Annotated in this window: 200 protein-coding genes and 2 pseudogenes (2 of these 202 only partly in view); 97 read left to right on the top strand and 105 right to left on the bottom strand. The window is 62.3% G+C overall.

Annotated features, from left to right (window positions below):
- A protein-coding gene (locus tag KIO76_RS27315; RefSeq protein ID WP_213326709.1) for a nickel-dependent lactate racemase family protein crosses the window boundary here: on the bottom strand, positions 1-1,060 show its 5' portion. Its footprint begins 236 nt before the window's first position; only the first 1,060 of its 1,296 coding nucleotides appear in the window; its start codon is at positions 1,058-1,060; the stop codon falls past the left edge of the window.
- 346 nt (positions 1,061-1,406) lie between these two features.
- On the opposite strand from KIO76_RS27315, the gene KIO76_RS27320 reads away from it, so the two are divergent.
- Positions 1,407-3,185, top strand: a complete 1,779-nt coding sequence (locus tag KIO76_RS27320; RefSeq protein ID WP_213326710.1) for a chloride channel protein — start codon at positions 1,407-1,409, stop codon at positions 3,183-3,185.
- Between the two features lie 21 nt (positions 3,186-3,206).
- Here the strand turns inward: KIO76_RS27320 and KIO76_RS27325 are convergent, their stop codons facing one another.
- From KIO76_RS27325 to KIO76_RS27335, 3 genes are read right to left on the bottom strand one after another with little or no spacing between them, the layout of a single operon-like run.
- On the bottom strand, positions 3,207-3,911 hold the full coding sequence (locus KIO76_RS27325; RefSeq protein WP_213326711.1) for a DUF1028 domain-containing protein: 705 nt from the start codon (positions 3,909-3,911) through the stop codon (positions 3,207-3,209).
- Positions 3,912-3,944: 33 nt separating this feature from the next.
- The gene (locus tag KIO76_RS27330) at positions 3,945-4,640 is read right to left on the bottom strand and encodes a DUF1028 domain-containing protein (RefSeq protein ID WP_213326712.1); all 696 of its coding nucleotides are present in this window, start codon (positions 4,638-4,640) and stop codon (positions 3,945-3,947) included.
- Positions 4,637-5,155, bottom strand: a complete 519-nt coding sequence (locus KIO76_RS27335; protein WP_213326713.1) for a hypothetical protein — start codon at positions 5,153-5,155, stop codon at positions 4,637-4,639. The genes KIO76_RS27330 and KIO76_RS27335 overlap by 4 nt, the downstream gene beginning before the upstream one ends.
- 359 nt (positions 5,156-5,514) lie before the next feature.
- Between KIO76_RS27335 and KIO76_RS27340 the strand changes: the two genes are divergently transcribed.
- The 5 genes from KIO76_RS27340 (at position 5,515) to KIO76_RS27360 (ending at position 14,377) form a co-directional block, all read left to right on the top strand.
- On the top strand, positions 5,515-6,636 hold the full coding sequence (locus KIO76_RS27340) for an ABC transporter substrate-binding protein (RefSeq protein WP_213326714.1): 1,122 nt from the start codon (positions 5,515-5,517) through the stop codon (positions 6,634-6,636).
- Positions 6,637-6,752: 116 nt separating this feature from the next.
- The gene (locus KIO76_RS27345; RefSeq protein ID WP_213326715.1) at positions 6,753-8,630 is read left to right on the top strand and encodes an ABC transporter permease; all 1,878 of its coding nucleotides are present in this window, start codon (positions 6,753-6,755) and stop codon (positions 8,628-8,630) included.
- On the top strand, positions 8,630-10,324 hold the full coding sequence (locus tag KIO76_RS27350) for an ATP-binding cassette domain-containing protein (RefSeq protein WP_213326716.1): 1,695 nt from the start codon (positions 8,630-8,632) through the stop codon (positions 10,322-10,324). The genes KIO76_RS27345 and KIO76_RS27350 overlap by 1 nt, the downstream gene beginning before the upstream one ends.
- Positions 10,325-10,514: 190 nt before the next feature.
- Positions 10,515-12,596 carry a hydantoinase/oxoprolinase family protein gene (locus KIO76_RS27355; RefSeq protein ID WP_213326717.1) on the top strand — a complete coding sequence of 694 codons (2,082 nt, stop codon included), beginning with the start codon at positions 10,515-10,517 and terminating at the stop codon, positions 12,594-12,596.
- A gap of 11 nt (positions 12,597-12,607) precedes the next feature.
- The gene (locus KIO76_RS27360; RefSeq protein WP_213326718.1) at positions 12,608-14,377 is read left to right on the top strand and encodes a hydantoinase B/oxoprolinase family protein; all 1,770 of its coding nucleotides are present in this window, start codon (positions 12,608-12,610) and stop codon (positions 14,375-14,377) included.
- 429 nt (positions 14,378-14,806) lie between these two features.
- Here KIO76_RS27360 and KIO76_RS27365 read toward each other — a convergent pair whose 3' ends face one another.
- From KIO76_RS27365 to KIO76_RS27405, 9 genes are all read right to left on the bottom strand, one after another.
- A complete protein-coding gene (locus KIO76_RS27365) occupies positions 14,807-15,787 on the bottom strand; it encodes a DUF4432 family protein (protein ID WP_213326719.1) in 981 nt (326 codons plus the stop codon).
- Positions 15,784-17,331 (bottom strand): sulfatase, encoded by a 1,548-nt coding sequence (locus tag KIO76_RS27370; protein ID WP_213326720.1) that lies wholly within the window; start codon positions 17,329-17,331, stop codon positions 15,784-15,786. The genes KIO76_RS27365 and KIO76_RS27370 overlap by 4 nt, the downstream gene beginning before the upstream one ends.
- A gap of 65 nt (positions 17,332-17,396) precedes the next feature.
- Positions 17,397-18,230: a carbohydrate ABC transporter permease gene (locus tag KIO76_RS27375; RefSeq protein ID WP_213326721.1), complete on the bottom strand. Its 834-nt coding sequence runs from the start codon at positions 18,228-18,230 to the stop codon at positions 17,397-17,399.
- Positions 18,227-19,171, bottom strand: coding sequence for a carbohydrate ABC transporter permease (locus KIO76_RS27380; protein ID WP_213326722.1), 945 nt, complete (start codon positions 19,169-19,171; stop codon positions 18,227-18,229). The genes KIO76_RS27375 and KIO76_RS27380 overlap by 4 nt, the downstream gene beginning before the upstream one ends.
- A 13-nt stretch (positions 19,172-19,184) precedes the next feature.
- Positions 19,185-20,540 carry an extracellular solute-binding protein gene (locus KIO76_RS27385; protein WP_213326723.1) on the bottom strand — a complete coding sequence of 452 codons (1,356 nt, stop codon included), beginning with the start codon at positions 20,538-20,540 and terminating at the stop codon, positions 19,185-19,187.
- Between the two features lie 129 nt (positions 20,541-20,669).
- Complete coding sequence (locus KIO76_RS27390) at positions 20,670-21,575, bottom strand: LysR family transcriptional regulator (protein WP_213326724.1); 906 nt, start codon at positions 21,573-21,575, stop codon at positions 20,670-20,672.
- A 435-nt stretch (positions 21,576-22,010) separates the two neighbouring features.
- Positions 22,011-22,664, bottom strand: a complete 654-nt coding sequence (locus KIO76_RS27395; RefSeq protein ID WP_213326725.1) for a cupin domain-containing protein — start codon at positions 22,662-22,664, stop codon at positions 22,011-22,013.
- Entirely contained in the window at positions 22,664-23,551 is an 888-nt protein-coding gene (locus KIO76_RS27400; protein ID WP_213326726.1) for an alpha/beta hydrolase, read from the bottom strand. The genes KIO76_RS27395 and KIO76_RS27400 overlap by 1 nt, the downstream gene beginning before the upstream one ends.
- Complete coding sequence (locus KIO76_RS27405; RefSeq protein WP_213326727.1) at positions 23,551-25,314, bottom strand: thiamine pyrophosphate-binding protein; 1,764 nt, start codon at positions 25,312-25,314, stop codon at positions 23,551-23,553. The genes KIO76_RS27400 and KIO76_RS27405 overlap by 1 nt, the downstream gene beginning before the upstream one ends.
- A 214-nt stretch (positions 25,315-25,528) precedes the next feature.
- Here KIO76_RS27405 and KIO76_RS27410 point away from each other — a divergent pair, with 214 nt between their 5' ends.
- On the top strand, positions 25,529-26,257 hold the full coding sequence (locus KIO76_RS27410; RefSeq protein WP_249730062.1) for a FadR/GntR family transcriptional regulator: 729 nt from the start codon (positions 25,529-25,531) through the stop codon (positions 26,255-26,257).
- Positions 26,258-26,259: 2 nt separating this feature from the next.
- On the opposite strand, the gene KIO76_RS27415 is transcribed toward KIO76_RS27410, so the two are convergent.
- From KIO76_RS27415 to KIO76_RS27440, 6 genes are all read right to left on the bottom strand, one after another.
- Positions 26,260-27,138: an ABC transporter permease gene (locus KIO76_RS27415; RefSeq protein WP_213326728.1), complete on the bottom strand. Its 879-nt coding sequence runs from the start codon at positions 27,136-27,138 to the stop codon at positions 26,260-26,262.
- 10 nt (positions 27,139-27,148) lie between these two features.
- On the bottom strand, positions 27,149-28,093 hold the full coding sequence (locus KIO76_RS27420; protein ID WP_213326729.1) for an ABC transporter permease: 945 nt from the start codon (positions 28,091-28,093) through the stop codon (positions 27,149-27,151).
- Between the two features lie 64 nt (positions 28,094-28,157).
- Complete coding sequence (locus tag KIO76_RS27425) at positions 28,158-29,693, bottom strand: ABC transporter substrate-binding protein (RefSeq protein WP_213326730.1); 1,536 nt, start codon at positions 29,691-29,693, stop codon at positions 28,158-28,160.
- Between the two features lie 125 nt (positions 29,694-29,818).
- Positions 29,819-30,277 carry a RidA family protein gene (locus KIO76_RS27430; protein ID WP_213326731.1) on the bottom strand — a complete coding sequence of 153 codons (459 nt, stop codon included), beginning with the start codon at positions 30,275-30,277 and terminating at the stop codon, positions 29,819-29,821.
- The gene (locus KIO76_RS27435; RefSeq protein ID WP_213326732.1) at positions 30,274-31,278 is read right to left on the bottom strand and encodes an NAD-dependent epimerase/dehydratase family protein; all 1,005 of its coding nucleotides are present in this window, start codon (positions 31,276-31,278) and stop codon (positions 30,274-30,276) included. The genes KIO76_RS27430 and KIO76_RS27435 overlap by 4 nt, the downstream gene beginning before the upstream one ends.
- An 86-nt stretch (positions 31,279-31,364) precedes the next feature.
- Positions 31,365-32,492: a mandelate racemase/muconate lactonizing enzyme family protein gene (locus tag KIO76_RS27440; protein ID WP_249730063.1), complete on the bottom strand. Its 1,128-nt coding sequence runs from the start codon at positions 32,490-32,492 to the stop codon at positions 31,365-31,367.
- A gap of 326 nt (positions 32,493-32,818) precedes the next feature.
- Between KIO76_RS27440 and ltnD the strand changes: the two genes are divergently transcribed.
- A complete protein-coding gene (gene ltnD / locus KIO76_RS27445) occupies positions 32,819-33,748 on the top strand; it encodes an L-threonate dehydrogenase (protein ID WP_213326733.1) in 930 nt (309 codons plus the stop codon).
- Positions 33,749-34,096: 348 nt separating this feature from the next.
- On the opposite strand, the gene chrA is transcribed toward ltnD, so the two are convergent.
- Positions 34,097-35,332, bottom strand: a complete 1,236-nt coding sequence (gene chrA / locus KIO76_RS27450) for a chromate efflux transporter (RefSeq protein ID WP_291975947.1) — start codon at positions 35,330-35,332, stop codon at positions 34,097-34,099.
- Between the two features lie 213 nt (positions 35,333-35,545).
- On the opposite strand from chrA, the gene KIO76_RS27455 reads away from it, so the two are divergent.
- Complete coding sequence (locus KIO76_RS27455) at positions 35,546-35,833, top strand: hypothetical protein (RefSeq protein WP_213326734.1); 288 nt, start codon at positions 35,546-35,548, stop codon at positions 35,831-35,833.
- A 324-nt stretch (positions 35,834-36,157) separates the two neighbouring features.
- Here KIO76_RS27455 and KIO76_RS27460 read toward each other — a convergent pair whose 3' ends face one another.
- Entirely contained in the window at positions 36,158-37,207 is a 1,050-nt protein-coding gene (locus KIO76_RS27460) for a LacI family DNA-binding transcriptional regulator (protein WP_213326735.1), read from the bottom strand.
- A gap of 152 nt (positions 37,208-37,359) precedes the next feature.
- On the opposite strand from KIO76_RS27460, the gene KIO76_RS27465 reads away from it, so the two are divergent.
- The 21 genes from KIO76_RS27465 to KIO76_RS27565 all read left to right on the top strand — a co-directional run bounded on the left by KIO76_RS27465 (position 37,360) and on the right by KIO76_RS27565 (position 59,336).
- The gene (locus KIO76_RS27465; RefSeq protein ID WP_213326736.1) at positions 37,360-38,421 is read left to right on the top strand and encodes a Gfo/Idh/MocA family protein; all 1,062 of its coding nucleotides are present in this window, start codon (positions 37,360-37,362) and stop codon (positions 38,419-38,421) included.
- A gap of 2 nt (positions 38,422-38,423) precedes the next feature.
- Positions 38,424-38,786 carry an L-rhamnose mutarotase gene (locus tag KIO76_RS27470; protein WP_213326737.1) on the top strand — a complete coding sequence of 121 codons (363 nt, stop codon included), beginning with the start codon at positions 38,424-38,426 and terminating at the stop codon, positions 38,784-38,786.
- A 122-nt stretch (positions 38,787-38,908) separates the two neighbouring features.
- Complete coding sequence (locus tag KIO76_RS27475) at positions 38,909-40,678, top strand: ABC transporter substrate-binding protein (protein WP_213326738.1); 1,770 nt, start codon at positions 38,909-38,911, stop codon at positions 40,676-40,678.
- A gap of 100 nt (positions 40,679-40,778) precedes the next feature.
- Positions 40,779-41,969: an enolase C-terminal domain-like protein gene (locus tag KIO76_RS27480; protein WP_213326739.1), complete on the top strand. Its 1,191-nt coding sequence runs from the start codon at positions 40,779-40,781 to the stop codon at positions 41,967-41,969.
- Positions 41,970-41,984: 15 nt separating this feature from the next.
- The gene (locus tag KIO76_RS27485) at positions 41,985-42,986 is read left to right on the top strand and encodes an ABC transporter permease (RefSeq protein WP_213326740.1); all 1,002 of its coding nucleotides are present in this window, start codon (positions 41,985-41,987) and stop codon (positions 42,984-42,986) included.
- Between the two features lies 1 nt (position 42,987).
- A complete protein-coding gene (locus tag KIO76_RS27490) occupies positions 42,988-43,842 on the top strand; it encodes an ABC transporter permease (RefSeq protein WP_213326741.1) in 855 nt (284 codons plus the stop codon).
- A complete protein-coding gene (locus KIO76_RS27495) occupies positions 43,839-44,672 on the top strand; it encodes an ABC transporter ATP-binding protein (protein WP_213326742.1) in 834 nt (277 codons plus the stop codon). Before KIO76_RS27490 ends, KIO76_RS27495 begins: the two co-directional genes overlap by 4 nt.
- The gene (locus tag KIO76_RS27500; RefSeq protein WP_213326743.1) at positions 44,672-45,661 is read left to right on the top strand and encodes an ABC transporter ATP-binding protein; all 990 of its coding nucleotides are present in this window, start codon (positions 44,672-44,674) and stop codon (positions 45,659-45,661) included. The genes KIO76_RS27495 and KIO76_RS27500 overlap by 1 nt, the downstream gene beginning before the upstream one ends.
- Positions 45,658-46,506 carry an amidohydrolase family protein gene (locus tag KIO76_RS27505; protein WP_213326744.1) on the top strand — a complete coding sequence of 283 codons (849 nt, stop codon included), beginning with the start codon at positions 45,658-45,660 and terminating at the stop codon, positions 46,504-46,506. Before KIO76_RS27500 ends, KIO76_RS27505 begins: the two co-directional genes overlap by 4 nt.
- A 320-nt stretch (positions 46,507-46,826) precedes the next feature.
- Positions 46,827-47,552, top strand: a complete 726-nt coding sequence (locus KIO76_RS27510) for a CoA transferase subunit A (RefSeq protein WP_213326745.1) — start codon at positions 46,827-46,829, stop codon at positions 47,550-47,552.
- Positions 47,552-48,193, top strand: coding sequence for a CoA transferase subunit B (locus tag KIO76_RS27515; protein ID WP_213326746.1), 642 nt, complete (start codon positions 47,552-47,554; stop codon positions 48,191-48,193). Before KIO76_RS27510 ends, KIO76_RS27515 begins: the two co-directional genes overlap by 1 nt.
- 501 nt (positions 48,194-48,694) lie before the next feature.
- Positions 48,695-49,156 (top strand): tripartite tricarboxylate transporter TctB family protein, encoded by a 462-nt coding sequence (locus KIO76_RS27520; protein ID WP_213326747.1) that lies wholly within the window; start codon positions 48,695-48,697, stop codon positions 49,154-49,156.
- A 9-nt stretch (positions 49,157-49,165) separates the two neighbouring features.
- Positions 49,166-50,671: a tripartite tricarboxylate transporter permease gene (locus tag KIO76_RS27525; protein ID WP_213326748.1), complete on the top strand. Its 1,506-nt coding sequence runs from the start codon at positions 49,166-49,168 to the stop codon at positions 50,669-50,671.
- A 63-nt stretch (positions 50,672-50,734) separates the two neighbouring features.
- Positions 50,735-51,694 (top strand): Bug family tripartite tricarboxylate transporter substrate binding protein, encoded by a 960-nt coding sequence (locus KIO76_RS27530; protein ID WP_213326749.1) that lies wholly within the window; start codon positions 50,735-50,737, stop codon positions 51,692-51,694.
- 74 nt (positions 51,695-51,768) lie between these two features.
- Positions 51,769-53,193, top strand: a complete 1,425-nt coding sequence (locus KIO76_RS27535; protein WP_213326750.1) for an MmgE/PrpD family protein — start codon at positions 51,769-51,771, stop codon at positions 53,191-53,193.
- 271 nt (positions 53,194-53,464) lie between these two features.
- Positions 53,465-54,262: an ABC transporter ATP-binding protein gene (locus tag KIO76_RS27540; protein WP_249730064.1), complete on the top strand. Its 798-nt coding sequence runs from the start codon at positions 53,465-53,467 to the stop codon at positions 54,260-54,262.
- A 13-nt stretch (positions 54,263-54,275) separates the two neighbouring features.
- Positions 54,276-55,100, top strand: a complete 825-nt coding sequence (locus KIO76_RS27545) for an ABC transporter permease (protein ID WP_213326751.1) — start codon at positions 54,276-54,278, stop codon at positions 55,098-55,100.
- Positions 55,101-55,194: 94 nt separating this feature from the next.
- Positions 55,195-56,499 carry an acetyl-CoA hydrolase/transferase family protein gene (locus tag KIO76_RS27550; protein WP_349629433.1) on the top strand — a complete coding sequence of 435 codons (1,305 nt, stop codon included), beginning with the start codon at positions 55,195-55,197 and terminating at the stop codon, positions 56,497-56,499.
- Positions 56,492-57,325 carry an enoyl-CoA hydratase/isomerase family protein gene (locus tag KIO76_RS27555; RefSeq protein WP_213326753.1) on the top strand — a complete coding sequence of 278 codons (834 nt, stop codon included), beginning with the start codon at positions 56,492-56,494 and terminating at the stop codon, positions 57,323-57,325. Before KIO76_RS27550 ends, KIO76_RS27555 begins: the two co-directional genes overlap by 8 nt.
- Before the next feature lie 30 nt (positions 57,326-57,355).
- Positions 57,356-58,093, top strand: coding sequence for a FadR/GntR family transcriptional regulator (locus KIO76_RS27560; RefSeq protein ID WP_213326754.1), 738 nt, complete (start codon positions 57,356-57,358; stop codon positions 58,091-58,093).
- A gap of 79 nt (positions 58,094-58,172) precedes the next feature.
- Positions 58,173-59,336, top strand: coding sequence for an acyl-CoA dehydrogenase family protein (locus KIO76_RS27565; RefSeq protein ID WP_213326755.1), 1,164 nt, complete (start codon positions 58,173-58,175; stop codon positions 59,334-59,336).
- Positions 59,337-59,420: 84 nt separating this feature from the next.
- On the opposite strand, the gene KIO76_RS27570 is transcribed toward KIO76_RS27565, so the two are convergent.
- Together KIO76_RS27570 and KIO76_RS27575 are read right to left on the bottom strand one after the other, a co-directional pair.
- On the bottom strand, positions 59,421-60,407 hold the full coding sequence (locus tag KIO76_RS27570; RefSeq protein WP_213326756.1) for an ABC transporter substrate-binding protein: 987 nt from the start codon (positions 60,405-60,407) through the stop codon (positions 59,421-59,423).
- Between the two features lie 73 nt (positions 60,408-60,480).
- On the bottom strand, positions 60,481-61,923 hold the full coding sequence (locus tag KIO76_RS27575) for an aldehyde dehydrogenase family protein (RefSeq protein ID WP_213326757.1): 1,443 nt from the start codon (positions 61,921-61,923) through the stop codon (positions 60,481-60,483).
- Positions 61,924-62,067: 144 nt separating this feature from the next.
- Here KIO76_RS27575 and KIO76_RS27580 point away from each other — a divergent pair, with 144 nt between their 5' ends.
- Entirely contained in the window at positions 62,068-63,198 is a 1,131-nt protein-coding gene (locus tag KIO76_RS27580) for a zinc-binding dehydrogenase (RefSeq protein ID WP_213326758.1), read from the top strand.
- Positions 63,199-63,239: 41 nt separating this feature from the next.
- Here the strand turns inward: KIO76_RS27580 and KIO76_RS27585 are convergent, their stop codons facing one another.
- The gene (locus KIO76_RS27585; protein ID WP_213326759.1) at positions 63,240-64,478 is read right to left on the bottom strand and encodes a CaiB/BaiF CoA transferase family protein; all 1,239 of its coding nucleotides are present in this window, start codon (positions 64,476-64,478) and stop codon (positions 63,240-63,242) included.
- Between the two features lie 208 nt (positions 64,479-64,686).
- On the opposite strand from KIO76_RS27585, the gene KIO76_RS27590 reads away from it, so the two are divergent.
- Positions 64,687-65,883 carry an iron-containing alcohol dehydrogenase family protein gene (locus tag KIO76_RS27590; RefSeq protein ID WP_213326760.1) on the top strand — a complete coding sequence of 399 codons (1,197 nt, stop codon included), beginning with the start codon at positions 64,687-64,689 and terminating at the stop codon, positions 65,881-65,883.
- Between the two features lie 48 nt (positions 65,884-65,931).
- Here the strand turns inward: KIO76_RS27590 and KIO76_RS27595 are convergent, their stop codons facing one another.
- The 6 genes from KIO76_RS27595 to KIO76_RS27620 all read right to left on the bottom strand — a co-directional run bounded on the left by KIO76_RS27595 (position 65,932) and on the right by KIO76_RS27620 (position 71,347).
- Complete coding sequence (locus tag KIO76_RS27595) at positions 65,932-66,795, bottom strand: N-acyl homoserine lactonase family protein (protein ID WP_213327172.1); 864 nt, start codon at positions 66,793-66,795, stop codon at positions 65,932-65,934.
- Positions 66,761-67,507 (bottom strand): ABC transporter ATP-binding protein, encoded by a 747-nt coding sequence (locus KIO76_RS27600; protein WP_213326761.1) that lies wholly within the window; start codon positions 67,505-67,507, stop codon positions 66,761-66,763. Before KIO76_RS27600 ends, KIO76_RS27595 begins: the two co-directional genes overlap by 35 nt.
- On the bottom strand, positions 67,494-68,255 hold the full coding sequence (locus KIO76_RS27605) for an ABC transporter ATP-binding protein (RefSeq protein ID WP_213326762.1): 762 nt from the start codon (positions 68,253-68,255) through the stop codon (positions 67,494-67,496). Before KIO76_RS27605 ends, KIO76_RS27600 begins: the two co-directional genes overlap by 14 nt.
- Positions 68,252-69,175: a branched-chain amino acid ABC transporter permease gene (locus KIO76_RS27610; protein WP_213326763.1), complete on the bottom strand. Its 924-nt coding sequence runs from the start codon at positions 69,173-69,175 to the stop codon at positions 68,252-68,254. Before KIO76_RS27610 ends, KIO76_RS27605 begins: the two co-directional genes overlap by 4 nt.
- A complete protein-coding gene (locus KIO76_RS27615; RefSeq protein ID WP_213326764.1) occupies positions 69,172-70,026 on the bottom strand; it encodes a branched-chain amino acid ABC transporter permease in 855 nt (284 codons plus the stop codon). The genes KIO76_RS27610 and KIO76_RS27615 overlap by 4 nt, the downstream gene beginning before the upstream one ends.
- A 160-nt stretch (positions 70,027-70,186) precedes the next feature.
- Complete coding sequence (locus tag KIO76_RS27620) at positions 70,187-71,347, bottom strand: ABC transporter substrate-binding protein (RefSeq protein WP_213326765.1); 1,161 nt, start codon at positions 71,345-71,347, stop codon at positions 70,187-70,189.
- Positions 71,348-71,548: 201 nt separating this feature from the next.
- Between KIO76_RS27620 and KIO76_RS27625 the strand changes: the two genes are divergently transcribed.
- Together KIO76_RS27625 and KIO76_RS27630 are read left to right on the top strand one after the other, a co-directional pair.
- Positions 71,549-72,442 (top strand): aldose 1-epimerase, encoded by an 894-nt coding sequence (locus KIO76_RS27625; RefSeq protein WP_213326766.1) that lies wholly within the window; start codon positions 71,549-71,551, stop codon positions 72,440-72,442.
- Between the two features lie 75 nt (positions 72,443-72,517).
- Positions 72,518-73,081 carry a methylated-DNA--[protein]-cysteine S-methyltransferase gene (locus KIO76_RS27630; protein WP_213326767.1) on the top strand — a complete coding sequence of 188 codons (564 nt, stop codon included), beginning with the start codon at positions 72,518-72,520 and terminating at the stop codon, positions 73,079-73,081.
- 421 nt (positions 73,082-73,502) lie between these two features.
- Here the strand turns inward: KIO76_RS27630 and KIO76_RS27635 are convergent, their stop codons facing one another.
- Positions 73,503-75,041 carry a malonate--CoA ligase gene (locus tag KIO76_RS27635; RefSeq protein ID WP_213326768.1) on the bottom strand — a complete coding sequence of 513 codons (1,539 nt, stop codon included), beginning with the start codon at positions 75,039-75,041 and terminating at the stop codon, positions 73,503-73,505.
- Between the two features lie 37 nt (positions 75,042-75,078).
- Positions 75,079-76,437 (bottom strand): malonyl-CoA decarboxylase, encoded by a 1,359-nt coding sequence (locus tag KIO76_RS27640; RefSeq protein WP_213326769.1) that lies wholly within the window; start codon positions 76,435-76,437, stop codon positions 75,079-75,081.
- Positions 76,438-76,754: 317 nt separating this feature from the next.
- Between KIO76_RS27640 and KIO76_RS27645 the strand changes: the two genes are divergently transcribed.
- The 8 genes from KIO76_RS27645 to KIO76_RS27680 all read left to right on the top strand — a co-directional run bounded on the left by KIO76_RS27645 (position 76,755) and on the right by KIO76_RS27680 (position 85,484).
- Positions 76,755-77,270: a formate dehydrogenase subunit gamma gene (locus tag KIO76_RS27645; RefSeq protein ID WP_213326770.1), complete on the top strand. Its 516-nt coding sequence runs from the start codon at positions 76,755-76,757 to the stop codon at positions 77,268-77,270.
- Positions 77,267-78,976, top strand: coding sequence for a formate dehydrogenase beta subunit (locus tag KIO76_RS27650; RefSeq protein WP_249730065.1), 1,710 nt, complete (start codon positions 77,267-77,269; stop codon positions 78,974-78,976). Before KIO76_RS27645 ends, KIO76_RS27650 begins: the two co-directional genes overlap by 4 nt.
- 130 nt (positions 78,977-79,106) lie before the next feature.
- On the top strand, positions 79,107-81,986 hold the full coding sequence (gene fdhF / locus KIO76_RS27655; RefSeq protein ID WP_213326771.1) for a formate dehydrogenase subunit alpha: 2,880 nt from the start codon (positions 79,107-79,109) through the stop codon (positions 81,984-81,986).
- Positions 81,987-82,008: 22 nt separating this feature from the next.
- Positions 82,009-82,833: a formate dehydrogenase accessory sulfurtransferase FdhD gene (gene fdhD, locus KIO76_RS27660; RefSeq protein ID WP_213327147.1), complete on the top strand. Its 825-nt coding sequence runs from the start codon at positions 82,009-82,011 to the stop codon at positions 82,831-82,833.
- Positions 82,823-83,059, top strand: coding sequence for a formate dehydrogenase subunit delta (locus KIO76_RS27665; protein ID WP_213326772.1), 237 nt, complete (start codon positions 82,823-82,825; stop codon positions 83,057-83,059). Before fdhD ends, KIO76_RS27665 begins: the two co-directional genes overlap by 11 nt.
- Before the next feature lie 304 nt (positions 83,060-83,363).
- Positions 83,364-84,344, top strand: a complete 981-nt coding sequence (locus KIO76_RS27670; protein ID WP_249730204.1) for an NAD(P)H-quinone oxidoreductase — start codon at positions 83,364-83,366, stop codon at positions 84,342-84,344.
- Between the two features lie 248 nt (positions 84,345-84,592).
- Complete coding sequence (locus tag KIO76_RS27675; protein WP_213326774.1) at positions 84,593-84,964, top strand: antitoxin Xre/MbcA/ParS toxin-binding domain-containing protein; 372 nt, start codon at positions 84,593-84,595, stop codon at positions 84,962-84,964.
- The gene (locus KIO76_RS27680; RefSeq protein WP_213326775.1) at positions 84,957-85,484 is read left to right on the top strand and encodes an RES family NAD+ phosphorylase; all 528 of its coding nucleotides are present in this window, start codon (positions 84,957-84,959) and stop codon (positions 85,482-85,484) included. The genes KIO76_RS27675 and KIO76_RS27680 overlap by 8 nt, the downstream gene beginning before the upstream one ends.
- 26 nt (positions 85,485-85,510) lie before the next feature.
- Here KIO76_RS27680 and KIO76_RS27685 read toward each other — a convergent pair whose 3' ends face one another.
- Positions 85,511-87,781, bottom strand: coding sequence for a glycoside hydrolase family 3 N-terminal domain-containing protein (locus KIO76_RS27685; protein WP_213326776.1), 2,271 nt, complete (start codon positions 87,779-87,781; stop codon positions 85,511-85,513).
- 46 nt (positions 87,782-87,827) lie between these two features.
- On the bottom strand, positions 87,828-88,910 hold the full coding sequence (locus KIO76_RS27690; protein ID WP_213326777.1) for a hypothetical protein: 1,083 nt from the start codon (positions 88,908-88,910) through the stop codon (positions 87,828-87,830).
- A 285-nt stretch (positions 88,911-89,195) separates the two neighbouring features.
- On the opposite strand from KIO76_RS27690, the gene KIO76_RS27695 reads away from it, so the two are divergent.
- The 3 genes from KIO76_RS27695 to KIO76_RS27705 all read left to right on the top strand — a co-directional run bounded on the left by KIO76_RS27695 (position 89,196) and on the right by KIO76_RS27705 (position 92,686).
- A complete protein-coding gene (locus KIO76_RS27695; RefSeq protein WP_213326778.1) occupies positions 89,196-90,365 on the top strand; it encodes a Gfo/Idh/MocA family protein in 1,170 nt (389 codons plus the stop codon).
- 5 nt (positions 90,366-90,370) lie between these two features.
- Positions 90,371-91,570 (top strand): dihydrodipicolinate synthase family protein, encoded by a 1,200-nt coding sequence (locus tag KIO76_RS27700; protein ID WP_213326779.1) that lies wholly within the window; start codon positions 90,371-90,373, stop codon positions 91,568-91,570.
- A 291-nt stretch (positions 91,571-91,861) separates the two neighbouring features.
- The gene (locus KIO76_RS27705) at positions 91,862-92,686 is read left to right on the top strand and encodes a sugar phosphate isomerase/epimerase family protein (protein WP_213326780.1); all 825 of its coding nucleotides are present in this window, start codon (positions 91,862-91,864) and stop codon (positions 92,684-92,686) included.
- A 190-nt stretch (positions 92,687-92,876) separates the two neighbouring features.
- Here KIO76_RS27705 and KIO76_RS27710 read toward each other — a convergent pair whose 3' ends face one another.
- The 6 genes from KIO76_RS27710 to KIO76_RS27735 form a co-directional block, all read right to left on the bottom strand.
- Entirely contained in the window at positions 92,877-94,856 is a 1,980-nt protein-coding gene (locus KIO76_RS27710) for a hydantoinase B/oxoprolinase family protein (protein ID WP_213326781.1), read from the bottom strand.
- Positions 94,857-94,861: 5 nt separating this feature from the next.
- Positions 94,862-96,895, bottom strand: coding sequence for a hydantoinase/oxoprolinase family protein (locus KIO76_RS27715; protein ID WP_213326782.1), 2,034 nt, complete (start codon positions 96,893-96,895; stop codon positions 94,862-94,864).
- A 48-nt stretch (positions 96,896-96,943) separates the two neighbouring features.
- A complete protein-coding gene (locus KIO76_RS27720) occupies positions 96,944-97,798 on the bottom strand; it encodes an ABC transporter permease (protein ID WP_213326783.1) in 855 nt (284 codons plus the stop codon).
- Positions 97,795-98,715: an ABC transporter permease gene (locus KIO76_RS27725; RefSeq protein WP_213326784.1), complete on the bottom strand. Its 921-nt coding sequence runs from the start codon at positions 98,713-98,715 to the stop codon at positions 97,795-97,797. The genes KIO76_RS27720 and KIO76_RS27725 overlap by 4 nt, the downstream gene beginning before the upstream one ends.
- 10 nt (positions 98,716-98,725) lie before the next feature.
- Complete coding sequence (locus KIO76_RS27730; RefSeq protein WP_213326785.1) at positions 98,726-100,261, bottom strand: ABC transporter substrate-binding protein; 1,536 nt, start codon at positions 100,259-100,261, stop codon at positions 98,726-98,728.
- Positions 100,262-100,527: 266 nt separating this feature from the next.
- Positions 100,528-101,472 carry a TrmB family transcriptional regulator gene (locus KIO76_RS27735; RefSeq protein WP_213326786.1) on the bottom strand — a complete coding sequence of 315 codons (945 nt, stop codon included), beginning with the start codon at positions 101,470-101,472 and terminating at the stop codon, positions 100,528-100,530.
- Between the two features lie 166 nt (positions 101,473-101,638).
- Here KIO76_RS27735 and KIO76_RS27740 point away from each other — a divergent pair, with 166 nt between their 5' ends.
- Positions 101,639-102,604: a cucumopine synthase-related protein gene (locus tag KIO76_RS27740; RefSeq protein WP_213326787.1), complete on the top strand. Its 966-nt coding sequence runs from the start codon at positions 101,639-101,641 to the stop codon at positions 102,602-102,604.
- 6 nt (positions 102,605-102,610) lie between these two features.
- On the opposite strand, the gene KIO76_RS27745 is transcribed toward KIO76_RS27740, so the two are convergent.
- From KIO76_RS27745 to KIO76_RS27765, 5 genes and pseudogenes are all read right to left on the bottom strand, one after another.
- Complete coding sequence (locus KIO76_RS27745) at positions 102,611-103,195, bottom strand: DJ-1/PfpI family protein (protein WP_213326788.1); 585 nt, start codon at positions 103,193-103,195, stop codon at positions 102,611-102,613.
- Between the two features lie 103 nt (positions 103,196-103,298).
- Positions 103,299-104,012 (bottom strand): annotated as a pseudogene (locus KIO76_RS27750) (ABC transporter ATP-binding protein); the annotation flags it as partial.
- 91 nt (positions 104,013-104,103) lie between these two features.
- Entirely contained in the window at positions 104,104-105,084 is a 981-nt protein-coding gene (locus tag KIO76_RS27755) for an ABC transporter substrate-binding protein (RefSeq protein ID WP_213326790.1), read from the bottom strand.
- A 63-nt stretch (positions 105,085-105,147) separates the two neighbouring features.
- Complete coding sequence (locus KIO76_RS27760; protein ID WP_213326791.1) at positions 105,148-105,915, bottom strand: ABC transporter permease; 768 nt, start codon at positions 105,913-105,915, stop codon at positions 105,148-105,150.
- Positions 105,915-106,733, bottom strand: coding sequence for an IclR family transcriptional regulator (locus tag KIO76_RS27765; RefSeq protein WP_213326792.1), 819 nt, complete (start codon positions 106,731-106,733; stop codon positions 105,915-105,917). Before KIO76_RS27765 ends, KIO76_RS27760 begins: the two co-directional genes overlap by 1 nt.
- Positions 106,734-106,912: 179 nt before the next feature.
- Here KIO76_RS27765 and KIO76_RS27770 point away from each other — a divergent pair, with 179 nt between their 5' ends.
- The 9 genes from KIO76_RS27770 to KIO76_RS27810 all read left to right on the top strand — a co-directional run bounded on the left by KIO76_RS27770 (position 106,913) and on the right by KIO76_RS27810 (position 115,177).
- Entirely contained in the window at positions 106,913-107,653 is a 741-nt protein-coding gene (locus tag KIO76_RS27770; RefSeq protein ID WP_213326793.1) for a GntR family transcriptional regulator, read from the top strand.
- Complete coding sequence (locus KIO76_RS27775; protein WP_213326794.1) at positions 107,650-109,200, top strand: xylulokinase; 1,551 nt, start codon at positions 107,650-107,652, stop codon at positions 109,198-109,200. The genes KIO76_RS27770 and KIO76_RS27775 overlap by 4 nt, the downstream gene beginning before the upstream one ends.
- Positions 109,197-110,009, top strand: a complete 813-nt coding sequence (locus KIO76_RS27780) for a BtpA/SgcQ family protein (protein ID WP_213326795.1) — start codon at positions 109,197-109,199, stop codon at positions 110,007-110,009. The genes KIO76_RS27775 and KIO76_RS27780 overlap by 4 nt, the downstream gene beginning before the upstream one ends.
- A 2-nt stretch (positions 110,010-110,011) precedes the next feature.
- The gene (locus tag KIO76_RS27785; RefSeq protein ID WP_213326796.1) at positions 110,012-110,791 is read left to right on the top strand and encodes an SDR family NAD(P)-dependent oxidoreductase; all 780 of its coding nucleotides are present in this window, start codon (positions 110,012-110,014) and stop codon (positions 110,789-110,791) included.
- Between the two features lie 5 nt (positions 110,792-110,796).
- On the top strand, positions 110,797-111,783 hold the full coding sequence (locus tag KIO76_RS27790) for an ABC transporter permease (protein ID WP_213326797.1): 987 nt from the start codon (positions 110,797-110,799) through the stop codon (positions 111,781-111,783).
- 57 nt (positions 111,784-111,840) lie between these two features.
- Positions 111,841-112,782, top strand: a complete 942-nt coding sequence (locus KIO76_RS27795) for a sugar ABC transporter substrate-binding protein (RefSeq protein ID WP_213326798.1) — start codon at positions 111,841-111,843, stop codon at positions 112,780-112,782.
- Positions 112,783-112,884: 102 nt separating this feature from the next.
- Complete coding sequence (locus KIO76_RS27800; RefSeq protein ID WP_213326799.1) at positions 112,885-113,661, top strand: ATP-binding cassette domain-containing protein; 777 nt, start codon at positions 112,885-112,887, stop codon at positions 113,659-113,661.
- Positions 113,662-113,694: 33 nt separating this feature from the next.
- Positions 113,695-114,621 carry a nucleoside hydrolase gene (locus KIO76_RS27805; RefSeq protein WP_213326800.1) on the top strand — a complete coding sequence of 309 codons (927 nt, stop codon included), beginning with the start codon at positions 113,695-113,697 and terminating at the stop codon, positions 114,619-114,621.
- Positions 114,622-114,655: 34 nt separating this feature from the next.
- Positions 114,656-115,177, top strand: a complete 522-nt coding sequence (locus KIO76_RS27810) for a hypothetical protein (RefSeq protein WP_213326801.1) — start codon at positions 114,656-114,658, stop codon at positions 115,175-115,177.
- A gap of 51 nt (positions 115,178-115,228) precedes the next feature.
- Here KIO76_RS27810 and KIO76_RS27815 read toward each other — a convergent pair whose 3' ends face one another.
- The 7 genes from KIO76_RS27815 to KIO76_RS27845 form a co-directional block, all read right to left on the bottom strand.
- Entirely contained in the window at positions 115,229-116,212 is a 984-nt protein-coding gene (locus tag KIO76_RS27815; protein WP_213326802.1) for a succinylglutamate desuccinylase/aspartoacylase family protein, read from the bottom strand.
- A gap of 8 nt (positions 116,213-116,220) precedes the next feature.
- Complete coding sequence (locus KIO76_RS27820) at positions 116,221-117,201, bottom strand: succinylglutamate desuccinylase/aspartoacylase family protein (RefSeq protein WP_213326803.1); 981 nt, start codon at positions 117,199-117,201, stop codon at positions 116,221-116,223.
- A gap of 36 nt (positions 117,202-117,237) precedes the next feature.
- Positions 117,238-118,116: an ABC transporter permease gene (locus KIO76_RS27825; RefSeq protein ID WP_213326804.1), complete on the bottom strand. Its 879-nt coding sequence runs from the start codon at positions 118,114-118,116 to the stop codon at positions 117,238-117,240.
- Positions 118,106-118,963 (bottom strand): ABC transporter permease, encoded by an 858-nt coding sequence (locus KIO76_RS27830; protein ID WP_213326805.1) that lies wholly within the window; start codon positions 118,961-118,963, stop codon positions 118,106-118,108. The genes KIO76_RS27825 and KIO76_RS27830 overlap by 11 nt, the downstream gene beginning before the upstream one ends.
- 47 nt (positions 118,964-119,010) lie before the next feature.
- Positions 119,011-120,081: an ABC transporter ATP-binding protein gene (locus KIO76_RS27835; RefSeq protein ID WP_213326806.1), complete on the bottom strand. Its 1,071-nt coding sequence runs from the start codon at positions 120,079-120,081 to the stop codon at positions 119,011-119,013.
- A 113-nt stretch (positions 120,082-120,194) separates the two neighbouring features.
- On the bottom strand, positions 120,195-121,271 hold the full coding sequence (locus KIO76_RS27840) for an ABC transporter substrate-binding protein (protein ID WP_213326807.1): 1,077 nt from the start codon (positions 121,269-121,271) through the stop codon (positions 120,195-120,197).
- A gap of 15 nt (positions 121,272-121,286) precedes the next feature.
- Positions 121,287-122,114: an IclR family transcriptional regulator gene (locus KIO76_RS27845; RefSeq protein ID WP_213326808.1), complete on the bottom strand. Its 828-nt coding sequence runs from the start codon at positions 122,112-122,114 to the stop codon at positions 121,287-121,289.
- Positions 122,115-122,258: 144 nt separating this feature from the next.
- Here KIO76_RS27845 and KIO76_RS27850 point away from each other — a divergent pair, with 144 nt between their 5' ends.
- Together KIO76_RS27850 and KIO76_RS27855 are read left to right on the top strand one after the other, a co-directional pair.
- A complete protein-coding gene (locus KIO76_RS27850) occupies positions 122,259-124,304 on the top strand; it encodes a hydantoinase/oxoprolinase family protein (RefSeq protein ID WP_213326809.1) in 2,046 nt (681 codons plus the stop codon).
- 4 nt (positions 124,305-124,308) lie between these two features.
- The gene (locus KIO76_RS27855; protein ID WP_213326810.1) at positions 124,309-126,267 is read left to right on the top strand and encodes a hydantoinase B/oxoprolinase family protein; all 1,959 of its coding nucleotides are present in this window, start codon (positions 124,309-124,311) and stop codon (positions 126,265-126,267) included.
- Between the two features lie 149 nt (positions 126,268-126,416).
- On the opposite strand, the pseudogene KIO76_RS31220 reads toward KIO76_RS27855, so the two are convergent.
- The 5 genes and pseudogenes from KIO76_RS31220 to KIO76_RS27875 all read right to left on the bottom strand — a co-directional run.
- Positions 126,417-127,253, bottom strand: a pseudogene (locus KIO76_RS31220) (carbon-nitrogen hydrolase family protein); the annotation flags it as partial.
- A 175-nt stretch (positions 127,254-127,428) separates the two neighbouring features.
- Positions 127,429-128,013 (bottom strand): malonic semialdehyde reductase, encoded by a 585-nt coding sequence (locus tag KIO76_RS27860; RefSeq protein WP_213326811.1) that lies wholly within the window; start codon positions 128,011-128,013, stop codon positions 127,429-127,431.
- Between the two features lie 72 nt (positions 128,014-128,085).
- Positions 128,086-128,874 (bottom strand): anti-sigma factor family protein, encoded by a 789-nt coding sequence (locus tag KIO76_RS27865; RefSeq protein ID WP_213326812.1) that lies wholly within the window; start codon positions 128,872-128,874, stop codon positions 128,086-128,088.
- Positions 128,871-129,374 carry an RNA polymerase sigma factor gene (locus KIO76_RS27870; protein WP_213326813.1) on the bottom strand — a complete coding sequence of 168 codons (504 nt, stop codon included), beginning with the start codon at positions 129,372-129,374 and terminating at the stop codon, positions 128,871-128,873. Before KIO76_RS27870 ends, KIO76_RS27865 begins: the two co-directional genes overlap by 4 nt.
- Positions 129,375-129,505: 131 nt before the next feature.
- Positions 129,506-129,898, bottom strand: a complete 393-nt coding sequence (locus tag KIO76_RS27875) for a COG4315 family predicted lipoprotein (RefSeq protein WP_213326814.1) — start codon at positions 129,896-129,898, stop codon at positions 129,506-129,508.
- A 194-nt stretch (positions 129,899-130,092) separates the two neighbouring features.
- Between KIO76_RS27875 and KIO76_RS27880 the strand changes: the two genes are divergently transcribed.
- Positions 130,093-130,812: an MgtC/SapB family protein gene (locus KIO76_RS27880; protein WP_213326815.1), complete on the top strand. Its 720-nt coding sequence runs from the start codon at positions 130,093-130,095 to the stop codon at positions 130,810-130,812.
- 129 nt (positions 130,813-130,941) lie between these two features.
- Here KIO76_RS27880 and KIO76_RS27885 read toward each other — a convergent pair whose 3' ends face one another.
- Entirely contained in the window at positions 130,942-132,006 is a 1,065-nt protein-coding gene (locus tag KIO76_RS27885) for a LacI family DNA-binding transcriptional regulator (protein WP_213327148.1), read from the bottom strand.
- 218 nt (positions 132,007-132,224) lie between these two features.
- Here KIO76_RS27885 and KIO76_RS27890 point away from each other — a divergent pair, with 218 nt between their 5' ends.
- The 9 genes from KIO76_RS27890 to KIO76_RS27930 all read left to right on the top strand — a co-directional run bounded on the left by KIO76_RS27890 (position 132,225) and on the right by KIO76_RS27930 (position 143,295).
- Positions 132,225-134,168, top strand: coding sequence for an ABC transporter substrate-binding protein (locus KIO76_RS27890; RefSeq protein ID WP_213326816.1), 1,944 nt, complete (start codon positions 132,225-132,227; stop codon positions 134,166-134,168).
- Positions 134,169-134,291: 123 nt separating this feature from the next.
- Complete coding sequence (locus tag KIO76_RS27895) at positions 134,292-135,278, top strand: ABC transporter permease (protein ID WP_213326817.1); 987 nt, start codon at positions 134,292-134,294, stop codon at positions 135,276-135,278.
- Positions 135,279-135,288: 10 nt separating this feature from the next.
- A complete protein-coding gene (locus tag KIO76_RS27900) occupies positions 135,289-136,419 on the top strand; it encodes an ABC transporter permease (protein ID WP_213326818.1) in 1,131 nt (376 codons plus the stop codon).
- Positions 136,397-137,524, top strand: coding sequence for an ABC transporter ATP-binding protein (locus tag KIO76_RS27905; RefSeq protein ID WP_213326819.1), 1,128 nt, complete (start codon positions 136,397-136,399; stop codon positions 137,522-137,524). The genes KIO76_RS27900 and KIO76_RS27905 overlap by 23 nt, the downstream gene beginning before the upstream one ends.
- The gene (locus KIO76_RS27910; RefSeq protein ID WP_213326820.1) at positions 137,517-138,617 is read left to right on the top strand and encodes an ABC transporter ATP-binding protein; all 1,101 of its coding nucleotides are present in this window, start codon (positions 137,517-137,519) and stop codon (positions 138,615-138,617) included. Before KIO76_RS27905 ends, KIO76_RS27910 begins: the two co-directional genes overlap by 8 nt.
- A complete protein-coding gene (locus tag KIO76_RS27915) occupies positions 138,610-139,443 on the top strand; it encodes a 5-deoxy-glucuronate isomerase (protein WP_213326821.1) in 834 nt (277 codons plus the stop codon). Before KIO76_RS27910 ends, KIO76_RS27915 begins: the two co-directional genes overlap by 8 nt.
- A 90-nt stretch (positions 139,444-139,533) precedes the next feature.
- Positions 139,534-141,390, top strand: coding sequence for a GH39 family glycosyl hydrolase (locus KIO76_RS27920; RefSeq protein WP_213326822.1), 1,857 nt, complete (start codon positions 139,534-139,536; stop codon positions 141,388-141,390).
- Between the two features lie 10 nt (positions 141,391-141,400).
- Positions 141,401-142,258 carry a sugar phosphate isomerase/epimerase family protein gene (locus KIO76_RS27925; protein WP_213326823.1) on the top strand — a complete coding sequence of 286 codons (858 nt, stop codon included), beginning with the start codon at positions 141,401-141,403 and terminating at the stop codon, positions 142,256-142,258.
- Positions 142,255-143,295 carry a hydroxyacid dehydrogenase gene (locus KIO76_RS27930; RefSeq protein ID WP_213326824.1) on the top strand — a complete coding sequence of 347 codons (1,041 nt, stop codon included), beginning with the start codon at positions 142,255-142,257 and terminating at the stop codon, positions 143,293-143,295. Before KIO76_RS27925 ends, KIO76_RS27930 begins: the two co-directional genes overlap by 4 nt.
- 65 nt (positions 143,296-143,360) lie before the next feature.
- Here the strand turns inward: KIO76_RS27930 and KIO76_RS27935 are convergent, their stop codons facing one another.
- The 3 genes from KIO76_RS27935 to KIO76_RS27945 form a co-directional block, all read right to left on the bottom strand.
- The gene (locus KIO76_RS27935) at positions 143,361-144,386 is read right to left on the bottom strand and encodes a hydroxyacid dehydrogenase (RefSeq protein ID WP_213326825.1); all 1,026 of its coding nucleotides are present in this window, start codon (positions 144,384-144,386) and stop codon (positions 143,361-143,363) included.
- A 129-nt stretch (positions 144,387-144,515) separates the two neighbouring features.
- Positions 144,516-145,370, bottom strand: a complete 855-nt coding sequence (locus tag KIO76_RS27940; RefSeq protein WP_283771527.1) for a sugar phosphate isomerase/epimerase family protein — start codon at positions 145,368-145,370, stop codon at positions 144,516-144,518.
- Between the two features lie 9 nt (positions 145,371-145,379).
- Positions 145,380-146,387, bottom strand: a complete 1,008-nt coding sequence (locus tag KIO76_RS27945) for a hypothetical protein (RefSeq protein ID WP_213326827.1) — start codon at positions 146,385-146,387, stop codon at positions 145,380-145,382.
- Between the two features lie 328 nt (positions 146,388-146,715).
- Here KIO76_RS27945 and KIO76_RS27950 point away from each other — a divergent pair, with 328 nt between their 5' ends.
- From KIO76_RS27950 to KIO76_RS27960, 3 genes are all read left to right on the top strand, one after another.
- A complete protein-coding gene (locus tag KIO76_RS27950; RefSeq protein WP_213326828.1) occupies positions 146,716-148,005 on the top strand; it encodes an ABC transporter substrate-binding protein in 1,290 nt (429 codons plus the stop codon).
- Between the two features lie 134 nt (positions 148,006-148,139).
- Positions 148,140-149,069, top strand: a complete 930-nt coding sequence (locus KIO76_RS27955; RefSeq protein WP_213326829.1) for a carbohydrate ABC transporter permease — start codon at positions 148,140-148,142, stop codon at positions 149,067-149,069.
- The gene (locus KIO76_RS27960; protein ID WP_213326830.1) at positions 149,066-149,923 is read left to right on the top strand and encodes a carbohydrate ABC transporter permease; all 858 of its coding nucleotides are present in this window, start codon (positions 149,066-149,068) and stop codon (positions 149,921-149,923) included. Before KIO76_RS27955 ends, KIO76_RS27960 begins: the two co-directional genes overlap by 4 nt.
- 157 nt (positions 149,924-150,080) lie before the next feature.
- Here KIO76_RS27960 and KIO76_RS27965 read toward each other — a convergent pair whose 3' ends face one another.
- The 3 genes from KIO76_RS27965 to KIO76_RS27975 all read right to left on the bottom strand — a co-directional run bounded on the left by KIO76_RS27965 (position 150,081) and on the right by KIO76_RS27975 (position 152,175).
- The gene (locus KIO76_RS27965; protein WP_213326831.1) at positions 150,081-151,118 is read right to left on the bottom strand and encodes a LacI family DNA-binding transcriptional regulator; all 1,038 of its coding nucleotides are present in this window, start codon (positions 151,116-151,118) and stop codon (positions 150,081-150,083) included.
- Positions 151,119-151,269: 151 nt separating this feature from the next.
- Positions 151,270-151,704 carry a DUF1810 domain-containing protein gene (locus KIO76_RS27970; protein ID WP_213326832.1) on the bottom strand — a complete coding sequence of 145 codons (435 nt, stop codon included), beginning with the start codon at positions 151,702-151,704 and terminating at the stop codon, positions 151,270-151,272.
- 99 nt (positions 151,705-151,803) lie between these two features.
- Positions 151,804-152,175, bottom strand: coding sequence for a winged helix-turn-helix transcriptional regulator (locus KIO76_RS27975; RefSeq protein WP_213326833.1), 372 nt, complete (start codon positions 152,173-152,175; stop codon positions 151,804-151,806).
- Between the two features lie 91 nt (positions 152,176-152,266).
- On the opposite strand from KIO76_RS27975, the gene KIO76_RS27980 reads away from it, so the two are divergent.
- Complete coding sequence (locus KIO76_RS27980; RefSeq protein ID WP_213326834.1) at positions 152,267-152,812, top strand: NADPH-dependent FMN reductase; 546 nt, start codon at positions 152,267-152,269, stop codon at positions 152,810-152,812.
- A 167-nt stretch (positions 152,813-152,979) separates the two neighbouring features.
- Here KIO76_RS27980 and KIO76_RS27985 read toward each other — a convergent pair whose 3' ends face one another.
- From KIO76_RS27985 to KIO76_RS28010, 6 genes are all read right to left on the bottom strand, one after another.
- Complete coding sequence (locus KIO76_RS27985) at positions 152,980-153,606, bottom strand: alpha/beta hydrolase (RefSeq protein ID WP_213326835.1); 627 nt, start codon at positions 153,604-153,606, stop codon at positions 152,980-152,982.
- Positions 153,603-153,908 carry a DUF2218 domain-containing protein gene (locus KIO76_RS27990; RefSeq protein ID WP_213326836.1) on the bottom strand — a complete coding sequence of 102 codons (306 nt, stop codon included), beginning with the start codon at positions 153,906-153,908 and terminating at the stop codon, positions 153,603-153,605. The genes KIO76_RS27985 and KIO76_RS27990 overlap by 4 nt, the downstream gene beginning before the upstream one ends.
- Before the next feature lie 68 nt (positions 153,909-153,976).
- Complete coding sequence (locus KIO76_RS27995; protein ID WP_213326837.1) at positions 153,977-154,807, bottom strand: VOC family protein; 831 nt, start codon at positions 154,805-154,807, stop codon at positions 153,977-153,979.
- A gap of 189 nt (positions 154,808-154,996) precedes the next feature.
- Entirely contained in the window at positions 154,997-155,410 is a 414-nt protein-coding gene (locus tag KIO76_RS28000) for a DoxX family protein (RefSeq protein WP_213326838.1), read from the bottom strand.
- Positions 155,411-155,533: 123 nt separating this feature from the next.
- Positions 155,534-156,466, bottom strand: a complete 933-nt coding sequence (locus tag KIO76_RS28005; RefSeq protein WP_249730067.1) for a LysR family transcriptional regulator — start codon at positions 156,464-156,466, stop codon at positions 155,534-155,536.
- A gap of 56 nt (positions 156,467-156,522) precedes the next feature.
- The gene (locus tag KIO76_RS28010) at positions 156,523-157,644 is read right to left on the bottom strand and encodes a LacI family DNA-binding transcriptional regulator (protein ID WP_213326839.1); all 1,122 of its coding nucleotides are present in this window, start codon (positions 157,642-157,644) and stop codon (positions 156,523-156,525) included.
- Between the two features lie 145 nt (positions 157,645-157,789).
- On the opposite strand from KIO76_RS28010, the gene KIO76_RS28015 reads away from it, so the two are divergent.
- Both KIO76_RS28015 and KIO76_RS28020 read left to right on the top strand, forming a co-directional pair.
- Positions 157,790-159,517 (top strand): IlvD/Edd family dehydratase, encoded by a 1,728-nt coding sequence (locus KIO76_RS28015; protein ID WP_213326840.1) that lies wholly within the window; start codon positions 157,790-157,792, stop codon positions 159,515-159,517.
- Between the two features lie 15 nt (positions 159,518-159,532).
- Positions 159,533-160,936 carry a neutral/alkaline non-lysosomal ceramidase N-terminal domain-containing protein gene (locus KIO76_RS28020; protein WP_213326841.1) on the top strand — a complete coding sequence of 468 codons (1,404 nt, stop codon included), beginning with the start codon at positions 159,533-159,535 and terminating at the stop codon, positions 160,934-160,936.
- 112 nt (positions 160,937-161,048) lie between these two features.
- Here the strand turns inward: KIO76_RS28020 and KIO76_RS28025 are convergent, their stop codons facing one another.
- From KIO76_RS28025 to KIO76_RS28040, 4 genes are all read right to left on the bottom strand, one after another.
- Complete coding sequence (locus tag KIO76_RS28025) at positions 161,049-161,942, bottom strand: ABC transporter permease (protein ID WP_213326842.1); 894 nt, start codon at positions 161,940-161,942, stop codon at positions 161,049-161,051.
- Positions 161,939-162,883: an ABC transporter permease gene (locus KIO76_RS28030; RefSeq protein WP_213326843.1), complete on the bottom strand. Its 945-nt coding sequence runs from the start codon at positions 162,881-162,883 to the stop codon at positions 161,939-161,941. Before KIO76_RS28030 ends, KIO76_RS28025 begins: the two co-directional genes overlap by 4 nt.
- Before the next feature lie 49 nt (positions 162,884-162,932).
- Positions 162,933-164,510, bottom strand: a complete 1,578-nt coding sequence (locus KIO76_RS28035; protein ID WP_213326844.1) for an ABC transporter substrate-binding protein — start codon at positions 164,508-164,510, stop codon at positions 162,933-162,935.
- An 87-nt stretch (positions 164,511-164,597) separates the two neighbouring features.
- Positions 164,598-165,278, bottom strand: coding sequence for an RraA family protein (locus tag KIO76_RS28040; RefSeq protein ID WP_213326845.1), 681 nt, complete (start codon positions 165,276-165,278; stop codon positions 164,598-164,600).
- 260 nt (positions 165,279-165,538) lie between these two features.
- Here KIO76_RS28040 and KIO76_RS28045 point away from each other — a divergent pair, with 260 nt between their 5' ends.
- Positions 165,539-167,614 carry an ATP-dependent helicase gene (locus KIO76_RS28045; protein ID WP_213326846.1) on the top strand — a complete coding sequence of 692 codons (2,076 nt, stop codon included), beginning with the start codon at positions 165,539-165,541 and terminating at the stop codon, positions 167,612-167,614.
- 119 nt (positions 167,615-167,733) lie between these two features.
- Here the strand turns inward: KIO76_RS28045 and KIO76_RS28050 are convergent, their stop codons facing one another.
- Positions 167,734-169,290 carry an indolepyruvate oxidoreductase subunit beta family protein gene (locus tag KIO76_RS28050; RefSeq protein ID WP_213326847.1) on the bottom strand — a complete coding sequence of 519 codons (1,557 nt, stop codon included), beginning with the start codon at positions 169,288-169,290 and terminating at the stop codon, positions 167,734-167,736.
- Positions 169,291-169,301: 11 nt separating this feature from the next.
- A complete protein-coding gene (locus KIO76_RS28055; protein WP_213326848.1) occupies positions 169,302-171,455 on the bottom strand; it encodes a ferredoxin family protein in 2,154 nt (717 codons plus the stop codon).
- A gap of 619 nt (positions 171,456-172,074) precedes the next feature.
- Here KIO76_RS28055 and KIO76_RS28060 point away from each other — a divergent pair.
- Both KIO76_RS28060 and argE read left to right on the top strand, forming a co-directional pair.
- Positions 172,075-173,211: a pyridoxal phosphate-dependent aminotransferase gene (locus tag KIO76_RS28060; RefSeq protein ID WP_213326849.1), complete on the top strand. Its 1,137-nt coding sequence runs from the start codon at positions 172,075-172,077 to the stop codon at positions 173,209-173,211.
- A gap of 23 nt (positions 173,212-173,234) precedes the next feature.
- Complete coding sequence (gene argE / locus KIO76_RS28065; protein ID WP_213326850.1) at positions 173,235-174,389, top strand: acetylornithine deacetylase; 1,155 nt, start codon at positions 173,235-173,237, stop codon at positions 174,387-174,389.
- 6 nt (positions 174,390-174,395) lie between these two features.
- Here argE and KIO76_RS28070 read toward each other — a convergent pair whose 3' ends face one another.
- From KIO76_RS28070 to KIO76_RS28085, 4 genes are all read right to left on the bottom strand, one after another.
- Entirely contained in the window at positions 174,396-175,664 is a 1,269-nt protein-coding gene (locus tag KIO76_RS28070; RefSeq protein ID WP_213326851.1) for an NAD(P)/FAD-dependent oxidoreductase, read from the bottom strand.
- On the bottom strand, positions 175,654-176,589 hold the full coding sequence (locus KIO76_RS28075; protein ID WP_213326852.1) for an ABC transporter permease: 936 nt from the start codon (positions 176,587-176,589) through the stop codon (positions 175,654-175,656). Before KIO76_RS28075 ends, KIO76_RS28070 begins: the two co-directional genes overlap by 11 nt.
- A 3-nt stretch (positions 176,590-176,592) precedes the next feature.
- Entirely contained in the window at positions 176,593-177,570 is a 978-nt protein-coding gene (locus KIO76_RS28080) for an ABC transporter permease (protein WP_213326853.1), read from the bottom strand.
- A gap of 153 nt (positions 177,571-177,723) precedes the next feature.
- Positions 177,724-179,301: an ABC transporter substrate-binding protein gene (locus KIO76_RS28085; protein WP_213326854.1), complete on the bottom strand. Its 1,578-nt coding sequence runs from the start codon at positions 179,299-179,301 to the stop codon at positions 177,724-177,726.
- A 349-nt stretch (positions 179,302-179,650) separates the two neighbouring features.
- On the opposite strand from KIO76_RS28085, the gene KIO76_RS28090 reads away from it, so the two are divergent.
- Positions 179,651-181,141: an amidase gene (locus tag KIO76_RS28090; RefSeq protein WP_213326855.1), complete on the top strand. Its 1,491-nt coding sequence runs from the start codon at positions 179,651-179,653 to the stop codon at positions 181,139-181,141.
- Between the two features lie 178 nt (positions 181,142-181,319).
- Here KIO76_RS28090 and KIO76_RS28095 read toward each other — a convergent pair whose 3' ends face one another.
- Together KIO76_RS28095 and KIO76_RS28100 are read right to left on the bottom strand one after the other, a co-directional pair.
- Positions 181,320-182,096 (bottom strand): HpcH/HpaI aldolase family protein, encoded by a 777-nt coding sequence (locus KIO76_RS28095; RefSeq protein WP_213326856.1) that lies wholly within the window; start codon positions 182,094-182,096, stop codon positions 181,320-181,322.
- Between the two features lie 138 nt (positions 182,097-182,234).
- Entirely contained in the window at positions 182,235-183,638 is a 1,404-nt protein-coding gene (locus tag KIO76_RS28100) for an FAD-binding oxidoreductase (protein WP_213326857.1), read from the bottom strand.
- Between the two features lie 403 nt (positions 183,639-184,041).
- On the opposite strand from KIO76_RS28100, the gene KIO76_RS28105 reads away from it, so the two are divergent.
- Both KIO76_RS28105 and KIO76_RS28110 read left to right on the top strand, forming a co-directional pair.
- Positions 184,042-185,136, top strand: coding sequence for an LLM class flavin-dependent oxidoreductase (locus tag KIO76_RS28105; protein ID WP_213326858.1), 1,095 nt, complete (start codon positions 184,042-184,044; stop codon positions 185,134-185,136).
- Between the two features lie 248 nt (positions 185,137-185,384).
- Positions 185,385-185,843 carry an acyl-CoA thioesterase gene (locus KIO76_RS28110; protein ID WP_213326859.1) on the top strand — a complete coding sequence of 153 codons (459 nt, stop codon included), beginning with the start codon at positions 185,385-185,387 and terminating at the stop codon, positions 185,841-185,843.
- Positions 185,844-185,859: 16 nt separating this feature from the next.
- Here KIO76_RS28110 and KIO76_RS28115 read toward each other — a convergent pair whose 3' ends face one another.
- From KIO76_RS28115 to KIO76_RS28145, 7 genes are all read right to left on the bottom strand, one after another.
- On the bottom strand, positions 185,860-187,122 hold the full coding sequence (locus KIO76_RS28115) for an amylo-alpha-1,6-glucosidase (protein ID WP_213326860.1): 1,263 nt from the start codon (positions 187,120-187,122) through the stop codon (positions 185,860-185,862).
- A complete protein-coding gene (locus KIO76_RS28120; RefSeq protein ID WP_213326861.1) occupies positions 187,119-188,177 on the bottom strand; it encodes an ABC transporter ATP-binding protein in 1,059 nt (352 codons plus the stop codon). Before KIO76_RS28120 ends, KIO76_RS28115 begins: the two co-directional genes overlap by 4 nt.
- A gap of 24 nt (positions 188,178-188,201) precedes the next feature.
- Positions 188,202-189,008: a carbohydrate ABC transporter permease gene (locus KIO76_RS28125; protein ID WP_213326862.1), complete on the bottom strand. Its 807-nt coding sequence runs from the start codon at positions 189,006-189,008 to the stop codon at positions 188,202-188,204.
- The gene (locus KIO76_RS28130) at positions 189,005-189,856 is read right to left on the bottom strand and encodes a carbohydrate ABC transporter permease (protein ID WP_213327150.1); all 852 of its coding nucleotides are present in this window, start codon (positions 189,854-189,856) and stop codon (positions 189,005-189,007) included. The genes KIO76_RS28125 and KIO76_RS28130 overlap by 4 nt, the downstream gene beginning before the upstream one ends.
- A gap of 86 nt (positions 189,857-189,942) precedes the next feature.
- The gene (locus KIO76_RS28135; RefSeq protein WP_213326863.1) at positions 189,943-191,271 is read right to left on the bottom strand and encodes an ABC transporter substrate-binding protein; all 1,329 of its coding nucleotides are present in this window, start codon (positions 191,269-191,271) and stop codon (positions 189,943-189,945) included.
- A gap of 63 nt (positions 191,272-191,334) precedes the next feature.
- Positions 191,335-192,345, bottom strand: coding sequence for a substrate-binding domain-containing protein (locus KIO76_RS28140; protein WP_213326864.1), 1,011 nt, complete (start codon positions 192,343-192,345; stop codon positions 191,335-191,337).
- A 332-nt stretch (positions 192,346-192,677) separates the two neighbouring features.
- Positions 192,678-193,994: an MFS transporter gene (locus KIO76_RS28145; protein ID WP_213327151.1), complete on the bottom strand. Its 1,317-nt coding sequence runs from the start codon at positions 193,992-193,994 to the stop codon at positions 192,678-192,680.
- 197 nt (positions 193,995-194,191) lie between these two features.
- On the opposite strand from KIO76_RS28145, the gene cyoA reads away from it, so the two are divergent.
- From cyoA to KIO76_RS28170, 5 genes are read left to right on the top strand one after another with little or no spacing between them, the layout of a single operon-like run.
- Positions 194,192-195,361 (top strand): ubiquinol oxidase subunit II, encoded by a 1,170-nt coding sequence (cyoA, locus tag KIO76_RS28150; protein WP_213327152.1) that lies wholly within the window; start codon positions 194,192-194,194, stop codon positions 195,359-195,361.
- 14 nt (positions 195,362-195,375) lie between these two features.
- Entirely contained in the window at positions 195,376-197,379 is a 2,004-nt protein-coding gene (cyoB, locus tag KIO76_RS28155) for a cytochrome o ubiquinol oxidase subunit I (RefSeq protein ID WP_213326865.1), read from the top strand.
- Positions 197,380-197,382: 3 nt separating this feature from the next.
- Entirely contained in the window at positions 197,383-198,018 is a 636-nt protein-coding gene (cyoC, locus tag KIO76_RS28160) for a cytochrome o ubiquinol oxidase subunit III (RefSeq protein WP_213326866.1), read from the top strand.
- Positions 198,015-198,410, top strand: coding sequence for a cytochrome o ubiquinol oxidase subunit IV (gene cyoD, locus KIO76_RS28165; RefSeq protein WP_213326867.1), 396 nt, complete (start codon positions 198,015-198,017; stop codon positions 198,408-198,410). The genes cyoC and cyoD overlap by 4 nt, the downstream gene beginning before the upstream one ends.
- On the top strand, positions 198,407-199,240 hold the full coding sequence (locus tag KIO76_RS28170; protein ID WP_291976206.1) for an SURF1 family protein: 834 nt from the start codon (positions 198,407-198,409) through the stop codon (positions 199,238-199,240). Before cyoD ends, KIO76_RS28170 begins: the two co-directional genes overlap by 4 nt.
- Here the strand turns inward: KIO76_RS28170 and KIO76_RS28175 are convergent, their stop codons facing one another.
- The 3 genes from KIO76_RS28175 to KIO76_RS28185 form a co-directional block, all read right to left on the bottom strand.
- Positions 199,241-199,774: a response regulator transcription factor gene (locus KIO76_RS28175; protein ID WP_213326868.1), complete on the bottom strand. Its 534-nt coding sequence runs from the start codon at positions 199,772-199,774 to the stop codon at positions 199,241-199,243.
- Complete coding sequence (locus tag KIO76_RS28180) at positions 199,764-200,984, bottom strand: ATP-binding protein (protein ID WP_349629435.1); 1,221 nt, start codon at positions 200,982-200,984, stop codon at positions 199,764-199,766. The genes KIO76_RS28175 and KIO76_RS28180 overlap by 11 nt, the downstream gene beginning before the upstream one ends.
- Before the next feature lie 189 nt (positions 200,985-201,173).
- Complete coding sequence (locus KIO76_RS28185) at positions 201,174-201,911, bottom strand: IclR family transcriptional regulator (RefSeq protein ID WP_213326869.1); 738 nt, start codon at positions 201,909-201,911, stop codon at positions 201,174-201,176.
- Positions 201,912-202,197: 286 nt separating this feature from the next.
- Here KIO76_RS28185 and KIO76_RS28190 point away from each other — a divergent pair, with 286 nt between their 5' ends.
- The 8 genes from KIO76_RS28190 to KIO76_RS28225 all read left to right on the top strand — a co-directional run bounded on the left by KIO76_RS28190 (position 202,198) and on the right by KIO76_RS28225 (position 212,214).
- Positions 202,198-203,847 carry a M24 family metallopeptidase gene (locus KIO76_RS28190; protein ID WP_213326870.1) on the top strand — a complete coding sequence of 550 codons (1,650 nt, stop codon included), beginning with the start codon at positions 202,198-202,200 and terminating at the stop codon, positions 203,845-203,847.
- A 30-nt stretch (positions 203,848-203,877) separates the two neighbouring features.
- Positions 203,878-205,428, top strand: a complete 1,551-nt coding sequence (locus KIO76_RS28195) for an ABC transporter substrate-binding protein (protein WP_213326871.1) — start codon at positions 203,878-203,880, stop codon at positions 205,426-205,428.
- A gap of 151 nt (positions 205,429-205,579) precedes the next feature.
- A complete protein-coding gene (locus tag KIO76_RS28200; protein ID WP_213326872.1) occupies positions 205,580-206,506 on the top strand; it encodes an ABC transporter permease in 927 nt (308 codons plus the stop codon).
- A 15-nt stretch (positions 206,507-206,521) separates the two neighbouring features.
- A complete protein-coding gene (locus tag KIO76_RS28205; protein WP_213326873.1) occupies positions 206,522-207,391 on the top strand; it encodes an ABC transporter permease in 870 nt (289 codons plus the stop codon).
- 9 nt (positions 207,392-207,400) lie between these two features.
- Entirely contained in the window at positions 207,401-208,564 is a 1,164-nt protein-coding gene (locus KIO76_RS31695) for a M24 family metallopeptidase (protein ID WP_213326874.1), read from the top strand.
- Between the two features lie 2 nt (positions 208,565-208,566).
- Complete coding sequence (locus tag KIO76_RS28215) at positions 208,567-209,721, top strand: M20 family metallopeptidase (protein WP_213326875.1); 1,155 nt, start codon at positions 208,567-208,569, stop codon at positions 209,719-209,721.
- Positions 209,718-211,481, top strand: a complete 1,764-nt coding sequence (locus tag KIO76_RS28220; protein WP_213326876.1) for a M28 family peptidase — start codon at positions 209,718-209,720, stop codon at positions 211,479-211,481. The genes KIO76_RS28215 and KIO76_RS28220 overlap by 4 nt, the downstream gene beginning before the upstream one ends.
- Before the next feature lie 55 nt (positions 211,482-211,536).
- Positions 211,537-212,214 (top strand): aspartate/glutamate racemase family protein, encoded by a 678-nt coding sequence (locus KIO76_RS28225; RefSeq protein ID WP_213326877.1) that lies wholly within the window; start codon positions 211,537-211,539, stop codon positions 212,212-212,214.
- Positions 212,215-212,305: 91 nt separating this feature from the next.
- On the opposite strand, the gene KIO76_RS28230 is transcribed toward KIO76_RS28225, so the two are convergent.
- Positions 212,306-213,769 (bottom strand): catalase, encoded by a 1,464-nt coding sequence (locus KIO76_RS28230; protein ID WP_213326878.1) that lies wholly within the window; start codon positions 213,767-213,769, stop codon positions 212,306-212,308.
- Between the two features lie 157 nt (positions 213,770-213,926).
- On the opposite strand from KIO76_RS28230, the gene KIO76_RS28235 reads away from it, so the two are divergent.
- From KIO76_RS28235 to KIO76_RS28255, 5 genes are all read left to right on the top strand, one after another.
- Positions 213,927-214,865, top strand: coding sequence for a hydrogen peroxide-inducible genes activator (locus KIO76_RS28235; protein WP_213326879.1), 939 nt, complete (start codon positions 213,927-213,929; stop codon positions 214,863-214,865).
- A gap of 259 nt (positions 214,866-215,124) precedes the next feature.
- The gene (locus tag KIO76_RS28240; RefSeq protein WP_213326880.1) at positions 215,125-216,111 is read left to right on the top strand and encodes a hypothetical protein; all 987 of its coding nucleotides are present in this window, start codon (positions 215,125-215,127) and stop codon (positions 216,109-216,111) included.
- Between the two features lie 134 nt (positions 216,112-216,245).
- Entirely contained in the window at positions 216,246-217,229 is a 984-nt protein-coding gene (locus KIO76_RS28245) for a hypothetical protein (protein ID WP_213326881.1), read from the top strand.
- A 212-nt stretch (positions 217,230-217,441) separates the two neighbouring features.
- A complete protein-coding gene (locus tag KIO76_RS28250; RefSeq protein ID WP_249730214.1) occupies positions 217,442-218,410 on the top strand; it encodes a hypothetical protein in 969 nt (322 codons plus the stop codon).
- Positions 218,411-218,772: 362 nt separating this feature from the next.
- On the top strand, positions 218,773-219,732 hold the full coding sequence (locus KIO76_RS28255) for a hypothetical protein (RefSeq protein ID WP_213326883.1): 960 nt from the start codon (positions 218,773-218,775) through the stop codon (positions 219,730-219,732).
- A 69-nt stretch (positions 219,733-219,801) separates the two neighbouring features.
- On the opposite strand, the gene KIO76_RS28260 is transcribed toward KIO76_RS28255, so the two are convergent.
- The 12 genes from KIO76_RS28260 to KIO76_RS28315 all read right to left on the bottom strand — a co-directional run.
- Positions 219,802-220,797: a Gfo/Idh/MocA family protein gene (locus tag KIO76_RS28260; protein WP_213326884.1), complete on the bottom strand. Its 996-nt coding sequence runs from the start codon at positions 220,795-220,797 to the stop codon at positions 219,802-219,804.
- Positions 220,798-220,830: 33 nt separating this feature from the next.
- Complete coding sequence (locus tag KIO76_RS28265; protein WP_213326885.1) at positions 220,831-221,724, bottom strand: sugar phosphate isomerase/epimerase family protein; 894 nt, start codon at positions 221,722-221,724, stop codon at positions 220,831-220,833.
- The gene (locus KIO76_RS28270) at positions 221,721-222,557 is read right to left on the bottom strand and encodes a carbohydrate ABC transporter permease (RefSeq protein ID WP_213326886.1); all 837 of its coding nucleotides are present in this window, start codon (positions 222,555-222,557) and stop codon (positions 221,721-221,723) included. The genes KIO76_RS28265 and KIO76_RS28270 overlap by 4 nt, the downstream gene beginning before the upstream one ends.
- Positions 222,554-223,471: a carbohydrate ABC transporter permease gene (locus KIO76_RS28275; protein WP_213326887.1), complete on the bottom strand. Its 918-nt coding sequence runs from the start codon at positions 223,469-223,471 to the stop codon at positions 222,554-222,556. The genes KIO76_RS28270 and KIO76_RS28275 overlap by 4 nt, the downstream gene beginning before the upstream one ends.
- Before the next feature lie 8 nt (positions 223,472-223,479).
- Positions 223,480-224,706, bottom strand: a complete 1,227-nt coding sequence (locus KIO76_RS28280) for an ABC transporter substrate-binding protein (protein WP_213326888.1) — start codon at positions 224,704-224,706, stop codon at positions 223,480-223,482.
- Positions 224,707-224,818: 112 nt separating this feature from the next.
- Complete coding sequence (locus KIO76_RS28285; protein WP_213326889.1) at positions 224,819-225,481, bottom strand: GntR family transcriptional regulator; 663 nt, start codon at positions 225,479-225,481, stop codon at positions 224,819-224,821.
- 211 nt (positions 225,482-225,692) lie between these two features.
- A complete protein-coding gene (locus KIO76_RS28290) occupies positions 225,693-226,358 on the bottom strand; it encodes a GntR family transcriptional regulator (RefSeq protein ID WP_213326890.1) in 666 nt (221 codons plus the stop codon).
- Positions 226,359-226,463: 105 nt separating this feature from the next.
- Positions 226,464-227,282, bottom strand: a complete 819-nt coding sequence (locus KIO76_RS28295; RefSeq protein WP_213326891.1) for an ABC transporter permease — start codon at positions 227,280-227,282, stop codon at positions 226,464-226,466.
- Positions 227,279-228,160, bottom strand: a complete 882-nt coding sequence (locus tag KIO76_RS28300) for an ABC transporter permease (RefSeq protein WP_213326892.1) — start codon at positions 228,158-228,160, stop codon at positions 227,279-227,281. Before KIO76_RS28300 ends, KIO76_RS28295 begins: the two co-directional genes overlap by 4 nt.
- A 224-nt stretch (positions 228,161-228,384) precedes the next feature.
- Positions 228,385-229,458 carry an ABC transporter substrate-binding protein gene (locus KIO76_RS28305; RefSeq protein WP_213326893.1) on the bottom strand — a complete coding sequence of 358 codons (1,074 nt, stop codon included), beginning with the start codon at positions 229,456-229,458 and terminating at the stop codon, positions 228,385-228,387.
- Positions 229,459-229,526: 68 nt separating this feature from the next.
- Positions 229,527-230,603 (bottom strand): ABC transporter ATP-binding protein, encoded by a 1,077-nt coding sequence (locus KIO76_RS28310; RefSeq protein WP_213326894.1) that lies wholly within the window; start codon positions 230,601-230,603, stop codon positions 229,527-229,529.
- A 54-nt stretch (positions 230,604-230,657) separates the two neighbouring features.
- Positions 230,658-230,686: the final stretch of an acyl-CoA dehydrogenase family protein gene (locus tag KIO76_RS28315; RefSeq protein ID WP_213326895.1), read on the bottom strand. It continues 1,231 nt past the right edge of the window; the window shows 29 of its 1,260 coding nt (coding positions 1,232-1,260); its start codon lies off the right edge, out of view; its stop codon occupies positions 230,658-230,660.

Below are 230,686 nucleotides of genomic sequence, written 5' to 3' on the forward strand. Positions count from 1 at the left end.
CCTTGAGCGTCGCGAGAAAGCGCTCGGGACCCAGCGCGACGAGCCGCTCCTGCGCTTCGCGGAACTCCTGCGAGCCGAAGCCTTCCGAACATTCGGAGGCGATGATCAGGGTGCCGCCCGGGGCGAGGATGTCGAGCGGCGTCACCATGCCCTTGATGGTCTGGTAATAGGTCTTGTCGAGCGGATAACCGGCGGAGGACGTGATGACCGTGCCGAACTGCCGGCCGACGGGGATGCGCGTCGCCGCATTGATGAAGCTGACGGCCGCGAGATGGCTCTCGATGATCTCGCCAAAGGTGACGTGAACGAGGTCGCGGTCCTCGTCGAGCACGGTGTTCAGCGCGTAGATCTCGCCGATCTTGCGGACGATCTCGAGCTGCTCCTCATGCAGGGGGTTGCCGACAAGGTTGCATTGCACAGCCAGCGGATCGGCCATGAAACGGGCGGAGTGAAACGTGCGGATCGTCTCATGACCGGCGACACCCGGGGCCACCACTTTCCGGCCGCCGGACCAGCCGGCCATGAAATGCGGCTCGACGAGCCCCGTAGCGATACGCAGGTCCGCCTCCACGAAACGCCGGTCGATTTTGACCGGTGTCCCACGCGTCGGCGTGGGGCCGAGATCGACATGGGCCTCGTCATCGCGGGCGAAGTGGTTCTCAACGCGGATCTGGGACAGGACCCATGGGTCGCCGATCAGTTCCGCGAGCTCCTCTCCCTCGTTCGGGCGGTGCAGCCCGGTCGCGACGAGAACCGTGACGCGGTCTGCCGGCACGCCAGCCGCGATGATGGTCTCGATCATGGGCCGCAGGAAAAGCTTGTTCGGCACCGGCCGCGTGATATCGCAAATAAGGATGCAGGCGCTCTCCTTGCCTTTCGCCAGCTCGGCGAGAGGGCGCGCGCCGATAGGCTTCGCGAAGGCGTCGAGAATGGCCTGCCCCTGGTCGGGCAACTTCGGCAGCACGGCCTTTCGAATGACCGTGACGTCCACATCGCCTGGCACATCGATCGGTAGATGGCCGCGGCCGAAAGCAAGCGATAGCGACGGCGAGTTGTCCATGATCGAGCTGGCCTTCTAAAAACATCCACAATTGTCAGTGAGCGCACTGCGCGGGATCCGTCAAGGCGGGCGCGTCGCAGTGCCGCGCGCCCCTCGTGCCGGTCTCACGTCACACGGATCGCTTTAGGCCACGTTCGACAACCGGCGAGCGCGCGAGGTCTTCCGTCAGACCGGTTGCGCTCGCGCCGCTGACCGCCGGACATCAATGCGCCGACCGAGGTTGGGCGGGAAGAGGCTATAATCGTCGCTCTCCTCATGGCGGGACGTGCGATTGTGCGATAAGGGAGCGCATCGGCGTGCCGGCGCAGCCGATCCGTCCTTATCGCCTCCACGTCAAGCGGTTTCCATGACCATCCCCCTTCTCCAAACGCCGGGCGAGTGGCGGCAGCGCATCCGTTCACTGGTGCGGCGCAGCGAATTCCTGCTTGTCGTGGTTGCGGCAGGGATCGGCTGCGCTGCAGCCGCAGCAGTCGTGGCGATGAGCCGCTTCGCACATCTCGCGCACTACGTCCTGTTCGGCGTCGCGCTCGATGAAGGTCTCAGTGCCGCGACCTATCTGCCGCCGTATAGCTTCTTCGTCCCGGCTGCGGGCGGGCTTCTCCTCGGCGCCATCGCCTATTGGATGCGGTTGCGCAAGGTGCGCGTGGCGGTTGATCCCATCGAGGCGAACGCGCTTCATGGGGGCGTGATGTCGACCCGCGATAGCCTGGTCGTTGCGGGACAGACGGTCCTCTCCAACGGTGTGGGCGCCTCGGTCGGCCTCGAGGCCGGCTATACGCAGATTGGCGGCGCCCTCGCCTCAAGGGCCGGCCGCGCTCTGCGCTTGAGGCGGCAGGACATGCGCGTGCTGGTCGGTTGTGGTACGGCGGCGGCAATTTCGGCGGCGTTCAACGCGCCGATTGCAGGTGGTTTCTATGCCTTTGAGCTGATCATCGGCGCCTATTCGATCGCCACGGCCGCGCCGGTGATGGTGGCTGCATTCACGGCGATGCTGGTTACCGACATGCTGGGCGGTGTAACCGTGCCCCTGCAGTTCGATCCGCTGCCGGCCGTGACGACGATCGACTTCCCCCTTTATATCCTGCTCGGAGCCATTGCGGGCTTCGTCGGCATCGGAATCATGCGGGGCGTATCGCTGGTTGAGCGGTGGGTCGGTTATACGCGCATACCAATGCTGCTGCGTCCCGCTATCGGCGGCGGGGTGTTGGGCTTGATGGCGCTGCTGACGCCACAGGTGCTGTCCGCTGGGCATGGCGCGCTTTTAGTCGAGCTCAACAGCCATACGCCGCTCGCCCTTCTCGCGGGCGTGTTTTTGCTTAAGGCTCTTGCTTCGGCGATCTGTCTGGGCTGTGGTTTTCGCGGAGGCCTCTTCTTCGCGTCGCTATTCCTTGGAGCCCTGCTCGGCAAGCTTTTTGGCGGGCTGCTGCTCCTGGCATGGCCCGCCTTCGACGTGCACATCAATACGTCGGCCTTCGTGGGCATGAGCGCGCTTGCGGTCGCTGTCGTCGGAGGGCCGATGACGATGACCTTCCTCACACTGGAGACGACGGGCAGCATCGGTGCGGGCAGTCTCGCACTCTGCGCGGCCATTGCCTCGAGCATGATCGTGCGCGAATTCTTCGGCTATTCATTCTCCACATGGCGGCTGCATCTGCGCGGTGAGACGATCCGCAGCCCCTATGACGTCGGGTGGATACGCAATCTCACCGTCGGACGCATGATGCGGCCGACGAGCCGCACGGCGCGTGTCGACATGCCCATCGAGGCCTTTCGCAAGGCTTTCCCGCTCGGTTCGGCCACGCGGGCAATCGTCCTCGACGCAAAGGACCGCTATGTCGGGATCGCTTCGGTTGCCCAGGCCCACGCGGCTGGCAGCGAAGGCGGCGCAGAGGCGCATACGCTTGCCGACATTGTGGCCTTCCGTGACCAGGTGCTCCTGCCATCCATGAATGTCAAAGAGGCAATGGCCGCGTTCGATTCCGCGGAGACTGACGCCTTGGCGGTCATTGACAACCTCGCCGAGCGGAAGGTTCTGGGCGAGCTCACGGAAGCCTACGCCCTGCGCCGCTATTCTGAAGAACTCGACCAGGCGCGACGCGGGATTGCCGGCGACGTCGGCGCCTAACCCTCTGCGAGGTCGGGCTTATCAGGCCGCCTTCTCCTGCCATTCGGTGTAGCTGACCTCGGGATGATCGAGCCAATAGTCGGCATAGTACGGAATGAGCGGCTTATAAGCATCGAAGGCGCGGCGCAGGTCTCTGACTGCGTCCCCTCCGTCCTTGGGCAATGGATTGGCCATGTCGATCCGCAGGTCGACCAGCGGCCGCTCGCAGCCCGGTGCCGAAACGACGAGGCCGGCGGAGGCTTGTCCTTTTGGTTCGCCGCCGGCCGCGTAACCGGCCTCGATGGCGCGGACGAGCCGCTCGGCAAAATCGATACCAGTGTCGCTGGCGAAAGTGTCATGGATTGCATCGACGACCTGGGGGCCAGCGAGGCCGTTGCCCATCGCGACGAAGCCTGTGCCAACGCGATGGCCAGTCCAGGCCGCGCCTTTGGGCGGGCTATGGGCCGCAGCGGCGCCGTCGACCGTCACGATACCCACTTGGCGGTAGGCGTGAAAATGGGGATCATAGCTCGCGAGCAGGCGCAGGATTTCGTCAGGCGACAGACCGCGGGCGGCGAGATCGAGGCCAATATGGCCTAGCCGCCAATTGCTGTGGCACTGGGAGGAAATGGCGGCGACCCCGCCACGAACGTGGGGACAGCGGGATGCGACACCAAGAGGGCTCGTGGCAAGGCAAATGCCGAGCTGGCGGGTGTCTGGATCACGGGCGACGATGGTGAAGGTCATATCAATCCTCCTTTGCCCTGGCGCCCCGGCCGATCAGGTCGGATGCGGCGACATGGAACGTTTCTGGTAAATCTCGGTGAGTGGCAGGTAGCGTTCAAACAAGCGGCGCAGATCAGCCAGCGCGCATCCGCCGGCCTCGGGCGGATCGCGCGCGAGATCCACCCGCAGATCAATATGAACCGTTTCGTCCGGTGCACGTACGAGAAGGGAGCTGGAGACGAGCGGGCTTTCGGGTCCGAGATGTCCGCGCGCGGCCTCGAGGGAAGCGAGGAGGCGCTCTGCCATCGGCTGCCCCTGCCCATCGGCAAAACGCCGCTGCATGGCGGCGAGCACCGAGGGGTCGGGCAGACCGTTTCCAAGGCATACAAAGCCGCTCCCGCTGACATGGCCCGCCCAGTTCACGTTCATGGACCCGGTGTGCACCTCAATATCGCCGGAGGCTGCCACGATGGCGATCTGGCGGTAGTCCATCCACCGGTCGTGCTGGCGCAGGGCCTGCATCGTCTCCTGTACGGTCAGGCCGCATTGGATAAGGTCCAGCGCGAGTGGTCCCACCTTGAGGTTGCTGAAGCCCTGGCTCGCGACGACAGCCTTGCCGACAACAAGATGTGGGCAGCGGGCTGCCACGGCAATCGCCGACGAGGCGAGGGCGATGCCAAGCGTCTGGTCGCGCGGATCGCAGGCGAGCACGCTGAGCATGACGCCGCCGAGATCGAGCGGATTGTTCACGGCAAATCCTCTTGCTCTCCATGAGGGCCGGTGTCCGCTTCGTTGGCGATCATGGTTGCGGCTACGTCACGGGCAAAGCGTTCGATCAGAGCTTCGAGGCGACGCTGGGCGGCCGGATTGGTGAGCTGGGGGATGGTCAAAGTCATCGTGGCGCTGCCGGGTCCTGATTGGCCGCGCCCGAGGATCTCCGAGGCACGCTCGGGATGAGCGGCGATATAGGCGTCGAGGAACATCCGCTCCTCATTTGGCTGGAGGCCCGCGATCTTGACGATCGTGCGGACATGCTGCGCCGGGATCGCGAGATCATAGGCCGGGCTCGTGATCTGGGTGATAAAGCTGCGCGTATTGCCCAGTGCTTCGGCGATGGCTTGGCGGCTGCCGGAGCCGCGGCGCTTGAGAAAAGCCTGAAGCAGCATCTTGTAGCGACGAACGGGCATGAGCTCATCATAGAGCTCGAAGTCCCGGGCGGAGCCGGACGGCGTTGCGACGGCATTGGGCGAGGCAATACGTGACATGCAGACATAAGGCCTTAGCTCCTCGCTGCTCGCAAGCGAAATGTTTAGCTGGACATGTCGAGCGTTAAGTGCGGACGCTCACCTGTGCATGTTTTCGCGGCATTTGCGCTGATGAGGCGGCGCTTTTCTCTAGTGTGGGAGGCATACCCTACAGCGTGTTCCACGGCGCGCCGCAGCGGGATTCTGCAATAACATACTCAGAAATATGCATATTCGTCGCCCGCGGTGGATCAGTCATAAAAGTATTTCGCGCTGGATAAAATTTAAGCTTGTTGCCCAACAAGTTTAATAGCTAAACTTTTGTCACTCGCTTGGCGAGCCAAAGTCTCCTGCAATGAGAGACCAGAGGGGTAAATCACATGCGTGGATTTGGAATCGTGCTGGCGGGAACGCTCGCCGCTCTGATCGCGGGGGCCCCGGCCCGCGCTGCGGATCCCTTGGTCATCGGCATGTTCGGTCCGATGACCGGTGAACGCTCGGCGTTGGGATTGCGTTTCCGCGAAGCCGCCGACATGTTCGTGGGGGAAATCAACGCGAAGGGTGGCATCGGCGGCCGTCTTGTCGAGGTCCGCATCGAGGACAGCCGCGGGGTGCCCCGCGAGGCGGCGAATATTGCCCAGAAGTTTGCGCAGGATGCGGCCGTGCTGGCGGTCATCGGCGGCCAGACGAGCACCGAATCAATGGCTGCCGGGCCGATCCTGGCGGAAGCGCATATTGCGCAGGTTGCCCCGACCGCCGGCCATCCGGACTATGTCAAGATCAGTCCTTACCAGTTTCGGACGACGCCGACTCACGCATCGATGGTGCAGCCTCATGTCGATCTCCTGACCAAAGTGATGGGCATGAAGAAGGTCGCCTTGGTCTATTTCAAGGATGACTGGGGCATGGTGACGAATACGATGGTTTCGAAGGCGCTGAAGGACGTGGGCGTCGAGGTTGTCTTGTCGGAGGCGATGATTCCGGAAACGCGGGATTTTCGTCCGCTCATCACCAAGATACTTTCTGCGAAGCCCGACGGCATCTTCCTTGTCAGCCACTACGCAGAATCTGCTCTCTTCATGCAGCAGCTGCGTCAGGCCGACCCCGGCATGAAGGTCGCCGGCACGGATACGCTCAATGATCCCAAGTTCATCGAGCTTGCGGGCGGTGCCGCCGAAGGGGTCATCATGCCGACCCCCTTCCTGGCCGAGGCCCCGGAGTCGGCCGCCTTCAGCAAGGCCTATGAGGCGAAATACGGCAAGGCGCCGAATTACTACTCGGCCTTTACCTACGACGCCATGCTCATCGTGACGAAGGCCATGGAGGCGCTGGCCGCCAAGGGGGCGCCGATCACACGGCAGGCTATCCGCGACCAGATTGCCGCGTCGGGTCCGCTGCAGGGCGTGAGCGGCACGCTGAAGTATGAAGGGTCTGGTGATCTTGGCCCGCGTCAGATCAACTATATCGTGGTCAAGGGCAATACCTACGCTCCGTATAAATAAATAAAGCGCGGGCTGATCATTTAACCAGCCCGCGATACCGATCCTGCACTTTCCGCGCCTTGTCCGCGTTCGTCGCGGCGGGTCTTCCGATCCTCCCATCCGGAGCGACGCGGCACATGATCGAATTCCTTAGCCAGATCCTCAACGGCCTTGTCATCGGCAACGTCTATGCGCTCGTTGCGATTGGCTTCTCGCTGATCTTCGGCGTTACCAATCTCATCAATTTCGCGCAGGGCTCGCTGCTGATGTTCGGCGCGTTCCTCGCCTATACCGGGATCAACCTGGGACTTCCGCTCGGGGTCGCTGTTATCGCATCGATCCTCGGCACGACGCTCCTCGGCATGGCGATAGAGCGCATCGCTTTGCGCCCTCTGGAGAATGCGCCCTGGATCGCGCCGCTCCTGTCCACACTGGCGCTCACCTTCATGCTCGACCAGGCGGCGGAGATCATCTGGACGCCCGAGGCGCATCGCTTTCCCAGCCCGTTCTCCAACTACAGCTGGGTTGTGGGCGCGGCCTACATCACCGGTGTCGATATCGCCATCCTGGTCCTGTCGCTCGTCATCATGGTCGGTCTCTGGCTGTTCCTGACTTACACCTGGTCAGGCCGAGCCCTCAGGGCAATGTCCCAGGATCTCGATGCAGCGCGCCAGATGGGAGTTCCGACCGATCGGCTCCGGCAGCTCGCCTTCGGCCTTGGGGCCGCGCTCGCCGCCATCGCCGGCGTGATGGTGGCGATGTACTATCAGAACCTCTATCCGCAGATGGGCGTGCCGTTCGGGCTCAAGGGGTTCACCGCCGCCCTGCTCGGCGGGCTTGCCAGCATACCCGGCGCCGTGGTGGGCGGCCTTCTGCTTGGCGTGCTGGAGGCTTTGGCTGTGGGTTATGTCGGCGAGGGCTTCCGCGATATGGTAGCCTTTGGCCTGCTTCTCCTCATTCTCACCGTCCGCCCGCAGGGCTTGCTCGGCGACAAGCGGCTCGATGCCCTAGGCGGTTCGCGTGGCGCATCGGGCGTCATGCCGTCGACCAGCATCATGATCGGGCAGGGCGGTCAGCCGCTAATGACCGGCCGGCCGCTGAGCATCCCCTATGTCTGGCTCGCGGCTGCCGTCGCCGTCCTCGCGCTCCTGCCTCTCGTTGGCCTGTCGGACTACGTGGTGCAGGTCGGTCTCGTCATCGTCATCTTCGCGCTGCTCAGCGTGGGCCTGACGATGCTATCGGGAGCGGCGGGTATCATGTTCCTCGGCTTCGCTGGCTTTTTCGGCGTCGGTGCCTATGTGGCGGCGCTCGCCGCCAAGCTGTGGGGCGTGCCCGCGGAGTTTGCCTTCCTGCTCGCGGCAGTCACCACTGCCATCCTGGCGGCCATGATCGGCCTGTTGTGCGCCTCGCTCACGGGCCATGTGGTCGGCCTCGCGACCTTGGCGATGGGCGTCCTCATCTGGCTCGTCCTTCTCAACTGGACGGATGTGACCGGCGGCCCGAACGGTATTTTCGGCATTCCGCGTCCACGCCTTCTTGTGGCGCCAGGGGTGTCGATGAGCAGCCTCGCGGCACAATATTGGCAGGCGTTGGCGCTGCTTGTGCTCGCGATCTTCGCGGCTGGGCGCTTTCTGGCTTCCCCGGTCGGCCGCAGTTGGCGGGCGATCCGCGAGGACCGAGTCGCTGCCCATGCTGCGGGCTTGCCGGTGCGGCGTTATCTGGTCACGTCCTTTGCTTTGGCGGGCGCCTGCGCCGGGCTAGCCGGAGGAGCCTTCGCCTTCCTGCATCGCTTCATCAGCCCGGATAGCTTCCGTCTCGACAGCTCCTTTCTCATGGTGGCCATCATTGTCCTCGGTGGGCTCGGCAATCTCACCGGTGCCTTGATCGGCGCCGTGCTTCTTCTGGTGCTGCCGGAAGTGCTTCGCGATTTCGCCGACTACAGGAGGATCCTGTTCGGCGCGATCCTCTATCTCACGCTGCGGTTCCGTCCGCAGGGCATTGCGGGAGTTCGTTGATGACGGTCGCCGTGCTTCATCGCCCCGTGGCAGCGCCCGCCAAGGCTGCCGACGGGCTAGCCATCGAGAATGTCAGCGTGAGCTTCGGTGGCCTGAAAGCCATCGATGATGTCACCATCCATGTGAGCCCGGGCGAGTTCATCGGCATCGTCGGCCCCAACGGAGCCGGCAAGTCGACACTCGTCCAGACCATCACCGGCTTCGTGCGGCCTACGGCCGGGCGGATCACCTTCAAGGGCAGCCGCCTCGACGGGCGTTCGCCGGAAGCGATTTCCGCGCTCGGCGTGGCACGTACGTTCCAGACAAGCCGGGTGTTTCCCGCCCTCACGATCGCGGACAGCGTAATGGTCGGCACTCAGCGTGCGTTGATCGGCGGTGGCGCGAAGCCCAAGCGCTTCGGTGCCTTCGCAGAACCCATCGCAGCGTTGCTCGGATTGCCGGCCTATCGGCATGCGGAAGAAGAGGCACGGCAGCGAGCCGAGGCGGTGATGGCATTGTTCGGTGACCGCCTGGTCTCGCGCAAGGACAAACCCTCACACAGTCTCTCCTATGCCAATCGTCGCCGTCTCGATATTGCGCGCGCGCTGGCGGCCGGGCCAGATGTTCTTCTCCTCGACGAGCCGACAGCGGGCATGAACCCGACCGAGAGCCATGAGCTGGCGGACCTGCTGCTGGACTTGCGCAAGAGTTTTCCCGCCATGGCGATCATCATGATCGAGCACAAGCTAGATATCGTTCGCCGCCTGGCGGAGCGCACGATCGTCATGGCGCATGGCCGGGCGATTATCGACGATAAACCGGACGCAGCCTTCGCGCATCCGGAGGTGACCGCTGCCTATCTCGGCAAAGCGATCAGCGGCGCTCTGCCAGCCACGCCCGCCGCGACCGGTGGAGGCCATCTCCAGCATGGCCCCGAGCAGGACCTGCTCGGGGATCCCAGAACGCCGGCGGTCGCGCTCAAGAACATCGATGTGTTCTATGGACCGGTTCAAGCCTTGTTCGACGTGTCGCTCCATATCAATCGAGGCGAGGCCGTCGCCGTTCTCGGCGGCAATGCGTCGGGCAAATCGACCACCATCAAGACCGTGCTGCGGCTGGTGCAGCCGCGCAAGGGCGAGGTCGATTTCTTCGGCAAGCCGCTGGAAGCCCGCACGACCGCCGAGGTGATCGACCAGGGTGTCGCGTCCATTCCCGAGGGGCGTCGCATGTTCGCGGAATTGACCGTGCGCGACAACCTGCTCATGGGCGCTTTCTCTCGTCGCAAGGGAGATGCGAAGAAGCTGGAACAGGACCTGGAGCACGTGATCGCGGAATTTCCGTGGCTTGGCAGCCGGCTGAGCCAGCTGGCGGGTACCTTGTCCGGAGGCGAGCAGCAGATGGTGGCGATGGCGCGCGCTTGGCTGCGACGGCCGCGGATCCTGTGTATCGACGAGCCGTCCATGGGCCTCTCGCCGCTCATGGTCGACCGGGTCTACGAGATCCTCGCGCGCTGGAAGGCGCAAGGATTGACGATCATCATGGTCGAGCAGAGCGCCAATCACGCACTGGAGCTGGTCGACCGTGCGTACGTCCTGCGCAACGGTGTCGTCGTGCTGGAAGGCGAGGCGGCCAAGCTTCGCAACGATCCGGCGATCCAGGAGGCCTATCTCGGCCTCGGCCGGGAGAAGACGACCAAGGCCCAGGCCGCCGTTTAGTCGCGGCTCTCTTGGATGGGGGGATTACCGCCGTCGCACTCGCGCGGAGCTGGTGCGCTGTCGCAACTATTCTTCATAACCATAAGTTGAATCTCATAAAAATAGTACGCCGCGCCCTGGCGAGTGGGTTGATCTGACCTTCAAAGCGTTATTAAGTAGCTAAACAAATCATCCCAGAGAGGGGTTTGAGATGGGTCTGCGTATCGGCATCGATATCGGCGGCACTTTCACGGATTTCGCCGTGCTGGATCCGGAGACGGGCAGCTTCAATATCGGCAAGGTGTTGTCCACGCCGGCTGATCCCGCGGAGGCGGTGTTTGAAGGGTTGCGGGGCCTGATGGCATCTGGCTCGCGTGATATGTCCGGCGTCTCGGAGGTCGTGCATGCCACGACGATAGCAACCAACACGGTGATCCAGCGGAAGGGGCCGCCAACGGCCCTGATCACTACACGCGGCTTTCGCGACGTGATCCTGATCGGCCGTCAGAAGCGCTGGGAACTCTACGACAACGCGGCGGGCCGTCCGGCTCCACTTGTGCCACGTCACCATGTCTTCGAGGTGCCGGAGCGCATGCTTTGGGACGGTTCGGTCGAAACGGAGCTCGACGAGGCGGCCGTGCGTGACGTGGCGAAACAGCTTCGCGCCAACGGCATCGTCGCGGTCGCCGTGTGCTTCCTCCACAGCTATGCCAATCCCGATCACGAGCGGCGGGTCGAGGCGATCCTCCGGGAAGAGGTGCCGGAGATCATGGTCTCGATCTCCTCCGACGTTTCGCCGCTCTATCGCGAGTTCGAGCGCACGAGCACGACGGTCATGAACGCCTATGTCATGCCGGGCGTCGCCAACTACGTGGAGCGGCTCGACGAGGAGCTGAAGCGCATGGGCGTGGATGGACCCATGCTGATCATGCAATCGAACGGAGGCGTTGCCACCGCCGATGTGGTCAAGCGTTTCCCGATCCGCATCATCGAGAGCGGGCCGGCGGCGGGTGTGCTAACAGCGGCCCGCTTCGCGCCGGCGGCCGGCACCGACAACCTCATTTCGTTCGACATGGGCGGCACCACCGCGAAGCTCTGTCTCGTCGAGGGCGGCAAGCCGCTGCTGACGAGCCAGTTCGAGGTGGACATGACGCATCTCAAGAAGGGCAGTGGGCTCCCCGTCAGCATCCCGGCCGTCGATCTGATCGAGATCGGCTCGGGTGGCGGCTCGATCGCCAAGGTCGAGCTCGGCGGTATCTCGATCGGGCCGGAAAGCGCGGGGTCGGTGCCTGGGCCGGTGTGTTACGGCCGAGGTGGCAAGCGGCCAACGGTGACAGACGCAGACCTGACGCTCGGTTACCTTAATCCTGACTATTTCCTCGGCGGCGAGATGAGCCTGGATGGAGCTGGCGCAAGGGAGGCAATCGACCGCGAGATCGCCCAGCCGCTTGGTCTCGATACCATGCAGGCCGTATGGGGCATCCACGAGATCGTTACCCAACAGATGGCTCAGGCCGCGCGGGCCGTCACCATCAGCTGCGGCAAGGACCCGCGCAGCTTCGCGCTCGTGCCCTTCGGCGGCGCGGGCCCGGTGCATGGCGCGCGGCTTGCCCGCATGCTCGGCTGCCCGAAGGTCGTGTTTCCGCGCGCGGCCGGCGTCGAATCCGCGGTCGGCCTCCTCATGGCGGAGACCTCGCTCGATCTTGCGCGCACGCAGGTCATGACCCTCGACGAGGCCGTCATCCCGACCCTCAACGCGCTATTCGCGGATCTGGAGGCGCGCGCTCGCGAACAGATGGAGCGATCCGGCGTCATTCCGGAGCGCCAGCGCTTCACGGCGAGCTGCGACATGCGCTTCGCCGGCCAGGGCTACGAGATCGCGGTCGATCTGCCGCCCTATCCCTACACGGCGGTGGACCTTCCCGCGCTGCGCCAGGCCTTCTTCGAAGCCTATGCGCGCTCCTATGGCGCGCGCACCTTCGAGACCGGCTGGGATGTCGTCGGTGTGCACTGGCGCCTGCGGGCAACCGCCATCGGCTCGGTCCTCACCATGGAGGATCTCGAGCCGCTCGAGGGTGACGTGACGCGTGCCGTCAAGGGCGCGCGCCAGGTCTGGTTTCCCGAGACGGACGGTTTCACGAACTGCACGGTCTATGACCGCTACCGTCTCAGCGTGGGCGATGTGGTCACAGGTCCGGCCATCGTCGAGGAGCGCGAATCCACCATCGTCCTGCCGCCCGACAGCACAACGCGTGTCGATCCGCACGGCAATCTTGTCACCGAACTCAGCTGAGAGCGCCCGCCATGAGCTCGATCGAACCCTTGGACACGACCATCGACCCCGTGACCTTCTCGGTGGTCTGGGGCGGCCTTCTGTCAACGGCCGCGGAGATGGGAAGCACGCTCCTGCGCACCGCCTATTCCATGACCGTGCGCGAAGGATCCGACTTCTCCACCGGCGTCTTCGACGCGGAGGGCAACATGGTGGCGCAGGGCGACTACAGCCCCGGCCATCTCGGCTCGATGGCGTTCACCGTGCGCCAGATGCTGGACTACTATCCCGTCGGCAGCCTCGGGCCGGGTGACGCCGTGATCTGCAACGATCCGACCATCGGCTCCGGTCACCTCCCCGACTTCTTCATGGTCACGCCCGTCTATCTCGGCGAGAGGTTGGTCGGCTACGCTGTCAACATCGCCCACCATATCGATGTCGGCGGCAGCGCGCCGGGCAGCGAGGAGGTTGTGGGCGTCCGCGAGACATGCCAGGAAGGGATCCGCTTCCTTCCCACGCTTCTCTTCAAGAACGGGGAGCCGAACCGCGAGATCCTGCGGATCATAGAGGCCAACGTGCGCGTCAAGGACGTCATCGGCGACCTCCACGCGCAGTTCGCGGCAAATATGGTGGGCGCCAACCGCATACGCGCGCTGGCCGAGCAGTATGGCCCTGAGCAGTTCGCAGCTTGCATGCGCCAGATCCTGGTGCAGAGCCAGGAAGCGATGCTGGCGGCTATCGATGAGCTGCCCAAGGGCACGTACCACTTTTCCGACAAGCTCGACGACGTCGGGCCGGGCACGGAGCCTGTCCACATGCAGATGGCGCTGACCATCGCCGAGGATCGCATCATCTGCGATTTCGAGGGGACTGGTCCGCAGCGGGACGCGGGCATGAACGCCTACATGCAGTACACGCGGTCCTATTGCATCGCCGCTGTCAAATCCGTGACCCTGCCGCGAGCGCCGCAGAACTTCGGCATCATCCGCTGCATCGAGATCCGGGCGCCCCAGGGCAGCTTCGTCAATCCCCGGCCGGGTGCCGCCAGCGGCGCACGGGCCGTCACCGCCAACCGCATCTATGAGGTCGTGATGGGAGCGCTCGCCCAGGTCGTCCCCGATCGCGTCATCACGGCAAGCTCCGGCTTCTGCAATCCCAAGGTGAGCGGTTCTGTGAGCCCCTTTACAGGCAAGCCGTTTCTGGCATGGATGTCGGCGGTCGGCGGCGTCGGGGCGCACCGGCACCGCGACGGCCAGGAAGCGACCACCTCGCCAACCAATGGCACGAACACGCCGGTCGAGGTGCAGGAAATGAACGCGCCGGTCTTTATCGAGCGCATGGAGCTCATTCCCGACTCAGCCGGGGCGGGGCGTTTTCGCGGCGGCATGGCGTTGCGCAAGGACCTGCGCCTTGTCGCCGATGTGGGGCTTGTCACCAATTTGGGCGATCGCTACGAGAACCATCCCTACGGGCTGGAAGGAGGCCTCCCCGGCACCTGCGCCGCCACCGTGCTCAACCCCGATACCCCGGAGGAACGTTACCTCCATTCCAAGGGAACCTACGCGCTGAAGAAGGGTGATGTGCTCAGCATGCGCACGGCGGGTGCCGGTGGATTTGGTGCTCCGAAGTTGCGCGATCCCGAGCGTGTCCTCTGCGACGTGCGCGCTGGTCTCGTATCGATCCGGGCCGCGAGTGACATCTACGCCGTGGCCATTCGTCCGGACCCGCTCGCCATTGACGAGACGGCGACGGCGAAACTCCGGATCGCAACCTCTCCAAGCGTCCTCGAACAGGCAAGCTGACCATTGCCCTCTTCGAGCGATGAGGGAAGACGGGGGCAGTCTCGATTATGCCGCGGTCATCCTGGGAACGGCACAGGCGGTATCCCCGAGAACGAACAACTGCGCTCCACAAGGCTGCCCGTCTTCGACAACGATTACCAGACTATCACAGGTCGCCTCGGCGATGATCCCGGGCTCAAGCGCGCGGCTTGCCCCGGAATGACCGGCGTGGGTACCATGTCAGCCCTGAATGCCGGATGGCTTAAGGAGCGCTCTGCGCGCGACCCTTTGCCAGCGCCTTCGGTCCCGGCCCGCGCATATAGTGGCGCTCCGGCTTGTAGCCGTCCCGCTTATGTCGGATTGTCTGCAACAGTTTCGCCAAAGTGGCTAAACGCCCGCCTAGCCTGGCCTCCTGTGAGGCCTTTGCCCAGATCCTCATGGTCGTGGTCTCTACAACTCGGTTACATCAACGGCGTCAGATAGTTCGCGCATAGTGACTCGTAATTGGTAAATACGTCTTTCACCGGGCACGAGCTTATTTTCTGTACCGCTCAGCCCGCCATCCCGTCGCGCGCTCGTGCAAGGTTCTATGCCGAGCACGCAGGCGTTGGGGCGCAGATCGTGCCAGAGCTGCAGATAAGGCAGAGATGCGCGTCCCCAGGCGAAGTCGATTCCCAGCCCTGTGGGGCCAAGTGACGGCGTTGCAACCCGGCAGCGCGCAAGGTCGTCGTTCTCGATCGCCGTCGTGAAGCTGTCGCGAGATGCGGTCGCGTCCGGCACCACGAGCGGACCGAGCAGTCTCTGCCCGTCGCGCTCGACGCGTGTTCCATCGGCAAGCGCGGGAAAGCCAAGATTGAAATGATAAAGGCTCGCTTGCGGACTGGGCGACGTGCCGATGTTCTCGACCTCATCCGTGATGGAGAGGAAGCACCCGCCAATAGCTGCTTCGATGCGCCGTTTAAGACGGAAGGCGTGTCCACCGAGGCGCGCCTGGACGACTTCGCCTTCGCAGAACAGGACCGGCTCGTCGCGTTCCCAATCCTCTCCATAAGCCGTCACCCGCGCCGGCGTGAAGGGGAGCCGGCCATGCAGTGGATGGCCATCCGCAGGCTGCCGGATGTGGTCGAGGCCGCAGGTGACCAGAAAGCCGGAAAAACTCCTGTTGAAGCCGAAACCTTGATCGCCCTCCGCATCGTGCAGGGCGGGGCTCATGAAGCCCGTGGGGGCTTGCCAGGCAAGCGGCAGACCGCGCCACCAGAGCGGTCCGATATCGAGCGAGCGATCGGACAGCACCCAGAAATCGAGCCCGCCCCCCGTCGAAAAGGCGAGCGCCCGCACGCCGCGTTCCGGGCCATCATCCAGTGTGATCCGGCGAACGGCCGCGAACTGTCGCAAGTCGCCGGATCGCGTCCTGATGGAGGCCGCCCTCATGACCCTGTCGCAACCTCTTCGGTTTCCCGCGATGCCGGCGCGGGCAGCCCGAGACGGGCGAAGGCCTCCGGGGGGGCTTCATTGTCAGCCATCAAGCGGCTCATCAAGGACACGAGCCGTTGCTCCGCATCGGGGTCGGCCAGCGGCCGTTCCTGCCCGGGATCGGTGACGAGATCATAAAGACGGGTCCCGTTCTCGATGAGCGCGCCGGGGCCATAGACATTGTACATCGGCGAGCGATCGGTGACGGGCACTTTCAGCACCTTCGCGCCCTTGGTGAAGGGAAAGCCGTTGGAGAGGCTCGCCTGCGACAGTTCTTCCGTCGAGAAAGGCGAGAAGATATGGGTGGGCATCAGCGTATACTGATAGATCTCCTGGTTGTTCAGATCCGCTGGAAAACGGTGGTAGGTATAGCGCCCATCGGCAACATTCACAGCGCCACCGAAATAGCCGAACAAGGCTGCCTCGCGGAGTTGCATGCCTCGCGCGGCGGCAAGAAGGGAGCGCCCTTCCATCTCGGGCGCCGACGCGACGCCGAAGAGATCGAGAAAGGTCGGCGCGAGATCGACCGCTTGGGTCAGCGCGGCGCAGCGCTCGCCATTCCTCGGCTGGCGGGGATCGTGCAGGAAGAGGGGGATATGGGCGATCTCCTCATAGAGATTCATGCGGTTCTTCGCCCAGAAATCGTGCTCGCCGAGCAGAAAGCCATGGTCGGTGGTCACAACGAGCGCCGTGTCCTTCCACAGGTCATGCTTGTCGAAGTAATCGAGCAACTCGCCCATGAGAAAATCGCACATCGAGACGATGGCATAATAATTCGCGCGCAGCTCCTCGCATTCTTCCGGCAATTCGTCGACCCGGCCATAGCGGGGCCAATCACGGATGGGGCCGGTCCAACCGGTATCGAACGCCTGTTTGAAGCGCGCGGGCGCCGTGAAGGGCTCATGCGGATCGAAGGTCTCGATCTGCAACAGCCAGTTGTCCGCATCGCGGTTACGGTCGAGAAATTCGAATCCATGCGCGAAGCATTGAACCGAGGGGAAGTCCTTTTCTTCCCGGATGAATTCCCGATTGATGATGTTCTGCGAAAAATACTCGCGGCGTTCGGTGGTGAACTGGCGAGCGTGATACATCTCCCGCAGCCGCTCCCAGTGCGGCTGGACCATGGCTTTCCAAGGATCACCTTCCTGCCCGCGCACGAACTCATAGGTATCGTAGCGATTGTGGTAGGTGGCCCCGCCATCCTCCCAATAATGGAAGTGGTCGGTGATCAGGTGGCTGTATACGCCCGCGTTGTGGAGGAGTTCCGGAAAGGCGTTGTCGAAAGGCTCCAGCGGGCCCCAGCTGCGATGAAGAAAGGTCAGCCGGCCGGTGAGCATGTCGCGGCGCGCCGGCATGCAGGGGAGGCTGCCGACGTAATGGGTGTCGAAGGTAAGACTCCTCGCGGCGAGCCGATCAAAATTCGGGGTCGGCACACGCGTGCCGCCATAGGCTCCCAGCATGTGCCGGTTGAGCGAATCGAACAGGACGAAGACTGCTTTCATGGTCACTTCCGTTGAACCGGCCCGCGACGGCGGGCAGCCCTTACTCGTGGCGGTCAATCACGGCGTTACTTCACCGCGCCTTGGGTCAGTCCTTTGACAATGTAGCGTTGGCCGATCAGCAGAAGGATGAGTGCCGGGAGGATCGACAGCGCCGCGCTTGCTGCCATCTGCGTGTAGAGAATCTCGAAGTCCTGCGCGAATTTGGCGATTGCGACCGGCACCGTCGCCGTCTGCTTCATGGTGAGATTGAGGGCCACCGCGAATTCGTTCCAGCTGAAGACGAAGGTCAGGACGCCGGTCGCTGCAAGGCCGGGCGCGATGATCGGCAGTACGATCTTGCGCAGCAGCAGCGGCGTGGAGGCTCCATCGATTGCCGCTGCTTCTTCGAGTTCCCGCGGAACCTCTCGCACGAATACGCCCATCAGCCAGAGCGCCATCGGCAGGTTGAGCACGGTATGGGCAAGGATCAGCGCCGTGAAGGTGTTGTCCAGCCCGACCGCCCGCGCCATCGTGAACCAGGCGCCCGCCAGCGCGATCGGCGGGATCATGTGGAACAGGAGTGCCCAGGCGAGGAAAATATGGACGACCCAGCGCGGCCACCGCATGCGATGAAGCGACCAGGCTGCCAGCGTCGCGATCACGAGGCACAACGCCGTGCTGATGATGCCGACGATGAGCGAGTTCCGGTAGTTGACGAGGAAATCGGAGGTTTTGGAGAACAGGACCTCTGTGAAGCTCGTGAGGACCGGGGTGAAGAAGAACTCGCCCGTCAGCAGCGAGATCTGTGTGCGGAAGCCGGCCGCGACGACCCAGACGACGGGCGCGACGACCGCTATCGCCGCTGCAATCAGAAAGACGTGGCTGCCGACGTGGCGGGGCGCAGCAGAACCCGTTCTCATGCGGAAGCCTCCGAACGCCGCCGGGTCGTCAGCGCCAGCACGAGCAAGAGCGAGACAATGAAGATCACGGCGATCGACATCGCAGCGCCATAGCCGACCCGGTCCTCCGTGAAGAAGCGCTGGTAGAGTGTGAAGCTGACGACTTCCGTCGCAGTGCCTGGTCCGCCGCTCGTGAGCAGATAGACCTCGTCGAAGACCTTGAAGGCCAGCACCAGTCGGAAGGCGAAGGTGACGATTATGGCGGGCCACATCATAGGCAGCGTGATGTAGACGAGCTCCTGCCAACCCGACGCGCCGTCGACGCGCGCGGCTTCGTACACGTCCTGCGGAAGGGATTCGAGTCCCGCGAGGAAGAGCAGGAAGCAGAACGGTGTCCAGTGCCAGATATCGACCACAATGACCGAGGCAAGCGCCGTCTCACTCGCGCCGAGCCAGTCGCGAGGATCCATGCCAATCAGGCCGATAGCCTGATTGATGAGGCCGAAGTCGTAGTTCAGCATCAGCTTCCAGATGGCGCCGACGACGATGCCAGGGATGAGGATCGGCAGGATAAAGACGGTGCGATAGAGGATCCGCCCATGGGCGACACGGCTGCAGAGCAGCGCGAGCGCGAAGCCGATCACCATCTGACCGCCGACCGCGCCCACTGCGAAGATGAGCGTGTTGAGAAGGCCCGCGCGAAACAGGGCATCGGCCGGCAGCGCCCTGTAATGCTCGAGGCCCACGGGAGCCCAGGTGGCGGTCCCCTCCGCCCACGTCACATTATAGAAGCTCGTGACGAACAGATTGGCGAGCGGCAAGACGCTCAGCATCAGCATCAGCAACAGCGCCGGACCAAAGGTTGCCCATCGCCAAGTCCGGTCGTCGCCGAGTTTCGCGGGGGTGGAGGATCGCCGCACCGCGACGTCAGGTGCGGCGATTGCGATGCTGCGTGAAGCCATGGGCACACCGGCCTCAGCGCAACGGCGGCAGCTTGCCGGTATTGTAGTTATACTTCGCCATAACAGTCTGGATCTGGTCCGACATGGAGTTGAGCGCCTCGACTGATGTGATCTCGCCCGCGACAGCGCGGTTGAGACCAAGTTCGAGAATGGCAATGACTTCGCTGGCCTCGGGGAACTGGTAGATGTTCACCGCATGCGGCAGGGATTCCGCCAGCGGCTTCATCCAGCGGAATTGCCGTTCTTGAGAAATCGGATCCCGATAAGCTGCGGCGTTGATCGGAATCCCGCCGAGCTTGGCTGTCGCGACCTGCGCTTCCCTGGTCTGGAACCAGCGGAGAAATTCGACGGCCGCGCGCTTGCGATCATCCGGCACGTTGCGCGCGATGCCGCCGAGCCAATGACCCAAGCCTGGTGCGGTCGGCAGGCCGGGAGCATGGGGCGTGGGCGCGAATTCGACCTTGTCTACGACAGCCGATTTGGCTGGATCGTCCATCTGGGACCATGCTGCGATGACCATCATGATATGGGCGGTCTTGCCAGTCACCATGTTCTGGATGACTTCGGCCTGGTCGAGCGAGGCGGTCTTCGGATGACCCGCCTCCTTCGCGAGGCGGACATAATAGTCGAGAGCCGTGCGTCCCTTCTCGTCGTTCAGGACAACGGAATAGTCACCCGCCGCCTGGTCCTTGAAGATCCCGCCGCCGAAGCCATAGAGATAGGGATAGAAGTCGTAGGCGACCGTATGCGGGCCACGCGCGCCGCGTTGGACAATGCCGTACATGCGCGGGGGCTTCTGGAAGTGGCGCGCGTTAGTCTCCAGTTCCGCGAAGGTTTCGGGCGCCTTGAGGCCTGCCTCCTTGTAGAGGTCGCCGCGATAGTAAAGGAGAGGGATCAATGGCGAGATCGGCATGGACATCAACTTGCCGGTCTTCGTCATCGTCTTCTTGACCGGATCAAAATAGATCGTCTCACCTAGCGAGTACACATCCGGATCGAGCTTAAAGCCCGGGTCGATATCGGAGATCGCATCGACGAAGCCGCCGAAGTACATCTCCGCGAACCAGCCGGAGTTCATGATCAGAAGATCATATTGGCCACGCGCCGCGCGCACGGAATTACGCTGCTTCTCTAGAGAGCCCGCGAAGGGATTGACGTCGAGCTCGACCTTGTTGCCCGATTCCTTCTCGTAAAGCTCGACCGTCTTGCGAAAGCTCTCAAACCAGGGCGACTGGTTGATGACGATGGTGAATGGCGAGACAGACGCTGCTCGCGCCCTCCTGGCCGTGGCCAGCGTCGACAGCGCGAATCCGGCACCCGCGCCAGCCAGCATCTCACGACGGTTCAAGAAGCGCTTCTTGTGATTCATGAACATCCTCCCCAACGCGGGCCGGGCGTCTCGCGGCCACTTATTTTGAAGAAGGAGCGTTGCACATCCACGCTATGCGCACAAACAACTTTTAATGCCGCAGCCATAGACGGAGTGAATGGCTAATCGTCAGTTCTCCGGCTCCGCCGCACAGATTGCCTTTAATGCGTCCGCGACGTGCTGCGCGGCGGGAGATAGCCAGCCCCCGCGCCGGATTACGATACCGGCCTCGCGCCTGACAGTAAGGTCGGGTGCGTCTAGCATGGCGAGGTCCTTGCCTTCCCGCGTGACCAGGGTTTTGGACACGGTGAAGGTCAACGCGTCCGAGTGAAGAAGGACGTTGATCAGGAACGCGAGTGAGCCGGTCTCGAGACAACTCGTCGGCGGGGGGAGATCGTGCGTGACGAAGAGGGCGTCGAACCGACGATGGGCGCGCGTGGTGCGCGGCGGCATGACCCAGGGATAGGTGAGAAGATCACGCATGGGTATGCGCCGGCGCCGCGCGAGCGGATGTCCGGCCCGGCAGACCACGCCGAGATTATCCGATGTCAGCGGGATGACCTCGACGTCGCGCCTGTCGTCTGGTGAGGGAAGCTCCGCGACCACGAAATCGAGCTCGCCGTCACGGAGGGAGCGAAACAGGGCTTCGTCGAAACCGCCCTCGACGCGCAGCTGAATGCCGGGATGTTCCCTCATCACTTCCGCCACCGCCAGCGGAAGATTGCGCCGCAGCCAGGCAGGCCCCGCGCCGATCGTAACTGTTCCGAAAGTGCCGCTGCGCAGCGAGGCAATCTCCTGGCTTGCGTCACGGACTTGGACATGTACGGCTTCGGCGTGGCGCAACAAGCGCAAACCGACGTCGGTCAACGCAACGCCACGCGGCAACCGCTCGAACAACTTGACGCCGAGTTCATCCTCCAGAAGCCGAATGCTCTTGGTCAGCGTGGGCTGGGTAATATTGAGCTCTGCGGCAGCGAGCGAGATGTTGCACCGTTGCGCAACACGCAGGAAATATTCAAGCTGCCGCAGGTCCATCGCCCTCTCCGATTGCCTCGGGGGATTTGTAGAGCAATTGCTGGAATGCAGAAATATGGGAGAGCAAGTCCGCCTCTCGCGGACTTAAAAATGGACACGGACGCGTGGGGCCTTGACGGAGGAATATGGGCCAACCAAGCCGGCTTGCTTTCGGCCGGGTTTCCGCCCTGAGGCATCGGATTTCCGCCGTCATTCCGGGGCGGGCCGTAGGCCTGAGACCGGATTCAGGGACCGATATCCTATCCGCAAAAAGCGCTGTTGGACGATCGTCGAATTCAAAATGGTATCTTTTATCGATTCCGGGCTCGCCGCCATGCGGCGCCCCGGAATGATTACGCCACTCTAAGAGGCACGGGGCGCCAACTGGTAAGGCCACCTGCCCCGAGGTGAAAGGGAGCGCGGCTTCAGCCTCGCTCACGGCTTCAGGCATTTGGATCAGGGGCGTGAAATCAGGCGCTCGCCGAACAGACGGCTGGTCACGGCGCGCGGCTTCACGGCATCCTCGGGCGTCGTCGGGACGAACGAACTTTTGCCGCCTTCGAGCTCCGCCGGCAGCACCATGACACGCACGAAGGCGTTATTGCCATCGTTGATATTGGTGCCGATGACCGGATCGTCGCCGGTTTCGAACCATGCCTGGCCCGCCGCGATCCGCTCGACATGGTCGCCGACCTCGGCGATGAGACGCCCGTAGACGAGCCGGCGGATACCCGGGCCGCGGTGGCCGTGCCGCGGCGTGGCTGCGCCTGGTGGCGATTCGATCCGGTCCGCGCGCATGAGCCAGGGACCATCGAACGCGACAGTGAGGGGATGGGAGAGGATGATGCTCTTGTCCCATCTGAAAGCGGCGCCCGTCGGGTCCACTTCATAGATCCAGACACGGCCTTCGCCGCGCAGCCGCGCTTGCCCGTCCAGGAAAAGGCCGTCGTCGGCGGTGCAGGTCCGCGCTCCGCTTGCATCCTCGATGGTGAGCGTCCCTGTCTCGACATAGGCGAAGCGATGGGCGCCAGTGGCCAGTTCCATGGCGGAGCCAGCGAGGTCGTGCTCATAGAGCGTGATCCGCGGAAGCGCGTCGGAGCCTGCGGTCATCATCCTTCTCCGGCGGGGGCGAGCGTCTGGCGCACTACCGCGCGCATGATGGGGCTCTCGGGATCGAGATACTGGTTGATGATGTCGAAGTGGTTGTAGCCTGGAACCACATGGGTCTCCGGGTCTCGCCCATGCCTGTGGAGATGGTGGGCGTAGCGGAACGACTGGTCGATCCAATGCCAGGGTTCGATGCCTCCCGCGAGGATGGTCACCGGGCAGTCGATCACCGGCGTGCGTCGTTCGACATCGTGCCGCGCCGCGATCGCTGCATCGAGATTGAGCTCCGCGTTCACGGTCGTGCGGATGGCCGGAGCGGGATCGTAGATGCCGCTGATCAGTACTGCACCTCTCAGAAAAGTCGGTGCTACGCCGCGCGCGCGCCAGTCAGTTGCGATCACCTCGGCGCCGAGATGCGCACCGGCGGAATGGCCAGAGACCGTGATCGCGTTGGCAGCGCCACCATAGTCCGCTATCGAGCGGTGGGTCCATTCCATTGCCGCGAGAGCGGAAGCGACCACACCGTCAAGGGTCGAAGCCGGGCAAAGTTCGTAGTTGGCGATGACCGTCGTGATGCCGAGCGGCACCAGCGCGCCGGCTATGAAAGCGAAGTTCTCCTTGTCCTGGGCGCGCCAGTAGCCACCGTGGAAGAACACATGCACAGGTGCCGGACCGGCCGATCCCGAAGCTGGATAGACGTCGACCTTATGCAGGGGATGGTCGCCATAGGCGATGTCCCGATGGGAAACCAACTCCTCGCGCGCCTTGCGGTTCGGCACGGCGCGCCCCGCCTGATAGTCCTTGAAATTGGGAAAGGCGTTCTGCGGGTTGTACTGAAACTCGTGCTCGTCGGCGGACAAGGACGACCACAGGCGCGGCGCGTCGGTCATCAGCGGTTCCCCTGGTTGCTTCCTGGAACGGTTGCGGTGGTGGTTTGTGCAGCTTGCCTTTTGAGAGCGGCCGAACGCAATTGCGAGAGGCTCGACCGCACCGAGAGCGCCTCCTGCGGCACGATGAGTTCAATCAAGCCGCCGCTCGGGCTTGCAAGGACCGCCTCGAGAGCCTGCGCGAAGTCCTCGGTCCGCTCTACTCGATGCCCTGCAAGGCCATAGGATCGCGCGAGCATCGCGAAGTCGGGGTTGTGCAGCTCAGTGCCGGAGACACGGGTTGGATATTCCCGCTCCTGATGCATGCGGATCGTTCCATACATGCCGTTGTTGACGACGAGATAGATGATGGGCGCGCCATACTGGACGGCTGTCGCCATCTCCTGGCCGTTCATCAGGAAACAGCCGTCGCCGTTGACCGAGAGAACGGTGCGGCCGGGATAGGTAAGCTTGGCCGCGACCGCTGCTGGCACGCCGTAGCCCATAGCGCCGGAGGTCGGTGCAAGCTGTGAGCGGAAGGCGGAAAAGCGCCAGTACTTATGCACCCAGCCCGTATAGTTGCCTGCGCCGTTCGACACGATGGTGTCACTGGGCAGGACCTCCTGCAGATGTTGAAACACCGCCGTCAGGTCCAGATCGCCCGCATTGGAAAGAGGCGCATAGGTCGCGTCGTGCTCGGCTTTCAGGCTCCGCACCCAGTCCTGCCGGTCCGCGGCGCCCGCAGTTGCGTCAAGGACAGCGACCGCGGCCGCGAAGGGCGCAAGACCCGCATTGATCGGCAGATCGGCCTGATAGACCCGGCCGAGTTCCTCAGGGTCGGCATGAATATGCACGAGCTTCTGGCGTGTCCGCGGCACGGTCAGCAGGCGATAACCGGCCGTGGTCATCTCGCCCAATCGTGTGCCAAAGGCGACGACAAGATCGGCCTCTCCCAGCCGCTTGACCAGCTGCGGCTCGGCGCCGATACCGAAGTGGCCGACATAGAGCGGGTGGGTGTTGGGCACGTAGTCCTGGCAGCGCAGGGAGGCGGCGATCGGCAGCTGAGCCCGTTCGGCGAACGCGAGAAGGTGGTCGCGTGCATCGGTCGTCCACCCCCCGCCGCCCAGAATCATCATCGGGCGCTTGGCTTCAGTGAGGAGCGCGGCAAAAGCTGCGATCTGGTCTGGCCGCGGCGCGGCTGCAAGGGGATCCGCGCGCAAGCCCGCGTCGGGGGGGACTGCGACCTCCTCGCTCAGCATGTCCTCCGGCAGGACGAGGACGACGGGTCCCGGGCGGCCGGCCATTGCCGTCTGGAAGGCGCGGTGAATATATTCCGGGATGCGCCGCGGGTCGTCGATCTCCGCCGCCCATTTAGCGAGCGGGCGGAACATGGCGACGAGGTCCACTTCCTGGAAGCCTTCGCGATCCTTGAAGCCGCGCGCCACCTGGCCAATAAACAGGACCATCGGGGTCGAGTCTTGGAATGCGGTATGCACGCCAATCGAGGCATTGGTTGCGCCCGGCCCCCGCGTGACGAAGCAGACGCCCGGCCGGCCGGTGAGCTTGCCGTACGCGTCGGCCATATTGGCCGCGCCGCCTTCCTGGCGGCAAACGACCAATTGCACCTCATCGGCAACACCATGAAGTGCGTCGAGCACCGCAAGATAGCTCTCGCCCGGCACGCAGAAGACCCGGTCAACCGCCTGACGGCGCAGGCAATCCACCAAGATCTCGGCGCCGGAACGGCTTGCTGCCCCACCTTCTGTCGCAGCGACTTCAGCCGTCATGAGCGTCTCCTTGCATGGGCTCGATTTGGGAGGATGTCGGATGAACCAATCCGATACCAATTATTGTCCAATTCCGATCCAATTTACAACCCCTTCGACACCAAGTCGACGACCAACACTTGCGCGCTGCGGGCATTTAGCGGCATGGTACCAAGGCGCCCAATTACTTCTCGGCCCAGTCCCCGTCCTGGCGCGTCAGACAGAGGAAAGAGACTTGCTCGATACCGCCGTTTCCAGCCAGGACCAGATGTCGCCCCCGACAGTTGGCGTCCGTGCCCGATCCGAGGTGGAGTCGCGCGCGCTCTATACGCGCATCAAGTCGTCGATCACCGAGGGGCGCTTCCCGCCGGGGGCGCAGCTGCCTACGGAGCGCGCGCTCTCCATGGAATATCGCGTCGCCCGCAACACCGTGCGCAAGACGATGGCGCAGTTGATGCAGGAAGGCCTGATCGTGAGGGAGGTGGGCCGGGGCACCTTCGTGACCGATGCGAAGCCCGCAGGCGCGTCGCCCGCCGAGCCGGAATTCTCCCTGCCGGAGCTGTTCGAGGCGCGTCTCCTGTTTGAGCCAGCCCTCGTCGATCTCGTCGTCGAGCGGGCCACCGAGGCGGATTTCGCGGCCTTCGACGCGGCGCTCGCCGACATGAAGGCCGCAGATACCTGGATCGCCTACAAGGAAGCGAAATACGCCCTGCACCTGGCGATCGCGCGCGCCTCGCTCAACCGGTTCGTAGCGCGTGTGCTCGAGATGATCATCGCCTCGCGCAGGGCGGCCGGCTGGGGCCGCCCGGGCGGACATCCCGGCCCGCTTGCCCTTGTTCGCGAAACGGCCTGCCGCGACAATGCGGCGATCATCGCGGCCCTGCGCGCCAGAGATGCGGCGCGGGCCCGGGAACTCATGCGCGACTATCTCGTGCGCACGCTCTATTCCGTCTCCGGCGCCTGACATCAGCGGCGATCGGAGCTGCGCTGCAGCGCACGTCCCGTCAGCATCAGCGCGAAGGCGGTGATCAGCACGGCAATGCCCGGGAAGAGCGAGATCCAAGGGGCAAGCAGGATCGTATCCTTGCCCTGCTGGAGGATTGCGCCCCAGTCGGGCGTCGGCGGCTGCACGCCAAGGCCAAGGAAGCCAAGCGCTGCCTGGATCTGCAGGACGAGCGGGAACAGCACCATGTACTGCATCAGCACAAGCGGCAGGACATTGCGCAGAACGTGCCGATAGAGCACCGTGATCTCGTTGAGACCCACGCAACGCGCCGCTTCCACATAGGTCTTGCCCGCTTCTCCCAGCGCGCCCGACCGGGCGATGCGGAAGAACATCGGCACGTGGATGATGCTGAGCGCCAGGATCAGGTTCGAGGTGGCCGGGCCGAGCACGCCGGTGATAATCACGCCAAGAATGATGGGCGGGAAGCTCAGCACGACATCAACGACGCGGCCAAGGATCTGGTCTATCCAGCCCCCAAAGAATCCAGACAGCGCACCGACGAGCCCGCCAACCAGCGCCGCGATCAGAAGGGAGCCGGCGCAGATCAGCAGCGTGACCCGTGCCCCATAGATGACACGAGCGAAGACATCGCGGCCCGTATCGTCCGTGCCGAAGAGATGCGCGGCGGACGGCGGCTGCAGGGCGTCATCGATATTGATGGTGTAGGGCGATTGCGCGGTGAAGAGGCCGGGCGCGACCACGATGACGAGGAGCAGCGCCATCACGGCAAGGCCGCAGAGAAGGCCGGGCTCGCGCTTGAGGCGGCGGAGGAACTTGACGATACCGCTCGTTTCGCGGGGAGCTGTCGCGGCGGCGAGGGGCGATGAGATATGGGACATGTCGCTGACCTCAGGACAACCGCACGCGGGGATCGATGACGCTGTAAAGCAGGTCGATGATCAGGTTGACGGCCATCGCCGTTACGACGACCACCAGCAGCGCGCCCTGCAGCATGGGATAATCGCGTGTTTCGATCGCGCTGATGAGTAGGCGACCGAGCCCCGGAATCGAGAAAAGCGTCTCCACGATCACCACGCCGCCGAGGATCTGAACGAGGACCAGGCCCATGAAGGTGATGAGCGGTATGAGAATGTTCTTGAGAATATGCTTGAAGAACAGGATGCGGATCGTCACGCCCTTGGCGCGGGCGGTGCGCACATAATCCTGGTTCAGCGACGTCACGACATTTTGTCGCACGAACTGGCTGTAGGCGGCCGCCTGCAGCAATCCGAGCGACAGGATAGGTAGCATCAGAATCGACAGGTTCTCCCATAGCGATTCTGTGGGCGACGTATAGATCAGCGGCGGGGACCAGCCGGCGAAGGATGACACCGCGACGAGCAGCATCAGCCCCGTCCAGAATACCGGCGCGGCGAGGCCGAGAAGGTTGAAGATCTGGATGAGGTTGTCCGGCCAACGTCCCTCATAAATACCGGAAATGATGCCGAGCGGAACGCCGACGATGGTGGCGAGCGCGAGCGTCAGCAGGCCGATTTCCAACGTCACGAGGAAGGCGTCGAACACAGCCGGGCCAACTGCTCTGCCCCCGGTCCAACTGATGCCGAGATCGCCCGAAAGGGCGGCGCTGATCCAGCGCCCATATTGGATCCACACCGGCTGGTCGAGGCCAAGGAAGCCTCGGAGAGAGGCGGCGGCCTGCGGGTCGCTGACCTGGCCTAGCATCTGCGCGACCACATCCCCCGGGACCGCCCGGACGATGAGGAAAACAGCAATCGAGGCGACGAAGGCCGTGACGGCCGACGCCGCCAGTCGCCGGGCGAGATAACCACCCATCGAAAATTTCTCCGCGGCGGGGACGCGGCACCAAGGCTTGAATGCCAGGTACCGCGTCGCGCCGTTACTTCTTGATGTAGGCGCGCGCGAGACCGAAGAACCAGCCGGTCGGGTGCTGCTGGTAGTTCATGACATTCTCATTGCGCACGCTGACGTGATCGGCACTGAAGAGCATGACGGTCGGCACGGAGTCGGCAAGGATCTTCTGGAAGTCCACGTAAATCGTCTTGCGCTTGGCCTGGTCCGTCTCACCCAGCCCCTGGTCGAGGAGCGCGCTTGCCTCTGCGTTGTTCCAGTTGCGGAAATCCGCGCCTTCCGGGGCTTTGTGGAAGTGACGATAGAACAGGAGATGCGGATCAGGCTGGGTGGCCCAGTCGTTGAAGGTGAAGCCCATCTGCTTCGACTGGAAGTTCTTGATCCAGACGCCGAGATCGACGCGCTGGATGTTGAGATTGATCCCGGCGCGGGCGAGCTGCTGCTTCATCGTGACAGCGGCCGGATCCATCCAGTCATAGCCGTTGATGGTCGTCAGCGTCAGGTTGAGGTTGCTGTGGCCGGCCTCCGCGAGGAGCTTCTTGGCCTTCTCGATATCAACCTTCTGGTTCGCGAGCTGGTCGAGCGGTGCACCCCAGGCGTCCTGCATAGCCGGAACCATGGTGCCGATGACCTTGCCGTAGCCGCCGACCGAGGCCCTCATGATCTCGTCCTTGTCAATCGATAGGGCGATTGCCTGACGCACGCGCGGGTCTCCGAGCGGCGACAGCTCGGAGCCGAGATCGAGCGCCTTCTGGTTGAGAGATGGCCAGCGCTCCATGACGAGCCCCGGCGCTTTCACGACCTGCTGGATATCCTGCGGGCGCGTCAGCAGAGCGAGGTCCACACGCTTGTTGCGCAGGGCGACGATCAAGCTCGCACTATTCGGAATGAACAGGATGTTGATGCGGTCGAGATAAGGCGCGCCTTCTTCCCAATAGGCGTCGTTCTTCACCAGAGCCAGATGGCTGTTGGGCTTGAACTCGGCGAGCTTGTAAGGCCCGGTACCCACGCTCTTGGTGTTGAAGGCCTGCTTGGCGTCGGCAGCATCGAAGTATCCTGCCGGAACGACGCCGCCGTATTTGTTGCCGAGCGTCATCGGCAGAGCGCCGTTAGGCTTCGACAGGGTGATGCGCACGGTGCCGTCATCGACCGCGTCGATCGACGAAATCAGAGTGAGGTCGCCCGCGCCCGGCGAGCCGTTCTTCGGATCTCGAAGGTAGTTGTAGCTATAGGCCACATCCTTCGCGGTCATGGGCTGGCCGGTGTGAAACTTGACGCCTTCCCGCAGTTTGATGGTGTAGACGAGCCCGTCCGGCGAGACCTCATATCCGCTGGCGAGCAACGGCATTGCCTCGCCGGTCTCGGATTCGTAGAACAGACCCTGGTACATCAGCACCGTGAAACGGATACGTCCGTCAGCGGCTTGATGGTATGGATCAAGGCCGGGAGGCTCGACGAGCGAGCCAAAGGTCAGGGTGCCGCCCTTGACCGCATCGGCGGCTTTCGGCCCATAGAGGTCGGCCGTTGCGGCTCGCGCCGGCAGCGATGCTAATGTCAACGCCATCGCGGCAGCGAGAGCGTGAACCGCCCCTCGCCACGGGCGCCGTCTGTTTCCAGACGGAAGAATTCCCGCAATCATTGCTTCTTTCTCCTCTGATTATGCTTTGACGATCGTTCGTTGGGCAGAACTCAATCCGTGTAGCTCGCGATGAATTCAATCTCGACCGCAGCATTACGCGGCAGCTCGGCGACGCCGACCGCCGCACGGGCGTGGCGGCCCGCGTCGCCGAAAATGGCGACGAGCAGGTCCGACGCCGCGTCGAGAACCTTGGGCTGCGCATTGAAGCCGGGCGCGGAGGCGACGTAGCCGTTGACCTTCAAGATGCGGTCGACGCGGTTGAGATCGCCCAGCGCCTCCGCCAGGCAGGCGAGCCCCTGCAGGATGCAGATGCGCGCCTCTTCACGGGCGGTCTCCAGGCTCACTTCGGCACCGACCTTGCCGAACACCCGCACCTCGCCATCGACCTTCGGCATCTGGCCGCTGACATAGGCGATGCCGTTATGGAGCGTGACGGCCGCATAATTAAAGGACGGCTTCGCGGGTTCGGGCAGGGTAAGCCCGAGGCTTGCCAGTTTCTGCGCGATCATGAGGGCTCCGTGGATGATGATGTCGCGACGGCTCTCCCGCCTTTCGCCATGTCGGTGACGAGGCCGGGAAGGTCGAAGGCCGGCGTGAAACCCGTATCGCGGCGGAAGCGGGCATCGCTGATGAGCGGGAAGAGCATCGCCGGTTCGGTCACGTCCAGCGCGACCTCGAGGCCCGGCGCCTCTTTTTCGACGGCAGCGGCTATGTCCCGCACCGAGGCGGTGAAGCCATTGATATTATAGATTGTTTCCAGCGGTTTCGGCGCCGTCAGGACCGCGAGGCAAGCCGCGGCGACGTCGCTGACGTGCATCAGGTCGATCGGGCGGTCATGGAAGGCGACGTGATGCGTGCCGCCACGATTGCCGGCCCGGAGAAGTTCGGCAAGAGCCGCCGCCGCGCCATTGTACCAGAGGCCCGGCCCGAGAATGAGCGGCAGCCTAAGACCCGTGATCGACAGACCATGTCGCAGCGCCGCGAAATCGGCGACCTCCTCGGCGATGTGCTTGGTGAGGCCATAGACCGTGCGGGGGCGTTTGGGCGCATCCTCATCGACAGGTTCGGAGGCATAGTCGCCGGCTGGTCCATAGACGACCGTCGAGCTGGTCCAGACGAGACGCTGGATGCCGGCCTCCGCGACCGCCGCGATGAGATGCCTGAAGCCGTCGACATTGATGGCAAAGGCCTTATCGCTGTCGCTCTCGCCGGATCGCATGAGGCCCTGATCGCCCGCGCCAAAGGCCGCGCAGGAGACGAGCGCGGCGGGCTTCACAGTGGCGAGCATGTCGCGCAGCAGAGCCCGATCCTCTAGGCTGCCGACGGTTTCACCAAATTGGCCGACCTTGTCAGCAAGAAGGTCTGCCGCCATTGCCGGACCAAAGACATGCGGCTTGTAGCCCTTGGCGATGAGCGCCCGGACCACATGCGAGCCGACGAAGCCGCGGCCGCCGACCACGACGACGCTGGCTCCGGGTGCGATGGGTGGAATGTTCGGCTGTGAGGTCATCGCAACTCTTATGGTCTTCGAAGAAGAGAGCAGTCGGCCTGTCTGCCGGACGCGAGAAGGCCCGAACGGGCAGAACTTCGGTGCCGCTACTGCGTGAACCGGTTGACGGCGTCCCAATTGAGGCTGACGCCAAGGCCAGGAGCGGTCGGCACCGCGAGCCCGCCATCGACCGCGACCAGCGGCTCCGTCAGGATGCTCTCGCGCAAGGGGTTCTCCCCGACGTCATACTCGACCAATGTAGGCCAGGGGGCGTTTTGCCCATGCGGATAGGGCGAACGCGACGCGACGTAATGGACCCCGGCCGCGAGCCCAATTCCCGAGCCCCAGACATGGGGGGACAATCTGAGATGGTTTGCTTCGCCGAGGTCTGCGATGCGCCGGCCTTGCCAGAAGCCGCCACACAAAGAGAGATCCGGCTGCAGCACGTCGACAGCGTGCCGATCGCTCAACCTCTTGAAGTCGAAGATCGTATAAAGGGCCTCTCCAGTAGCGATAGGAACCGGGCTCGCGCGCTGCAGGATCTCATACCCATCGATATCCTGCGGCGTGAGAGGCTCCTCGACCCAGGCGATCCGGTAGGGTGCGAGGCGAGCGATCGACGCTTTGGCGAGATCCAGGGTGTAATTGGAGTTGATGTCGACCATGATGTCGACCTTCTCACCGAGTATGTGACGCGCGGTGCGGACGCGCGCTTCATCGGAATCCGGGCCGAGACCGATCTTGATTTTCACCGCCTTGTGACCGGCGGCCGCCATGGCCTCGATCTGGGGCGCGAAATCCTCGTCCGAATTGTCCGTGATGTAGCCGCCGGAGGCATAAACAGGCACGGTTTCACTGCCCCGGCCACCGATGAGTTGGCAGACGGGCAAACCCACGACCTGACCCAGAGCGTCCTTGGCGGCCATGTCGATACCGCTGATTGAGCCCATCAACTGGTTCTGGACGCCGAAGTGATAGTGGCGCGCAATGATCCGCGTGAAGACCAGCTCCACATCCGCGACGTGGGCTCCGACCAGATAATCCTTCAGGAGTGGCAGATAGGCGAGATTGATCGCTGGCATGCCCCAGGCCTCACCAATGCCGCTGACACCCGCATCCGTTTCCACAACCACCAGGGTTGTCTGCCGCGCACTCGCCAGCGATTTCGCCATGCCATAGGGCTTCGGGAGCGGGCAGGAGAGCGGGATGAAGCGGATATCTCGAATGCGCGCCAATGCGATCTCCTCTCGCAACTCCCGAACTGCGTCGCAGCGCAGGGGATCCGCAAACCAATTACAACCAATAGCGGACTTTCCGTGAGCCAATGTCACCAGTTTCACAGGCTTCGTCAAGCGGTCGCGATAAAATCCTCACCGTTGGGTGACGGCTTGTTTCATCATGCCGACTGGAACGCGGACATCCCTTCGGGGTCGCTCGCCACGCATGAGTGAGGCCAATTTCCGCGCCGGCGGAGGCCAGCCGTCTTGGAAGCGGAGCGCCATCATCTGGACAGTTCGCCGGGCGCCCCTATCATGCCGGACATCGGGAGGAGCGGCCAGTCATGACCGGGCGAAATGTAGAGCAATCAGGACGGCGAGTTGCCGTGATCGGGCTGGGGTCGATGGGCTACGGCATGGCATCGACACTGCTGCGCGAAGGGTTCGATGTCGTCGGCTTCGACGTCAGTTCAGAGGTCCTGTCACGCTTCGCGCAGGAGGGCGGCCGCAGCGCGGCAAGCCCCGCCGAAGCGGTCGCGGGTGCGGCGATTGTCGTCTGCGTGGTGGTCAATGCCGGCCAAACCCACGACGTCCTTTTTGGTCCCGGGGGCTGTCTCGAGGTGATGGAGCAAGACGCTGTCTTTCTGTCCTGCGCCACGCTTGCACCGGAAGAGGCGCGGGCCTTCGCCGGAGAGGTGACGGCGGCCGGCCGCGCTTATCTCGATGCGCCGATCAGTGGGGGCGCGCAGCGTGCGGCTACCGGAGATCTCACAATCCTGGTTTCGGGTTCCGGCACGGCGTTGAACGCTGCCCGTCCGGTTCTGGATGCCATGGCAGAGCGGGTCTATGAACTCGGCGAAGCGGTCGGCGATGCGTCGGCGTTCAAAATCGTGAACCAATTGCTTGCGGGCGTGCATATTGCAGCGGCCTGCGAGGCCATGGCCTTTGCCGCCGCCCAGAATCTGGATTTGCGTCGGGTCTATGAAGTCATCACCCATTCTGCGGGCAATTCGTGGATGTTCGAGAACCGCATGCCCCACGTGCTCGATAGTGACTACAGGCCGCGCAGCATGGTGGATATCTTCGTGAAAGATCTCGGCATCGTCGCGGATATCGCCCGCAAGGGCCGCATTCCAGTGCCTGTCGCCAGCGCCGCTCTGCAGCTCTTCCTGATGACCTCGGCTGCCGGCATGGGACGGGATGATGATGCCTCGGTCGCGCGTCTGTTTGAACGCATCAACGGCGTGCCGGTGACGGGCAACTCGAAAGAATAGATCGCGTCTCATCAGTCCGCCTGTCACTAAGGTTCATGGTGTCGGCCCTTCTTGATGTGTAGTGTGCGGCTAAGGACCAAAATGAGAAACTGATCTAGATGGGTGGACGAAACGCGACACGGGAGGCTTTCGATACGGCGCTTTGTCATCTCGGTGACATCGAGCTCACGATCGAGCGCCACCGCCATCTGGTCCAGCGGTTACGCGCGGCCGGTTGCTCCACGCAATTTGCCGAGGCTTTGCTATACCGCTTCGAGCGCATTCGGGCAGAACAGGCACATATGCTCGTCCGGCTGAGCACCCCTGACATGTGCTTATCATTGGAATAGGTTCGGCCCCACCGGCTCCTTATACGTGCAGGTGAGCCATCGTCGCGCTCACTGCCGCCCCCATGAGTACGATGATCCATGGCGGCAATCTGTACCGGATGAGCAGCACGCCATAAGCGAGTGCGAGGGCAGCGGACGCCCAGCCAGTTATGGCAGCGGTGGCAATGGGGCTGACGAGCGCCGCGGCGAGAATCCCAACGACAGCAGCATTTACCCCGTGGAGAGCGGCCTGAACATGCGGGCGCGTTCGGAAGAGGTTCCAAAAGGGCGCAATTCCGCCGACCAGTAGAAAGCCTGGAAGAAAAATCGCGACCAGGGCAAGTATTGCTCCTGCCAAACCGGTTGGCGGAACATCCAGCGACATGCCGAGATAGGCGGCGAAGGTAAAGAGCGGCCCCGGCACCGCCTGGGCAGCTGCGTAGCCCGCGATGAATTCCGACGGGTTGATCCAGCCCGGCTCGACGACGCGCGCTTCCAGAAGCGGCAGCACGACGTGCCCTCCACCAAAGACCAGCGCTCCCGAGCGGTAGAAGGCATCGAACATGGCAAGCGCATGAGATGCGGTCAGATGAGCAATGAGCGGCGTGGCGAGGAGGAGAAGCAGGAAGAGAAAGATGGCCGTGCCACCGGCCTGGCGCGACACCGGCAGGGCGACGACTCCCGCGGAGGTCGCACCCAGGCGCCGGCAAAGGGCAAGACCCGCTATGGCGCCGGCAGCCAGCGCAACGATCTGGCCGAGGGATCCCGCCGCAAGAGCTGCGACAACGCCTGCCGCGAACGCAATCGCGGCGCGGCGAATGTCGGGGCACAAGGTGAGCGCCATGCCCCATACGGCTTGCGCCACGACAGCGACCGCGACGAGCTTCAGTCCTGCGAGAACGCCGGTGGCCACCGGGCCCCCCAGCCGGTCGGCACCGGCCGCGAAGGCCATCATGGCAAGCGCTGACGGCAGGGTGAACCCGAGCCACGCCAGCAAGGCTCCCGGCCCACCGCCCCGTAGGAGCCCAAGCGCGAACCCGACCTGGCTCGATGTCGGACCTGGCAGAAACTGGCAGAGGCCGACGATGTCCGCGTAGTCCTTCTCGGATAGCCAGGCGCGCCGCTGCACGAACTCGTTGCGGAAGTAGCCGAGATGGGCGATGGGACCGCCGAATGACGTGCAGCCGAGCTTCAGGAAGGCGGTAAAGACTTCCAGGACTCGCTCCCGAGGCGTCCGGTCGTCCGCTTGTCCTATGTCCACGTTGCTCTTGTCCACCGTGCTGTCCAGACTATCAGGGGGCTAGCAGCTGTGTACGACAAACGCATGGCGTGCAAGGGCAATGCCGGCTGATCCCGAAGCTCAATAAAAACGCTCTGGGGGCGCACCTATGATGGTATTGATCACTCCCACGTGATGAAATATTCGATGATATTCACCTTTGGCAATATATATGGTAATTAATTATAATATATAAGAAGGATAATAGTTATGTTTGGCATTGATCCCTTTGTTGCAGCCGGGGTGGTTCTCGCCACTGGCGCCACCGATGCTGCCTATGTTTTCTTTAACGCTGCAGTTGGCGCGCGGCATCGCGTTCGCGCTGCTAATTGGAGTGCCATCTGGTACATGCTGTCGGCCTTCGCCGTGATCAGCTATACCGAACATGCAATCTATGTATTGTTCGCGGCAATCGGTTCCTGGATCGGTGCCTTTGTTTCGGTGACCTGGCTCATCCGCGCACCTATCGCACGCCCCGTCGCAGTGCCCGAAGCTTAGAACAATTGCCATTCCAAGACGCGGGTCGTTGTCGTCCTACCGGTTCCAGCGACGCGCGGCGGCGGGGAATTGCTCCATGGGCTATAACGCTTACGCATCGGATTTCCGTCGCGGGCTCACACACAGCCCGTTGCGGATGCTATCTCCGGTCCCGCAAGAGCTACGCTGCCAAGAGCGCAACCTCTCCAAGGAAACACGTTCCAGGCTGTTCATGGATGCTCGGGGCCCTTGCGGAGACCAAATCGTGCCGCTGTCAGGGCTGGAGTGTCGATTGGCCCGGGGGAGGGCGCCCTTCTTGCCGGCAATGGGCTCGGATACATCCAATCACGCACTTTCACGGCTCAAGATCTCGAAGCTCAGCCTGACTGCGCGTTGCGCCGGTGCCTGACCCTGCAGGCGGCCGAGCAACAGCTTGCCGGCTTCGATGCCTGTTTCACGCACCGGGAATTGCACGGTTGTGAGGGACGGGGAGATCCACCGCGCGATGGGCGACTCGCCGAAGCCGGCGATCGCCAGCCGTCCGGGCACGTCAATGCCAAGGTCGAGCGCGTGGCGAATGGCGCCCACAGCCACCTGGTGGCCCGCGAAGACGACGGCATCGACCTCAGGCGCATCGCGCAGGATCGTGCTGACGACCTCGCCGCCGTTGCCGGAGCCGGGATCGCTGGTTATCTCATAGTGTTTCGGGGAGGGCGCATCGTGAGCCTCGCAAACCGATTGCAGCCCTTCCAGGCGAGCCATCATGCGGCTATCGTCAAGCCCTGTGTGTCCGACATAGGCGAGATGCTTGCGGCCACGCGCCAACAGGTATTGCCCGAGCGAGGCGCCTGCATCGAAATTCGATGAGCCCACGCTCATGTCGAGCGGCGTCGGATTGTAGTCGAACATTTCCACCATCGGGGTGCCGGAGCGACGCAGCAGTTCCAGGCATTCCTCGGCATGATCCTTTCCTGTAAGCAGGATGCCGTCGACGCGATGGCCGAGGAAGGTGCGCACCAGTTCGAGCTCATTGCCGCGATGGAAATGCGAATTGCCGAGCAGCAGCTTGTAGCCGGCGGGCTCCAGAATGTCAGCCGCGCCTTGCAGCACCATTCCGTGGATAGGATTGGCCAGGGTGGGCACCACCACCCCGACCACGTTCGAGCGCGCGGATACAAGGCTGGAGGCCACCAGGTTCGGGACATAGCCCATGGCACTCGCCACCTTCAGCACATGTTTGCGCGTACGCTCGGAAACGCGTCCGGGATTGCTGATACAGCGCGAAGCCGTGATCGTGGAGACGCCAGCCGCGGCCGCCACATCTTCCAGCCGAACGGGAGCCGCACTCGTGCGGTTCTCCATTCCCGATTGCCGACTTGACTCGAATTCGCTCACAGCCTACTCATTCTGCTGATGGACAACGATGTCCATTAGGGTTTCTTGTATCTCGAAAAGCTGTGCTGTCATAGAAAAAATCGCTCAGCGCGAGTTTTCGTGTTTCAGCATGGACAACGCTATCCATTGTTGGGCTTCACGAGGAGTGGGATTTGCCGGAGTCTCAATTGCGTGCCGCCGTTGTCGGCGCCGGTTGGTATGCCGCCCAGAATCATATCCCGGCGCTCGCCGCGCGGCCCGAGGTCGTGCTCGATGGTGTCTGTCGTCTCGGGCGGGACGAGCTGGAACGCGTCCGCGACCACTTCGGCTTTGCCTTCGCCTCAGAGCGCTTCGAGGATGTGCTGGCGCGAAAACCCGACATCGTCGTCGTCGCTTCACCGCATCAGCTGCACTACCGGCATGCAGCGGCGGCCCTCGAAGCCGGCGCCCATGTGTTGTGCGAGAAGCCTCTGACGCTTGACCCGGCGGAAGCCTGGGATCTCGTCGCGAAGGCCGAAGCACGGGGACGCCATCTCGTGACGGCCAATGGCTACCAGTATCTGCCGAGGGTGGACGATCTCCGCCGACGCATCGCGGAAGGGGCTGTCGGTGCCATCGAGCATGTCATGGTGAGCTTCATTTCGGCCACGCGGGATGTCTTCACGGGCGAGCGGGGATTGGATACCTGGCGCACGACCTTCTTCCGCCCCGACCGCTCGACGTGGCAGGATCCCGCGAATGGCGGCGGCTTCGCCTATGGCCAGCTTTCCCATGCGCTGGCGATGATGTATTTCCTGACAGGCCTTGAGCCCGAAGCGATCACCGCCTTTGCCGTGTCCTCGGATCGCGTGGATATCGCGGAAGCTGGCGCTCTGCGCTTCACGACCGGCGCGGTGGCCAGCATCTCCGGTGCGGCGGCCATGCCCCAGGGCAATCGCGGCCTCCTGCGCCTGTTCATCACCGGTGACGCGGGCCTGCTCACCGTCGAGTTCGATCGCGATGCCTGCGAGATCCGGCGCTTCTCAGGAGAGGTGGAACACCTGCCGCTGGAGGAGGGCGACTGGGTGTACCGCTGTGATGGGCCGGTGAACACGCTTGTCGATCTCGCTCTGGGCCAGGGAGCAAATCTGTCGCCGGGCGTGATCGGCGCGAGAACGGCGGCGACGATCGCGGCACTTCTCCAATCGGCCGCGGCCCGGGGCGCAGTGCAGCCAGTTCTGGGAAGGCGGAGTTGATCATGGGCGATCCAGATCTTCATGTATCGGGATTTCTTTTGCGCGTGCGCCCAGGAAAAACTGACGAATACAAACGACGCCATGCCGAAATATGGCCGGAGATGCTGCGGGCACTCCGCTCTTCCGGGGTGGTGAGTTACGACATCTTCCTGAACGAGCCGAACGGTATGGTTTTCGGCCATCTCTTCCGCCGCCATGCGCCAGAGCCGAACGCCCCGGAGGATCCGGCGATCATTCGTTGGCGCGCGTATATGGCCGATGTGCTGGAAATGGACGGAGACCAGCCCCTCAAGGAGCCGCTTGAGCACGTCTTTCACATGGAATTCGACACCGGTGCCCATCCGGGCGTCGTTCCCGACGCGTGAGGGCTGCCTTGGCGATCTCCGCGGGCAAGCCGCGCCCTGCGGGTCGGAGGGCGAGAAATGTGGGGCTGAGAGAAGATTGGGCGGTGTACGTCCACTGACAAGATATGGGAGGAGGCAGAACAATGAACAGACAACATGGACTTTGCCGCTGGCTGATAGCCGGCGCCGCATCAGCAGCCATTATGGGGGGACTGGCGGGAGCGGTTGCGCAGGACCTGCCCAAGGTGCCGCGCAACCGCACCTTGATCAGCCAGGGATGGGACTTCTACAATCAGGTTCCATCAATCGATAACTTCAACCCATACGCGGGGGTTCTGCTACATCAGCGGAACAACTTGCACTATACAGTCTACGAATCGCTCTTCTATACAAACCATTTCACCAATGAGTTGATCCCCTGGATCGCGGAGAGCTATGCCTACAACAAGGATTTCACAGAACTTACAGTTAAATTGCGGGACGGTGTAAAGTGGAGCGACGGCAAACCACTCACGGCCGAAGACGTCGTCTTCACGTTTGACATGCTCAAAGGTGCGGCGCCGGAACTGCTGTTTTCCTCCGCGATTGCCGAGTGGGTCGATTCCGCAAAGGTCGTCGATCCGCTGACCGTTTCCATCAAACTGAAGAAGCCGGGACCGCGCTGGGCGGCCGATTTCCTCGCGACTGGACAATCGACTCGCTTTGTCGTCGTACCCAAGCATATCTGGCAGGGCAAGGACCCGAAGACTTTCGCCAATTTCGACCTCACCAAGGGTCTTCCGGTCGGCACGGGTCCCTATAAGCTCGTGAAGTCGGACGCGAGTTCCCTGTTCTTCGATCGCCGGGATGGCTGGTGGGCGAAGGACGCGGGCCTCGTCAAGGATATGCCGAAGGTCGAGCGCGTCATCTATGTGCCGGCGACGGCGGAAGCCATGCCGCAGCTTTATGCGACGAACCAGATCGATATCGGCCGCAATATCCAGTCAGGCGTATTCGAGGCCATCAAGGTCCAGAACCCCAATCTCACGGCCTGGAATGCCCAAGGGCCCGTGTGGGGCGCCCCGAATGGATGCGTGATCGGAATCCGCTTCAATGTCCAGAAGCCGCCCTTCAACGACGTGGCCTTGCGCCAGGCGGTCAATGCGGCGATCGATCGGGACCAGATCGTCAATCTCGCTTATGAGGGCTCCGTTAAAAAGGCCGTCCTGCCGTTCTCTTCCTATCGCGGCATGCTCGACTATGTCGATGGCATGGGTGACATCATCCAGGCCGCCGCCCTCGACAAGCGCAGTGTCGAGCGGGTCGCCGAGATCCTGACGAAAGCCGGTTACAAAAAGAATTCCGCCGGCCGCTGGCAGTTGCCTGACGGTTCTCCATTGGAGATCCGTGTGTCAGTGGGCCAAGGTGACCCCGTGGGGCCAGTGCTCGGTGAACAGCTCCGCTCGGCCGGCTTTGATACCGTGGTCAATGTTCAGCAGATCACGGCACAGACCGAGGCGCTCACGGCGGGTAATTTCGGCCTCAGCGTCTATCCCCACTGCGGGAGCCTCTATGATCCCTGGCAGACGCTGGAGCATTTCCACTCGAAATACGCGCCAAAGGAGGGTGAGGCCGCGAAGAACCTGCGCGCGCCGACCCGCTACGCCAATCCGGAGCTCGACGCGATCCTCGACAAGCTAGAGGCGCGGCAACCCTCTCCGAAGGACCCGGATTATGTGGCCCTTGCCAAGCAGGCCACCGCGATCATCGCGCGCGACCTGCCTGAGATTGCCTTGTTCGAGGAAATCCAGACGCAGCCGTTCAATACGACTTACTGGACCGGCTTTCCCTCATCGGCTGAGCCCTATGTAGCCCAGCCCCTGCCTTGGGAAGGCTTTGCGCTCGTCATCCATCGTCTGCAACCGAAGCAGTGATCGGCAAAAGTGGAGGCTCGGGGCCCGAGGAATTCGTGGTAACCCCCGAAGCCTCCACTCGCCGGATGCGCTTGGCAGAACCTTTTCGCGTGAGATCGCCGTGGTGAAGATCAAGGAAGTCCGTGCCTTTCCCATCCGCAATGAGATGGTAGGCGCGCTCTACAAGGAAGGCAAACTGGCGAACGGCCCCACCGCGACGCGGCCGCCCTGGACGCGTGATGCGGAAGTCGCCGGACCCTTGTCAGGCTATCCCCGCTTCAAGGCCAAGCGTTCAAGTTGGCGTTTCGATGGATCGGTGGGGTGTCTCGTCACGGCTGAGGACGGGACGACGGGCTTCGGCGTCACACGCCATGGTCAGCCGGTGATAGCGCTCATCAACGATCATTTCGCCGGCCTGCTGGCGGGCGAGAATGCGCTCGCGACCGAGCGCGCCTGGGACATCATGATGCGCGCGTCGTCGCCTTACGGCTCTGGCGGGCTCAGTGCCTATGCGATCAGCGCGGTCGATCTCGCCCTGTGGGATCTCAAGGGCAAGATCCTCGGCGCGCCGGTCTACGCGCTGGCGGGCGGTCCGGCGCATGACCGCGTGTTCTGCTATGCCACGGGCAACGACACCGATTGGCATATGGAGCTTGGTTTCCGCGCCACGAAACTGGCGCTGCCTTACGGCGCGTTCTCCGGCCTCGATGGGCTCGCCCGTAATGAGGAACTCGTGGCGCGCACCCGGGCGCTTGTCGGCGCGGATGTCGAGATCCTTCTCGATTGCTGGCTGGCGCTTGATGTCGATTTCGCCGTCCGCCTCGCCGAGCGCTTGAAGCCCTACAACCTCGGCTGGATCGAGGACGCGCTCCTGCCCGAGCCGATGGAGGCCCACGCCGCCCTGCGGAACCGCCTGCCCTGGATGACCTTGGCAGGAGGCGAGCATTGGTACCTGCCTGCTCAGTTCCTTGAAGCGGCCAACCGCCAGCTGCTCGACGTGTTCCAGCCGGACATCTGCTGGGCGGCGGGCCTCACGGGCTGCCTGCGCATCAACCACATCGCAGAAGCCGCCGGCATCAAGGTCATGCTCCATGCGGGCATGAACACGCCCTATGGCCAGCATCTCACCTTCGCTTCCGCTAACATGCGCTGGGGCGAGTTCTTTGTCGGCTCGGCGCCGGGGCAGCCGCTCGCGGACGCACTTGTCTTTCCGGGGATGGCCGTGCCGGAGAACGGTTGGCTCGTGCCGAGCGATGAACCGGGCTTCGGCCTCGGCCTGACGGAAAAAGCGCTCGAAGCGCTCGTCCTCTGAGCCGGAGGGCTGACAATGTATGCACAGTACGTCGCGCGCCGCTTCGGCATGATGCTTCTCGTCATCGTGCTCGCGGTGTCGATCAACTTTCTCCTGCCCCGGCTGATGCCAGGCGATCCGGTGGAGGCCCAGCTCAACCAGCTGCTGGCGACCGGCGGCGGCGGTGGCGATATCAGCGCGATGGTCGAAGCCTACCGCGCCCGGTTCGGGCTCGATCAGCCGCTCATCGCCCAATATCTGTCCTACTGGAAGGCCGTCTTCAGCCTTGATCTCGGTGTGTCGCTCGCAGCCTATCCCGAACGCGTCTCGCACGCCATTCTCGCGGGTCTTCCCTGGACGTTAGGCCTTCTCGGCTTCGCGACGGCGGTCAGCTTCGTCATTGGAACATGGCTCGGCGGATTGCTCGGCTGGCCGCGGACGCCACGCGTAACCCGCGCTTTTGGTACCAGTCTGATCCTGTTCTCGTCGGTTCCCTATTTCCTGATCGGAATGGTGCTTCTCTACCTCTTCGCCATTGTTTTCCGGTGGTTTCCAGCGGGTGGTGGCATGCCTTTCGGCCAGTCGGTAGGGTTCAACTGGCAGACGCTGACGGCGATCGCTTGGCATGGGACTCTGCCGGCCGCCTCCATCATCCTCGCCGAGATTGGCGCCTGGGCGCTCGGCATGCGCGGCATGATGGTCAGCGTGCTCGGTGAGGACTACATCACGCTCGCAGAGGCCAAGGGCCTCAAACCGCGCCGGATCTTTCGCTGGTACGGCCTGCGCAACGCACTGCTGCCGCAACTTACGAAACTGGCCATGGCGCTTGGCCATATTGTATCAGGCGCTATCCTGGTGGAGGTCATCTTCTCCTACCCAGGCATCGGCTTCCGCCTCTATCAGGCGATCCAGGCCAACGACTACTTCGTGATCCAGGGCATCGTGCTGCTGCTCTCGGTGTCGATCGCCATTGCCATGTTCATTCTCGATCTTGCCTACCCGCTCATCGATCCGCGCATCACGACGGGGAGGGACTGAGATGGCGATTTTCTCCAACGGCCCCGCCGGCCTCAAGCGTAATCCCCCTCTCACGTTCGGCCTGTTCCTCCTGCTCGCGTTGTGCCTGCTTGCGGCAATTGGCCCCTTCGTGGCGGATGAGGCGCTGGCGCGGGTCGGCGCCACCTTGCCGCGACAGCCGCCATCCGCTGCGCATTGGCTTGGCACGGATTCGCAGGGACGCGACATGGTGACGGTGCTGATGCTCGCCATGCCGCAGACGCTCAAGATCGGCCTTGTGGCCGGGCTTATCAGCCTTTCCGTAGGCGTGGCGCTCGGCCTTATCTCTGGCTTCGCGGGCGGCGTGGTCGACACCGTGATCCGCCTGGCCTCCGACGTGATGATGACGATCCCCGGCATCGCCATTCTGGTGCTTGTGGCGGCTAATGTGCGCGAGATGACCGTCGCCGTCATGGCGGTCATCGTGGCCTCGCTTTCCTGGATGGTAACCACCCGGACCATCCGCGCCCAGACGCTCTCGCTGCGCGAACGGGGTTATGTGCAGATCGCGCGCCTCAACGGCTCGTCGACGACACGGCTCGTCTTCGTGGAGATCCTGCCCAATCTCCTGCCGTTTATCGCGGCGAGCTTCGTGATTGCCGTATCGAACGCGATGCTCGCGACCATCGGCCTGGAGGCGCTTGGGCTCGGGCCGCAGAAGGAACTGACGCTCGGCACGACGATCTATTGGGCTCAGTTCTATGGCGCCATCCTGCGTGGCATGTGGTGGTGGTGGGCGCCGCCCATCCTCCTGATATCGCTGATCTTCATCGGCCTCATGCTGACCTCCGTCGGTCTCGATTCCTTCGTGAACAAGCGCGTGGCGAACGGCTCATGACTGTGCTCGATATCCGCAACCTCACCGTCGAATACCGCACCCCGCGCGGACCCTTTCACGCCGTGCGCGATGTGAGCTTCTCGCTGGAGGCCGGCGAGCGGTTTGGGCTCGTCGGCGAATCCGGTTCGGGAAAGTCCACGACCATTCTGGCACTGATGCGCATGCTGCGCGGCGGCATGATCACCGGTGGTCAACTGCTGCTGAACGGCAGGGACCTCGCCAAGGTGCCCGATGCGCATTACCGCGACATCCGCTTTGCTGAGATGTCGCTGGTGCCGCAGGGTGCGATGAGCTCCCTCAATCCGGTGCTGCGCATTGGCCGACAGATCGGCGACATCTTCTCCGATCACGGCATGCGCCACGGGCTTGAGGAAAGGCGCGGTATCATCGGCGACCTTCTGAGGCGGGTGGGGCTCGCGCCCGAAGTACAGGATCGCTTCCCGCATGAATTGTCGGGCGGCATGAAGCAGCGGGTCTGCATCGCCATGTCGATCGCGCTCAAGCCCAGCCTCATTCTTGCCGACGAGCCGACAAGCGCGCTTGATGTGATGGTGCAAAAGCAGGTGCTCGCCACCCTGGGCCGTGTACAGACGGAGCTGGGCGCCGCGATCGTCCTCATCGGCCACGACATGGCGCTGATGGCTCATTTCGTGAGCCGTCTTGGCGTAATGTATCGCGGAGAACTGGTGGAGACCGGGCCGGTGCGGGAGATCTTCACAAATCCTCAGCATCCCTACACGCGGATGCTGATCGACTCGCTGCCCTCATTCGATCGTCTCGCGAGCTTCCGCACCGCGAAGCGGCCAGCGTTGCAACGCGGAGAAGCGTGATGGCGAAAGTCCTCGAGGTCCGTGACGCGGATGTGGCCTTTGACGTCGGTCGCGGCATCAAGAAACAGGCACTCTCCAATATATCCCTGGCTGTCGGCGGCGAGCGCCCCACCATAACCGCCGTGGTGGGCGAGAGCGGCAGCGGCAAGACCACGCTCATCCGGCTGCTGCTCGGTTTCCAACAGCCAACGCGGGGAGCGGTCCTGTATGATGGAAAGCCCGTCGCGAAAGGGGATCAAGCCCTGCTTGCAGTCTTCCGGCGTGAAGTCCAGGCGATTTTCCAGGACCCCTTTGATGTCTTCAATCCCTTCTATCGGATTGACCACCCGCTCCTGACCCCGCTCAAGCTCTTTGGTCTCGCGAAATCGAGAGACGAGGCCTACGCGAAGATCGAGAAGACGCTCACGAGCGTGGGCCTGAAGCCTTCGGAGACGCTCGGCAAATATCCGCACCAGCTGTCGGGCGGCCAGCGCCAGCGTGTGATGATCGCGCGGGCGCTGTTGCTCGATCCAGCCATCATCCTGGCGGATGAGCCGGTGTCCATGGTCGACGCGTCCCTGCGCTCCACGATCCTGGCAATCCTCTACGAGATGAATCGGGATCTTGGGATCTCGCTGATCTATGTGACCCATGATCTGACGACGGCGTATCAAGTTGCGGACTCGATCGTCGTGCTGCATGGCGGCCACGTGATGGAGGTCGGGCGCGCCGAGGATGTCATCCACCGCCCTCAGCATCCCTATACGCGTGCGCTGATCGAGGCCGTGCCCTCACCCGATCCGGACAAGCCCTGGAACCTCGACGATCAGACAGCTTCACCTGAGCGTTATCTTCCGGCGGATGGCGTGGTTGGCCTTTACCAGATCGAGCCGCTCAGGGCGATCGCCGCACCGCTGCGTGCGGGGGAGGCCACGACCACCGCGGCTGCCATCCAGCTCGCCATCAGCGCCGATCTCGATCGTGCCCCACCGCTCGAGGTGCCGGCGTGATCATCGACAGCCACTGCCATGTCTGGGAGAACTGGCCCTATGAGCCAGCGAGCCCCTATGCGGCGGCGCGCGGTCGGGCCGGTGAGCTCGTCTATGAGATGGATGCCCATGGTGTCGCGCGCGCTGTGATTATATGCGCCCGCATCGGCGACAATCCCGGCAATGTCGACTATGCCTATCACGTCGCAAGGGCTCACCCCGGGCGCTTTGAGGTCTTTCCCGACATCGACTGCCGGTGGTCGGCCGATTATCATCGGCCAGGCGCCGCACAACGGCTTGAGGCGGCCCTTTCACGGTGGAGTTTCAATGGCTTCACCCACTACCTCGATGAACGGGATGACGGAGTTTGGCTGACGAGCGCGGACGGGCTTGCCTTCTTCGGCATTGCCGACGCGCGACATCTCATCGTCAGTCTATCGGTGCTTCCGCACCAAATCCCGGCTGTTGTTCGGCTCGCGGAGCGATATCCGGATCTCGCAATTCTCGTCCATCATTTTGCCTTTCTCGGTCCGCGCACGGCTGCGACGCTCAATGGGCGTGGCCTCGTGCGCGCGGCGGCGGCTTGCCCGAACATCCACATCAAATATTCCGGTCTCGGCAACGTCGCAGCGCCGGAACAGGATTTTCCCTATGCCCCGCTGCAATGGATTCTGTCGGATGTTGCCGCAGCTTTTGGACCGGAGCGAGTGCTTTGGGGTTCCGACTTCCCCGTCTCACGCAAGCATATGACCTATGCGCAATGTCTTGCCCTGTTGACGCGCCATGGCCCTTTTGCGGTGTCTGACCTGCCGGCGGTGCTCGGCGGCAATATGGCGCGCCTGCTGGCGGTCCCAGCGCCTGGATGACCCGGTCGGCGCGCCATAGCAAACAGGCGAAAAACGCTGCTGCTTGCGCCATCCGCGCTCCAGGTTGCGCTCGATAAGTCAAAGAGAAAAAGATCGGTGGCTCAACAAATTTGCCTGTTGCACTGCTGCCCTTCTTCCACTTGCGCTTTGCCTTGTTTCACTTCGCCGCTATCTTCGGGCAGATTGCTGCATGGGCGAAGGAGGCCGAGGTCGATTGTGCCGATGCAACATAAGCGGTATCGGATAGCCTCGCGAAAGGCGTGATCGCCAGAAGCGGGCAGCGAGAATCGAGATCGAAAGATCGCGGTGAGGGAGGGTACATGCGGGATAAGCGTTACGAGGACGGATCGTCAGCCTTGGACGACGTTCTATTCGACGGGATGGTGATCATGGCCGGTGGCTTCGGCCTGTGCGGGATCCCCGAGCATCTGATCACGGCGATCGCGCGGAAGGGAACGAAGGACCTGACCTTCATCTCCAACAACTGCGGTGTGGATGATTTCGGGCTCGGCATCCTGCTCGGCAAGGGCCAGATCAAGAAGATGGTCTCGTCCTATGTGGGCGAAAACAAACTGTTCGAGAAGCTTTATCTCTCGGGTGAGCTTGAGCTCGAGTTCAACCCGCAGGGAACCTTAGCCGAGCGCATCCGGGCAGGCGGCGCCGGCATTCCGGCGTTTTTCACCCGCACCGGGGTGGGCACGATCGTTGCCGAGGGCAAGGAAGTCCGCCAGTTCAACGGTGAGGACTATGTCATGGAGACAGGGCTCACCGCCGATCTTGCCATTGTCAAGGCCTGGAAAGGCGATGCCGAAGGCAACCTGATCTACCGGAAAACGGCGCGCAACTTCAACCCGATGATGGCAACGGCCGCCAAGGTGACGGTGGCCGAAGTGGAGCACATTGTGCCGATCGGCAGCCTCGATCCGGACAATATCCACACACCCGGGATTTACGTCGACCGGATCGTCGAGGGGCACAACTACGAGAAGCGGATCGAGCGCGAGACGACGCGTCCGCGGCCGGTGGCAGAAGCGGGAGCGAACTGATGGCGTGGTCACGCGAGGACATGGCCGCGCGGGCGGCGGCGGAGCTGCGCGACGGCTTTTATGTGAACCTTGGCATCGGGATCCCGACGCTGGTGGCGAACTGCATCGCGCCCGGCCTGACGGTGACGCTGCAGAGCGAGAACGGGCTCTTGGGCATCGGGCCGTTTCCCTACGAGGGTGAGGCGGATCCTGACCTCATCAACGCGGGCAAGCAGACGGTCACAGAGATCCCGGAGTCGTCCTATTTCTCGAGCGCCGACAGCTTCGCGATGGTGCGCGGTGGGCATATCGACCTGTCGATCCTCGGCGCGATGGAGGTGTCGGAGCGCGGCGACCTCGCGAACTGGATGGTGCCGGGCAAGGTGGTGAAGGGCATGGGCGGCGCAATGGATCTCGTCGCCGGCGCCAAGCGCATCATCGTGCTGATGGAGCATGTGGACAAGGCCGGCACGTCGAAGCTTGTGAAGGAGTGCAGCCTGCCGCTGACGGGACGCCAGGTGGTCGACGTGGTCATCACCGACTTGGCCCTGTTCAGCTTCCCGGCGCGTGGGGAAACGCTGCAGCTCACGGAACTCGCGCCAGGCGTCAGCCTCGACGAGGTCAAGGCCAAGACGGCGGCACATTTCGAGGTGAAGCTGTAGGACAGCGTCACCCCTCCGGGCTCACCTGACCAGACCTTCAGGATGTCCGGGGCAAACACGGGTCTTTGGAGCCGAGGCGATCAATCGTCTCGGCTTTTTTTATGCGATCGTCAGCGGGTGCACGCCACACGGGGCCAACGCCGCCAGAATGGTCGATGAGATGCATGACGTCACCGCCAAACGCGCCGCACGAAGAGGTCGTCGGTGCCGATTTCCCGAGGGCACGATTGTCCTTTCCCGTTATCTCGCAGTCGCGTGCAGCCTTCTTGAGGCGAAGGGGTTTGACCATATTCAGTTAGATGATTATATTGAATCGAAAGCAGGCGGACGAAGATTCCGCAGTTCGGGAGGCATCATGAGGGGCATTGGGCCGCGCTGTCCTGGCGCTGCCGTCTTTGATCCTTTCATGTCTGTCATGTGCAAGGCGTCACGATCGGCGGCACCGCGATAGCAGCGGCGCGTCGTCCCTGATCGCCGAAATGGTCGGAGCCGTGCGACGCCATGAATGTCAGTGACAAGAAGAACATCCTGACAGGGATCTTTTTCATCGGCTTTGGCGCTGCGGTCGCCTACGGCGCGACGAACTACGCGATCGGCAGCGCGGCCCGCATGGGTCCGGGGTATTTTCCGCTGGGCCTCGGTCTGGCGCTGGCGTTGACGGGCGTCGGTGTCCTTGTCTCAGCGCTTTTGCGGGCGACAGCCCGTTCCCAGCTCGAGCAGTGGCCGGTCAAGAGTGTCGTCCTGGTCCTGGCCTCGGTCGTGTTGTTTGGCTTGCTGATCGAGCGGGCTGGACTGGTCATTGCGCTGCCGGTTTTGGTTGTCGTCTCCAGCTTCGCCCATAGTGCCTTTTCCTGGCGCAGCGCTTTGCTGTCGAGCGCCGTCTTGCTGGCCCTGTCCTGGATCATCTTCATCCTGATCCTGGGACTTCAGGTGCCTCTGTTGCCGCCGGATTTGAGCCCCTAGGAGCGCTTCATGGACCTTTTCGGCAATCTGCTGATCGGCTTCGGGACCGCACTGTCGCTGCAGAATTTGGTGTATGCATTCGCCGGCTGTCTGCTCGGAACCCTGATCGGTGTGCTGCCCGGGCTCGGGCCACTCGCTACAATCTCCATGTTGCTGCCTTTCACCTTCGGGCTGGATCCGACGGCGGCGCTCATCATGCTCGCGGGCATTTACTACGGCGCGGCTTATGGCGGTTCGACCACGGCGATCCTGGTCAACCTGCCCGGGGAGACCTCGTCCGTCGTCACCGTGCTCGACGGATATCAGATGGCCCGGCAGGGCAGGGCGGGAGTGGCTATCGCAACGGCGGCTATCGGTTCGTTTTTTGCGGGTTGCGTTGGCACCCTTGTGCTCGCGGCCTTTGCCGCTCCATTGGCGAATGTCGCCTTTCGCTTCGGTGGTGCGGAATACTTCTCGCTGATGGTGGTCGGGCTGATCGGCGCGGTCTCGCTCGCCTCCGGATCGGTGCTCAAGGCGATTGGGATGATCCTGATCGGCGTCATCCTTGGCACTGTGGGCACCGATCTCAATTCCGGCGTGCAGCGCTTCACGTTTGGGACGCCCAATCTCTGGGAGGGCATCGACTTTATTGTGATCGCGGTCGGTCTTTTCGCCTTCGGGGAAGTCATCGCGAGCCTTGAGAACGATGCGAGCCGAGAGACCTTCACCGATAACATGGGCCGTCTCATGCCCAATGGGGCGGATTTCAGGCGAATGACGCCAGCGATCTTGCGGGGAACATCCATCGGTACCCTGCTCGGCATCCTGCCGGGCGCTGGCTTGTCTCTGTCTTCCTTCTTTTCCTATAGCCTGGAGAAGAAGGTCTCGCGTTTTCGCCACGAGCTCGGCAAAGGAGCGATCGAGGGGGTAGCGGGCCCTGAATCCGCAAATAACGCGGCGGCGCAGACCGCATTTATTCCGACGCTCACGCTTGGCATTCCCGGCAGCCCCACGATGGCGCTGATGCTCGGCGCGATGGTCATGCACAACATTCAGCCGGGTCCGCAGGTCATGACAAGCAATCCAGACCTCTTCTGGGGGCTCATCGTTTCCATGTGGATCGGCAATCTGATCCTGATCATCCTCAATCTGCCGCTCGTTGGCCTCTGGGTGCGGTTGCTGCGCATACCTTATGGCGTTCTTTATCCCGCAATCCTCCTGTTCTGCTGCCTCGGTGTCTATTCCGTGCAGTTCTCGACATTCGACCTCTTTCTGGCCGCGGGCTTCGGCCTTGCCGGCTATGCTTTCCGCAAGCTTGAATGTGAACCGGCGCCGCTCGTCCTGGGCTTTGTTCTCGGGCCGCTGCTAGAAGAAAACTTCAGGCGAGCGATGGTCCTGTCGCAGGGTGATTTCACGATTTTTGTTCGGGAGCCGATATCTTTGTGCTTCCTGCTGCTGGCTGTTGCGCTTCTGGTTGCCGCGACACTTCCCAAGATGCGGCGGGAGCGTGATGCCATCCTTCGCGAAGAAATGTAAGGCTTCATCCCCAGCCGAAAGAGCGGCGAAGCTGACAAGCATAAGTGATAACGGGAGGACTAGATGAAACGCATCCTCGGAGTTGCTCTATTTGCCTGTGCTACCCTTTTTTCAGGTTTGGCCAGCGCTCAGGACTTTCCCTCCAAGCGGGTAACGATCGTTATTCCCTTCACACCTGCTGGCTCGAACGACACGATTGGTCGGTATCTCGCCGATGGCTTGTCGAAGCTCTGGGGCACGCCCGTGGTGGTGGAAAATCGGCCTGGCGCAGGTTCGGCGATCGGCTCCGCGCACGTCGCCCAGTCAAAGCCTGATGGCTACACGCTGCTCTTCGTGTCAGGCACCTTTACAACGAATGCGGCAACCCAGGCCAATCTGCCGTTCGATCCGGTGAAGGATCTGAAGCCGGTTGGCATGGGCGCCCTCGGGCAGATGGTGATCGTCACCGGGTCGCGCGTGCCGACTTCAAACCTCGCGGACCTCGTGAAGGCGGCCAAGACGCAGAAGGTCTTCTACGGCACCACCGGCGTCGGTAGTTCCACCCAATTCGCAGGCGAACTCCTGAATGACGTGGCTGGCATCAAGATGGAGCCCGTTCATTACAAGGGTGGCACCGATGCGCTCGTCGACATGGCCGGCGGACGCCTCGACGTCTATGTGGGCACCGTGACGCAGGTGCTGTCGAGCGTGACGAGCAACAAGGCCAAGCCGGTCGCCATCGCCAGCAAGACGCGCTCCAAGGCTCTGCCTGACGTGCCGACGGTGGCCGAAGCCGGCTTCGCGGGCGCCGAGGCGGACATCTGGTGGGGAGTCTTCGCGCCTTCCGGGACGCCTGATGCCGTGGTGACGAAGATCAACCAAGGTATCAACAAGGTCATGGCGTCTCAGGAGGCAACAGAATTTCTCGCCAAGCATGGTGCCATGCCCGCTGAAATGAGCGTTGCCGAATTTAGCGACCATGTGACCAAAGAATTGGCGAAGTGGCGGGAGCTGGCCGTCAAGCACAACATCAAGGCAGAATAGTTGCAGGGGCTGCTGCAGAGTGGCGATGCTTTTGGGCTTTGCCAGTGTCGGGGCAAGTGCGGTGAGGACGGGGCATGGCAAGTATCGCCAGTATTCATGATATCAAGGCTGACGGAGATTTCGCTGCCGATTACGCGGCGTTCGCCTCGGCGCTGACGCTCGATCGCATGCCGCAGGTTGTCGTCGAGGCCGCCAAGGCCAATCTCTTCGATACGCTCGCCTGTGCGACGGCCGGGGCCTCGGCGGCGGGGGTCGGCGAGCTCAAGACACTTGTCGCGGAATGGGGCGGCAAGCCCGAGGCGAGCATCTGGTGCTCGTCGATCCGGGTCCCGGCCCACCACGCGGCCTGGGTGAATGGCATGATGGCGCATGCCCGCGACTACGATGACACCCATGACGGGGCGGTGCTGCATGCCGGTGTGTCCGTCATCCCGGCGGCCCTGGCCGCGTCCGAACTCAATCCGAATGCGACCGGCGCTGATCTCATCGCCGGCATAGTTGCGGGTCTCGAGCTCATTTGTCGGCTCGGCGTCGCGACATCGATCGGCATTATCGAAAGCGGGTTCATGTATACCTCGCTCTTCGGGCATTTCGCAGCGACGGTTGCGGCTGCGCGGGTGGCCGGGCTTGATAGGGACCAGACGATCAATGCATTCGGCGTTGCCTACAGCCAGGCGGCCGGGACCCATCAGGTGACGCGTGATGCAGCATTGACCAAGCGAATCCAGCCCGGCTTCGCTGCGAAGACCGGGCTCGTCTCGGTCGCGTTGACAAAGGTCGGGATCCGTGGCGCCCAGAACACCTTCGAGGGGGTAGACGGGCTGTTCCGGAGCTATCTGCGGGGGCGCTATGATAGGGACGCGTTGAGAGGGGGGCTGGGTGAGCGGTTTGAGTTTCTCAATCTGAGCTACAAGCCCTATCCTTGCTGCCGCTTCAACCACACGGCCATTGACGCTGCCCTCATCCTCCGACGCGAGTTGGAGGCACGCGGCGCGACCCTTCAAAGGCTCACCGCACGGGTGAACAAGCAAGCTTTCGAGGCCGTTTGTACGCCTGTCGAGATACGCAAGCGCCCGGCGACAATCGTGCAGGCACAATTCAGCCTGCCCTATACCGTGGCCTGCGCCCTGCATAATGGAGCCGTGGGCCTGCGGGCTTTCACCGAGGAGGGCCTGTGCAACGAAGATGTTCTGGCGCTGTCTGCGCGGGTGCATGCCGTTCTGGACGCCGACATAGAGCGGAACTGGTCCCGGAATATCTCCCCGACGCATTTGCTTGCCGAAACAGATCAAGGTTCGATTGAGGCTAGGGTGGACATCCCGCGCGGACACCCGAAATCGCCCATGTCCGCCGCCGACTTCGATGCGAAGCTTTCGGATTGCCTGGGCATCAGCGCCCTGGACTGGCCAATCACTGCGGGGAGCACTCTGCGGCAGACGATCGATGCGCTTCAGGCTGCGCCGCGCGGGGCCACGATTCTGGATGCGATAACCCGCTAAGCCAATCGCCGACAGACGGACTGCTCGAGGAAGCAAAAAGCCTGTCGGTCACTCATTCGTCTAGCGAGTGGACGGTATGGCTCCCCAAGGCCGCTTGCAAAGGACGTGTTGCCGCTTATCGGCCCTTGTTCGTGACAACCCAGTCGGGCGCGCGCGCTTCCGGGACAGCACTACCAGTTTCCGGCCAAATGCCCATTTGCTCTATTTCATATAAATGATTTGACTCAAATGAGCCCGGGAACTACCTTCTTTGCAATGGTTGGGAGGAGTGATGTCGGTTTACAGGCTGCAATCATCGCCGATGAAAGCCGCGCCGGTACGGCCGGTGGCTTTCGACTTTGATGGCGTGGTCGCCCGGTTTGGGGCGCTTCATGCCATGGGGCCGACCACTCTGTCCGTGCGGCAAGGCGAGTTTCTGGCGGTGGTCGGGCCGAGCGGTTGCGGCAAGTCCACTCTGTTGAACATGGTGGCGGGCACGCTTAGTCCGGCCGAAGGCGTCGTGCGCTACAAGGGTGAAGAGGTAACCGCGATCAATCACGATGTCGGTTACATCACCCAGAAGAATTTCTGCCTGCCGTGGCGCACGGTGGAGGCAAATGTCCGGCTGCCGCTCGAATTCCGCAGGATTCCAAAGGACGAGACCGAGCGGCGCGTGCGCGTTGCCATCGACAAGGTAGGGCTCGGCGGCTTCGAGAAAGCCTACCCGAGGCAATTGTCAGGCGGCATGTTGCAGCGTGTGATGATCGCGCGAACGCTTGCCTATGAGCCAGATATCTACCTTATGGACGAGCCGTTCGGCAGCCTTGATGCGCAGCTACGGACGCGCATGCATGGCGAGCTCCTCAAGCTGTGGCAGGACACCGGCGCCACCTTCGTCTTCGTGACGCATGACCTGCAGGAAGCGATCACCCTGGCGGATCGCGTCGTGGTCATGTCCGGTCGGCCCGGACGTCCAAAGCTTGTCGTGGATATCGATCTGCCGCGTCCCCGCGACGTCATCGACATCCAGTCCAATCCTGCCTTTGGAGCTTATGTCAAAGAGCTCTGGGCAGCCTTGGACGTGCATTGAGGGAGCGGGTGGCATGAGCGCGGGCACCAGCTTTTCAGGTAGCACACATCGCAAACGGGTACTCTCTGGCGATGTCTTTCTCCAGTTCGGTCTGGCCATCGTTGCCGTCGCCGCTTGGGAATTCATCGCGCGGAGCTTTGGCACCGAATTCTGGACGAGCAGCCCAAGTGCGGTCGCGGCTGAGCTTGGGCGGTGGGCGGCATCCGGTCAACTTGCGATCGATCTGCAGCTTACGTTGACTGAAGCTGGCGTAGGCTTCGTCATCGGCAGCCTTGCCGGTGGATTGATCGGCTTTATTCTGGGGTGGATGAGACGTCTGGGCGATCTATTTGAGCCGTTTATCCTTTCGCTATACACGTTGCCAAAGATCGCACTTGCTCCTCTTTTTGTTCTCTGGTTCGGGATCGGCGCAACGAACAAGATCATGTTCGCGGCGATGCTCGTATTCTTCATGGTCTTCTTCACGACATACCAGGGCACTCGCCAGGTCGACCGCGATCTCGTCGAGAACGCACGCCTCCTTGGCGCCGGCAAGTTGGATATCTGGACGAAGATCGCCATTCCCTATTCAGCGGTTTGGATCTTTACCGGTATCCGCATCGGGCTTCCCTATGCGCTGATCGGCGCGATCGTCGGCGAATTCGTCGCGGCGGAAGCCGGCGTGGGATTCCGGATCAAAGAGGCGACGTCGTTCTTCAACACGGCCGCCGTCTTTGCCGGGCTGATCGTGTTGATGGTCATCAGCCTCGTTCTGCTCGGCCTGTTGAAGGTCGTGGAAAGCCGTGCGCTCGCCTGGCAGAGCGCAGGCAACCGTGTGAGCGCGGGAGACCCCGCATGACCAGCCATCTTGAAACAGAGCACCCGCTTCGCCTTCGCGCGTCACACGGTGCCGAATAGCAGAGCCACAGTTCACAAAGGTTTTATGTCGTCTTATGAAGCCGAGCTCGACATTTGATTTCAACGATATCCTGCGAGCAGGCGACACGATTGCTTGGCCACAGGGGTCAGGTGAGCCGCGGGGATTAACCCGGCGTCTTGTGGAAACGCGGCATAGCCTGCCGCCCGTGCGCCTGTTCATTGGCATGGTCACCAGCGACACCCTGTCTCCTGAATGCGCCGATTGCTTCGAATTGACGGGTCTCAACGGTGCGGGAAACAACCGCCGGCTGACCGCAGCCGGGGTGCTCCAGGTCATTCCCGTCCATGTCTCGTCCATCGCCCGACTGATTGACGAGGGGACGCTGCCTGTTGACGTGGCCCTCGTCCGCGTCCGTCCGTCGCGCGCCCCAGGGCATTACACGGTCGGCGTCGTTGCGGATTACACTCAGGCGCTCGTCAGGAATGCGCGTTGCGTCGTCGCTGAACTCGACGAGCGCATGCCAGAAACAGCCCATGATGCGCTCGTCGCGGCGGACGACATCGATGTCTGGCTCGAAGCTGACAAGGACCAGATCCTGTTGCACGACGCGGAGCCTTCGATCGAGGAACGGGCCGTCGCCCGCCATGTTGCATCGGTCATTCCCAACAGGGCGACTGTGCAATTCGGCATAGGGGGGCTGTCCGTCGCGGTCGCGCAAGCCTTGAGGGATCATCGCGACTTAGGCGTCCATTCGGGTGTCGTATCCGACGCGCTCGTCGATCTCATCGAAAACGGGACTGTCACCAACGCCTACAAGGGAGTCGACGAGGGGGTATCCGTCACGGGCTGTCTCTTCGGCAGCGATCGCCTGAACGCGCATGCCAGCGGCAATCCGGCGGTCGCGTTGCGTGCGGCGACGCACACGCACAATGGCGAAGTCATGGCCCGACTCAAGAGCCTCTACAGCGTGAATTCCGCGATCGAGGTGGACCTGACCGGGCAGGTCAATGCGGAGCAGGCGGGCGGTCGCTATCTCGGGGCTGTTGGCGGACAGATCGATTTCGTGCGCGGAGCCCAACTCTCTCCAGGCGGCCGTTCCATTATCGCGTTACCGTCGACCACGCCTGACGGACGAACCTCGCGCATTGTCGCCTCGCTCGCGGGACGACCGGTGACGACGGCGAGGTCAGAGGTCGATCTGGTCGTTACCGAATATGGGGTCGCCGACCTCAGGGGCTGTTCCTTCGCGAGGCGGATGGAGCACTTGGCGGCCATCGCGCATCCCGCGTTCCGTGATGCTTTGCTTCGGGAGGCGCGCGACGGCGCGCGGCCAAGGCCAGCATCCCAGTCAGTAGTCTCCGAGGCGCGTCATGTCTGATCCCGAGCTGTCATCACAAGCGCAGGTCCAAGGACAAAGCAAGGAACAGGTCGACGAACCGACCATCCTCGTCAAGCGCCTTGCGACGGGAGCGGTCGAGATCTGGCTCAACCGGCCCGGACGTCTCAATGCGCTCGGCGTGGCGATGGTCAACGATCTCCAGGCCGCTGTCGGGGAGGTGATCGCGGAGAAAGCGACTGCCATCGTCCTGCGGGCGAAGGGGAGAGCGTTCTGCGCCGGCGCCGATCTCAAGGAGCGGCAGACCATGGAAGAGGCGGCGCGCCATGCGCATAACCGCGCGATCAACGCCGCGGTCAATGCCATCGCCGCCGCTCCTGTTCCGACGGTCGCGGTAGTCAACGGCCTTGCCCTCGGCGGGGGCTGCGAACTCGCGCTTGGCTGCGACATCCGCATTGCTGCATCAAGCGCGATGATCGGCCTGACGGAAGCCCGTATCGGCGCCATTCCGGGGGCGGGGGGGACACAACGCCTGCCACGGCTCATCGGCGTCTCGCGCGCGCTGGACATGATGTATTCCGGGGAGCCAATCACCGCGGCGCGCGCGCATGAAATCGGCCTCGTCAATCTCTGTGTGGAAGACGATGGGCTAGACGCAGCGGTTATGCGATATACGGAGGTGCTTGGTTCGCGCTCGCCGGCTGCTGCGAGCACCTTGAAGAAGGTCGTGTACGAAGGGGTGGAGATGTCATTGGCCGGGGGACTGGAACGGGAGCGCGAGGCGCTGGGTGTCATCTTTGGATCGGCCGATTACGCGGAAGGGTTGGCAGCCTTTGCGGAAAAGCGGCCACCGCAATTTTCACGATAGGTTCTTGATCCCATGGATGCCTCACCCACGATGCCGAAAAGCAAGGCTGAGCATGTCGCGCAGCGCCTGCTTGACAAGATCATCACGGCGGGCCTTGCGCCCGGCAGCTCCTTCGGCACGGAGGCTGAGCTTCTTGCACAGTTCGACGTCAGCCGCCCGACGCTTCGCGAAAGCCTACGCATTCTGGAATCCCAGGGTGTGCTGGAGCTCAGGCCGGGCCCGCGCGGCGGTATCATGGTGCGCAAACCGAGCACCGATATCCTTGCGCACGGACTGTCGGTCTATCTGCGGCTGCATGATGTGCCGTTCATCGCGGTGCTGAAGGCACGCGAGGTGATCGAGCCTGCCTTGGCCTCGGAAGCTGCTATCAACGGTACGGAAGAGGACTTCGACGAGCTGGAAGCCTCCATCCGCCGCATGAAGGCGATCGACAAGGACCAGACGGCCTTCATCGAGGAAAACCGCATCTTCCATAGCATCATCGCCCGCGCCAGCGGCAACAAGGTGCTCGAAACCTTCTGGCATACGATCAGTATTCTGGCGACCGGGGAGCATCATGGTGTCCGCTACTCCTTTGGCAACCAGCAGCATGTGATCGAGGCTCACCAGGGCATCCTTGATGCCTGCCGCGCGCGCGACAACAAGGTGGCTGCCGCCAAGATGGAAGCGCATGTCACCGAGCTCGAACATCTTGTCCGCAAGCGTTACCAGAACCTGCTGACGCAGCCGACGAGCGTCGTTGGCCGCCAGGGCCGTCGCATAGCCTGACGATCCCGCGCCGGTTGCCCCCTTTAAGGGGCAACTGCGCCCTAAAAATTAAATGATTTAACTGAATTGGGGACAGGACATGGACTTTCAGCTCACCGCCGACCAGCGCGAGATGGTCAACACCGTGCGGGCCGTGACCCAGGAGAAGATCAAGCCGCGTTCGCTGCAGTACATGGACGGCACCTTTCCGTGGGAAAGCATGAAGGATCTCGCCTCGATCGGCGTTCTCGGCATGGCCGTGCCGGAGGAATACGGCGGATCGGGCCTCAGCGTGCTGGACACGGCCCTTGTTCTGGAGGAAGTCGCCAAGGGCTGTTACGTCACTGCGATGGCGCTGATGGGGGAGGTCGGCGTGCAGGTGCGCATCATCTCCACCTATGCACCCGAGGCGATCAAACAGCGGATTCTGCCCGGCGTTTGCACAGGCGAGCACATGCTCGCGGTCTGCATGACCGAGCCCCACGCGGGCACTGACGTGGCGAATTACCGGACCAATACGGATATCGTCGGCGACAAGCTCGTGCTTAATGGCACCAAGACACTGATCAGCCGGGTAGACGAAGCACAAATGTTCGTGGTCTTCACGCGCATCAACAAGCAGCCAGGCCGCGAGGGTATCGGTTGCGTCCTCATCGAGCGCGATACACCCGGCTTCCAGTGCACGGCGCGCTATCACACCATGGGTGGCGAAAACCTCGCCGAGATCACTTTCGAGAATTGCGAGTTGCCTCTCGAAAATCTTGTCATTCGCGAGGATGGCTTCCGCCGGCTTCTCAGCGCCTTCAATACCCAGCGATGCCTCAATCCGAGCGTATCGCTCGGGCTCGCCGAAGGGGCCTTCGAGGAATCCGTGAAGTATTGCCGCGATCGCACGGCCTTCAAGCGTCCGATCGGCGAATTCCAGGGCATGCGCTGGAAGCTCGCCGAGATGTATCGCGACATCGAGATCGGCCGCAGCATCCTTTACCGCGCCTGTGCCACGGCGAACCCATTCCCTGATCCCTATCAGGCAGCGCTCGCCAAAATGTACTGCAATGAAATGGCCATCCGCGTGACGAGCGAGGCTATCCAGGTGCACGGCGGTTATGGCTTCACGGACGAGTATCCGGTCTCGCGCTTCTATCGTGGCGCCCGCTACGGTACGCTCGGTGGCGGCACCACGGAAACGCTCAAGGAGCTCGTGGGCAAGAAGATCATGACCGACTTTCCCCATGACGGCTTCCTCGGCATGGGCAGTTTCTGACGGCCGATGATTGGGGTCTGTTGACGTATATGCCCGCCCGGATCTGGTGTCCGGGCGGGCATACTACTAACGGCGGGATCGGCTTTACTTGACCAGCATCGATGCTGGATCGACGGCATCGATCTGGGGCAGGGAGGTTCCGGTCGATTTCACGAACGCTACTTCATGCGCCATATCGGCGGCGGTCAGCGGCCTTGCCTTCCATGCGGCCGCTTCGCCGGCATAGAGCAGATCGAGGGTCTTGGCGTCGACATCCGGATAGAGCTTCGCGACAGCGGCCTTGACTTCGGCTGGCCGCTCTTCGATGGCTTTGCCGAGGTCCGCGACGACTGAAGCCAGCGCCTTCATCAGGTCTGGGTTGGCGGCGGCGAAGTCCTGCATGGTCTGCAGGCTCACTGAGCTCGCCGGCAGGTTCTGGGGCGGAAGCTCGGCTTTCGGGCCGCTCAGCCACAGGACGGCCTTGTCCCTCACCACGGGTACGCCCCAGAACGGAGCTCCGGCGATGAAGCCCTGGATCGCACCTTTTTCCAAGGCGGCGACCATGGCGGGCTGGGCCATATAGGTGAAGCGGATATTGGCGCCGGCCGCCTCCGCTGCCCCCTTGAACGATACCGTGTAGGACGAAGTCGCGCTGGTCGAGCCGATAATGAGCCCGTCCAGCGCCTTCAAGCGTTCAGTAGGGGATGCGGTCGGGGATACGCCAGTCTTCTCGGCAACATCCTTGGCCAGGACGAGCGATGCGCTCAGACCATTATACGTGTTGGCGATCGCGACCACCTTTTGGCCGCGGCCCTGGGCCGCGACGAGCTCGCCGGGGCCGGAGAGGACAACTTCGACAGACTTGGAGATGAGGGCCGTCGTCGCGCTGTTGGCGTTGTCCATAACGATGATCTTGGCATTAAGCCCATGCTTCTCGAAAAGCCCAAGCTCTTTTGCGATCCGAATGGCGGCGGTGCCGAAGCTGAGCGAGCTGATTGGTATGCTGATATCCCGCAGCTGCGCCATCGCTGGCACGGAAACAAGGCAGGCTGCGCAGACCAGGCCGCGTAGCCAATACTTCATAGGCCGCATGGTAACCCTCCCAGTTTATTTGTCTTGTATGTTTCAGAATGGCGATCGAAGAAAATCGTCGGAACTAAACCCGCTAGTTCAGAACGAAGAAGCGTTCTTCCGTCATATCCTTGATCGAATATTTCGGGCCCTCGCGCCCGACGCCGCTGTCCTTGACCCCGCCGTAAGGCATCTGGTCCGAGCGCCAGCGGGACGTGCCGTTGACGATCACTCCACCCGTGCGCACGCCCTTGATGGCGGACAGCGCAAGCGCGAGCGAATTGGTGAAGATCCCGCATTGCAGGCCGAAAGGGCTGTCGCTGATGGACTTAAACAGCGGTTCTATATCCTCATAGGGCTGCAGGCTCATGGCGGGGCCGAAGATCTCGTCGCACATCACGCTCATATCGGAGCGGACATTGGTGAGGATGGCCGGGTCGAGCTGCGCACCGTGCCGTGACCCGCCACGCAGCAAGGTCGCGCCGGCCTCGACAGCCTGGCCGATCATCCCCTCGACGCGGATCGCCGCCTGCTCGTCGATCAGGGTGCCGACCTCGGTCTGCATGTCCATTGGATCGCCCAGCGCAAGGAGCCCCACTTCATCGTGCACGGCTGCGACGAAAGTCTCGTAGACGGGCTTGTGAACGAAAACATTCTGCACGGAGATGCAGCTCTGGCCGGCGAGCAGCATCGCGTTGCGAGCGCAGGCCTTCGCGGCTGCGGCCAGATCGGCATCGCTGTGCACGAAGGTGGGGCCGACGCCGCCTAGCTCAAGGGCAACGCGCTTCATGCCGACCGTGCCCCGGATGATCTTGCCGACGCGGGTGGAACCCGTGAAGCTCACGAAATCAACCCGGGGGTCGGAGACGAGCTGTGGCGCGATCGCATCGCCATAGACGGTGTTCACGGCCCCAGCTGGCAGTCCGGCGGCGACAAAGGCTTCCACGAAGAGATGGACGCAGAGCGGCGCCTTCGGCGATGACTTGAGCACGATGCTGTTCCCCGCCGCGATCGCAGGGCCAAGCTTGTGCGCGGCGAGATTGACAGGCGCGTTGAACGGCGTGATCGCTGCGATGACGCCCGCTGGGAAACGCATCACCATGGCGATTTTTCCAGCGCCTATGGCGCTCGCATCCATGGGGATATGCTCGCCCTGGATGCGTACCGCTTCCTCTGCGCAAAGGCGCAGTGTGTCGGCCGAGCGCTGCGTCTCGAAGATCGAATCGCGCAACGCCTTGCCGGTTTCGCGCGACATGGCCCGCGCGATCTCGTCCGTGCGGGCGGCGACATTATCCGCGGCGCGGCGCAACACGGCGGCGCGCTCGTAGCCGGGCATGGCTGCCATGGTCTCCTTAGCCCGAAAGGCGGCGTCCAGGGCATCGTCAAGATCCCCCGCCGTCGATACCGGCGCGAACGCCACAACTTCCCCACGGTAGGGATCGCGAATTTCCGTGACCTCTTCAGGCTCTCGCCAATGGCCACCGATGAAAGCCTTGATGGATACGGCTTGCGGTGCGCGGCCCTGCGCGTCGAGCATGGACGTCCTCCCGATCTTTGGCTGGAATATAACTATATCATCTAAAGGATTTGACACGAAACACAAGCTTCAATAGCGTCCCTCGTCGATGGTTCGGACGCGGGGAGCTCAGGAGAAAGCGCCCCCTTGTGGGAGGATGCCGCCATGCGCATGGTCGCCGCTGTCATGTATGAACAGGGCCTGCCAACCCCCTATGCGGAGAGCACGCCTTTCCGGATTGAGGAGGTCTCGTTGGAGGGGCCCGGAGAGGGCGAGGTGCTGGTCGAGATCGCGGCCGCAGGCTTGTGCCATTCCGATCTATCGCAGGTTGCGGGACTGCGTAAGCGCAAGCTTCCCGTGGTCGGCGGGCATGAGGGCGCCGGAATCGTGCGTGAGGTCGGGCGCGGGGTTACGGCGGTTCGGCCGGGGGACCATGTGGTGATGACCGCCGTCTCCAGCTGCGGCCATTGCCGCCCCTGTTCCGAGAGCCGGCCGGTGCTGTGTGAAAGCGTGACCGTGCCGCGCACCCAGGGCCTGCTGTCCAATGGCGCGCGGCGGCTTACCCTGAGGGGGGAACCCGTTTATCACTACAGCGGCGTCTCCTCCTTCGCGCAATATGCGGTGACCGTTCCGAATTCGTTGATCGTCATGGATCCCGCCATTCCCTTGGACGTGGCGGCCATGTTCGGTTGCGCGGTGGTGACCGGCGCCGGCTGCGTGTTCAATTCCGCCAAGGTCAAGCCCGGTCAGAGCATCGCCGTCTTGGGGCTCGGCGGCGTGGGGCTGAATGCTGTCATGGCCGCGCGCATCGCCGGCGCGGCGCATATCATCGGCATCGATATCAACGAGACCAAGTTCCCGTTGGCGCAGGAGCTGGGCGCGACCCACGTGTTCTCAGCGCTGGATCCTCAGGTCGTCGAGAAAGTCAGGGATCTCACGCAGGGGGGCGTCGATTTCGCCTTCGAGATCTCGGGGGCCAAGGCGGCGATGAGCTCCGCGAATGCCATGACCCGCAAGGGCGGCGAGATCATTTGCGTCGGGCTCGGCGCCTCCAATGACATGTACCAGTATGCCCATGCCGCACTGGTCTCGGAAGAGAAGGTGTTCCGCGGGTCCTTCATGGGCAGTTGCGTGCCTGAACGGGACATTCCGCGCTACCTCGGCCTCTACCAGGAGGGCGTTCTGCCGGTGAACCGTCTGAAGAGTGACACGATGGGCTTCGAAGGCCTCAATCTCAGTCTTGATCGCCTCGACCGTGGCGAGGTGGTGCGGCAGGTGCTGCTGCCGAACGGCTGAGCCGGGCCGGCGCTTCGCCACGGTCGGAGGGCGTGATCCGGTCAGATCACGCCTTCGTCCTTGAGCGCGGCGAGTTCTTCTTCCGAATGTCCCAGCCATGCGCCGAACACGGTATCGTTGCTCGCACCGAGCGGCAGGCTCGGCTCGATCGGCCGGCGTGGCGTGCCCTCGAAGACGAGGGGTGAATGGGGCAGAACGACCCGGCCGAGTTCCGGATGGTCGACCCACTGCAGGCTTCCACGCGCATGCATGTTTTCGTCGAGGATGACCTCCGACAATTCGCGTACCGGTGCGCAGGGCACCGCTGCAGCCAGCATCAGCCGCGCGATCTCGGCTTTCGGCATCGTCCGCGTCCAGCTCTCGATGAGCTCATCGACATCCGCGAAATTCACGACGCGTGTCGAGCGGGTCAGGAAACGCGGATCATCCTTGAGATCCCCGCGCCCCATCACCTCGAGGATGGCGCGGAAATGGTGATCGCCGGGCGCGTTGAGAACGACATAGCCATCGCGGGCGGCATAGACGTTGTAGGGTGATATGCCAAGGCCGCCATGGCGATTGCCGGTACGGGCGGGGGCGGCGTCGCCGCGCGCGTGGAGCATGCCGAGATTCGAGGCGAGCGAGGCATAGGTGGCGTCCTGCATCGAGACCTCGACCACGCGGCCCTTGCCCGTGCGTTCACGTTCGTAGAGCGCTGTCATGATTGCTGCGTAGAGATGGATGCCGGCGCTGAAATCGCACATGGCCGCCCCGGATTTCACCGGCGGTTGGTCGGGATAGCCGGTGGAGTTGATGACGCCGCACATCGCCTGCATGACGAGATCCATGGCCGGATAGTCGCGGTAGGGGCCTGTCTTGCCGTAGCCAGAGCTCGAACCATAGATCAGCCGAGGGTTGACACCGTGCAACGTGGCCGCCCCCAGGCCAAGGCGGTCCATGACGCCTGGCGCGAAATTCTCGACGAGGATGTCGGCGTGCGCCGCCATCTCCTTGAGAAGCGAGCGCCCCTTGTCGGATTTCAGGTTGAGCGTCACCGGCTTCTTGTTGGAATTGAGCATCGCGAAGGGAAGCGCCGCCCCGCCCATATCACCCCGGCTGCGCAGGTGCTCGCCATGATGCGGTTCCACCTTGATGACTTCCGCCCCGGCCATGGCCATGAGAAAGGTGGCGTAGGGCCCGTTATAGACATGGGACAGATCAATGATCGTTATCCCGGCAAGGGGCAGGCCCTGATTGTCCTTGCCGTCCTCGGCGCCTTGATTGGCTGTCGCCTGAAGCATGTCTCGTCCCTCTACCCTGTTGCGCGGCCTTCAGCCTGCCGCCGCTTCACCGCCTGCTCTTCTCCGCTGTCGGTCCGGCAACTTCGCCCGGGCGACGGCGTGGGGCAGGCGTGGAACATATAAAACGCCTTTCGCAAAAAAATAAAATCATTTAGATGAAATAATGCAATTCTCTCCATGATCGTTGCGGATGCCAAGGAGCGCAGCCATGCAGACCGAGGCCGTGCAGACTTCCCGGTCTTTCCGCCATTTTGCGCCAGCCACGCGCCTGTACTACGGCGAAGATAGCCTCGAATCTCTCCGGCTGGAACTGGACCGGGCTGGTGTGAAACGTGCCGTAATATTCTGTGGTCGCTCGCTCTCGCGGCATCCCCTAGGGTTGCCGCATGTCGCCCGGCATCTCGGCGCGCTCCATGTTGGCAGCTTCACGGACGTCACGCCGCATAGCCCCCTTCCTGCGATCATTGCCGGCAGGGATATGTTGCGCGCGACACGCGCAGACGGGGTTGTCGCGCTCGGTGGAGGATCCGCCATCGTTTCCGCGCGTGCAGCAACGATCCTGCTGGGTGAGGACCGTCCGCTCGATGCGCTGGTGACCCGCTTCACGCCCGGTCAACCACCACGGAGCCCGCGGCTCCAGGCGCCGAAACTACCCCAATTCGCTGTGGCGACGACACCGACAACAGCGATCGCCAAGGCGGGCACTGCGGTCCTCGATCCCGCATCCGGCAAGCGGCTCACCATGCTCGATCCGCGCACGCGCGCGCAGGCCATTTTTATCGACCCGCGCCTTGCCCAGCTGACGCCTGTGGACGTCATTCGGGACGCCGCTCTGAATGCCTTCGCAATGGCGGTGCAGGGGCTGGAATCCCACATGCGGCAACCGCTGGCTGACGCGTCTCTTCTTGAGGCCGTGCGCCTGTTGCGCGACAATCTCCCACACCTTGGCTCACGCGTGGACGGCGCCGACGTTCGCGGCGCGCTGCTGCTTGCAGCGGTGCTGACCGGACAAGGGACCGACCAGACGAGCTCTGGCCTGACGTCTGCGCTCGGCCATTGCATTGGCGCGCGCCATCACACCGCGAACGGCACGATCAACGCCATCCTGCTGCCGCATGTCATGCGCTTCAACGGACGGGTGACGGGCGAACGCATGGCGGCCGTTGCCGCGATGTTGGGGGTCGACGCGCCAGCGCAGATGGGAGCGGCGGAGGCGGCTGCACGTGCCTGTGCCACTTTCTTCGCGCGTCTCGGGCTGCCGTCCCGGCTCAGCGATATCGGTATCGATACGGCGGCGTTCGAGCTGATCATCGCTGATCTGCAGGAGGATTGGTTCTTCCATCAAAACCCCCGCCAGATCGAGTCCTCGCAGCAGGTTCGCGACATTCTGCAAGCCGCGCTGTAGAGCGGTGAAGGCTTGCGTGGAGGATCTGGTGGGACGCTCTCGTCGCGATCAGTCCGCCGCCAGGTCCCTCAGCGTCGACAAGTCATGAACGGCAGGTTCCTCATGTAGTGCCGTGAGCGTGACGCCGTTGATGGTGATCGAGGGATAGAGCTCGCGCACCAATGGGTCATGTCCAGGAATGATGCGGTCGACGGCGCCGGCGATCTCCAACATGCGGCCGTAGGAGCGCAATGTCGCGGCAACGTCCACCGTCAAGGCGAAGGGAGCGCGACGAAGAAAATTGGCATAGAGATGGCTGACGTCCGAGGCGAGCAGTACCGGTCCGCGCTGTGTCTCGACCTTGACCGCTTGTAATCCCCGGCTATGGCCTGGGAGGCAATGCAGCGAAATGCCGGGAAGCGGCGCGGCATCTCCGTCGTGGAAGTGCACACGCTCCGCATAGACATGCCGCACGAAGGTGACGACATCCTCCACATCGAACGGGAAGCGCAGCACCGGCTCGCACATGCAGCGTCCCGTCGCGAAGGCGGCCTCCGCATCCTGCACATGAAAGCGCGCTTTCCCGAAACGATCGATGTTTCCCGCATGATCATAGTGAAGATGCGTGAGGACGATGTCCTCGATCCTATCCGGATCGACGCCAATCCGCCGCAATGCCTCTACCGGGTCGAAATCGAGCGGCCGCTGTCGCTCATCAGCGGCGCGGGCGCCGAAGCCGGTATCGACGAGCACCGTGCGCGCTGCGTTGCGCAAGATCCACAGATTGAAGTCGAGCGGCATCGGCCCGTCATGCATGTCCCGCCGGAGGAAATTCTCATGCACACGGCGGCCGGGCGCTCTCGCATAGCAGAGCTGATAGATCTGGTAGGTTGCGTCGTCAGTGGTGTCCGTTATTGGCAAGCTGTCCGGCACTGTCCCCTCCCAGATAGGCGTGTTGAATCTTGTTGCTCGCCAGCAAGTCACTGCTCCTGCCTTCGAGTACCACCGCGCCGGTCTCCAGCACGTAGGCATGGTCGGAGATTTTCAGAGCGAGCTTGGCATTTTGCTCAACAATGACAACGGTGATGCCTTCGTCATTGATTGTACGGACGAGCCGCGCCACCTCATGGATCAGCTTGGGCGCGAGGCCGAGCGTGGGCTCGTCCAGCATCAGTAGGCGCGGGTGGCTCATCAATGCACGCGCGATGGCAACCATCTGCTGCTCACCACCCGAAAGGCTGGCGGCGACCTGACTGCCGCGTTCGGCGACACGCGGAAAAACGGCATGCAGAAAGTCGAGCCGGCTGCGGAATAGCGCGCGATCCTGAACTCGATAGGCCCCCATGCGGATGTTCTCGTAGACTGTCAGTTCCGGAAACAAGCGGCGCCCTTCGGGGCAGAGGGCAATGCCTCGGTCAAGCCGCTCATGGGGCTTGAGCCCAGTGATCTCTTGTCCCGCGAAGCGGACAGCGCCGGCGTTCGGTCTCACTACACCGGCGATCGCCTTGAGCAGAGTCGATTTGCCCGCCCCGTTGGCGCCGATAATGGAGACGACGCCCTTTTCCGGGATGACCGCCGACACCTTGTGGAGGGCGTGAACGCCCGCGTAGTCCACCGAAAGGCTCTCGACCTCAAGCAAACTCATAGTCATCCCCGAGATAGGCGTCGACGACGGCGGGATCGGCCTTGACGGCATCAGGCGTGCCGATCGCGATCGGCTTGCCTTGGTTGACGACGAGGATGCGGTCGCACACGCCCATGACGAGGGGCATGTCGTGCTCCACAAGCAGGATGCTGATGCCGCGTTCGTCACGAAGCCGGCGAATCAAAGTGCTCGCGGCTCGTTTCTCCGACGGATTCAGCCCCGCGGCCGGCTCATCCATCAGCAGGAGTCTCGGTGAGACCATCAACGCCATGCCGATACCGAGCATTTTCTGCAGGCCATAGGCGAGCCCGCCAGCCGTCTGATCAAGGAGATGCCCGAGCCCGACGAAGGCGGCGACGTCCTGCAGCGACGGCTCGGTGCCCGCCGGTCCCCGCGCGCGAAGATAGGCGAGGGGGCCGTGACGGGTTGAAAGCACGCGGGCGCGGCGTAGGTTCTCGGCGACCGTCTCGCCGGCGAAGAGGTGAACGGCCTGGAACGTCCGGGCGATGCCGAGGCGGGCTATCACGTCGCTTCTGAGACCCGATATGCCGCGGCCGCCAAATGTGGCCGTTCCCGAGCTTGGCTTGTAATGGCCGGCGATGACGTTGAACAGCGTGGTCTTGCCCGCGCCGTTGGGACCGATCACGCCGAAGATCTCGCCTTCGTCGACGGCGAAAGAGACATCGGACACCGCCGTCAGGCCGCCGAAGCGGCGCGTGAGCCCCTGGACGTCGAGCAGGGGGCTCATGCTGGCTTCCTTCGCGGTCGGTCCACCAACGAAACGAGCCCCTGCTTAATGAAGATGAGGAACACCATCAGGCAAAGCCCATAGATGAGGAGTTGATACTGCCTCGCCTCACGTAGCAGTTCCGGCAGCGGCACGACCACGATCGCCCCTAGCAGGGGGCCAAGAGCGGCGCTCGTCCCGCCAATGACATTCATCACGACGAGATCGACAGAAAGCTGAAAACCGAAGGCCTGTGGCGACAGAAAACCAATATAGAAGGCGTAGATGCCACCGCTGACGCCGGCGATTGCGGCGCTGAACGTGAAGACCGCGATACGCCAGGCGAGCGCGTCGGCGCCGATCGAACGGCTGAGCATTTCGTCTTCGTTCAGGGACTGCAGGATCGCGCCAATGTCGGAACGCTCGATCGCTCGTACCATCCAGTAGGCGAGGGCGGTGAAGAGCAGCGCGAAGACATAGTATTGCGGGACGGCGGTAAGACGGTATCCGGCTAGGGAGAACTTCGGGATGCCATAGAGCCCGCTGTTTCCGCCGAACAGCGATGTCCATTCCTGGAAGACGAGATTGACGATCTGTCCAAAGGCATAGGTCAGGAGTACGAAATAGACGCCCTTGATGCGCAGAAAGACCGGGCCGAGCAGAAGCGCAACCAGCGCCGCCATGAGGCCGCCCGATGCGAGCGAGGCGACCGGCGGCAGACCGAGCCGCATGGTCAGAAGTGCGCTCGCATAAGCGCCTATGCCCATGAAGGCAGAATGCGCCATGGACAGCTGGCCGATGCGCAGCATGAGATTCATGCTCAGGGCGAGCGGCGCCATGATCGCGATCATGGTGGCGATGTGGAAGACATATCGATTGTTGGCGATCCAGGGAACCGTGGCGAGAAGGCCGATCGCGGCGAGAAGGACAAGGCGCTTCATGGCGCACCTCGTCCCATCAGGCCAGTGGGGCGCATCACCACGATCAGGAGCACGATCGTGAATGAAGCAATCAGCGCCGTCGTGGAACTGAACAGCGTCGACAAGACCGATTCGGACAACCCGATCAGCAGCCCACCGAGGACGGCGCCAGGCACACTGCCGAGGCCTCCGAGGATGACGACCACGAACGCCTTGAGCATGGGCAGTTCCCCCATATACGGGCCGATGGTGTAGATCGGCGCCATGAGCCCCCCTGCGAGGCCGGCGAGGGCACAGGCGATGCCGAAGGCGGAGGCATAGATGAGCCCGGATTCCACGCCCATCAGACTGGAGGTTTCGCGGTCCTGCGCGACCGCCTGCATGGCAAGGCCAAGCCGGGAATGCTTCAGGAACAGGTAGAAGACCACGAGAATGATCAATGCGGCTATGGCCACGACCGTACGATCCCATGGCACGACGGCGTTGACGAGTTGCCAGGTGCCGGAAAATGGCCGTTGAACGGATTGCTCCGATGGTCCGAACAGAATGAGAGCGATCGACTGCAGGGTGATGCCGACGGCAAGTGACATGATCATGCCGGGCAATTCATCGCCCACGAGCGGGCGGAACAGCACACGCTCGATGACGATGCCCAGCGCGGCGGCCAAGATCCCGGCTGCCGCGACGGCGAGGAAGAAGTTCCACCCCAGAGCGCCGAACAGAAACAGCACAACCACCGCCCCTGCCATGTAGAACTCGCCGTGGGCGAAATTCACAATACGCATGATGCCGAAGATCAGCGTGAAGCCCAGCGCCATGATGATGTAGATAAAGCCAGCCAAGAGACCGTTGACGATCATCTGCTCGATCATCGCAGCCGTTCTCCCTGGACATGCAGGCCCTCTGCACGCCGATATGCCATATCATCGTTCCCCAAATCGGAGGCGTGACCCAAGGCTTCGGGATCCGACCGAGCCCGGGGGGAGGCGCGGAGCACCTTCCCCAATGCGGCCGCCGTTAAGCTGGTCCTCGCTACTTTGTCTTACCGATCACGACTGGTTGGCCGTCCCGAATGACGCCGATGTAGTTGACGGTCATGATCTGGTTATCGACCCCCGAGATTGCCTTGCCGCCGAGGCTCAACTGATCGCCCTGCACGGATGGCATGGGAAGGACGGAAGCGAAGGCTGCGGCCACCTTGGCGGTGTCGCCGGGGTCGCCTGACTTCTGAATGGCCTTCAGGAGGACATTGGCGCCATCGTAGAATGACACCAGAATTTCGTTCGGATCCTGTCCGACAGACGTCTTGTAGGCGGCCGCGATGCGCCGGTAGCCCTCGTTGGCCGGGTCGGCGTAGAGCATGTTGATGACACCCTCGGCGGCCTTCGCGCCCGCGCCCGCAACGATTTCGGCCGGTCCGGCGCCACCAGTCTTGCTGAACAGCTTGTCATAGCCGAGTTCGCGCGCCTGGCGGATGATGAGGCCGGCAGTGGCGGGCGACGTGCCGCCAAGCTCGATGATATCGGGCTTCATGGCGATGATCTTGGTCAGGAGCGGCTGGAAATCCTTCTGAGCGCGCTCGAACATTTCATGGCCAAGAACCTCGAAACCATTCTCCTTGAACAGCTTTTCGCTGAGCTGTGTCTGATCCCAGCCCGTCTCGTCGTTGGGATTGAGGATGACGACCCGCTTGTCCTTCACATTGTCCTTCATCCAGGCAATGAAGGAGGGCACGTAGTCAGCTGGCGTGCTGTACATACGGAACATGTACTTGGTCGAGGGCTCGATTGCCTTGGCGGTATAAGCGGCTGTCACCGCGACCACCTCGTCGTCCTCGACGTTCTGCTTCAGCGCCATCGTGGCCGCTGAGCTCAGGATGATCATGTATTTGACGCCGTCCTGATTGACCAGGCGGTTGTAGGCGGCGACCGCTTCGGCTGCCTTGTACTGATCGTCATAGGCGACGACCTCGACCTTGTAGGTCTTACCACCGACTGTCAGTCCACCCTTGGCATTGATGTCTGCCGCCAGGATCTTCGGCGCCTCAGCGGCCGCAATTCCCCACGGCGCGCCGGCGCCTGTCAAAGGGGCGATCACGCCGATCTTGATCGTGTCGGCCGCCATGGCCGTCACCACACTTATGCTCAGCGCCAGGACCGTCGTTGCAGCCGCAAGATAGGGCTTGAATTTCATGGTTGCTCCTCCCTATACCGCTCGTTCCGAGACGTTATAAATCATATAGATCATTTTCATCTCTGGCGTCAACGGAGGCTGCTGATGCCGTGAGACGTCCGGACGCCTGCCATGTTGCCTTCTCCCCGTAATCCAGGCATTGCGGTGGCGAACTGGCGCGCCATTCTTGGACGCCGGCGATCGTCCAGGCAGAGGTAAACCATGACTGAAGTGCGGCTTGAGAGCGAAGCTTTGTTCGCGACACTCGATACGAGCGGTGGCGTCATCTGGCGGCTCGTGGCGAAGACCGCGCGTGGGGAGGTCCCGCTTCTGCGGCCGCCGGCTGAGGAAGCGCCCCGCCTTCCGCGCCGGTCGGGCTGCTATCCACTCGTGCCTTTTGGCAACCGGATCGCCGACAATCGCTTCACCTTCGAGGGTGAGGAGTACACATTGGCTCCGAACACGGATTGGGATCCTCTTGTGCTGCATGGCGATGGCTGGCTCAAATTGTGGAGCGTCCGTGAGGCAACGCCGAAGCGCGCTGTCCTCGCCAGTGAGACCCGGGACGAGGGCGCCTTCCAGTATGATGCCGAGCAGATCTTTGCGGTCGAGGGCTCTGCGCTGACGGTCACGATGACGATCGTCAATCGTGCGGCCCGTGCCATGCCCTTCGGCTTCGGGTGGCACCCGTATTTGCCGGCCCATCCGGACACGACGATCAGGGCGACCACGTCCGACTATTGGGAGGAGGGGGAGCTCTCACTCCCCACGCGACGGGCGCCCTTGCCTGCGGACCTCGATTTCTCGGTGCCGCGCGGTGTTCCAGGGCGGCGGATCAACAATGGCTTCGAGGGCTGGGACGGTCGGGCGGAGATCACGGCGCCCAGCACCGGCGTGACCACGCTCATCACGGCGACGGAAGAACTGCGACGCACATTCATGTTCGTACCGGATCCGGTGGATCCGCCGGTTCATCCAGTTCCGTTTTTCGCCTTCGAGCCCATGAGTCACACGGCCAACGCCCACCATATTCCGGCAGACGGAGGCTTGAAGCGTCTCGCGCCGGGCGAGAGCCTGACCGGCTCGATGACGATTGCGTGGTGCGCGGCATCCTGAACCCGTCGCCGGATCGGCTTGAAGATCGGCGACTGCGCCCCAATCTGCACGAGACCGGAGCAGGAGCACGGGACAATGGGCCGAGTGCCTCATCGCTATTGCATCTTCGAGACCGCTGGTGGTTTTTGCGGCATCGCGTGGAAGGACAGTGGCATCACGCGCTTTCATCTGCCGAGCCCCACGGCGGCGGCTGCGGAACGCGGTCTTCTGCGCCGTTCCGCCGACGCATTGCTGGGCGAGCCCACGCCTATGGTGGTCACGGCGATTGCCGCGGCCCAACGGTACTTCAAGGGCGAGCCTGTCGACTTCTCGGATCTGACACTTGATCTCGGCGAGCAGGATCACCTGTTCGTGGCGATCTATTCGGCCACGCGCGCGCTGCGGTGGGGCGAGACGACGACATACGGCGCGCTCGCGAAAGCGCTCGGAGCGGGACCTGAGGCTGCGCGCGACGTCGGCCAGGCTATGGCGAAAAACCCCGTGCCGCTCATAATCCCGTGTCATCGGGTGCTGGCAGCGGGCGGAAAGGTCGGCGGCTTCTCAGCTCCCGGCGGAGCGGCTTCCAAGATCCGGATGCTTGCCCTCGAAGGGCATGATCTATCACCACCGCAGCCCGCACAGGGCGCCTTCAGCTTTTAATCGCGGTGCGAAGCAGCTTTAGGTTGTCGCGCTAATAATCTCTGCCGGAAGAACAAATCATCTTGCTTGCGAGACGTCGGGAAGGCCCGGAACATGCAGCCCAGCTCCGAAGGCTCAATTTCCATATGAGGTTCCATAATCACGCTTATGCGAAATGAGCTCTCCCGCGTAAGTGCTCTTGGTGCCCTCATCTTGCATGGGACAGACGCCAAACGTCCGAGGGGCATTTCACGAAGAACGCTCCAATTTTCTAGGTGTTCGGGCTTTTCGCCCTCCTGGACAACATTCCCCATCAGCCCCCACCGCAAGCGGGCGTCGATGGTCACAACCGGCACGGCCATCGGAGACTACGCGCATACGGAGCCCGGTGGCGCGATTAGGTGTTTTCTAGCCCGCCTCCCAGACCTACCGAGGCCTGCGGCTATCCCGCGGGCTTTTGGAAGATATCCGCGAAGCGCTGGCGCAGGATGTTCTTCTGGACTTTGCCCATGGTATTGCGGGGCAGCTCATCGACGATGAAGACGTGCTTCGGCTGCTTGAACTTGGCCAGACGATCGGCCAGGGCCGCGCCGACGGCTTCCGGATCAGCCGGGCTTTTCGGATCGGGAACCACGACGGCGACAACGCCCTCGCCGAAATCCGGATGCGGCAGGCCGATGACTGCGCTTTCCACCACGCCCGGCAGATCGTCGATCGCCTCTTCAATCTCCTTGGGGTAGACGTTGAAACCGCCGGAGATGATCAGGTCCTTGGCACGCCCGACGATATGGACATAACCGGCTGCATCGACCTTGCCGAGGTCGCCGGTGATAAAGAAGCCATCGGCGCGGAACTCTTCCTTCGTTTTCTCAGGATTTCGCCAGTAACCTTTGAAAACATTAGGCCCCCTCACCTCGATCACACCGATTGCATCGGCCGTGACAGGCTGGCGTGTGTCGGCGTCGACCACACGCAGTTCCACTCCCGGCAAGGGATAACCCACTGTCCCGGCAATGCGGTCGCCGTCATAGGGGTTGGAGGTGTTCATGTTGGTCTCGGTCATGCCGTAGCGCTCGAGAATGGCGTGGCCCGTGCGCTCGCGCCACTCCCGATGCGTCTCGGCCAAAAGCGGCGCTGAGCCCGAGACGAACAGTCTGATATGGGCTGTAGCATCGCGTGTCAGCCCCTCGTGTTGGAGAAGCCGGGTGTAGAAGGTCGGCACGCCCATCATGCTCGTTGCTTCCGGGAGAAGCGCCATCACCTTGTCCGCATCGAACTTCGGCAGGAAGAGCATGGAGGCGCCGGCCGCCAGAATGGTGTTCGTGGCGACGAACAGCCCATGGGTGTGGAAGATCGGCAACGCGTGCAGGAGAACGTCTTTGTCGGTGAAACGCCAATAGTCGACCAGCGTCAGCGCATTCGACAGGAGATTGTCGTGGCTCAGCATGGCGCCCTTGGAGCGTCCCGTGGTGCCCGAGGTGTAGAGGATGGCGGCCAGGTCATCCGGCCCGCGCGGCACGTCGACGAAAGCCGTGGCCGCGGCCTCCGGCAGGGCGGCCGCCTTGTCCATGAGGCTGCCCCTGCCCGCTCCGTCCAACGTCTCGACCGCAGCGATGCTGTGCCGGCCGGCGAGCTCCTTGATCCCGTCGACTTTGGCCGGATCGCAGACGACGAGGCGCGGTTCGGCATCCCCGAGGAAATAGTCGAGTTCGGCAAGGGTATAGGCGGTGTTGAGCGGCAGAAAGATAGCCCCGGCCCGCACAGTCGCGAGATAGAGCACGATGGCCTCGGCGCTCTTCTCCACTTGAACCGCCACGCGGTCGCCCGGCTGAACCCCAAGGTTTACGAGCGTCGCGGCCAACCGCGCGCTCTCCTTCACCAGATCGCCATAAGTGATCGTCCGTCCCCCGTTCACGGCAATGAACGGCTTGTCGGACGCAGGCGCTTTGGCCATCAGTCCGGAGAACAGATGCGAGGTCATAGGGCGTAAGCTCCGATCGTTTATTGTTCTAAGGGCTTCAGTCCGCCACCGTAGCGAGCGCCCGCTGCGGCTTGTCAGCCTTGAGGAGCTTGCGAATGGCGGGCGCGGCGATGATGTCGCCGGCGCGCGCATAGGCTTCGTGGTTGGCCTCGATATCGTCAAGGGCATAAAGATAGTTCACCATCAGCCCATGGGATTGCTTCAGCCCCTTGGGTGAGGGATCGCCCAGGAAGTCCAGCTTCTCCAGCCGAGCACCATTGCCGAGGTGAAAGCGCGCGACGGCATCGACCGGCGTTCCACGCGGGCTCTTGGCCTTGAGGAAATAGTAGGCTGCCGCCTGCAGCATCACCTTGCGCAGGGCAGGCAACTTGTCCTTGTCCTCATGCCAGCCGGGTTCGTCGAGAGCGGCGAGCGCGGTTTTGTCCGCCTCGTCCAGCGCATCGGAGGCTTCTGCCTGGCGTTCACGATTGAGCCAGCTGGCAAAGCCCGGCACCGGCGAGAGGGTGACGAAGGTCTTGAGGTTGGGCAGGTCGCGCTTCAGATCCTGGACCACCTGCTTGATCAGGAAATGACCGAAGGAGATGGCGGCCAATCCCTTCTGGGTATTGGAGATGGAATAGAATACCGCCGTCGTGGCATCCTCGGCGCGGATTGGAGCACGCTTCTGGGCAAGAAGCGGCGCGATGGCACCTGGAATTTCGCGCGTCAGCGCTACCTCCACGAAGATCAGCGGCTCGTCGCCGAGCTGGGGGTGGAAGAAGGCAAAGCAGCGCCTGTCCGCAGGCTCGAGGCGCCCGCGCAGGTCGTCCCAATCGCTGATGGCGTGCACGGCCTCATAGCGGATGATCTTCTCCAGGATATGCGCCGGCGAGCTCCATTCGATCGGCCGCAGCACGAGAAAGCCGCGGTTGAACCAGGATGAGAAGAGATGCCGGAAATCGCTGTCGACTGCTCTGAGCGCCGGCTCGTCGCGCAGATGCTCGAGGATATCCTCGCGCATTTTTACCAGCGCCGCGGTGCCGCCGGGGGCCAGGTTCAGCCGACGGATGAGCTCCTGCCGCCGGGCCTCCGCCGCGTTGTGGAGGCCGTGGATGGTGTCGTCATCCGGGTTGGCGCGGAAGGCTTCGAGCGCCCGCTCGAGCTTGGCGCGGTCAGCGCCGAAACGCTCAGCCAGCACACGCAGGAACGCAAGGCGCACCTGTGGCGAGGCGGCGGCGTAGCTATCGAGCAGGGCCTGCGCCAGCGCGACGCCCGATGCCTCGCCGCGTTCGGAAAGCAACTGCTCCGCGAGAGCGCTCGGGTCGGCCGTCAGGGCCGGATCAGGCGGAAGGCCGAGGAACGTGCGGCCGCGGTTGGTCAGCGTTTGCAGCAGGTCGTTCAGAAACGACGTTGGCATAGGAGCTCCTCGACAGGCATCAATGTTCCGGGTCCGCCTCCCCCTGGCACCAGCAATTCTGTCTGATGACGAGGCGACTGTCAGCGGAAACAACAGGCGAACAGCCAAGTTCCCGTTTGTTTGATCGTAAGAGCCGCAGTATGTGCGGAGCGTGACGCTCGCAACGTGTTGTGCTGGCCCGCGATATCGCGATCGGACGGATCACCAGCGGCGTCAGGTCGCAATCGCGTTCTCACGGATTGGTCAGGCTTGCCCTCTTACTTTAGAATGATAGTAGAAGCTCCAGCCGGGAACCAGACGGGAGGTCACTGTTCATCATGTCTCAGTCGCGCCACGCGAAAGACCCTCTCGCGGTCACGCCGAAGGAATTGAGCGGCGCGCAGCTTGATGAGCTGTTGACAATCATCGCCGGTTTCGAAGGCGTGGAGGGCGCAGCACTGCCCATCCTCCATGCGATCCAGTCCGCCTTCGGCTATGTTCCTCAGGCGGCCGTGCCGATCCTAGCGGACAAGCTCAACCGCTCGCGGGCCGAGATCCATGGCGTGGTCACGTTCTACCACGATTTTCGCAGCCAGCCGGCCGGGCAGCATGTCGTAAAGCTGTGTCGTGCGGAAGCCTGCCAGTCCATGGGTGGAAACCATGTTGCCGAGGTGGTGGAAGCCGGCCTCGGCATCGGTATGGGCGAGACGACGGCCGATGGCCGGGTGACGCTCGAACCGGTTTATTGCCTCGGCCTTTGTGCTGTTGCGCCTGCGGCGATGGTCGATGGTCGCGTCATCGGTCGCTTGGATGAGGCAAAAGCCGGCGCGCTGATCGCTGAGGTGGCGCCATGACGCTGCGCATTTTCGTCCCCGGCGATTCGGGCGCACTGGCTGTCGGTGCTGATGAGGTCGCCGCCGCGATCGCCGCCGAGGCCGGCAAGCAGGGCCTCGCCGTCACGCTCGTCCGCAACGGCTCGCGTGGCCTCTATTGGCTGGAGCCGCTGGTGGAGGTGGAAACGCCCGCCGGCCGCATCGCCTTCGGGCCGGTGACGCCCGATGAAGTGCAGGAGCTTGTTGCGGGTCTGGCGAGCGCACCGGCTGATCCCTCCCCTCCAGGGGAGGGGCCTCCGCGCAGCGGAGGGGGTGGGGTCGGCGCCTCTCCGGAAGAACCCCACCCGTCTCAGAGCTTCGCTCGGATCCCCTCTCCCCTGGAGGGGAGGGATCGGGCGGCCGCGCCTTTCACCTCGCATCCGCTCTATCTCGGCCCGACCGAGGATATTTCCTTCCTCAAGCGCCAGACGCGGTTCACCTTCGCACGATGCGGTGTGATCGATCCGCTGTCCCTGGAAGACTACAGGGCAGCCGGTGGCCTCAAGGGCCTTCAGGCAGCGCTGGCGCTGACGCCGGAAACGATTGTCGATCAGGTGACGCAAGCGGGCCTGCGCGGGCGCGGCGGCGCGGGCTTTCCAACCGGTATCAAGTGGAAGACCGTGCTGGCCGCCGAGGGGCCGCGCAAATTCGTCGTGACCAATGCCGACGAGGGTGACAGCGGCACCTTCGCCGATCGCATGCTGATGGAAGGTGATCCTTTCGTGCTCATCGAGGGCATGATCATCGCCGGCCTCGCTGTGGGTGCTAGCCACGGCTACATCTACAGCCGCTCGGAATATCCCCATGCCAACAGGGTGATGGAAAAGGCGCTCGCCATTGCCGAGAGCGCTGGCCTCCTCGGCATGGATATTCTCGCCTCGGGACGTACTTTCACCATCGAGCTCCGGATCGGCGCTGGCGCCTATGTCTGCGGCGAGGAGACAGCTCTCCTCGAATCGATCGAGGGCAAGCGCGGGCAGGTGCGGGCCAAGCCGCCGCTGCCGGCCATCAAGGGTCTCTTTGGTGCGCCCACGGTCATCAACAACCTGCTTACGCTCGCCTCGGTACCCTTCATCCTCGCCGAAGGCGCGGCCGCCTATGCTGCCGTCGGCTTCGGCCGCTCGCGCGGCACCATGGCAGTGCAACTCGCGGGCAACATCCGGCACGGCGGGCTGTTCGAGACCGGCTTCGGCGTAAGCCTCGGTGAGCTGGTGGAGGATATCGGCGGCGGTACGGCCACGGGCCGGCCAGTCAAGGCCGTGCAGGTCGGCGGACCACTCGGCGCCTATTTTCCCCCTTCCCTGTTCGACACGCCGTTTGACTACGAGGCGTTCGCCGCGCGCGACGGCCTTATCGGCCACGGCGGCATCGTCGTCTTCGACGACACCGTGGAGATGGCGCAGCAGGCGCGCTTCGCCATGGAATTTTGTGCCATCGAGAGCTGCGGCAAGTGCACGCCGTGCCGCATCGGCTCCACCCGCGGCGTCGAGGTGGTGGATCGCATCATCGCAGGTCACGACGTCGAAGCGGATGCAGCGCTTCTGGCCGATCTCTGCGACACGATGAAATTTGGGTCGCTCTGCGCGCTCGGGGGTTTTACGCCCTACCCCGTGATGAGCGCCCTGACCCATTTCCCCCAAGATTTCGGTATTGTGCCGCCCAATGGCAGGATGGAGGCGGCGGAATGAGCCGTATCGTGTCGTGGCCGGGCTTGTCCCGGCAGTCCCGACTTGAAGGTCACAACGCTTTTTGGATCGAGAAGGCCGGGACCCACCCGGCCGTGTCGGCAGAGCATGAGAGACACGTGGAGCACCGGCCATGACCCTCGTCCACGAAACCGATTACGGCACGCCCGCCGCGCGTTCGGAGGCCATGGTCAGCCTCACCATCGATGGACGCAGCGTCGAGGTTCCTGTCGGCACCTCGATCATGCGGGCGGCGATGGAGATGGGAACGCAAATTCCGAAGCTCTGCGCGACCGATATGGTCGATGCCTTCGGCTCCTGCCGCATGTGCCTTGTCGAGGTCGACGGCATGCGCGGAACGCCGGCCTCCTGCACCACGCCGGTGGCAGCCGGCATGGTGGTGCGCACCCAGACCGAGCGCCTGGCGCAGATTCGCAAGGGGGTGATGGAGCTCTATATCTCCGACCACCCGCTGGATTGCCTGACCTGCGCTGCCAACGGCGATTGCGAACTGCAGGACATGGCCGGCGCCGTTGGCTTGCGTGAGGTGCGCTACGGTCATGACGGCGAGAACCACGTGGTCCCGAGCCGAGCCGGCGTTGTTAATGACCGCTTCCTGCCAAAGGACGAGTCGATCCCCTATTTCACCTACGATCCCTCGAAATGCATCGTCTGCTCGCGCTGCGTGCGGGCCTGCGAGGAGGTCCAGGGCACCTTCGCCCTGACCATCGAGGGGCGCGGCTTCGACAGCCGCGTCTCGCCCGGCATGCACGAGAGCTTCCTCGGCTCGGAATGCGTGTCCTGCGGCGCCTGCGTGCAGGCCTGCCCAACGGCCACCTTGACCGAGAAATCGGTCATCGCCATCGGCCAGCCGGAGCATGCGGTGGTCACCACCTGCGCCTATTGCGGCGTCGGCTGCACGTTCAAGGCCGAGATGCGCGGCGAGGAAGTCGTGCGCATGGTGCCGTGGAAAGACGGCAAGGCCAACCGCGGCCATTCTTGCGTCAAGGGGCGCTTCGCATGGGGCTATACCACGCATCGCGACCGCATCCTCAACCCGATGATCCGCGAGAAGATCACCGACCCCTGGCGCGAAGTCAGCTGGGACGAGGCGCTGTCGCATGCGGCAAGTGAGTTCCGCCGCATCCAGGCCACCTACGGCAAGGCTGCTGTGGGCGGCATCACCTCCTCCCGCTGCACCAACGAAGAGACCTACCTCGTCCAGAAGCTGGTACGCGCCGGCTTCGGCAACAACAATGTCGACACCTGTGCCCGGGTCTGCCATTCGCCGACGGGCTACGGCCTGAAGACGGCCTTCGGCACGTCAGCCGGCACACAGGATTTCGACTCCGTGGAGCACAGCGATGTGGTGATGGTCATCGGTGCCAATCCAACCGACGGCCATCCTGTCTTTGGCTCGCGCCTCAAGAAGCGTTTGCGGCAAGGCGCGAAGCTCATCGTCATCGACCCGCGCCGCATCGATCTCGTGCGTACGCCGCATGTCGAGGCCGCTTTCCATCTGCCGCTGAAGCCCGGAACCAATGTCGCCGTGCTGACAGCGATAGCCCATGTCATCGTCACGGAAGGCCTCTTCGATGAAGCTTTCGTGCGCGAGCGCTGCGACTGGAGCGCCTTCGAGCATTGGGCGTCGTTCGTCGCCGAGGCACGCAACAGCCCGGAAGCCGTGGAAGCGATCTCCGGCGTGCCGGCCGACGCTATCCGCGGTGCAGCCCGGCTCTACGCCACTGGCGGCAACGGGGCGATCTACTATGGCCTGGGCGTCACCGAGCACAGCCAGGGCTCGACCACCGTGATGGCTATCGCCAATCTCGCCATGGCGACTGGCAATCTCGGCCGGCCTGGCGTCGGGGTGAACCCGTTACGCGGCCAGAACAACGTGCAGGGCTCCTGCGACATGGGGTCTTTCCCGCACGAAATGCCTGGGTACCGCCACATCTCGGATGACGCGACGCGCGACATTTTCGAGAAGCTGTGGGGGGTGAAACTGGACGATGAGCCGGGTCTCAGGATCCCCAACATGTTCGACGCCGCGCTCGACGGCTCGTTCAAGGGCCTCTATGTCCAGGGCGAGGACATCGTCCAGTCCGATCCCAACACCCATCACGTCACCGCGGGCCTCAGCGCCATGGAATGCGTGGTGGTGCACGATCTCTTCCTGAACGAGACGGCGAATTACGCGCATGTCTTTCTGCCCGGCTCGACCTTCCTGGAAAAGGACGGCACCTTCACCAACGCGGAGCGGCGCATCCAGCGCGTGCGCAAGGTGATGACGCCGAAGAACGGCTATGCGGACTGGGAGGTGACCCAACGCCTCGCGCAGGCGATGGGCCTGCCCTGGACCTACAATCATCCATCCGAGATCATGGACGAGATCGCCGCGACGACGCCGAGTTTCGCTGGCGTCTCCTACGACAAGCTCGAGGCGCTCGGGTCCGTGCAATGGCCGTGCAACGACAAGGCGCCGGAGGGCACGCCCGTGATGCATGCGGCCGGCTTCGTGCGCGGCCAGGGCCTGTTCATGATCACAGAGTATCTAGCGACCGACGAGAAGACCGGGCCGCGTTTCCCCCTCCTGCTCACCACGGGGCGCATTCTCAGCCAGTACAATGTCGGCGCGCAGACCCGGCGCACCGCGAATGTGGTGTGGCATGAGGAGGACCTGCTGGAGATTCACCCGCATGATGCCGAGAACCGGGGCATCCGCGAGGGCGACTTCGTGCGGCTCGCCAGTCGGGCGGGCGAGACGACGCTGCGCGCGACGATCACCGACCGCGTCGCGCCGGGTGTTGTCTACACGACCTTCCACCACCCCTTGACGCAGGCCAATGTGGTCACGTCAGACTATTCGGACTGGGCGACCAATTGCCCCGAGTACAAGGTGACAGCGGTGGAGGTCACGCCCTCCAACGGGCCGAGCGACTGGCAACAGAGTTACAGCGAGCACGCGGCCCGGAGCCGTCGCATCACACACCGGCTGGACGCTGCGGAGTAGTGTGGTGGTTGCACCGACAGAGATGCGCGCGGTCATGCGGTGGCATGACGGTGTCGCGAGCGAGGCCAAGCGGGAGGTTGCCGAGGAGACCGCCATCGCCCTGACCTATGGGGGCAGCACCCAGGCGGTGATGATGGCAACCCCCTGCGATCTCGAGGACTTCGCCGTCGGCTTCAGTCTGACTGAGGGCATCGTCGCGTCGGCCGCCGAGATCGAGCATATGGACATCGTTGAGTCTGAGCTCGGGCTCGACATCCAGATGCAGCTCGCGTCGCCGCGTAACGCCGCTTTCGTCAGCCGCCGGCGAGCGATGGCCGGCCCGGTCGGGTGCGGCCTCTGCGGCATCGAGAGCCTTGCTGAGGCCATGCGCCCCCTGCCCTCTCAGGCGCCCGACGGTCGACGCGTGAAGGCGGATGTGATCGCCAGCGCATTGCGGCGTTTGCCCAAGGCCCAGGTCCTCAATCGCGCCACGCGAGCCGTTCATGGCGCGGCCTTCGCCACGTCGGCGGGCGTGCTCACGGTGCGTGAGGATGTTGGCCGGCACAATGCGCTCGATAAGCTCCTAGGGGCGCTCGCCCGCTCGGGCGTCGATCCCGCCGTTGGTTTCATCATGGTCACGAGCCGCCTCTCGGTGGAGATGGTACAGAAGGCGGCGATCGCGGGCGCACCGGTGCTCGTTGCGGTCTCTGCGCCAACAGCGCTCGCCGTCCGGAGCGCCGAGGCGGCGGGCATGACGTTGGTCGCCGTCGCGCGGGAGGATGGGTTCGAGGTCGTGACGCACCCGAGCCGGATTGATTTTTCGCGTCTCAATGCCAGTGCTGAGGATAGCCAATTCGATGTCGCCTGATACGCTCGTGCGCATGGCCAATCAGATCGCCGCCTTCTTCAGGGCGCAAGGCACCGAGACGGCGCCGGCCGCCATTGCCGAGCATCTCCGGTTGTTCTGGGAACCGCGTATGCGCAACGCGATCATTGAACTCGAAGGGAACGGGGCGGCCGCCGGTCTCGATCCCCTCGCCGCCGCGGCTGTGCGGATGCTGAAGCCCGTGGAGACCGCCGCTAAGCTGGTTTGAGATCTACAGAAGATCTTGAGGAGACCGACGTCGTCACCGGGCTTGTCCCCGAAATCGATTGACCCGATTCCGGCTATTGATCAGGAACTCGGCAACAGCCGAGTTCCGGTGTCCCGCCCGAACGGGCGCCTCAATTCATCGGAGGATGGCCGAGACAAGCCTAGCCATGACGGCGGTATGATGCTGTATGTCGATTGATGGCCCGCCAGGTCTGCGTGGCCAAGTCCCGACGCAGGCTCTATCATCCGCGCGTAGAACAACCGGAGCCCTTGCCTTGTCCGAGACCGTTGCATTGCCCGCGACCATGACGGCGATCGCCACCGATGGCTTCGGCCCGCCCGAGGTGCTGAAGCCGGTGGAGCGCTCCCTGCCGCAGCCGGGCCACGGAGAGGTGCTCATTCGGGTCGAGGCGGCCGGGATCAACCGGCCCGATGTCGCCCAGCGGAAAGGGGGATATCCGCCACCGCCTGGAGCCCCCGACATTCCAGGTCTCGAATGTGCTGGCACGATCGTTGCCGTTGGTCCGGATTGCCAACGCTACCGGCGCGGCGATAAGGTCTGTGCGCTCGTCGCCGGTGGCGGTTACGCCGACTATTGTCTCGCGCCGGAGCTGCAGGTGCTGCCGGTTCCCGGCGATCTGACGATGATCGAGGCAGCCGCTCTGCCCGAGACCTTCTTCACGGTGTGGAGCAATGTGTTTGACCGCGCGAAGCTGCAAGCGGGCGAAAGCTTCCTCGTTCACGGCGGCACCAGCGGTATCGGAACGACGGCGATCCAGCTGGCCAGCGCTTTCGGCGCTCGGGTCTTCGCAACGGCGGGCAGCGTTGACAAATGCGTTGCCTGCAGGGATCTCGGCGCTGATGTGGCGATCAATTACCGCGACGAGGATTTCGTCGCCCGTGTGAAGACGGAAACTGACCGTCGCGGTGTGGATGTCATCCTCGACATGGTCGGCGGCAGCTATACCCCTCGCAACATCGATGCCTTGGCGTTTGATGGACGGCTGGCGCAGATCGCCTTCATGGGCGGAGCGAAGATCGAGGCCGACTTCACCAAGCTGATGACCAAGCGCCTCACCTGGATCGGCGCGACGCTTCGTCCCCGCTCCATCGCCGACAAGGGAGCGATCGCTGCGGCGCTGGAAGCCAGGGTGTGGCCGCTGATCGCGCAGGGGCGCATCAAGCCGCTGATCTACAAAACATTTCCACTGATCGAGGCGGCCAAAGCGCACGCTCTGATGGAAACGAGCGAACACATCGGCAAGATCGTGCTGGTCAACGGCTAAATCGGGCGGGTTTCGCGGTGAGCGACGGTCCTCCGAGTCTCGCGCCAACGGGAGCCGGGAACGCGTTTAAGTACGACGGCAAACAGGGGTCCGATCTGACATGTCTTCCGGTCTGACCCCGTCTTCATGGTCTCCGGACTCGGGCCTTTTGGCATACCCGGAACGACCGGGCGCCTCCTGAGCTTGCAATGCGCGTCGATTGATCTTATTTTGAGCGCATGATGATCAATTCGCGATCGGAGGCTGCCATGAACGCCGCTGCCCTGGAAATCGCCGTGACCCGCTTCCGCGAGGGAGACGCGCCTTTCCTGTCGGCACGACGCATCGCAGCCCTGCTTGGCGTGACCTTGACGGAACTCGCCGGGCTTACGGGCGTCGCCCGTAACACACTCACCGCCAAGAGCGGCGCCCGCAAGGTGGATCAGGCTCTCAGTCCTGTTGCGCGGATCGTCGCGATGGCATCCGAGATGGCGGGCGGCGACGAACGCGCCGCCCTCTGGTTCAAGCATCAGCCTATTCCCGGGTGGGCCGGCAAGACGGCCTATGATCTCGTCCGCGAGGGCAAGGCCGACAAGGTTCTCGCCTATCTGGAGGCGGTGCGCTCCGGCGTCTATGCCTGATAGGCCCAGACCTTCGGCCGATACCTTGCTTATTCTTTGGCGCGCGTATGTGCCCCGCTGGGCGCATGAGCCCTTGTCCGGAGACGGTGCCGCCCAGTTCGGCGGCCGATGGAACCCCGTCGGCGTCCCGGCACTCTACGCCGCACGTGAATTGTCGACCGCCTGGGCAGAATACAACCAGGGCTTTGTTCAGCACCCCGCCACGATCGCGCAGATCAGTCTCAGCGGCGCCAAGCTCGCCGATCTTTGCGATGCCGGCGGCCTCGCAACCCATCATGTTGACGAGACCATCCATCGCTGCGAATGGCGTGCGGCCCTCGACAAGGGTGAGATTCCCACCACGCATCGGTTGCAGAGGCAGTTAGTCGAAGCCGGGTTTGACGGTGTGATCTATCCATCGTTCATGTCGCCCGGCGGCAGCTGCGTCGCGCTCTGGCGCTGGAACGTCACGGAGGGGCCAAAGCTCAGGGTGATCGATCCCGAGGGTCGGCTGCCGAAGTCAGCGGCGTCGTGGCGATAGGGCCGCTGCGTTCGTCGCGGCCGGCGTCATTTTTCAAGTGTGAATTCCACATCTTGAAGGTCGGCCGCGTTGGCCCCGGTCATTATACGGAAGCGTCCGGCGTCAGACGCCCACCGGCCGTCCGAATGCCAGTAGGCCAGGTCCTCGTCCTTCAGCGAGAGGGTGACTGTGCGCGTTTCGCCAGCCTCCAGCGCGACATGATGAAAACCGCGCAACTCCTTGACAGGACGCGCGATCTCGGAAACGGGCTGGTTGACGTAGAGCTGCACAAGGGCTGTGCCAGGCCGCCGACCGGTATTAGTGACGTCCACCGAAACTTCAATGGGCTCACCCCTCTTGACGATGGATGCCATGCGGGGCGGCGAGAAGGCAAATTCGGTGTAGCTGAGCCCATAGCCGAAGGGGAAGAGCGGATCCGTGCTCTCGTCAAGATAGCTCGCGGTATAGGGACGCGGCGGGTTGGTAGCCGGGCGTCCGGTCCGCAGGTGGTCGTGGTAGATCGGGATCTGCCCCACCGAACGTGGAAAGGTCACCGGAAGGCGGCCGCGGGGCTCGTTCTCGCCGATCAGCGTACGTGCGATGGCGAGCCCGCCCATGGAGCCGGGGAACCACGCGGAGAGAATGGCAGGCGCTTCCTCAACCAAGGGAGCAAGCGCCAGCGGCCGGCCATGAAACAGCACAACCGCCGTCGGCTTTCGCAACGCCAACACGTCACGGGCGAGGTCCATCTGGTTGCCGGGCAGGCCAAGGTCTGTGCGGCTTGCCGCCTCACCGCTCTGAGTCGATTTTTCGCCCAGCGCGAGCACGACAACGTCCGCCGTGCGCGCCACCGCGACGGCCGCTGCGCGATCGTCCGGCGAGCTCCCGTTGACGCCGCCCGCGGAGACAACCTCGACCACGGCCTTCGGCAGCACCTGCCTCAAGCCTGCTGCCAGGGTGATGGCGTCTTCCGGTTGGCCGTTCGCCGCCCACGGCCCGAGAGTATCCGCGCGGTCGTCCGCCAGCGGCCCGATGACCGCTATGCGACGCACATCCGGGGAGAAGGGCAGAGTCCGACGCTCGTTTTTCAGGAGAATGAGCGATTTTTCGGCGAGCTCAAGCGAGGCCTGGCGGTGGGCCGGGGCGAACAGGGTGGCGCGCTCCCGCGCCTCGTCCATGCGGCCGAACGGCTTATCGAACAGTCCGAGTTCTTCCTTGAGCATGAGGACGCGACGGACAGCCGTGTCGAGCGCCGCCATCGGCACCGCTCCCTCGGCGACCAGGTGCGGCAAGTCCCGCCGGTACGCCTCACCCTGCATCTCGATGTCGGTGCCTGCAGTGAGCGCGCGGCTCGCGGCTTCCCTCCGATCGGCCGCCACACCGTGCGTGACGAGTTCCTCGACCGCGCCAAAATCGCTGACAACAACGCCCGGGAAGCCCCATTCCTTCCGCAGGATATCCGTGAGCAGATGCCGGTTGGCGACGCCGGGCACACCATCGAAGGTGTTGAAGGCGGCCATGAAGCAACGCACCCCGGCGGCGACCGTCGCCTTGAACGGCGGCAGGTAAGTCTCGCGCAGAGCGCGCTCGGACAGGGATCCCGCCGTATAGTCGCGGCCCGACTCGACTGCACCATTCGCGCCAAAATGCTTGACACAGGCCGCGACGGAATCGTCGGCATCCAGCCGCTCGCCCTGAAATCCGCGCACGCGGGCGGCCCCGATCTGAGCGCCAAGCCAGGGCGACTCGCCCGCCCCCTCAGCGATGCGCCCCCAACGTGGATCGCGCGTCACGTCCAGCATCGGCGCATAGACCCAGTTGATCCCGGCAGCGGCAGCCTCACGCCCCGCGATCCGCTCCGCGCTTTCGATGGCCTCGAGGTCGAAGCTTGCCGCCTGACCCAAGGGAATTGGGAAAATCGTCCGATGACCGTGCAGGACATCAAATCCGAAGAGAAGCGGAATGCCGAGGCGGGTGCGCTTGACCGCCGTTTCCTGCAGCTGCCGCGTGAAAGATACGTCATAGGTGTTGAAGATGCCGCCGAGTTCGCCCCTTTCGAGCGAGCCGGTGACGTCCGGTGTGGTGTAGGGACCAGTGACAGCGCGGTTGCTCGACAGAAGCACAAGTTGCCCGACTTTCTCCGCGATCGTCATCCGCGCGAGGAGATCCTCGACCCGCGCCGAGCCGCGTTCGGGCGTGTTCTGCGCTGTTACCGCCGCAGCGGGTTGCTGCGGCACCGGCGTCTGCGCCTGAGCCGGGTGGAGCACGACTGCCAACCATGCCGCGGTCAGGGTCGCGATCTTACAGACATGCGTCATGAACTGACCCCGCTTGCTGCGGTCCCTGTATGCGCTGACGCGGTTATCAGCGAGTGATCGGTGCTAAGGCCTTTGGCGCATTCTTCTCCGAACGAGGGGGCTCGCCCGAAGTCAGGGTGGGCTTCGGCGTGCCCGCTTCGACCACACCAGCTCGGAATTGGCTCAATGTGACGTCCGGCGCACTGGTATTATGGCGCGAGGGCGCCGTGCGACCGAGCCAGAATTCGGGGGTCGACGCACGTTTGAACCCCATGACCGGTTCTTCGCCCCAACCTTTGCCGTCCTGATGGACCCAGGCGACGCGAGCCGCGTCCGCATTGGTTTCAGTGACATACATCGAGCGCAGCGCGGCGAAGGGGTGATCATCCGGCACGGCATCGTCAAAATTGACGGACAACGCCAGCCTGTCCTGATCAAGGGCCGCAATGGCGAGGGACCCGGCTCCGCCGCGCGCGAACTCCATGCGGAAGTCACCCGTTGCCGGATCAAAAGCCAAGGTTTTCAGGGCAACGATGGGCCTGCCTTCGGTCTCGACGGGACCGACAAGGAAGGAGGTGCCATAGGCGCTGTTGCCGAGATGCTTCGGGCTCAGAGGCCGGCCACGCCAATAGCCGTCCTGGGGATAGACTACCACCACCTCTTCGGACTGGCCGTTCTTCTCCTTGGCCCAGAGTTGGAGAAGATGGACACCCTCCTCGCGTTTGTCGCCGATGATCACGGGGACCGTGCTGGGCCGCCACAATGAGGGGTAAGAATAGGCAATCAGGCGAAACCTGTCGTTATCGATCAGCGTCGTTTCTCGGGGCTGTCCGAGGAACACCGGATCGGCCGTCATGTCGCATTGGGCCCAGTCGGGCGCCTGCCGGTCGGCGGCCAGCGTCCCGATGTAGGCGGGGTGCAACACCTCGATACGGAAGCTGCGTGGCATGGGGCCGTTCGCTGACGCCTGGAACGGCAGATAGACATTGTCCTTCTCGGCGCAGCGCACCGGCTCACTCAGGTTGTGCACCTCCACCGCGATATCACGCGGGTCGGCGAGAGCCGGTTGTGGGAAATTGAAGGTGCTGAACGCAGCGAGGAGAGGACTTGCAAACGCAACGAACCGGAACAACGAGCAGCGATCGGGCATGGGGCCCCTTTCGGAGTGTTGTTGAGGGATGAACGACAAGAGGTAGTCAGGAGCAGCGAGCCGCAGGACGAGTGCTGCTGTCAATTGGCCGTCGCCACCGAAAGGATCCTTGATGGCAGAGTTATGACGATTTCGCCGTTTCGTTACGTTTCTGCAACTCCAGCCGTTACCGGAAGCTTCAGGCGGCGCGCAAGCCCTTGACGCGGTCGTGCACCCATGCTGTATTTGTAACTATACGGTTACTTACAAATCGCCTTCCCTACGGCGATGAAAAGGGGAAACACCATGGCGGTACAGCGTCTCGGCCTGATCATGCACGGCATCACCGGTCGCATGGGCTATAATCAGCATCTCGTCCGCTCGATCTGCGCCATTCGCGACCAGGGCGGCGTGGTGCTGCCGAACGGCGATCGGGTCATGCCCGACCCTATCCTCGTTGGGCGTAACGGCGAGAAGATCGCAGAGATCGCGAAAAAGCACGGCATCGCACGCACCTCGACGGACCTCGATGGCGCGCTGGCCAATCCCCAGGACACGGTCTTCTTCGACGCCGGCTCAACGGTCATGCGTGCGGGCTTGTTGACCCGCGCGATCGAGGCCGGCAAGCATGTCTATTCCGAAAAGCCCATTGCCGAGACGATCGAGGAGGCGCTCGCCGTGGCGCAGCTCGCCCGGGCGCGCGGCGTCAAGAACGGCGTGGTGCAGGACAAGCTCTACCTGCCGGGTCTGCGCAAGATCAAGATGCTGAACGAGGCCGGCTTCTTCGGCCGCATCCTCTCGGTGCGCGGTGAATTCGGCTATTGGGTGTTCGAGGGCGACTGGGGACAGCCGGCGCAGCGGCCGAGCTGGAATTACCGCAAGAGCGATGGCGGCGGCATCATCCTCGACATGCTATGCCATTGGCGCTACGTCCTCGACAACCTGTTCGGCGAGGTGAAGGCGGTGAGCTGCCTCGGCGCCACCCATATCCCAACGCGCATCGGTGAGGACGGCAAGCCCTACACCGCCGATGCCGACGATGCGGCCTATGCGACCTTCGAGCTCGAAGGCGGCATCATAGCCCAGATCAACTCGTCCTGGGCCGTGCGCGTGAAGCGCGACGACCTCGTGACCTTCCAGGTCGACGGCACCCACGGCTCGGCTGTCGCGGGCCTCACCCGTTGCTTCACCCAGCATCGCGTGAACACCCCTCGCCCCGTGTGGAATCCCGATCAGCCTCAGACCATGCAATTCGCCGAACAGTGGGACGAGGTGCCTGATAACCAGGTCTATGACAATGGCTTCAAGGCCCAGTGGGAGGATTTCATCCGCCACGTGGCCGCCGATACGCCCTGGAAGTTTGATCTCATGCAGGGGGTAAAGGGCGTGCAGCTGGCGGAGCTCGGCCTTAAGAGCTGGGCCGAGCGCCGCTGGCTCGATGTGCCGCCGGTCGAAACGCTGGCACAGGCACGGTGACAGCCATGACGAGTCTTATTCTCCCGAGCCTCACCCTTCCCAAGCTCGATGGCGGCCTTGAGACCTATACGGTCCGCAATTCCCCCCTGCCCGCCCCGGCGGCGGGCGCGGCGCCACACTTCAATCGTATCGCCTACGCGGCTGTTCATGTGGTCGCGGACCCCCTCGCCGATAACGATCCGTGGCTCGATATCGCGATCGACTGGGACAAGACGATCGCCTTCCGCCACTACCTCTGGGATCTCGGCTTCGGCGTCGCTGAGGCCATGGACACCGCCCAGCGCGGCATGGGCCTCGACTGGGCGAATGCCCAGACGCTCATCCGGCACTCGCTGGAGGCCGCGCGCGCCCGCCCCGGCGCGCTGATAGCCGTCGGGGCTGGCACCGACCAGCTGGCCCCCTCCCCCGATGTCACGATCGACGACGTGATCCGCGCCTATGAGGAGCAGATCGAGACGATCGAGGCGATGGGCGGCCGCATCATCCTGATGGCGAGCCGTGCCCTTGCAAAGGCAGCCCGCAGCCCGGACGATTATGCGCGCGTCTACGGCCGCATTCTCGAACAGGTCAGGGAGCCGGTCATCCTGCATTGGCTCGGCGAAATGTTCGACCCGGCACTGGAGGGCTATTGGGGGTCAGGCGACCATGATGCGGCGATGACGACTTGCCTCGACGTCATCGCGAGCCATGCGGACAAGGTCGACGGCATCAAGGTCTCTCTCCTTTCGAAGGAGAAGGAGATTCGCATGCGCCGGCTCATGGCGGCCGGCAACGCCACCGCCGGCGTGCGCATGTATACGGGCGACGACTTCAACTATGCCGAACTGATCGCCGGTGACGACGAGGGCTATTCCCACGCGCTGCTCGGCATCTTTGATGCGATCGCGCCAGCGGCCTCCGCCGGCCTTGCCCGGCTCGGCGCCGGCGACGAGGCGGGATTCCACGAGATTCTCGCGCCGACCGTTCCGCTGTCGCGGCATATCTTCAAGGCTCCGACCCGCTTCTATAAGACGGGCGTCGTCTTCCTCGCCTATCTCAACGGCCTGCAGGACCATTTCACGATGCTCGGCGGCCAGCAGAGTGCCCGTTCCATCGTGCACCTGGCCGAGCTCTTCCGGCTGGCGGACGCCGCCCGCTGCCTGAAGGACCCGGAGCTTGCGGCCGCCCGCATGCGCAAGGTGCTCGCCGTGGCGGGCGTGGAATAGAGCTTCAGGCAGTTCATGACGACTTCCGCTTGTCATCCCCGAAGCCGCCATAGGCGGCTGTCGGGGATCCATGAACACCGGCAGTATTGATCTGGATCGACAGTGTTCGTGGATCCTCTTCCCGGCGCTACGCGCCGCCGAGGATGACGCTCTGGAAAGTCGCGACGCGAGCTATGCATCCGCGCTTTCACCTCTCCCTCAAGGGAGAGGGAACGCTAGCGGGTACAGGTCGCGAAGCAAGCCGGCCGGCTGCAACGACAAGCGGCGAGCGCCGCAATTGAGGAGAGAAGCGTGCCCGTGGAAGGTCTGTCCATCAATCTCGCGACCGTGCGCCAGCAGTGGGATATGCGCCAGGCGGTCGATGCCTGTCTCGCCGAGGGCATCACGGCGATTGCGCCGTGGCGTGATCAGGTCGCAAAAATCGGCCTCGACGAGGCGGCCCGTCTCGTCGCGAGCAACGACCTCAAGGTCACCGGGCTTTGCCGCGGCGGCATGTTTCCGGCGGCGGATCCGGCCGGTCGCGCTGCCGCCATCGACGACAACAAGCGGGCCATCGACGAAGCTTGCGCGCTCCGCGCCGACTGCCTCGTGCTGGTGGTCGGCGGCTTGCCGGAGAAGTCACGCGACATCGTCCACGCCCGCGAGATGGTGGCCGACGGCATCGCCGCCATCCTGCCGCATGCCCGCGCCGCCGGCATGCCGCTCGCCATCGAGCCCCTGCATCCGATGTATGCGGCCGACCGCGCCTGCGTAAACACGCTCGGTCAGGCGCTCGACATCTGCGAATTGCTGGGGGACGGCGTCGGCGTCGCCATCGATGTCTACCATGTGTGGTGGGATCCGGACCTTGCCCGGCAGATTGCGCGGGCCGGTGCCCTAAACCGCATCCTCGCACATCATATCTGCGACTGGCTGGTGCCGACGCGCGATCTCCTGCTCGACCGCGGCATGATGGGCGACGGCGTCATCGACCTCAAGGGCATCCGGGCCATGATCGAGGCGGCCGGTTTCCACGGCCACCAGGAGGTAGAGATCTTCTCTGCCGAGAACTGGTGGAAGCGCCCGGGCGAAGAGGTCCTCGCCACCTGCGTCGAGCGCTTCAGTACCGTGTGCTGAGGGTCAGTCCCTCCCTTCCGGGGGTGGCCTGGCTTCCCCTCGAAGCCAAGCCGGGTGGGGGGCCCCGCCATCTCTCCGCGCGAGCCACCTCCCCCGTTCGGGGAGGATCGGCGCGGCTTGACGGGGAATTGATCGCCTCAGATCGGCGAGAAGGGGTTACGGAAGCCGCAAGCTCCCGCGCCCCGTGCCTTCAAGCCGCCTTCGGCGTGATGCCCGCGACGATGGCTTCCGCTTCCGCGATCGCCGCCAGCACGTCGGCCTCCGAGACGGGCTTTCCGGCGACCGTCAGCACCTCGCGCACATGCTCGATGATGAGATGGCGATAGGACTTCGGCCGCCGCAGCACCTCGCCGGCGAGGAAGGTGCGGATCGCCGGCGTCCAGATCTCGTTGTAGCGCTCGCGCTCCGGGCCGAAGGCGAACAGCGGCACCTCACCATGGGGCCGTGAGGCGCGCTCCGCCTCGGTCGCCGCCATGTCGACGGCCTCGGCCGTGGCGATGACGCCATAGCGGGCCTTGGCCTCGGCGGGGCTGAGAAGCTCGGCCTCAACGTCGCGGCGCACGAGCTCCGGATCGCGCGCGAAGGGATCGCCGAAACCGCCGCCCGACGGCGTGATGATCCGCACCGCGTCGCCGCGCTTCATCTGCAGCACGCGGATCTTGCCGATCGATTCCTCGGGCTTGCCGGCCGGCTTGAAGATGACTTCGCCAAGCTTGCCGAAATGCCCGCCACGGAAGCCCCACGGGCGGAAGTTGAAGCGGTTCATGCCGCGCACGGTCATGCTGGCCTCGAGCCCGGTGTTCTCGATCTCCATCACCAGAGCCGCGCCGCTGCGCCACTGCCCGGCCGACTGGGTGTCGGGCACGAGATGGCAGGCGCGCATATGCATCACCGTTTCCACCTCGATGATCTCGGTCGGGATGCTCTTCAGCGCGCCGGAGCGGCCGTCGACGCCGTCGATGCCGTCAAGGCCCGTGCGCCCCCCGCCGCCGCCGATGATCGGGTTAAGCACGCTGACGCGCGCCCTGCCGGTCCCGGGATCGCGGGCATTGACGACGATGATGCCGACCATGCCGGCCCCCGCCGCCATGAGGCCTTCCGGCAAGGCCTGGTTGAGGCAGCCGAGCACGGTGTCGAACACGCGCGTGCCCGCCGCTACGCGCGAGCCCATGGCCGCCGGAAATTCGGCGTTGATGACCGTGCCGCGCGGTGCCTTCATGGTGATCGGCCTGAGCAGCCCTGCGTTCTTCGGCGCGCTCGGCTCGAGGCTCATGATGTAGTAGGTCAGCGCCTGCGTCACATAGGGATGCGTGCGTTCACCGATGATGAAGTTGTAGGCCGCCGCCACCTGCGGGTCGGTGCCGGTGAAATCGAGTTCGATGTCCTCGCCCTTCACGCGCATGGTCGTGATGACATGGGCGTGCTGGTTTTCCTCGAGGCCCTCCAGGTAATCCGAGAAGGTGTATTCGCCGTCGGGAATGCGCGCGATGACGGACCGGGCCTTCAACTCCGCGAAGTCGATGACCTCCCTCATGCCGGTGCGCACGGTCTCGACGTCATAGCGGTCGCAGAGCTGGTTGAGGCGCCGGTCCATGCTCTTGAGAGCCGACAGCATCGCCTGGAAGTCGCCCCACATTTCCTCGGGAATACGGCTGTTGTCGAGGAAGATGTTCTTGGCGTCGGGGTTGAGCTCGCCACGGCGGAACAGCTTGATCGGCCGCACGCGAAGCCCCTCCTGGAAGGACTCGGTGAAAGCCGGCGAGATGCTCCCAGGCACCGCGCCGCCGATGTCGGACGCGTGGACGAAGGACCAGCCGAAGGCGATGAGTTCGCCGTTGCGGAAGATCGGGTAGATCATGGTCACGTCCATCATGTGCGTGACCAGCCCGTCCGTGAAGAACGGGTCGTTGGTGATGTAGCAGTCGCCCGGCTCGAAATTCTCGCGGCCGATGCGGTCGAGCGTTTCCTGCAGGGGCAGGCCGATGAACACGGTGACGCCGGACTGGCTGGGATAGGCGAAGATGTCGCCATCGGGCGTCGCCAGCGCGCATTGATAGTCCTGCACGAGCTTGACGAAGGTGGTATGCGCCGTGCGGTGCAGAACGGCCGAGGCTTCCTCGACGATCGCCGTGAAGCGATTGTTCATGATGGCGGTGCGGACGGGATCCATGGCATTTACTCGCGGGACAGGATGAGATCGCCGAAGTCGTTGACGGCGGCTGTAAAATCGGGCGGCACGAGGATCGTCGTGTCGTCCTGCTCGATCATGGCGGGGCCGGGAATGCGGGAGCCGGCGGCGAGGCGCGCGCGGTCGAACACCGGCGCCTCGCGCCAGCTGTCGGCGATGCGGATCGGGCGGCTGCCTGCCTGCTCGACGGGCATGTCGCGCAGCTTCGCCGCGTCGGCGCCCGGCGCCGGCAGCGCGCCGGAGATGCGCACCCGCAGCTGCAAATACTCGACCTCGGCGCCGGGGTCGGAATGGCTGTAGAGCCGGTCATGCTCGGCGTGGAAGGCCTCGGCGAGGCGGCCGAGATCGCCGGCGGCGAGCACATCCTCGGGAACATTGACCTGCAGCTGGAAGGACTGCCCGCGGTAGCGCATGTCCACGAAGCGCTCGATCGCCACCTTGACGAGGAGCTCCGGCGCGATCTGCCCCGCCAGCCACGCCCGGGCGCGGGTCTCGATATCGGCGAATTGCGCCTTGAGAACGCCGGCATCGATCGTCTGGCCGTGGACGGTCGCTACCGTGTCATGGACGAGCTGCGTGACGAGACCGCCCGAGGCGCAGAACACCGAGGGCGTCGGCGGAATGAGCACCTGGCGGATCCCCATCTCGCGGGCGAGCAGCGGGCCGTGCAGCGAGCCGGCGCCACCATAGACGACGAGCGTCACGTCTTCCGGGTCCACCCCGTGGCGGGCGAGATAGGGCAGCACGCGCGCCACCATGTTGGAGGTCGCGACCGTGAGCGCGGCCTCGGCGGCGCGCCCCATGTCGAGCCCCGCCGCGTCGCAGACGGGCTGCATCGCCCGTTCGGCGGCGGCGCGGTCGAGCCGCATGCGGCCGCCGAGGAAGTTGTCGGGGTTGAGATAGCCGCACAGGAGATAGGCGTCGGACACCGCCGGCTCCGTGCCGCCATGGCCGAAGCAGGCCGGCCCCGGCCGCGCGCCGGCGCTGCGCGGACCAACGCGCAAAACGCGCCCGTCAAGCGAGATGATGGAGCCGCCGCCGGCGCCGATCGCCTCGATCTCCGTGACCGGCATGCTGAGCGGGAAATCACCGACCTCCGCGCTCGAGGAGACGGTCGCCGTCGCGTTACGGATCAGCGAGACATCCGTCGAGGTGCCGCCCATGTCGAAGGTCAGGAATTGCCCGCCGCCGAGCCGCTCGGCTACCGCCAGCGCGGCGGTGACGCCGGAGGCCGGACCGGAGAGCAGCGTCTGCACGGGGAACTGGCGGGCCTCGGCCGCCGCCATCGCCCCGCCGTTCGAACGGGTGATGAACAGGCTCGCCTTCGGCAGGGTCTTAGCCAGGAACGCCTCGATATCAGCGATATAGGTGTTCATCTTCGGCTTCACGAAGGCGTTGAGCACGGCAACGACTGCGCGCTCATATTCGCCGATCTGCGGCCAGATCTCGCTGGAGAGCGACACGTCGACGTCGCCGAGCTCCTCGCGGATCGCCTCGCGCGCCGCCAGCTCGTGCGCCGGGTTGCGATAGCTGTGATAGAAGGCGAGCGCGAAGCCTGTCGCGCCCCGTTCGCGCGCGGAACGGGCGGCCAAGCGCACGCCGTCGAGATCGACCGGCTTGCGCACGGAGCCATCGGCCATCAGCCGCTCCTCAATCTCGAAGACGAGATGGCGCGGCACCAGCGCCGGCACGCGCTGGTTGAAGATGTCGGTCGGCTGCTTCAGGCGCAGGCGTTGGAGGTTGAGCACGTCGCGGAAGCCCGCGGTGGTCAGGAGCGCGATCGGCGGCGCCGAGCGCTCGATCACCGTATTGGTGCTGACGGTGGTGCCGTGGACGATCATGATGTCCTCGTCAGCGCCTGCGTCGACGCGTCCGAGCATTTCCGTCAGGCCCGCCTTGAAGCCCTCGGCGTAGTTCGGCGGGGTCGACGGCACCTTGAAGGACACCGTCTCGCCGCCGGCAGAACGCCAGGCGACGAAATCGGTGAAGGTGCCACCAATATCGATGCCGATGCGAAGCATTTCACAGTTCCTGTTCAACGACGCGATGGGCCCAGCCGCGGGCCGGGATCATCGCAGCTTGGGATCGAGCCGGTCGCGCAGCCAGTCTCCGGAGAGATTGACGGCAAGCGCGGTGATGAAGAGCGCGAGGCCGGGAAAAACGGAAACCTCGGGATAGGTGCCCATGTAGTTGCGGCCCTCGGCGAGCATGCGCCCCCAGCTCGGCCATGGCGGCTGCACGCCGAGGCCGAGGAAGCTCATGCCGGCCTCGAGAATGATGACGCGCGCCAGCTCGAGCGTTGCGATGACGAGCACCGGCGTCAGCACGTTCGGCAGGATATGGACGAAGATGATGCGCAGGTTGCCGACGCCGATCGCATAGGCCGACTGGACGAACTCACGCTCGCGCACCGCCAGCACCTGCCCGCGCACGACGCGGGCGTAGCGAACCCAGCTCGTCAGGGCGAGCACGATGATGAGGTTCTGCAGGCTTGGCCCCAGCGCCGCCACGACGAGAAGCGCGAGCAGCATCAGCGGGATCGACAGCTGCACGTCGACGAGGCGCATCAGGATGCGGTCGACCCAGCCCTTGTAGAAGCCGGCGAACAGCCCGACGGCAACCCCGATGACGCCGCCGAGGCCGACGGCGAGCGCGCCGATCATGAGGCTGACCCGGCCGCCGTAGACGATGCGGCTGAAAAGATCGCGCCCGAGATGGTCACCGCCGAGCGGATAGCTCGCGAGATCGAGGAAGTTGAAGGACGGCGGCGCGAAACGGCCACGCAAGTTGTTGCGGACGGGATCCGGCAGGCCGAAGAACGGCGCGAGCAACACGATCAGGATGACCGCCGCCAGCAGCACGAGGCCGATCCACCCGCTGTGAGTACCAGCAATTGCGCGGACTTTGCGGAGCGCGACGATCATCGCGACACCCGGATGCGTGGATCAAGGAGCGGGTAGATCAGGTCGATGAGCAAATTCGTGCCCACGAAAATGACGGCGATGAGGAACACGCCGGCCTGAATGATCGGGAAATCCTTGTTCTCGATGGCTTGCAGCAGAAGCCGGCCGACCCCCGGCCAGGAGAACACGGTCTCGGTGACGGCTGAACCGCCGAGGAGTTCCGCGGTGAGGATCGCCACCATGGTCACGACGGGAATGAGGGCGTTGCGCCCGGCATGGCGGGTGTAGACCGTTCCCGGCGGAAGCCCCTTGGCGCGTGCCGTGCGGACATAATCCTCCGACAGGGCGTCGAGCATGCTGGAGCGGAACAGCCGTGAGACGGTGGCGGCGACGAAGATCGAGAGCGTCAGCACGGGCAGGACGAGGGAGGCCAGGCTGTCCCAGCCGCCGGTCGGCAGCCAGCCGAGATTCACGCCGAAATAGAGGATCAGCATGATGCCGAGCCAGAACACCGGTGTCGCCTGCCCCAGGAGCGCAACCGTCATGGCCAGGAACTCGAGGATCGAGCCGCGCCTGACGGCGGCGACGAAGCCCGCAAGCGAACCGATGATCACACCGAGCACGATGGATGTGCCGGCGAGGATCGCAGTCGCCGGCAGCCGCTCCAGCACGAGATCCATGGCCGGCCGGAAGAACTGGTAGGACAGGCCGAAATCGCCCTGCACGGCCCGGACGAGAAAGTCCAGATACTGGATGATCATGGGGCGCTCCAGGCCAAGTTCGGCCCGGAGCGCCGCCACCTGGGCCTCCGGCGTCCCGAGGGGGAGGAGAAGGACGGCCGGATCACCCAGCATGCGTGTCACGACGAAGACGATGGTCACGATGCCCCACACCGCAACGAGCGCCTCGCCGATACGCTCTATGATGTAGCGGGACATCGCGCAGGCCTTACTTCGTCACCACGTCGGTCGCGCGCACCCAGTCGTCGCCGCGCGCCTTCCAAGTCCCCTTTTTCGACGTGCCGTAGGTGAAGGGCTGCGCGAAGAGGAAGATCACTGGCGCTTCCTCGCACATCCGCGCCGTCGCGGTCTTGTAGGCCTCCAGGCGCTTGGCGGGATCGGTCGTGCCACGACCGGCCTTGAGGGCTTCGTCGAAGGGCTTATCGTCGAAATAGGCGGTCGGGTTGGCCGCGGCGTAGAGGCCTAGCATGCCGTCGGCATCGAGCGTCGGCCAGGCCTGGCCCAGCAGCGCCATCTGGCCCATGTCCCGGCCCGCGTAGGTCTTGACCCAGGCGCCGAAATCCATCTCCTTGATGGTCGCCTCGATGCCCACTTCCTGCAGCTGCCCGGCAACGATCTGTCCGATTTCGCTCGCCATGAAATAACGGCCGAGCGGCACCTCCAGATCTATCTTCAGCGGTGTCGTTATGCCGGCTTCCTTGATGAGTTGCTTGGCTTTGGCAGGATCATAGGGATAGGGCTTCAGATCCTGGTTGAAGCCGAAATAAGCCGGAGTGAGGATCTGGCATTGGCTGACGGTGCCGAGCCCGCCCAGCAGCGCCTCGACCATGCCTTCCTTGTCGACAGCATAGTTGAGCGCCTGCCGCAGCTTGGTATTGCCGGCGAGCGGCGCCTTCAGGGTATTCATCCGCACGACCATCGAGCGGCTGCTCGGCACCCAGCCTGCGTCCGCGCGACCGCTCTTCTTGATCCGCTCGACGTCTTCCAGCGGCAGGTCGAAGGCAAGGTCGACCTCGCCGGCGAGGAGGCCGGCGACGCGTGCCGAGGCCTCCGGAATGACCCGCATGGAGACTTCGTCAAAAGTCGGCTTCTCAAGAACCGCTTTGTCGTTCGGCTCGAGGATCAACCGGTCGCCGGCGACGAACTGCTTCAGCTTGTACGGGCCCGTGCCATAGGCCTCGGTGGCCGGATTATGCGTCTTCATCCACTCCGGCGAGAGGAAGAAGATCATCGACAGCTGATCCGGGAGCGTCGGGTATGGGCCCTTGGTCTTTATGCGAACCTGCGTCGGGCTCACGACCTCGACCTCCGAGACCGGATCGAACCAGGAGCGGTTGCGTGACTTCGTCTCGGGATTGCGGATGCGGTCGATATTCCATTTGACCGCCTCTGCATCCAGCGGCTCGCCGCCGGGGAAGGTGACGCCGGGCTTCAGATTGAACAGCCAGGCGGAATCCCCCTCCGGCTGCCAGCTCTCGGCAAGCACGCCATAAAGCTTGCCGTCCGGGCCGCGCGCGACGAGGGGGGAATAGAGATGCGTCGCGACGCTGACATCCGTGCCGACGACTTGTGCCTGGGTGGGGTCCAGGGTGTTCACAGTCGATGAAAGCGCGATGGTCAGCGTCTCCGCCGAAGCGCTGGAGGCGAGAGCCCCGGCGAGCGACGCACCAAGCAAGGCCGCGACAGTCAGGGATCGCAGCGATCCCGGCGCTGCACCGGCCAAACTCGAAATCTTTGTCACCATGATCACCTCCCGAAAGGACGATCCGCCCGCTACGCCCGGGCCAGCGATGTTCCCTTGGTCCCATTAGTAGTCAGAGACTGAATATTCTATCAAGGGAAAAATGTGCTCAGGCGCGCCAAATGCCGGCGATCGCATTGTGGCGTTATGGCGCCGTGATGGTGACGAGCGTCTTCCGGCGAAGCACGTTCCGCTGATTGGGGCTGATCTTTATTGTCTCGAAAGCGCGCCCAGGCACAGCACCAGCATAAGTGTCCGCGCAAACGGCCTTAGCCGGTCTTGGCCTTTCGCTTGCGCGGCTCTGGCTTCGGCACGCGCTTGGCGGGGGAAAAATCCTCCCGGTCCGGCTCGAAAGCGGGTTCGTAGGACAGCCGGCTGCGCACGAAGGATCGAATTTCCTCGCCGAGCGGAATCATGCCGAAGGACTGGCGCAGCTTGTAGAGCGCCGGGCCGAAGGTCTCTTCCACCTCCGTCTCGAAGCGCATCATGATCTCGGCAAGATACAACTCGTGTCGCAGAAAGACCCCCGCGAGGTAGACAAAGGAGCGATTCTCCGAAAAGGCCCCCTCCTGCCGGTCCTGCGAATGGATGAGAGCACTGCTGAAGTCAGCGCAGATCGTGAAGAAGTCAGGGCCGAGGCTTGCACCGTTGCCCTCATGCGGCCACAGCCTGACATGGGGCAGATCCGGCAGATCGGGCTTTTCGCCGTAGTACACGAACAGGCATTCGACGTTGCGGTCCACAGCCTTGCGCAGTTCTTCCCAGACGGCTGGCGCGAGGACCGAGGGGCTGCGCAGCACGAGCTGGCGAGTCGAGCCGGCGATCAGGGCGATCAACCGGCGTTCGATGGTGGCCCATCCCTCGAGCATTTCCACATAGTCCGCATTGGCGGGCGCGCTCAGGGTCGACAGGCGGCTGACCAGCGCGTCGCATCGCTTCTGTGTCTCGCTGGCGAGGGTGCCGAAGAACTGATCCGGTGGAACAGCGACGTAGCGTGCCGGGCGCGCGGAGATCTGGGTTGTCGCGGCCCGTTTCATGAGGCCACGGATGACATTGTAGGTATTGGGAACCGGCAGGCCGGCCTGGCGTGCGAGTTCGTAAGCAGTCGCCGGGCCAATGGCGACGAGAGCGACATAGACCTTGGCTTCGTGATCGGAGAAGCCTATCGCGACCAGATCACGTTGAACGTCCTGCAGGCCGCGTTCCAACGCCATATCCCGTCCTCGCCTTATCGTTTGCCGTTTGTCGTCCCTGGCCTGCCCTAGCACGGCTCGAGCGTGGCCACCAAGGCCGCGAATAGTATTATTCAATTATTGACTATTATGAAGGTGGTAGCTACGAAGCAAGGACTGTCCAGAATGGGAATGGAGCGATCCGGCGATGAGCACGAGCGAAGTGCAGGCCATTGTGGCGATGATCGATGCCGAAACGGCCGCGATCATGAAGCAGGAGCCCGAGGAGACAAAAAAGCTGCGCGAAGGTCGGCTCGACGACAAGGCCGGCGCCTACGGACAGTATTTCGGGACCTGGGACATCGCGGCAGGGATGCTGCGCGATTGTTCCATGTACGCTCTCTATCCACTGCTGCGCCTCGCGCGGCAGAAGCGCAGCGATCTCAATATCTCCGTCATGGTCGATGAGATGCTGCCGCCCTACACGAATTACCTCGGCTACAGCGGCTTCCCGACGCTGGAGCGGCTGGGCGATTTGATGCGACCCGTTCTGAGAGAGGCGAACCAAGAGGACACCGACGCGCTTCTCTCAGCTTACCTGCGTTATGCCAACCGGCTTTACTGCTGGGTCTATCACTACTTTCCCTGGAATCTGGGCGAACACTATCGCTATCCCGATGACGCGGAAGGCCGAGCGGCCGACGCGCAAGCGGCGCGCGATGCTGCCGCGATCGTCGACGGCTTCACGCCGAGCGACACCTTCATCAGGCTGACTTGGCAGCCCCTCTGCGTCAGCGTCCGCGCCTGGCTTGCGGTCGATCAAAATCCGGAGCTGTGCCGTGATCTCCTCAATGCCCTGCCCTTCACGGTGCTGCAGGAACATCCGATGGTCACAGGCGAATCGATGTTTGCCTGGACGCCGCTGACGACGACCGCGCCTGTTCATGTCACCGAGGAGATCCGCTTTGCGCCGATAGGCCGTCTGCGCTTTTCCCAGCGCACCGGCCAGAAGCTTGTGGTTCAATACGGCGCGACCAAGGAAACGATCCGCGCGCCGCTTCTCGGCGCGGTCGCCGCCGAGGACAAGGCGAAGCTTCCGGCTATCGGTCGAGCGGTCTGGGACGCGACTTATGCCTCGAAGGAACTGATCTGGCTCACCGTCGAGCGCGCCTGATCGGCTTCAGGCTGCAACGCGGCGCTCTTCGCGGGCGTCGCGCAGCATCGCGAGAAAGGCGCGCATCACGAAAGCGTGGTCATGCCAGGTTCGGCCGCTGACCAGGTTGCCATCTACGACATAAGGCTCGTCCACGAAGATGCCGCCACAGACCTCCAGGTCGAAGCGGCATTTGCGCACGCAGGACATGCGCCGCCCCCGCACCCTGTCGGCGCGTGCGGGGATCTCGACGCCATGACAGACGCTGGCTATCGGCTTGCCCGCATCAAAGAAATGCTGAGTGATGCGGATGAGATCCTCATCATCACGAATGTACTCGGGGGCCCGTCCACCACTGAAGAAAATGCCGGCATAGGCTGCGGGATCAATATCGCGGAAGGCGACGTTCGCCTCGATCTGGTAGCCTTCCCATTCCCGAGTGATGGTCCACCCCGGGCGGACCTCGTGCAGAACCATCTGGAACAGGCGCTTCTGCGGCCCGGCGACCACGGGCAGGAAATCATCCTCCTGCAAGCGCAAGAGCGGATAAAGCGTATCAAGCGTCTCTGACGCATCCCCGACAATAATAAGAACCTTATCCTGCTGCTGCATGTTCCGTACTCCGGAAATATTGCGCGCGTGACTTACATCAATCTTGTTGAATGGGCTTGGAGAAAAACGTCACCCCGCCCGATCGAAAAAGATGAATTGATCATTACGCCACGAGGGATGGCCTGTGCTCATCGAACACACCGCGTTCGAGAAAGATGCGTGTAATCTTGTTGACGAGATCCGCGAAGCGCGGGTCGACGCGCGCCCCAAGCCCGCGCGGTCGCGGTAGATCGACCTTGAAGACACTGTCGATCGTGCCGGGACGCGGGCTCATGACAATCACCCTGTCGGCGAGCAGCACCGCCTCGTCGATAGAATGGGTAATGAAGAACACCGTCATGCGGTCACGGGTCCACAAAGTCTCGAGATCAAGCCGCATCTGCTCACGGGTCAGAGCATCAAGCGCGCCGAAGGGCTCGTCCATCAGGAGGATGGTCGGCTGGTGGATGAGGCCGCGCGCGATGGCCGCGCGCTGCTGCATGCCACCCGACAACTCGAAGGGATAGCGATCCATGAACTGGCCGAGGCCCACCGCATCGAGAAGGCTCTCGGCGCGGGTGCGATAAGCCTTCACATTCAGTCCGCGCAGCTGGATCTGCAGCAGTACGTTGCCAAGAATATCCCGCCAGTCCACCAGCGTCGCTCGCTGGAAGACGATGCCGGTATCAGAGCGGGGACCGCTGACGACTTCCCCTGCGACGCGCACCACCCCCTCCGTCGCAGGTGTCAGCCCCGTCACGAGCCTCAGGAGCGTGCTCTTGCCGCAACCGGAGGGACCGACCACGGCTACAAACTCTCCCTCGCGAATTTCGAGGTCGACGTTTTGCAGCGCGACGGTCTGCTGAAGGCCGCGGATGAAGGTCTTGCCCACATCCGCGAGCGCAATATGTGCAGGCGCCATGGCCGTGTTATTCGACGAAGGTGTTTGTGAAGAAGGCACTTGCGGGTTTGTCGGTCTCGACGCCCTGGTAAGTCTTCAGCAGCTTGAGCGTATTGGCCCAGTCAGCCTCGGATCCAACGCCGATCGGCTTGCCCTTCGTATTGGGTGATTCCATCTTCGCAAGCGAGACATCCATCTGCTGGCGCAGGATCTTGGCATCGAGGACCGGCTTGCTCTTGAGAGCGGCGGCGACGACACCTTCCGGGTCCTTGGCAGCCTCAGTGAAAGTCTTCTGCGTCGCGCGGGCAAAGCGCTTCACAAGGTCTGGCGATTTCGCGGCCGTCTGGTCATTTGTGACGAGCGTGAGGCCAACCAGCTGGACGCCCAAATCGTCGAAGGAGAGCACGGAGGCCGGCACGCCTTGTGCCTCCATCACGAAGGACTGGGCATCGACACTGCCGAGCGTCGCGTCAGCGCGCTTTTCCAGCACAGCCACGACTTTCGCCGCGGCATCGACATTAACCAGCTTGATCTTGCTGGCATCTAGTTTATTGGCCGCCACGACGGCGGGAAACAGAGCAGTCAGAGCGTCGCCCGCGGTGATGGAAATCGTCCTGCCCTCAAGATCCTTCGCCGTCTGAATATTGGCATCCTTGCGGGCGACGACGGCGAAGATGCCGCTGTTCATCAGCGACATGACGGTCTTGATCGGAATACCTTTCGATACGCTCACGATGACGGTGCCGGCGTCAACAATACCAAAGGTGTCGCTGTTGGCGCCGAGAGCTTGCGCGGTCGCTGCACCACCGCGCCCTTCGTTGATGGTAAGATCGATACCCTCGTCGCGGTAGAAACCCTTCTCCACGCCATAGTAAAACGGGGCGTGAAATCCAAGAAGCTGCCAATTAAGCCTGAGGCTCGCCTTGTCAGCGGCCGAGGCGCTTCCAAGCCCGATCACAACTGATGCTGCCAAACCTGCAGCAATGCCTATGATACGCTTCATCGTCATGCCAAATCCTCCCCACTTGAAGCTCGCTTTCGAGCTATCGACGTCTTCTTATGGTATATGCGTCTATGTGCCGTGGCTCAGTCTTGCGACGTGCCAAGGAAGAACAATCTTTTCAAGTATCTCGATGAGATAGTAAAATGCGAGACCGATGACGCCAAGAACAAGGATCGTCGCGAAGACCATCGCCGTCATCAACTGGCCGTTGTAAGTAATGATGAGATAGCCAAGTCCGTTGTCGGACGAGACGAATTCCGCGACGACCGCCGCCGTCGAGGCTAGCGCGGCAGCGACCTTGAGGCCTGTGAAGATGGAAGGCAGCGCGCTCGGAAACTGGATCCGCATGAAGGTTCGCAGGCCCCTGGCGCCAGTGGCGCGCGCGAATTCCATGATGCCGGGATCGACCGTCTTGAAGCCCACAACCGCATTCACGATGATCGGAAAGAACGTCAGCAGAAAGACCAGCAGCAGTTTCGGCATCGTCCCGAAGCCGAACCAGATGATAAACAAAGGCGCAATCGCAATCTTCGGCACGATCTGCAGAAAGACCACGATCGGATAGACGGCGCGCTCGAACAGGGCGGAATAGGCGAGCGCCATGGCAAGCGGAACGCCGACGGCCGCACTCAAAAGGAATCCACCGACCATGTTGACGGTTGTCGGGATCGCATTGTCAGCAACATGCGCCCAATTGGTCACCATACTTCTGATGATCAAGCTGGGAGACGGCAGGAGATAGGCGGGAACGTCGAGCGCCCGGACGCCCCCTTCCCACACCAGGACAAGACCAACGGCGGTCATAATGGCGAGGGTGGGGAATTTCCGGTTTGCCATTATCCCGCCGCCCTTGATGTCCGTGTGTTGGCTTCAGCGATACGGCGGCAGAAGGGAGCGATGGCCGCTTTGCCGGCAATCGCCGCCGCCGCTTCGTTCAAGGGTGGGGCCAGTTCACTGAGCTTGGCCTTGGTCCACCGGACGGTCGGGCCGACGATGGCGATGCTGCCGAGAAACACATGCGTCTTCGGATCGAGGATCGGCACGGCAATGGCCGCGGCGCCAAGGTCGCCTTCGTCGTAGGCAAGGGCATAGCCCTGGCGTTCCACGCGGGACAGTTCAAGTGCGAGCTCGTCCTCGGACTGGATGGCGTTGGGGCCTGTATCCGGGCTGCCCATCAGCCCCTGCTTGCGCACGAGACGCAGCGCCTCCGCGCGAGGTTGCGAAGCCAGGAAAACCTTGCCGGCCGCCATTGTGTGCAGCACCACAGGGCGGCCGAGATTGGCGTCGAAACGTAAGCCCGGTTTCGCGCCTTGCGCTTCGCTCAGAATGACGAGACGATCGTCGTCACGCCAGGCGAGCCGCACCAGTTCGCCCGAGAGCGCCGCCAGTTCGTCGAGCGTCGGCTGGCAAATGTCGAGGAAGCCGAGTTCGCCCAGTTGCTTGAAGGCAATAAGTGCCAGCTCCAACGTCAAGGCGTAGTTGCCGCTTGCCTTGTCTTGGCGGACGACGCCGCGGCCGATCAGGTCGGTCAGAAGCCGATGGGCCGTCGGCTTGGACAAATGCGCTGCTTGCGCCGCCTCCTGCAGCGATACGCCGGCGGCCCGCTCCGTGAGAGCGCCCAAGAGATCAAAGATTCGATCGACAGCAGTGCGCATGAAAAAACCGGAATTACGTTCCGGTAATTTTTTGCCCCAAGCGGGCCGGACCGTCAAGGGCCATCAAGCGCCTATGAGCAGCTTCCCCCGCAGGGTGATCATCGAAACGGCTCAGATCGCCTCTTGACTTGTATTGAATTTGTATCTTTTATGCTTGAAATAATTCAGAGGGCCGTCTGTTGATCCGCTATCAGGAAATCGCGCATGATCTGCGAGGAAGCCTCGAGGCGACCGGCGACGTGACGCGCGCCATAGCGTCGGAGAATGAACTCTGTCAGCGTTATGGCGCGAGCCGCACCACGATCCGCGCCGCTCTGAAGCAACTGGAGAACGAGGGGCTTATCGAGCGCCGGCAAGGCAAAGGCACCTTCTACAGACCCCCCCACATCGCCAAGAATCTTGGCAGCATCGTCGACTTTCACACCGAGGCGCGCCTCGCGGGCCGCATTCCCACCACCCATGTCGTTGCCATGGAAACGCGCGCCGCGACCCCTGCGGATACGGTGCTGTTCGGTTTCCCCATGACCCGAGCCGGCGTCGTTGAACTCACCCGTCTGCGCAAGCTGGATGGGCAGCCCGCCGTCTTGCAGCGCTCCCTGCTCGACCGGTCCGTCGTCAAGGGCATCACGGCGGGGATGCTGGAGAACGCCTCTCTCTATGGACTTCTTGCGGAACACAACGGCATCCGCGTCGCGACAATCGAGGAAACCCTGGAGCCTTGCCAGATCGGGGCACAGGACGCCGATCTTCTCGACATCCCCGTAGGCAGTGCGGTGTTCCGCTCGCATCGCGTGGCCCGCGATCGCGAGGGAGCGGTTATTGAAGTCAGCGACAACCTCGTTCGAGGTGATATCTACCGCTTCACCATTCGTCGACAGGTAGATACCGACATGCAGGACACCCTACGAGGGACGATATGAGCGTCGTCCTCGCCTTTGATCTTGGCGGCACGAGCTTCCGCGCCGCTCTCATCGATGCGAAGGGCACAACCCACGCCGAGAGCGCGATTTTCGGGCCGACGATCATCGACCGCCTCGGCTGGTCGGAGATCGACGCGAACGATTGGTGGCAGACCCTGACCGAGGCCTGCCGTCAGCTGGCCGATGAGGAGCCGCTCCTGTTCGCGAGAGTCGCCGGCATTGCCATCTGCGGCGTCACGCGCACGCAGGTCTTCCTGGGGCGAGACGGCCGCCAGCTGCGGCAGGCGATGACCTGGAAGGACACACGGGCTGATGCAACAGCCAAACGCCTGCAGGGCTCTCTCCCGGGCGCTCATCCCGAGACGGCCAAGATCAACGCCTTCCATCCGCTTGCTCGCCTCGCCTGGCTGCGCGAGCAGGAGGAAGCGACCTTCCGTAGCCTCGCCCGTGTTCTTGAGCCCAAGGACTACCTCAACTTTCGCCTCACCGGCGTGCAGGCGGGGGATCCGGTGTCCATGGCTAGGCTCATGGCCTCTGCCGAAGCTATTGATGGCGCGGATCTCTTGTCCGCGATTGGCGCGCCCACAACCCTTTTGCCGCGCGCGATCGAGCCATGCGATACGGTCGGTCGCGTTCTCGATGGCCTCCCGTCACCGCTTGATCAGATTGCCGGGGTCCCGGTGTTCTGCTGCTCCAGCGACACCTGGGCGGCCGCGGCCGGGCTCGGCGCGCTGCGCCCAGGCTATGCCTACAACATTTCCGGCACCACAGAGGTGCTGGGGCTCATCAGCGAGACGCCAGCCGAGGCGGAAGGTCTCCTGACGGTCGATTGGCGCGGCCTTCACCAGCTTGGCGGCCCGAGTCAGAATGGCGCCGACACGGTGGCCTGGCTGCTCTCGCTGCTTGGGCGGATCGACGGTGATTATTCCGGTGTCGGCAAGGCGATGGACGTCTTGCTGGCCGGGCGGCGGCATCCGCAGCCGCTTGTTTTTCTGCCCTATCTGCAGGGCGAGCGCGTGCCCTATTGGGACCCGACCTTGCGCGGCGCGCTGGTCGGCCTCAATCGCCAGCACGGTGCCACCGACGTCGCCTGGGCCGTGCTGGAGGGCATCGCATTTCTCAATCGCATCGTGCTCGAAAGAGCGGAGCGGGCAGCCGGCCTCAAGGTCCGGGAAATCCGCTTCGGCGGCGGAGCGGCTGCGAACCCAGCGTGGCGGCAAATCAAAGCGGATGTCTGTGGCCGCCCGGTCGTCGTCGGCACATCCAAGGAACCTGGCCTGCTTGGCGCCGCGATCGTGGCCTGGACCGGTCTCGGCCGCTTCGCGTCCCTGGCCGAAGCGCAGGACGCTCTCGTCTCCGTCGCGAGCCGTCACGAGCCGGTTTCGGCCCGCACAGCGATCTATAGTCGGTTGTTCGCCCTGTTCAGGCAAAGCGAGCAGGCGCTTGCCCCCATTTCGCGTGACCTCGCAGCCCTCTCTCGTCAGTCCGAGACGCTGCCGGGCGTTCATGCATCACCTCTGACTGATACTAAGGATCCATCCCCATGAAGACCCTCGTTCGCGACGAATATGGCCTCGATCACCTGCTGATCGGCTGCGTCCATACCCTCGCCTTGCCCGGTACGCCGCTTTACGATCGCTCCGGCGGCATGCGCAAGATCGTGGCCCAGGCCCGTGAGGAAGCAAAGATCCTCGAGGACGCCGGCTTCAGTGCGCTTCTTTACACGAACGAATCCGACATGCCTTACGAGGCGAACATGCCGATCGAGGTCATCACGGCGATGACCGACGTGATCGCGGAATGCCAAGCGCAGACGAAGCTGCCGCATGGCGTCAACATGCTGATCGATCCGCCGGCCTCGATCGCGGTGGCGCACGCCACGGGTGGGCGTTTCGTGCGTGCCTTCCTCACCGGCTCGCTCGTCGGGGACATCGGAACGATGACCCCCGATGGTGCCCGTGCGCTGAGGCTGCGCGCTAATCTGGACGCCGAGAACATCCGCATCATCTGCAACGTCACGCCGGGCTTCTCAATCAATGTCGATACCCGCCCCGTCGAGCAGCAGGCATCGGGTGCCGTTTTCATCGGCCTCGCCGATGTGGTCTGCGTCAGCGGCCCAGCCGCGGGCAAGGAGGCTGATGTCTCGCTCATTGAGCGCGTCGCGCGACAGGTCCCTGACACGCCCGTGGCCGTCGGTACCGGCGTCGCGGAAGAGAATATCGCACGGCTCGCCGAGGTGGCCGACATCTTCATCGTCGGCACGTCGATCAAGAAGGACCGGCAGACGCTCAACGCTGTCGAGCCGGCGCGAGCACAGGCTTTCGTGCGCGCCTATGAGAACAGGAAGGCGGACTGATCATGACCGCTCCCGTCACGCTCATCACCGGAGCCGCCGGCGGCATCGGCAGCACCCTCGCCCATCTGCTCGCCCGTGCGGGTCACAGGGTCGTCCTCTCCGACCGCGACGGCGATGGCCTTGAGGCGCTGGCGCGGAGCATCGATCAGGCGGGCGGCGAAGCCGTCTTTCTGGCCGGTGACGTGCAGGACCGGGAGTGGCCCGCCGCACTCGTCACCTTCGCTGTGGAACGCCTCGGGCGGATTGACAATCTTGTGACAGGCGCAGGCGCCTCGCGCGCCGTGCCGATGGTCGAGATGGACGATGATGAGTGGGACAAACTCGTTGACATCAACCTCTCGGCGGTATTTCGCATCTCGAAAGCCGTCACCCGGCAGATCGTCGCCCAAGGCGACGGCGGCGCGATCGTTCATATCTCGTCGATCGCCCACTCCAACGGCGGCGCCAACCTGGCGTATGGCTCGGCGAAGGGCGGGGTCGCCACATTGACGCGAGGCATGGCTCAGCAACTCGGTCCGCAGGGAATTCGTGTCAACGCGGTGGCGCCTGGCATTATCGACACGCCAATGGTGCGCAATGGCTTCGCCGCCCAGTTCAATGGCCTTGTCGCGGGCGCGGCGGTTCGCACCCCGCTCGGCCGTCTCGGGCGGCCGGAAGATGTAGCCGAAGTCATTGCTTTCCTGTTATCGCCGGCAGCAGCCTTCGTGACAGGCGCGCTGATCCCTATTACAGGCGGCATAGAGATTCTTTCGCCGATTTCGACGATCGCCCGTGGAGAGTGACGACAATGAGCGTGACGACCGTGCAGTCGCCCCAAAGCCGCCGGGCCATCTTGAGTGAAGTCGTCGGCCGCTATGGCACGGCGATCGCCGGGGTCATCCTGATCGCCTTCTTCGTGATCTTCGCGCCGAATTTCGCGACACCGGTCAATATCGTCAACGTCATCAAGGACACGAGCTTTCTCGCGATCTTGGCGCTCGGCTTCACGCTCGCCTTCACAGTGGCGGAACTCGATCTGTCAATCGCCGAAATGGCGAGCCTGTCTGCGGTGGTGGCGGGCTGGCTCGTGCAGGCTCAGTATCCGCCGCTCGCCGCTGTCGCGGCCGCCCTTGCGTGCGGCGCGCTGCTTGGCGCCATCAACGGCTTCGGTGTGACGCGGCTGCGCGTTCCATCCCTGATCATGACGCTCGGAACGGCGGCGGTCGCCAAGGGACTCGCTTTCATGATCACCCAGGGCGTTGCCTTCGTCGGTCGCTGGCCTGTCGGCTTCACAGGTCTCGCACGGGGGACGACCTTCGGCCTGCCCAATCTGGTGCTGTGGCTTGCGGGCGTTTCGCTGTTCGCCTACGGCCTCATCAAGTGGACCAAGACGGGCGCTCACATGGTGGCGACCGGCGAGGCTGACGAGGCCGCGCGCCTGGCAGGCATCGCGACCGCACGCATGAAACGCATCGGTCTGCTGCTGTCTGGCCTCTTTGCCGGCATCACGGCCGTGCTCCTTGCATCCAACCTGTCGTCGGCGGCCCCGAACATGGCCGGTGATTATCTTCTCTACGCCATTGCGGCCGTCCTCCTTGGTATGACGATGTTCGAGCCCGGCAAGCCCAATATTGGTGGCACCGTCTTTGCCGCCATCGTGCTCAAGGTACTCGGCAACGGGCTCGTCCTTCTGGGCGCTCCCTATTACGTCCAGGACATCGTGCTCGGTATCATCATCATCGGCTCTGTCGCTTTCTCGGCGAGTGCCATGAAGAAGGCCGCATTCAAAGTCTGAATACACAACTCAGTTGAGTAGAAAAGTGACAACAAGGTAAGAGTGAGGGGACCACAGATGTTTGGATTGAAGAAACTCGTTATATCCGCTGCTGCACTGCTGGTGCTCGGGCAGGCCGCCCAGGCCTTTGAGCTTGGGATCATAGGCTTCCAGTTCACCTCGGAAACACATGCCCGCGTCGCCAATGCCGCGGCCGCGGCCGCCAAGGAAAAGGGCTGGAACGTCACGCTGCTCAATTCCGAGGGCGCGCTTCCGAAACACGCCGAGCAGTTCGACGCGCTCATCGCGAAGAAAGTCGATGCCATCATCGTGGCCATGGGCAAGCCGGTCGAGGCGGATGCGCAGTTCAAGGCCGCCAAGGACGCCGGCATCCCTGTCATCACAGTGCAGTCCGGCGTCAGTCCCCATGCACTGTTCGATATTCAGAGCAATGAGTACAAGATCGGGGCCGAGGCGGCGCTTTACCTGCTCGGCCAGCTCGGTTTCCAGGGCAACATCGTGACAGCCCGTTTCGACCTGAACATCGCGTCGCGCATCCGTGGCAAGATCCTCGACGTCGTCCTTTCCGAGAACCAGGGCGTGAAGGAACTCGGCAAGTTTTCCATGGCGCGCACGCAGAGCTGGCGGGATGACGTACGCGCCGGCATGCAGGCTCTGCTGCTGCAGAACCAGGGCAAGATCAATGGCATCTGGGCCTCGTTCGACGGACAGGCCTATATCATCGACGATCTCCTGCAGGCGCAGGGCGTCAAGAAGGGCGAAATTCCGCTGATCTCCGTCGACGGCGGCAAGGAGACCTACGAACGCATCGCCGATCCGCAGTCGACGCTCGTCGCCAGCGTGTCAATTCCCTTCGAAGAGATGGGCAAGCAGGCGGTCGACGCTGTGCAGGCGATCGTCGTTGACAAGAAGCCGAAGGAGACCGTGACGAACGGCCCGTATCTCTTCGTCGACGCAGTTCTCGTCGACAAGAACAACGTGAAGCAGTTCTTGAAGTAACAAGGTGCTGCGCCACCCGCGTCACAAGGCGACGCGGGTGGCCGAACCGCCGAACTTCCTTATCACGATCTCTTCAATTCCCCCTGGTCCGAGAGCAAGACGATGACCGATGCTGCGGCAAACGCCTCTCCTCTCCTGTCCCTCCGCGGCATTGGCAAAAGCTATGGCCCGGTGGTGGCCGTGCGCGATGTCGATCTCGATATCCACGCGGGTGAGGTTGTCGCCATCTGCGGCGATAATGGCGCCGGCAAGTCGAGCCTTATCAAGGTGATCTCGGGAGCCGAGGAGCCAACATCCGGCACGATGGCCATACGCGGCAAGGAAGTTCGCTTCGCCTCGCCCCATGATGCCTTGGAGCACGGGCTGGCGACGATCTATCAGGACCTCGCGCTGGCGCCCCGCCTGTCGATCGCCCAGAACGTATTTATGGGCTCGGAACTCACACGCCCGTTCGTCCTGCCTTTTCTGCGCGTCCTCGACAAGGCCAAGATGATCGAGGAATCGCGCCGGTACCTCTCGCGTCTCTCCGTCGCCATTCAGGACATGACACGCCCCGTGGAGCGCCTCTCCGGCGGTCAACGGCAGGCCGTCGCCATCTCGCGTGCCCTGCGCTGGAATGCCGACATCATCATCATGGACGAACCAACGGCGGCGCTGGGCGTGAAGGAAACCGCGCTCGTGCTCGACCTCATCCGCACGCTGAAGGCGGGCGGTCACACCGTCATCCTCATCAGCCACAATATGCGCGACGTCGTCGCGCTCGCCGACCGCGTGGTCATCATGGGGGCGGGCCGGAAATTCGTCGATCGTCCGCTCGGGGACCTGACAGCGGACGACCTCACCCATCTCATCATGAGCGGCAACGCGCGCGCCGCCTGAGGCCATTCCCGCCCCTGCAACGAGACGCGAGCCGTGACCGAAACCATCATCATCGATACAGACCCCGGGCAGGATGACGCTGTCGCCATCCTGCTCGCCGTGGCCGCCGGCAAGCGGCTGGCGCTCGACTGTATCACGACGGTCGCGGGCAATGTGCCGGTGGCGCAGACGACGGCGAATGCCTTGCGGGTGCTGGATCTCGCCGGCCGCCCCGACATTCCGGTCTATCGCGGGGCCGAACGGCCGCTTATCGTCGCGCTCGAGACCGCCGAATTTGTCTGCGGGCCGGATGGCCTCGATGGGTCGGGGCTACCGCCACCGTCTCGCGAAGCGGACGCGGGGCACGCAGTGGACGCTATCATCGGGCGTCTGCGCGCCGCGCCCGATGGGCTGACGCTGTGTCCACTCGGCCCCCTCACCAATCTTGCCCTGGCCTTTCGGCTGGCCCCCGACGTTCTACCGAAGATCCGCCGGATCGTACTGATGGGCGGCGCCATCGGCCTCGGCAACATCACGCCCGCGGCCGAATTCAACATGCATGTCGATCCCCATGCGGCCGCGATCGTGTTTGACTGCGGGCGGCCGATCGTCATGATGGGGCTTGGCGTCACCCTGAAGGCGATCGCGACCCATGAGCAGATCGCGGGCTTCGCGATGCTCGGGACGGCTGCCGGCCGTTCCATTCACGGCATGCTGACCCGCCCACGCCCCGGCAGCCTGGGCACGGTCGGCCACCCCATGCATGACCCCTGCGTCATTGCCTATCTGCTCTGGCCTGAACTGTTCTCCGGCCGCGATTGCCATGTGGCGATCGCCACGGAGGACGGACCCATGCGCGGGCGCACCACCATCGATTGGAACGGGCGCCTGAAGCGCCCCGCCAACGCGCATGTCATCGCCGAAGTGGAGGCGCACGAGCTGTTTGAGCGGATGACGCGGCTCATCGCGACCTTGCCCTGAGACATCCCGCATAGCATTGAGGACGGACAATACCATGGCGCATCTTGTCGAGGACCTTCAGCGCGAAGCCAGTGCGGCGATCGTTTCGATGCAGGAGGCGGCACTTACCGCCCGCCATGCCCACGCCCGTGCTGAACTGATGCGCCATATGCTGACCACCGCGCGCAAAGTGAAGGACAAGCCGAAAGCGGAGGCTGTCGAGACGGTGGTGACCGAATGGATGGACGCCTGGCATCTGGCCCGCGCCGAATGGCCCCATATCGCGCGGGAGATGGAAGCGTTCACGGAAGCGTTCTACGATTATGCAAACGCGGAGACCGACGTCCACGATGCGCGTCTCAGGCAGGCAGTGGACGCCCTGGATGCGGCGCTAGCGCGGGAAGGCACCACGATTTCCGACCAGATGGCCTGGCGGTCACAATGCGCCCATGGCTGGTGGGACTGGGTGCTCCCGACACCTTCCGACCTGCCCGGCCGCAAGGAGCGCCCGAGCGTGCCGCAACTGTCGGCAGGTGAGCCATTCTGGCAGGCTGGCTGCGCCGAATTCTGCAAATGAGCAAGGCTCGCGTCCGCGCGAGCCTTGAGAACCGGGCCAAGTCTACGCCGCTCAGACCTGGCGCGGATCGAGCCCAATATGCACCAGGGTCTCACCGGTCGCCATCACTGGCCCGGGGTGAATTGCGAGCACGATCCCTGGTTGCGGGCTCGTTGCCTCGCCTTTGCCGTTGCCCCACGCATCATAGTATCGGCCAAGAACCGTACCGACCTCGATCCGATCGCCGCACGAAACCGCTTTCTCGAACAGGCCGCCGCGCGTGGCCGTCACCCAGGCGAAGTTCGAGAAATAATTGAGCTGGCCGTGGTCCCGCGCTGTTCCCTCAAGCATGCCGAGAGCGATCATCACATTCTTGAGTCTTGCGACGGAATCTGTGACGGATTCGTCCGTAAATCCACGCATCTTGCCACCGCATTCGACGATGTAGCTTGCGATGCCATCCTTGGCGGCGGTCATCATCGCGGAGCCGTTCAGGATCGTCGGGGGAGCGGGCAAGGTGTCACGCAGACCGAAGGCGCGTGCGACCTTTTCCGATAGCGCCTCGACCTCGCCGCCAACCTTCGGATATAAGGCCCAGCTTACATCAGGCGTCATCGCCGTGTGGAAATCCACCAGAACGTCGGCATATCTTTTTAATGGCTCGTAGATTTTTGCAGCCATCTGCTGCGTATGCGTGCCGTTGGGATCCCCGGGGAACTGCCGGTTCATGTCACCGCCGTGATAGAGCTCAAACGGGCTCGTCCGTTGACGGGCCTGGAAGGCCGGAAGGTTGAGGATCGGCAAAGCCACCACTGTTCCGGCGAGCTGCGCGGGGTCGAGCGCGCCAAGCAACTCGTGGATGATGTAGGTGCCACAATATTCATTGCCATGCACGCACCCGTGGAGCCACAGGACCTTGCCTGGTTTGGCTCCTTGGACGATCACGACGGGAATTTCGACCGGCGATCCGTCTGGCGCATCACCGATATGCAGCCGGCCCGTCACCCTGCCAGGCTCCGAGGAGCGCGCCGAGCCAATGATGATTTCCTGCGTCATGACTGCCCTCATGCCTGTCTGGGATCAAGACCGATGTGAATGAGCACATCACCCTGTGGAATGATCGGTCCGGGGTTATGCGCGAGGACGATGCCGCTAGCCGGGGCATGGACATCGCCATTCGGCTCCCCGAACTGGTCGGTATAGCTGCCGACCACATCGCCCTTGGTGATCGGATCGCCGCAATTGACCTTCGGCCGGAACAGCCCGCCACGCGGAGCCGTCGCCCAGTGGAAGTTCGAGAACAGCGTGAGCGGGCCATAGTCCGTCACCGGGCCGTCGAGCAGCCCGATCGCGCGGCCGAGATTGCGCAGCCTCTCCGCAACGTCGTTAAGCTGATCGCGCGTAAAAGCCGGCCCGAGGCCCCCGGCCTCGACGATGAAGCTCGGGATGCCATCGGCTCCGGCCGTCATCATCGCGGAGCCGACAAGCGTGCCCGACGGTGTCGGCAAGGTGTGCTCATAACCAAAGGCTTTCGCCATCTCATGGCCGACGCGGCCGACCTCGCCGTCGAGATCGGCGTAGAGCGCCCAGCGTGTCGTCGCGGTGAAAGCCGTGTGGAAGTCAACGAGATGCGTCGCGTGCTCCTTGAGCGGCGCATAGATGGCGGCCGCGGCCTGCTCGGTGAAGCCTCCGCCCGGATTGCCGGGAAAGCACCGGTTCATATCCCCGTTGTTGAAGCCCTCGAAAGGGCTTACCCGCCGCAAGCTGCGAAACGCGGAGAGATTGAGGATGGGCAAAGCGACAACCGCGCCTTTGAGCGCATCGGGCGAAAGCGAGTTGAGAAAAGTGTGAATGGCAAATGTCCCGCAATATTCATTGCCGTGAACACAACCATGCAGCCATAGAACCGGGCCGTCGCTCGTGCCGCGTATGACCACGACTGGTATATCGACGGCCGCTCCGTCGGGCATCATACCTGTCGTAAGTGTTCCCTCATAGCGCCCTGGCGCGTCGGCTGTTATGGAGCCGATCTTGATGGTTTTCATGCGGGTTGCATCCTTCTTCTGTGATGGGGACGGTAGCTAGAGGCGCATCGCCGTCCTCAGCCCGACCAGCCGTTCGACAAAAAGGCCGAACAGCACGATGAGAACGATCTGCAGTGTGGTAATCGCGGCGATGACGGGTGAGCTTTCCCATTGAATATAAGAAAAAATCTCAACAGGAAGCGTCGTGACCCCGGGACCTGACAGGAACAGCGCAATATAGACGTCGCCGAATGATATGATGAACGCAAAGATCAATGCCGAGAGCACACCAGGAGCGATAAGCGGCAGGGTGACCTCAACCATGACGCGCCATCGCGGCGCACCCAGTGTCCAGGCAGCAGCCTCCAGATCAGGATCGACACCTTCCAGACTTGCGATGATGCCGGCGATCGTAAAGGGCAGGCAGATCAGCACATGCCCGATGATCAGCGCGGACAGTTCCATGAGCGGCAACACCGTCAGCAGCAACAGGAGCGACAGGCTGATCAGGATATGGGGCACCATCATCGGCAGCATGACGAGGGACTGGGCCAGATTCCGGCCGCGTCCGGTGAACCGGACGATGCCATAAGCCGTGATGAAGCCGATAATCGTCGCCAGAACCGCGGCAACAAGCGCGAGCCACAGACTGAACTGGAAAGCTGACGTAAAATTGTTGCTGGCGAAAAACTCCCTGTACCAATGCAGCGAGGCGTTGGACAACGCGTAGGTATTGCGTTGATCGGGGCTGAACGAGGCGAAGACTATGATCAGGATCGGCAGCAGCAGAAAGATGTACAGGAGCGTGATCAGGACGCTGTAGGCCCGCCTCCCAAGCGGCAAGAGGTCTATCTTCGGCTCGACCGGAAGCTGACCGACCGCCTGCGGCGCGACCGGTTCTCTTCTCAGTGGCGATGTCTCAATATCAGTGTGCACCGCGTGTTTTCCGGAAATAGAGAGAAATGACCAGGAACTGGGTGAGAACGAGCAGCGCGGCAACCGCCGCGCCTAGCGGCCAATTGAAGGTCGACAGAACGAGATTGTAGATCGTCTGTCCCATCATGGTGACGTCGCGCCCGCCCAGGAGTTGCGGCGTGACAACTGAGCCCGCCGTCAGGGTGAACACCAGGGCCGAGCCCATTACGATACCGGAGCGGCTGAGCGGCAAGGTGACTTCGAGAAAGGCACGGAGGGGGCGAGCGCCCAACGTGCTCGCCGCCGGCACCAGATGGCGATCCTGGCTCGTCAGCGAGGAGAATATCGGAAACACCATATAGGGCAGCATGATGTGAACGAGTGCGACAATAACCGTTCCCTCGCGGTGCAGGAGCTCCACCGGAGCCGCGATGAGGCCGACGAGCATCATCAGGCGGTTGATCAATCCGTCGCTGCCGAGCAGCACGATCCAGCCATAAGTGCGCACGATGATGCCGGTCATCAGCGGGGCGACGATCAAGAACATCAGCAGGCTGCGCCAGCCGCTTGTCATGCGGGCCAGGAAATAGGCGAGCGCGTAGGCGAAGACGAGCGAGATGACCGTGACCACCGCGGCGATACGGAACGTCGAGTAGATGACATTGCGGTAATAGCTGTCGAAGAGAAGACGACTGTAGTTTTCCGTCGTGAACCCCGGAATGAACAGCTCGGCGGGAGAATATTTGAAGAAGCTGACGGCGAGAAAATAGCTTATCGGCGCGAGCAGAAAGAGCAGATACAATACGGTGATTGGGCTCAGCAGGATGCTCGCGAAGGCACCGGTCCTGGCCTCGGGATCGCGGATCATGTCAGGCTCCGTGTCATGTCTGGCTCGGATTCATGTCACGCTCGGGATCATGGCGCGTCGACCGGGATGGCGCGGCATTCGTTCAGGTTCGCATGCACGGGAACGCCCGTTTCGATCGTGCGAAAGCGCTCGAGGTTGGGAGCGGAGCAATGGAGCGACTGCCCCTGACCGGTGCGCAGATCAAACAGGATGCGGTCCCCCTGGAACACGCGCTTCGCAACCCGCAGCGCAATTGTGCCCGGCGTGTCCGGCTCAGCAAGTTCGACCCGCTCTGGACGGATCATCAGTACCGCTCTGCCGCCCCGCTTAAGGCCAGGCCGCACGGCTCTGGCAGCGACATGCAATTCATCGACCGCGACCACGACCTGGTCACCATCAATGCCGGCCACTTCGCCTTCCATGAGGCTCGCCTCGCCGATGAACTCGGCCGCGAAACGTGTAGACGGCGCGTCATAAAGGTCCTCAGGTGATCCAACCTGTTCGATGCCGCCCGCATTCATCAGGATGACGCGATCCGACATTTCAAAGGCTTCGTCCTGGTCGTGGGTCACGAACACCGTCGTCATACCGAGACGCTGCTGGATATCGCGGAGTTCGAGGCGCATCCGCTTTCGTAAAAGAGCGTCGAGATTGGACAGCGGCTCATCGAGAAGCAGGATCGGCGGCTCGATCACCAGGGCGCGGGCCAACGCGACGCGCTGACGCTGACCGCCGGATAGTTGATGAGGATAACGGTCTTCGACATTCGGCAAGCCGACCACGTCGAGCATCGTGCGCACCCGCCGCGTGATGTCGGCTTTCGGTACTTTACGCATGCGCAGCCCGAAGGCGATGTTCTCCGCGATCGTCCTGTGCGGGAACAGTGCATAGTTCTGGAAAACGAGCCCGATATCGCGGTAGGGCGGCGCGAGACGCGTGATATCGCGCCCGCCCAGTAGAAGGCGCCCCTCGGTCGGCTGGGTCAGCCCTGCGATGATATGGAGCGTCGTCGTCTTGCCACAGCCGGACGGCCCAAGCAGCGTGAGGAGTTCACCTTTGTGCACCTCGACATCGACGGGCCCAAGCGCGGTGACGGAGCCGTAGCATTTGATGATACTCTCGAGCTGGAGGACAGGCATATGGCGGTGTCTCCGGGCAATATTCGCCCATCGCGGCGCCGCTGATACGGCGGCCCACAGGCAGATCGGAAAAGGTCTGCGCAGACTTCGCGCAGCCAGGTCGGCAAATGCGGCTATGCCGCTTGTAGCACTTCCTTGTTCCAGCGCTCGACGTATTGGTCACGGAAGGCAAACATCGCCATGTAGTCAGTATTGCGCTGCAGCTTTCCAAGAAGCTCCACGTCGCTTTCGCTGAGCTCGAGTTTTTTGAGATCCGGGGGTAGATTCCGCATCGCTTCCATGTTCGTCGGCGGGTAGCCGGTCAGCCGCGCAAACGCGATTTGCGCTTCCGCTTCGAGCGTCGTGTTCATGAATGCGTCGGCAAGCTCGAGGCTATCCTTCGGGCGGTTGGCGACAAGCGCCATGTTCCAGATCCAGGACAGCCCGCCCTCTTTCGGGATCACGAATTCGACCGGTGCGCCTGCCGCCGCCGCTTGTTCGGTCCGCGCGCCGAAGTATGGAGCGATCCAAATTTCGTCCGCCGTCAATAACTGCTTGGTGTGCTCGACATTATTGATGATCTTGCACTGGTTGTCTTTGAACAGTGTCTTGAACTTGGCAATGCCCGGTTCGATATTCTCGACGGAGCCGCCAAGGGCGATGTTGATGGCATGGAACACTTCCTCGCCCTGCCAATTCCAAGCGGGAAAAGCCACCTTCCCCTTGAAGGCGGGATCCCACATGTCGAGCCAGGAATCGATAGGCCTCGTAATTCTCTTGGTATTGACGCAAAGCCCGTAGGGCGTGTGGCACTTGCCGACGAGCTGCTCATAGCGGAACGAAGGATGCACTTTCTCGATATTGGGGATACGGTCCGCCGTCCACGGGCGGTAGAGACCCATGGCCACCAGTTGGCCGGCTTTGGTCTGGCTGGAATGGCTGAGATCCCATTGAGGCCGAACGCGCTGGGCCATGACGATCGGCTCCTGGCCTATCCCATGTTTCCACACGAACTCGATGCCCCTCGCTTTCGCGAAGGGATCGGCGAAGGTCTTGTTGACCCACTCGCCCCATGTGCCGCCAGCCATGAGCACGCGGAGGTCTTTTGCGGCGCTGGCTGGCGTCGTTCCGAACCCACCGATCGTGCCAGCAGCCGCAAAAGCGCCCGCGCCCTGAAGAACACCACGCCGTGAAAACTTGCTGTTTGTCATGGTATCAATCCCCTCTCATTCGGCTCCCGCGAGGGTCCGGACTTCGCCGGATTGCTCCTCTGCCAAGCGCACTGCCCGGCTGAAATCCGGCGGGCCTGCGCTTTGCCTCACCCACAATGGGTCCCCGTAACTGCGCCCGAGGGCCTGGGCCTCTTCCCAGACCCGGCGCGCCATCTCCAGCCGCATGGCCTCATTGGTCGCTGCGATCGGATAGGAGATGGAGAAAGCAAACATCTCCCCTTGGTTTGCATGGCTGACTGCGGCGGCGGTCGCAGCGACCCCTGGCGTCCCGGTGCTGATTGCAAGGCTCACTCCGCGTTCGCGGATTTCGGCAAGAATCCGGCGGACCTCGTCGGAGCGCCCCATCCACACAGGGTCTGCCGCAACCAGTTCAAGCGCCCTTGCCTCTGGTAGGTGGGCAAGTAGTGCACGGCCGCTGGCGGTCTGGAACGCGGGCGCATGCTGCCCCACATCGCGAATGAGCCGCAACGGATAGCTGCCATGCTTGCGGCGGACTATGAATAACCCATCTTTTTCAAGCTTGCTGATGTAGCCGACAAAGCCGAATTCATCTGTCAGCTTGTCGGACACGCGCTCCATTACGGCCAAGAGGCCATGCTGCGCCAGATAAAGCTCCCCCAGCACGAGCGCCCGAGGGCCAGCGATATAGCCAAAGCTTCCGCTTTCCCGCTCCAGCAGTCCGCTCTCACCCATCGCCTTGAGAAGCCGTGAGACGGAAGTCTTGGGCAGGCCAACCTGCCGGGCGACCTCCCCCACTCTCAGAACAGGGCTCTGGGCATTCAGTAGCGAGAGAATGCGTAACGCGTTGTCCAGTGAACTCATCGACCCCTCGGTTCGAAGTGTTCCATATACAGCAACGGTATTGACAAATATGCTGCACGCAATGTTGGTTAGTCGTCAAGTGCAGGATTTGGCATGCCCAACTTTGAGGCATGCCGTGACTAGCCAAATGGCGAGAGTGGACGAATGCTGAGAATTGGCGTCGATATTGGTGGCACGTTTACCGATTTTGCCATCTGGAAGGATGAGGGGGACGGATATGTCGATATCGGCAGCCATAAGGCTCCAACGTCCCGCCCGAATTTCGCCGACGCGGTGAAGCAGGGTGTCCAGGATCTCGTTGCGCGATATGGCGTGGCCTATGACAGTCCGATCCTCGTGGTTCACGGCACGACCGTCAGTACGAATGCTGTCATCGAGCGGTCAGAGCCGCCGATCGCGCTCATAACGACGAAGGGCTATCGGGATCTGCTGGGCATTGCGCGCCTGCGGCTCGACAAGCCCGTCGATCTGTTCAATCGGCGCACAACTCCGCTTGTCCCTCGGGAGAATGTATTTGCGATATCGGAACGAATACTTTCCGATGGATCCGAAGACGCGCCGCTGGACGAGATGGAACTCATCACGGCCGTGGAGACGGCTGTCTCGCGCGGCCTCAACACCATGGGGGTGTGCTTCCTGCATGCCCACCGCAACCCCGCCCATGAAAAGCAAGCCCTCGAGCTGATCCGCGACCGCTTTCCGGATGTCGAGGTCATGGCCTCACACGAGGTCTGGCCACAGCAATCCGAATATGAACGGGCGATGCTCACGCTGCTCAATGTCTATGTGAAGCGCCTCATGGAGGGATATCTCAAGGATATTGACGATTTTCTTGGGGAAAACTATCCAAACGCTAAGCTTTACATTACGAAGTCCAACGGCGGCATCATGTCAGCAGCGGAGGCGCGCGAGCTGCCGATCCATACGCTCCTGTCAGGCCCTGCGGCCGGCGTAACGGCCGCGCAAACGCTCGGGCGGTACCTCGGAGTCGATCGCATCCTGACATTCGACATGGGGGGCACCTCGGCGGATGTCTCTCTGGTAGACGGCGGGCGGCCCATGATCACGGCGCAGGCTGAGGTCGGGGACTTCCCGCTGATGATGCCGGTCACCGCCGTCGAGGCGATCGGCGCCGGCGGTGGCTCCATCGTATGGCTGGACGGCGGCGTGCTGAAGGTGGGGCCCCGCAGCGCCGGCTCCATGCCAGGGCCAGCCTGCTACGGTCTCGGCGGCACAGCGCCCACGTTGTCGGACGCTTATCTCATCACCAATTACCTCTCGCCGAAGGGACTCCTCGGCGGCCGCGTAGCGCTTGACCGCGCCTTGGCGGAGAAGGCTTTCGCACCGGTCGCGGAGGCGCTTGGCACCGATGTGGTGTCGGCAGCTGAAAGCGCGATCGATGTCGCAACCTCGAACATGCTCGCGAAGATCTCTCCATTCCTCGCCCGGCTGGGTGTCGGCGCTTCAGACTTGACGTTGATGATCTTCGGAGGTGCCGGTGGAGTACACGGGCCAATCCTCGCCAGCGAGATCAATATCGGCCGGATGGTGGTCCCGCGCCTGCCTTCCGTATTCTGTGCCTTCGGCGGCCTCGTGTCGGATCTCGTGCATGATGCGGTGCGTGCCGTACAGGGCCAGCCGCTCACACGCGCCGATGTCTTCAGCATTTTCGCAGTGCTGGCCGAGGAAGGGCGCGACTGGCTGAAGCGTCAAAGCCACGAGGGGCAGGTCAAGGAAACGGAATTCATGCATCTCGCCGATATGCGCTATACGGCGCAGTCTTTCACATTGTCGATCGACCTGTCGGCGGTCGTGTCGGCCGGGGATGGGCTTGACGCCATTGTCGCGGCATTCCACGCCGAACACGAGCGTCTGTTCGGCCATGCCAATCCTGAGGCACCTGTGAGCATCGATACGTTGCGCGTACGCACCGTTGGGCGACAGGCCAAGCCGGGGGCGGCCGTGCTGGCGGGCGCGGGGACGGAACCGCAGGCCGTCGAGCGTCGGCGCGTCAGATCGGGAGGGCGCTGGCTTGAGGATGTGCCGGTCTACGCCTGGAGTGACCTGTCACCCCACTGGGCGGGGGCTGGGCCCGCGATCATCCAGCAGGATCTCGCCACCATCCTCGTCCCTCCTGGCTACGCCGCCCAAGTCGGCGCGCTTGGCGACCTCGAACTCGTGAAGGACTGACCCCATGGATCCCGTCCAGACGGAAATCATGAAGAACCGTTTCACGGCGATCGCGGAGGAAGCTGCCACGGTTGCCTATCGCACGGCACACACGACCTTCGTGAAGCAGACGCAAGACTTCCAGGTTGCGGTAGCCCGCATCTCAGGCGAATTCTTTGCCTATCCCATGTTGACAGGCGTGGTTTCCGGAAGCGGTCAGACGATTTCCGGGCTGACACAGCACTTCCCCGAGGAAGAGCTTGCGCCGGGTGACGTGCTCATCTCGAACGACCCCTTCAGTACCTGGGGCCTCGTCACGCATATGATGGATATCCATCTCGCGCGGCCGATCTTTGTGAACGGCAAGCTTGCCTGTTTTGCCTGGTCTTTCGTGCACGCGTCCGATATCGGCGGCGCTGTTCCTGGAAGTATTTCTCCTGATCTCTTCGAATGTTTTCAGGAAGGCTTGCGTCTTCGGCCAACGAAGCTGGTCAAGGCCGGTGTTATCAACCAGGATGTCGTTAATATCCTGAAGGATAATTCGCGCATCGGGGATGCCGTCTGGGGCGATCTCGAAGCGCTGATGGCGGCCATGCGCCTTCTCGATCTCCGCATCAACGAGCTCTGCGACAAAGTCGGCATTGAGGCGTTCCATCGCGGCGTCGAAGATGTGATGACTCATACGGAAATAAAAGCGCGACGGGTTATCAGCGCCTTGAAGGATGGCACCTACACCTTCACGGACTATATCGAAGGGGACGACTCGGGGGCGGCTGTTCACATCCACTGCCGTCTCACCGTCCGGGGCGATGAGGCGGAGGTGGACTATTCCGGCTCGTCGCCACAAGTGCATGCCGCCTTCAATTTTGCGACTGGCAGCCGCACGCATCCGTTCCTTTGCCTCGGTCTCACCAACTACATCCAGACGGTGGAGCCTGATATCCCGATCAACGGCGGCATCATGCGACCGATCAAGGCTTACGCTCCCCCGGGAACGGTGATGAACGCCGAATATCCGGCTGCCATGGGCAACCGCTTCGTCGCTGTCATGCGAACCTATGACGCGCTGATCGGTTGTCTCAACCAAGCCTTGCCGAACGGCATCGCGGCTTGCGGTGCCGGGCAGGCCGGCATCATTTCGTCCGCATGGGTCGATCCGGCATCCGGGCGCAACCGGGTTGCCGTCGTAGAGCCTTTTTCCGGTGGCTCGGGCGGGCGCGTTCGAGCAGATGGCGTCGATGCGAACGACACAATGATCGGCTATCTCAAGAGCACGCCTATCGAACATGTCGAGGTAGAGACGCCCCTCATCGTGCGCCGTCATGAACTCGTGCCCTCGAGCTTCGGCCACGGTTGTTATCGGGGCGGCGCGGCTGTCGCAATTGAGCTGGAAAGCCGGGCTCCGGAAGTTACCATCACAGTGCGTGGACTTGACCGCTTCCGCTTTCAGCCCTGGGGCGTTTTCGGCGGCACCGCAGGCGGCAACAGCGTCACGACCCTCAATCCCGAGACGGCTCCCGAGCGGATCGGCCGCATCAAGGTCCTCCGTCTTCGTGAGAAGGACCTTCTGCAGATGATTTCGTCGTCGGGCGGCGGCTTCGGGCCGCCGATCGACCGGACGCCAGACGCGGTGTTGCGCGATGTGCTGGACGAAATGCTGACTGCGGAGGAGGCCGAAGCAATCTATGGAGTCGTCATCGCCGGCCGGCAGATCGACCGGGAGCGGACAGCGGCGCTCCGTGCCGGGATCGAACGCGGATCGTCGCGTTTCAGTGTGCAGCATGGCCCGAGCCGCCGCGCCTTCGAAGCGGAATGGCCTGTCGATGCCAGCGTAGCCCTCGCAAACGCAGCGCTGGCGACGCCGCCGGGCCTGCGACGCTTTATCATGGGCAAGAGCCGCGCTGCGCTTGAAGACGCGCCAAAACCGATTACGCCGGCCATAGTCATGGAAGCCGTCAAACGTGCTGCCGGACCGCTGGACTGAAGGCATCCGTCGCGTGAGGCGCGTTGCGCCTCACGTCCCCGGCTGACCGCTTTCAATGATGCCCGTGGGGGCCGCCGATTGATGACGAGGTCGAGCACCCCGGGCCTGGCATAGTGGCCTGCCGCGTCGACCAGCACCTTGGCGCGCGCGATGGCGTCGAGGTCAATCTCCGCGATGAGGAGGGTCTCTTCGCTTCCCTTGTGAGGACCTGCAACGATTTCGCCGTTTGGTGCGTAGATCGCGGAATATCCCCCGCCGACACCAAGTACCTGCTGGGGGCCGAGAGCAGTCTCCATGGCCTCGAGATATTGGGCGGTGACGGGGTTTTGCGCAACGATGACGAAGCATTGACCCGTGATCGCATGGGCACGCATGATGGTTTCCACCGTCACATCATAGGCCGAGCCGCGCCCGGCACTGCTTGCGAAGGTGGGCCAGCTCGCACAGTGCAGCTCGATGCCTTGCGCGATCAACGCTTGCCGGGCGAGATTCATCATGTGCTCGTAGCAGATCAGGCCCCCGACCCGTCCCGCAGGCGTGTCGAACACCGAGAGCGTGGAGCCATCGCCTTGACCCCAAAGCATGCGCTCCGCGAATGTCGGCTGCAGCTTGCGATGCTTGCCGAGTAGCTGCCCCCCCGTGCCGATGAACACCTGCGCGTTGTACATGGTGCCGCCGGCCCGCTCGCTGATGCCGAGCACCACCGTGACCTTTGCGCGCGCCGCTGCGTCACGAACTGGGTCGAGATCCCCGGCTGAGAGATCCACGGACTGTTTGAGATAGTCGACGTGGACGCCGTACTGCTGGCCAGGCGGATAGAGATTGATCCAGTAGGGAAAGCCCGGGATGAAGGTCTCAGGGAAGCAGAGCAGCTCGACGCCGCGGCGACCCGCCTCCTCGATGAGGGCACAGGCCTTCGCGATACAAGCCGCACGATCGAGCAGGATGGACGACGCATGCGCCGCCGCCACTACATGCCGTGTCATGATCCCTGCCTGCTCCCTCGTCGATTGAACCCTCTGAAAGTCCTATCGCTAGAACAAAGTGTCAATCAGACAATCGCGCTGGCCGGACGACCGCAGCCACGGCTGTAGCCCACCTGTTCGGAACCCCGGAATCTGGTTTGGGGTTCAGGCCGACAGCCTCGACACTTGTCGGATGTCACACCGTCGCGCAGGCTTTATCGAAAGGCAGACGTGGCAGGCGCTCCATGGTGCCCGATGGGTCGGCATAGCCGAGATTGACCATGAAATTGGCTTTCCAGCCGTTTTCCGCGAAGAACTCGGCCTCGACCTTGGCCGCGTCGAAGCCGCTCATCGGCCCACAATCAAGGCCCAGCGAGCGCGCCGCCATAATCAGGTAGGCGCCCTGCAGGCTACCATTGCGGAACGCGGTTTCATGGGCGACCTGCGGAGCGGCGAACCAGGGCCGCGCGTCCTGATGGGGGAACAGGAACGGCAACTCATCGGCGAAACGAGGATCATAAGCAACGATGACATTGACGGGCGCAGCCATGGTCTTGTCGTGATTGCCGGATGACATGGCCGGGCTCAAGCGCTTCTTGCCTTCGGGCGTGTGGACGAAGAGAAAGCGCGCTGGGCTACAATTGGCTGAAGTCGGTCCGAACTTCAGGAGATCGTAGAGAGCGTGGATGACGTCCTCCCCAACTGGCTTGTCCTGCCATTTGTTCGCCGTGCGCGCGGTAAGGAACAGTTGGTCGAGAGCATCGTCATTCAAGCGCGGCATTTTGAGCCTTCCTGGGACTGAGTTTTACACATCACTGCATCGCGGACATCAGCTCATGTGTTTTGCCATGCATTATCGCTGCAGCACCTCGCCGTCGAGGCTTTGATAGACGACCTCCGCAATCGGCAGCAATTCGCTTCTGTTGGAGTTCGCAGTTACCGCAAAGCCGTAGCCCTGGTCGAGCCATGCGAAAGTCGCGGCGTCTCCGTCCTGCCGGAAACGAAACGCGGTCTCGACGCCCGGGGTCGCCTGCACATACACCGTCAACCTGCGTCCGCCGCTCGTCTCATACATCAGCTGGGCGGCGGCGCCGGCGTCGGCGGACAAGAGCCTTCCCCCCATCAAATGAAAGCCGAACCGGCTCAGATCCGGGGCCTTCAGCGGGCGGCCAAGGCGTTTCGAGAGCCAGCGGATGAGATGGGCTTCCTGAGCGGCACCCACCTCCACCGGATGCGCGACCTCGACGACGAAGGTGCGATAGGCAGCGACAGCGTCGCGCGTGACGGCGGTGGTGCCAGGCGCGAGGGCCGTGCTCTGTCCTCGCGCGAGCCAGCCCCCGACACCACCGACGGCTAACAAGACAAGAGCAGCTGCCGCGCCGGCCGCTCGCCGCTGCCAAAGCTGGCGCCGCGCTGTGCGGATAGCAGCGACGCGCAGCCTTGCCGGGACGGGTTCGGCAAATTTTGCCTGCAAGGCGCCACGCAGGACATTTCGGTGCTGCTGTTCCAGGAACACGCGCGCCCTGATATCCGGATTGGCTTCCAGATAGTCTTCGACAACCGCCCGCCTCTCACCGCCGAGGCGCCCGTCGACAAACGACTGCAGGTCGTCCTCTCCAATGGGCGCTTGCGAGCCGCTCATTTCACCCTCCGGAGCCACGTCCCACCACCTCTGTCCATCAATGCGCGCAGGTTTTGACGCGCCCTTGCCAGGCGCGACATCACCGTGCCGCGCGGGATGCCAAGAACAACCGCGGTCTCCTCATAGGAAAGATCTTCGACGCCGACGAGCAGCAGTATCGCCCTGTGCTCCTCCGGGAGCCGGTCGAGCGCTGTCAGCACATCCTGTGTCTCAAGGCCTGCGTCCTGGGCGGGATGGACGCTCAGCGCGACATCATCGATGTCAACTTCGGTGCCACGTCTGCGCCTCTGGCGGAAATCGCTGATGTAAAGATTGCGCAGGATCGTAAACAGCCAGGCTTTCAGGTCACCATCGCGGCGGCGCAGATACCAGCGTGCGACAGCCCGTTCCAGGCAGTCCTGAACGAGATCGTCCGCAAGGTCGTGATTGCGCACAAGCGCGTAGGCGTAGCGGCGCAAGGCCGGTATCTGGGGTTCCAGGAGAGCGGCAACGTCATCCAAGGTGGGTCACCACGGGGCTTGCGCCCCTCGGGAAAAGTCAGTCGGGCGAATGCACCTATGTGACAACAACAGGAGGCGGAGCACCAGCGGCGTGTTGACGAGGCGCTCCGCTTGTCGTTCGCACGTGATCGTCAGGGCGCCGCGACATGCCAGGTGTTGTTGGCAGCACCTTCACCGGTTACGTCGCCGGGCTTGGTATCCTTGACCCAGGTATAAAGGGGCTTCGACTTATAGGCCCACTGCTTGGAGCCATCGTCGCGCGTCACGATGGACCAGTCACCGCTGGCGGTGGCGCCAGCGGCAACCATCAGGGGTGGCCAGTTGGTGGCGCAAGTGCCGTTACAGGCGGATTTTCCAGCCGAATCCTTGTCGAATATGTAGAGGGTCATGCCCTTCGCATCGACGAGAGTCTTACCCTTCGACGTCTCAGCCACCTTGGCGGGCGCGGCCGCCTGAGCCAGCGCGCCACCAGCCACGGCAAGGGCTCCAATCATCAGGGCTGCGCGAATGATCGGTGTCAGCATTGTTTTCATCTCCCACGGTCGAACTGACCGCTCATGAAAGACGCCTCGCGAGGCGGCTTATTCCATTGCTGCGAAAATTTATTCCGTGGCTGAGGTGGCTACCCCGCGACACCCGGGCAACGCGCCGTCACATGGATTGCGGCCAAGCTCATGTATGTTGTGAGCCGATTAACAGAGTCGAGTCGGCAGAATCGATGCAGTTCATAGAGACATTCAACCTGACAGCGTTGCTCGACACATTCATAAGTCTGCTCGGTGCGTTCATTCTCGGCACGCTGATCGGCGTCGAGCGGCAATATCGGCAACGCAGCGCCGGGCTGCGCACCAACGTTCTTGTCGCCGTGGGTGCTGCAGCCTTCGTGGATCTCGCACTTCTTATTGCGGGGACGGAGGGGGCTGCCCGTGTCATCTCCTATGTGGTGTCGGGCGTGGGCTTCCTCGGCGCGGGCGTCATCATGAAAGAGGGAGGCAATGTCCGCGGATTAAACACAGCGGCAACGCTATGGGCCTCGGCGGCCGTCGGAGCCTGCGCCGGAGCGGACAGGCTCGCGGAGGCCGGCCTCGTCACGCTGTTCATCCTCGCTGGCAACACATTGCTGCATCCACTTGTCAATGCAATCAACCGGCTCCCTATCGACGAGGGCAGCTCAGAAGCCAACTACGAGGTGCGGGTGCTCGCGGAGACACATCTCGCGCCGGATATCCGGGAACGCATTACAGAGGTGTTGAAGAAGGCGAAGTATCCGGTGGCCGACATCGAGATGGAGCCGAGCACCGATGACCGTACACAGATCGTCGCGACGCTGGTGAGCACCACGGTCGACGCCCAGGAACTCAATACCGCCGTCAGCTCGATACGACGGCTTGCAGGCGTGCGGCGTGTCAGCTGGGAGGTCAGCACACTCGACGTCTGACCTTGCGTTGCGGGTTGTAGCTGCCTCCGCCGCCGATTGAGCGGTGACGTAGGAGCCAGCACCTCCGGTCCAGAATACAGGCCCTTGTTTGCTGTCCCACGCGTGCGGCTCCGAATTATGGGTTTGAGCCTACGGAAACGGAAAATCCGTCGTTTCACGTGCGATCAGATCCGGCTCGATCAGGATGCCGTGCTGGGTGTTGCGTTCTTCGATCCTGTCCAGGAGCATTCGCATCGCAAGTTCGCCAAGGTCCTGCTTGGCGACACGCAAGGTCGTGAGTGCCGGAGACACGAGAGCTGCCACCGGAATATCGTCACATCCGGTCACCGCGATTTCCTCGGGCACGGCGATGCCTGTGCCCTTCATCACGGACATTGCGCCTATCGCAATCAGATCGTTGTAGCAGATCAACGCGTCGATAGCGCCGCGATAGGGCAGCAAGGCGCGGCCGACCTCGGTGCCGCCCGCGAGATCCGGGGAGCTCGAGACCTCCGTCACGAGCGTCAGGTTGTGCCGGGCCAGGGCTCGGTCGAGGCCGCCACGGCGCTTCTGGCCGCCATAGGATGTCGAGAGCCCCGACGCGAACGCAAACCGGCTGCGCCCTTGGGCAACCAGCTTTTCGACCAGTGTCTCGACGCCGGAGGCATAGTCGATCTCGATCGTGCCGGCAATTCGCCGTGGCACAACCCTGTTGATGAGAACAACGGCGCGGTGGCCCTCTATGGCGCGGAGCAGGCGCTTCTCCTCGAGACGCGCGCTGCAGAGGATGATGCCGTCGACCCGACGTTCAAGAAGCGTGCCGATGACCTCTTCCTCCCGCGCTGGATCCTCCACGACATTCGACGTGAGCAACGTGTATCCCGCCGGCCGCGCCGCGAGCTCGGCACCGCGGATGATTTCAGGGAAGAAGGGATTAGCGATATCGGGAACAACGATGCCAACGACCTTTGAGCGATCGATACGCAAATTTTTGGCGAAGCTGTTCGGCCGATAATTGAGTGCCCCTGCGATCTCGAGAACGCGGGCGCGGGTTTCGGCACTCGCGCCGCCCCTGCTGTTGAGAACGCGCGAGACCGTCATCGGGGAGACACCGGCGGCTGATGCGACATCGGTGATTGTCGCGGGCCGCCCGGCCGGCGGCTCGGGGGCTTCAGCGGATTGCGCGGAGGACCGCGGCGGGCTCTTGGCATCCATCATAGCTTAACGATAGCGTTATCGTTCCCCGTCCATCGCCGCACAGGCGTTCACAGTCTCTACGGCGTTGTTAGCATAGGGATTCCTGGTTATCCATCGCCTTCCTCATAAAGTCGCGAGAAATTCCCGGCCGGTTCTTGACGCAATCATAACGATAACGATAACGTAGTTCCAACGCCCCGACATTGATCGAGAAGGCGCATATGGGAGGGTCGCTCATGTTGACGAGCCAACGCGCGCTCGGACGCGCGATATTGTACCTGTCCATCGGCTGCGGTGTTCTTGGTATCTCGGACCTGAACGTGCGCACCGCATTGGCCGCCGATTACAAAGAGGCGCCAAGCCTCGCCAAAGAGGTCGCGGCAGGCAAGCTTCCGCCTGTCGCGCAACGTCTCCCCGAGACACCCCTGGTCGTCAAGCCCGTGAATTCTATCGGCAGCTATGGCGGTACTTGGCGGCAGGCGCTCGTGGGGGCCTCCGACGGACTGCTGGAACGCACGATAGGCTACACACGCCTTGTGCGTTGGGACCCGCAGTGGACCGGCGTCGTCCCAGATGTCGCCGAGAGCTATTCGGTCAACAGCGACGGCACCGTGTATACCTTCAAGCTTCGCAAGGGCATCAAGTGGTCGGACGGAACACCGTTTACCGCCGATGACATCCTGTTCTGGTACAACGACATCTTGATGAACAAGGAGATCACGCCGGCTGTTCCACGCTGGCTGAGATCCGGGAACGACCCGGTTGTCGTCTCGAAATTGGACGATTCAACGATCCAGTTCAGCTTCAAAACACCAAACGGTATGCTGCTATACTATCTCGCCAGCAATCTCGGTTCAGATATCCTGGCGGGATCGCCGGCGCATTACCTCAAGAAGTTCCACAAAGCTCATAATCCCGACGTCGATCAACTGGTGAAGGCGGCCGGTGCTCCAAGCTGGGTCGCGCTCATCCAGGCCAAGGTCGGCAACTGGCAGTCGCCGGACCGCTGGAGGGACGCCGCGCGCCCCGTTCTCGATCCATGGAAACTGACGGTGCCCTATACCGGCACAACGCAGGTGGTTGCGGAGCGTAATCCCTATTATTTCAAGGTTGACCCCGAGGGGAACCAGCTGCCCTACATCGATCGGGTCACCTACGACGTCATGGGCGATGTCCAGTCCGTCATTCTGAAGGCCACCAATGGCGGCCTCGACATGCAGGCGCAGCGGCTCAATTCGCTGGAAACGGGCATGGTCTTGGCCGCGCATCGTGAACAGGGCGGCTACAAGCTGTTCAAGGTTCAGCCTGCCTGGTCGAATGGCATGCTCATCTGCCTCAACCAGACCGTCAAGAATCCGGTTCTGCGGCAAGTATTCCAGAACAAGGATTTCCGTATAGGATTGTCGCTGGCGATCAACCGCGATGAGATCAACGACATCCTCTACGCGGGACAGTCGCGCCCCTATCAGGCTGTGCCGCGGCCGGGAACGGCGCTTTACGACGAGAAGCTCGCTACTCAATATACGAAGTTCGATGTGAAAGCGGCGAACGAGGCGATCGATCGCTCAGGCTTCACCAAGCGTGACGACCAGGGCTATCGCATTGGGCCCGATGGCAAACGCATTGCGTTCTCCATCGATGTTCAGACCGCGCGAAAAGATCACATCGACGCTCTCGAGCTCATCCGCAAGTATTGGAAAGCCGTGGGTGTCGACATGCAGCCCAAGCCGATCGAATCGTCATTCGCCGTGGCGCGCATGTTGGCCAACGACCAGGAAGGCCTCGTATGGATCGGCGGTGGCGGATATGACTTCCTGGGGCTTCTCGACCCCAAATGGTACTTCCCCTACGAAAACCAGTCAGCCTTTGGCTCGGCTTGGGGCATTTACTACCAGAATCCGAAGGATCCGAACGCCGAGGAGCCGCCAGCCTGGGCCAAGAAGCAGCAGGATCTTTACACTGAACTGCTGAAGACCGTCAGTGACGAAGGCAAGCTCGCGCTGATGCGACAGATCCTGGCGATCACCGGCGAGGAATTCCCTGTGATCGGCACGGATATGGATCCTGACAACTACGGCGTCGTGAAGACCAATTTTCACAACGTCCCCGAGATCATGCCAGATACGGCCTTCTATGTGACGCCCGGTCCCACAAACCCCGAGCAATACTACATGAAGTGAGACAAAGAGAGGCGCGTTGATTGTCGCGCCTCCCAACGCTGACAGCCATCGCTGACGTCAGGTCATCAAATCCGCGAGGCGATTGAGAGACCGTGCCGTGGACCTCGCGGCGAAGGAGTGATCATGTGGCGCTTCATTGCACAACGTGTCTTCTATACGGCGTTGACGCTGGCAGCGGTCTCAGTCGTCTCGTTCCTCATCATCCAATTGCCGCCGGGAGACTTCCTGACTTCGCTCGCAGGCAAGATGGCGGAACAGGGCGGGGATCTCGACAGCGCCTCCCTCGCCGGCCTCAAGGCCCGCTATGGTCTGGATCAGCCCTGGTACATCCAGTATTGGCGCTGGATTACAGGCATTCTCCTGCATGGGGACTTCGGCCAGTCCTTTGAGTGGAACAAACCGGTCTCCGAGTTGCTCTGGGACCGCATGGGAATGACCTTGCTCCTGTCCCTGGTGACACTTGTCGTGACCTGGATGCTGGCCCTGCCGATCGGGATCTACAGCGCGGTCCGCCGCTATTCCGTGCTGGATTACGTGGTAACGTTCCTGGGCTTCATCGGCCTCGCCATCCCGAGCTTCCTCCTGTCGCTCGCACTCATGTATATCCTCTCGCGCTATGCAGGGATGAGCGTCGGCGGACTGTTTTCTCCGGCTTACGTCAATGCGCCATGGAGCTGGGCCAAACTTCTCGACCTCGCAGCGCATCTGTGGCTGCCCGTGCTGATCCTGTCGACCTCCGGCACAGCCGCGCTGATAAGGATCATGCGCGCCAATCTGATCGACGAGTTGCACAAACCCTATGTGCAGACCGCCCGCGCAAACGGCCTCGGTGAAATGGAGCTCCTGTTCAAGTATCCCGTGCGCGTCGCGCTCAATCCTTTTGTCTCCACAATCGGTTGGGTGCTGCCGCATCTGTTCTCGGGCGCGGTGATCGTTTCCGTCGTCTTGAGCCTGCCAACAGCCGGTCCACTCCTACTCAGCGCGCTGCTCGCGCAGGATATGTATCTCGCCGGCAGCTTCATTCTCATCCTGTCTGCCCTGACAGTCATCGGCACCCTGTTATCGGATCTGCTGCTCGCCTGGCTCGACCCGCGCGTGCGCTACCAGTGAGGTCTCCGCAATGACCGACGCGACTGCCACCGGTGGCTTGGCTCCACCACGCCGAAAGCTCGTCGAGCTCGGCCAATGGGGCCTCATCTATCGGCGTTTTCGCAAGCATAAGCTCGCTTACTGGAGCGGGTTTATTGTCCTCGTGATCTACGCGGTGGCGCTATTTGCGGAATTCGTAGCGCCCTACTCCTCGGATCGCTACAACCCCCGCTATATCTATTCACCGCCGCAAGTTCTCAAGATGTTCGGCCGGGATCAAAATGGTGATCTCGCGCTGCTTTACGTGAACGGATACAAGGTCGAGCTTGACCCTGTCGCCTTGCAGCGGCGCTTTGTCATCGACGAGAACCGCGTTTATCCCGTCGGCTTCTTTGTAAAGGGTGAGCCGTATCACCTGTTCGGCCTGATCCCGGCCGAGCGCCATCTGATTGGTCCGGTGGACCCCAGTGCACCGATGTATCTATGGGGAACGGATCGCCTGGGTCGGGATCTTCTGAGCCGGACCATCCACGGCACCCGCATCTCGATGTCGATCGGCCTTGTCGGTGTCACGATCAGTCTCATCCTCGGCATTCTGCTCGGCGGCATCTCGGGCTACTACGGCGGCTGGGCGGACCAGGCGGTGCAGAGGACGATCGACTTCCTCAAGTCGATCCCCACCATCCCTCTGTGGATGGGCCTCGCAGCCGCTATTCCGGATCGGATGGACCCCCTCCTCGTCTATTTCTGGATCACCGTGATCCTGTCCCTGATCGGGTGGACGGATCTGGCGCGCGTCGTTCGCGGCCGTTTTCTCTCTCTCAAGACGGAGGACTTCGTCATGGCGGCGCGTCTGGACGGCTGCAGCCGCCAGCGCGTGATCTGGCATCACATGGTGCCGTCCTTCACCAGCCATATCGTCGCCTCGGTGACGCTCGCGATCCCGGCGATGATCCTCGCGGAAACCGCCCTGTCCTTCCTCGGCATTGGCCTGAAACCACCAGTGGTGAGCTGGGGTGTCCTCCTGAAGGACGCGCAAAGCCTTCTCGCGCTCACCCAGGCGCCCTGGCTGTTTCTGCCGGGCATCCCTGTCGTTGTTGCCGTCCTTGCCCTCAATTTCCTTGGAGATGGGATCCGTGATGCGGCTGACCCCTATTCGTGATGCGGACGCGAGCCAGCCGCGTGCGCTAAGACCGGCGGCCGAACCACAAGACCTTCTCTTCGAGGTTGAGAACCTGAAGGTGCATTTCGCGACGGACGATGGGCTTGTTCGTGCGGTCGACGGTGTCACCTTCGGAATCCCCCGCGCGAAAACCGTCTGCATCGTCGGTGAATCCGGCTCCGGCAAGAGCATCACGGGGCGCTCGCTGATGAACCTGCTCCCGCATACGGCGCGCATCGTCGATGGTCGGGTGCTCTATCATCCGGAACCGGGGCGGACGATCGACATCGGCAAGCTCGACCCGCGTGGCAAACCCATCCGCGCCCTGCGTGGCAAGGATGTCTCCTTCATCTCGCAAGAGCCTATGGCCGCGCTCTCTCCTGTGCACACCATCGGCCAGCAGATGGTCCCCGTCATTCGCCGTCATCTCAATCTCGGGCGCCGGGAAGCGACGGAGCGAGCGGCTGCCATGCTGGCGCGCGTTGGAATTCCGAAGCCGATGGAACGGCTTGGCAGCTACCCCTTCGAGTTTTCAGGCGGCATGCGCCAGAGGGTATGCATCGCGCTCGCTCTCTCCTGCAGGCCGAAGCTGGTGATCGCCGATGAGCCGACCACGGCGCTTGATGTCACGACCCAGGCCAATATCATCGATCTGCTTGTCGAGTTGCAGGAAGAATCCGGCCTATCGATCCTCTTCATCACGCACGATCTGGGTGTCGTCGCTGAGGTCGCGAGCAAAGTCGTCGTCATGTATCTCGGCAAGGTCGTTGAGCGCGGCAGCGTCGAGGAAATCTTCTACGATCCCCGCCATCCCTATACGCGCGCTCTGCTCAAGTCCGTGCCACGGCTTGGCGCAGGACGTGATACGCGGTTGGCCGCAATACGCGGAATGGTGCCCTCCCCCTTCGACAGGCCGAGGGGCTGTGATTTCCATCCCCGGTGTGACTTTGCAATCGCTGGCATCTGTGACGTGTCCGTGCCGCAGGACGTGGCGCTCGGCGGCAGTCGTTCCGTACGTTGCGTCTTGCCGGACGCGGTTTCTCCGGACGCGCGGGTGACGCAGGCCCCGCCGAGCCAGACACAGAGGACCCTTCGCCATGGCTGAAGCACTTGCCGGTGAAGCACTTGCGGGTCAAGCCCGTGCGGGTGCGACGGACGGGCAGACCCTGCTGGAATTGCGCAACGTTGCCAAGGTGTTCGCGCCCCGCACGACCCTTTTCGGGCGTGGCAAGAGCCGGCCCGTGCGGGCCGTCGATGGCGTCTCCTTCGATATCATGGCCGGTGAGACGCTCGGGGTAGTCGGGGAATCCGGATGCGGAAAGTCCACGGTCACCCGCTGCATACTCGGCATTCACGAGGTCTCGTCCGGCACGATCCGCTATCGCGACCGTGATGATCGGATGATTGACCTGACGGCATTGAGCGAGAATGAGCGGCTTGCCTATTGCACCGACCTCAGGATCGTCTTTCAGGATCCTCAGGCCTCTCTCAATCCGCGCCTGCCTGTCATCGACATCGTCGGCGAGGTGCTCAAGGTCAACCATCTCCTGCCGCGCTCCGAGATCGAGGGGCGGGTCCGCGAGCTATTGCAGCGCGTGGGGCTCCGGCCGGAATACGCGCGTCGCTATCCGCATGCTTTTTCGGGCGGAGAGCGGCAACGCGTCGGCATTGCCCGTGCCTTGGCGACCAATCCGCGCCTCGTCATACTCGACGAGGCCGTGTCAGCGCTCGACGTCAGCGTCCGCGCGCAAACGCTTAATCTCCTGAAGGATCTGCAGCAGGAATTCGGGCTCACATACCTGTTCGTCAGCCATGATCTCAGTGTCATCGAGTATATCTGTGACCGCGTCGTGGTGATGTATGTCGGTCAGATCGTAGAGATCGCGAGCTCGGCGGAGCTCTTCGCGCGTCCGATGCACCCCTATACCGAGGCGCTTCTTTCGGCCTTGCCCGTGCCGGATCCCGGCTTCAAGCGCCGCGGGCGCCGCATTCATCTGGCCGGAGAGGTGGCCGATCCCGCCAATCGCCCGGCCGGCTGCAGCTTCCACCCGCGATGCCGTTTCGCGACAGAGCGCTGCAAGGCGGAGATGCCGCCCCTGCGCAAGGTCGAAGGCCGCACCGTCGCTTGTCATCACGCCGAAGACCTTGCATTGCAAGGCGTGGATATGGGTTCAAGCCCAGAGGTTCAACATGCCTAAGCTTATCCGCCAACACGACAGCACTGACCGCGCCATCCTCGTCGAGGACGCCGTGCTCGATCGTGTCTACTTCAACTGTATCCGGCTCTCCCCCGGGGAGACGTTTGAGTTGCGGCTGCCGCGCCATGAATGCGTTATCGTTCTTATGTCCGGCACGGCCGACATCTTCGTCGATGGTGAGCGTTTCGCCACGGTCGGTGGGCGCCCGGACGTGTGGTCAGGCGTCGCGGATTCCGTCTACGCGCCGCTCGGCGCAAGTATAAGGATCGAGGCTCTGGCCGGCCCTGTCGAGGTCGCGATCGCCGGCGGACTGACGGACGAAAGCCACCGTGCCTTCCGCATTCGGCCCGATGAGGTGGAAACGGTGGAGGTGGGATCGCCGGGGACCCATAGCCGCCGGCGTATCCTGCACATTCTCGGTCAGAACGGCCACGGCCGTACCGGCCATCTCCTCGTCAGCGAGCTTTATGCGGACGACGGCTGCTGGTCCGGCTATCCGCCCCACAAACATGATACCGACCGCGGCGAGGGCGAGACCGATCATCAGGAGCTCTATCACTATCGCTTCCTGCCGCCCTCTGGTTTCGGCGTGCAGGTGACCTATGACGGCCAGAAGGAAACTTGCTTCATGACGCGCGACCGCGACACAGTGCTCGTAGACAGCGGCTATCACCCCACTGTGACATCACCTGGTCATCGATCATACATCTTCACAATACTCGTGGGAAAATCGCATAGGGGACTGGTCCAATATTTTGACCCCGCCCATCTTCATCTCACGGAGACGATCCCGGGTATCCAAGCCATGCGGGATAAATTCAAATAATGATGGATGGCTCGCGTCTTCAGGCGGGGCTCCCGCAAGGTCCCGGAGGCGAACATTCAGGATGAGCATCCATGATTGAGAGACTTTGACATGTCCGGCACCACTGCAATCCGCATCGACCTCAAGAGCGAGGCCACGCCTTTCCGCCGGTTCTGGCGGTCCACGGGGTTCTCTCCGGCCGAACTCCTGCTTGAGCCGGAAATGCAGCAGACGCTCGCCTATGTCGGCGGCGTTCCGCGCCGTGGCATCGAGTATCTGCGCGTGCATTACATGCTCGACCTCGTCACGGCTGAACGCTTCGGACGGTATGACTGGTCAAGGCTCGATCGGGCGCTCGATGTCGTCCTAGAATACCGCCTCAAGCCATTTTTTGAGTTGATGGGCAACCCCTCCTATCTTTTCACTGATCTCACCGCGCGCGATCAGGCCCATTATTGGCGCGACTTCATGACCGAGCTCGCGCAGCGGTATCGTGCGCGTTTTGGCGCCGAGGAACTGCGCAGCTGGTATTTCGAGACCTGGAACGAGCCGGATATCTGGTGGAAGCTTGGCGGAGAGACTGGATTCAATAACTATTATGACGCCTGCCATGAGGGCTTGCGCGCCGTCGAGCCAGACATCACGCTCGGAGGCCCTGGTGTCGCCCGTCGTATTCCGCCGATTTTCAGATCCTTTCTGGCCCATTGCGATACTGGCGAGAATTTCTTCACCGGAGAGCGCGGCGTTCGCCTTGATTTTATTTCCGTGCACGAGAAAGGTGCACGCAAACATGCCGAGGATCTCACGCCAAACTCGCTAGCCATCTGCCAGCATGAGATGATGGCCGTCGATTATGTCCGACAGCATCATCCCCGCTTCGCTCATCTTCCTTTCATCAATAACGAATGCGATCCCCAGATCGGGTGGCACATTCACCATACGTGGCACGGCCTGCCCTATTTCGCCGGGCTCGCGGCAAAGATCATCGATCAGCATCAGCGCCTCCTCATCGAGGGCGAAGGGGTGGACTATCCCGTGCTGAGCAACGACAACGGCTTCCTTGGCCGCTGGGGCCACCGCACTCATCTCGCTTATTTCGGCGAGAGAGACATCAAGGCGGCGCAGAGCGAACATCTCACGGATATCGCCGCTCTCGAAAAGCGCATCGTCGAACCCGAGCCGTTCGAGCTGATAAAGAAGCCGGCGCTTTCAGTGATGGAACTACTCGCATGGCTGGGTGAGGAGCGCCTCGCCATCGGCGGTGATCCGCTCGATCCAGATCGCGACGGACTCGGCGTAATCGCCACGCGGCTGAGCGGGGGAGATCCTGCAGTCCTCCTCTATAACAGCGTCGATTCCTTCCGGCGATCCGGCGAGCGCTCCGTTCGCCTCACCTTCGATAATGTGACGCCGGGCGCGTATGCCCTGGCGCTGTTTCGCATCGAGGAAGGTCGGGGAGATCCCTATTCAGTCTGGGAGACGCTTGATGATCTCGACAGACCGAGCGGAGAAGCACTTGCCGCCATGCGCGCGGCCCAGGAGCCGGCACTCACGATCGATCAGATCCATGTGTCAGGCGCCAACCAGCAGGCAACCATCGCGCTGGATATCGCCCTGCCGGGCGTCGTTCTCGCAGTGCTCGTCCGTCGCGACGACAAGAGCCCCAGCGCACCGCGAAACCTGAAGCTCACCTCCTATGCGGGCCTCAACGGCGCGGTCAACACTGTGCTGTTCTGGCAGACCGGCGGACCGGACAGCCTTGAACTGTTCGATGTTCTCTGGAGCGCGAGCGAGAACGGGCCTTTCCGCGTCGTCAATACCGCGGGCCTGTTGTCGACGGTCTATCTGCACACCGTTGGTCAGGAAGCCGGCTTCTATAAGGTCCAGGCGCGCGATGTCTTCGGGCGGGTGAGCCCGCCGTCACCAGCCATCCCCGGCATCACTGCAGTCCCTTCCGCCGCCTCATGAGGCCCGACCCATGCGACACGCATTTTTTACCAAGCCCTTTCGCGATGTTTCTGCCAGCGACATGGCCGGGGCTGTCCGGGGTATCGGCTTTGGCGCGATTGACCTGCTCATCCGGGATGGATGGCACGTGGCGCCAGCCACCATTAGTACTCTTGCCGATCTGGTCCGCATGTTGGGTGATCACGGCCTCTCGATCGCCATGGTGACAACCGATATCACGGATGCGGAGGATCCGGCCACACCCGCAATCCTTGACCACTGCGCGGCCGCCGGCATCGATCTCCTGAGGATCGGCTATTGGCGTTACGATCCTGCCCAGGGTTATGCGGCGATCTGCGAACGCGGCCGGCGTCAGTTGGCGGCGCTCTCGCGCCTTGCCCAGCGCGCAGGCGTCCGGCTGGCCTTGCAGATGCATGGAGGCACGATCCATAGTTCAAGCGCCCAGATGTTGGCCCTTCTCGATGGCTGCGATCCGCGCTTCATGACGGCCTTCGTTGATCCCGGCAATCAGGCTGTTCAGGAAGGCCGGGAAGACTGGCGAGTCACCTTCGATGCGCTGGCACCATGGATATCGGTCGTCGGAGCCAAGAACGGCGGCTGGTTTCCCGGTGAGATCGATGCGGAGGGGCAGCGGCGTTGGCATGCGGACTGGATGCCGCTCTCCGATGGAATGGTTCCGTGGAATGACATCTTCGATCATCTCAAAAGAACAGGCTTCGATGGCGTGCTCTCCCAGCAGAGCCACTATCGCATGCCGTACCAGCAGCTCATCGACATCAGCCGTGCCGATCATGGCTTCGTCGCACGCCGTCTGGCGCAACAGCCACTCGATGCTTCTTTCGAAATTACCGGCAGGACCCTACCATGAGCTTTGCCATTCATACGTCTGCGGCGCATGCGGCCAGCAACCACCCCCTCGTCACCATCCTCCTTCCGCCGGAAGCCCGCAGCCTCGTTCTTAGCCAAGCCGCGGAGGAGAAGCTGCGGGGCTTCGCGCGGGTGCGGACAACCGACGAGCCAGCGCTGACTGAGCCGTTGATGGCGCAATTGCTGGATGGAGCCGCGGTCTGCATCACCGGGTGGGGCACTCCGCCGCTTGAGCCCTATCTCTCCGCCTGTCCCCAGCTTGGATTGGTCGCACATTGCGCAGGCAGCATCCGCCGCCTCGTCCCGGCGGCAGCGGTTGCGGACGGGTTGCGCGTGACGCATGCGGCGGCGGCCATCGGTGACTCCGTCGCCGAATTTACGATTGCCCAGATCCTGATGGCGCTTCGCCATGGTGATGCATTCGACAGCGGATTGAAGGCGGGCGCGGGCTGGGAGATGCGGAGCCGTTATCCCGGCCGGCTCCTAGGCGCGCTCACCGTTGGCATCGTGGGCGGGGGCTACGTTGGCCGCTCCGTGATGCGGCTCATCCGCCCCTTTGGCGCCCGCATCCTCGTCACCGATCCGGTGATGAGCGACGCGGCGGCGCGCGAACTCGGCGTCGAACTGGTATCGCTCGATGCGTTGATCGCGCAGTGTGACGTGGTCTCATTACACGCTCCCCTCCTGCCTGAAACCACCGGCATGTTCGGGCCAGCCGAACTAGCCCGGCTCAAGGATGGGGCCCTCCTCGTCAACATGGCGCGCTCTCCGCTGGTTGACGAAGGGGCGCTGCTGGCGGAATTGCGCAGCGGTCGGATCCGCGCGGCGCTCGACGTGTTCAATGTCGAGCCACTGCCAATGACGAGCCCATTCCGGGATCTTGGAGGGCATGTGCATCTGTCCCCCCATGCGGCGGGCCACACCCAGGACGGACACTGGCGTCAGGGCGACCTCATCGTCGCGGAGGTTGAGCGGTTTACGCGTGGGGAGCCGCTGCGACATGAAATCACCGCCGCGAGCTACGACCGTATGGCCTGAGCTGCGGCTATCGTGTGCGCAAAGAAGACGCGGGCGAGAACATTCGCCGCGCCGATGTTCCATCCTTATCCGATGCGCGCGAGCGAAGTTATCGCGATGTCGCCAAGCAGCGGCTTACCGGCGATGTAGCGCTCGATGTCGTTGATGATGGTTGTCAGCATGCGTCTGCGCTCCGTTCCTTGCGGGCCAGCGATATGGGGCGTCAGGAAAACGTTGGGGAGATCGAACAAGGGCGAATCCGGCGGAAGCGGCTCGGGATAGGTCACGTCGAGATTCGCCGAAATGCGGCCGGAGACGAGTTCTCGCACGAGCGCTGCATGATCGATCAACACACCCCTCGCGGTATTGATCAAGGTCGCGCCGTTCTTAAGCAAAGCGAGGCGTCGCGCATCGAGAATATTGATGGTCTCATCCGTGATCGGCGCGTGGACCGACAGAATATCGCAACGTCCAATCATATCGTCGAGGTTGTCGATCTTCTCCGCGCAGAGTGCGATGGCATGCTCGCGGGAAAGGAAGGGATCATAGACAAGAACCTCCATGTCGTAATCCCGCAAGCGCTCGATGACGCGCAGGCCGACACGGGATGCGCCGAGAATGCCAACGGTCTTGCCCAAGAGCCCACAATCGTGGGTCGCACGGCCGCCATAACTGATCTCGCGATGCCGCCGATACTGTTGAGATTGAGCAAAGGCGCGCTTTGCGGCGAAGACGATTGAAGCCAGCGTGAATTCAACGACGGGCAGCGCGACGGCGTTGACCGCAGCCGTGACGCTTATGCCGCGATGCCACACATCCTCTGAGAGAAATTGCTTCACCGTCGCGGCGAGATGGGCCACGAGCTTGAGGCGGGGTGCCATCTCGAGAGCGGCCGCGTCCAAGAGAGGCGCCCTCCATCCCGTCACCAGGATATCGGCTTGGGCGAGGAGCCGTGCGGCGCGTGCGTCGTGATAGGTCTGTATCGGCTCGTCATCGAGGACATCGGCAATGCTGGCGAGGCGCGCGAGGTCCCGGCTGTCGAGCGCGCCCGCGTATCGCTCCGGATCGAAGGCAAAGGCGAGAGTTGGGCGGATGGCGATTGGGCTATGCATGGATACGGTCGCTTTTGAAGAGATAAGGGGATGGGACCGAAGGTCGACCGGATGGAGCGACATATCGGTATTCCAGGGGGTAAGGCGGCTACGTCCTGGTTGCAGGATGGAATGCGAGCGCCCTCCAGGTCAGGCTGCGAGCAATGAACGGAAGTCTGGCAACACTGACTCCAAGGGCGCGAGTGCGGGGTGCCACAGGCGCTCCCACTCCAGGCTGACAACTCCCGAGAACCGCGAATGCCGGAGGACGTCCTGGAGATCCGACAAGGGAAACTCGCCCGAACCGAGCGGGACATAGCGGTAACCGTGGCGCGTATCCGGCGCCGCTACGCTGTCCTTCACGTGCATGTGGACGACCGCCTCACCTACGCGCGCCCAGGTGCGGGATGGAAGTTCTCCGCTTCTTCTCCACGTGTGATGGGTGTCCCAAAGGAGTTTGCAGCGGGGATATCGCGCGAGAAAGACTTCAAGCGCGGCTGGTTCAGCCAAGCTGTCATGCGTCTCGACGATGATGTCGACCGGCGGATCAAGTGCGGCGCTTTCCTCCATCCACCAGGAAAGCGTCTCACCCGCCTGCTCAAGCTCTTCCTCATCCCCTGTCCGCCCCCCGTCGAACACACGCAGGTAAGGCGCGCCAAGGGCCTGCGCCCACGGGATATACGTGCGGAAGCCGATGAGATCGCTCTCTGTGTTGCCGATCAACCGTAGGGAGGTGCCCAGCGCGGCCACTGGGACACCGAAGTCCGCCGCGGCGACGCGCAACTCTCCCGGCGTGCCGAAGCGGGCGGAAAAATAGGCTGGCAGATCGGTCCCGCCGCCGAGCGCGCGCAGCTCGATCATTGTAATCCCGTATCGCCTTGCAAGAGCGGAAACTGCGTCGATCTCCAACTCGGGGCAACCGAGCGAGGAAAAAGCCGTGGTATAAGAAGCGCTGGCAAAGCGAGGACTTGAACAGGAAGAGCTTGAATCGGTGAAGTTCGGCATGTCGTTTCGCTAGATGAAGGGACGACGGTCGAGAACGAGCTTCAGCGGACGATCGGTTACGATCAACCCGGGCAAGGCCTGTTGTACTTCCGCGAAGGCGCAGAGATTGCCGAATAGGGCATGCAGGTCATTGAGGCCCTCGTCCGTGGCGGGATCCAGCGACGATACGAAATCGCCGAGGCGTCGTGCCAACTTCTCCATCGCGCTCCGGGCTTCCCCAAAACGATGGTCACAGGCGCGCAGCGCACGGTTCATGCAGTAGAACCAGTCGATCTCGGCAAATCCGATGCGCTCGCCCAGCGGAAACTGCCGCTCGGCCTCCATCTCCAAACAGCTATCGATCAATCGCTCCGGATAGCGCAGGGGTCGTCGCGCGTATTGCATGTTGAACAGATAATGAAACGTTCCCGCCATATGCGGCACCATCGTCGTCGTGCCGCTATGGGTTATGCGGGGCAGGTCACGACCGGCAAGAAGGCCTGTGACGGGATCGGTGTTTTCCCAGAGCCAAGCGAAATAAGCGTCTTGCCAAGCGAGGTCGACCTCATCGGCGAGCACCAGCGCGGCATAAAGACCTGCTCCGCGATGGGACTCCCGCCACGGATTCCCGCGCCAGTCCAGGGAGGCGATGAAGTCCCGCACGCCCTCGGCTGTGGTGTAGGGGTGCAACGCGGTGAGCTGATACGAAGGCCCGGCATCGAACAGCTCGAGCGCGGCGATGCAATGCGCGGTGGTGTGGATGGGATGGTGCGTCGGCTCCTCGAACAGCCCGCTTTCGGGTGACTGCAACCCTTGCAACGCCCCGATCCAGGCGGCGCGCTCCTTCGGCTCGCGCGGGAAACGTCCGATGGTATAGAGAATATTGGCCGCATCAGCGCATCCGTAGGGATTGATGCCAAGGTCGCGCGAACCGTCATCCGCCTGCGTGTTCCAGCGACGGTAGACACCTGGCTCAAGAGCGTGATTGGTGACAATGGCCTCGGCATGTGTGATGAACCGGCGCAGATCGATCGTCATGGCTTCCGTCCCTGGTCTTCTTGTGAGCGCCCTGAACGGCGGCGCTCCGTGATCTTTCGAGATGGTCTGGCAGCCACCAATAGCGGGAATTGGCGAGCTTGCGCGAATTTGCGCATTTTCGCAAATCGCCCGCCTATGTCCCTGATCGTACCATTGCGGGGGCGCGGCCGATGGTTCACAGCTGACGAGATGCGCGAATGTCGATCCCCAACTCAGCATGAAAAGGAAATTTGCGCAACTTTTCGTTGACAGGAAAATTTGCGTAACAATGATCAGAGCGAGATGAAGGCCCGCGACAAGCAGGCTGCCGCCAACAAGGGAGATCGCCATGAGGGGTATTGTGCGTCTGATTATTGCGGGTGCGGCCGGGGGCGTGGTTCTCTCCGCCGGCGCTAGCGCCCAGGACATCATGATCTGGCACGACAAGGGAGAAGATGGGCTGCGCATGATTGAGCAGATGAGCGAGCTCTATAAGAAAGAGCACCCGAACGTCACAATCAAATCACTGTCCATGCCCACGGATCAATGGTTCAGCCGCACCATTGCCGCGTTGAATACGAACACCGCGCCGGATATCATCTTCAACGACAATCCACGGATCGTGCAGATACAGCAGACCACGCGCAAGCTATCGGACCTGAAACCGCAGCTTGACCAATTATCGGCTGACGATCGCAAAGCAATATCGCCAGCGGACGTTGCCGCTTCCACCTATCAGGATCGTGTGCTGCAGATCCCGTTCCAACGCACGATGACCGGCCTCGGTGTGCGCAAGAGCTGGCTGGCTAAGGTGGGTGAGCCCTATCCGCAGACGTGGGATGATGTCCTGCGCGTCGCGAAGAAATTCCAGGATGACGATCCCGATGGGAATGGGCGAAAAGATACCTTCGGAATTGCCATGCAAGCGGGCGACCCCGCGTCGATGATCAACGGCGGCATCAGCCTCCTCGTCTACGGCAACAGTCTTCCCCATCCTTTCGTCAATGATAAGGGCGACGTGATCATCGATCAACCGGAAGTCGCCAAGGCGACGATCGAGTATCTGAAGCTCTTTACCGACTATAAGCTCGTGTCGCCGGAAACCGTGAACCACACCTTTACCGATATGTACCAGCTCATCGAAGGCGGCCGTGTCGGCATGTTCCGCGTCGGCAACTGGAATGTCGGCAAGTGGGACAAGTCGCCGCCGGCCGGCGACTACATCGTCGGCGGTTATCCCACATTCGGTCCTGGCCCCGGCGCCATGGTCGTGGGATCGGTTCGCGGCATGGCAGTTCCAGAGAATGCGAAGAACAAGGAAGCCGCGAAGGAATTCGTCAAGTTCATCGTCTCGAAGGGAGCCCAGCAGATATCGCTCAACAACATGGGCGGAAGTGTGCGCGGGGATTTGGATACGAGCAGCCTCACCCCGGGCCTCAAGCCTTTCGTCGAAAGCAACAAGCTGCAGATGGACGATTTCGCCGCCGCGAAGTTTCCCTGGTATCTCAAGCTCCAGGAGGCCTATTACAAGCATCTCATCAATGCCGTGAACAACCCTCCTGCCGATTGGAACACCTGGATCAAGACGACGGCTGATGTGCTGCGTAAGGAGCAGGCAAACCTTCAGAAGAAGGGCTAGCGCTTCGGCGACGAGTTGGGCGTTTTCCCGCATTCTTATAATTTCCGCGAAGCCGTCACGATCAGATTGCCGGGATTGTTGAGCCCCGGCATCCAGCATCCCTGACAATATTGCGTCCGGCATAAGGGAACCCTATGTCATCTGTCGCGCTTCATCGCGTTCCCGCAGAGCGGCGTATCTTGAAGAACAATGCCGCTTGGCAATACGCCACGCTGTATCTTTTCCTGGCGCCATTCGCGGTCATGACCATCCTGTTCGGTCTTTGGCCAATTGCCGACAGCATCCGTATCGCCTTTACAGAGTCGAGTACGGCTCTGAGTGACGCCCCTGTCTATGTCGGGCTTGAAAATTTCCACTCCGTGCTAGCGGACAGCACATTTCAATCATCACTGTGGCGCACCCTGCTCTATACGGTGCTCGCCGTCACCATAAACGTCTCGGCGGCCATCGGCCTCGCCGTGCTGCTTGCGCATCCGGCGCTACGGCGTGGCAGAACGCTCTTCAAGCTCGCCATATTTCTTCCCGTCATCACCCCCGATGTCGCGAGCTTCATCGTCTGGAAGTGGATGTTCAACCAGAACTTCGGCATCGTGAACCACACCTTAATGAGCCTTGGTCTGCCTCCCTTTCCCGGCGTCACCCAACCGGCCAGCGCCTTCGCGACCTTGCTGATCGTCGAGGCGTGGCAGCATGTGGGCCTCTACACCCTCATTTTCCTAACGAACCTTCAACTGCTCGACAGAACGTTGGATGAATCCGCACAGATCGATGGAGCTAACGGCTGGCAGCGCTTGATCTTCGTCACGATACCGCAGCTGCGGCCCGCGATAACCATCAATACGGTCTATGCACTCATCGAATTTCTGAAGACATTTACCGTCATCTTCGTGATAACAAAGGGCGGCCCGAATTTCTCCACGAATTTCATCTCGTACTATGCCTATACAAAGTTCACGGGCGCTCAGTACGGCGAAGCGACGGCGATCGCGACCATATTGTTCGTCATCGTCTTTGGATTGGCGGCCAGCGCGTATGCCTATCTGGACCGGAGTGCGAACAGATGAATGACGCCGAATTCACTGCAGCACCGACATCACGTTCCGTCGCCATCATCCTTTATTGTATCGCGACTGTGATTGCCGCGATCTTCATTTACCCCTTCCTCTGGATGGTGGTCAGCTCATTTCGCACGCAGGAGGCGATCCTTTCGGCTCCCATGCGCTTATTGCCGGAAAGCTTTGACACCGCCGCCTTCCGCAGTCTTGCGACAATTGGCGGAACGGCGCTGTCGTCCTTCGCGTGGAATTCCTTGCTGATAACGGTACTTGCGACGGCTGTCGGCGTCTGTGTGATGGGGCTCGGCGCCTATGCGCTCTATCGCAATCCCAGGCTCCCCCTGTTTACGAGCGTGCGTTACGGCTTTCTGCTGACCATCATGTACCCGAACATGCTCCTGGTCATTCCGCTATACTTCGTCTCCTACAAGCTCGGGCTGCTTGGCACCACCTTGGGTATCGTGCTGGTCATGAGCCTTGTGCCTCTGGTCTTTTTCATTTTCGTGCAGTTCTTCAGGACCATTCCGCATGAAATGATCGAAGCTGCGCGCATTGATGGCGCGAGCGAGTGGCAAATTCTGACCCTCATCATTCTGCCGATTGCACGCCCGGTCATCCTGACCGCCGTTCTCATCGCGTTTCTGATGAACTGGAAACAGTGGTTTCCCATCATGGTTCTGTCGACAAGCCCGGATACATACACCCTACCCGTCGCGCTCGCCGCCCTGAATAGCGAATATGGCGTCGACTTCCAGGCGACGATGGCGCTGGCGACGATCACAGTGGTCCCTGTGGTCGTGCTGTTCCTCGTGACACAGCGCCGCGTCATGGGAAGCTTCATGGCGGGCGCGGTCAAGGGATAGCTTTGAAGCGCTGTCGTTGTATCCAGCGCGCGCCGACGGCTTGGCCGAGCTAGTGACCTGGCCGAGCCAACTGATTTCCTTGGCTCGGGATCTGGACAGGTGTCGTCCGGCGACGACGGCGCTCTATCCGATCTCGCCATCCTTGCGATCGCGGTATCTACGGATCCCGAACACGCTTCCCCGGTCCCTCAGCGACCGTGCTGACCGTCTGCCCTTTCACCGGCACGACCGCAACCTCGATCTGCAGTCTGATGGCGTCAGGGTCTGTGAAACGCCGTGCCATCAGTTGAACCGCCTGCCGGCCGATATCCCGTAGCCCAACCCGGAGCGTGGAGAGCCTTGGTGTCACGTGTTCGGCGAAAGGCAAGTCATCAAATCCAAGGACAGAGACGTCTCCCGGCACGTCGAAGCCACGGGCATGCAATGCCTGCATCAAGCTGACGGCATACAGATCATTGATGCAGAATATCGCTGTGGGTCGCGAGGGTCCCTCCTCGACCGCATCGACCACGCGTTCCACCTCCTCCCGTGTCGGTGCGGGAAGGGTCACGACCGATAGACGCACCCCGGGCACGTCGGCCACCGCCGTCTTGAACCCACGCAATCTCTGCAGCGTGGTCCAGCGCAGATGCCCGGAGACGTAGAGCAGCGAACTATGCCCTTGCTGCATCAGCATCTGCGCTGCCATCTGAGCACCATAAAAATTGGCGGGCGTGACACAGTCGAAGCGCATCTCTGGATCTGCGCCGTTCACGAGGACGGTCGGGATCCGCCTTTCCAGCAGCAATTGCGCCAACTCGGCAGGGGGATCGATGCCCACCAGGAAAACCGCCTCAGTACGCCTCGTCGTGACATCGTCAATGATACGCCTGATGTCTTCGGTACGGTCGGCAGCAAGGCGCACCTCAATGGTCATGGATGAGGCGCGTGCTTCAGCGATCATCCATTTGACGATTCCGTCGTAAAATCCTGTCAGGCCGTCGGTTGTCCGGTCAAGGGTCACATAGGCATGGACATGGCGGGATGTGCCGCCTTTGGCACCCCGCGCCTCGTAGCCCATGTCGCGCGCCAGCCGGCGAACACGCTCGCGGAGATCCTCGCTGATGCCTGGCGCATCTGCGAGAGCCCGGGATATGGTGCTGACTGACACACCAAGCGCCTTGGCAAGATCATTCTGGTTTTTCCGTTGGGTCACATCAGCCTGCACTTCGCAAATCGTCGTGCAAGTCTACGCAAATATCCTCTTGTCGCAATCTTTCCGATCGGCCGAAGGCTCGCCGCGCGCACCTTTCAGCTCGATTCCAAGCCTCTGAAAGAAAGTCCGCTACCGGTGGATGTGCTCACATTCAAACAGAGAGCAGTTCCACGGTCGGTGCGTGTTCGACGCCACCGAAGAAGACGTCGATTGCGTGCCTAAACGGGGAGCATGCGTCGGCACTCGCACGGGAGAACACGGTCATTGAGGCGTGAAACTTCATGTCGTCGGGCGTGCTGAAAATGGCATAGGCCGTGAGATGGGGATGCGCAAGCACTGCTTGCGTCGCCGAAATGAGACGCTGCGCCAAAAGAGGATGCGCGAGATAGGCCTTCGCTTCGTCTAACGACGCGAGCTCATAGAACTGGGCGCGCATAGAGCGACCGAGGCCGCCCTGCTGCGGAAACACGAACCACATCCAGTGGCTCATCTTGCAGCCGGCATGGAGTTCCGCCAGCGCGATGTCGAAAACGCCGTCCTGAGCTGTCACGAAGCGCTCTAGATCAAAGGGATCTTTGCTCGTCATGTCGATCCTCCAAAAAGGCCAGCGAAAGATCGCAAGCGAACGGGACTGAAAATTCGAGCGCATCAGCGGTGATGCGTTAGTGTCAGCACTTCGCCACCCTCAGACCGCCGCGCGACGATCGTACGCTTGGCGGGCGTCCAGCACCCGTTGATGGTTGGCCGCAGCCCAATCCCCGAGCGCACGCAAGGGGCTGGATAGCTCATGCCCGAAACTTGTCAGTTCATATTCTACGCGCGGCGGAATCGTCGGAAACACGCGGCGCGTCACATAGCCGTCCCGCTCCAACCCGCGCAACGTCGTCGTCAGCATCTTGCGTGAGATGCCATCGACAGAGCGTTCGATCTCGCTGAAACGCTGCTTGCCGGTCGCGAGCAACATGACGATATGCACCGTCCATTTGTCACCGATCAACGCTATGACCTCATTGGCCTTGTGGCATTTCCCCGGTAGATGGGCGGCGGTCGGTTTCATGAAGGTGCCTTGGTAACGATAAAGTGCCGTCTTGCGAGCGTGTGGCCAGTCTCTATTATAAACTGAGTATCCAAATTATACAGAGTCTGCCATGCACAATGTTGCCGTCATCGTTGGCTCCCTGCGCCGGGAATCCATCAACCGCAAATTCGCCGAGAGCATTGGCAAGCTGGCGAGCGATCGTCTCAATTTCAACTTTGTGCAGATTGGTGATCTGCCGCTCTACAACGACGATCTCTGGCAGTCGCCCCCGGAGAGCGTCCTCCGCCTGAAAGCCGAGGTCGAGGCCGCCGACGCTGTCCTCTTTGTGACGCCAGAATACAACAGGACGTTCTCGCCAGCTATCAAGAATGCGATCGACTGGGGTACTCGGCCTTGGGGCAAGAACTCCTGGGCAGGCAAACCTGCGGCGATCATCGGGGCGTCGCCGGGGGTCATTGGAGCGGCGGTGGCCCAAAATGAGCTCAAAGGCCTCGTCACAGTCTGCGGGATGGCACTGCTGGGTCAGCCAGAAGTCTACTTCTGCTACAAGCCGGAGCTTTTCGACAGTGCCAATGAGGTGGCCGATGAGAGCACGAAGGCCTTTCTGAATACGTTCATCGACCGTTTCGCGGCCTGGATCGCCAAGGCGAAATAGAACCCCTCCCCGGCCGGCCCGGCGGCGAGTCGGCCTCAAACGTGACGGTGGCAGAGCCGGCGGTGACCAGTCGGCCTGCTTCGGTCCTTTTGGCGGGCATTAAAGTTCAGATTTCGCTAGAGAGCCTGACCGCATCAATCTGCAGCCGCACAGATCCGGGAAGAGGACTAAACCTGCATGGCGGCGGTATTCGCCTTGAATATCCGCGCGAGATAGGCACCCGCCAGCGCGATGCCATCCGGGCTGACGAAATGTCCAACGTCGGGCAGCGTCTCGAAACTGACATCAGCGCCGGCTGCGTGCAAACGACTAAACGCCTCTTCGCTCTCTGCTGCCGGAATGACCGTGTCGGCAGCGCCATGAACCAGCAGTATGCGCGCACCCGCTGGTGAGAGTGGCGGTGGAGAAGCGAGCCGTCCTGCGAAGGCGACGGTTGCAGCAACCCGCCAGCGGCCTGAGGCGGCTGCATCCAGCGCCATGATCGCACCTTGCGAAAAGCCGACAAAAGCAACCCGATCGAGCCGGTTCTTAAGGCCTTGAACATCGACGATGTCATTGATGATGGCGTCGAAGCCAGCGCGAGCGGCGGCGACCCGTTGCGGCCGATTCACCACGGTCACGCCCGTCGTACTGAACCACTGCCGGAGCGGCTTGCCTCGATCAAAGGGGTCAGGCGCGTCGGGCGCGACGAATTGCGTGTTCGGAAGATGCGCACGCAAGGCATCGCGAAGGGGGTCAAGATCGGTGCCGCGCGCACCGACACCATGCAGGAGAATAACAAGCGAATCTGTCATGAAGTCCTTGTGCCTCGTTCGCCGTCTTGCCAATCGAAATGCAGGGTCTCGCGAAAGGCAAAACGGACGATATGCTCCTGCACGACTTCTTTAAAGCGCTGCACGTCTGTGCCTGCTTCCGGGTAAAGGCTGACCGACAGCTTGACGCTGTCCGCGTCAAGGACGCAGCGGCCTAATTGCAATACGATCTCACCATGACTGGGAGTGAATGTCACAACGAACTTGTGGCTCCAGTGCTTGCAGAGCTGCTGTAGATAGCGGCTCGCTGCGGAGGTCGGCACATTGGCGTGGATCGCACTCATGACGGCTTTCCCCCTTTCATCAACGTAACACCAAGCACCCTCGTTCTGCTTGGCATCACCCGCTTGGGTCAACGTGCGAGCAATGTAATCGATGTGCCCCAGGGGTCCCGGAGGTTGAGGCGCTCGGGCGTTGCCTCACCGGCGCTCTCGACGAGGTCACTGACCGCCGCAAGGCGCGAGGGCGCCACACTGATTTCAACGTCCGCCAGGCCAGTCGACGGGTAGGAGCGTTCAGGGGCGCCCCGGCTGTTCCAGATATTGGTCGCGATATGATGATGATAGCCATCCGCGGCGTAGAACGTTGCGCCCCGATAGTGACATGTGACGTCGAGCCCCAGCGTCTCGCTATAGAAGGCCTCTGCAGGTGGGAGCGCGCCCACCTGCAGATGGACGTGGCCGATCTTCGATCCCTCCGGGAAACTGTCCCATGGGTGGTCACCAGCGGAGCCTAGCAGGTCTTCCATGTCGAGCGGCTTCGTCGACATGGTCACCACGCCATCCCGCCAGAGCCAGCTGTGGGACGGGCGATCGGCGTAGATTTCGACGCCGTTCCCCTCCGGGTCCGAGAGATAGATCGCCTCGCTGACATCATGATCGGATGCACCGACGATTGGTGTCCGGATATTCAATGCGTTGCGGGTCCAGCGCCCGAGATCGGCGCGTGTGGGCAACAGGAAGGCGGTATGGAACAACCCGGCCTCGCGCGGCGCACGGCGGCGCGCTGCCTTGTCCCCGCGCAGTTCCAGCAGGACCGTGTCCCCGACACCCAGCTCCGCATGTTCGCTGTCGCGACGCAGGAGATGAAGGCCGATAGCGCGTTCATAGAACGCCCCGACACTGTCGATATCGTTGACGGTCAAAGCGACACGCCCCATGGCGAGCGTTGATGGCGTTGTCATGACGCGGCTCCTCTTGGCACGTTTACACTGCTCTACGCGTCGGCAATGTCCGGACGAGGGCCAAGGCGTCGCGCCGGAAGCGTTCGAACGAAGCGAAAGCCATTTTTGCGCAGAGAACGTGCAATAAAACAAAGACCCAAGAGCATTTTGACGATCAGCGAACCGAGGGAACGCTCTCGTGATGCAGGCTCAGGCAGCCGACCGGGAGTTGGTCGGCCTCAGGGCAAAGGCGCCATCGCCGATCAGCGCGAGGGCCGCGAGGCCGGCGATCCAAAGGCCGAGGAATTCCCACCCGCCCTTTGGATTGGTGAAAAAGAAACCGGCAGGCCCATGAACAGTAACGATCGCGCCGACCAGAACGGGAATCATGGCAAGGGCGACCAGCCGAGGCCAAAGGCCGAGGATCAGCGCGATGGCACCGACCAGTTCCCAGGCGATGGTGACGTAGGCAAACCATCCCGGCAGGCCAAGAGAGCCGAAAAAGGCGGCTGTTCCCGCGGGTGTGAAGACAAAGAGCTTAAGCCCCGCATGCGCGAGAAACAGCACACCGAGCACGAGCCGCAGAACAAGAGCGGCGTAGGGAGCGGTACGAGAGTCGGACATGGCCTATTCCTTTGGCAAGGCGCTGTATTGCTAGCGAAAGAATGCACCCGCTCATCTGGAATGATTAGCCTGCCAGGACGGCGCGCTTTCCTTCCATTCTGGAAGCAATCCCGCCCGTATAATCTACCATCCCTCATCCCAGGCTGGCTTGCCGCGAAAACATGTGGCGAGGTAATCGACAAGTGCGCGCACCTTGAGCGCGAGGTGCCGTCCGGGAGGATAGAGCGCGAACAGGCCATGCGGCTGCATTTCCATGGCGGGCAGGAGCGGCTGCACCCGGCCGGCGCGAAGGCTGGGCCCCGCGATGAAGCTTGGCACATAGGCGATACCAAAGCCTGCCTCCGCCGCGGCAAGGCACGCCTCGCCATTGGAGAAACGCAGCCGCCCCGTGACCGGCACGAGCAATGCGGAACCATCTCCTTGACGGAACGGCCAGGAGAAGGGATCGCGAAAATTGGCGTCGATGATGCATTCATGTGTCGCGAGATCATCGGGATGCAGCGGCGCGCCGTGATCCGCAATGTAGGACTGTGAGGCTACAAGGACCACCCGGACATCGCACAGCCGACGCGCGATGAGGCTGCTGTCGCCGGGCTTTCCAATGCGGATCGCAGCGTCGAATCCCTCATCGACCAGATTGACGACACGATCCGAAAAACTCACATCGAGTTGTATCTCGGGGAAGCCCCGCGCGAAGTCGAGCAGCACCGGTACAAGCTGCGTGGCGCCGAAGGACAGCGGCGCCGTTAGCCGCAACCGTCCCGCCGGCGCACCCGAGGCGTTGCGGACCGAAGCGTCCAACGCGTCGAACTCATCGAGCAACGACTTGATGCGCTCGTAATAAGCCTGGCCGACTTCCGTCGGCGAGAGGGCCCGCGTCGTTCGCTTGAGGAGTTGCACACCCAGGTCGCTTTCAAGCTTCGAAATGAGCTTCGAAGCATGCCCACTGCTGGTACCGAGCCGCCGCGCTGCAGCGGCAAAACTGCCGGCATCGAGCACCGCCACGAACATGCGGTCACAGTCGAGACGCTCCATAATCGGTTCCGATATAGACATGAACGGCGCATTCTAACGCCCATTCCATCCATTTCCGAAATGGCGCCCCGCCGGGCCTAACCGCCAGCCTGACCATGCCCGGCCGCGCTGTCATCTCCCGCGTCGATGCGATCCTCGTCCGCAGGACGGATGGATCCACCTGCTGCGGGATATACGGGCAGGAGCTTGTGTAAGCCGCCGGGCTCCTCGCCGTTGATGGCACGGACGAGCATTTGTGCGGCCTCGAGACCAATCTCATAAGCCGGTGAGGTCACGCTGCTGAGCACCGGTGTAGAAAATTTGCGAAACCAGAAGGCGTTGAAACCCGTAACCATGATGTCACCCGGCACCTCGAACCCGCAGCGGGTCGCGGCCTGAATCGCGGCGAGGCCGAGTTGATCGTTGCCGCCCATGATGGCGTCGGGGACAGGGCCGTTGCTAAGCTGCTCCACTATCTCCTCGACCGATGTTTCAAAATCCTCCTCATGGGACGTGAAATAGTCCACCGTGAGCTGCCCCGCGGCAATCCGGGCGCGCGTGGCCTCCGCAATCCCCGCAGCGCGCTGCTCCGTTCCAGGCCAGATCTGGCGCGGCATGACGCACAAAAGCCGGCTGACATTGCGGCGCAGCAGATCCTCCGCCAGCGCCGCAGCCCCACCCCTGTCATCCTGGCGCACGGAACTCGCTGTCGTCATATCGTCCGGTGGCAGGTCCTGCACGATCAGCATCGGCAAGTTGAGCTGCGCGAGTGTTCGATAGGTGGCGACGCGTTCGCCACGTTCACCGGAGACCATGACGGCAAACCCGTCGTAGCCCGTGCTGCGGCCGACAAACGCGGCCAGGGCCTCCTGATCCTGCAGACCATTGACCATGAGGCCGTAGCCGACCGTCGCCAGATAGTTACTCATGCCCGCGGCGACCTGCGTGATATAGGGGTCGTCGAGGAAGCGCCGGTCCGGATGCATGACTGTCAGCCCCAGCGCGAACTCGCGCTGCAGACGCAAGCTTCGGCCACTGCGCTGCGGCCGGTAGCCCAGTTCATCAATCGCGGCGCGCACGCGCTCTGCGACCTCCTTGCCGACGCGTGCCATGCGTCCGTTGATAACGTTCGACACCGTCATCACGGACACGTTCGCACGCTCGGCCACATGGCGTAGGCTCGGCTGTGTCTGGCGCGCAGCAGCGGGCTTCTTGCTCATCAAATTCATCTACAATGCTTTGCTACGCCCTCGCCATCCCTATTCGGTACAGCCGCTTCAAGCCATCTTGATTTAACGATAAATCATATTTAGAAATCTTGGAAGCTACCGTTCCAAGAACGAGACCTTCCGCAACGAGGCTTCCATGTCGGGATCACGAAAACGCCTGCGCTCCGCCGAATGGTTTGGCGGGCATGAGAAGGGTGCATTCATCCATCGGAGCTGGATGAAGAACCAGGGCTTCGCGCCGCATCTTTTCGATGGCCGCCCGGTCATCGGCATCTGCAACACCTGGTCCGAGCTCACCCCTTGCAACGGCCAGCTGCGCGATCTCGCGGAGCAGGTGAAGCGCGGCGTCTACGAGGCCGGCGGCTTTCCGGTGGAATTCCCGGTGATGTCGCTCGGCGAATCCAACATGCGGCCGACGGCCATGATGTTCCGCAATCTCGCGGCGATCGAGGTCGAGGAAGGTATCCGCGCCAATCCGGTCGACGGCGTCGTGCTGCTCGTCGGCTGCGACAAGACCACCCCAGCGCTTCTGATGGGGGCGGCAAGCTGCGATCTGCCGGCCATTCTCGTATCTGCTGGCCCCATGCTGAGCGGCAGCTTCATGGGCCGCATGCTCGGCTCCGGCACCGACGTCTGGCGGCTCAGCGAAGAGATGCGCGCCGGTGCCATCACCGATGAGGAGTTCACGGCCGCCGAAAGCGCCATGAGCCGTTCCCCCGGCACCTGCAACACCATGGGCACCGCCTCGACCATGGCGAGCCTCTCCGAGACCATGGGCATGACGCTGCCGGGCAACGCGGCAATCCCTTCGGTCGACGCGCGGCGGCGCGTGCTCGCCTTCATGAGCGGTCGCCGCATCGTGGAGATGGTCAACGACGATTTTCGCATGTCGAAAATTCTCACGCGCAAGGCGTTCGAGAACGCCATCCGGGTGAATGCTGCCATTGGCGGCTCGACCAACGCGGTCATCCATCTGCAGGCTCTCGCGGGGCGTGTCGGGGTGGAGTTCAGCCTTGACGACTGGGACAGACTCGGTCGGGACGTGCCGACGATTGTCGATCTCATGCCGTCCGGCCGCTTCCTGATGGAGGATTTCTTCAATGCCGGCGGCATGCCGGCCGTGTTGCGGCGGCTCCTCGACGCCGGTCTCCTGCACGGCGATGCGTTGACCGTCAACGGCCGCACCATCGCGGAGAACAACGGCAACGCCAGGATTGAAAGCAGTGAGGTCATCCGCCCGCTGGATAACGCACTGACTGACAATGGCGGCATCATGGTTCTGCGCGGCAATCTCGCGCCGAATGGCGCCATCCTCAAGCCCTCAGCAGCAACGCCGGCCCTGCTCACCCATCGCGGCCGGGCGGTCGTCTTCGAGGACATCGATGACTATCATGCGCGCATCGATGATCCCGATCTCGATGTGGACGAGACCTGCATCCTCGTCCTGAAGAACTGCGGCCCGCGCGGCTATCCCGGCATGCCGGAGGTTGGCAACATGGGCCTCCCGCGCAAGGTGCTGCAACGTGGGGTCACCGACATGGTGCGCATTTCGGACGCTCGCATGAGTGGCACGGCTTACGGCACCGTCGTGCTGCACGTCGCGCCGGAAGCTGCGATCGGCGGGGCATTAGCCCTCGTGCGCAATGGCGACATGATCGAGCTCGATGCGCCCAACAATCGGCTGCACCTCGACATCACCGAGGAGGAACTGGCCGCGCGTCGCGCGAAGTGGGTCGCACCGGAGCCGCCGGACAGCGGCTACCAGCGGCTTTTCATCGACCAGATCCTGCAGGCGGACCAGGGCTGCGATTTCAATTTCTTGGCTGGCTGTCGCGGCGCGCCCGTCGCGCGTGACTACGTGTGAGAAGCGGAGAACGACATGCTGAAAATAGGAGTCGGGCGCCAGGACATGACGCCCCCCGTGGGCATCCCCCATACATTATGGGGCGCCCGCACGCGTGAGACGGCCGATCGCATTCACATTCCCCTCAATGCGACTGCGCTATGCCTTGATAACGACGGCACGCGGGTGCTGATCGTCGAGATCGATGTGACCGGCCTGCCAACGGCAGTGTCTAACGAAATCCGTGGCGAACTCAGCAAGGCGACTGGCATTCCCGTCTCCCATATCAGCCTCGGCTTTACGCACACCCATAGCGCTCCTGTCTGGAATGCGGAAACGACCAATGGCGCCTCGGCCGATTTGCCGGGCATGGAACTGATGCCCCCCTGGCGTGAAAAAACCGTCGGCGCCATTCTTGCCGCGGCCAAGACAGCTTGTGACACCCTCCAGCCGGCCCGGTTCGCCTCGGGCTATGGACAGAGTGAAGTCACGGTGCACCGGCGGTTCCGCACGCCGGAGGGACGCGTCGTTGTCAGTCCCAATCCCGGCGGTGAACGCGATACGACCGTCACCGTGCTGCGCTTCGATGATCTCGATGGCAACACCATCGCGAGCGTCGTCGGCTATAGCACCCACCCGATCGTCCTGGCGCACCAGAATTCGGCCATCAGCGCCGAGTGGCCGGGCGCCATGAAGCGCTCTGTGGAGACCTTGCTCGGCGGCACCTGCATCTTCCTGCAGGGCTGCGCGGGCGACCAAATCCCGTATGAAGCGCTGACCGGCGACGTGCGCGTCGCCGAGCGCATAGGCAACCGTATAGCAGCCGATGCCGCGAGTGCGCTCACGGCGCTGTCCCCCTTGAACCACCGTGATGTTTTCAGCCACGTGGTCGAGTCCGGGGCGCCGCTCGGCATGAAGACGCGCGAGGTCCTACCCGACAGCCCGACAGAACTCGCCGTGGCGGCAGTGACTGTCGACCTGCCTGTCCGCACCTTCGAGCCGATCGAAACCCTTGAGCAGCGCGCGGCGGAGACGCGAGCGGTATTTCTGGGGCTTGACCGGGAGACGGCCGATCACGCTGATATCGCCGATGTTCATTTCCGCGCCCGGCGTGCCGATATCATGTTGACGATGGCGAAGCGCGCCTTCGGGATGACGACGGTGCCGATTGAGATCCGCGCGATCCGCATCGGCGAGACCGTCCTGGTCTCCGCACCGCTCGAGTTGTTCGCGGCCACGGGGATGGCGATCCGCGAGGCCTCGCCTTTCACCACGACGTTCACGGGCGGCTACACCAACGGGACCGAGGGCTATCTCCCCCTCGCCCGTTCCTACGACGAGGGGGGCTACGAGACGGAGCTTGCCTGCTTCGTGGGACCGGCGGCAGAGGGAATTTTCCGCGAGGCCGCCATCAAGCTGGTGCGCGATCTGCGAGGGTGATCGTGCAGCGGGGCGACATCGCCCCGCTACCCGCCCCAAAAAGAAAGAAAGGGCCGCGTGGTGATCATCACGCGGCCCTTTGCTATGGTGTCCTCGCCTGACGCGCAGCTATTCAGTCGTGGAGCTTGACGCGCGGGTCGAGCACGTCACGCAGGCCATCGCCGAGCAGATTGAGGCCGAGAACCGTCACAGCGATCGCGACGCCCGGAAAGATCGTCAGCCACGCAGCCTCGCGGATGTAGCTGCGCCCCTCGGCAATCATCATGCCCCAGCTCGGCACGGATGGCGCGGAACCAAGGCCGAGAAAACTGAGGACCGCCTCGGAGAGCACCGCATAGGCGAAGACGAAGCTGAGCTGCACGATCAGCGGTGCCATGCAGTTCGGCAGGATGTGTCGGCCAATGATCTGGAGATCGTTGGCGCCGGCGCCGATCGCCGCCTGTACATATTCCATCTCCTTCACCACCAGCACTGACGAGCGCAGGATACGGGCGGTGCGCGGGATATAAACGACCGCGAGCGAAATCACCGCAGTCATTGCGGACGGCCCCATCGCCGCAGCAATGCCGATGGCAAGAAGAACCGACGGGAAAGCCATCAGGGCATCCGAGACACGCATCAGAATGCCATCCAGCCGTCGGTAATAGCCGGCCAGCGCGCCTAGCAGGACGCCGAAGACCGCATTCAATACCACCACGCCCAGTCCGATCGCGAGACTGAAGCGCGCGCCCCACGCGATGCGGCTGAAAATGTCCCGCCCGAGATTGTCCGTGCCGAGCCAGTATGTCGCGGACGGCAACTGGAAGCGATTCCGGATCGACATTCGCGCTGGATCGAAGGGCGAGATCACCGGCGCGAGCACCGCCAGAACCGTCACCAGAAGGCAGAGGATCACCCCGATCATGAACGAGCGATGGCGAAGGAGCCTGCGCACCGTGCGGCTTTTCCAGAATGAACGATGTTCAACGATAGCTGTGGCGCCTGCCATGTCAGTCACCAGTGTCATTGGAGGCGCACCCGCGGATCAAGCCATGCGTAAACAAGATCGACTGCAATGTTCAGGAGAAGTAGCGCAGAAGCGACAAAGAGAAGGCCGCCCTGAATCATCGGATAATCACGCGCGAGAATCGCATTTCCCAAGAGCGCCCCAATGCCCGGCACCGCGAAGATGGTTTCTACGATGACCGATCCAGATAAAAGGACGGACAGGATCATGCCGATGACCGTGACGATCGGCATGAGCACGTTGGACATGGCATGCCGCACGATAATCGTGGTCTCGCGCAGCCCTTTCGCGCGGGCGGTGCGAATATAGTCCTGTCCAAGGATTTCCAGCATCGTGGAACGTGTGAGGCGCGCGAGCAGACCAATCTGCATCAAGGCCATGGAGATCGCCGGCATCGTCGCACTGCGCAGCCATGCGATCGGATCTTCGGTGAAAGGTACGTAGCCGCCGGTCGGGAGCCACCCGAGCTGCACCGAGAACAGCACGATCATGACGAGGCCAAGCCAGAAATTGGGCACCGATACGCCGAGAAGGGCGATCACCATGGCGACCTGGTCGAGAATGCGATTGTGGCGCATCGCGGCCACCATGCCGATCGAAATGCCGAACAACACTGTCAGCACGAGCGAGTAGATCGCCAGCGATATGCTGATGGGCGAGCGCTCGATGACGGTCTCCAGCACAGGCTGGCCGAGGATCAGCGAATGACCGAGATCACCGTGAAAGAGATTCGAATAGAAAATGCCGAGCTGAACGAGGAAGGACCTATCCAGCCCGAGGTTCTGTCGCAATTGCGCCAGTTCAGCTGGCGTCGCGTTGGGACCGGCCAGCATCGCCGCCGGGTCGCCCGGCACCAGTTGCATGATGCCGAAGGAGATGAGGCTGACAAGGAACAGGATCGGCACAGCCTGAGCAATGCGCCTCAGAGCATAAGCTAGCATGGGAACTCCGCTTGATTGCCGATCCTTATCCGCATCGGGCGTTACGCCTTTATTGCTTCAGCCAGACATTGGAGACACGCGTGTTGAAGAAGGGCACATACCCCTCGACATTCGCTCGTGTTGCTTGAATCTTCGGAATGGCACCGAAGGGGATGGCCATGACCTGATCGAACACACGGGCTTGTGCCTTGGCAAAGGCCTCCTTGCGTTTTTCGAGATCCGGGCTCGACGACAGAATATTGAACTGCTTCATGAATTCTTCGTCAGACTTGTTGCCGACGGGCTTATGCACATTGGACGGATCAGCAAGATTGCGTAAGGACTGGGCCCCGCCCTGGGCAGTCACGGTGATCCAGGTCGTGAAGAAGAAATTCCAGCCCTTGTTCTCGTTGACGCTCATGCCAAGCGCCGTCGGCCAGTCGAGCACCAGAAGCTCGGCATTGATGCCAGCCGCCTTCATCTGCTCGGACATGACGAGCGCGGTCGTATAAGCACGTGGAATATCACGCGTCGTCAGCAGCACGACCTTCTCGCCCTTATACCCCGCTTCCTTCAGAAGGGCCTTGGCCTTTTCCGGGTTGTTTTGATTGTAAAGCTCGCTGCCTGCCTCGCTGTAATAAGTCTGTCCAGGAAACTGGAACGACGGATTAAGGCTGAAAGCCCCATCGCTAGCCGCATCCATAATGTCTTCCATGTTCAGAGAGGCCAAAATCGCCTGGCGCACCTTGAGATTGTCGGTCGGCGCCTGGGAAAGATTGGGATAAGTCAGGTTCAGGCCAGCATAGTCGAGCTGAACGACCTTGATGTCCTTGTTTTTTGTCAGCCTCTCACGCGATAGCGTCGGCACGTCTTCGACAATCTGGACCTCGCCGGTTTCCAGCGCCGCCGTTCGTGCGCCGGGTTCAGCGAGCGTGCGGAACGTGACAGTATCGAGGCAGGCTTCCTTCTGCCCGGCGAAGCCCGAAATGCCCTTGAGCGTCTTGTTCGGCACATAGCCGTCGAAGCGCTTCACCTTGACGTGACTGTCAGCAACGAACTCCACCAGCTCGAACGGCCCGGTGCCGATGGGCTTTAACTGAGTCGGCTCGGCATTCGATTGGTCGGCTGGCACGATCACGATCGGCACTGTCGACGCCGAGATGCTTTCCAAGAACGTCGCGCGCGGCTCCTTCAGGATAATGCGGAAGGTCGCGTCATCGGGCGTCTCCCAACGGTCGACCGCGTCCAGCGCCGATCGGTCGATACCAACGCGCTTGTAGCGCGCGAAGGATCCTGCGACATCGGCAGATGTCAGCGGCTTCCCATTGTGGAACTTCACTCCGGGGCGCAGCTTGAACGTATAGGTCTTCCCATCGTCGCTGACATCAAGCGACTCCGCGAGGTCGAGAACGGGAGCCATGTTCTCGTCGCGCGTCATCAATGTCTCGAAGATGTTCATCGCGACATTGCGTGTTGCGTTCGCAGCGTTCACGTGCTGGTCGAGCGTGCTGAGCTTGGCTTCCATGCCGAAAACGAGATCGCCCCCCTTTCGGCCGCAGATCTCAGCCTGTGCCGCGGCCGTCCCCCAGCTCAGAAGGCCAGCCGCCACAGCAGTGCAGGCCAGAAGTCGTGCCTTGATAAGTGCCATCTTCATCCCCTTTGTTGCGTTTAAAGCGACGTGCCGTTCGGCATCTTTCGTGCGGCGCAGCCTTCGCCGGTATGGAGAACGAACCGGTCAGAGAATGCCGAACTTGGCGAAGACATTCGCCAGCGTCTCGCCCGCCGCGAGCTCTGCCAAGGTGTTGCGTTCGCCCTTGAGGCGCTCTGAAGCCCGCCGCAGGACGTCAGCCTCGACAGCTCTTGGCACAACGACGACCCCGTCCACGTCGCCAAAGACAAGGTCGCCGCTCGCGACCTTTACCCCTGCGCATTCAATTCCGACATCGAGCGCGACGATCTTCCCCCGTCCCTTGGAATCGATCGGGGCAATGCCGCCATGGAAGACGGGGTAACCGATGGAGCGGATCTCACGCGTGTCGCGGACGCAGCCGTCCATGAGGGCGCCAGCGGAGCCACGGAAATTGGCGGCGGTGCTGAGAAGTCCGCCCCAGGGCGCGATCCGTCCGGACATGCCACAGGCGAAGACCGGAATCTCGTCGCGCTTGAGGCTGTCGACAAGCGCGATTTCCAGCTCGTAGGGATTTTCGCCAGGCTGCGGCCGCTCGTAGACCTCAAGATAGAGCGCGGTGCGCGCACGCCCCACCATCACACTCGTCTCATCGAGTGGCCGGATGGTGTGGGGCATCGCCTGGTTCACGTAGCCCAGATCATCCAGCACATCGGACAAGAGGGCGCTGAAGTAGTGCTCTCGCATGTCACGCAACGACGGGTAAGCATCAATTATGGTCTCGGCCATCACACACTCGGTCAATGGTGGGCTGCCTGGAAGCGGGCCGCCTCGGTTTTGATTTATCGTTAAACTATGGCCGGGCGGACAGTGAGTCAACTGGCTTTTCACGCCTCTCCAGCCCCTCTTGCAGAGGGGCCGAGGACTCCGCGACAGGACCGGCACGCCGCGACAAATAGCGGATTTTGATCCTTTACGTTGCGAACAAAACGAGAATTTGGAAACGTGGATGCTGATGACTTCAGGATGATTCGCAGGACAACTCGCTCGTGTCGGTAGCAGCAGCCTATCTCGAAACCTTGAATGCGGAGCAAAGGCAGGCTGTTGAGCATGGCGTCGTGGATGCGAAGGCAACCATCGCACCGCCACTCCTCATCATCGCAGGCGCTGGATCGGGCAAGACGAACACGCTTGCCCATCGCGTCGCCCATCTCATCGTCGCTGGCGCCGATCCCCGGCGCATCCTGCTGATGACTTTCTCGCGGCGGGCCGCCGCCGAAATGGCGCGCCGGGTGGAGCGCATCTGCAACCGCGTGCTGCCAGCCCACGCCCGGCCACTGGCCGATGCGCTGACATGGGCGGGGACGTTCCACGGCATCGGCGCGCGCATCCTGCGGGACTGCGCCGATGAAATCGGCCTTGATCCGGCCTTCACGATTCACGATCGCGAGGACTCCGCCGACCTGATGAACCTTGTCCGCCACGAGCTTGGATTCTCGCGGACCGAGACGCGTTTTCCGGCCAAGGGTACCTGCCTTGCAATCTACTCGCGTGTCGTCAACGCCGAGATCCCGCTCGCGGATGTGCTCGGTCGCCATTTTCCCTGGTGCGCCAGCTGGGCCGACCAGCTCCGGGAGCTCTTCGCCGGTTATGTCGCAGCCAAGCAGGCGCAGAACGTGCTCGATTACGACGATCTCCTGCTCTACTGGGCGCGGGCCGCGGCTCATCCGGTGCTGGCCGAGGATATCGGCGGACGCTTCGACCATGTGATGGTCGATGAGTATCAGGACACCAACCGCCTCCAGGCCTCCATCCTGATGGCCCTGAAGCCTCGGGGCGAGGGGCTCACGGTCGTCGGAGACGACGCGCAGGCCATCTATTCGTTCCGCGCGGCCACCGTTAGAAATATCCTCGAGTTCCCCAGGCGTTTCACGCCGGCGGCCAAGATCATCACGCTGGACCGAAATTATCGCTCCACGGAGCCCATTCTGGCGGCCGCCAACGGCGTCATCGACCTCGCGAGCGAACGCTTCACCAAGAATCTCTGGACGGAGCGCCGCTCCGCGGAGAAGCCGCGCCTCGTCACCGTGCGCGACGAGGCGGAACAGGCGCGCTATATCGCGGAGAGCGTGCTCGCCAACCGGGAAGCCGGTGCCAGGCTGAAGCAGCAGGCGGTGCTGTTTCGCGCGACCCATCACAGCCGGCCGCTCGAAATCGAGCTCGCGCGCCGCAATATCCCCTTTGTGAAATTCGGCGGGCTGAAGTTCCTGGACGCGGCCCATGTCAAGGACATCCTGGCGATCCTGCGTTTCGTGCAGAACCCCCGTGACCGCGTGGCGGGCTTCCGCGCCATGCAATTGCTACCGGGTGTGGGGCCAGGCACCGCGCAACGTGTGCTCGATGCCCTGGCGAACGCGAACGAGCCGCTGGCCCTGCTCCCCACTTTGCCCACACCGCCGCGCGCGGGCGACGACTGGACATCCTTCGTCGCGATGCTGACCGCCATCGGCCGCGGCGACACCACCTGGCCGGCCGACATCGAACAGGCCCGCCGCTGGTACGAGCCGCATCTGGAGCGTCTCCACGAGGAGGCCGCGGTGCGCAGCGCCGATCTTCTGCAGCTGGAGCAGATCGCGGCCGGCTATGCCTCCCGCGAACGCTTCCTCACCGAGCTGACGCTCGATCCTCCCGATGCGACCAGCGACGAGCCCGGCGTGCCACATCTCGACGAGGATTATCTCATCCTGTCGACGATCCATTCCGCCAAGGGCCAGGAATGGTCATCGGTCTTCGTGCTCAACACCGTCGACGGCTGTATCCCGATCGATCTCGCGGTTGGCACGAAGGAGGAGGTCGAGGAGGAACGGCGGCTGCTCTACGTGGCGATGACACGCGCGAAGGACAGCCTGCATCTCGTTGTCCCGCAACGGTTTTTTACATACGGGCAGAACCCGCAGGGTGACCGGCACGTCTATGCGTCGCGCACGCGCTTCATCCCCTCGAGCCTGCTCGCGCGTTTCGAGGTCTCGACCTGGCCTCGTGTCAGGGAAGAAGGGGCCACACGCTCCGATGCACGCAACATCCGTATCGACATCGGCGCACAGATGCGCGGCATGTGGCGTTAGGCTGAATCGCCATTTCGGGACTATCCCGCGCCGGTCATCCTGGGGCGAGCGGTAGCTCGGGCCCGGGCTTCATGAACACGACGGGAAACCAATAAAGGGCCGGCCAAACGCAGCGTGCTCTAGCGGTAGGCGCTTTCCGCCGTCAGCAACGCGCCATCGAGCGCTTTTCCGTCCTCATCCATGAGCGCCGCCTGTTTGAGGCGCCGCAACCAGGCGGCGCCGTCCGGCTTGGCGGTGAGCATGGGAACGGCTGCAAGAACCCGATCGAACTTGGATTGGCCGCGCGCGTGGGTGTCGGAATAGCCCTTGACCAGGCGCCGACAGGCGATCGCCTCGACAGCCAGATCATAATCCTGGGGCAAGGCTTTGGTCGCGACGTCCAGCCAGTGCGCGACGTGAGCCATCTCCCGCTCGTGCCGCAGGGTACGCGTGCGGATCGGCTTGAGACTCGCGACGACATAGAGGCTGAGGAACCAGCCGATGGTGCCGGTCCGTACCCGGCGGCCCCGGTTGACCAGACGGTCGAGCTGATGGAACAGCTTCGGTCGAGCTTCGAGGAAATGGCCGATGCCGGCCGGCAGCGTGCCAGCCACCTCTTCCATGCGCGGATGCATGTATTCGGTCGTATAGACGATCTGGTCTCCCTTGGCGCCGACCTCGCGCCGCACCCGGTCGAAGCGGCTGGCGCGCGTCTTGAGATCGGCAACGCGAATCACATCGTCATAGGCCATGGCGACCGCGAGATATTTGGCGGCGGCAGTGGTGAAGGCAAAGCCCTTGGGCGCGCCGTCATGGGCGGCATCGAGCGCGGTCAATGACGCGAGCCGGTCGAGATAGGCGCCGGCATAGGCGATGTCCTGATAGTCGACGAGGCGCTTGACGCCGGCGAAGGCGATTGCATGCGTCTCTGCGGGCAATTCCTTGCGGATGCGTGCGATGAGCCCGTCGAGCGCCGCGTGTCCGACAGTGTCCGGCAACGGCGGCAGGGCCTTCTCGGGCTCGGCGCTCACCGTATCTCGCGGCTTCTCGCGGGTGCGGTCATAGGCGGCCGAGAAGGCGCGCAGGCTCGCCTCGACACCCTTGCCGCCGGCCTTGACGGCATCCTCGAAGGCCGAGCGTGGGAAGGGCAACACCTCGGCGGCAGCCAGCGCACCGAACATCGCTGCTGAAATGACGCTGCCGTTCTTCTCGGCGAGCGTCTGCATGTCAAAGGCGATGATGCGCTTGGCCGCGATGCCGGCCGCCTCCACCACGACGAGCGGATCGCCGATGCCGTTACCCGGTTTTTCCTTCTCGCCCACGGCGAAGGAGCGATGGCTGGAGGTGATCAGCGTCGTGCGCTCGGGCGTGACCAGGCCACGCATCATGGAGCGGCCGGCCTCCATGAACTCCGCAGCCATGACCACATCGACATCCCCGGGGGTCGGCATCAGCGACAGGATCGGGTCATGCCCGTCCTGGGCCTGCAGCATTTCCACGTAGTAGATCGTCGCGCCGGTGCGCTGCGCGACGCCGGGCACCGAGGTGGATTGCGCCACCCAGCCCTGCGCCTCGGCGAGCGCGACGACCCAGTCCGACAGGACACCACCGCCCTGCCCGCCCATGGCGAGGATTGCAACGGAAATGGGGCGCGCGGTCGCCAGGCGCGCCGCCGGGAAGGTTTCATGGCGTGTCATCGCGCCCTCGTTCACGCCGGGAAGACCACGCGCCGGCTGTCGCGCCGGCGCTGCAGGAAGCCGATCACCGCGCCGCGAACTTTCGCAAGGACGCGGTCCAGGCCGGTCGGGTTATGGATGATGTCCGCCCGATAGAAGGAGGGGCAGAGGACGGCGGCCTCGGAGACCTCGCCGCAATTGCCGCAGCCCACGCAGGAATTGTCGATGGCCGCGACCGGGTCATCCTTCAGGGGATCGTCGGTGTGCTTCACCGACAGCGAGGGGCAGCCCGAGAGCCGGATGCAGGCATGATCGCCGGTGCAGACATCCTCGTCGACCCCGAAGCGCTCGCGCACCATGCGCTGCCCTGCCTTGACCGCCTTGTTGAACTGCGGCTTCACGCGCCGTTGCTTGTTCAACATGCATTCCGACGAGGCGACAATGACCTTGGGCCCACGTTCCGCCGTCGTCAGCGCTTCCTTCAGGGTATCGCGCATCCTGGCGACGTCATAGGTCCGGTCGATCTGGCGCACCCATTGGACGCCGATGCCCTTCACCGCATCAACGATCGGATGCTTCGTCGAGCGTTCAGGATTATCGGCGCGCGAAGACAAAATATCCTGCCCACCGGTGGCGGCGGCATAATGATTGTCGACGATCAGGATCACGCCGTCCTGCTTGTTGTAGACGGCGTTGCCGACGCTGGTGGAGAGGCCGTTGTGCCAGAAGCCGCCGTCGCCCATCACGGCGATCGGGCGCTTGTTCGCCTTCACGTTGAAGGCGGACGCAGAGGCCGGCCCCAGGCCGTAGCCCATGGTCGTCGCGCCGATATTGAAGGGCGGCAGGATGGAGAAGAGATGGCAGCCGATGTCGGCCGAGACGTGATGCTGGCCGAGTTCCTTCTCGACCAGCTTCATCGCCGCGAAGATCGGCCGTTCGGGACAGCCGGTGCAGAAGCCGGCCGGCCGCTGCGGCACGACATCGGCCAAGGCCTTGATCTTCGGATCGGCGAGGATCGGGGTCGCATCCGGCAGCGGCGGTCGGTTGCCGAGCAGCACGCGGGCGTGGGTCTCGAAGAAGGCGGTGAGGCCCTTGATCAGCACGGGCGCCGTCATCTCGCCGCCGAGCGGCAGGAGATCCTTGCCGCTGACTTTGGTATTGATGTCGCGGCGGCGCAGCAGGGTATGCAGACTCTGCTCGATATACTCGGGCTGCCCCTCCTCCACCATGATGACGGCCTTCTTACCGAGGCAGAATTCCACCATTTCGTCGTCGATCATCGGATAGGCGACGTTGAGGACATAGAGCGGAACGGCGGAATTGCCGTAGACATCTGCGAGCCCCATGAGCTGCAAGGCACGCATGACGCTGTTATACATACCGCCTTGCAGGATGACGCCGACGTCACCTTGCTCTGGCCCGAAAAATTCGTTGAGCTTGCGTTCTTTGATGAAGGCAACAGCCGCCGGCCAGCGTTTCTCCAGCTTTTCCCTTTCATGAATATACGCCGCAGGCGGCAGGACGATGCGGTTGACGTCGCGCTTCGGCTGCTCGACAGCCTGCCTCAAAGTGAACTCAGGCTTCTTGTTATCCTTCGCCACGAACTGGCCGTGGACGTGGCAGGTACGGATACGAACGCCGAGCATCACCGGCGTATTGGACGCTTCCGACAACGCAAAGCCATCTTCAACTGCCTTGACGATGGATTCCAGATTGGGGCGCGGATCGAGCAGCCACATCTGCGATTTCATGGCGAAGGCATGGGAGCGCTCCTGCATGATGGAGGAGCCTTCGCCGTAGTCTTCGCCGATGATGACCAGGGCGCCTCCTGTCACACCGCCGGATGACAGATTCGATAGCGCATCCGATGCCACATTGGTACCGGCCGTCGATTTCCACGTGACAGCGCCGCGCACCGGATACATCACCGAGGCCGAGAGCATCGCAGCAGCCGCAGCCTCTGAGGCGGAGGATTCGAAATGAACACCAAGGTCATCAAGCACGTCCTTGGCGTCGGCAAGCACATCCATGAGATGGGAAATAGGCGAGCCTTGATAGCCGCCTACATAAGACACGCCGGACTGCAACAATGCCTTGGTGATGGCGAGAATACCTTCACCCCGGAAGATCTCACCTTCACCCAGCTTGAGATCCTGCACCTCGCGCGCGAACGAACGTTCAGCCATGCGACTGGCCTCCCATCATGATCACCGGGACGGCAAGCTCACGATGTCCATCACCGGTCTCTGTCACCGCCTGTCGGCCAACCCTCGATATCTGAAAATCCATATTCCTTGGGCCTGGCCGGCTTGTTCCCGTCTCTTTGAATAAGAATAGGGAAAGGCTGCGCCAAGGCAAGATCGAATATGGCTCGCGAGCCTCCCAAATTGAATGCATATGCATATTTATCGACCATGAGAGCGTGGCAGCTCGGCCTAGCCAACGCCCAAAAGCTGTCCACTTGACGGGGGCGAACAACGCCGCTGTTGCATTTCGGACGTGTCGGCATAGAATAGTTTGAACTTGAAATAATTGGGCGCAACGCTCGAATCTCGTAATTGAGCGGCACGCGGCCGCGCGGAGAGGGAAAATCCATCGGCCTCCAGCCAGACGACCGACTAGAATGGCGTGTCGCGGGGGCAAACTCCGGCAGGCATTCTTGGAAGATGCGAATGCATTGATTCTGACCCTTGCGAGCGGGCCCGCACGATGCCGGATCGATATTCGACCGGATGACAATCCTGTGGAGTGACTATTGTGGCAATACCGGCAGATCTCGCGCCGCTACTCGGCATTCGCCCCTCCATGGCCAGTATTCCCATGGAGAATATTGCGCGGCTCGCCGTGGAGGCGCAGGGCATCGAGGGCGTCATTCCGCTCTGGTATGGCGAGGGCGACATGGTCACGCCCGCCTTCATCCGCGATGCCGCGAAGGCGGCGCTCGATCAGGGCATGACCTTCTACGTCCCGGACATGCGCGGCCTGCCCGCGCTTTCCGAGGCCCTGTCGGCCTACCAGACCGCGCTGCACGGGCGGCCGATCTCGCGGGCCCGCTCCACCGTCACGCCGGGCGGCATGCAGGCCGTTTATCTCGCGCTGTCGCTGATCGTCGATGCGGGCGACGAAGTCGTCTATATCGAGCCGCAATGGCCCAATATTCGCGCCGCCATCCATATGCATGACGGCGTCCCGGTGCCCTTCCCGCTCGAGTTCCGGGATGGCGACTGGCGGCTCGATCTCGACCGGTTGTTCGCCTCCTGTACCGCGAAGACGCGGGCGATCTTCCTGCCCACGCCGTCCAATCCGGGCGGCTGGGTGGCGACGGCTGGAGAACTCGAAGCCATTCTCGCCTTCAGCCGGCGCACCGGCGTGTGGATCCTCAGCGACGAAGTCTATGGCCGCATCTATTTCGACGGCCCGGTTGCGCCGTCGATGCTCCAGATCGCCGATGACGAGGACCGCGTCATGGCGGTCAACAGCTTCTCCAAGGCCTGGGCCATGACCGGCTGGCGCGTGGGCTGGCTCAACCATCCCGCCTCGCTGTCGCCCACCATCGGGGCGATGACCCAGTACCTCAACAGCGGCACGGCGGGCTTCGTCCAGGCAGCGGCTGCCGCGGCCTTGATCCACGGCGAGCCGGTGGTCGACGAGGTGCGCGAACGCTGCCGCACCGGCCGCGATATCGCGTACGAGCATCTGGCCGGCATCAACCAACTCGAGTTCGGTGCCAAGCCGCGGGGCGGCCTCTACGTGTTCTTCGCCCTGAAGGGCGAGGACGACGCGATGGTTGCCTGCAGCAGGATCCTGCACGAGGCGCGCGTCGGGCTCGCGCCCGGCCATCTCTTCGGCGGCGTTGCCAGGCGCTTCATGCGCATGTGCGTATTGCGTGACGCGCGCCAGATCGAGCAGGCCTGCTCACGCATCGCCGAGGCGCTCAGATAATCCCGCATAGGGAAAAGGATGCCATGTCAACGCTATCTGCCAAAGCCGCGCTCGGCCATCTCATCGGCTTTCCGACCGTGAGCGCGGCGACCAATCTCGATCTGCTGCAGTGGGTGGAGACTGCATTGGCGTCGCTCGGGGCCCGGTTCCGGCGCTTCCCGCATGCGGACGGCACCAAGGCCAATCTCCTCGTCAGCATCGGCCCGGAGGTGCCCGGCGGCCTCGTTCTGTCCGGCCATACGGATGTCGTGCCGACGACCGGACAGGCCTGGACGGGCGATCCCTTCCTGATGCGGGCGGAGAACGGCCGGCTCATCGGCCGCGGCGCGACCGACATGAAGGGCTTTCTCGCCTCCAGCATCGCGGCGGCGCAGGATGTCGCCCGGCTGCCGCTTGCCAGGCCGCTCCATCTGGCTTTCTCCTATGACGAGGAGGTCGGCTGCACCGGGGTCTGGTCGATGGCCGAGTGGCTTGGCCGGTCAGGACTGGCGCCGCAACTGGCCGTCATCGGCGAGCCCTCGTCGCTCAAGGTGATCGATGCCCACAAGGGCGGGCTCATCGGCTGGGCCACGGTCACCGGCAAGCCCGGCCATTCCTCGCAGCCCGATCGCTATGTTAATGCGGTGATGGTCGCGGGCGAGCTGATCGCCTTCATCAACGGCCTGCGGCGGGAATTTGTGGAGGGCGCGCGCCACGACGGCCTCGATCCGCCCTACAGCACCATCCAGGTCAATATCATCAACGGCGGCTTGCACGGCAATATTGTCGCCGAAAACTGCCGCCTCTTCTGGGAAATGCGCGTCATTCCCGGCGTCGATGACCGCGCCGTGCTCGCGCGCATCGAGCACTTCGCGCGTGAGACCCTCGAACCGGCGATGAAGGCGATCGATCCGGCCTGTGGCATCGCCTTTGAGGTTCAGGCCCATATCCCGCCGCTCGGCCCCAATGCCGACCGGACGGCCGAGACGCTCCTCATGGACCTCGTCGGCCAGACGGCCGCCCTGAAGGTTCCCTACGGCACCGAGGCGGGCATATTCCAGCGTTTCGGCACCCCGGCCGTCGTCTGCGGCCCCGGCGATATCGCGCAGGCCCACCAGCCCGACGAGTTCATCGAAGAGGCCGAGCTCGAACGTTGCGTTGCGCTGATCAGGCGCTTGGCAGAACAGCGTCTTTGTTGATGTGCACTAAACGGCGAAGCGCTCGGCGCGATAGGCCTGCGGCGCGATGAAGGGCGCCTCGCCGCTCATCATCTCCGCCAGTAGGCGCCCGGTCGTCGGGCCCAATGTCAGGCCATAGTGGCTGTGCCCGAAGGCGAACCACAGCCCGACATGGCGCGGCGCGGGGCCGATCACCGGCAGCATGTCCGGCAGGCAGGGCCGCGCGCCAAGCCAGGGCTCGTGCTCCACGGGCTCGCCAAGCGTGACCACGCGACGCGCCTTTGCCTCGATATGTCGAAGCTGGACGGGGCTCGGCGGCGCATCGCGCGGGGCGAGCTCGACGCCCGAGAGCAGGCGAATGCCGCGCGTCACCGGGACCATCAGGCAGGCTTCGTCACGGATGTAGACGGCTTGCTTCAGCCGCCCGCCGTCAGCATAGGCGAAGTGCCGGTGATAGCCGCGCTTGACGGCCAGCGGGAAGCGATAGCCGAAGCGCGCGGCGAGATCTCCCGCCCACGGCCCGAGGGCGACGATGGCATGGTCGGCGGAGATCGTTTCCCCGCTCCCGGACCGGATCTGCCAGGCGCCGGCCGCGCCGGTGAGCGTGAGGGCATCGGCCCGCAGGATTTTGCCCTCTTTTGCCGTGAAGAGCTGCGCATAGGCCTCGACCAGCCCGCCGGGATCGATGATCCGGCAGGTGTCGCGCCAGACGATGGCGCCGCTGATGCCGGGTCGCAGCGCGGGCTCCAGCGCATAAAGGGCCTTCGCACCGATGCGTTCCGCCGTCACCCCGTGGCCGCGGGCGAACTCCGCCTCGCGGTCGGCTTCTTCCAGTTGCCGCGGGGAACGGCAGAGCTCCAGCCAGCCGTCGCGGCTGAGCAGCGCCGTTGCCCCGGCCTCGGCCATCAGCGCCTCGTGCTCGGCGAGCGCGGTGCCGATCAATGCGCGGAAGGCAGGCCCGATATGGGCCAGAGCGCTGTCCTGCGAGGCGCGCCAGTAGGCCAGGAGCCAGGGCGCGATGCGCGGCAGGAAGCGCGGATCGTAGCGCACACCGTCCGAGCGGTTCATCGCCAGCCGTAGCAGCGTCGATAAACCACGCGGAAAGGGATGCGGCAGCACCGACGAGCATTCGATGAAACCCGCGTTGCCGTAGCTCGTCTCGCGCCCCGGATCCTTGCGGTCGACAATGGCAACGGACCAACCGCGCTGCTGAAGATGCAACGCGATCGAGACGCCGACAATGCCCGCGCCGAGCACCAGCGCCCGGCGACCGGAGGGAGGGCTGTCAGTTGCCATTCTGATCGCTGTAGGGATCCATTACGTGGCGCAGACGATCGCCGACGAGATTGATGGCAAGGACCAGGAGCAGAAGAGCGAAGCCGGGAAAGGTCGAGATCCAGTATTTGCCGGAGAGCAGATAGCCATAGCCGTTGGCGATGAGCATGCCGAGCGAGGGTTCCGTCACGGGCACGCCGACGCCGAGGAAGGAGAGCGTTGCCTCAAGCGAGATCGCATGAGCGATCTGCACCGTGGCGACCACGATGAGCGGCGGCAGGCAGTTCGGCAGGAGATGCCGGAACATGATGCGCCATCGCGGCGCCCCGAAGGACACGGCGGCCGCGATATAGTCCTTCTCGCGCTCGACGAGTGCCGAGCCGCGCACCGTGCGCGCATAATAAGCCCATTGCACGATGACGAGGGCGAGGATGACCTTGTCGATGCCGCGCCCGAAGACCGACAGCAGCACCAGCGCCACGAGAATCGAAGGAAAAGAGAGCTGCAGGTCGACGATGCGCATGGCGATGCTGTCGACGCGGCCACCGATATAGGCGCAGCCGATGCCGACGACGGCACCGATCGCGCTGGCGATCAAGACTGACGTGACGCCCACGCCGATCGAAATGCGCAGGCCGTGCAGGATGGCGGACAGCATGTCCCGGCCCTGGTCATCGGTGCCGAGCCATGCGGTGGCGCCGTTGCCCAGCGTCGAGCCCGGCGCCAGCATGTTGTCCATGATGTCGAGGGTGTCGAGATCATAGGGGTTCTGCGGCGAGATCTGGGGGGCGAAGACCGCCAGGATCAGGAACAGCAGGAACAGGGCCAGCCCGAAGACCGCGCCCGGCGCGCGCAGGAAGGCCTTGATGCGCTTGCGGGTGATGCTCTGGCGGGGCTCCTCGGCCTCGGTCGTGCCAGGCCCGGTCGGAATATGCGCTGCAACCATGGCTCAAGCCTTCGATGCGCTGAGGCGCACGCGCGGATCGAGGACGGCATAAAGCCCGTCCACGATCAGATTGACGGTGACGAATATCAGGCAGGTTACCATGAGATAGGCGACGATCACCGGCCGGTCGATGCGGTTGATGGAGTCGATCAGGAGCTTGCCCATGCCGGGATAGGAGAACACCGTCTCCACCGCCACCGCAAAGGCGATCATGGCGCCGAACTCGAGCCCCATGACGGTGATGACGGGGATGATGACATTCTTGAGGAGGTGGACGGTCACGATGCGGACCGGCGGCACGCCGCGCGCCCCCGCCGTGCGGATGTAATCCTGCCGGTTGACGTTGCGTGTTCCTGTCTCGCAGATGCGGATAATCAGCGAAGTCTTGTAAAGCGCAAGCGTAAACGCCGGCAATATGAGGTACTTCAGTCCTTCCAGGGACAAGATGGACAGTGGAATGCCGAAAACGTCCACGGTCGGACCGCGGCCGCCCGAGGGCAGCCACTTGAGCTGCACCGCGAAGATCGAGATGAGCATCAGGCCGATCCAGAAATTCGGCAGCGAGAAGCCGAGAATCGAGCCGGACATGATGGTCTTACCACTGAAGCTCGCAGGTTTCAGGCCAGCGATGAGACCGAGCGGAATGCCGATAGCGAGCGCGATCGCCATGGCGACGACGGCGAGCTCTAACGTCACCGGCAAGCGTTCCAGAATGACCGTTGTCGCGGGCTTTCCGTAGACGAAGGAATTGCCGAGATCGCCCCTCACGGCATTCCACAGGAAACTCGCATATTGCTCCAGAATAGGTCGATCCAGCCCAAGGCGCGCGATAGCGGCCGCGCGTTCCGTCTGGTCGGCATCCGGGCTCACCATGACATCGACGTGATTCCCCAGTGCGAAAACCGCAAAGAACACCAGCGTCGCGGTAACGAAGAGTACGAGCAGCCCGCCGAAAAGGCGGCGCGTCAGGAATACAAGCATCCTCTTACAGCTCCTGTCTGCCGCACTTCATCACCGGTCTGTTGCATCACCAACTTGACGGTCACCATCGCGCCGCAATCACCAGACGGTCCGCCGTTTGATGCGAGATCATTGGGTCAGTGATCACCCAACGAGTGATCACATCGCCGCTGATCATTTGCCAGGCGCGAACATGAGCGCGGAGGTGCGCTCATCCATGCGCGGGGTGATCGTGATGCCGGGCTTGGCCGCCCACGTATTCGCCTGGAAATAGAGCGGCACGATGGCCACGTCGTCATGGACAATTTGGCTGGCGTCTTGAAGCAGCTTTGCGCGTGCCGCGTCGTCCATCGTATTGAGCGCCTTGGCAGTAACAGCATCAAGATCTGGGTTGCAGTAATTGCCCCAATTGACTGGTCCCCAACCCTTTTCCTTGTTCGTGCAGGCGATCATCGCGCGGATCGGCGACGATGCTTCGGCTGTCTGCGCTCCCCAACCCATCATCACGGAGGAAAATTCGCCCTTGTTGCCGCGCGTGTTGATCACCGCGAAGGGGACCGCGTCGACGGAGGTGCGGATACCGACGCGGGTCAGCATCTGCGCGACGGCCTGCGCAACCTTGGCGTCGTTGATCAGGCGATTGTTCGGGGACGCCAGGACAAGGCGGAAGCCTTTGTCATAGCCGGCTTCGGCGAGGAGCTTCTTCGCCTGTTCGGGATCATAGGCGGGTTTGATGCCGGGAACATAACCCTGCATGGTTTCGGTCACGATATTATTCGTAGGAAAGGCAAGCCCCTGCATCAGACGGCTGGCGATAGCCTCGCGATCGATGGCCAGGTTGACCGCTTTGCGCACGCGCACATCTTTGAATGGATTGGCTTTCAGAGGGCTGCCGTCGGCGGCCGATACACCGGGCGTCTCGTTACGCCCGCTATCGAGGAACAGAAAGATGAGCCGATGCGACATCTTCTCCCCGACCACGAGGTTCTTGTTGTTTTTTACCGCTTCGAGATCAGGCGTCGGGATATTCTCGATGGCGTCCACCTCCCCTGACAAAAGCGCGCTGAGGCGGGAGCTGTCATTTGGCAGGAAGCGAATCTCGACCGTCTCCCATGCAGGCTTGTCGCCCCAGTAGTTCTCGTTCGCAGTCATGATGACGCGATCGTCGGGTGTATACGATTTGAACTTGTACGGGCCGCTGCCGAGCACCCCCTGCCCCGTCACGAATTTGTCGGAGGTCAGGCCCTCGGTCGCCTTTTTGCTGACGATGAAGACATTGGTCAGGTCAGCGAGGAGCAGCGGATAAGGAGCAGCCGTCTTCAGCTGAATCGTGTGCTCATCAATGATCTTCTTCTCGACAATCGGGCGGGTATAGATAGTGAAGCTCGAGGGGCTGTTCGGGATGGTCGCAGGTCTATCCAGGGACCAAACCACGTCTTCCGCAGTCACAGGCGAGCCATCGCTGAACTTCGCGGGCCGCAGCTTGAATTCCCAGGTGGTGTCGTCAACGAGGCGCCACGACTCGGCCAGTGCCGGGACAATGTGGCTGTCCGGATCCATCTGGACCAGTGTGTCGAACATGTTGCGTGAGACAGCAATGTTCTGGCTCGCGTTGTGAAACTGGGGATCCAGGGTTGTCGCTGGCGCGCTGAAGCCGATTTTCAGATCGGCCGCCCAGCCTGGCGCGGGAAGAGAGGCGAGAACCGCGAAGGCCGTGGCCTGCAACACAGTCGAGATGCCTGTCATTCTCATTGAGAGACCCCTCTTGGCACGTTTGGTCATTTGATCAAGACCGTTTTGATAGGCAATGAGTGTAAACATAGATTGCCGGCACGTAAATGCTTCAAGCTTGAAATTGGTCTTGCAGTTCTGACGCCAGTGTCTAGGCTCCTAGCGCAAGTATCACAGGCAGGAAGACGGCAGCATCGCTCGCCGGAACAGCGCTGAGGTGATGGTGCGCATAAGTGGGGAACGACACTGTTCATGGTCAAGGCATGGGTTCCCAGGCGGCGCCAGCAACGCGGCACTCTGTGATCGACGAGCAATATCGGCATACCAACATGCGGCTCGCAGGCCGCAACTCTGAAGGCAGGAACAGCTCATGCAGCCTTGTGATCTCCCGGCGATCGAGGCCCGCCGCCTTATCGGTGCACGACGACTTTCCCCCGTGGAGCTGTTAGAAAGTTGTATCACGCGCATCGAAGCTGTTGACCATGCCGTCAACGCCATGGTCACCCGGGATTTCGAGCGCGCACGCGAGGCAGCGCGCGCGGCAGAGGCCGCCGTTACGCGGGGGGAACGCCTCGGACCGCTGCACGGCCTGCCGATCGGAATCAAGGACACGTCCGAGACCGGCGGGCTGCGCACGACGTTCGGCAGCCCTATTTTCAAGGACCACGTACCCGATGCCGACGAGCGCTTCGTCGCGCTCATCCGGCAGGCCGGCGGTATCGTGATCGGCAAGACGAACGTTCCGGAATGGGCGGCGGGCGGCAACACCCGCAACCCTGTCTTCGGCGCGACAGGCAACCCCTTCGATCCCACGCGTTCCGCAGCGGGCTCCTCCGGCGGCTCCGCGGTTGCTCTCGCCTGCGGCATGGTGCCGTTGGCCTCTGGGTCGGACACGGGCGGTTCGCTGCGCAACCCGGCCGCTTTCTGCGGTGTCGTTGGTTTCCGTCCCACCCCGGGGCTCATCCCCAGCGAGAAGCGCGGAGCGGCTTGGCTGCAGATCTCGACCCTGGGGCCCATGGCCCGGACCGTCAATGATGTGGCGATGCTGTTGTCCGTCATGATGGGCGAGGACAACCGGGATCCGCTGTCGGCCGTCGTTCCGGGCGAGACCCTGCGCAACCCGGCACATTATGCTGATCTCCCCGAAGTCGATCTGACGACATTACGTGTGGCAATCACACCGGACTTCGGCTTCGCTCCTACGGAGCATCAGGTCGCCGCGACACTTTCGCAAAAGACGGGTTTGTTTCGCTCCGTCTTCCGTGAGGCGGCTGATACGACGCCGGATTGCACGGGAGCGGACGACATCTTCGCGGTGCTGCGCGCGGTCGCGGCGCTCGCCATGTTCGGCCCGCTGGCCGCCAAGTACCCTGACCAGCTCGGGCCCAATATCAAGGATAACATCGCCGAGGGTGACGGCTACAGCGCGCGTGACGTGGCGGTTGCGATGAACGCCCAGACTGCGATGCACCGCCGCTGGCAGGCGTTCTACAAGAACTACGACGTCATACTCGCGCCGAGTGTCACCATCAGCCCGAGACCGTGGCGTGAGCTCTATCCCCGCGAGATCAATGGCAACCCCACGCGCAGCTATTACCATTGGTTGGCCTGCGCCTACGCGGCAACCCTGCCGGGTCACCCGGCAGTCTCCCTGCCCGTAGGGCTTGACGGAAACGGCATGCCGTTCGGCCTTCAGGTCATTGGCCCGCGCGGCGGCGATCGCTTCACACTCGGCGTTGCGGCAGCGCTCGAGCGGCACCTGTCGGGCGACAGCCGCACGGCACGACCCTTGCCCGACATCAAGGCTCTCGAAGCTGCCCCCGCCATCTGCGATGCAGACGGGTTTTATGCGTTCGATTGAGATCTGACCCGTTGAGAGCTTCGGGGCGTGGGCGGCGTGGCCTGCCATCTCGGCACGCCCGGCAAGGCGGAGCGTTCAATCCGGTTCGATAACAGCCTTTCACGCCGTAGACGGGAGGTTTACAGCCACGCGCCTACTCCGTTCCATCGTCACCCGATGCGCCATTTCATCTTTGCGATCATGCTTCTCCAGGCTTCGTCTCGCGCCGAAAGGCTGATTGAGCGCTCGCGAAGCCGCGGGAAACCACATCGATGTCGTTGGCGACCACCGTCATGTTGTAGCCTTGCCCGGCGCGCGCGGCGGCGACTTCGGCATGCGGCGTGAAGATTCCGCAGGCAATGCCGGCCTTTCGGCAGGCGGCCAAGACTGTGCTGCAGGCTTCCTCATGGCGTTGATCGGCTGCCGGGAACGTACCGAGCGAAATCGCCAGATCTCCCGTGCCGATGAGAACGAGATCAATCCCTTCTACCGCGGCAATCGCCTCGGCATTCGCAACGCCGGCCGCGGTCTCGATCATCACGCCCACCAGCGTATGCGAATTGGCTTGTGCATAGTAGGCCGCGAAGTCACCGGCAAGCGGCCGGACGCCGCCGCCGGAGCGCGCGCCGTGGGGGGGAAAGCGGGCCGCCTCCACCACGCGGAGCGCCTCCTCAGCCGTTTCGATCAAAGGGGCGATCACGCCGACAGCACCGGCGTCGAGCGCCGTGCTAATAGCGCCTTTGGTGGCATCCAGAGTGCGCACGAGAAGCGGAACCTTACCGCCGGTGGCCGCGACAGCATGCTCAAGGGACTGCCTGTCCCAGAGGCCGTGCTGCGCATCAATAACGATGGCGTCGGGGCCAGCTTGTGTCGCGAGTTCGACAAGCGTAGGGGAACCGAGCGAGAACCAGAACGCGCCAAACTGGCCGCCCCCAGTGAGATGCTGGCGCAGGCTGCGCCCATTGAAAACAAACATCAGATAGTCCTGCTTTCTTCCATTTTTCCAGCACCATCAAGCAGCGGGCTCATGATCCCCTCGGATGCACAGATTGGAATTGGCCATGGCCCTCTCCAGAAAGCGCCTCGCAGGCGCGGCATCATGCTGGTCATTGGCTTACAGCGTGAGAACCTTGCCCGTGTTGAGAATATCGCCTGGGTCGATCGCGGCTTTGATCCGTTTCATCAGCGCGAGCTCCCCCTCGGACCGGGTGAAATGGAGATACTTCTTTTTCAGAAGTCCGATGCCATGCTCGGCCGAGACTGTGCCACCGACAGCGCGCACGGCGCTCAGGACAAGATCCGTGATCTCATCGTGCGGCTGATGACCGCCAGCTTCCGGTACATTTGCGACAAGATGGAGGTTGCTGTCACCGATATGGCCATAGACCAGCAGGATCGCGCCCGGCCAACGCGCCTGATATTGCGCCTCGATCGTCGCGACCACCTCCGCCATCCGGCTCGCCGGCAGGCCAACGTCAAAGGCGGTGAGCGGCCCCATCAGCTTGCTGTATTCCGACACGCTGTCTCGAACGGCCCAGAGTTCGCGCGTCTCGCGCTCTGAGGAGGCGAGCACGGCATCCCCGACGATCCCCGTCTCCAGCATGTCCCCCATGAGCGCTTCCAACCGGCCGCGGTCGGATTCCGGATCGAATCCGCTCTGTTCGAGCAAAACATACATTCCATGGGGGCGGCCGAGGGGACGGCGCAGTTCGCTCAACTTGCCCGTCATGAAGTCGTAGAAGCTCGGCCACATGACCTCGAAGGCGGATAGGGCTGGGCCAAGGCGAGCTCGTGCGCCTCTCAGCAGTTCGAGAACCGCCGGAAAATCCCGGCAGCCGCAGAAGATCGTGTTCACCGTGAGGGGCTTGGCCTGGAGGCGCAGGACGACGCGCGTGATGATGCCCAGTGTGCCCTCGGAGCCGATGAATAACTGCTTGAGATCATAGCCGGCATTGTTCTTGATGAGCTTATTGAGCGATGTCACTACCGTGCCGTCAGGCAGCACCACCTCAAGGCCAAGCACATGCTCGCGCGCCATCCCGTAACGGATCACGCGGTTGCCACCGGCATTGGTCGCGAGATTGCCGCCGATCTGGCAGGAGCCCCGCGCGCCGAGGTCGAGGCCGAGGAAAAGACCTGCCTGTTCCGCAGCCTTCTGAGCAACCTCGAGTGGCGTGCCGGCCTTGACCGTCATGCTCGCCATCACCGGATCGATTTCCTCGATGCCGCTCATGCCGTCGAGGGACATGACAGCCCCGCCGGGGACAGGTTGCGCACCGCCGGCAAGCCCTGTGAGCCCCCCCTGCGGCACGATCGTTATACCATGGCGGCCGGCGATCTTGAGCGCCGCCGCTACTTCCTCGGTTTCGCGCGGTCGGATCAAGGCTATGGGACGAACGGACGGCAGACCGCTCCAATCAGTGTGAAACTGCGCCGGGATATCTTGACCCGTAATTACGACAGGACCGAGCGCAGCATGCAAATCCGCGATAAAAGCGGCTGCGGCGCTCTCAGTCATGAATTCTCCGTGATGAAAAAGCTGCGCGTGAACCACCGCTGAAATCGAGATGGATGCGTTTGCATAAATTACAGTTCACAAAGCCCACCTTGCATGTGACCAACGGCTTGAAACGCCGACGCTTGGTAACTCACTGCCACTCATAATAGCTTTATCATGCTGGCAATCTATCTCTAAACCTATTTGGCGACGTTTATAGAGAAGATTTCATCTGCCATTTCTTTAGCTCGTTCGCCTAGAGGCCGAAAATTGACGAGAATTCCTCGAGTACCGAGACACTGATCGTTACATGGCTATAGACACGCCCTCGAATTTGAATAGTTTAGACTTGAAATTATAACTCGTCAAACGACTTGAGCCGCCGTATTGATTGCAGCGGCTTTATCCGCTGGGAGGCCCTTCCGTGTTAAAGAAGCACCCGCTCAAGGGTCTCAACCGTTTCAAACTTGGCGTCTTTTCCGCCAATGCCGATGGCGGCTTGGCCATCTCCACGGTGCCGGAGCGTTGGCCTGCGCGTTGGACGGATAACGTAACCGCGGCTCAGATCGCTGACCGTGCGGGACTAGAATTCTTCCTTCCCATCGCGCGTTGGCGAGGCTATGGCGGCCAAAACCGTGTTCGGGAATGGTCATTCGAAACGTTCACATGGGCTGCGGGCTTGGCAGCAGCAACGGAACAGATCGCGCTATTCATGACCGTGCATGTACCGGTCGTGCATCCGATCTATGCCGCGAAAGCGCTCGCCACTGTCGATCATATCTCCGCCGGCCGCGCCGGTCTCAACATCGTCTGCGGTTGGAGCCCGGCCGAGTTCGGCATGTTCGGTATCTCGCTCCACGAGGATGGATATACACAGGCGGCCGAGTGGATGCATGTGATCGAGCGATGCTATGGCAATGATCAACCCTTTGACTTCGACGGCAAGTTCTACACGCTCAAGGACGTGGTCAGCCGGCCCGCTGCCCTGCAGACACCACGGCCCGTTACCATGAACGCGGCCTTCAGCCCCCACGGACGAGACTTCGCGGCAGCCCATTGCGATTTCCTTTTCACCACCTTCGGGACCATGGAGGACGCTGGCAGACATGCGGTTGATGTGCGCCAGCGGGCCGCAACGGCCGGCCGCGATCTCGGCCTTTATACGGTCTGCCACGTGGTCTGCCGGGAGACCCAGGCGGAGGCGGAGACCTATTACCACCACTATGCGGTAGAGATGGCCGATCAGTCGGCGCTGGAAAGCCGCATGTCAGGGAACCGTCATTTCGCGAATGATCTCGACAGAGCTGCTTTCGAGCAGGCGCAGAAGCGCTTCGCGGGTGGGGCGGGCAGCTATCCGCTCGTTGGCACGCCGGAGAAGATCGTGGACGAGCTCTTGGCCCTCTCTGAACAGGGTTATGAGGGTGCCGCGTTGTCCTTCGTCAATTATACCTATGAGCTGCCCTTCTTTACGGACAGGGTTCTTCCTTTGATGCGGGAAGCCGGCTTGAGGACTGCGTGACCGGAGTGCGCCGCCATGGACCTGCCCTCGACCGTGTCCGTCATGATCGCCGGCGCGGCGTTCATGGCCAACCTCCTCTTGCCTGAGATCCACGACAACCGTGGCGGCGCGGGCGGATGCGGCGCGCCCCGGAACGGCAGTTCATGGGTACTATCATTTTCGGTTTGCTCGGCTATAGGTGTGGTCGCTTGCTGCTGCACCTCGCTTGCACATTACCGAAGCGCTATCGCACCACCCTGTAGGTCGGAATGCCGCGTCCCATAGCTCTACAAGCTGACGAAGTACCGCGGAACTGTTGGAATACGCGTATTCCCATTCGCTTCAGCCATTGCGACCCGGCGGGCATTGTCTACACCCCGGTCTATTTCGATCTCTTCAATGGCGTCATCGAGGACTGGTTCGCGGATGCGCTGAAATTGCCGTACCGGCTCTTCATCCGTGACCGCCGGATCGGGCTCGGCTATGCGCATGCGGCGTGCGACTTCTTCCAGCCGAGCGAGATGGGTGATGCGCTGGACGTCGCAGTAGTCGTCGCCGAAGTGGGCCGCTCCTCCTATCGTTTGACCCTGCATGCGATGAAGGATGGCCGCGAAGCGGTACGCGGCCATTTCGTGACGGTCACCACGGATATGGAGCTACGCAAACCCTGCGCGATTCCGGCAGACCTGCGCGCCGCGCTGGTGGCTTACGAGACCGCGACCAGATGAGCCGCGGCCTTCTTTTCTAGGGCGACAGCAAGAGCGCGATTGCGGCGGTCCAGGAAAAACTGCCCCCGCCTAAGCCTTCGCCGGTCCTCGGATCGAAGTATTCCGCGAAGCCCTGGGTGCTGATGAGGTCGCGCGTATCGGCGCGGATCGCATCCGCCTCCTCGGTCAGTTCATAAGCGGCGAGCCCCTCGGCGATCATGTAATTGACGACGGCCCAGACAGGCCCGCGCCAGTAACGCTTCGGCTCGAAGCGCGGGTCAAACGGCGATGTGCTCGGCACCCCATGGGCGACCTTGCCACGCCAACGCACGATTTCCGCCGCCATGCGCCGGGCCTGGTTGGCGCTCGGCAGGCCAGCGAAGAGAGGGAGAAAACCCGCCGAGGTCGAGACGTCGATGCGTGTGCCGGTGATCAAGTCCATCGGCTGGTAGAGGCCCTTCTCCTCGTTCCAGAGCGTGTTCAAAGCCTTGGAGCGCTTTTCGATACGGGCGCTGATCTCGGTCCTCTCGGCCTCGCTCCCGACGCGCTCGGCGAGATGCGCCAGATCCTGCTCCGCGCGCTGCAGGATCCCGTTGATGGCGAGATCGGCGACCTTGAAGGGTGTTCTCTCCCAGAGGGCAGAGGCATCCCAGCCAGCCTCGCGGAAGGTGTCGACGAGGTAGATATAGCGCCGATAGTCATCGTCGTGAGGCCGCATCGCCGCGCCCACATGGGCCGTATCCCTGCGTCGGATTGCGGTCGTCGGCTCGGGCGGGACGCGGGCGAAGGCCTCGTCCCAAGCCGGGGAATTGTCCATTCCAGATTCCCAAGGGTGAAGAATAGCGACGAGCCCCGTTCCCTCAGGATCCCGCGCGGTGGCCCACCAGCGGTGTGAAGCCAAAGCGGCACGATACAGCCCCTCAGCGCGCTTTGAGGCGCCTGCCCCCTTGGCGCGATCGAAGACAAATTTGATGGCGCTCGCCAGCACCGGCGGCTGTGAAATACCTGATGTCGGCGGGCTGTGATGCGTTCCCCAGACATCCGGGCCGGGGAAATAGTCGTCGCTTGGCGCGTGAAAGACGATATGCGGCACCATCCCGTCCGCCCATTGCCCCTCCACCAGGCGCTCCAGCTCACGCCAGGCGCGTTCCTCATCGAAGGTCGCCCAACCCATGGCGACGAAGGCCGAGTCCCAGTTCCATTGGAACGGGTAGAGCCGTGAGGTCGGGACGGTGTAGCCGCCCCGGTCATTGGCGATGAGAACATCGCGCGCGGCTGCGGTATCAACGTGACGGGTCATACTGCTGTCTCTTGTACAAGCGCCTCACCAGAGGCGGCATCCATCCAAACGATGCGGTTGGGATCCGGCTTGAGGCCGAGCCTCGTGCCCGATGGGAACTGAGCATCCGGCGGGGCGACCACACGGAGCATTTGTCCACGCGACCTTCCCGTGAGGAGGGTATGCGAACCCAACGGCTCCGCGACCATAACCTCGAAGACAAGCCCCTCCTGGGCCTCGTTCAAGGTGAAGTCCTCAGCGCGGATGCCGGCCAGCAGATCTCCTTCCGGCCGCGGCGCGTGCAGGGATAAGCCATCGAGGAGGATCGCACCCGAAGTCGCGGTGACCGGGAGGAAGTTCATCGGCGGGCTTCCGACGAAACCGCCGACGAAGGTGGTGCGCGGCCTGCTGTAGACGGCTGAGGGCTTATCGATCTGGACGATCCGGCCGCCGTGCATCACTGCGATCCGGTCGGCGAGCCCCATGGCCTCGGTTTGATCATGGGTCACATAGATCGTCGTGGTCCCGGCCTCACGAAGCACGGCCTTGAGCTCCGCCCGCATCTCAAGACGCAGCAGCGCATCAAGGTTCGACAAGGGCTCGTCCATGAGCAGCACGGGCGGCTCTACCGCGAGGGCGCGTGCCACAGCGACCCGCTGTCGCTGGCCGCCGGAGAGCTTGGCGGGGTAGCGATCGAGATAAGGTTCGATGTGCAGAAGCTCCGCCGCTCGTGCCACCTGAGCCTTGACGCGCGCCTCTCCAGCCTTCTGCATCCGCAGCCCGAAGGCGACATTGTCATAGACGGTCATGTGGGGGAAGACCGCGTAGTTCTGGAACACCATCGCGAGGCCCCGCAGGCGCGTCGGTATATCGCTGATATCCCGTCCGCCGATGATGACACGGCCGGCGGATCGTGTTTCCAACCCGGCGATGATGCGCAGCAGCGTGGTCTTGCCGCAACCCGAAGGACCGAGCAGCGCGATGAACTCGCCGTCGGCGATATCGAGCGTGATCTCGTCGAGCGCGCGGGTCGCCCCGAAGGTCTTGGCGATCTTGTCGATCTTGATATCGGCCATGGCTGAACCTTGTTCCCTGGCGTCTCAGCGGTTGGCGATGCCCCACATCGCGAAGAGGTACTTCCTGACCGCGAAGATGAAGACGATGGATGGCACGATGAGAAGGAAACCGCCGGCGAAGCGGAAGTGCAGCGGCGATTCCGCGAGGACGGTGAGGAGATAAGCCGTCAAGGTGCGGTTGCGCACGGTGAGGACCGAAGCCGCGAAAACCTCGTTCCACGATATGACGAAAGCGAAGATCGCGGTGGCTGCGATACCCGGAAGGGCGAGCGGCAGCACGACCTTCGTGAAAGCCTGAAATCGCGTGCAGCCGAACACCCAGGCCGCCTCCTCCAGTTCGCGGGGAATTGCCTGGAAAAGGCTTGCCGAGACAAGAGCCGCGAAAGGCAAGGCCAGCGCGGTGTGGATCAGCGCGACACCAAAAGCCGTGTCATAGAGCCCGATGCGAATGAAGGCCACGGTCAGCGGCAGCGCGAGGATCGCAAGAGGAAAGGCGCGCGTCAGCAGGATCAGGAGGCGATAGGCGTTCTGGCCGGGAAAGGTGAAGCGCGCCAGCGCATAACCGGCCGGAGCACCGAGGGCAATCGACAGCGCCATCGTGATCGCCGCGGCGATAATGCTGTTGACCATCGCCTGGCCGACGCCTTCGACCTGCAGGAAGAGCTGCATCGCGGCGAGCGATGCGTCCCCTGGCCAGATCGATTTTGGCCAGCGGAACACGCCGATGCGTCCGCCGAAGGCGCCAAGTGCGATAAAATAGATCGGCACGAGCACCCAGGCACATAATGCAACGATTCCAGCGATATAGACAGTGCGGCGCAACACGTTCATGGCTGCTGCTCCGGCTTAGTCCTGAGCGCCCACAGGAACACGACTGTCGCTGCGAGCGATATGACTACGATCAGCATGGCATAGGCCGCAGCCACGCCCGTATTCTGGTAATTGCGCTGCCAGTTGTAGGCCTCGCCGACCAGCACGGGGAAATTGGTGCCGCCGATAGCATAGACCACCGCGAAGACCTCGAAGGCCAAAACAGTGCGGAGGATAAGCGCTGTTTGCAGGCTGGGCTTGAGCAACGGCAAGGTAATGTGCCTGAAGATCGTCCAGGGCCGCGCGCCAAAAACTTCGGCAGCTTCCTTATATTCCTTCGGGATCAGCTGCAGGCCGGCGACGAGGATGACAAGGACGATGGCGGTGGCGCGCCAGACCTCCGCAACGACCACGCCGACAAACAGCGCGACGGGCGTTTCATAGGTCAGCCAGGCTGTCGGTCCTTCGATGAGGCCGAGGCCATAGAGCGCGCTATTGAGATATCCCCGGTCCTGCAGGATGGCGAGCCATACGAGGCCGGCGGCGAGGTCGGAGATCCCGAGGGGAATCGTCCAGATCCAGAGAACGAGATCCCGCCCGCGCGGCAGTTTCTGCAGCATCATCGCCATGGCAAGCGCCATGACGATCTGGATCGGTACAACCGTCAGCACCAGAAGGAAGGTGTTGCGGACCGCCGGGCCGAAATTGATGTCGGATACCATCCGGCTGTAGTTCGCCAGCGATGGTGCACCCTCCTCCATAAAGGAGAGCGAGATGGTCTGTACCAGCGGCACGAGGAAAAGCGCCGCCAGAAATGCGACGGACGGGGCGAGCAGCAGATAGGGCAAAAGCCGGGATCGCAGCGTCATCATCTCTCAGGCTCGATTGCGATTGGCCTCGCGGCCACGTCCGGCAGGCGCGGCGGCAGGAAGGCCGGCCGCGCCGTGCCTTTGTCTTACTTGACCGGGCAGGCTCCTTGGCTCGGCGCGTCCGGAGACCAACAAGGTGCCTTGGTCGCCTCCATCAAGCCCTTGAGAACCCCGGCCTGCGAGGCCAGCACCGCCTTGATATCCTCGCCGCGCAGCACGATGCGCTGGAAGGTATCGGAATAGACCTTGTTGAACTCGCCGCCTTTGTCGCCGAGCCCGACCGGCAGCAGGGCTGGTAAGGCATCGGGCGCGTTCTGGGTCTTGGCGACGCCTTCCGCGATGAGCTTGATGCCGGGGGAGAGATCGGCAGGCAGCGTCGCCTTGACCACCGGGAAGAAGCCAACTTCAACCGCTGTCTTCACTTGGGTTTCCGGCTTGGAGATGAAGGCGATCAGTTCGGCGGCACCCGTTGGGTTCGGAGCATTCTTCGGCACGGCAAGGCCAGCAATGACCGGCATATAGCCACGACCCTTCGGACCGGCCGGCGCGGGAAAAGTCACGAACTCCTCCGGAGCCTGTGTCAACGCGTCCTTGACGCGCGCGACGTGATCGAACGCGACCCACACCTCCTCGGCGAGCAGCGGCTCCTGCATGAAGTCATAGCTTGTGGAGTTCGGATTGACGAACTGCCAGAGCCCCTTGAATTTCGCCCACATCGCTTCCGCTTCCGCCGACTGGAAGGGGGTGACCACGCCGCCCGTGAAGGAGGGGTAGAGATAGCCCTGGTAAAAGCGCGGCATCAGCCCCTTCGGGCCCGCCGGAAAGCCGATCAGGCGCTTGCCCGTCTTCTCCGTGAGCGCCTTGCCCCATGCCTCAAGCTGGTCATAGGTCAGCGCGTTGATGTCGGCCCCTGCCGGCAGATACGGCAGGGCCTTCTTGTTGGCTACCATGATGTAGGTGGCCTGCATCCACGGGATATACATCTGGTTAGCCGTACCGAGCTTCCCAAGCTCCATGAGATTCGCCGGGATGCCGCGGTCGGCAAGTTTCGTCGCGATATCGTCGATCGGGGTGAGGTCACCCGACACGACCAGCGGTTGCAACTCCCCATGCAGCGCGCCGGCGACACTGATCGTGCGCTTGCCGGCCTGCCCTTCGGCCTTCATGCGGACGTCAAAAGCCGGAGGTTCCTCAACAAGATACGTCACTTTCCCGGGAAAGTCCTTGAGAATGACGCTGCGCACTTTCTGCGCTTCCTCGATAGGCCGAAGCTGCGTCGACAGGAAAAGGATGTCCTGCTGTTGAGCGCTGGCTGGAGCTGCATGAGCCAGCAGCGCGCCTGTCACCAGCGCCGCGCCAACCAAACTGGCAGACTTACAAGTGGTCAGCCCGAAGGTGGTTCTAATGAAAGTCATGGGTTCCTCCTCTTGGTCTTCATCACGGCTGCCGGCTGAGGCATTGCTGCACCGATAGTCCCATCAGTCGCCTCCCTCGCCCGAGGAACTACGCGGCATCTGAACGAGACGGTGGATCTCAGTGAGATCGCGGACATCGGTTCCGCCAAGCCTGGCCAGAACCATGTGGGCAAGCCGCGCACCAATCAGCCGTGTCGGCAGTTCCATGGTGGTCAGGGATGGCTGGCAGTAAGAGGCGGCCGGAATATTGTCATGGCCGGTGATTGCGATATCGGAACCGACCGCCAACCCACGATCCGCTGCAGCACGAATGGCGCCAATCGCCATCCGGTCTGTCGAGCAGACGAGCGCCGTAGGGCGATCATCCCTTTCGAAAAATCGATGCGCCAGCGCGAAGCCGCCCTCCTCGGTTGGCTCCGCCTCTTCCGACATATCCGCGGATAGACCGGCCGCCTGGATGGCGCCACGCCAACCGGCGAGGCGCAGGCCCGCAAAGGTGAGATGCGCCGGCGCGGACAGAAAGGCTATGCGGCGGTGGCCGCGCGTGATGAGGCGCTTGGTCAGGCTGTTGAAGCCCTCCTCGCCATCACCGTCGATGAAGGCATAAGCTTCCGTGGTGTCCGTGCGCCCGTGGCACACGAACGGTACGCCCCTCTCGGTGAGATATGCGACGCGCTCATCCTGATGGCGTGTGCGCACGAGGATGAAGGCGTCCGCCCGCCGGCCCTCGACCAGGCGCCGGTAGACCGCCATTTCGTCCTTTCCGGGCCGGGCTGCGAGCAGCATCAGGTCGTGTTCATGGCGCGCGAGTTCTTCACCGACCGTCACGAGAAGCTCACTAAAGACGGGCTCGTGGAAATGCCCAGGGTCGGTAGGCAGGACGAAAGCAACCGTCTCGCCGACACCGCGCCGCAGCCGACGCGCGGCAGGATTGGGCCGATAACCCATCTCCTTGGCGGCACGCTCGACACGCTCGCGCGTCGCAGCCGCGACGTCGGAATAGCCATCGAGCGCCCGTGAGACGGTCGTTATCGACAGGCCGAGATGCGATGCGAGCTTGCGCAGCGAGGTCATGCGTTCCCTCCACCCATCGTCCCCATGATGCGTGACGGAATCCAAAACGTTTTGGAAACAAGCCGCCAAAGGCTCACCTTGTCAAGACGCGCTGCAGCAAGCCGTGCACAGGAAGGTTTCGCACACGCGAAAAGGACACCACGCGAGGTATAGGCTTCCCTAGCGAATGTGAAACGTAAAGCTCCGCGAAATCGGCGATGCTTCGATCCGAAGCTAGGTCGCGCCCGATGCGGGGGTAATCGACAGCCAAAAAAAAACGGGCCCTTCAGGGCCCGCATGTCGTTCTTTCGAGAGGAGTAGGTATCGGCTGATAGAAGCTCTCAGCCAGCGCCTTACTCATGTGCCTCGGACTGCCAGTTCAACCGGATGGCCAGGATTGTGCAGATCGCGCCCGACAGCAGATAGGCGCCGGCTGACAGGAGCCCGAAATTGGCGGACAGCAGCAGCGCCACGAGCGGAGCAAATCCAGCGCCGAACAACCAAGCAAAATCGGAGGTGAGTGCCGAGCCGGTGTAGCGGTAGGCCGTCGCGAAATTCGAAGCCAGCGAGCCGGAGGACTGACCAAACGACAGGCCGAGCAGAATGAAGCCGAGGATCATGAAGACCGTCTCGCCAACCGCGCCGGCGTCGAGCAATTGCGGTGCGAAGCCGCTAAATGCCGCGATCGCAATCGCCGAACCCATCAGGAGGGAACGACGGCCGACACGGTCCGCGACAATTCCCGAGGCGAGGATCGCCACGATCCCGAACATCGCGGCGACCGCCTCAATGATCAGGAAGCGCGTGGGATTTTCTTTTGTGAACAGATAGATCCACGACAGCGGAAAGACCGTGACCATGTGAAACAGCGCGAAGCTGGCAAGCGGCGCAAAGCTACCACTCGCCACAATGTGCCCCTGCTTGCGCAGTGTCTCGCCGACAGGCGATGGCTCAAGAGCACGGCTCTCGAACAGTTCCGTATATTCCGGGGTCACGACAATACGCAGGCGCGCGAAAAGGGCGACCACATTGATCGCAAAGGCGACGAAGAAGGGGTAACGCCAGCCCCAGCTGTAGAAATCTTCCGCCGACAAATTGCCGACGAAGAAGGCGAACAGGACACTCGCTACGATCAGGCCGAGCGGAGCGCCAAGTTGGGGAAGCATGGCATACCAACCACGCCGCTCCTCGGGCGCGTTCATGGCCAGAAGCGAGGCAAGGCCATCCCAGGCGCCACCCAAGGCGAGGCCCTGGCCGATTCGCAATATCGCAAGTACCCAGACAACGGCAATACCGACCCGGTCGTAGCTCGGCAGAAAGGCTATCGCGACGGTCGAGCAGCCAAGAAGGAACAGCGCGATCGTCATTTTCGCGCTTTTTCCATATGCGCGGTCAATGGCGGTGAATATCGCGGTGCCGATCGGGCGAGCGACGAAAGCCAATGCGAATATGGCGAAGGAGTAGATCGTCCCTGTCAAAGGATCGACGAATGGAAACACCAGTCGTGGAAAGACGATAACAGAGGCAATTGCATAGACGAAGAAATCGAAGAACTCGGACGTCCGTCCAATGACGACCCCGATCGCGATCTCGCCCGGATTGACCACGCCGTGGGGTTGAGCGTGCACCCGCCGCGCGTCTCTCTCCAATGTCGATGACGCAGGCGCCATGATGTTCGCACCGCTAGCCAAATGTCGTTCCTCGCTTGGCATCCTGACGCTATCTGATAGCGTTCGCAAGTCTAGTCTCAAGTCGCCTTGTGTCTCATGCCGGCCTGACACGGCATTGGACATTTTGTCCAATGTCCCTTTTGCTGCAGCGCAGCTAGCGGTGCCGACCAATGATGGATCTGGCCATGGGTAAGCTTGTGAGCAAACTTCGCCTTTTCGCTCTGCTGCCGCTCGCGGTTTTGCTGACTGGCTGCAACTTCGTTGTGATGAGGCCTGCCGGCGACGTTGCCGAGCAGCAGCGCGACCTCATTATCGCCTCCACGATCCTCATGCTGCTCATCATCATTCCGGTGATGGTGCTCACGGTCATATTCGCGTGGCGTTATCGGCATACGAACAAGGACGCGCCGTACGATCCGGAATGGTCGCATTCCACACAGCTTGAGCTTGTTATCTGGGCTGCGCCTCTTCTGATCATCATCTGCCTTGGGGCCCTTACCTGGATGGGGACGCATCTGCTGGATCCGTATCGCCCTCTTGATCGCATTGCGCCGGGGGAGCCCGTTCCCCGGGATGTGCAGCCCCTGGAGGTCCAGGTCGTCGCATTAGATTGGAAATGGTTGTTCATCTATCCCGAGCACCAGATCGCGCTCGTCAATGAATTTGCGGCGCCAGTGGATCGCCCCATCCGTTTCCGCATCAGCGCTTCATCGGTGATGAACTCGTTTTACGTGCCTGCGTTGGCTGGGATGATCTATGCGATGCCCGGGATGGAGACCAAGCTTCATGCGGTCATCAACAAGGCAGGTGACTATCAAGGCTTCTCGGCCAACTATAGCGGCGCAGGGTTCTCGGGAATGCGCTTCACGTTCCGCGGGCTTCCCGACGCCGAATTCGACGCCTGGATCGCACAAGTCAAGGCTTCGAGCGAAAACCTCGGCCGGGAGGAATATCTCGAGCTCGAAAAACCCAGCGAGAACGTGCCGGTTCGCCGCTTTGGAACCGTCGATCCGCAGCTGTTCGCCGCCATCGTCAATCGTTGCGTCGAACCGGGCAAGATGTGCGCCCACGAGATGATGGCGATCGACGCACAAGGCGGCCTCGGCCTTGCCGGGATCGATTTGATGCGCTTGCATTATGACAAGACCGCCAGACGCGGCGCATTTTTCGGCCCCACACCGACCTATCTCGTCAGCATCTGCTCCGTCGAGGAGGCGAACGCCGCGCTCAATCAAGGTGCCGTCAAGCCATTGCCCATCTCGGGTTCGCCGATCCTCGGCGTTGGCCTGCCACGTCCTTCGTTCACGCCTTCACCATCGCCGCGCGCCTCCTGGCTTCTTGACATGCGCCAGTCGCAAAGATCCTGATCGGCTCGATTGATATGACTGATCCTACTGCGAACTACAGCTTTCTTCTCGGGCGGTTCAGCCTGGAATCCCTGCCCCTGAATGAGCCCATCGTTGTGGTGACCTTCGTGGTCGTCGCCCTCCTCGGAGCCTGTCTTCTCGGCGCGATCACCTATTTTCGCCTGTGGGGCTATCTCTGGCGCGAGTGGTTCACCACTGTAGACCACAAGCGCATCGGCATCATGTATATGGTGCTCGGCATAGTCATGTTGCTGCGCGGCTTTTCCGACGCCATCATGATGCGCCTGCAACAGGCAATCGCCTTCAATGGAAGCGAAGGCTATCTCGACGCGCATCACTACGACCAGATTTTCACGGCTCACGGCGTGATCATGATCTTTTTCGTGGCCATGCCGCTGGTGACCGGCTTGATGAACTACGTCGTGCCGCTGCAGATCGGGGCACGCGACGTCTCGTTTCCGTTCCTCAACAACTTCAGCTTCTGGATGACGGCGGGTGGCGCGGTCATCGTGATGATGTCGCTATTTATCGGGGAGTTCGCCAAGACCGGCTGGCTCGCTTATCCACCATTGTCGGGGATCCAGTACAGTCCGGATGTTGGCGTTGACTACTACATATGGGCGCTGCAGGTCGCGGGCGTCGGGACGACCTTATCGGGCATCAACCTGATTTGTACGATCGTTAAGATGCGTTGCCCCGGCATGACGATGATGAAGATGCCGATCTTCACCTGGACGTCGCTCTGCACGAACGTGCTCATCGTGGCATCTTTCCCTGTTCTGACCGCCGTCCTCGTGCTCCTGTCGCTCGATCGTTACGTAGGGACCAATTTCTTCACGAACGATTTCGGCGGCAACCCGATGATGTATGTCAACCTCATCTGGATCTGGGGGCATCCGGAGGTTTACATTCTTATCCTGCCGGCATTCGGCATCTTCTCCGAAGTCGCCTCGACTTTCTCAGGCAAGAGGCTTTTCGGGTATACGTCCATGGTCTACGCGACCGTGTGCATCACGATCCTGTCCTACCTCGTATGGCTGCACCACTTCTTCACCATGGGTTCCGGCGCGAGCGTCAATTCGTTCTTCGGCATCACGACGATGATCATCTCGATCCCCACCGGCGCGAAGATCTTCAACTGGCTGTTCACGATGTATCGCGGGCGGATCCGGTTCGAGCTGCCGATGATGTGGACGGTCGCCTTCATGCTGATCTTCGTAATCGGCGGCATGACGGGCGTGCTCCTTGCCGTCCCGCCGGCAGACTTCGTACTCCACAACAGCCTGTTTCTCGTCGCGCATTTCCATAACGTCATCATTGGCGGCGTGTTGTTCGGCCTCTTCGCCGGCATGACATACTGGTTCCCGAAGGCATTCGGCTTCAAGCTCGATCCCTTTTGGGGCAAGATGTCGTTTTGGTTCTGGGTGTCCGGCTTCTTCTTCGCCTTCATGCCACTTTATGTGCTCGGCTTGATGGGCGTTACACGGCGGCTGAGGGTCTTCGACGACCCCTCGCTCCAGATCTGGTTCGTGATAGCTGGTTTCGGCGCCTTCCTGATCCTGTGCGGGATCCTCTCATTCCTTCTGCAGATCGCCGTCAGCATCATGAAGCGGGACCAGTTGCGCGATACAACAGGCGATCCCTGGCACGGCCGGACCCTCGAATGGGCCACCTCATCGCCGCCTCCGGACTACAACTTCGCCTTCACGCCCGTCGTGCACGACGGTGATGCCTGGTGGGATATGAAGGCCCGGGGGTACGAGCGCCCCCTGGAAGGCTTCAGGCCCATCCATATGCCGAGCAACACAGCCGCCGGCGTGATCCTTGCTGGTTTCAGCGTCGCCCTCGCCATCGGCCTGATCTGGTATGTCTGGTGGCTCGCGGCGCTGAGCTTCGTTGGCCTCCTGGCGACAGCGATCGGGCACACCTTCAACTACAAGCGCGATTTTTACATTCCCGCCGATGAGGTTGCGCGCACCGAGACCGAGCGCACGCGCCTTATCGCGGCTCAGGTGTAAGTCATGACAACAGTCGTTAGCACCGCGAAGGCCGAACCAGGCGCCCCTACCTTCTATCTCGTGGAGGAGCATCACCACGAGGAGGGGTCGAGCACACTGCTCGGCTTCTGGATCTATTTGATGAGCGACTGCCTCATCTTTGCAGTCCTGTTCGCGACCTTCGGGGTGCTCGGCGGCAACTTCGCCGCGGGGCCGGGGCCGAAGGACCTCTTCGACCTTCCCCTGGTCGCCCTGAACACATCGATGCTCCTGTTTTCGTCGATCACATATGGTTTCGCCATGCTGACCATGGCGCAGGGGCGGGTCGCGGCTACTCAGATCTGGCTCGCGGTCACGGGCCTCTTCGGCCTCGCGTTCCTCTCGATCGAACTCTACGAGTTCACGCATATGTTTCATGTGGGTGCTACCCCCCAACGCAGCGCGTTCCTGTCCTCGTTCTTCGCGCTCGTCGGCACCCACGGTCTTCATGTGACATTCGGCACGATCTGGCTTGTGACCCTGATGGTTCAGGTGCACCAGCGCGGTCTGATCGCTGCGAACAGGCGACGCCTCATGTGCCTCAGCATGTTCTGGCACTTCCTGGACGTTATCTGGATCGGCGTCTTCACCTTTGTCTATCTCATGGGAATGCTTCGATGAGCACCGACGGTCACGCCGCTCACGCGTCTACCCACGACCAAGGTCACGATAGCCACAACGCTGGTCCCTCGCATGGAACGCTGCGCAGCTATCTCATCGGCTTCGCGCTGTCCGTGGTTTTGACGGCCGTGCCCTTCTGGCTCGTGATGGCGCGTCCTATCGCGAGCAATGAAGTGACTGCCGTCGCGATCATGGCCTTTGCCATCGTGCAGATCGTCGTTCACATGATCTACTTCCTGCATATGGACTTCCGCTCAGAAGGTGGATGGACGATGATGGCTCTCGTCTTCACGCTTATCATCGTCTTCATCGCGCTCTCCGGATCGCTCTGGGTCATGTATCACCTCGACACCAATATGATGCCCGGCCATGCGACGGGCCAGGCTCCGTGACGGGCTTCTCCGGCATGGCACGCGCTGCCGATCTACATGATCGGACGCGTGAGCCTGCCGGCGGCCGAGCACCAGCGGCCATTCCGAGCGACCCGGCTCCTCGCTCGCCATGGGTGCTCGCGCTGCTCGGCATCCTCGCCATCATCGGGGTCGCCGGTTTTACGGCGCTTGGCGTTTGGCAGATAGAACGGCGCGCCTGGAAGCTTGATCTCATCGCCCGTGTTGATAGCCGGATTCATGCGCCCGCGATCGCCGCACCGGGGCCTGACGCTTGGCCGCGGATCGACACAGCCAACGACGAATATCGCCGGGTCGTCGTCACAGGCCATTTTCTCAATGACCGCGAAACGCTGGTCCAGGCGGTAACGGAGCGTGGGGGCGGCTATTGGGTGCTGACGCCGCTCCGTACCGCCACCGGCTTCACCGTTCTCGTCAACCGTGGTTTTGTGCCGCCCGAATTGCGCGATGCGGCGGCACGCGCAGCGGGCCAGATTTCCGGTGAGACGACGGTCACTGGCCTCTTGCGCCTCACCGAGCCACAGGGAGCGCTTCTGCGCACGAATGATCCGGTCAATGATCGCTGGTATTCGCGCGATATCGCCGCCATCGCCGGGGCGCGCGGGTTGTCCGGCACGGCTCCGTATTTCATTGACGCAGATCGCGTTGCCGCATCGCTCTCAACACCGGTGGGGGGCCTGACGATCATAAATTTTCCCAACAACCATCTCGTCTATGCGCTGACCTGGTTCGGTCTTGCCCTGATGGTCCTGGCGGCTGCCATTTTCGTCTTTCGCGGCGAGTACCGATTGCGGCGGGGCCTGCCGCCCTAGTCAGCTAACCTGCTTTTTCTCGAGCTTGCGCGCCAATGTTCGCCTGTGCATGCCAAGCCGCCGAGCTGCCTCTGAAATGTTGAAGTCCGTCTCCACAAGGGTCTCGTGGATGCGCTCCCATTCCAGCGTCTTGATGGACGTCGGACGTACAGTCATGGGTACCGAGGGATCGCCCTCCCCGCGTCCCCACGCGGCCTCGATCTCGTCGGTATTGGCCGGCTTCGCCAGATAGTGGCAGGCGCCCAGTTTGATCGCCTCCACAGCGGTCGCGATACTCGCAAAGCCGGTCAAGACGACGATCTTCATCTCTGGATCGTGCTGGTGCAGCATCTTCACGCATTCAAGTCCGGAGCCGCTGGCAAGCTTGAGGTCGACCACGGCATAGGCCGGCGCCATCTGCTGCAGGGCGCTCCGTGCTGCGTCGATGCCATCGCTCACTGCAACCTCATAGCCGCGGCGCTCGAACGACTTTCGCAGTGCCTTCGCGAAGGAAGCATCGTCTTCAATGATGAGAAGAGACGGGTTAGCGTCCACGGCTGCCTCCTGATGAGAGCGACGCGATGGGCAACGTGAGGGTGACCGACGCACCGCCGCGGGGATGGTTCTCGGCCTTGACGTTTCCGCCGAGCTTTCGCACGACATTCATGACCAGGAACAGCCCGAGACCACCACCCGGTCTGTTCTTGCTCGAACGGTAGGGCTTGCCCAACTCGGCGAGAATCCTTTCATCGAAGCCTGGTCCCACATCGCTGACCGTCAGAATGAAATCATCCTCATGTCGCCGGACTGTAACCCCGATCCAGTTCGGCGAGGCCTCGTGGGCGTTGTCAAAAATGTTGAAGATGACCTGCTTCAACGCCGGGTCCGAGATAATGGCGGCATCGGGGCTGAACGCGCTGACATAGTCGACATGCGCTGGCGAGCGACTAGAGCGCCACTCCTCGACCAGGTCATCGATGAACCCGTTGACTGTCGTTCTGACGGTGCCCTCGCCTCTCGCCTCGCCTGACGACATCAGGATGCCTGAGACGATCTGCTTGCAGCGATCGACCTGATTTTGCATTTCGCAGATCTCCTCGAGCAAGTCAGCATCCGCCCGGAATTCCGGCATACGCTGCCAGTCGTTGAGGATGACCGAAAGCGTCGCGAGCGGCGTACCGAGTTCATGCGCAGCGCCCGACGCCAGCAGCCCCATGCGGACGATGAGTGCCTCCTCGGCTGATTGCTGACGCATGGCCGCGAGCCGCGCATCGCGATCGCGCAGGTTGCGATTGATGCGTGTCGTGAAGAGCACGAGCAGACAGGCAGCGAGAATGAAGCATACGAACATGCCCTGGATGTGGAGACTGAAAAGCTCGTGGCCGTCGCTGAGCGGAAGGGGAAGTGGACGATAAAGGCTTGTGAGCGCAAAGAAGCAGCCGCTGGCTATGGCGAGAAGCGCCCAGACGAGGCGTTCCTCCAGAAGCACAGCCCCGAGTGTGATCTGTAGAAGATAGAGCGATACGAAAGGATTGGAAGCACCACCGCTGAGAAACAGCTGTACCGTCAGGGCGGCAACGTCGAGGACGAGCGCCAGAAACAGCTCCGTGTCCGACACCTCCGCGCGCAGCCGGTATCGGAGCAAGCTGCCGATATTGAGCAGTACCAGGCAGGCGAGCACCGCGACCATCGGCCAAAGCGGCAGCGGTATTTCAAACCAGAACTGGACGAAGACGATCGTGATGATCTGCCCGCATACCGCCAACCATCGCAAGTGAATGAGTAGGAGCAGGTTTTTCTTGTTTGTTGTGTCAAGAACGGGAATCGCCGTCTTCCTCGCTGATCACCTTGGGACCGGAAAGCCCACGGTCCCGCACGGCGCTTGCGAAAGAAGCGCCCATGTGGTGCGTTATAGGCAATCCGTGGCCAAAGATCACGCTCGTCGTAATCTCCTTTAGCGAATGGTACTGATGCGCAGCCCGGCCGCCGCGCGCTCCAGCTCCCCGGCGAGCTTCTGTGCGGTCTGCCCCATTTCTTCAAGGCGTCCGTTGTCGAAATAGACGGTCGCCCCGTTGATGCTGACCGCAATTCGCACCGTCCCGTCAATCAGGAAGGTGGATGCGACACCGCAGGTTCCGACATCACACTCGTTGTAATCGAAGGCGAAGCGTCGCTCGCGCGCTGCCGCCAGCTCGCGGCGCAGTTGCTCGGCGCTCTTGGGCGGGGCCGGCGGGAGCTGCTTCAGGAACCCCTTCCAGTCATCTGCGGGCAATACGCTCACGAGCGCCTTCCCTACGGCGGTCAGCAAGGCTGGAGACCGTTGTCCCACGAAGGAATTGATCTGCAATTGCCGATTTCCAGGCGCCCGCTCGATGACCACAATGTCGGTTCCATCGAGAATAGCGAGATGGATAGTGTCGGATGTCTGCTCCGCATAGCGGACGAGAGTGGGGCGCAGTACCTCCACGAAGCTCAGGCTGCGCTTTTTCTGTTCGCCGAGCTCGAGGAGCCGATATCCAAGCGCGTAGCGTCGCGCTTCAAAGGACAGATAATGATGCTCGACAAGAGTTGCGAGCAGTCTGTGGGCCGTGCTGCGCGACATATCGGCGGCTGACGCAATTCCGGCAAGGGTGTCGGTGCCTGCCGCAACGAGCTCGATCAACTTGATCGCCTTGGTAATGACGAGGCTCATGGGAGCATCGCCCGCGCGTCCCCGGCGGCAAGGCCGGCGTTCCCGTTGATGTGTTCTGGCACAAGCTCCCCCTCTTCCTTCCCTGTCCACGCTCATACGACAAACGACCCCGGCTATCAATACTTGTCCCAATATTTGGGACGAAACTCCTGACTATTGACATACCCGAACGGATAGTGCGATGCTCCTCACAAGAACGGTTTCCTGCGCGAACCGCAGGCATTTGCTGACAATATTTGCGCGATTGCGCAAATAAGAAGCATAGCAATTAAAATCCGAGGGGCTAATGAAGTCGCGCGTGTATATTGGGCGAGACCGCATATCTGATATTCTTGGGAGAAGTTTCTGGAACGAGCTTACGTTCCCGAAGATATTCAAAGACAGTGCGAACAGCATTGGTCCCGTTCTGATCGAAAACGACGGCAATGCATCCATGGTGATTGGAGCATTCGATGCAGCCGCCTTCCAGACGGCGACAAAGGCCATCCCTTTTGAAACCTTCGCTAGCTATTTCAGCTGGAATGACCCGCCTGGACGTCGTCCCCAATCGTTTACTGAGGCCGTGCGTAGACTGGCTGGCGATGGGCTGCTGGACATTGACGCAGATATGCCGATTGGGCGCTTTGATGCGTTGGCACAGTCAGGTCCTGTGGCTATCGCAAACACGAGCGAGTTGCACCAGCCCATGGGGCCGTGTTTCCTGTATCGCAAGCGTCGGCAGGATATAGAGGCACAGTGGCACGCCTCGCGCGATACGGATGTTCCAGCGCTGACTCCTTTTGTGTCTTCGCTGCGCTTTGGGCCTGAACTGGTCAGTAGCCTATCGACTGAACCGCTAGGATTTGCCGTTCTCGACAGACTGTGCAGAGAGGCGGATCTCGGCGCGATCTACGTGAGCGCTCCCTTCAACGTGGAGATGTTTACAGGGCTGCCTTGCAGCGTTGCTGATCGATACGGCACGACGGCTCTTTATATCCCTGAAAGCGACGAGATCCTCATCATCTCCCGCGACAGCATCGAACGTGCAGATTTCATTCCGGCCGGCCGCGCGCCGAGCCTGATAGCCGCTCTCCGTAACAGCAGAAATCAAAAGCTTGCTATCGAGCGCGAGCATCTGGCTGTCGGGATCGGTCAGGCACTCGCAAATGATGGATTTGTTCTTGCTGACGCAACCTACGCCCTGCGCCGTTGGCAGGACGAACGCGCTGGAACGGATCTCCTTTATTTCATTACTGCGGCGAACGCGGTGCTCCACGGTATCGATCACGCCACTCAATTCATGAAGTATAGGCTCGGTAGCGGGTTGACGGAGAACGAAGTCGCCGCCGTCTATCACCAAGGTGTGCAGAATTTTGCGGCCATGGTCGGCATGGATGGCCGCATCCATCCATATTTCGATATCATTCACTCGGGCGAACGGACGCTTTTACCTGCGATTGCCGGAGACTATCCGCTTAAAAGCACCGACAAAACAATCAAGTTCGATATGGGCCTTCTGGTCACCGATGCTTTCGGCTGCGTGCGCGGCTGCTCGGATATCGCACGCAGTGTCTCCCCCGACGCGGGCCTGCAAGCCGCGCATGACGAACTTCGACAGCTTCTGGTGGACAAACTGATCCCCTCGATCGAAAGCGGGATGAGCGGCGGTGAAATTCATGCGAACGGGGTTGAGATCCTGCGTCCGATGACGACGCCCCTGAAGCAGGTCGGCTTGCTCCACGAAGACATGACAATGGATGGCTACACACGTGATTGCGGCCATACACTGCAGCGGCAAACTCTTGCGACAGTCCACTTCCTGCCTGGCTTCAAAGAGCGGCTGCATACGGGCATGCTCGGCTGCACGGAATTCGTTTGGCCAATCGATGACAAGATAATCGCCGCGGAAGACGGATATTACGTGACAGAGAAAGGCGCCGTTCCTTTCACGATCTAAACTCACTGCAAAAAATAAAAGGGGAACATCATGCATAGTCTCTCGCCGTTCAAGGTGCGATCATTGGCATTCATGCTGGCGATCAGTGCGAGTGCTTTTGCATTGGCTGGCCAGGCCGATGCACGCAGCATCAAGTTCGCAATGGGAGCGCCCGTCCTGACGCTTGACCCAGGCGTGGCGGCCGGAACGCAGGCGCAGACCGTGCGAATCCAAGTCATGGAACCTCTCGTGCAGATGAACGCCGAGACGGGTAAGATCGAGCCGCTGTTGGCCGAAAGTTGGACGCTGGCCGATGACAAGAAGACTTGGACCTTCAAGTTGCGTCCCAACGTCAAGTTCCATGATGGTACATCGCTCACTGCTGCTGATGTCGTGGCGTCCCTCAGCCGCATCATCGATCCGAAATCGGGTCTCGGCCGCGCGGCGGATCTACGTGCAATCAGCGAGGTTGCGGCCATTGACGATCTGACCGTCAAGCTCACGACCGCGGCGCCTTTTGGCGCGCTGCTGCAGGTTCTCGCGCTGGATTCCGCATCCATTCTAAGCGCCGCTTCCCTTAAGGCAGACCCGGCGAAGATCGGCTGGAACCCTGTTGGCACCGGCCCCTTCAAATACGTGTCGCATCAGGCTGAGCAGAGCGTCACGCTCAACCGCAACGACGCCTACTGGGGTGAGAAACCGGCGGCAGATGGCATTCAATTCATCACAGTTCCCGAGGCTGCGACGCGCCTTTCAATGCTAGAAACCGGTGAGGCGGACATCGTGACAGATGTTCCCGGCTCCGAAATCGAGCGACTGCAGTCGACGCCCGAAATTTCCTTACTGAAGAAGCCGAACACCCGCGTTGGTCATATCGGCATCAACGTGAGCAAGCCTCCCTTCAATGACGCGCGGATACGCCAAGCCCTCAACTTCGCCGTCGATCAGGAGGCGATCGCCGAGGGCGTCCTGCGTGGGCTCGGCATACCGGCAGAGACGATCATCGCGCCCCCGGTGTTCGGCTACGCGCCACAAAAGCTCTATTCCTACGATCCGAAGAAAGCGAAGGCGCTGCTCGCCGAGGCCGGTTTCCCGAACGGGTTCAAGACGACGATTTGGACGCCGCAGGGCCGCTACTACATGGACCGCGAGACGGTGATCGCGGTGCAGGCTCAGCTCAAGGAGATCGGCATCGACGCCTCCGTCGAGATCGTCGACTGGTCGACCTATCTCGCGGCCTTGCGCAAGCCGCAGGCGGAGAACAAGTCCGAGCTCTACATGCTAGGCTGGGAGACCGGCACCGCGGATATCCAGATCATTCTAGACACGGTGTTCGACAGCGCGCGTATGCCGCCCAACGGCTGGAACACCATGTTCTACAAGAACCCGGAAGTGGATTCCCTACGTGTGGAGATCGGGCGCGAGGTGGATCCCGACAAGCGACTGAAACTAGCTGCCGATGTTCAGGCACTGATCATGAAAGACGCGCCTTGGGTGCCGCTGTACAGCTACATTCAGGTTACTGGGTACCGTAAAAATATCAGCGGCTTGGAATATCTCGCTACGGACGTCTATCGCCTCAAGAATATCAAGTTCAACTGAGGCTGCAGCGTTCCCGTCCGTCGGATGGTCCGACCGAGTGGCTTGCAAAGGCCTTGGGTGCTGAGCTGCGATACTCTGGTCCACACGTGCCTGACAGAATGGCCCCAGACGTGCTGTCAGGTTCGAGTTCAAGAATCGGGCGATCTTTGTCATGGATCTCGCGTCGTTCATCACACGCAGGCTGGTCTATGCCGCACTGGTGCTTCTCGCTCTCTCGGTACTGGTGTTCTCCATCCTGCAACTTGTACCCGGTGATCCGGCCGTAACAGTCGGCGGTATGGGAGCATCACAAGCGGATATCGAAGTAATTCGTCATCAGCTTGGTTTTGATCAGCCCGTCTGGTGGCAGTTTCTAAGCTGGCTTGGCGGGCTCTTCACGGGAGATTGGGGCACGTCCATCGTCTCCCGCGAGCCCGTGCTGCCGATCCTGATCGAACGATTCCGGATGACTCTGCTGCTCGCCAGCGCCGGCATCCTATTCGCGGCGGTCGTGGGCGTGACCCTTGGCGTCAATGCAGCCCTGCGCGCCAATTCAGTGTCGGACCTCCTCCTGTCGGTCATCGCGCTGATCGGCGTCTCCGCGCCCATCTTCTGGATTGGCCTCATTCTCCAGCTCATCTTCTCCGTGCGCCTCGGCCTTCTGCCGTCGACAGGTGCGGGAAGTCTTTCGCATCTCATCTTGCCGGCGCTCGCCATCGGCGGCAATTCGATCGGCATCATCATGCGCATGACGCGAGCAAGCCTTCTGGAGGTTCTGCAGCAGGATTATGTCCGCACCGCCCAGGCCAAGGGGCTCAAGCACCGGACGGTGATCTATACACACGCGCTGCGCAACGCCTTCGTGCCCATCCTGACGGTCATCGGCATCCAGTTCGCCTATCTCATGGGCGGCGCCGTTCTCATCGAGACGGTCTTTGTCTGGCCGGGGATCGGCAAGTTGCTCGCCGATTCCGTTTTCCGGCGCGATTTCCCCATCGTTCAAGGCGCCATCCTCATCATCGGAGCCTTCTTCATCCTGGTGAATACCTTGGTCGACTTCGCCTATACGATCGTCGATCCGCGCATCAAGGCCAGCTGAGAGATGGTGGCGCTGTTGAACCCTGCCGATACCTCCGCTCAAGCCACCCCGAGCAGCCGCAGCCGGCGCCTGCGCAAGTTCCTGCGCCACAAGATGGGGATGGCCGGCCTCGTCATCGTGCTGCTCTATATCGCCGCGGCCCTTCTCGCACCGTGGCTCGCGCCCTGGGGGCCGGATACCGTCGATCTACGCAACGTGGCGAAGCCCCCAAGTCTCGCACATCCCTTCGGGACCGACCAGTTCGGACGTGATGTGCTGAGCCGCACGATCTTCGGCGCGCAGACCTCGCTTGTCCTCGGCTTTTGCGTCGTCGGCATCGCCACGTTGTTCGGCATGCTGTTCGGCGTTCTGGCCGGATACTATCGGGGGCGCGTCGAGCGCGCGGTGATCTTCATGACGGATGTGTTGATGACCTTGCCGAGCATCATCACCGCGCTTGCCGTCGTCACCATCCTCGGCCCCGGCCTTGGCACGACCATCATCGCCATCGCGATCGCCAGCCTGCCACGCCTCGTGCGCGTGGCCCGCAGCGCGGTGCTGCAGGTGCGTGAGATGGACTACATCCAGAGCAGCCGATCGCTCGGCGCGACGGACGGCGCCATCCTGCTGCGCCATGTGGTGCCGAACGCGCTGTCGCCGGTCATCGTCCAGGCATCCCTGTTGATGGCCGAAGCCGTGCTGGTGGCAGCTGGCCTCGGCTTCCTCGGCGTCGGCGTCAAGCCGCCGCTGGCGGAGTGGGGGCAGATGCTCGCCGAGAGCCGCACGCTGCTGCGCAGCGCGCCGCATATTTCGATCTTCCCGGGCCTCGCCATCATCTTTCTGGTGCTCGGGCTCAACCTCTTGGGCGACGGGCTGCGTGACACGCTCGACGTTCGCACACGATAGGAGACACAAGTGATTGACGAGATGAAGGGGCGCGTGCAGCGCGTGCGCGAGCTCGCGAGCATGCGCGGCTTCGAGGGCGTGATCGTCGCCGGGCGCGCGCCGGATCGCAACGGGGATCTGGCCTATCTCTGCGGCCATATCCCGATGCTGGCGGGCCATCCGAGCCGCTTCGCGATCCGTGGCCGTGGGCTCGGCCTGCTCTACATTCCGACGGATCCCAAGGACGATCCCGGAATCGCGGTCACGACACCGTTCTACGTGCCGGCCCACGGCGTCGGGGAGACCGTGGTCAATCCCAATATCGTCGCGGGCATAACGGCGATCCTGGAGCGCGCGGGCGCGCAGCGCGCAACCGTCGGCGTTGTCGGCATGGATGTCATCTCTGCCATGACCTTCGCCGAGATGACGCACTACAATCCCGGTGTCCGCTTCCTGGAGGCCGACGACCTCGTGATGAACCTGCGCGCCGTCAAGAGCGAGAAGGAGCTTGAGGCGCTGCGACAGGGCTCAGCCTTCGCCGATGAAGTCGGCGAATTGCTGCGCAAGGAGATCAAGCCGGGCGTCACCGAGCGCGAGCTTGCCAATTTCGTCATTTCCGAAATGACGAAGCGTGGTGCCACCAACGCCTTCGCGACCTGCCAGTCCGGCGTCGAGCGCTCGGGAGAGCCCTTCCTGTTTCCGGCCTTCTCCGATCGCGTGCTGGAGGACGGCGATCTCGTCCATATGGAGATCAACGGCCGCTGGCAGGGCTATATGATCGACATCTGCCGTGCGACGACGGTCGGCCGCCCGACGAAGGACGGCGTGCATCTGCTTGAAACCGTGCTGAAGATGCTCGAGACCAGCGTCGACGCCATCGGCCCAGGCGTCCTCGCGGAGGACCTCGAAAAGATCGCCGACGATGTCGCCGTCAAGGCCGGCTTTCAGGGCAAGTTCGCCTTCGGCTACGGCGGCGCCGGCACCTATCTCGGCCATGGCATCGGCCTCGGCGTCGATGAGCCGCCGGCGATCTGCAAGGGCGAGAAGACTTTCCTGCAGCCCGGCATGGTGCTGACCATCGAGCCCGGCCTCTACCGGACGCCGGCGGGCGGCGCGCGCATCGAGGACGAAGTCCTCGTCACCACGACGGGTGTCGAGGTCATCACCAAGCTCGAACGGCGCTGGTGGGCCTGATCATGTCCACTTCCTCCGTCAGTCAGGAGCTCGCCGTGCTCCTCGGCGACCTCGTCCGCATCAAGAGCCATTCGGGCGAGGAAGGCGCAGTCCAGGCCTTCATCGCGCGCTGGTTCGAGGACAACGGCATTCCGGCCCGCATCGAGCCGGCCGCCGGCGGCCTCACCAATGTGGTCGCCGAGGTCAGCGGCGGCGCGCCGGGGCCGACCCTCTTCATCGGCGGGCATTGCGACACGGTCACGCCGCCCGACGACTGGAGCATGGACCCCTACACCCCGGTGATCCGCGATGGACGCCTCTACGGCGTCGGGGCCATGGACATGAAGTCCGGCATCGCAACAGCCATGCACAGCGTCCGCGACCTCGCGCGTCGCCGCGGCGACTGGGCCGGCCGCGTGATCTTCGCGGCGCTCGCGGACGAGGAAGCCTATTCCCGCGGCGCGCGCGGCTTTCTCGAACAGGGTCATGCCATCGACGCGGCGATCATGTGCGAGCCGCATTTCGACATCCCCTCGATCGCCTCGATGGGCAAGATCAACCTGAAGGTCGTCGTCACAGGACGGTCTGCCCATGGCTCGCATCCAGCTGACGGCATCAATGCCGTGACGGAAGCCGCGCGCCTTATCGTCGCCATCGACGGACTGGCGCGGCCGACCCATCCGGAATTCGGCACCAGCACCCATTGTGTACTGAACGTGAGCTCGGGCACCGGCGTCTACGAAATCCGCGTGCCGGACCGCTGCGAGTTTCTGATCAACTGGCATTTCCTGCCGACCGAGACCGCCAAGGAAGCCGTCGCCACCATCGCGGCGCTGGCGCATGATCTTCGCTCGCCGGCACGCTTCGACGTGACGATCGCCGAGCCACGCTACGACAGCTTCGTGATGGACGAGGTCCATCCCTTCGTCGCGGCTTTCGCGGGGAGCTATCGGCACGTTCTCGGTAAGGCGCCACCCTTCACGTTCTGCTTCGGCGTCTCCGACGCCAACATCTTCAACGGCGCGGGCATCCCGACGCTCCTCTTTGGCCCCGGCGGCGCGAATATGCACGCGGCCGACGAATGGGCCGATCTCTCCCAGATGGAAAAAGCTCGCGCCGTCTACCTCGATCTCGCCGAGCATTTCCTGGTCGCCCCGACACAAAGGACTGCGTCATGACTTTCGGCTCCACCAAGCTCCCCCACTCCATCGACCGGGTGATGGCGCATGTTGACCACATGCGGATCGACACGCCACGCCGCAAAAGCGGCTCGGGCCAGGATGTCCGGGCCGGCCAGTATGTAGTCGATACGCTGAAGTCCTACGGCCTCGACGCGGCGCTGCAGGAATTCGAGACCTTCGACAGCGATCCGGGCGAAGCCACCCTCGAGGTGGTCTCGCCGGAAAGGCGCGTCATCCGCGCGCTCGCCTGCGCCCATATCGAGCCGACGCCGGAAGGCGGCTATTCCGCCGAGATCGTCGACGTCGGCCCCGGCGGCGAGAGCGACTACGAGGGCAAGGACGTTCGCGGCAAGATCGTCCTGGCGGAAGTCTCCTACGCGCCCGCGACGCCCGAGAAGGCGCGCATCGCCTCCGTCAAGGGTGCGGCAGGCATCCTCCTCATGAACTGGGGCCGCGACGGCGAGCCGGATATTCCCTGGCGCGGGCTGAAATCGGTGTGGGGCAACCCCACCCCGGAGACCTGGGAGAACATTCCGCGCCTCTTCGGCCTCAGCATCTCGCGTGGGGACGGCCAGGCGCTGCGCGCCCTCATGAAAAACGGCTCCGTCGTCGTCAAGGCCGATGTCACGGCGCATCGGGAATGGCGCAAGCTCAGCCAGCCGATCGGCTGGCTGCACGCCCCCGAAACCTCGCCTGAAAAAGACCAGTTCATCATCGTCTCCGGGCATCTTGATTCATGGCTGCCGGGGGTGACGGACAACATCACCGGCGACGCGGTGATGATGGAGATCGCACGCGTGCTGGCCGCCCGCCGCGCCGAACTGCGTCGCTCCGTCGTGTTCTGCTTCTGGAACGGCCACGAGGTCGCCGAGGCTGCCGGCTCGACCTATTTCGTCGATGCTTTGTGGGAACAGATCAACGGCAACGGCGTCGCTTACCTCAATATCGACTCCGTCGGCATGAAGGACACCACGGAGTTCCATGTGAACGCCTGTCCGGAGCTGCGTGAATTCTCGCGGACCATTGCCGAGGCGGCGGTCGGCAGCAGCATTCCGATTGCTGTCGGCAATCTCGACAGGTTCGGCGACCAGTCCTTCTTCGGCATCGGCGTGTCGTCGACCACCGCGCGGCACGGCTTCTCGCGGGAGGTCATCGAACGCTATCACGGCGCGACGATCGGCTGGTACAACCACACCGAGCATGACACGATCGAGATCGTCGATCCCGCCATCCTCGACAGCGATACCGACTACTGGACGCGGCTCGTCCATGCGCTCGCCACCACTCCAATCCTGCCGCAGCGCTTCACCCCGCGGATCAAGGATCTCCAAGCCCGTTTCAAGCGGATGCTCGACGGCAAGAAGGATCCCGCCGCGCTGTCGCTGATCTTGGACGGCATCGCGGCGCTCGCGCCGGAGCTGGAATGGCTCGATGCCAGGCTCGACCAACTGGCGGCATCCGGCGCCACGGACCAGAAGGCCGTGCAGCGTGCCAACACCCTCATCCTACGGCTGTCGCGCCAGCTCACCTTCATCACCGGCTCGGCGAGCGGAAAATACGAGCAAGACAGCTACGGCATCAGCACCTTGCACCTGCCGGTGCCCCTGCTCGCCTGCCTCGACGACTTCCAGAAGACCGACCCGGACGGGCTCGACGCCAAGCTCCTGACGACCAAGCTGATGCGTCTCCGGCACACCGTGACGGACGCCTTGCAGCTCGCGCGCGCGTTCATCGACGACTTCCGCGCATTGTCATGACGACCCGCCCAGGAGCCGCCGGCTCTGGGCTCTCATTGGTCAAATGGAGGCGGCGGTGGCCCGCAGAACGATCTATGTCCTCAATCCGAGCAGCCGCACGGACACCGGCATCACGGAGGATATGCAGCGCAGTCTCCGCTGGCTTGTCCGCGAGGACGGCCCGGATATCCGCTGCCTCACCCTGAGCGACGGACCGAACGGCATCAAGAACGCAGGCGACAGCGACAAAGCATCGCCCGCCATTCTGAGCTTCATTGAGCGGGAATGCGAAAAGCCGGAAGTGGCGGGCTTCGTCATCGCCTGCTTTTCCGATCCCGCCGTGTTCTCCGCCCGGGAACTGACGGCCAAACCCGTCATCGGCATTGGCGAAGCAGGGATAATGGCTGGCCTTGCGCTCGGCGACCTTGTCGGCACCATCGGCGTGTCCGGTGGCAATCCGGTGAAGGGATTGCGTTTCGCGCGTCGTCTCGGAGTCCGGGAGCGCGTCGCCGGGCATGTCGGGCTCGGGCTCGACTATGGGCAGCTTCAGGATCCCGCCGTCGTCGAGAATAGCCTGATCAAGGCCGGTCTCGCCTTGCGCGACGAGCATGGCGCCGACACGATCGTCTTCGCAGGCGCGGGCCTTGCCCGCTACGTCGCGTCGCTCGGCGCGGCAACAGGATTGCCTGTCGTGGATCCAACGCAAGCGGCGGCTGCCCTGGCGCTGACCCAGGCAGCATCCACTTGCGGCTAGCCGGCACCACGGCGATGTCTTCCGCGCAGCGTAGACAATAAAAAGGCCCGGGCGAAAAGCCCGGGCCTGCACCCAACGCCGACCGGACGCGTTATTCGGCCGCGCGCTTCAGCACGCGCGCCGCGATAAGATCGCCCGTCGCCTGGTCAATGCTCGTCCAGTACCAGATGAACCGCTCCTTGATGGCGTCGACCGTCAGAGCGTTATATTGGCCGACAAGCGTATCAACGAGCCGGTCGCGCTGCTCCTGGGTGAAAACCTTGCGGATCAAGGTGCCGGCCTGTCCGAAGTCATCGTCGTCGCGGCGCAGCGTGTAGGCCGAACGTACGAATTCGCCGTCCGCCTCCCAGCCCCGGCTTTCCGAAGCCCGCGTCGGATCTGCCGACGGACCACCAAATGAATTCGGCGCGTAGACCGGCTTGGTGTGGCTGGCGAAGGCGTGCCGCATCGGCCCATCCTTGGAATAGGAATGGACTTCCGATACTGGCCGGTTCACCGGCAGTTCGTTGTAGTTCGGGCCGATGCGATAGCGATGGGCATCAGCATAGGAGAACACGCGCGCCAGCAGCATCTTGTCTGGGCTGACATCGATGCCCGGCACCAGATTGGAGGGCGCGAAGGCCGCCTGCTCGATCTGCGCGAAGTAGTTCTCGGGATTGCGGTTCAGGACGAACTCACCGACCGGCATGAGCGGATAATCCGCATGCGGCCAAACCTTGGTGAGATCGAACGGATTGAAACGATAGGTCTTTGCGTCCTCATAGGGCATGATCTGCACGGAGACCTTCCAGCGCGGGTAGTCGCCGCGCTCGATCGCCTCGTAGAGGTCGCGGATGTAATGGTCGGCATCCGTACCCGCGATACGCTCGGCGACGTCACCGGTAATGTTCTGTTCGCCCTGTTGATTGTGGAAGTGATACTTCACCCACACGCGCTCGCCGGCGCCATTGATCCATTGATAGGTATGGGAGGAATAGCCGTTGAGATGCCGCCACGATGACGGCAGTCCGCGGTCGCCCATGAGATAGGTAACCTGATGGGCGCTCTCCGGAGACAATGTCCAGAAATCCCACTGCATGTCCGCATCGCGCAGGTGGCTGCCGGGCAGGCGCTTCTGTGAGCGGATGAAATCCGGGAACTTGATGCCGTCGCGCAGGAAGAACACCGGCGTATTGTTGCCGACGATGTCGTAATTGCCCTCGGTGGTATAGAACTTCAGAGCGAAACCCCGCACGTCCCGCCAGGTGTCGGGGGAGCCGAGCTCGCCTGCCACAGACGAAAAGCGCAGTAGCATCGGCGTCTTCACGCCCTTCTGGAACAGCGCCGCCTTGGTGTAGGGTGACATGTCCTCGGTGACGACAAGCTCACCAAAAGCGCCGCCGCCCTTGGCATGCACGACCCGCTCGGGCACGCGCTCACGGTTGAACTGAGCCAGCTTCTCGACGAGATAGACGTCGTGCAAGACGACCGGCCCATCCGGCCCCACGCTGCGGGAATGTTCATCCGACGCCACAGGAGCGCCAGTGTTGGTGGTGGTGAAATTCTTCCCTGTCATCGCCCTCTTCCCCAAACAATCAACCGCCCGCGCACGTACACAACCGAAGCTTAGCAGATCGGATACGGTGCTGGAATTTTTCTAAGGAGACTTCTGGCATAGCCCATCCATAGGATCAAATTGCATTTTCATCAAATTATGATAGGATTTTCCTATTATGGTAACGATCAAACAAATGAGGTATTTTGACGCTCTCGCCCAAACCCGGCACTTCGGCCGGGCGGCTCAGCTCGTGCATGTCAGCCAGCCGGCTTTATCGGCGCAGATCATGGAGCTCGAGGCGGCGCTGGGAACGAAACTAGTTGAGCGAAGCCGCTCACGCATTCTCCTCACGCACGAGGGAGAGGCGCTACTTCCGCGTATGCAACATATACTTGCGGAGGTCGCTGACCTTGAACAGGCAAGCCAGCACAAGCACGGCCCTCTTTCCGGCACGGCCCGCATCGGAGCCATCCCGACAGTCGCGCCTTATCTCGTGCCCAGACTCGTTCCTTATCTCCGGGCCGCCTACCCGCGCATCGAGATCGAACTGCGCGAGGCAATCACGGATAAATTGCTGCTGGAATTGGAAGAGGGACGGTTGGACGCAGTGGTTGCCGCGCTGCCTGTGGCAAGAGAGGGTCTGTCTGTCCGCCCCCTCCTGAAAGACCGCTTCTTCATGGCAATGGCGGATACCAGCCGGGATGTACTCACCTCTCCGCTTACGGGAGCAGAGATCGATCCGGGGCGTTTGCTGCTTCTTGAGGAAGGCCACTGCCTGCGAAATCAAGCGCTCGATGTCTGTAGTGCCGCGCGCCCGAACAATGTCATCAACATTGGCGCTACGTCTATGACGACTTTGCTCCAGATGGTCACTCACGATCTTGGAATGACTCTCGTGCCGGAAATGGCGCTGCAAGCCGAGACTGTCAACCACAGGCTACGCGTCGTGCCCTTTGCACCGCCCGAGCCGTCACGCGAGATCGGGCTCATATGGCGGCGCAGCAATCCGCATATCGCGGATATCGACGCACTCGCCGAAGCGATCGTCGCCACGACGCCCCGCGTCACGACTGAGACGCAAGAACCCATCGCCCAACGAGGCGCCTCAAGATAGTGTTTCTTTAGCACCAATGGATCAACCGCATTCAGACCTATCGTCCTTCCTATAAGCAGCAACGGCTGATGCCTATCTGTATTGGGAGACGTGTATGCCGTTGCGTGCTGCGAAGCAGCAGGTTGTGGCCATCCACATGCCCGCCACTTCGCCGTTATGCACAAACCGCCCGTCGCGCGGCGCACCACGCCATGCCTACAGGGTAGCTATTTCCCGGCAGCGGCCCATGAATACTACATGGCCCGGAGGAATAACTCACGTGACGCGCGGAAATTTCAAAGATTTCATCAACGAACTCGGATCATTTCTCTCAGCCAATCACTACAACGCGGTTGACGTGAATACCCGCTTGGGACGATACGCGCTTGACGAGGCGGATCTCACCGGGATCGATGTAGTCCGGCGCGACGGCGACAGTGGAAACAATGACTACAGCGGCGGCTGGGTCGGCAAATACGGTATCAAGAGCCGAGATCAATTCCTCCGCTCGCCTGAAGCCCAGGACAAGGCCATCCTCGAGGTTTTGGAAAAGCGCGCAGATTTTTTTCATGTCTTCAAGCACTCCGACGGCCAGACGATCAGTGGCCAAGAGATTTCATTTTCTGGCATTATCGGCGCATCATTTCTCACTGACGCAAGCCATATACTGAGTAGCCTGTCGAACCTCCATGGCCCGTCCAACGATGCCAGCTCGGCATGGCTCAGAGAAGGATTTGTCCGGTTCGGCGGTTACGAGGTGCCATATGTCGACCAGGAGCGCGGCCACACTTTCGTGGGCAGCGACCAAGCTGACGTCATCCGCGCTCATGGGGGCAAGGACCGATTTGTCGCGCGAGATGGCGACGATGAATTTCATGGCGGAGAGGACGAGGACACTCTTGTTCTCCCGCGTAACCGTTCCGAATACACCATCACCAGCGAGCCCTTTCAGGCTACTGGGCCTGCTTCCCCCACTTGGCACATCAAGCGCTCGCTCTCCAATGGGGCCGACGAACATAAGGAGATCCAGAACGTAGAGATGATCGAGTTCGCAGACGGCGAAGTGATTGATCTGCGCCACATCCTGCAAGCAGCGCTGGAGCAGGAGCCCACCCCTTTGATCGACGTGCACCTGTCGACCGGCGCACAGGACGCAGTCGATGTACCCGCAATTCCAATCGCTAGCAGCGGTGTTCCGGCGCCTACCGCCCTTGTCCTGGCGGATGCGGAGACGCCTGGTTTTCAAAGCGTCGCCCCCAGCATTTGACTGCAAGGTCAAGCGCCTAGGCCGCTAAGGCTTAGTTGTTCAAAATCGTGAGCGTTGGCCCAAAGACCTGACCGGTCCAACGTGAGCTTAGCCAACAATTTTCCTCATCATTAGCTGCATTCCGGAGGCGGAACATGGCACGTGGCACCCTTGCGGATTTCATTAACGAGCTCGGCCTCTTTCATTCGATGAATCGTTATGATGCCGTCAATTCCAGCAACCAACTTGGACGGTTCGCACTCACCGAGGCGTTCCTTATGGAGATTGGCATGGTGGGCAATGATGGCGAGCCATTCAACAACGATTACAGCGGTGGGTGGACAGGCAAGCACGGAATCAACAGCAAGGAGGCCTTCCTAAATTCACCCCCGACGCAGGACATGGTGATTCACGACTTCCTTGGCAGGCAACTCAATAATCTCCGGGATCTCGCCCACTATGATGGCCAGATCATCAATGGCTACGAGATCTCTCTTTCCGGCCTCCTCGGGGCGGTGTCCAGTATCGAGAGTCGCGAGGTCAGGCGCTTCATGGAACTAGGCGGAGAATACAATCCAAAATGGCCTGATACACCGCGGATCAGCGAAAGCATTTCCCGGTTTAACGGTTACGATCTGCCATACAAAGTTGATCAGAACGAAAGCTACACGTTCATGGGCAGTGACGGTCCAGACGCCATCCGGGGATATGCAGGTAACGACTACTTCGTGGCAAAGGGCGGCGATGACACGTTCGACGGCGGGGAGGACATTGACACCATCGTCCTGCCCGGCAACCGGTCAGAATTCAAGCTGGCGAACGAACTTGGTGCAACCACCGTGCAGATAAAGCGCGAACTGAACAATGGCCGCGTTGAACATAAGGAAATTCGGAATGTCGAGCTGGTTGAATTCGCAGATGGCGAGATTGTCGATCTGCGGATTACACGGTTCGATGCGACCATCGAAGAACCGACCACCCAAGCGACTGTACACATCGCGACGAGGCCGGTCCCGATTGAAGTGCCGCTTGTGCCATTAAGAATCGACAAAGCTGAAGTCGGTGCGCTGGACGACACCGAAGTTGGCACGATCGGCGTCAGGAAAGAAGACGAGCGAAGCGGCACGGTCGATGCTTGAGGAGCGATCCCACGATTGATGGCGCGCGCAGCTTTCGCCGGAACTTTCCGTTGTGCAGGCACCTGCGCACCTAGCCATTGATCTCGCTTGATGTTGTTAGATATCGCGCCAATCATGCCGTATAAGCGTCGTTTATGGCATCACGTGAGACGCCCATTCGTCGCGTATAACGCATATATTTACCCGTTGGCTATTTAATACGGGTGTACGCGATGTCAGGTAACACTTTCGACGAATTTATCTACGATTTGGGTCAATATCACTCCTCTAATCGCTACGATGTGGTCAACAGAACCAATCATTTGGGACGATTCCAGATGAGCGAGGCTTCGCTCACGGATATCGGCATGGTTCATAACGACGGAAAACCCTTCAACAACGATTTCAGCGGCGGTTGGACTGGCAAGTATGGAGTACACAGCAAGGAAGATTTCCTCGCGTCACCGGACGCGCAGGACAGAGCGATCCATGATTTCCTTGACAAGCAGGTCCATTTTCTTCGGGGCTTTATCCATTATGACGGACAAACCATAAACGGCGAGGCGATCTCCATCTCCGGACTCCTCGCGGCCGCACATCTCGCCGGGGCCGGCGGGGTCAGGCGCTTTCTGGTGTCTGGCGGCGAGTATAACCCCCAGGATGCTCATGGTGCTTCGCTCCGCGACAGTCTCAGCTGCTTCCATGGCTACGATGTACCCTATAAGGTCGACCGGTCACGCGACTACACCTTTGTCGGAAGCGAAAGCTCGGACTTCGTCCGTGGATATGCAGGCAAGGACCACTTTATCGCGAAAGGCGGCGACGACACTTTCGATGGCGAAGCGGGCGAAGACACCATCGAACTCCCCGGTAATCGATCCGAGTTCACGATCACTCCCGGGCCGACTTCCTCCATGTGGCAGATCAGGCGAGAACTCGACGAGGGATGCGAGGAATACAAGGTTATCCACAACGTGGAACTGATCAGATTCGCGGACGGTGAGATTGTGGATTTGCGCCATCTGCCATCCGTGGCGCCCAGCAACGAACCCGTCGTTGTCTTTGAGCCCTATCCCGCGAACCGACCGGTAAGCGATATGGCTGGTCCAGCCCCGCAAGATGCGAGGCCCGTCGATGACGTGTCCGTCACACCGGTCGGCTTGCCGGCGAACGATCCCTCGGACGCTCTCCCCAATATATAGCGTCTGGGAAGCGATCCCCCGCAGCCTTCATCACGGTACAAATAATCGGGACGGACATATCACGTCTTCGCTGTTTCCACAGCGATCCAGGACGGTTGTAAGACCGCACACCTGTAATCTTGAATCTCCGTCAGCCCAACGTGTTGGCGGAGCCTTCCTGTCGCTGCAACCGCCGATCGGCCCAGACATCGCTCATCGCGCTGTGAATGCGGTGCGTTACGGAACAGAAGGGTTCTATCTGCCCTCCGGCAATGGGACTGCAGAAGTTGCGCCCTTCATTGCACCAAGTGAATTGCGCTTATGCTCCATATGTCTAGACCACCATGCGCGAACATGATGGTAATCTTCTTGGAGTAAGAAGGATGGCGAACAAGGCATATGGAGACTTTATAGAAGATTTGGGAGAATTTCTTTCCCAAAAGCGCTACGATATGAACGGTGCCGGCTCCCGCCTGGGCCAATTTCATCTGGATGAGCTGTCGCTGCGGCAGATCGGCATGATCGAAGAAGACGAAGCCCCCTTTGATAACGAATACAGCAGCTGGACGGGGAAGTATGGCATCAAATGCCGGGAGGAATTCCTCGCCTCACCCTGGGCGCAGCATCGCGCGTTCGAAGATTCTTTGGAAAAGAACGTCTACCTGCTCCGGCATGTGCTGCAATATGATGGCCAGATTATTGACGGTCAGGAAATTTCGCTCTCAGGAATGGTTGCCGCCGCATCAGTCACCGACGCATATAAGGTCTTTTCCTATCTGGGTGGCGACAAAAGCCGCGGTCTCTATCCTGAAACAAGCGATGTCAAGGAGGCTCTTTCGCGATTTCACGGCTACGAGATCCCATACGAAGTTGAGACTCGCTCAGCTTTGGGCTCGCACGTCGTAGGAAGCGATGGGCCTGATATCGTGCGCAGTCGAGGCGACGGCTTTTGTTTTAAGGCAAAAGGCGGAAACGACATATACTATGGCGGTACCGGCGAAGACACCATCAAACTCACGGGTCAGCTGAAAGACTTCACGATTACACCAGGCCTTGCATCCGCCTCATGGGATATCAAGCGCCAGCTGGACGATGGCTCCGAGGAACACAAGCACATCGACAATGTTGAGTTGATTATGTTTGAGGACGGGAAGGAGCTCGCGATTCTCGACTTGCGCGAGATGCCCACGGATGTGTCAGCGGAGAAGCTTCCCCTCCTCATGAGGCTGGCCTTGTGGGACTTGACCCCAGTTGCGGTAGATTTCCCCGCCGTTGACAGTTCACCGGTGGAGTGGGTTGCCGTGGGGGAAACTAACCAGCCGGGCGCAGCTCCGGACTTCTGACCTCGCGCTCCTGAATGGGCGGGCAGGAGCATTTCCGCACATGAGGCGGCGATGCTCCGAGATTTCGCGCTAACCGATCGCTTTCTCCAGCAGTGCCATGGCCCGAGCGCCGTCAGCGGCGTTGGGGAACGACACCGGCTCGCCGCGTGCGGCGCGCACGAATTCGCCGAGAATTGCGTGATAGCCCTTATGGTCCTCGTTGGCCGCAGCGGTGAGATTCGGCTCCCAAACCAGGGTATCCTCGCCATCGACAAGGCTCGCGTCGAGCTTCGATACCTTGAAAGGCGGATGGCGGAAGTAGCGCACCTCATGGACGTTGCGTACCTCGACACGGCGGTGATCACCCATCACCTGCCACCATTCCATAGGTGTCCCGCGTGACTGGTGAGTGCCCATCACCAAGGTTCCGATTCCTCCGTTGGTGAACAGGAAGTCGACGTGCAGCAGCAACTTGCCCGGCTCGATTTCGTGGCGCCGCGCGCTGATATCCGCGACGTCTCCCATGAGGTGAGGCACCAGATCGAAGTAGTGCACGCAGTGATGGAGATAAAACCCGGTATAATCGACATCTTTCGCGAAATAGGTCGGCGCTGTCATGTACTGGCCGAGAAAGCTCGCGGTGACGCCAAACTCTGCAGAGTGAATGACATTGGCTGCAATGCGGTTTGCGGTCGAATAACGCTTCATGAAGCCGAGCACCACCGGCACGCCGCGGGCGGATGCCGCATCTGCGAGTTCCTGCGCCTGTCGCGCGGTTGGCGCTGGCGGCTTTTCGATGAAGACCGGCAGGCCGCGGGCGACGGCAGCCAAGCCGATCTCGTAGTGGAGCTGGGGGCCGACCGCGAGGCCCAGGGCGTCGATGTCGTCTCGCGCCAGCAAGGCCCGCCAGTCCGTGAGCTGGTTTTGCGGTGAGACGCCATAGCGCCGTCCTGTCGCGGCCAGCCGCTCGACGGAGGTGTCGCACAGCGCCTCGATAACGACATCATGGCGGGTGAGCTGCGGCAACAGCATCTCGTTGGCGTGCGTGCCACAGCCAATCCAGCCGATGCGGAGGGGGGAGGTCATGTCAGGTCTCACGCGACAGGTTGAAGGAACAGGTCAGGCCGTCTGGCGGGCAAAGGCGAGCGCGGCGTTGAGATAGGCTATGCTGGCCGCAAGCTCGTCATCCTCGTTCACCGTGGGGGCGCGCCACTGTGCGAGAGTGACGCCAGCGCCCTCGTCAGAGCGGCGGAATGGCTCCAGCACAATCGGACCGGTATATTTCACATCGCGAATAGCGCGCGCGACGCTTGTCCAGTCAATGTGGCCGGATCCCACAAACCCGCGATTATTCTCATTCGCCTGAAAATGGACGATCCGCGATCCCGTTTTGCGGATGGCATCGGCGATATCGAATTCTTCCATATTCATGTGGAAGGTATCCAACATGACCCCAACAGCGGGATTGTCCACACGCTCGACGATCTCCAGCGCGTGGCGGGCGGTGTTGCAGACATCGCTCTCAAAACGGTTGAGTGGTTCCACTCCAAAAACGACGCCATGGTCAGCCGCGCGCTTTCCCGCCCGCTTCAGCCCGGCGACCACCGCGTCGATGCGGCGCTTGCGCTCGCTCTCATCGATCGGCGCCGGAGCGCGGCCGGCGAAAACCAGCGGCGCGCCATAGAGCGGACCGCCGACTATGGTCGCCCCAAGCGCGGCGGCAGTATCGACGGTGCTTTCGAGATAAGCGACGCCGCCCTTGTAGCCTGCGTCGTCTGCGCTGGAAAGATCACGCGCCAGATTGACGCGCGCGGCGAGCACGCAGGAGAGGCCAGCATCAGCGATGGCGGCCCTTGTCTCGCCAAGATCGAGCTCGCCCGGCTCCGGCACAAGCAGTTCCACCACATCCGCGCCCGCCTTCTTCATGCGGTGGAAGCACTCGAAATGATCGCGCGTGAAGGGACGCGCGTAGAACATCGAAATAACGCCGATGGCGTTCCTGGTCTCAATCATGATTTCACCGCACCGGCCGTGAGCCCGCCCACGAGCCGCTTTTGCACCACAAGGAAGAGAAGTGTCACCGGCAAGGCGATCAACGTGCCGCCCGCAGTCAGAAGTCCCCACTGGACAGTAAATTCGCCGATGAAGAGCTGCAGCGCGACCGTCACCGTGCGCACGGCCTGGCCCGACAGCATCATCGCGAATAAGTATTCATTCCAGGAGGTGATGAAGATATAGATGCCCGCCGTTATCAGCCCCGGCAGAATGAGCGGAAGCACCACGAGACGGATCGTCTCCATGCGGCTGGCGCCGTCGATCATTGCCGCCTCATCGAGGTCTTTCGGGATGGCATTGAAATAGCTCGTCAGCATCCAGATCGCAAAGGGGATAGCGAAGGTGGAATGCCCGATGACGACACCGAGGTAAGTATCGATCAGTCCCAAGTTCCGCATCATCAGAAAAAGTGGAATGATGAGCAGCACGATCGGAAACATGTTGATGACCAGAAATCCTGTCATCAAGCCGGTCCTTGCCTTAAAGCGGAAGCGCGAGAAAGCGTAAGCCGCGGGAACGGCAACGCCGAGCCCAAGCACGACAGCCCCGGTGGCAATAATGAGACTGTTGATGAGACTGCCGGCGAAAGACGTCCTGGCGATCAGATCCCGGTAGTGATCCAGTGTCGCGCTTTTCGGCAAATACTGGACAGGGAAGACCGCCAATTCCGCCTGCGGCTTGATCGAGGTGAGAATCATCCAGACGTAAGGAGCGATCGCGAACAAGACGATCAGCAGGATTGGGATTTCGACCTCGATCAGCCGGCGTTTGTAGGAGCGGCGTTCAATCATCGCGAAAGATCCCGGGACGCGCGCCGGACGTAGGCCCAGACAACCGCCATGAGCAGGAACGTCAGGATCAGCGCGAGCGCTGCGCCATAGCCGAACTCCATGCCCGTGTAAGCCCGGATGAAGGCGTAGAGGGGCAAGGTGTGGGTGTCGTATCCCGGCCCGCCTCCCGTCATCACCAGAATGACGTCGAGGGAATTGGCGACCCAGATGGTGCGCAGCAATAGCGCCGTCGCGATCACGTCGGCAATGGACGGGAGAGTAATCGAGAACAGCTGCTGCCGCGGTGTCGCCCCGTCGATTTCGGCCGCCTCGTAGAGCTCCTGCGGAACCGTTTGCAAGCCGGCGAGAATCGTCACCGCGAAGAACGGAAATCCTTGCCAGATCAATGCGAACATGACCGCATAAAGCGCCGTCGCGGGGTTGGCGAGCCAGGCGATCGGTGTCTCGATGAGGCCGAAGCGGAGCAGCATGTCGTTGATCACGCCGACATTGAAATCATACATCCACGTCCACATCAGCCCAATGATGACACTGGGCAGTGCCCACGGAATGATCACCAGCGAGCGGGCAAGGCTGCGCCACCAGAAGCTCTGGTTGAGCAGCAGTGCTGTGCCGAGCCCGAGAAGGAACTGCAGGCCCACGACTCCGACAATCCAGATGAAAGAATGGCCCAGCGATATCCAGAAAACTTCATCCGCAAAGATAGCCGTGAAGTTGCCCACCCCGATGAAGCGCGCGTCGTCCGGCGCATACAAGAGATATTCATGAAGACTGAGCCAGAATGTCTGGAGCACCGGAACCAGAACAACGGCGGATGTCACCACCAGGGCGGGGAGGAGAAACCAGAGCGGTGTAAAGTTGCGCCGCGGCCGCGGCGCAACGGTTCCAGCGTAAGACGAAGCAATACTCGCCATAGGAGCTATCAGCCGTAGAAGTGCTGTTCGATCGCCTTCATCATGTCGTCAGGCGATATCTGCCCGGTTAGGGCGCGCTGCATATTGGTCGGCCATACTCGGCCAATGAAATCCGGCGTCTTCGGGCTGTCCGGCAACGGTCCGGCGATTGAGACCGACGCGCGGCTCGCGTCGACGAACCGCTGCGGCACCCAATCTGCGTTGGCCTTCGAGGATACAGGAAGCTGTCCGGTGAGCTTTGTGAGGGCTGAGTTGTTTTCTCCCGTGGAGAGGAAACTGATCCAGCGGAAAGCAGCTTCCTTGGCCTTGCTGGCTGCAAAAACCGCATTGGACTCGTCGCCGAAATAGGTCCAGCCCTTGCCATCTGGGCCGACCGGCACCCGCTTGGCGCTGACTTTGTCGCCAAGGGCGGCTTCAATTTCCGCTGCCGAGCCGACATGATGGATCATCATGCCGGTGCGCCCGGCCTTGAAGGCGTCCACGATCTGCCGGAAGCTGTCCGTCGGCGCGGAGGCCGGCACCACCTTGTCCTTCGTTGCGAAATCGACATAGGAGCGATTGGCAGCAAGCGCCTGCTCACTCACCATGCCGCCCTTCTCGAATCTCGCGCCGCCGCCAAGGACGAACGGCCCCCAATTGTCGAAGCCACCAGCGCCGCCGCGCATACCGAAGCCCGCGACATCGCCCTTCGTCAAGGCCTTGGCGACCGCGCGAAAATCCTCAAACGTCTCAGGCGCTTTCAGGCCGGCCTGCTGCAGAAGATCCTGGCGATAGTAAAGATAAATCACCACGTACTGCAGCGGGAGATAGTATTTCTGCTGTGCTCCGCCACCAACGATCTTCCAGATATTTTCGTCGATATCCTTGCGGGCATCCCATTTGGCGAGGAATGGATCAAGCGGCTCAAGCGCCTTCATCGTCTGGAGGCGGGCTGCCCACGACAAACGCACCATGGCGCAATCAGGCGCGTTGCCGGCTACCAAGGCCGCGAAAAGGCGGGTCTGGTAGTCATTGCCGCCGCCCCACGGAATCGCCTCGGCCTGTATCTTGATGCCGGGGTTTTCCTTCTCGAATTTCGCGACGAGCTCGGCCGGAGAATTCTGCGGATTATCGAAATGATACCACCAGCGTACGGTGGTGGCATCCTGCGCCACCGCCGGCGCGGCCAATGTGGAGGCAAGGGGCGCACCGAGCGCGGCAGCGCCCGCAAGCTTTAGAAATGCTCTGCGTTCCATAGGTATTCTCTCCCATCATCTTCTTCACGGTCCAGTTATCCCCGACCGTGTCGAGGCCCTCTGGATTCTGCCGACCGTCGATTTCCATGCCCGGGCCTGCCGAGCACGACAGCTATCCCCTCATCTCCGCCGGATCATCCTCCAGGACGATCGTATCAATATGGAGTCCGAGTTCGTCAGCGAGCCCTCTGCCATCGCGAGCCACGAGACGGTCGATCAGGATGTCATGGCGCCGCGCCGTATCCTCGAGGGGCCTGCGATGCCGCGGCGCCCACAGCTTCGAGCGATGCGTATGCATGATACAACGGGCCAGGATCTGCTCCAGGGCTTCGAGTTGCGATAGGCGGAAGATCGCGAGGTGAAAATCCTTATCGGCCTCGATGAGCTGAAACTCGTCGCCCGCACCCGCAGCTTCGTTCATTGTCTCGCGAATGGCCATGATCGCATCAAGCGAACGGGCGTCAACATTGCGGGCCGCGCGCTCCGCACCACGCATTTCCAGACGTCGCCGAAGCGCGAGCATCTCCTCCGCCTCTTCGTCCTCCAGGCGCGTGACAACCGTGCCGCGTCGTCCCGTGCGTATGACGAGGCCATCCTCCTGCAGCCTGAGCAAAGCCTCCCTTATCGTGCCCTGACTGCAGCCAATTTCATGCGCGAGGCCAAGCTCCGTCAGCACGGCCATCGGTTTGAGCTCGTTCAGCATGATGCGCCGCTTGACGATTCCGTAAACGTGATCAGCTGGACGAACGAGTTTAACGGCTGGGTTACTCATCATTATAGATATCGATAATGACAATGAGATCGACCGTCAAGATGCTCTGCGGGAAGACAGCCCTTGTATTTTTGCCCGAGCCCAGTGCGGAAGCCCGCGCCCTAAGCGCGAGCGCACAGCAGCGCGAACAAGCGAAGCGCTACACCAACAAGGGCAGAACAACGAAGGGGATGGGAGAGAGGAACCCCGGCAACGTCCCCGATCGCGTCGGCTTCTAGGCGTGGACGCGTGCGCGGACCATGTGCAGCACGGTCTCGAGGTGATCCCGGATCGCGGTCTCGGCGCGGGCCGCATCGCGCGCTACGAGTGCATCGACGATTGCGATGTGCTGCTTCTGCAGTTGAACCACGTCGGACGCATTGCCGGCTGGGGCGAGCTCGCTGTCCGAATACTCGTAGAATTCTTCGATCAGGTTGGCGAGGCGCGTGCTCCCGGACAACTCCCCGAGATTGAGGTGGAATTTTCGATCCAGGCTGGCTCGTTGCTGCACAGCCATCGTCGGCAGAGCCTTCAGAACGGCGTCGCATTCCGCGCGCAAAGCGGCCAATTCCCCATCGCTCGCGCGCATGCAGATCAAACGCGCTGCGGCTCCCTCCAGGCTTTGCCGCAGCACGATAACTTCCGACAGTTTCGAGCTGGTGTCCTCGACCACCACCCCGCCACCTGGGAGCCGTCGGACGAGCCCTTCGAGTTCAAGTTTGGAGATTGCCTCGCGAACCGGTGTGCGGCTGACGTTGAGGAGCTTCGCAATAGCCGTCTCGACGAGCCGCGACTCGACCGCAAATCGCCCCTGCAAAATAGCACGCCGGAGCTCACGATGGACATGTTTGACCACCGGCTCGCGTTGCACAGCCTGCAAAAGCTCGATCTCACCGTTCATAGAGAGCCGAACCCCAATCCTTCGACACCATCGTCATAGAAAGCCATAGCTTCCCCGCCGGTCTCGGGCCAGCCCCAAATTGAGGCGACGCGCGTAGGCCCTCGATCAGGCCCGTGAAGAGATCTTCTGGATGAAGGCGACAAGCCACAATCCAAAAACCGAAATGACGGTCATCAGTGTGGAAACAGCCGCGATCGTCGGGTCAATGATCTGCTGGACATTCACCCAGATCTGGCGCGGCAGCGTCGGCGCGGTCAATTTGGTCAGAAACAGGCTGAGGATGATGTCATCAAACGAAGCGATGAAGGCAAACAACGCCGCGCTTATGATGGCTGGGCGCAGCATGGGAAAGGTAACATGGCGCAGGGCCCCGAGAGGCGAGGCACCAAGGCCGCGTGCCGCCCATTCAAGCCGTCTATCAAAGCCATACAGCGCGGCTGAGATGATCATCACAACATAGGGCATGGCAATCAGCGTATGCGCGGCGACCAGTCCAAACGTCGTTCCGAGGATCCGCATGCGGACATAAAGAAAATAGAGGCCGACTGCGATGATGATCTTCGGAATGATCAAGGGGCTCATGAGAAAGATGCGCACCGCGTTCTTGCCGGGAAAGCTTGAACGAACGAGCGCGACAGAGACCATGAAGCCCAAAACAAGTGACAGGATGGCGGTCAAGGTTGCGACCAGGAAGCTTATCCGCGTCGCCGTCATCCACATCGGGTTGGAGAAATAGGCGGAATACCAACGCAGCGAGAAGCCCTGAGGTGGGAACTCCATAATGTCGCTGGGCGAGAACGATACCACAATGATGACGACGATCGGCGCGAACAAAACCGCGAGAACGGTGATCGAAAAGGCGGCCAACAATATGCTAACGGGGGACGTGCGGGACGACGCCGCAGCCGTGCGTTGCATGCTCATCGTGCACCTCCCCACATCTTGTCGAAGTCGACATAACGGTTAGCGAACACTTGAATGGTGACGGAGACGATCAGGAGGATCATCGACAAGGCCGCAGCCAAAGTCCAATCCAATGCCTCGTTGATCTGCAGGGCGATGACCAACGGCAGAGTGGTCTGGTCCGGCCCGCCGAGCAGGGCCGGCGTGATATACATCCCGACCGCCAACATGAACACAAGAAAGCTGCCCGCAAAAACGCCCGGCTTTGTGAGCGGAACGAATATTGCGAAGAAAGCACGCAGGGGCGAAGCTCCAAGGTTGCGAGCAGCAAGCATCAAATTGCGGTCGATATTATTCATCACACTGAAAAGACAAAGTATCATGTAGGGCAGAAGATAGTATGTCAGACCGACAATGACCGCTGTATGCGTGCCGAGGAAAGGTAGTGGCTCGTCGATCATCTCGAAACGCATCAACGTCGTATTCACAAGCCCCTGCCGGCCGAGGATGACGAGCCAGGCATAGGTGCGCACCAGTCCGCTGCTCCAGAACGGAATGAGGACAAATGCCATCAGCACGACCGTCCAGGTCTTGTTCAACCCCACAAGCCAATAAGCAACGGGGTATCCGATGCCCAAGGTCAAGACGAGCGTAACCACACCAATGATCATCGTGTAGGCAAGCACCCACCAGTACACGGGGTCGCTGAAGAACTCCGTGTACCCGGCAAGGGTGAAGCCATCGCTCCAGAGGCTGCTCCAGAGCATCTGGAGAAGGGGCCAACCGAAGAAGACAAGATAAAAGAGGGCCGCAGGCGCCATGAGCCAGGGAAAACGCGCTGCGAAGCGCCCAGGGCCTCGGCCTGCCGCCGCAGGAAGTGGGAGCGTGGTATCCGTCATCGGTCGTCCAACCTCATGGAGATCCGGCACGCCAAGGCGGCGAGCCCTGGCCCCTGCTGCTGGCATCACGCGATGCGATCGCGAACACTGCCGCTAATGTGATTACTTGAATCGAATGATCCAAACCTGCGCCAACTTGAGCATCTTCAGCGCGAGATTTTGCGCACGCTGTCGCCTCGTCAACGCAATCCAGCTACGGATTGCCGCAAATGTCAGGCGGCGCCCTAGCGCACCGCCATTCTCGCCCAACCCTTGGCGATATCGGGACGAACCTTGCTCAGGAACACGGTATCGATCGGACGCCCGAGATCAACGGTTTCGGGATTGCCGGGCAGAAGTTTCGCCACATCGGCCGGAATGAACTTGTATGCATCCACGTTGATCGGCCCATAGTTGGTGGGAGCCGCGATCCTCGCGAGCACCTCTGGCTGGCACACATAACCCAGAAACTTCATCGCATTGTCCTTGTGCGGCGCGCCCTTCGGGATAGCGAAGAAGTTCGGGAACGTGAGATGCTGGTTCCAATTGATCGCAACAGGCCGCCCTGCAGCAACCAATGGTCCGATACGGCCATTTGGGATGATAGCCATATCAGCTTCGCCGTCAGCCAGATATTGGGCGACCTGGGCATAGCCATCCGCAAAGATCATCGCGCTACCAAGCGTCTTGATCTTGTCAAAGGCAGCGTTCAGATCAAACGGATAGAGCTTAGCAAGGTCGCCGTTGATGGCGAGCGTGGCTTGCTCGACAGGCGGACGTGTCGCGCCGATCGAAGCTCTTTTCCCCGGAAACGCCGTTACGTTCCAGAAATCCGCCCATGTTTTCGGTGCCTTGTCCGGCGGAATCTTGCTGGTGTTATAGGCCATGACCATCGCCCACTGGATGATGGGAAATGCATAGTCCTTCTTCATATCCGCCGGGATGCCGGCCTGGCACTCCGCAGGAATCTTTGACCAGTCGATCTTCTCGAGAAGACCGGCGTCCGCCAGAGAGGTCATCGTATCTGCCGATATATCGACGACATCCGCTTCAACGTTGCCGGACTCGATCATAACCTTCAGCTTTGCGAAATTATAGCCGGAGGCCTCGGAAACCTTCACGCCGCTCTGTTCTGCGAAAGGTTTGAACCATTCTTTGCTTTGCGCATCTTGATAGCTGCCACCGAGAGATAAGACAACGAGCTCGCCGGCGTTCTTGTTCTGCGCGTTTGCGACACCTCCAGTGACCAGGGCCGCCGAGAGCGAAACGGCGGTCAAGCCAAGCCTGAGCCGGACGGAGATTTGACGTGCCTGCAACATGCGTGAAACTCCTCTGGATTATGTTGTGGAGTGAGCGGCGCGACTTATTGTCGTTTCCGCCGCCTTCGTCAGCTCTGAAGAACGACGCTATCGTTGATTTGCCATCCGATCATCAGTTCATCACCTTCACTGATATGCATACCGACACCACGGTTTGGGCGCTTGACCTTGACCTCGATCCCTTCTGCTATGCGCACGCGGTATAAGGAGGAGTCGCCAAGATAAATTTCGCCGGTTATGCGGCCGGGAATCTTGTTTGGAAGCGGATCATCTTGCTTGCAAAGTCGCAGGCGTTCCGGCCGCAGGAAGATCACGGCCGAAGATCCGGCCGGCGCATTCGTGGGCGCGACCGCAACGGAGTGCCCGGATACGAGCTCGCATCGACGCTCCTCGCCATTGTCACCAAGACGGCAGGGAATGAAATTGGACTCGCCGATAAAGTTGGCAACGAAGCGATTCTGCGGCCGCTCGTATATCTCGCGCGGGCTTCCGTAACTCGAAATTCGCCCGCCATCCATGACCGCGACGACATCGGACATCGTGAGAGCTTCTTCCTGATCATGGGTGACATAGATGACAGTGAGGCCGAGCTCGCGCTGGATGCTCTTGATCTCCTCCTGCATCTGCAGACGCAATCGCCGGTCGAGCGCACCAAGGGGTTCATCCATCAGCACCAGCGAGGGGCTGAACACCATGGCGCGCGCCAGCGCCACGCGCTGCTGCTGGCCACCGGACAACTGCTGCGGATAGCGCTTGGCCAGCGCCTCCAGACCAACGAGCTTCACGAAGGTTGCGATCCGGTCGTTGGCTTCCGAGCGCGCGACGCCTCGCATCTTGAGCGGAAATCCGACATTCTCCGCCACGGTCATGTGAGGAAAAAGGGCATAGCTCTGAAACACCATGCCCATATCGCGCTTGTGCGCCGCCACCCGCGTTACTGAACGACCATTGACAAGGATCTCACCGGCAGTCGGATCGACGAAACCGGCGATCATCATCAAGGTCGTCGTTTTTCCCGAGCCACTCGGTCCGAGCAAGGTAAGGAACTTGCCCGGCTCCAAATCAAGCGACACGCCGAGGACCGCCCCACTGCCATCGTAGAACTTCGCAAGATCGCGTAGGGAAAGACTGGCACCCTGGGGCATTGCACTCTCGCCATTGGGGATGTTCGGACGAATGAACCGGAGCTTGCCGCCGGATCAAGCCACCGCGGACGATGGCTCCCGGG

The organism is Chelatococcus sp. YT9 (assembly GCF_018398315.1).
Taxonomy (GTDB): Bacteria; Pseudomonadota; Alphaproteobacteria; order Rhizobiales; family Beijerinckiaceae; genus Chelatococcus.

Bases quoted from the DNA above. Each gene is read 5' to 3' on its own strand.
- KIO76_RS27745 (WP_213326788.1), bottom strand. From the start codon at position 103,195: ATGCAGCAGCAGGATAAGGTTCTTATTATTGTCGGGGATGCGTCAGAG.
- KIO76_RS27795 (WP_213326798.1), top strand. From the start codon at position 111,841: ATGTTTGGATTGAAGAAACTCGTTATATCCGCTGCTGCACTGCTGGTG.
- KIO76_RS27945 (WP_213326827.1), bottom strand. From the start codon at position 146,387: ATGACGATCGATCTGCGCCGGTTCATCACACATGCCGAGGCCATTGTC.
- KIO76_RS27350 (WP_213326716.1), top strand. From the start codon at position 8,630: ATGACGGTCGCCGTGCTTCATCGCCCCGTGGCAGCGCCCGCCAAGGCT.
- KIO76_RS27590 (WP_213326760.1), top strand. From the start codon at position 64,687: ATGCAGACCGAGGCCGTGCAGACTTCCCGGTCTTTCCGCCATTTTGCG.
- KIO76_RS27885 (WP_213327148.1), bottom strand. From the start codon at position 132,006: ATGGATGCCAAGAGCCCGCCGCGGTCCTCCGCGCAATCCGCTGAAGCC.
- KIO76_RS28050 (WP_213326847.1), bottom strand. From the start codon at position 169,290: ATGACACGCCATGAAACCTTCCCGGCGGCGCGCCTGGCGACCGCGCGC.
- KIO76_RS27955 (WP_213326829.1), top strand. From the start codon at position 148,140: ATGTCATCTGTCGCGCTTCATCGCGTTCCCGCAGAGCGGCGTATCTTG.
- KIO76_RS27535 (WP_213326750.1), top strand. From the start codon at position 51,769: ATGGCAAGTATCGCCAGTATTCATGATATCAAGGCTGACGGAGATTTC.
- KIO76_RS27525 (WP_213326748.1), top strand. From the start codon at position 49,166: ATGGACCTTTTCGGCAATCTGCTGATCGGCTTCGGGACCGCACTGTCG.
- fdhF (WP_213326771.1), top strand. From the start codon at position 79,107: ATGACCCTCGTCCACGAAACCGATTACGGCACGCCCGCCGCGCGTTCG.
- KIO76_RS27515 (WP_213326746.1), top strand. From the start codon at position 47,552: ATGGCGTGGTCACGCGAGGACATGGCCGCGCGGGCGGCGGCGGAGCTG.
- KIO76_RS27800 (WP_213326799.1), top strand. From the start codon at position 112,885: ATGACCGATGCTGCGGCAAACGCCTCTCCTCTCCTGTCCCTCCGCGGC.
- KIO76_RS27700 (WP_213326779.1), top strand. From the start codon at position 90,371: ATGACGAGTCTTATTCTCCCGAGCCTCACCCTTCCCAAGCTCGATGGC.
- KIO76_RS27635 (WP_213326768.1), bottom strand. From the start codon at position 75,041: ATGACCTCGCATCTGTTCTCCGGACTGATGGCCAAAGCGCCTGCGTCC.
- KIO76_RS27930 (WP_213326824.1), top strand. From the start codon at position 142,255: ATGAGCTTTGCCATTCATACGTCTGCGGCGCATGCGGCCAGCAACCAC.
- KIO76_RS27990 (WP_213326836.1), bottom strand. From the start codon at position 153,908: ATGAGTGCGATCCACGCCAATGTGCCGACCTCCGCAGCGAGCCGCTAT.
- KIO76_RS27485 (WP_213326740.1), top strand. From the start codon at position 41,985: ATGTATGCACAGTACGTCGCGCGCCGCTTCGGCATGATGCTTCTCGTC.
- KIO76_RS27530 (WP_213326749.1), top strand. From the start codon at position 50,735: ATGAAACGCATCCTCGGAGTTGCTCTATTTGCCTGTGCTACCCTTTTT.
- KIO76_RS28285 (WP_213326889.1), bottom strand. From the start codon at position 225,481: ATGATGAGTAACCCAGCCGTTAAACTCGTTCGTCCAGCTGATCACGTT.
- KIO76_RS27570 (WP_213326756.1), bottom strand. From the start codon at position 60,407: ATGCGGCCTATGAAGTATTGGCTACGCGGCCTGGTCTGCGCAGCCTGC.
- KIO76_RS27730 (WP_213326785.1), bottom strand. From the start codon at position 100,261: ATGGTGACAAAGATTTCGAGTTTGGCCGGTGCAGCGCCGGGATCGCTG.
- KIO76_RS28305 (WP_213326893.1), bottom strand. From the start codon at position 229,458: ATGTTGCAGGCACGTCAAATCTCCGTCCGGCTCAGGCTTGGCTTGACC.
- KIO76_RS28060 (WP_213326849.1), top strand. From the start codon at position 172,075: ATGGCCAGTATTCCCATGGAGAATATTGCGCGGCTCGCCGTGGAGGCG.
- KIO76_RS27790 (WP_213326797.1), top strand. From the start codon at position 110,797: ATGAGCGTGACGACCGTGCAGTCGCCCCAAAGCCGCCGGGCCATCTTG.
- KIO76_RS28085 (WP_213326854.1), bottom strand. From the start codon at position 179,301: ATGAGAATGACAGGCATCTCGACTGTGTTGCAGGCCACGGCCTTCGCG.
- KIO76_RS27760 (WP_213326791.1), bottom strand. From the start codon at position 105,915: ATGGCAAACCGGAAATTCCCCACCCTCGCCATTATGACCGCCGTTGGT.
- KIO76_RS27470 (WP_213326737.1), top strand. From the start codon at position 38,424: ATGGGCGATCCAGATCTTCATGTATCGGGATTTCTTTTGCGCGTGCGC.
- KIO76_RS28200 (WP_213326872.1), top strand. From the start codon at position 205,580: ATGGATCTCGCGTCGTTCATCACACGCAGGCTGGTCTATGCCGCACTG.
- KIO76_RS27435 (WP_213326732.1), bottom strand. From the start codon at position 31,278: ATGACCTCACAGCCGAACATTCCACCCATCGCACCCGGAGCCAGCGTC.
- argE (WP_213326850.1), top strand. From the start codon at position 173,235: ATGTCAACGCTATCTGCCAAAGCCGCGCTCGGCCATCTCATCGGCTTT.
- KIO76_RS27875 (WP_213326814.1), bottom strand. From the start codon at position 129,898: ATGCTGACACCGATCATTCGCGCAGCCCTGATGATTGGAGCCCTTGCC.
- KIO76_RS27970 (WP_213326832.1), bottom strand. From the start codon at position 151,704: ATGACGAGCAAAGATCCCTTTGATCTAGAGCGCTTCGTGACAGCTCAG.
- KIO76_RS28080 (WP_213326853.1), bottom strand. From the start codon at position 177,570: ATGCTTGTATTCCTGACGCGCCGCCTTTTCGGCGGGCTGCTCGTACTC.
- ltnD (WP_213326733.1), top strand. From the start codon at position 32,819: ATGACCGGGCGAAATGTAGAGCAATCAGGACGGCGAGTTGCCGTGATC.
- KIO76_RS28015 (WP_213326840.1), top strand. From the start codon at position 157,790: ATGTCGGGATCACGAAAACGCCTGCGCTCCGCCGAATGGTTTGGCGGG.
- KIO76_RS27565 (WP_213326755.1), top strand. From the start codon at position 58,173: ATGGACTTTCAGCTCACCGCCGACCAGCGCGAGATGGTCAACACCGTG.
- KIO76_RS27835 (WP_213326806.1), bottom strand. From the start codon at position 120,081: ATGCCTGTCCTCCAGCTCGAGAGTATCATCAAATGCTACGGCTCCGTC.
- KIO76_RS27995 (WP_213326837.1), bottom strand. From the start codon at position 154,807: ATGACAACGCCATCAACGCTCGCCATGGGGCGTGTCGCTTTGACCGTC.
- cyoD (WP_213326867.1), top strand. From the start codon at position 198,015: ATGAGCACCGACGGTCACGCCGCTCACGCGTCTACCCACGACCAAGGT.
- KIO76_RS27810 (WP_213326801.1), top strand. From the start codon at position 114,656: ATGGCGCATCTTGTCGAGGACCTTCAGCGCGAAGCCAGTGCGGCGATC.
- KIO76_RS28130 (WP_213327150.1), bottom strand. From the start codon at position 189,856: ATGACGCTGCGATCCCGGCTTTTGCCCTATCTGCTGCTCGCCCCGTCC.
- KIO76_RS27980 (WP_213326834.1), top strand. From the start codon at position 152,267: ATGCACAATGTTGCCGTCATCGTTGGCTCCCTGCGCCGGGAATCCATC.
- KIO76_RS27500 (WP_213326743.1), top strand. From the start codon at position 44,672: ATGGCGAAAGTCCTCGAGGTCCGTGACGCGGATGTGGCCTTTGACGTC.
- KIO76_RS28245 (WP_213326881.1), top strand. From the start codon at position 216,246: ATGGCACGTGGCACCCTTGCGGATTTCATTAACGAGCTCGGCCTCTTT.
- KIO76_RS28140 (WP_213326864.1), bottom strand. From the start codon at position 192,345: ATGACCTCGCTGCGCAAGCTCGCATCGCATCTCGGCCTGTCGATAACG.
- KIO76_RS27900 (WP_213326818.1), top strand. From the start codon at position 135,289: ATGACCGACGCGACTGCCACCGGTGGCTTGGCTCCACCACGCCGAAAG.
- KIO76_RS27540 (WP_249730064.1), top strand. From the start codon at position 53,465: ATGTCGGTTTACAGGCTGCAATCATCGCCGATGAAAGCCGCGCCGGTA.
- KIO76_RS27645 (WP_213326770.1), top strand. From the start codon at position 76,755: ATGTCTCAGTCGCGCCACGCGAAAGACCCTCTCGCGGTCACGCCGAAG.
- KIO76_RS27935 (WP_213326825.1), bottom strand. From the start codon at position 144,386: ATGCATAGCCCAATCGCCATCCGCCCAACTCTCGCCTTTGCCTTCGAT.
- KIO76_RS28290 (WP_213326890.1), bottom strand. From the start codon at position 226,358: ATGAACGGTGAGATCGAGCTTTTGCAGGCTGTGCAACGCGAGCCGGTG.
- KIO76_RS27910 (WP_213326820.1), top strand. From the start codon at position 137,517: ATGGCTGAAGCACTTGCCGGTGAAGCACTTGCGGGTCAAGCCCGTGCG.
- KIO76_RS28145 (WP_213327151.1), bottom strand. From the start codon at position 193,994: ATGGCGCCTGCGTCATCGACATTGGAGAGAGACGCGCGGCGGGTGCAC.
- KIO76_RS27380 (WP_213326722.1), bottom strand. From the start codon at position 19,171: ATGGCTTCACGCAGCATCGCAATCGCCGCACCTGACGTCGCGGTGCGG.
- KIO76_RS27915 (WP_213326821.1), top strand. From the start codon at position 138,610: ATGCCTAAGCTTATCCGCCAACACGACAGCACTGACCGCGCCATCCTC.
- KIO76_RS27775 (WP_213326794.1), top strand. From the start codon at position 107,650: ATGAGCGTCGTCCTCGCCTTTGATCTTGGCGGCACGAGCTTCCGCGCC.
- KIO76_RS27360 (WP_213326718.1), top strand. From the start codon at position 12,608: ATGAGCTCGATCGAACCCTTGGACACGACCATCGACCCCGTGACCTTC.
- KIO76_RS27740 (WP_213326787.1), top strand. From the start codon at position 101,639: ATGAGCACGAGCGAAGTGCAGGCCATTGTGGCGATGATCGATGCCGAA.
- KIO76_RS28120 (WP_213326861.1), bottom strand. From the start codon at position 188,177: ATGGCCGATATCAAGATCGACAAGATCGCCAAGACCTTCGGGGCGACC.
- KIO76_RS28070 (WP_213326851.1), bottom strand. From the start codon at position 175,664: ATGGCAACTGACAGCCCTCCCTCCGGTCGCCGGGCGCTGGTGCTCGGC.
- KIO76_RS27715 (WP_213326782.1), bottom strand. From the start codon at position 96,895: ATGCTTCGCATCGGCATCGATATTGGTGGCACCTTCACCGATTTCGTC.
- KIO76_RS27675 (WP_213326774.1), top strand. From the start codon at position 84,593: ATGAACGCCGCTGCCCTGGAAATCGCCGTGACCCGCTTCCGCGAGGGA.
- KIO76_RS28035 (WP_213326844.1), bottom strand. From the start codon at position 164,510: ATGGCACTTATCAAGGCACGACTTCTGGCCTGCACTGCTGTGGCGGCT.
- KIO76_RS27400 (WP_213326726.1), bottom strand. From the start codon at position 23,551: ATGACCGACGCGCCGCGCCTGTGGTCGTCCTTGTCCGCCGACGAGCAC.
- KIO76_RS27345 (WP_213326715.1), top strand. From the start codon at position 6,753: ATGATCGAATTCCTTAGCCAGATCCTCAACGGCCTTGTCATCGGCAAC.
- KIO76_RS27640 (WP_213326769.1), bottom strand. From the start codon at position 76,437: ATGCCAACGTCGTTTCTGAACGACCTGCTGCAAACGCTGACCAACCGC.
- cyoC (WP_213326866.1), top strand. From the start codon at position 197,383: ATGACAACAGTCGTTAGCACCGCGAAGGCCGAACCAGGCGCCCCTACC.
- KIO76_RS27575 (WP_213326757.1), bottom strand. From the start codon at position 61,923: ATGCTCGACGCGCAGGGCCGCGCACCGCAAGCCGTATCCATCAAGGCT.
- KIO76_RS27630 (WP_213326767.1), top strand. From the start codon at position 72,518: ATGGGCCGAGTGCCTCATCGCTATTGCATCTTCGAGACCGCTGGTGGT.
- KIO76_RS27865 (WP_213326812.1), bottom strand. From the start codon at position 128,874: ATGAGCGGCTCGCAAGCGCCCATTGGAGAGGACGACCTGCAGTCGTTT.
- KIO76_RS27340 (WP_213326714.1), top strand. From the start codon at position 5,515: ATGCGTGGATTTGGAATCGTGCTGGCGGGAACGCTCGCCGCTCTGATC.
- KIO76_RS28095 (WP_213326856.1), bottom strand. From the start codon at position 182,096: ATGTTTGTTTTCAATGGGCGCAGCCTGCGCCAGCATCTCACTGGGGGC.
- KIO76_RS27670 (WP_249730204.1), top strand. From the start codon at position 83,364: ATGACGGCGATCGCCACCGATGGCTTCGGCCCGCCCGAGGTGCTGAAG.
- KIO76_RS27880 (WP_213326815.1), top strand. From the start codon at position 130,093: ATGCAGTTCATAGAGACATTCAACCTGACAGCGTTGCTCGACACATTC.
- KIO76_RS27390 (WP_213326724.1), bottom strand. From the start codon at position 21,575: ATGGACCTGCGGCAGCTTGAATATTTCCTGCGTGTTGCGCAACGGTGC.
- KIO76_RS27520 (WP_213326747.1), top strand. From the start codon at position 48,695: ATGAATGTCAGTGACAAGAAGAACATCCTGACAGGGATCTTTTTCATC.
- KIO76_RS27690 (WP_213326777.1), bottom strand. From the start codon at position 88,910: ATGCCCGATCGCTGCTCGTTGTTCCGGTTCGTTGCGTTTGCAAGTCCT.
- KIO76_RS27600 (WP_213326761.1), bottom strand. From the start codon at position 67,507: ATGAGTTTGCTTGAGGTCGAGAGCCTTTCGGTGGACTACGCGGGCGTT.
- KIO76_RS28280 (WP_213326888.1), bottom strand. From the start codon at position 224,706: ATGGAACGCAGAGCATTTCTAAAGCTTGCGGGCGCTGCCGCGCTCGGT.
- KIO76_RS28230 (WP_213326878.1), bottom strand. From the start codon at position 213,769: ATGACAGGGAAGAATTTCACCACCACCAACACTGGCGCTCCTGTGGCG.
- KIO76_RS27725 (WP_213326784.1), bottom strand. From the start codon at position 98,715: ATGTCCCGCTACATCATAGAGCGTATCGGCGAGGCGCTCGTTGCGGTG.
- KIO76_RS28110 (WP_213326859.1), top strand. From the start codon at position 185,385: ATGCCGCGTCCCATAGCTCTACAAGCTGACGAAGTACCGCGGAACTGT.
- KIO76_RS28260 (WP_213326884.1), bottom strand. From the start codon at position 220,797: ATGACCTCCCCCCTCCGCATCGGCTGGATTGGCTGTGGCACGCACGCC.
- KIO76_RS27415 (WP_213326728.1), bottom strand. From the start codon at position 27,138: ATGTCCCATATCTCATCGCCCCTCGCCGCCGCGACAGCTCCCCGCGAA.
- KIO76_RS27895 (WP_213326817.1), top strand. From the start codon at position 134,292: ATGTGGCGCTTCATTGCACAACGTGTCTTCTATACGGCGTTGACGCTG.
- KIO76_RS27975 (WP_213326833.1), bottom strand. From the start codon at position 152,175: ATGAAACCGACCGCCGCCCATCTACCGGGGAAATGCCACAAGGCCAAT.
- KIO76_RS27890 (WP_213326816.1), top strand. From the start codon at position 132,225: ATGTTGACGAGCCAACGCGCGCTCGGACGCGCGATATTGTACCTGTCC.
- KIO76_RS27425 (WP_213326730.1), bottom strand. From the start codon at position 29,693: ATGGCGTTGACATTAGCATCGCTGCCGGCGCGAGCCGCAACGGCCGAC.
- KIO76_RS28215 (WP_213326875.1), top strand. From the start codon at position 208,567: ATGTCCACTTCCTCCGTCAGTCAGGAGCTCGCCGTGCTCCTCGGCGAC.
- KIO76_RS28265 (WP_213326885.1), bottom strand. From the start codon at position 221,724: ATGATTGAGACCAGGAACGCCATCGGCGTTATTTCGATGTTCTACGCG.
- KIO76_RS28000 (WP_213326838.1), bottom strand. From the start codon at position 155,410: ATGTCCGACTCTCGTACCGCTCCCTACGCCGCTCTTGTTCTGCGGCTC.
- KIO76_RS28125 (WP_213326862.1), bottom strand. From the start codon at position 189,008: ATGAACGTGTTGCGCCGCACTGTCTATATCGCTGGAATCGTTGCATTA.
- KIO76_RS27985 (WP_213326835.1), bottom strand. From the start codon at position 153,606: ATGACAGATTCGCTTGTTATTCTCCTGCATGGTGTCGGTGCGCGCGGC.
- KIO76_RS27545 (WP_213326751.1), top strand. From the start codon at position 54,276: ATGAGCGCGGGCACCAGCTTTTCAGGTAGCACACATCGCAAACGGGTA.
- KIO76_RS27845 (WP_213326808.1), bottom strand. From the start codon at position 122,114: ATGAGTTCACTGGACAACGCGTTACGCATTCTCTCGCTACTGAATGCC.
- KIO76_RS28190 (WP_213326870.1), top strand. From the start codon at position 202,198: ATGAAGTCGCGCGTGTATATTGGGCGAGACCGCATATCTGATATTCTT.
- KIO76_RS27585 (WP_213326759.1), bottom strand. From the start codon at position 64,478: ATGCTTCAGGCGACAGCCAATCAAGGCGCCGAGGACGGCAAGGACAAT.
- KIO76_RS27620 (WP_213326765.1), bottom strand. From the start codon at position 71,347: ATGAAATTCAAGCCCTATCTTGCGGCTGCAACGACGGTCCTGGCGCTG.
- KIO76_RS27785 (WP_213326796.1), top strand. From the start codon at position 110,012: ATGACCGCTCCCGTCACGCTCATCACCGGAGCCGCCGGCGGCATCGGC.
- KIO76_RS28295 (WP_213326891.1), bottom strand. From the start codon at position 227,282: ATGAGCATGCAACGCACGGCTGCGGCGTCGTCCCGCACGTCCCCCGTT.
- KIO76_RS28075 (WP_213326852.1), bottom strand. From the start codon at position 176,589: ATGGTTGCAGCGCATATTCCGACCGGGCCTGGCACGACCGAGGCCGAG.
- KIO76_RS28300 (WP_213326892.1), bottom strand. From the start codon at position 228,160: ATGACGGATACCACGCTCCCACTTCCTGCGGCGGCAGGCCGAGGCCCT.
- KIO76_RS27320 (WP_213326710.1), top strand. From the start codon at position 1,407: ATGACCATCCCCCTTCTCCAAACGCCGGGCGAGTGGCGGCAGCGCATC.
- KIO76_RS28270 (WP_213326886.1), bottom strand. From the start codon at position 222,557: ATGATTGAACGCCGCTCCTACAAACGCCGGCTGATCGAGGTCGAAATC.
- KIO76_RS27855 (WP_213326810.1), top strand. From the start codon at position 124,309: ATGGATCCCGTCCAGACGGAAATCATGAAGAACCGTTTCACGGCGATC.
- KIO76_RS28310 (WP_213326894.1), bottom strand. From the start codon at position 230,603: ATGCCCCAGGGTGCCAGTCTTTCCCTACGCGATCTTGCGAAGTTCTAC.
- KIO76_RS27685 (WP_213326776.1), bottom strand. From the start codon at position 87,781: ATGACGCATGTCTGTAAGATCGCGACCCTGACCGCGGCATGGTTGGCA.
- KIO76_RS27925 (WP_213326823.1), top strand. From the start codon at position 141,401: ATGCGACACGCATTTTTTACCAAGCCCTTTCGCGATGTTTCTGCCAGC.
- KIO76_RS28275 (WP_213326887.1), bottom strand. From the start codon at position 223,471: ATGGCGAGTATTGCTTCGTCTTACGCTGGAACCGTTGCGCCGCGGCCG.
- KIO76_RS27840 (WP_213326807.1), bottom strand. From the start codon at position 121,271: ATGACAAACAGCAAGTTTTCACGGCGTGGTGTTCTTCAGGGCGCGGGC.
- KIO76_RS28135 (WP_213326863.1), bottom strand. From the start codon at position 191,271: ATGACTTTCATTAGAACCACCTTCGGGCTGACCACTTGTAAGTCTGCC.
- KIO76_RS27560 (WP_213326754.1), top strand. From the start codon at position 57,356: ATGCCGAAAAGCAAGGCTGAGCATGTCGCGCAGCGCCTGCTTGACAAG.
- KIO76_RS27680 (WP_213326775.1), top strand. From the start codon at position 84,957: ATGCCTGATAGGCCCAGACCTTCGGCCGATACCTTGCTTATTCTTTGG.
- KIO76_RS27395 (WP_213326725.1), bottom strand. From the start codon at position 22,664: ATGACCGCAGGCTCCGACGCGCTTCCGCGGATCACGCTCTATGAGCAC.
- KIO76_RS28025 (WP_213326842.1), bottom strand. From the start codon at position 161,942: ATGACACTGGTGACTGACATGGCAGGCGCCACAGCTATCGTTGAACAT.
- KIO76_RS27375 (WP_213326721.1), bottom strand. From the start codon at position 18,230: ATGAGAACGGGTTCTGCTGCGCCCCGCCACGTCGGCAGCCACGTCTTT.
- KIO76_RS27735 (WP_213326786.1), bottom strand. From the start codon at position 101,472: ATGGCGTTGGAACGCGGCCTGCAGGACGTTCAACGTGATCTGGTCGCG.
- KIO76_RS27830 (WP_213326805.1), bottom strand. From the start codon at position 118,963: ATGATCCGCGATCCCGAGGCCAGGACCGGTGCCTTCGCGAGCATCCTG.
- KIO76_RS28100 (WP_213326857.1), bottom strand. From the start codon at position 183,638: ATGACTGAGAGCGCCGCAGCCGCTTTTATCGCGGATTTGCATGCTGCG.
- KIO76_RS28005 (WP_249730067.1), bottom strand. From the start codon at position 156,466: ATGTCTATATCGGAACCGATTATGGAGCGTCTCGACTGTGACCGCATG.
- KIO76_RS27365 (WP_213326719.1), bottom strand. From the start codon at position 15,787: ATGAGGGCGGCCTCCATCAGGACGCGATCCGGCGACTTGCGACAGTTC.
- KIO76_RS27625 (WP_213326766.1), top strand. From the start codon at position 71,549: ATGACTGAAGTGCGGCTTGAGAGCGAAGCTTTGTTCGCGACACTCGAT.
- KIO76_RS27325 (WP_213326711.1), bottom strand. From the start codon at position 3,911: ATGACCTTCACCATCGTCGCCCGTGATCCAGACACCCGCCAGCTCGGC.
- KIO76_RS27455 (WP_213326734.1), top strand. From the start codon at position 35,546: ATGTTTGGCATTGATCCCTTTGTTGCAGCCGGGGTGGTTCTCGCCACT.
- KIO76_RS27815 (WP_213326802.1), bottom strand. From the start codon at position 116,212: ATGACGCAGGAAATCATCATTGGCTCGGCGCGCTCCTCGGAGCCTGGC.
- KIO76_RS27780 (WP_213326795.1), top strand. From the start codon at position 109,197: ATGAAGACCCTCGTTCGCGACGAATATGGCCTCGATCACCTGCTGATC.
- KIO76_RS27720 (WP_213326783.1), bottom strand. From the start codon at position 97,798: ATGATCGTCGCGCTCCGCAAAGTCCGCGCAATTGCTGGTACTCACAGC.
- KIO76_RS27510 (WP_213326745.1), top strand. From the start codon at position 46,827: ATGCGGGATAAGCGTTACGAGGACGGATCGTCAGCCTTGGACGACGTT.
- KIO76_RS27950 (WP_213326828.1), top strand. From the start codon at position 146,716: ATGAGGGGTATTGTGCGTCTGATTATTGCGGGTGCGGCCGGGGGCGTG.
- cyoB (WP_213326865.1), top strand. From the start codon at position 195,376: ATGACTGATCCTACTGCGAACTACAGCTTTCTTCTCGGGCGGTTCAGC.
- KIO76_RS27370 (WP_213326720.1), bottom strand. From the start codon at position 17,331: ATGAAAGCAGTCTTCGTCCTGTTCGATTCGCTCAACCGGCACATGCTG.
- KIO76_RS28255 (WP_213326883.1), top strand. From the start codon at position 218,773: ATGGCGAACAAGGCATATGGAGACTTTATAGAAGATTTGGGAGAATTT.
- KIO76_RS28055 (WP_213326848.1), bottom strand. From the start codon at position 171,455: ATGGCTGAACGTTCGTTCGCGCGCGAGGTGCAGGATCTCAAGCTGGGT.
- KIO76_RS28010 (WP_213326839.1), bottom strand. From the start codon at position 157,644: ATGAGCAAGAAGCCCGCTGCTGCGCGCCAGACACAGCCGAGCCTACGC.
- KIO76_RS27405 (WP_213326727.1), bottom strand. From the start codon at position 25,314: ATGACGGCTGAAGTCGCTGCGACAGAAGGTGGGGCAGCAAGCCGTTCC.
- KIO76_RS27490 (WP_213326741.1), top strand. From the start codon at position 42,988: ATGGCGATTTTCTCCAACGGCCCCGCCGGCCTCAAGCGTAATCCCCCT.
- KIO76_RS27905 (WP_213326819.1), top strand. From the start codon at position 136,397: ATGCGGCTGACCCCTATTCGTGATGCGGACGCGAGCCAGCCGCGTGCG.
- KIO76_RS27495 (WP_213326742.1), top strand. From the start codon at position 43,839: ATGACTGTGCTCGATATCCGCAACCTCACCGTCGAATACCGCACCCCG.
- KIO76_RS27550 (WP_349629433.1), top strand. From the start codon at position 55,195: ATGAAGCCGAGCTCGACATTTGATTTCAACGATATCCTGCGAGCAGGC.
- KIO76_RS28020 (WP_213326841.1), top strand. From the start codon at position 159,533: ATGCTGAAAATAGGAGTCGGGCGCCAGGACATGACGCCCCCCGTGGGC.
- KIO76_RS28115 (WP_213326860.1), bottom strand. From the start codon at position 187,122: ATGACCCGTCACGTTGATACCGCAGCCGCGCGCGATGTTCTCATCGCC.
- KIO76_RS27850 (WP_213326809.1), top strand. From the start codon at position 122,259: ATGCTGAGAATTGGCGTCGATATTGGTGGCACGTTTACCGATTTTGCC.
- KIO76_RS27610 (WP_213326763.1), bottom strand. From the start codon at position 69,175: ATGAAGCGCCTTGTCCTTCTCGCCGCGATCGGCCTTCTCGCCACGGTT.
- KIO76_RS27475 (WP_213326738.1), top strand. From the start codon at position 38,909: ATGAACAGACAACATGGACTTTGCCGCTGGCTGATAGCCGGCGCCGCA.
- KIO76_RS28220 (WP_213326876.1), top strand. From the start codon at position 209,718: ATGACTTTCGGCTCCACCAAGCTCCCCCACTCCATCGACCGGGTGATG.
- KIO76_RS27960 (WP_213326830.1), top strand. From the start codon at position 149,066: ATGAATGACGCCGAATTCACTGCAGCACCGACATCACGTTCCGTCGCC.
- KIO76_RS27765 (WP_213326792.1), bottom strand. From the start codon at position 106,733: ATGCGCACTGCTGTCGATCGAATCTTTGATCTCTTGGGCGCTCTCACG.
- KIO76_RS27615 (WP_213326764.1), bottom strand. From the start codon at position 70,026: ATGATCGAGCAGATGATCGTCAACGGTCTCTTGGCTGGCTTTATCTAC.
- KIO76_RS28090 (WP_213326855.1), top strand. From the start codon at position 179,651: ATGCAGCCTTGTGATCTCCCGGCGATCGAGGCCCGCCGCCTTATCGGT.
- KIO76_RS27580 (WP_213326758.1), top strand. From the start codon at position 62,068: ATGCGCATGGTCGCCGCTGTCATGTATGAACAGGGCCTGCCAACCCCC.
- KIO76_RS27605 (WP_213326762.1), bottom strand. From the start codon at position 68,255: ATGAGCCCCCTGCTCGACGTCCAGGGGCTCACGCGCCGCTTCGGCGGC.
- KIO76_RS27920 (WP_213326822.1), top strand. From the start codon at position 139,534: ATGTCCGGCACCACTGCAATCCGCATCGACCTCAAGAGCGAGGCCACG.
- KIO76_RS28250 (WP_249730214.1), top strand. From the start codon at position 217,442: ATGTCAGGTAACACTTTCGACGAATTTATCTACGATTTGGGTCAATAT.
- KIO76_RS27860 (WP_213326811.1), bottom strand. From the start codon at position 128,013: ATGCCGCGCTTGAATGACGATGCTCTCGACCAACTGTTCCTTACCGCG.
- KIO76_RS28185 (WP_213326869.1), bottom strand. From the start codon at position 201,911: ATGAGCCTCGTCATTACCAAGGCGATCAAGTTGATCGAGCTCGTTGCG.
- KIO76_RS27385 (WP_213326723.1), bottom strand. From the start codon at position 20,540: ATGAATCACAAGAAGCGCTTCTTGAACCGTCGTGAGATGCTGGCTGGC.
- KIO76_RS27665 (WP_213326772.1), top strand. From the start codon at position 82,823: ATGTCGCCTGATACGCTCGTGCGCATGGCCAATCAGATCGCCGCCTTC.
- KIO76_RS28040 (WP_213326845.1), bottom strand. From the start codon at position 165,278: ATGGCCGAGACCATAATTGATGCTTACCCGTCGTTGCGTGACATGCGA.
- KIO76_RS28235 (WP_213326879.1), top strand. From the start codon at position 213,927: ATGGTAACGATCAAACAAATGAGGTATTTTGACGCTCTCGCCCAAACC.
- KIO76_RS28030 (WP_213326843.1), bottom strand. From the start codon at position 162,883: ATGCTAGCTTATGCTCTGAGGCGCATTGCTCAGGCTGTGCCGATCCTG.
- KIO76_RS28195 (WP_213326871.1), top strand. From the start codon at position 203,878: ATGCATAGTCTCTCGCCGTTCAAGGTGCGATCATTGGCATTCATGCTG.
- KIO76_RS27940 (WP_283771527.1), bottom strand. From the start codon at position 145,370: ATGCCGAACTTCACCGATTCAAGCTCTTCCTGTTCAAGTCCTCGCTTT.
- KIO76_RS27820 (WP_213326803.1), bottom strand. From the start codon at position 117,201: ATGAAAACCATCAAGATCGGCTCCATAACAGCCGACGCGCCAGGGCGC.
- KIO76_RS27430 (WP_213326731.1), bottom strand. From the start codon at position 30,277: ATGATCGCGCAGAAACTGGCAAGCCTCGGGCTTACCCTGCCCGAACCC.
- KIO76_RS27335 (WP_213326713.1), bottom strand. From the start codon at position 5,155: ATGTCACGTATTGCCTCGCCCAATGCCGTCGCAACGCCGTCCGGCTCC.
- KIO76_RS27355 (WP_213326717.1), top strand. From the start codon at position 10,515: ATGGGTCTGCGTATCGGCATCGATATCGGCGGCACTTTCACGGATTTC.
- KIO76_RS27755 (WP_213326790.1), bottom strand. From the start codon at position 105,084: ATGACGATGAAGCGTATCATAGGCATTGCTGCAGGTTTGGCAGCATCA.
- KIO76_RS27710 (WP_213326781.1), bottom strand. From the start codon at position 94,856: ATGGATCCCGTCCGCACCGCCATCATGAACAATCGCTTCACGGCGATC.
- KIO76_RS27420 (WP_213326729.1), bottom strand. From the start codon at position 28,093: ATGGGTGGTTATCTCGCCCGGCGACTGGCGGCGTCGGCCGTCACGGCC.
- KIO76_RS27695 (WP_213326778.1), top strand. From the start codon at position 89,196: ATGGCGGTACAGCGTCTCGGCCTGATCATGCACGGCATCACCGGTCGC.
- KIO76_RS27555 (WP_213326753.1), top strand. From the start codon at position 56,492: ATGTCTGATCCCGAGCTGTCATCACAAGCGCAGGTCCAAGGACAAAGC.
- fdhD (WP_213327147.1), top strand. From the start codon at position 82,009: ATGCGCGCGGTCATGCGGTGGCATGACGGTGTCGCGAGCGAGGCCAAG.
- KIO76_RS27650 (WP_249730065.1), top strand. From the start codon at position 77,267: ATGACGCTGCGCATTTTCGTCCCCGGCGATTCGGGCGCACTGGCTGTC.